Genomic DNA, 214,408 nt, shown 5'->3' with positions numbered 1-214,408 from the left:
CCCAGCCTATCACCTGTTCTGGATAGGCCCCCCCACGAAGACTATTCCCTTTCACTTGACTGAAATTTCCTAGAAAATCCCAACCCGTTGCTTCTGCCCATTTCGATGACTAGTCTGCATCCATCACCGTAAATTCGGTGATACGGACGTGCAAGTCCGGACTGGTGAACGAGCAATGACACCTGACCAAAATCTCAGAGACTTGTCTCTGAGATGCCGCGTTATGGTGGCTGTGCGTGGGAGATCTTCGGATCTGCCGGGATTTTGCTCCGATAACCACCGGTCTTGCACACCTGCGTACAGCTGCCACCCTACTTCGCGTGCAAGCGAAGCGTGGTTGCTCCCCATAACGGTTAACGGAGTATCACCATGTTCAAGATCACCCCCAATCCGCCTGTCGCGGAAGACCTCAGTTCCCCAGCATTCCGGCTCGCTGCCGAGCGTGCCTTCGCTCACTACGAATTACCCGCGACTCGTATCAGCCCCCGGAAACGGCAATCACGTAACACCGAAGAAACCCTGCTCCATATTTATGAAATACTCCAAAGCGCCTCGGCGACCGCCTACGAATCGGCGGACAATCTCCAGGGCTCGCAGCGCAAACTCGCCTTGGGGACCGTGCACTTGATCGATATGGCGCAACAGGAAATGGATGGGCTGCTCGATGACCAACAAGCAGTAACCACCTGATGGTGTGAAACAGCTCCCCCGCACAACCGTGCGGGGGGCAGCGGATTCATAGCCTTGCCCTCACTTCGAAGCTAACTCGCAAAATCAATTCGTCCCAGTAACGCCGATTTTACTTCCAATTTACTGTCTAAATCCGCTACAAGCACATGTAGATCCTAATCGACTTATCCTATGTTTCCATCCCACAGGCCCTATTGCTTTCTCATTGAAAAAGCAATGAAGCTCCCAACTTTCCTTTGGGGGTTCCCTCGCGCCTGAGCATCCATTAACGCGACTTTCGGACTGAGGACACCAAGCGCACTTGAGTCACCACCATCCAAATTTATCGAGCGTCCGGGCGTGGCATTCAAACGGTCGAGTCTATTTGTTACTTCGGCCCACTCCGCGAGAGTGAACCCCGGAGAATTATCGCCTCGTCCAACACCCAGACCAATCACAAGCCGAGTACGAGCATCCTTGCCTCCCGATTCAGCAGGCAAACTAATAGCCGATCTGTTATTGGGTCTGTTTGCGTGCACCAAGTATCCTGGTATATTTTTTTCTTCAGAGAATTGAAATTTTGGATCATCCAATTTATCTGAAGTAAATGCCACCGACCCACCTTCCGCCAATAAAGGTCCTGTATAAATAAATGAAGCATCATCCATTGTCAGCTGCACATAATCATCTTTATATTGGTCCGGCAAAGCCACTGACCTTTTGAGCTCCCCACCCACTGAAATAGGCCCGATCGACGCCCAAGCAGGGGCATTGGCGTCGGCTCGCCGACCCGCATTATAGAATCCTGAATTAATGTAAGCCGTAAACTCTGAGTGCGGACTCCCAATCGCAGCGTTCAAGCTATCGGCCGTGCTTGATTTTAATGGAATAGGCCCATCCCCTCCTACGATCTTGCTTTCATATCTTGAGTCTATGGACAAGTAAAAAAGTGAGCGTGCACCTACAAAATCGCGCGTAAGGGAAATACCTATTCGCTCAAACACTTCCGCACCTCCCATCATCACGACACCAATGATACCGGGAGCAAGCGTAACTATATCTCGCGTATCACGCGCCTGAATAACGCTCTCAATTGCAAATTTCCAAAGCCCCCGGGCCCGCTGAGGGGCCATCCCATCAGGATCAATATTTGCGATAGGATTACTGTTCAGCATTCGATAAAAGTTCAACCCATTGACAGCCCTACCTGGGTCAGGGTTTATCCACCCGCATAACCAAGGTGCGTAATATCTGAATCCATAGTAATAAAGCCCCGTCACGTCTCGCTCCTTGCCTGAATAGCGCACAGTCTTATAACTGGCCTCCACTTCACTTCGCCCGGCAAACCAGGCCGTACTGCCGTAGGGGTGATAGGTCTCCTGACTGATCACCTCGCCCTCACTGTCCAGTTCCAGGCTGCTGGAACCCAAATGGTCAGTCAGGTTGTAGCGATATTGATCGTTAGTGATTCCAGAAGGCGGCGTGGTCTCCCAGTGCAGCACCTGCATGGCGCTGCGTCCGGCCTGTACGCAGATCACCTGCAACACTTCGCCAGTGCCTTCGCGAGTGCGGATTTCCAAGCCCGGCAAGTAGCGGACTTCCGATATCAGCGAGCGGGCGTTGGTCTGGGTGGAGCGGACCTTACGCCGCCGCATCCCATCGCCACCGTACAGATACAATTCAAGATCATCGTCAGAGCTCTCACGCTCAACCGGTCGTACCTCGCGCAACTGATTACGCACATCCCAACTCATTGCCTGTCCCGGTTGCAGTTCCAGCAGATTGCCGTTGCCATCAAAAGCGGCAGCGATCTCCTCTTCGGTGGGAGGCCGGTCATTCTGCTCAGGCAGGCAACGATTGCTGTAGCGCGCCGCTGTCAGCTTGCGGCTGTGGTTTTGCGGGCCGACATGAACCAACTCCAGCAAATTGCCACCGGAGTCATAGCGGTAAGTTTGATGGTAGTTGGCAACGGCACCCGGATCGTCGAAGCGATTGAACTCCGGCCCTCGACTGGCGGCGCCCGCCTCCCAACCGGTCGCTTCGATCAGTTGGTAGAGACTGTCGTAGTCATAGCACTTGATCGGCTCTACTCGCTGGTTGGCGAAGTACCTGATCGGCAAGGCAGCGTCTTCAATGCTCAGCACATTACCCACCGGGTCGTAGTCGTAACGCAGATCTTGCAGCGTTTCACTTCCATGTCGAGCCTGAAGCCGAGTCAGACGACCGTCTTCAGGGCGATAGGTCAGCGTACTGACCACACCGTTGCCCGCGGCTTCCTGCTCAACCTGAACGTAGGCGCTGTAGGCAATGGCGCTGACCAGGGTTTGAGGTGTGGCCTGACCGCTCAGTTGCAGATGACTCGCCAATAACTGGCCATCCACGGTGTAGTCGAACAGTTGCCGATTGCCCTTGGCATCAATCTGTTCCAGCACATCGCCCAGCGGATTAAAGTACGTCGCGCTGGTTGCCGCTTGCTCCATGGGCTCCAACAGAACATCCCGTTCCGGCAGCCCTTGCGGCCAATCCGGTGATTCCAGCGCGCTCAGAAAGCGCTGGGTCTGCTCAAGCACTGCGCCCGTCAAGGCGTAGTCATCCACCGTCAACGAGCCCGCCGGATCATCATGTCGGATCAACTGCCCACATTGGTTGTGAGCGGCGAAATCGGCACCGGCATCAGCGTATCCATAACGTTCGGTGCATCGCGCGGCTTCACCTTCGCCCAGCTCGAAAATGGCCAGCGGTCGCAGCAGATCGTCATACTCGACCCACCGCTCGCTGCCCCGGCTATCCCAGGTTTGAACAAGCTGATCGCCATCACCGAACAAGCTGACCCGCTTGCCCGCATCGACGCTGATCGACCCCAACACCTTCCCGGACAGTGAATAAGCATTGGTGAGATTGGCAGGCGTTGCATCATCCTCCGTACTGAGCGCCCAAAGCCTGGGATCCCATTGCTCGATCAACCGCCCCATCGCGTCATAGGCACTGCGGTTGATCCGCTCTTCGGCCTCTGCCGTCTCGACGGAACGGCAATAAGCAACCACCCGCACCGCCAGACCACGGGGATCAACCACCGCCAGTGTCGGTGTATGAGTGTGCATACCCTGCGCCAGAACCGACATAACCTACGCTCCGTGTTTGATGCCTACACGTGATCAGAGTCGCTCTGGTCACCCCTGATTATCGACAAACCTTGCAAGCTGTGGCTGCCCTATAGGGGCACCATCCTCGAAGGTCGCCGTAATGGAATAGGTGCCCTCAAGCTCTGAAGTAATATTCGTGCTGGTAGTTGCACTCCCCTGTTCAAAATGACATTCAAGAGGGTCAAAGGTGAGGCCGGGCACCTCGGGGAACCGTATGTAGACGGTCGACGCCATCCCCGGAGCGGGGTTACCGTAGACATCACGAAAAGTCACTGTCGCACGGTGCACATCCACACCATCGGCCAAGCGGGTTCCCTCGATCGGCTCCAGGGTGCAGGCGGCAGGGCTATACCACTTGGGAAGGAATGTCGTGTCGACCTGCGCCACTGAAGCGTCCCCCTCGAGCCTGGCAGTGATCGTGTGCGTCTTCGCCACGGTACTGCCCACCGACACAGTGCACTGGCCGGTATTGCCCGCGGTCCGGCAAGTGGTCGAGTTAAAAACAACGTCATCGACCGCGTCAAACGTTACCAGGGTACCCTGCGGAGCCGCGGAGCCATCGCTCATTCGCACCTTCGCATAGACCCTGTTGTTTTGTTCCGTATCGCTGACGACCTTATTGTCAGGGAGCATCTCCAACGACAGTTGAGCCGAAACATCGGCGATGAATTCGACGGTCTTCGGACTGCCGGCCACCGCCGTACCACCAAACAGCGTGGCGCGTACCGTCTTGGGACCGGGCATCGTCGAGGTGATGGTGGTTTCGCATTGCCCCTGCGCATCGGTCGTACCGGCTACATGCTGGAGCGAGGCGTTCGCGATTTCGGGAAACATCACCAGAACATCCTTGAGCGGACGGCCCTCGGCATCCTTGGCGGTGACGGTGACCGTATAGGCATCCACGCCATTGGCAAGCTTTTCGCCCGTGCTCACGGTCAAGGCCGTGGTCGCAGGGCGGCCGACTTCATCCTGGGCTTCGACAAACCGCACCAACGGTTCGACCTGGGCGGCAAACGCCTTACCACCATCCACCGCCAGGTAACGCACCTGCAGGATAATATCGGTCAACGAATCGAAGACTTCTTGCTGATGCGCCGAGGCATGCCGGGGGAAGCTCAGTATCCAGCTCGACACCGCGCCCGTTCCCTCGAAAGGCAGGTAGCGCTCATCGTCGAAGTTCAGGGTGAACAGACCATAATCATCCAGGCCGCTGGACAAGCCGATTTGCTGGCTGATCCTTGGATTGAACACAATGTGCCTTGGATCGAGTTCGATATCGCTGTCGGCGGCCAGTTCCCCGGCCTGGCTGTAGAGACTCGCCACACCACCCAACGAGGGTTTCAACAAAGTGCTGCTGCGCGTTTGCACGAGGGTGGCATGAATGTCCTGATATGGCCCCAGCACTACCGGGAACGACAGGCTCACGCCCACCAGTTGACGCAGGTAATGGCCGGGATAATCCTTGTCGAACAGCGAGCTGTTCAGCTTGAACGGGATCTCGCCATGATCCCTGAGCTGATCCAGCACGGCATCCCAACCGGTCGCCATGGGTGTAGCGCCATGGCGGCCGGCATTGGGGTCGTAATCCTTGAGCAAGGCCTTCAGGGAGATCGTCTTGGTCAGTTCCAGGCGGCGTTCATGGCGGTTGAGAAACGCCGATTCCATGCGCAGCAAGCCCAGTTTCAAGGCTTCGCCGGCGTTCAGACCCTGACGGTTGTCGGCCCAGGCGTCATGGGGAATAAAACGCGTGTCATGATCGCCCAGCTCATATTGCCAACCCGATTCGGTGGCCAAGCACATCGACAACACGGCGTCATAAGCCTGGAAATACAGCGTCGACATCTGGCTGAGCAACCACTGGTACAGCCCCGGGCCGGCAGCACGGTGTTTGAGGAAGTCGTAGTAGATCTGGGCCTGTTCGCGGGCTTTTTCGGCTTGCCGCAAACCGGTGTTGGCGGAAGCGATAACGATGCGCTGAGCGTCTATCTGTTTATCGATCACTGCGATTTCAGCCTTGGCCTGCTCGATCATGAAGTCCCATTCTTCGCGTCGGCGGCGATACTGATCTTTCTGAGTTAGAAAATCGGCATGGACTACCAAACCTTTTGCAGCAGCATCGACAGCCGTTATTGCCGCGAAGGCAAGCGCGGCAGGCTTGCGTACGCCACCAGACGTCCCGACGAGATTCACCGTGACTGCATCCATTACCTGCGCGGCAGTCGTTGCCCCAGCCAAGCCCGCTGTAATGCCCCCCCCAACCACACGTTCATACATGGCCAATTTTTCATCGCCGGAAACGTCTTCTCTACGCAACCGCTCGTAATAATCTTGACGGGCAGCCACCATCGCCTTGCTGGCCGTCAGGGCATCCCTGCTGCTGCGGGCCTGCTCAATGGCCTGATCCTGCAAGGTCACAGCAAACTCGGAGAGCTCCTGCACATGGGCCTGCAGCAGCTCTTCCTGCTGGGTGCGGTCACGCAGCTCCATATAACCGCGTACCTGCTCGCCAAAGCGGATCAAGGTGTCAACGGCGCCCTGCACACGGGGCAACATGGCGCGGAAACGGTAAGGCGGGATAATCGCCAGTGACCCCAACCGCCGGGCACCGCCGCCCTCGCCGGCCAATTGCGCGCGCAACAGGTCGAACGGATTGGCCGGCGCCTCGTAAAGCGCCAACAGCAGGGGCTTGCCGTCCAGGGTGAGGTTATTGCGCAGGTTGCCCAGGCGTAAGTCGAGGTTGTCCCACAGGTCGAGCAGCTGTGTGTTCACCGGCAAGCGGAACCAGGGCGCGTCGATCAGGCGCAACCAGGGGTCGCCCTGGATATGCTGGGGAATATCCTCGGCGAACAGCGTCTGGATCGACGATTCGAAGGCGCTGAACAAAGCGCTGTCATAGGCCGCCGCATCCACCAGCGGCATGGGCTCCCAGCGGCTGATGCTACGTCCCTTGGACAAGGGGCCGAGCAAGGACAAGGCGCGGACATACAGAAGCTTGGCTTCGTTGAGGGCATCGCGGTTCAGTTGCCGGTAAAGCATGTCGCCTCGGGCAATCAGGTTTTTCACATAGTCGGTAAAGATCGCCTTGCGGTAGTGCGAAGGCACGCTGTAGGCAATCGCATCCGGATCGCGCAGGCCACCCAGGCCAAAAAACTGCTCGGCGGGACGGTCGGGCTGGGCTAGGGGCCTGACACACCAATACGGATAGTCCACCGCAGGCGGAGGATCGAGCGGCTGGATCCGCGCCAAGGGGTTGAACATGTGGTGATACCAGGTTTCCGCGCCCAGGTAATCGAACTCGCTGTGCAAGCGCTGTGCGACCAGGTGCGGGGCATGGAAAAACAACTCCCAGAAGTAACGACCGTTGGCACCGTTGAAATCCACGGGAACCGCTTGCGAAGAACCGGGAACGGGGGGTTCCTCCGTGTGCTGACTCTCCCAGCTCAAGGCCGCTTCCACGGAGAATGCCGCCTTGGTGACCAACTCGGCGGCGAACAAGCTGTTTAGCCGAACATAACGCAGGTCGTCCAGCGCCAATGCCTGCAGATCAAGAAACTGCGCGCCCGCCGCGGTGGTCATCACTTTAGGGGCGTCACGGAGCATGGGACTGAGACTCACCAGAAATCTATTCCAACCTATTCCAGGATCGGTAGATTTCGCCACACCAAAAGGAAAGGCATAAGAAGTGTTGGTTGCGCCAGTCCAACTTTTTGTGAACAAGGGAGTTTTAGCTGCACCGTTTAACGTAAGCGCCGCTGAGCCCAACCGCTCCTCCATATAAGCACCGTCACTCTCATAAGCGTACCAAACTCCAAAATCACGCGTCAGCGGGGCAAAAGTCTCAGAGAATATATTTGATTTATTTATAAAGTTAAAAGTCCCTCCGACCGAACCACCCCATTTGAGAGCGACTGTCGATACCACCTTAAATGAAGCCCCTTCCTGAACGTCTTCAAGTGTGAGAGGCAGGAGCGTATCCAGTTCCAGGCCCAATGGAATTTTGTAGCGCATCCGCCTGACACGCCCATTATGAAAAGAGCTGTTCCAATCCGCGCCTTCTGGGGTGCACGGCGTATTTTGATCTATCGTAACAAGCGCTGTTCCATCATGACTAAATACATGACTGTGATTTATTTTTTCCTCAAAATAGAGCACATGATTAATCATCTCGCACAGTGCCCAGGTCTGCCCTCCCTCATAATAAACTCCCCAAAGAACCTCAACCCGGCATAAACCAACCGGACTCGAGTATTCCCAAACGTGTCGATCCTGAAGGGAAAGCTTGATATCCACCCGTTCCATACGGACACTTGAACACGCGCCTTGAACCTCAAGTTTTCCTCCAATCAGCTCCTGCTGAGCGTTCTTACTCATGTGCAAGGTTGCACTGAACTCCAGATAGGAATTCAAGGCATCCGGATATTCTCCCGGAGAGGGATAGTAATTATAGGAGCTTTCACGATCCCACATCACCGAACCGATGATCCAGTCAATATTCGCCGAGCCGCTATCGATGCCCACATAAGGAAACTGCAAGCGCATTGGGTCGTTGCCGAACATCGAACTCGCCACGAGAGACAACTCATTCTGTTCTGCCACACTCAATATAATCTGATTGAATGACTCATCGTACACTCGCAGATCCGCATTCGCGCCCAGTTTAAAGGCTACGACTAACCGAGGGCTCGAGGCAATACGAACATCCATGGCCACCGAAAACGCACCACTCCGGATATAGACCTCCGCCGCCAACTTATCTGTCAAGGTGTTCACCGAGGTGAGCCCTGTATAAAGTATCGTCGCCGGCGACCATTGATCATTGAGTTGCTTATAAGCCATCTTGGCCGAATAAAAGTATTTTCCGGTTCTATGGCCGTCATCGTTGATCTGCGGCTGGCCGGCTTCGACCCAGACCACGTGCAATCGCTCGCGAATCACCACGGGGCGAACCTGGGTGACGCCAGCTTCAAAAGCAACATCGATGGTTTTCCATTCACTCCAGGCCGAGGGCGAAACGTGGGTACTTGAATCACTCAGGTCAATCGCCGCCTTGCGCCAATAGGGCGCAAAAGGTTCGACGTTTTGCCGACCGACAAAATAATAATTCGCGTGCCTGAAGTCCGTGCCGTCGATATAACCCGAGACCATCTTCAGGTTACTCACCAACTCAAACTGACTGAGGTAGTTTTTCAGCGCCACCTGCACGCTGTCCTCGGTCAAACGGCTTTGCCCCAGATCATTTTCCAAGGTCTTGAACTGGCTGGTCTTGCCCAGGCGCAGGGTCGGGTCGATGTAGTTTTCCGGGTAATCCTCGATCATCTGGTAACCGGCCCAGATGCTGTACTGACTCATGCTCTCGCGCCACAGACGCAGTTCCTCGGCGCTGAACCCATAGGGGTAACCGGGCTCCATGCCGTTGTAGATGGCGTGGATATACTGCTGGAGGCTGGCAATGCCCTGGGCGACACGGCTGGTTTCCACCTGGGCACCGACCTGGTTGTCGATCAGCAGGTATTCGTAGAGGTCCTCGGGGGTGGTCAGGCGCAAGGGCGCCGCCGTGTTCGATGACGGCACGATCTGGCCCAGGTAATAGGCGACCAGGGCGTCACGGCGTTGTTCTTCGAGTTCATGGATAATTCCGCTGTTCATAACTCACCCTGCTGCTGTAACAGTGGTGTTGAAAGCAAGGCTCGCACAGACTCTTGTTGCTCCACATAGGCCACCAACGGCTCGACCTGGGTAGCCAGCACCTTGCCGCCGTCCACCGCCAGATAACGTACCTGCAAGATAATGTCAGTCAACGAATCGAAGATCGCCTGTTGATGCTCCGAGGGATACCGAGGGAAACTCAGCGTCCAGCTCGACACGGCGCCCGTTCCCTCGAACGGCAAGTAGCGCTCATCATCGAAGTTCAGGGTGAACAGACCATAATCATCCAGGCCGCTGGACAGCCCGACCTGCTGGCTTATCCGCGGATTGAAGACGATGTACCGCCGATCGAGTTCGATATCGCTGCCCGCAGCCAATTCACTGGCATCGCTATAGAGACTTGCCACGCCACCCAATGAGGGTTTCAACAAGGTACTGCTGCGCGTTTGCACCAGGGTGGCATGAATGTCCTGATACGGACCCAGCACCACCGGGAACGACAGGCTCACGCCCACCAACTGACGCAGGTAATGGCCGGGATAGTCCTTGTCGAACAGCGAGCTGTTCAGCTGGAACGGGATCTCGCCATACTCTCTGAGCTGGTCCAGCACCGCATCCCAGCCGGTGACCCCAAGCGTAGCGTTATCAAGCGCGGCATTGGGGTCGTAATCCTTGAGCAAGGCTCTCAAGGAGATGGTCTTGGTCAGTTCCAGGCGGCGCTCATGGCGGTTGAGAAACGCCGACTCCATGCGCAACAAACCCAGCTTCAAGGCTTCGCCAGCATTCAGGCCCTGACGGTTGTCGGCCCAAGCATCATGGGGAATAAAACGCGTGTCATGATCGCCAAGCTCATATTGCCAACCAGCCTCGGTGGCCAGGCACATCGACAACACGGCGTCATAGGCCTGGAAATACAGCGTCGACATCTGGCTGAGCAACCACTGGTACAGCCCCGGGCCGGTGGAACGGTGCTTGAGGAAGTCATAGTAGGCTTCTGCCTGTTCGCGGGCTTTTTTGGCTTGCAACAAACCGGTTTCAGCGGAAGTGATAACGATTTTCTGAGCCTTTATCTGCTCATTGATCACTGCGATTTCAGCCGTGGCCTGCTCGATCATGAAATCCCATTCTTCGCGTCGGCGGCGATACTGCTCTTTCTGAGTTAGAAAATCGGCATGGACTACCAAACCTTGTGCAGCAACATCGACAGCCGTTATTGCCGCGAAGGCAAGCGCGGCAGGCTTGCGTACGCCACCAGATACACCGACAACATTCACCGTGATTGCATCCATTACCTGCGCGGCAGTCGTTGCCCCAGCCAAGCCCGCTGTAATGCCCCCCCCAACCACACGTTCATACATGGCCAATTTTTCATCGTCGGAAACGTCTTCTTTACGCAACCGCTCGTAGTAAGCGTGACGGGAAAGCACCATCGCCTTGCTGGCCGCCAGGGCATCCCTGCTGCTGCGGGCCTGTTCAATGGCCTGCTCCTGCAAGGTCACGCCAAAATCAGAGAGTTCCTGCACATGGGATTGCAGCAGCTCTTCCTGCTGGCTGCGGTCACGCAGTTCCATATAGGTGCGTACCTGTTCGCCAAAGCGGATCAAGGTGTCAACGGCGTTCTGCACACGGGGCAGCATGGCGCGGAAACGGTAAGGCGGGATGATCGCCAGGGACCCCAGCCGCCGGGTGCCGCCGCCCTCGCCGGCCAACTGCGCGCGCAACAGGTCGAACGGATTGGCCGGCGCCTCGTAAAGCGCCAGCAGCAAGGGTTTGCCGTCCAGGGTGAGGTTATTGCGCAGGTTGCCCAAGCGTAAGTCGAGGTTGTCCCATAAGTCGAGCAGTTGCGTATTCACCGGCAAGCGGAACCAGGGCGCGTCGATCAGGCGCAACCAGGGGTCGCCCTGGATATGCTGGGGAATATCCTCGGCGAACAGCGTCTGGATCGATGATTCGAAGGCGCTGAACAAAGCGCTTTCATAGGCCGCCGCATCCACCAGCGGCATAGGCTCCCAGCGGCTGATGCTGCGGCCCTTGGACAAGGGGCCAAGCAAGGACAAGGCGCGAACATACAGGAGCTTGGCTTCGTTGAGGGCATCGCGGGTCAATTGCCGGTAGAGCATGTCGCCACGAGCAATCAGGTTTTTCACGTAGTCGGTAAAGATCGCCTTGCGATAGTGCGAGGGCACGCTATAGGCAATCGCGTCCGGATCGCGTAGGCCACCCAGGCTGAAAAACTGCTCGGCGGGACTATCCGGCTGGGCCAGGGGCCTGACACACCAATAGGGATAGTCCACGGAAGGCGCGGGAGAGAGCGGCTGAATACGCGCCAGTGGATTGAAAATGGCGTGATACCAGGTTTCCGCGCCCAGGTAATCGAACTCACTGTGCAAGCGCCGTGCGACTAGGTGCGGGGCATGGAAAAACAATTCCCAGAAGTAACGCCCGTTGGCACCGTTGAAATCCAGGGGAACCGCTTGCGAAGTACCGGGAACGGGGGGTTCCTCCGTGTGCTGGGTCTCCCAGCTCAAGGCCGCTGCCACAGAGAATGCCGCCTTGGCGATCAGTTCCTTGGCAAACAGATTGTTGAGCCTTACATAACGCAATGAAGGCAATGCCAATGCTTCAAGATCGAGGAACTGAGCCCCTTGATTGGAGACCACGCGGGGGGCCGCACGGCTGAGCTCGGGAACCAGGTGAACGTCATATTGGTTGTAGGTGTGCTCGCCGACCTGATGACCAAACTGAAAATAGTAAAGTTCTTCCAGACTGGCCGCCGTGACTATCCGGGGGATCGCTGGAGTCGATGCGTTACCATTCAGCGTAAGCTTGCCTGTCCATATGGGCGTTCCCACTCTGCTACCGTCTTCCTCATACCAATAGGTCCAGATCTTGAAATCCTTGGTGACCGGCCGCTGCTTTTCCACACAAATATTACTCGCACTCCCCAATCCGAGTTCCAGCCCTCCCGACAACTCAACCTTGAACATGTCTGCTCTTTTTATCTCACCCGGTCCATAAGACGGAAGAGTGGCTATGTCAAGGTCAAGCTCCACTTGCGCAAAATAATAGAAATACCCCGACGGTTCGATGTACTTTTTATAGGTCCCCGGCTGAAAACTACCGACCACTACGCCTTCGTGAAGCCATTCTCCAGCCGGCAGCGGCAACGTGGAAAACCCCGCATCTACTCTCACCTCCCCGTATAACCTGCGATCACGGGTGGTGATTAACGCCGTGGCTTTCATATTATTGCCGATCGCCACCTGGGCTGAACTATTGCCCATGAAAATTTCAAGCGTATCCCTCTCCAGTTCGATAGCCGAACAATGCCCCTGGAGCAGGAACAACCCGACCGCTCCCGGCCCAGGGTCCATGAACAAAGCCGCGCTAAACTCCAAGCGCTGGTTCAATGCATTGGGTGGGTGTGGCGTGGACCACGGCGAGTCGGGTTGATAAACAATTTCTTTCAACCGCCACTTTATATTGACACCGCCATCATCGATTTCCGCATAGGGGAACTGCAAGCACTCGGCGTTGCGGCCAAACATCGCCTTCGCCACGGTCATCAACTCCCGCCCCTCTCCCGTGGTGCTCGACAAATTAACGACTTTGAAAAAGCGATCCATCACCAGGACCACCTCTTCAGTCGTAGTCTCTATCACTTCGTTTGCCCCCGAAGGGGCCCAGGCCGTGAAGCAAATAACCAGGTTCGTCTGACCAGATTTTCGGATATCCATGGTCACGGTAAAGACAAAGCCGCGAACAAAATCTCCATTGCTGGCCAGTTCATCTTCGAAGCGCTCTTTATCGGTATACCCGCTAAACAGCGTCGTGGAGGGCGCCCACTGGTCATTGATTTGTTTATAGGCCATCTTTATAAAATACGAATAGCGGCCGGTCTTCTGGCCATCCGCGTCGACCTCCGCCGGGCCGGGCTCCACCCAGACCACATGCAGACGGCCCATGATCGTCACCACCCGAACATGCGCCACCTTCGAATCGAAGGCCACATCAATGGCTTTCCATTCACTCCAGGCCGCAGGCGAGACATGGGTGCTGGAATCATTCAGGTCAATCGCCGCCTTGCGCCAATAGTGCGCAAAAGGCTCGACGTTTTGCCGACCGACAAAATAATAATGGGCGTGCCTGAAGTCCGTGCCATCGATATATCCCGAGACCACCTTCAGGTTACTCACCAACTCAAACTGGCTGAGGTAGTTTTTCAGCGCAGTCTGCACGCTGTCCTCGGTCAGGCGGCTTTGCCCCAGGTCGTTCTCCAGGTTCTTGAACTGGCTGGTCTTGCCCAGGCGCAGGGTCGGGTCGATGTAGTTTTCCGGGTAATCCTCGATCATCTGGTAGCCGGCCCAGACGCTGTACTCGCTCATGCTCTCGCGCCACAAGCGCAGCTCTTCGGCACTGAACCCATAGGGGTAACCGGGCTCCATGCCGTTGTAGATCGCGTGGATATATTGCTGGAGGCTGGCGATGCCCTGGGCGACGCGGCTGGTTTCCACCTGGGCACTGACCTGATTGTCGATCAGCAGGTATTCGTAGAGGTCCTCGGGGGTGGTCAGGCGCAAGGGCGCCGCCGTGTTCGATGACGGTACGATCTGGCCCAGGTAATAGGCGACCAGGGCGTCGCGGCGTTGTTCTTCGAGTTCGGGGATAATTCCAGAATTCATATCAAACACCTCCACTAGATCACGACAGCAAAACAATCAAGACGAAATATTGGTATCTGAAGCTGCGTATATGGCGTCGCCATTCGAAACAATATATTCGCTTGTGAACAGGCGCTGAGTCGCGATGGGTTGACCTTCGCTCTGTGCGATTAAAAAATTAACCATCCATTTCGAAGATTCATAGACCAGCTCAGCAGTACCTCTCCAGGGTGCCTCAGGCACTTCTCCGGTTATATAAACACCTTCGAGATCCCATCCCTTGACGGGGGCAGTTATTACACCATTAGTCCGTAGAGAGAACGAAGCCTTTATATAACCATCACGAATCAAGGCATGGTTCAGCCAATAAATCATGCCCACTCTATAATCCCTCGCCCATATCTTTTTCCCGCCAACGTCAAGTGACAACGACAAGAGGCCCGCGTACAAATACTGACCAGAGCTCCCTGGGAGAAATATGTCAAAGTCAACCCCTTCGCGCGTTGACTCAACGACCTTATCGATATCTTCAATCTCCACCCGGATGATCGACAAGCTAGTGCCCACATTTTTCAGCGCAAATGGAATCCCTTCCAGCGCCACACCGGTGCCATCAACCGTTTTCACATTAAGTTTATAACGCGCAAACCTGGCCAAAAACTCCGGAGCACGAGGATAGATATCTTTGCCGGACAAACTCACTTCAAACACAAAATAAGGTAATACAAACACAGAAAACTCAACATGCTCCGTCGTACCGGCAACAGTCGCCGAAACTATATATTCAGTCACCCCCTGCCCCGAGGATATAAATTTCGAACTAAATTTCGACAGACCTTCCTTATCCGTAAGGATCGTCGCCTTAACTTCGCCATTGATCGCCCAATCAACCGGTGTTTTTATAGCGGCCTCTCTATCCACTTCCAGCCAAACAGAAAACACGACGGGATCAGGCCTACCCAGAATATAATGTGTGTCGGAAGATTCATGTTTCACAATAACGGCCTGAGGATAAATCACTGTCTGAGCCGTAGACTTATCCTGAACGTCATTCTCAGCACTCACTGTCACGATTACCAAGCCTGCGACATCGGATCGAAAGCGAGAAAGTGCAATACCATTACTGTCGGTCCGACTGGTCACTTCCAACAGACCCTCCACATCGGCTGTCCAAGTGACCTCCGTTCCGGAAGACACCGGATCACCATTAAGCTCGACCAGCCGACAAGAAAGTTCTACCTCAACACCCTCAATGACAGTATTGGCAAACCGAACATATTGAAAATACGGCGTGCTGGTAAATTCCACGATTGGAAACGTCCACTGACTGCCGTTTTCGTATCGTGCGATCACCGTTGCTTCGCCCAGTGGTCCGCTGCGCAGACTCGAATAGCTGATGCCCTCATGGTTGGTCATCGTCTGGTAGCGCTGGAACTCGCCCAAGGTCGTTCCCCACTCGACCAGACGATCAATACCCAGGTTGGTAAAAGCATCCACCAGGGTGATGCTGAAATTGATCGCTTCGAGTTTGTTGGACAACGCTTGCGAAGGATCATAAGTCGGCGCTGAAAAGTGCAACGAGGCTTCATCACAACCAATGGTCACCGCCGGCGCAAGCACCTTGTCGCCCAGTCCATACTCGGCCACCACACGAGCAATGCCCATGGTGTTGCCGCTCGCCAGCGTGACGCTGCTTTCGCCGTACTGGTCGGTGACGGTCGAGGTCTGCTCCAATTCCCCGAGTTGGTTGGTACTCCAGTTGATGGTGACGTCTTCGAACGGCTCATCCATGAAGTCGCGCAGGGTGATGAAGTAGGTCGCGCTCTCGCCCGATTTGTTGGCCACCAGATAGTCCGGCGTCACCGTGATCACGCTGCTGTGACTCTGTCCGACCTCACCCGCCGGTGTTCCCGGCACAGGTTCGGTGAGGCTGGCCAAGGCCAACTCCGCGGCATAACGAAAGTCTGCCACATCACTGATCGGCGTCAGTCGGCCCAGCGCCAACAGCGCCTCGGCATCCAGATCGGTATGCCGCGCCAAGCGACAGGTGCGCACCAGCAGATCCAGCTCGGCGAGGGTAAAGATCACCCCCTCCTCCGGGTTCAGATGCGAGGCCACCACCAGCACCTGGCGCACGCCCCAGTCGAGAAAACCGGCCAACCTGTTCGCCGCGCTGTCGCGGATCAGCCGTTTGTCACCTTCCAACGCCTTGTCCCACAGGGTGTTGATCAGTTGCAGATAGTCCAGCAACCGCTCTTCCGGTTGTGCGCTCAGGCGTACCGTTGCAGCATATTGGGTGAAAAAGTACAGGGTCTGCAGCGACAACCCAACATCGCCGAGGCCGAACCACTGCGGCTGTTGCACACACTGATCGACAAATGCCGGGCTCAGGTCCAGGTGCGTGGTGACGGCGGCTCGCTTGACCAGGCTGTCAAGCACCAGCAGGACTTCGTCGCCAATGGCCAACTGCAAGGGGGCACTGCTGTTACCCGTTTGCCCATAAACCCGCAGCACCTCTATCAACAGCTGATAGCGATTGCCCTCGGCCCAGAACAGCAGCACCTTGACCAGATCGACGGAACAGTCCAGATAGCCGGCCAGTCCTTCCATCAGCAAGGCTTCCTGGGCGCCGCGAGCACGCATGATCATATTGCAGATCTGGGCGTGCTGGCCTTCGATCGGCAGATCGAATCGTTCCAACACCTCCGCCACAGTGCCGCTCAAGGCCGCTTCATAGTTCTCTTCGGTTTCCCCTTCCAGGTATTTGACCAGGCCCCTGGCCGCCCGAATGGTTTCTCCCGCCTCGATAAACTCTTTCAGTTCCTCGAACCAATCGATGGCGACCGAGGAGAACACCTCTTGGCCTCGCTCATCGATATTCACGACCACGCGGCTTTGCGGCGCACCGACTTCGGCAAAGCTGCTGTCACTGATCAGTGCCGCCGCCAGGCGCGAGTGCATCTGCTTGAGCAGGTTGAGCTCGGCCTCGCTGGCCACCGGTTTGGTCAGGGCCGGCAGCACGATCCGACAGACCTGGCCGACCGTCCACTTGTGCTCGGCCAACCAGGCACTGGCTTCGACCAGGGCGTGGATCACGCTCAAGGTGTCGGTGTTACCAGATGTCTGGTAGGAGGCGATATGAGTCGGCCCGGCCAGTTTCGCGACCAATTGGCTGCCGCCGTTATCCAGCAGTTCGAGCAACGCCAGGGCCTCAATGGTGGTCAGCCCCAGATAATGGGGCAGCCGGACCAACCGGTAGAACGCCGACACCACCGCTGTGTTCCAGCGCAAAGGCTCACCGGCGTAGGCCTGTTCGATGACCTTGGCGGTAAAACGGTACATCTCGAAGGTCATGCCCAAAGCGGCGCACAAATGATCGATTTTCTGGCGCTCGGCCTCATTGCCGGGAGTGATGTCGAATACCTCCCCATCCAGGATCAGCGGGCCGGGAAACAGCGCCTGGCTGTTGAACACCAGGTCAAACTGCGTCGACTGCTTGCCCCGGGCGTGCACGCCCAGCCCCCGGAGCAAGGCGGCAAAGTCGTCCGCGCTGACCTTGTAGCGCGTACGCAGACTCTGGAACAGGCCAAGGGCGCGCAGGGTATCGGTAGTGATCCGATAATCCGACGTTTTCCCTTCGGCGCCAATCGAGGCCACCAGCAGGCGATCAACCTGGTCGAACGGCAGCTTGAGCCAGCTCGCCAGACGGATCATGCGATTGAGCCGATCAAAACGATCATGGGACCAATTGACGATCTGGTGTTGGGGAGCACTCTCATCGTCGCTAGTCGTTTCAATGGCCATGGCCGGACTGAGACCCGCGTTGACGTACACCGAACCGAACACCGCGCCATCCACCGGCACGTCGTCTGACGCAATGAAATTGGCCGACGAATAGGGCGCATAAGCCCCCACGGACAACAGCGATTCGAGTTCATCGGTCTTCAGCCCGGTGTGCAGGCAGAAGGTTTGGGTATCGAGCAACCTGAAAACATCGCCCTCGCCAAAGTTGGCCCTGAAGAAGCTCTCGGGATCGGTGCCGGAGGTGTCGAGCCGATGGGTTCTCGGGTTGATACGGGCCAAGGCAAAGGTTTGCTCGGGTTCTTGATTGGGGTCGAACTCCGGAAAATAGGGCGCCTCCAGCAAAATCCCCTGCTGTACCGGGCCGAAGCCGGTGTCTTGCACCAGGGCAATATCCGACAGCAGCGAATGCACGCCGGGTTCCTTGAAATACGGATAGGCCCGGTCGGTGCAGCGGATAACGTCGCCGGGCAGGCGCTCCTTGCGCTGCAAGATGTAATTGATCTGTTGCTGATAGCGCTCATACGGCAAGGTCGTGGGGTAACGAACATCCAGCAGCACATCGTCCAGCGAACGTTCGTCCCCGAAGCTCTCCAGATAGCGGTACGCCGAGGTTTCCAGTATTTCGTTGACCAGCACCAAGGTCGGTTCGACACGCTCGAGGGCACTGTGATCCAGCCACAGGTCCGCCAGGTCCGGACGTCGATCGGCCAACAGAATACGGTTGCCCTGCCCGTCCCCCGGCCTGCCGCTCTGCTCGATCTTCTGTACTTCACGGTAGAGATCGGCCAGGTAGGCGATGGGCGAGGTCGTGGCTTCAATCGCATCCGTCGGGCAATGATTGGCCCAGTCCGGCCGGAACAGATCGTTGTAGGTCGGGGCATCCACCAGCCCGCGGATGCCGGAACCGGGCTCGAAGGCACGGTGTATCGCCGTGGTCAGCCGCTGCTCGCGAAACTGCCGCAGCGTAACGGCGCTGATGGCCCTGGCTTGCTCATGCAAGGCCCGCGCTTCGGTGATGTGCAAGGTTCTGTCGGTGCTCATCAGTTGCTCGAGCGAACCCTTGGCGATCTCCAATACCGAGTCGTAATGCTCCAGTAGCTGGCTGCGACTGCGCGCGTTCTTGTTCAACAACTGCAACAGTGAACTGGGTTTGTCGTTCATTGCCCGTCTCCGGTTGAGAACTTTTCAACTGTTAGAGGCGTCCTTACCCATTGAGGATTCTTCCAAGGTTCGGCTCAAGAAAACTGCGCAGACTGAGGATTGTTACTCAGGTAAATCAGCGTCCCACCCACCCTGCGATTGAGATTGGCCCTCACTTCTTTCGTACCTGGCGTGGTCGCGACCAGATCCACCGAACAGGTCCCATCCGGCCCGGTGACACAGGTTGTCTCTAGCAACGTCGCGCCCGTCGTTCCGAAATACACGGTAGCGCCCGCAAAGGGGTTATCGGCGGAATCTAGGATCAAGGCCGTGACGGTATGCGCGGTCAAGCCATCGGCCGGCTGGCTCCCCTCGCTGACACTGAAGGTCGAACGGCTTTCATCCCCGGCGATACCAATAAACCTCGCCGTCTGCGGTTGTCCTATGCCAGCGCCATTGCCAAAGGTCGCCGTAATGGAATAGGTGCCCGCGAGTTGCGACGTGATACGGGCACTGGTGGTGGCGCTACCCGGCACAAACTCGCAGCGGTCTGGCGCGGTAGGGTCAATGGTGACGCCGGCGACCGCCGGGAACAGGACATAGGAAGATGCTGTAGTCGCGGTGTAAGGGTTGCCGTAGGTATCACGCAACGTCACGGTTGCCAGGTGCGCGTCCACCCCATCGGCCCTCTTGTCACCCTCGATAGGTTCCAGGGTGGAAGCGGCTGGATCGTACGCCCCGTGAAGGAATGTCGCGTCGACCTGCGCTTCTGAAAGTTCCCCCGCGAGCCTGGCAGTGATGGTGTGCGTCTTCGCCACGGTACTGCCCAGCATCACAGGGCATCGGCCGGTATCGCCCGCGGTCACACAATAGCTCGCGCTAAAAACAACGTCATCGACCGGGTCAAACGTTACCCGGGTGCCCCGCGGAGCCGGGGAGCCATCGCTCAGACGTACCGTCGCCATGATCCAGTTGTTTTTTTCCGTATCGCTGACGAGCCCATGGTCAGTGTCCATCTCCAACACCAGTTGAAACGAACCGAATTCGACGGTCTTCGGAACGCCCTCCACCATGCCATCAGTCCGCGTGGCGCTGACCCTCTTGGTGCCAGGCACGGTCGAGGTGATGTGGGTTTCGACCAGCCCCTGCGCATTGGTATCGCCGTAGGGAGGATTGCGGGAGGCGTCCGGGATAGCGGGAAACACCACCGTAACGCCCTCGACCGGACGGTTATTGGCATCCTTGACGGTGACAGTTGCCGTATGGGCATCCACACCATTGGCAGCTCTTTGACCAGCGCTCACGGTCAAGGTAGCGACCACCGGAAGCGTTGGGGACTCTTCCTCCACCTCCCCCCAGGTATCGTTTTCGTCCTCGGCGATCCCGTACCACCCCAGGTACCGCTGGCGGCGCTTGTAGCCCATGGCGGTGAGGGTCAGGGTCGGGCGCCCGAGCGGATCGTAGAATTGCTGGTCGCAATGCCCGAAGACGCGAAAGGACTCGTCCTTGATATAGCGGTAGCCATCGGCGAAGTAAGGTCGGTAGACCCGTACCGCCAGGCCCTTGTTGTTGTATTCGACCCGTTCGCTGACCCGCCAGCGCTCGGCGGCCGGGGCGCTGACGGGCTGGTCGCCGTCCAGCACCAGAGTGCCGTCGGCCGCGATCTGGTAGGCGTCCCCCGGTTCGACTTTCTGCTTGGTCTGCAAGGCGCGGCCGAAGCCGTCCCAGCACTGGACGGCGATACGGATTTTTCGCCCGGGATTGTCCGCAGGTGCCGGGTAACGGTCGGCTTGCAGGACCGCCGCATGGACCGGCTCACGCTGCCGCATCCAACTGAACGCATCACGAAAGCTGGCACTGGCCGCCCCCTGCAACGCCGCGTCCGGATCGGCGATGGCTTCGGCGGGTAGGCGGGCCACAGGCTGGTACTCGTCTATCGGATCGAAACCGAGCGCAACGCCCGCCTCGGTGCCATGGAAACTGCTGGCCGACAGCTCGCCAAAACCGTCATAGCAGGCCTCCTGGATATTCTGGTTCGGATCGACGATGCGACGGGGCAACAGGAACCGGTAATCGGCGGCGTCCACGCGGGTGACACACTCATCGGCCGTGGTGACACTGATCGGCAGGCAGTAATAGGCATCGAACTCGATGTCCGTCGGCCCCTGGCTTTCGGTGGGCCGGGCACTGATCAGCCGATAGAAGCCGTCCAATTCAGCGTAGGTCATAAAGCCCTTGCGGGTCGACCACAACACCCTGTCCGGTTCCGTCGGCAACATGGCCTCAATGGGCCGATAACCGAGCCCGGGCAGTTTGTCCTCCAGCTCCGCGGGACTGAGCACAGACGCATACGCCTGCAGCGCCGCCTCATCCAGCTCGGCGGACTCCAGGAAGTCGACCAGCGCCTCGAAACTGGCCTGCCCCGCCGGCAGGGTCTGGCCGGCCTGTTGATAACGCTGCACGGAAAACTGCGTCAGCACCCGCTGGTAGTCACCCGCTGGCGGCGCATTGAGACGGTCGAGCATCGACTCATGGGAAATATCCTCCGGCCCCAGCACCGCCTTCGGCAGCACCAGCGCGTTGCCACGGGACAGGTAGGGCAAGCCCAGACGACAGCCTTCCGGATCATCCAGGTGAATAAATTGGGCGCGGCTTTCGTTCAGGTAGTAAAAGCGCTGGGCGTCGTCGTGGGCGGCGCGCCACCAGGTTTGCTCATGGACTTCGCTGAACGGTGGATCGTCGCTGACGCTCTTGCGCCGGGCATAGTCGACCGTCACCTCATGGATCAGCCCGCCATAAGGATCCCAGGCCAGGCTGATATGGTGCTGACACAGAGGGTCGTCAGGTTGACGCTCGTAGGTATAAGCAATCGACTCCAGTTCCAGCGGCTGCATTCTGCAGTACGGCTGGAATTCGTTGCGCCGTTGCAACAGACGCACGGCATAACGCGATTGCTGCACCGAGTAGGGCCGGTCCTGCAACAGGTCGTCGGCGTCGAGACCGAATACCTCGACCCGCAGCGGCATGCCGGCCAGGGCGTAGGCCATGTCGTGCCAGGTCAGATCATCGGCGTCGCTGATGATGTCGTCGGTCGAATCGACTTTCGGCGCCAGCAACAAGGCCGTACCCAGGGGCCGAGCCGCGCTGTCCGAGCGGTCATAGTCCAGGCCCGGCAGGTCGGGCAGGCGCCCGGTATGGAACCAGCTCTTGCGCAGCACCGGCGCGGTAAAACCGGCCAGTTGCTGTTCGTCGCCGGTGACGTCGCTGTCGGTTTGCAGCACCAGGCCAAAGCCGCGGAACTCGCGCTCCTGGCCATCGTAGAAGCCCTGGCAGTATTCAAAGCGCTGGGTCAGCCGATTGCCGGTGATTTCATCGAGCTGGATCTGCTCGACGGCCACCGGCATCGGAAACGGCACATAGCTGACAGGCTCCAGATTCGCCGCCAGCAACGCCTGTTTTTCATCCAGCCATTCCTGGGCCGAACTGCGGTAGATCACCTCCCCCACCGCGCCCATATTGTTGTTGGTGCTGTGCAGCAGATACGGCTTGGCCTGGACAAAATCGACACGCCAATGCTGGGGTTTCATATGGGGGATGGTGATTACCAGGCTGGAACAACCGAGCCCTTGCAGGTCGGCGGTGCTGACCTGGCACAGCCGGTCATAACGCACGCCCGGCGGCCAGGGCTGGATCAGTGGCGTGCCCTCAAACCCCATGCCGGTGCGGTTCATGAAGATCTCGGCATGGTCGCTGGTGAGGTAGATCAGGTCCGCCGCGCCGGAGCCGTCAAGATCGGCCAGCAACACCCGCGAAGCGTCGAAGGACTCGTAGGTATAGGGCAAGGTGCCCAGGCGAAAGCCCGGGTCGAAACGACCGTGGCCGCGGTTGGGCCAGCAGACGATTTCGTTATGGCGAATGCGCACCAGATGCTGCTGGCCGCTGCCCAATACATCGCTGAACGCCACCAGTTCAGTCGGCGCCGGACTCAGCACGGGGAGACGATCATCGGGCGCGGTTTCGATGAAGTGCGCCACATCCTTGCCCGAGGCAAAACCTTCGCGCCGGCGGTTGGCATACAGCCGCACGCTGCGCGGACCGATCAAGGCCAGGTCGGACAGGCCGGCGCCCATCAGGTCGGCCAGTTGGCTCTGCGGGTGGAAGAACTCCACGGGAAAGGCGTCAAAGGTGACGAACCTGGACCAACTGCGATCCGGGTTGAGGGTGAAAAAACCACTGACGCCGGGTTGCGCCATCACCCAGTCCAGGCGGCCGTCGCCGGTGAGGTCCATCAGCGACTGGCGCACCGGTTTGCGGCTGTCCATCACCGGGATGGCGTCCAGTCGCCGCCACGAATCGTAGACCACCTCATCGGCCGTTTCCGCCGGCTGCGCCCGTAGCGGCTCACGGTAGTACCAGGCCTTGTCGCTGCGATAGAGCACACCCGGCAGGCCCTCTCCATACAGGTCGACCAGTTGATACTGCTGACCGTCGTTCAGGCCGGGCATGGCATCGAATTCTTGATACTCACTGTCCTCGGGTTCAAACGCCGAGTAGCTGAACTCAACGGGCGGGCGCGACTGGATTTGCCCCTGCTCGTCATAACCTTGCTGGTGCGCGGCGGACAGCAGGTTGTAGCCCAGTTCAGTGGTCCGATATTCAAGCAGCAAGCGCTGCACCAGCAGCGGTTCGCTGCCCAGTTCAGGGAACTGGTGGAACATCAGCACCTGTCGGCACAGGCGCAGGTTACCCAGCAGGAAGCCATAGCCGTAGGTTGCGAAAGGATCGCTGCGCACCGGCCACACGCCCGTCGGCTCGTAGGCGGGAATGTCCTCCACCCCGGTGTCGCGCTCGCCGTAGTCAAAAATCAGATCGAAGTGCCACTGCACCTGCTCCAACTGTCCCGGCACCCAGTGGTAGAGGTGCGCGTTCGCCTCGGCATTGCCATAACGCACCCGGCTCAGATAACACTGGGCGCGAAAGTCGCGCGGCGTATCGTCAGGCATCCCGGCATGGTCTTCGCCAGCGTACTCATAGAGGATATGTTCACCAAGGGCATTGAGGCTTTCTTCCAGCAGCCATTCGCCGACGCGCAGGTGATCTTCCAGGTCGGTACTGCGTGACGAGCTGTTGTAGCCGTACAGGTGCAGGCTGCCGTCGGCCCCGTGAATCAACCAGAACCCCGGGTAGTCGTCCGCCGAACGCCAATGTTCGATCCGTTCGAACGCCCCTTCGATACGGGGGAAGTAACGCGCCACCTGATAGTCGATGCCCAGCTCCAGGCCTCGATAGCTATTCACGGGCCTGCGAATGATCTTCCCGTCGGCATCACGCTCGGCCATCCACACGGTGCCGTCGGGGCCGAGCATGACATCGTCATCGGTGTAATCCGGAACGCCCTTGCTGGTACGCCGTGCCACGCAACCCAACGACAATACCCAGCCGATGCCGAACAGGCTGTTACCGACGCTGCTGCCATAACCGAGGGTCAGGGCCGGGGCGAAACCGCGTCCGGGCGAGATCGGCAACGGCAGGTCAAAGGAGGCCTTGCCGGTGGAGCCTACCTCGCCCCAACCCTTGCCGATGCTTTGAATCGCGCCGCCGCCCTTGGGCAGCGACGGCGGCGTGATGCTGAAGTTCTCTTGTGGGTCCATCGCCGGGCTCCAGGCAGATCTGCTGGGAGCTAATGTGGGCGCAATCCGGGGGCCTCATCTACTGTCAGAAATGACAGTTTTTTAGTGATTAACGAAATAAGAAAGCATCAAACAGGGCATATGCCGGCCGGCCCCAGGCGATAACGTGACCCCATGACTCACTATTAACGACCAAGATCGAGCATAAAACGACCCATCCATTACAACGTAGTCCTCCGATTCCTGCCCGCAACCCCTTGAATTTATGGAAGTACACCTGCTGTAACACTCTTTCAGCCGACTCGCCTAGCAATGATGGCACTTTGACACCCGTCATTTCTGACAGGTTACATTGGATCACATTTGACGTTGAATACTCCCAACACCGAAACAGGGCGGCAGGGTATCGAGCATGAAAGGGACGAACACGGTCATCGAGATAAAAACTCGACAAGCGTTCAGGGCAGAGCTGGGCAGCCTGGAGGTGCCATTGATCCGGCCCCGACCCGCCGTGGTGCTGGTCTATAAACGTCACTGTCCGCCGTGCGAGAAGCTCAAGCCCTTGCTCGAAGCCCTGGCATCAGGGCCTTACCGGGATCGGGTGGCGTTCTATCAGATCAGTTATCCGATCTTCAAACTGTTCCAGCCGGAGATCAAGATTGAGTTCGTTCCGGCCTTGTTTTTCCTCGATGGCCATGGCGCCCAGACGCACATGTATGGCACGCAAAAGGACGAGGTAAAGAAGGGCCTCGATTCGCTCATTTTTGTCCCGAACGGGGTATTCTCGGAGATCTTCGACTCTCGACAAGCCCACTAAGGAAGTGCCATGCCCGTTGCCCTGATTACCGGATGTTCCAGCGGCATCGGCCGCGCGTTGGCGGATGTGTTCAAGCACGCGGGTTACCAGGTCTGGGCTTCGGCGCGTCGGGCCGATGATGTCGCGGCGCTCGCGGCAGCCGGGTTCACCGCCGTGCAGTTGGACGTCAATGATGGCAATGCCCTGCGGCGACTCGGCGAACGGCTCAACACCGAGTGCGGCGGCCTTGATGTGCTGATCAACAATGCCGGTTACGGCGCCATGGGACCGCTGCTCGATGGCGGGGTTGAAGCGATGCGTCGGCAATTCGAAACCAATGTGTTCTCCATTGTCGGGGTGACCCGGGCGATGCTCCCGGTGTTGCGCCGCGGCCGAGGGCTGGTGGTGAATATCGGCAGCGTGTCCGGGGTGCTGGTGACGCCGTTCGCCGGGGCTTATTGCGCCTCGAAGGCGGCGGTGCATGCCTTGAGCGATGCCTTGCGCATGGAGTTGGCGCCGTTCGGGATCCGGGTGATGGAAGTGCAGCCCGGGGCCATCGATACCCGCTTTGCCAAGAATGCCGGGCATGAGGCTGAACAGTTGATTGGCGAGCAATCGCCCTGGTGGCCGCTGCGCGAGGGTATTCGCGCACGGGCCAATGCCTCGCAGAACAATCCGACCCCGGCGGCCAGCGTGGCCGCCGACTTGCTCAAGGCCGTGCAACAGGCCCGGCCGCCGCGCCTGTTGCGCCTGGGCAATGGCAGCCGGGCCTTGCCGTTGATGGCCTGGTTGCTGCCCAAGGGGTTGCTGGAAAAGGTGTTGATGAAGCGCTTTGGTTTGAGCGTACGGCTGTAACAACCGGTCACGCTCACTCAAGCCTGGCAGAGAGCGCTTGTGTGGGAGCGGAGCTTGCCCGCGAAGAACGATAACGCGGTGTACCTGAAAAACCGCGGTGCCTGCATTCGCGGGCAAGCTCCGCTCCCACAGCCAGCCTTGTGCTCAGGCGTGGTCTTTCATGAAGTCGATAAACACCCGCACCTTCAACGGTAGATGCCGGGTGTCCGGATACAGCGCGTAAATTCCCTGTTCGACAAAGCGGAAGTCATTCAACAGGCGACACAGCCGCCCCGCTTCCAGATCTTCGCGCACCAGCCAATCCGGCAAAATCGCCACGCCCTGCCCCGCCAGGGCAAAACCGCGCAGCACCGAGGAATTGTCCGCGACGATCCGTGACTGCTCGGCCGCCGGCCGGAAGAAAAACGGCTCGCCGCTCTGCACATGGGTCAGGCCCAGATCGCCCAGGCGCCGATGCACCAGGCTCTGCACCTGTTGCAAGTCCTCGAAGGTGTGCAACTCGCCGCCGGGTAGCCCGGCAACAAACTCCGGCGAGGCCACGGCAAAGATCTTGAAGGTGCTGAGCTGCGTCGCACGGTGATTGGAATCGGAGACCTGGCCGAGCCGGATCGCCACGTCGAAACGTTCCGAGATCAGGTCGGCGTGGGTCGAGGAGGTCGACAGATGCACCTTCAACTCCGGGTGAATCCGCCGGAACAGCTCCAGCGCCGGAACCACCTTGGCCAGGGCATATTCGACCGTGGTGGTGATCCGCAGCGTGCCGCGCAGTTGCGTATGTTCCGAACGCGCCTCGTCGATCGCCAGCCGGGCCTGTTCCAGCATGCTCAGACAGCGCCCGTAAAAGCGCTCGCCGGCCTCGGTCAGGGCCAGGCGCCGGGTGTTGCGGGTCAACAGGGTCACCCCCAGTTCGGCCTCCAGGCGCTTGAGGGTAAAGCTGACCACGGCCCGGGTCTGCCCCAGGCGTTCGGCGGCGGCGGTCAGCGAACCGGCCTCTACCACGGTCTTGAAGGTCTCGAAACGATCCAGGCTGACCATGGGTCAAGGTCTCCATTGTCAAAATATTTTTGACAAACTAGCAGTCAATGCGCGGTTTCCCAAGCCTTGCCGGCGACCTAACCTGTCGCCTTATCCGATGGAGACCGTCATGAGCTATCGCTCGAAAATCGCCCTGGTGTATCTGCTGGGGTTTTCCCTGGACCTGGTGAACATGTTTGTCGCCAATGTCGCCTACCCGGAAATCGGCCATGAGCTGCGGGCCACGGTGACGCAACTGGCCTGGGTCGGGAACGCCTATATGCTCGGGCTGACGGCGATCATTCCCCTGAGTGTCTGGCTGGCGGCGCTGGTCGGCGAGCGACGCTTGATCGCGGCCTCGCTGGTGCTGTTCGCCGTGGCCTCCTGGTGCGTGGCCCAGGCCGGCTCCATCGAGGCGCTGATCGGTTGGCGGTTGGTGCAGGGCCTGGGCGGCGGTTTGCTGATCCCGGTCGGACAGGCCATGGCCTACCGCAACTACCCGGTGAACGAACGCGCCGGTCTGACCTCGCGGATGATGCTGGTGGCCCTGTTGATCCCGGCCTTGTCCCCGGCGCTGGGCGGGCTGATTGTCGACCATGCGTCGTGGCGCTGGATCTTCTACGCCAATATCCCGCTGGCACTGCTGCCTCTGCTGCTGACCGGGTTGTGGTTCAAGCCGGACGTGCGCCCGGCCCAGCGGCCAGGGTTCAGCCATCGCGGCCTGTGGAGTGCAGCCCAGGTGGCACGTATTCCGCTGTTGCGCCTGGCGATGCTGGTGTACCTGTTCGTCCCCGGGGTGTTTATCGGCACCCAGTTGGTGGCAATTCTCTATCTGCGTGGCCTGGGGGCGAGCGCGGCGCAGACGGGCGCCCTGATGCTGCCCTGGGCACTGGCCTCGGGGGTGGCGATTGTGTTCGGCAAGCGCCATTTCAACCGACTCGGCCCCAAGCCCTTGTTGCTGGCGGGCCTGTTCGCCCAGGCACTGGGCATCCTGTTGTTGGTATTGATCATTGATCCCCACGGACCGCTGCCGATCATCGCCTATGCGCTGATGGGCCTCGGCGGCAGCCTGTGCAGCAGTACCGCGCACAACTGCGCGTTTCTCGATGTCGAGTTACCGCGCATGGGCCACGCCAGCTCGGTGTGGAATATCAATCGGCAACTGAGCTTCTGCCTCGGCGCGGCGCTGCTGATGGGACTGCTGGATCAGTTGGGTAGCACGCCGTTCGGGTTTCACGGCTGTTTTCTGATTGCCGCGGCGTTGACCCTGGTGCCGCTGTTCGCCGTCTTTCGTCTCGATACGCCAGCGGTGCTGGCACTGTTAACCCCCAAACAAGGAGAACCTGCATGAGCGATAAAGCGCTGTACCTCAATGAAGTGATCGAAGCCCATAAAGTCATCGAGCAATGGTTTGCCGGAGCCCTGGAGAACGACGCGTTGGCGCCGCTGCTGGCGCGGTTCTCGGAAGCCTTTTCAATGGTCACGCCGACGGGCAGGCAATTGGACAAGTCGGGATTGGGCGAGCTGTTTGCCGGTGCGGGCGGACGTCGACCGGGTTGCGCCATCACCCTGGGCGAGCTTGAAGTGTTTGCGTTGCACGAAGCCGGCGCCATCGTTCGTTATCGCGAATGGCAGGCCGATGACACGGGCACGCGTACAGACCGGCTATCGACGGCGGTGTTTGAGAAACAGTCGGATGGGCCGGTGCTGTGGCGGCATCTGCATGAGACCTTCACTCAGGCCTGAGAAATCAGTACATGTTTTTTTGGGGCAGTCATAAGGCAGCCTGTGGCACTGTCAGCCTTGGAAGAGTAGGATTAAAATCTACAGATTCAATTTTAATATTATTGAGTCTACAGATTATACTTCAAGGATATGATCATGACAGTCACCTCACCTGCTCCAGGACTGACCAAAGCGCATGGCGTGACAGGTCTGAGAGCCGCCGTGGGCGTACTCGAAAAATGGCAGGCCTCGAGTGACCAGGCCTGTCGTATCTTGCGTATTTCCCGCAGCACCTACACCCGTGCCAAACAGCGTGATCCCGAGTGGTCCGTTGGACTGGATGCCGACCAGATGCAACGAATCAGCTTCGTTTTGAACATCCACGCGGCCTTGCGCGGCATTTTCGATAATCCCGAGAACGCCTATGGTTTTCCGGCGATGGCGAACGATAACGAGTTTTTCAACGGACGTGCCCCGCTGGACATCATGGCGCAGGGCGACATGATCTCGCTGTACGAAACGTTTCGGCGGATTGACGCCCTGCGGGGCGCGCAATGGTGAAAACAGGCGATTTGCCGACGTTGCCCGGTGAGCACTTGCAAGCTTACCGATTGGTCAATTCCAAGTTCCCACCGATTGCCTTGTTCGATGACGTGGCGGACGCGGATGAGTTCGAGGTGCTTTACCAGATTCAGGCCCTCACCAATCCAAGGCTGCAGAATGAGCTGGGTCGGCTGGAACTGATCCCACGTGGCGAGATCCCCTTCGGCATTCCCGGATGCGCCTACGCGACGGCGCCCTTCACTCACGTCAATCCGGCGGGGTCGCGGTTCAGCGATGGCAGTTTTGGCGTGCTGTATCTGGCCGATACGATGGAAACGGCACTGGCCGAGGTGCGGCATCACCAGAACCATTACTGGTCGAAGGTGCAGGGCCTCAACTACGAACGTTTTGTTTTCCGGGGGCTTTCTTGTCAGTTCACTGACGCGGCGATGAAAGATGCCATGTCCATCCCTCTGGCAGACCCCATTTATGATCCGGATGACTACACCCATTCCCACGCATTGGGGAAGGCGGTCAAGAGTGACCGGTGCCCCGGCCTGCGCTACCGATCCGTGCGCCATCCGGGCAACCACTGCTGGGCGCTGATGACCCCACGCCCGGTCTTATCGATCATTCAAACCGCTCATTACGAAATGATCTGGAACGGCAAAATCACCGGTGTCAACCAGATCACCGGCGCCTGATCGTGATGGTGCGAGAAGCGGGTGTTTGTGGAGCCCCTAAGATCGCCAAGAGCTTCGCGGGCAAGTCGGGACGCCGAACCGCCTGCTCCTACAGGGTTGTGTCGTACACAAGATTGGTGAGCGGCAGCTTACTGTAGGAGCCGGGCTTGCCCGCGAAGAGGCCGGCGAGCCTTGCGTCGGTTGTGCGGACGCCATCGCCAGCAAGCCGGCTCCTACAAAATGTGTGTTTCAGGCCTGACTGATCGCGGTCAGTTCGTGACGGCGCCAGCCTGCTCATCCAACACCAAATCCACCCACCGCTGAGCCAACTCGATCAAGTGCACCACCCCCATCGCCACCTGTCGGTTGGAACCGCTCTGGTTGTCGGCGTGCTCATAGGCCGTGGCCGCTGCCGATTGCAGGACGGCATAGGCGTTGACGAGCGCATCTTCGCGGCTTTTGGATGGCGGCATTGGGTAAGCGCAGGAGGATTTCGGACGCTGATGCGGCCCCAGGTCATAGTGTGCGAAAGCACGATCGGCAGCTTGGGGGTCGATGATTTCGGCGCTGGTTGATAGCGGAGGATTGGGCGTGATCTTGAACATAGTACAAGTACTCCAAGTGCATGTTTGGGAGCCGCCACCATCGCTGCTAAACGAGGGGGTGGCAGCCGTACGCAGGTTAGCAGACCGGTGCACTAGGAACCCGGCGCGCCGTGAGGCGCCCTGCGCACGACCACCATAAAAGCAGGGCCGAAAAAAAGCGCCTTGCTGAAGGTGGCGCTGTGCGCCTAGTTACACGACGAGCTGCTAAACCCGGTCACTGAATTGGCAGTGACGAAATCAAGCCTAGTCGCGCAATCAGGCACAAACAAGCGCCCAGGATTTTCTAGGAAATTTCACTCAAGGGAAAGCGAGTTGTCTTGCTGTTCGAGGTTAACCCCAAAGCTTTTAGCGCTCTGGAGGACCTCTTCGCGGGCAAGCACCGCTCCCACAGTTTTAAGTCGTACCTGAATACTGCATACGACTGAGAACCTGTGGGAGCGGTGCTTGCCCGCGAAGCTTTTAGAGATCTTCAGGCTCCCGCCGGCTTGACGATCACCGTGCAGGTAATCCCCGCCGCCAACAGCACCCCGTCCGGCACCTGGTCGATATGAATCCGCACCGGCACCCGCTGGGCCAGGCGCACCCAGTTGAACGTCGGGTTCACATCCGCGATCAGCTCGCGGCTCTCAGGGTTGTCACGGTCATAGATCCCCCGCGAGATACTCTCCACATGCCCCTTGAGTACCTGGCCGCTCATCAGTTGCATATCCGCCGGATCACCCACCTGGAGATGCGGCAACTTGGTCTCTTCGAAGAAGCCATACACCCAGAACGAGTTCATATCGACCACCGCCATCTTCGCCTCGCCGATCCGCGCATAGTCGCCACGGTGCACATTGAGGTTGGTGACGTAACCGTCCACCGCCGCCCGCACTTCGGTGCGCGCCAGGTTCAACTGCGCCGCCTCCAGCTGCGCCTGGGCCTGCTGATAGTCGGCCAGGGCCGCGTCGGCGGTGTTGCTGGCGTCGTCGCGGCTTTCCTTGGAGATCACCAGGTTGTCCAGGTCGGCGCGGCGATGAGCGTTGAGCTTGCGCATCTCCCAGGTGGCCTTGCGCGAGTCCACCAGCGACTGCGCCTGCTTGACCGCAATCCGGTAGTGCTCGGGGTCGATGCGCATCAGCAAGTCGCCCTTTTTCACCACCTGGTTATCCCGCACCGGCACCTCCACCACTTCACCGGTGACGTCCGCCGCGACGTTGATGATATCCGCGCGTACCCGGCCATCGCGGGTCCAGGGGGTTTCCATGTACTGGACCCACAGGACCCGGCCGATCCAGATCGCCAGGGCCAGGACCAGCAAGGTGGCGATCAGGCTGAAAAGCTTTTTCATCAGGTCGTTCTCAACGGTAGACAGTGAGCGCCAAGGCGCCGAACAAGCAGCAGAACAGGCTCAGGCGCAACAGCGCCGGATGCCAGAAAAAACGGTACAGGTCATGGCTGGCGATAAAACGGTCCAGCGCCCAACCAAGCCCGGCCGCGATCAGGAACATCAGGGTCATGGTCGGCATATAGACGCCGTGGAAAGCGATTTCACGGGGCATGAGAGAGTCTCAGGTCGGCCAACGGGGATTGCGGGTCCAGCAACGAGGTGCGGATAAAGTGCAGGTAGCTCTGCACCCGGCGCAGCGCCGAGGTGTCGAAGTGCCGGGCAAAGGGTTCGTCGGTGGACTGGACCCGGCTGATAGCGTGGTCCACCGCCACCAGGGCGCGCTCCAGGTTGCTCGCGTTGGGCTGGATAAACAGGCGCATCAGCGCCCGCCCCATGACCCGGATCGACTGGCGCCACGGCTGCGATTCGGCATAGGCCGGGTGCACCGGCAGGATCGCCTGTTCCTTGCGCAGCTCGATAATGGCGTGGCCGACTTCCAGCACCACGAACATCCAGCGCAACAGTTGGCTCTGCACTTTCGGCTGCCGGACGGCCAGGCCATAGGCCTGGTGCAGCAGGTCGCGGGTGCCGCTTTCAAAGGTCGACCCGAGGCCCTTGAGCTTGCCGCTGATGGCGAACACCACCTGTTCGCGCAGGTCCTGCTCCAGCCGCCGCCATAGCCAGCGGCTGTTGGGCGGCAGGATGATCGCCCCCGCCGCCGCGCACACCAGCATGCCAATGACCATGCCGATGTAGTCGTTGATAAAGGCATAGGGGTTGTAGATCGTCAGGTTGTCCGGCACCGAACCGATGCTGAAAAAGATCAGCAGGCCCAGGCCGACACCCGCGTACGCCGGGCGCGAGGCCAGGAAGGCGCCGAGCACGATCACCGGCGCAAGCGTCAGGCACAGCAGCGCGAAGCCGTCGATGTAGGGGAAGACGAAGAACATCTCGACAAAACCGATCAACGCCCCGAGCAAGGTGCCACAGGCCATCTGGAACGCCATGCGCTTGGGGTTCGGCGTGGCCGCCGCCAGGCCGACCGTGGCCGCGGCGACCAGGGTCATGGTCGCCCCGCTCGGCCAGGCGGTTGCCACCCAGTAGCTGCCGAGCACGATCAGCACGAAGGCAGCGCGAATCCCCGAGGCCGAGGCCGCCAGCCAGTTGGTTTTCGGTACATAAGGCTCGTCCCACTGTTCGCGTTCGTGGTGGTGATCGGCCAGGGAGGCATGGGTCAGGGCGTAGCTGTGCAGTTCCTCGACGAAGCGATAAAGCAGTTCATACGCGGTGTGGAAATCCAGCAGGTCGGCTTCGCTCGGTTCGCTTTGCAGGAAACTCGCCCGCAGGCTGCGTACCTGCTCCGGCAACCCCAGTTTGTAATCGGCCAGGCGGCTCGCCAGGCGCTGGGCATCGGCGTCGGTCAGGGCGCGTCCGGCAAAATCGTCGAGCAGTTCGCCCAGTCCCGGAAAACCCGGTTCGATGGCCGCCAGCACCTGCGTCCGATCCCGGCTGCGCAGGCGTTCGAGCAACTGGTGCAGGGCGTTGAAACGGGTGGTCAGGGTCATGAATTCGCTGTTCAGGCGATTGAGCCGGCCATTGCGTCGACGCATGTGCGGGTCTTCGAACACCGTGACACTGCGCAGGCCCTCAAGCCCCACCGCCTGGGCGATAAAACCGATATTGGCGCTTTCAAACGCCGCGCTGGCATGGGGACCGCGCAAGCCGGCGCTGACAAATCCGGCAAACACGCCGAAGCGTTGATAGAGCGCATTGCGCATGGCCGCACTGGAGGTCTGCGGCAGGATCGCGGCGCTGACGAAGGTCGAGCAGACAATCCCCAGGGAGATTTCCAGTACCCGCCATACCGCCGCCATAAAGGCCCCTTCCGGATGGGCCAGGGCCGGCAGGCCGACCATCGCGGCGGTGTAGCCAGCCAGGACAAAACCGTAGGCGCGGAAGTTGCGGTTGCGTTGCGCGCCGGCCGAGCAAAGCCCGACCCAGATCGCCAGCGCGCCGATAAACAGTTCGGTGTACTGGGCGAACAGGGCGATCAGCGCGACCATCACCGCCGACCCGGCCAGGGTGCCGAGGAAGCGGTAGAAACTCTTGGCAAACACATGGCCGCTCTGCGGCTGCATCACGATAAACACGGTGATCATCGCGGTGCGCGGCTGCGGCAGTTCCAGGCGCATCGCCAGCCACAGAGTGAGGAAGGCGGCGGCCAGGACCTTGAAGATATAGATCCAGGTCACGCCGTCGCTACGGGCCCAGTCAAAGAAGCCGCGACGCCATTCCAGGGAGTACAGCCAGCGCACCGGGGCGGGCAAGGGAGTCATGACGCGGTTCTCAATGATCGAAGGCGGCCAGCACGGCCGGAGGTTTGTTCGCCACGGTGCGGTTCTCGGCCGGTACGTCGTTGCCCGCGCCCAATCCGCCACCCAGTTCGGTGACCAGTTCGGCATGGGCACTCAGGCGCGCCGCCTGGACCTGCTGTTCGACCTGCTGCTGGTGGAACAGCAGGGTCTGGGCGTTGAGCACATTGAGGTAGTCGGTCAGGCCGCGTTGGTAGGCGACCATGGCGATGTCGTAGGTTTTCTGCGCCGAGGCCACGGACTGGGCGGCGAACACCTGCTGCTTGTCCAGGGACTCGCGGCGGATCAACTGGTCGGAAATGCCCTTGAGGGCGTTGACCAGGGTCTGGTTGTATTTCGCCACGGCGAGGTCATAACCCGCCGCCGCTTCGCCCAGTTCGGCGCGCAGGCGGCCGCCGTCGAAGATCGGCAGGGACACCGCCGGGCCGACGCCATAGTTGAATTTCTTGCCGGTGAGAAACGCCAGCGGGCCGCCGCCGGTGGCCATGTAGCCGAGGTTGCCGACCAGGTCGATGTTGGGATAGAAGCCGGCGTGGGCGACATCGATGCCACGGGCCTGGGCCGCCACTTGCCAGCGACTGGCGACCACGTCCGGGCGCTGGCCGAGCAATTGCGCGGGCAGTGCCGAGGGCAGTTTCAACGCGGTGTGCAGGGACAGCGACGGGCGTTGCAGCTGCGCACCCTCCCCTGGACCGACGCCAGCCAGGGCGGCCAGCTGGTTGCGGCTCAGGGCGATCTCTTCGTCCAGCGCATCGAGCTGGCGATGGGTTTCCGGCAGCGGTGTCTCGGCCTGGCTGACTTCGAAATGGGTGCCGATGCCGCCGTTCAGGCGTTTTTGCGCCAGGTCGAGAATCTGCATCTGCTGCTTGAGGGTGGCTTCGACGATATCGCGCTCGGCGTAGTGCAATGACAGCTGGATATAGGCGTGGACGATGCTGTTCTGCAATTCGAGCCGGGCCTGGCGTGCTTCGGCGACGCTCATATGGGCGAGGTCCACGGCCCGTTCGCTGGCGTTGCTTTCGCGACCCCAAAGGTCCAGGGAATAGCTCAGGCCCAGCCCGGCATTGTTGTCCCAGGTGGTGGTGCTCGCCAACTCGCCGGGGCCGTAGAACTGATCGTTGGCCCAGTTATGCCGTTTGAGCGCGGCGTCGCCCTTGATCTGCAGCGACTCGGCGGACTCGGCCAACCCGGCCATGGCCCGGGCCTGGCGCACGCGGGCGGCGGCCATGGCCAGGCTCGGACTGCCCTGCACGGCGCGGTCGATCCACTGGTCGAGTTGGCGGTCGCCATAGGCTTTCCACCACTGCGCGGCCGGCCAGTGCGCGTCGCGCTCGGCGCCCTGGATCGCCTGGTCGGTCAGCAGGGTATTGGCGGCCAGGGCCTGACCCTGTGGAGCAATACCTCCGGTGCCGATGCAGCCGCTGATAGCCAAGGATAAAGCCCAAACACTGAGAGTCTTCAGCTCTCTGCTGATGCGACGCGGCACTGCTGCAAATTCCTGGGGTGGGGAGAAAAGCGGTTTTCTGTGAGCACGGGATTGGTCACAACGCCGTCCTGTAGGAGCAGGGCTTGCCCGCGAAGGGGCACTTGAGGCCGCCAAAAGCTTCGCGGGCAAGCCCTGCTCCTACAGTTATGGGGGTGTTCTTGAGATTGGAGGGTGCACACAGGTCGGGGCAATTCTAGAGGGCAGCCTGTCAGACGATAAGATGGCCTTTCTGTGAAGCTTTGTTACCGTTAGCGCGATAATCCCTTGGTCGTATGCCCATCACCCTGTTACTTCGTGTCACAATTTACCGTCACCCCAGAGAGCCTTCCATGGACACTTTGCAAAATATGCGCGCCTTCAGTTGCGTGGCCGAAGCCGGCAGTTTCACCGCCGCCGCCGTGCAACTGGACACCACGACGGCCAACGTCTCGCGCGCGGTCTCGGCTCTTGAGGCCCACCTGCAAACCCGCCTGCTCAACCGTACCACCCGGCGTATCGCCCTGACCGAGGCCGGCAAGCGTTATCTGCTGCGTTGCGCGCAGATCCTGGCCTATGTCGAGGAAGCCGAGGCCGAGGCCAGTGACGCCCATGCGCGCCCGGCCGGGCAGTTGAAAGTGCACTCGATGACCGGGGTCGGCCAGCATTTCGTGATCGATGCGATTGCCCGTTATCGCAAGACCCATCCGGACGTGACCTTCGACCTGACCCTGGCCAACCGCGTGCCGGACCTGCTCGACGAGGGGTATGACGTGTCCATCGTGCTGGCCAGCGAGTTGCCGGATTCGGGGTTTGTCTCGCAGCGCCTGGGGATCACCTACAGCATCGTCTGTGCCTCGCCGGCCTATGTCAAAGCCAACGGCTGCGCGCAGCGGCCCAGCGACCTGCTCAACCATGCCTGTTTGCGCCTGGTGAGTCCGGTGATCGCCCTGGACCGCTGGGCCTTCGATGGTCCGGATGGTCAGGAAGTGGTGAACATTGCGACCTCGCCGTTTCTGGTCAACTCCGCCGATGCGATGAAGGCGGCGATCACCAGCGGCATGGGGGTTGGGGTGTTGCCGGTGTATGCGGCGATCGAGGGGCTGCGCAATGGAAGCCTGGTGCGGATGATGCCCAGCTATCGGTCCCAGGAGCTGAATGTGTATGCGATCTATCCGTCGCGCCAGTACCTGGATGCCAAGATCAAGACCTGGGTCGAGCACTTGCGCAGTACATTGCCGGAAATCCTCGCGGGCCATCAGGCCGAGTTGGCGGCGTATGAGTTGAAAAACGTGCGTATCGCCAACTGAATGTTGTTGTAGGAGCGAGCTTGCTCGCGATGGGCGTCAACGATAACGCGGGGCATCTGATACCCCGCGGTGTCTGGACCACCATCGCGAGCAAGCTCGCTCCTACAAAGTCAGAATCCACCGCACAAATCCGACGAAAAATGATAGCGTGCTTGGCATTCCCGCCGTTCGATGAGCCCTGCGATGAAAAAGACCGTACTCGCCTTCAGCCGCGTCACCCCCGCCATGGTCGAGCACCTGCGCCAAGACTTCGAAGTGATTGTCCCCGATCCCAAGCTCGGTGATCTCAACGCTCAGTTCGACGAAGCCCTGCCCCATGCCCACGGCCTGATCGGCGTCGGCCGCAAGCTCGGGCGCGCCCAGTTGGAAAACGCCGCCAAGCTCGAAGTGGTCTCCAGCGTCTCGGTCGGCTACGACAACTATGACGTGGCCTACTTCAACGAACGCGGGATCATGCTCACCAACACCCCCGACGTGCTCACCGAAAGCACCGCCGACCTGGGCTTCGCCCTGCTGATGAGCAGCGCCCGCCGGGTCGCCGAGCTGGACGCCTGGACCAAGGCCGGGCAATGGCAAGCCAGTGTCGGCCCGGCCCTGTTCGGCGGTGATGTGCACGGCAAGACCCTGGGCATCGTCGGCATGGGCAATATCGGCGCCGCCGTGGCCCGCCGTGGTCACCTCGGTTTCAATATGCCGATCCTCTACAGCGGCAACAGCCGCAAGCCGGAACTCGAACAGCAACTCGGCGCCCAGTTCCGCAGCCTCGACGCGCTGCTGGCCGAGTCCGACTTCGTGGTGCTGGTGGTGCCCCTGAGCGACAAGACCCGTCACCTGATCAGCCATCGCGAACTGGGCCTGATGAAGTCGGACGCGATCCTGGTGAACATTTCCCGGGGTCCGGTGGTGGACGAACCGGCACTGATCCAGGCCCTGCAAAACGGCACCCTTCGCGGCGCCGGCCTGGACGTCTACGAGAAGGAACCCCTGGCCGAGTCGCCGTTGTTCCAACTGAAGAACGCCGTGACCCTGCCGCATATCGGCTCCGCCACCCACGAAACCCGCGAAGCCATGGCCAATCGGGCGCTGGCCAACCTGCGCAGCGCCTTGTTGGGCGAGCGCCCGCGCGACCTGGTCAATCCCCAGGTCTGGAAAGGCTGAGCGAACACCGGGCCCGGCTAATCCTGCCGGGCGTCGAGGTCTACCCGGAAAAGCCTGGGCAAGGCCTGGCGCGTGAGGATTCGCAGCCAGTTTTCACGCCGCTTCAGGTACTCACGCTGCAACGCTTCGCCACGGTTCTTGTAGTCCTGCGTGGTCTCGCCTTCCAACGGTTCATAGTCGAAGAACTCGCCAAAGAGCCGGTCGTGCTCGCTGATATGGCTGTTCTTCAGGAACGTCTGCCAGTGACGGTTGCCCATCAATATATTATCCAGCCCTTGTTCGGTTTCGACGTGCAGGACGAGCAGGCGCATGGACTCGACCGCCCTTGGATCAACGGCCCTCGGCGCCACGTCGTCAAGAAACAGCGGCGGCAGGTGCAGATCGCCGAGCTCGGAGACGTACCCCCGAAAACGCTCCTCCGGATACTGGACGTTCTGTCTGTACACCTCATTGTGCAAGGTGAAAAAGCGGAACTCTCCCCGGGCCAGAACAAAGACCCCCAGCTCCGTCTCACTCACCTCGGTCTGACGGCGCGCGAACGCATAAAACGCCTCCAACTCCATCTGCCGGAAAATCTCAAAGGCCGTCGAGTCCCCCAGCCCACCGTAGTGAACGATATCGAATAACCGGGTGCGCAACTCCCGGTCCTGTGCGCCCAAAGAGAGGAGGTACTCCATATGCCTGACCAGGTCGTCGCGAATCGCATCCTTGCTCTCCAGATACAACTCGGGAAGCTTGGCCAATTCCCTGAAAAAAACCAGGAACTCCTCCCCCGAGGCGTCGGACAAGCTCCGCCAGGCCTGCGTAAGCGCCTCGTCGAGGCCTTCCGAATGCCCCCCCAGCCACAGATCGAGCCCCTCCACTTCCGGCACATCAAAACCGAAACGGCTAGAGGGATGACTCAGTTTGAAGTATTGAAGGCGCCGCCGCGTATTGCCTGAAAGCGGGTTGTTGGTCAGCGTCACCGCTACCGGTTCAGCATTCTCGGCCCTGGCGGCCGCGAACCCGGTGAAGACCCGTCCCGAAATATCCCGAATGCGGTTGTTGCTCAAGTCGGCAAAGACCAGTTGGCGCAGCTGCTCGATCCCCTCAGGCAAGGTTTCTATCCGGGTATTGTGCAGATCCAGCTTTCTCAGCAAATGCAGCTCGTCGAGATCGGGTGGATACCCCAGCGGATTGTCACTCAGGTCCAGCTGGACCAGTTCGCTCATGCCGGCCAGGCGCCGATGACCGCCCCGGGGAAAGGCAATGCGGTTATGCGCCAGCTTGAGCCGGCGCAACTCGCGCATCGAGCCTTCCAATACAGGAAAATCGGACAGCCGATTGTGGGACAGATCCAGTTCCTGCAACGACACGAACTGACGCAGGAACTGGTCGAGAAACACCGGCGCCTCGATTTTCATGCTGCGCATCGACAAGCGCGTGACGTGGGAAAAATCGGCCACTCGGGGAAACAACGGAAAGCGACTGACCTCCAGGCGGTCCAGGTTCAGTAGGTAACCGGCTTCTCCACTGTTTTGCGCGGGGGCGCGCAAGGTTTCCCGGCGCCAACACTGCTTGATGCGTTTGGCGAACTGATACAAATGCGCCCGTGATTCAGCGTTATACCTCGTCTGGCGCCAGCGCTTGAGATCGCCTCGGAGTGCGTCCAGCTCCCGAACCCGTTGACGGATCACCCCGTCACGACTGGCGAAATCCTCCCCCAGCAACGCCAACTGTCGAGATGCTTCGGCATAGGAATAGCCCGAATACAGGCCTCTGAAACGCTTCAATTGCCGATTGTGCCGCCCTTCACCACCACTCAGTTCATAGCCGACCCGGCCGTCGGCCAGACGCCGGGGCGGCACGAAACCGGGGATCTCGGGGCGCATGCCCAACAAGCGCTTCGCCCGCCCACGGTCAGCGACCGCCGCACCGGCCAGGTCTCGCCGCAACTGGCTGGCAAACCCGCTGGGGACCAGCGCCCTGCGCGCGGGCTCCGGCAACGCGGCCACTATCGAGGGAATCAGGTTGCGACTCACCGGACGCAGGCCACGACCCTGACCGGCGGCAGGCGCGTAGCCTTCGGCGGACTTGACGATCACTGCCCGCTGGGACGCATCGGCACTGCCCAGGCTGTCGAGCAGCGTCCCCGAGGCCGAGGTCTCGCGGATCTCGATACGCAGGTCGGCCGGCCATCCCGGCAGATGTTCGAGCAGATGCAAGGCCAGCCGGTCGTTGTCGCCATTGATCAAGCTGTCGACCTGAAACCCTTCCAGCGCCCGAGCGAGCCGGACATCCTGAATCCACCAACGCGCCTCTTGCCCCAGCGCCAGGGGCAGCTTGCCGGTTTCCATCTCGCGGATCTGCGGGTCATCGGCCTGCTCGACGATCTCCCGGGCCAGCGGCTCCGGCAGGCTGGGGAAAAGCCGACGAATCAGCGCGGTCGACGGATCGCTGTCAGGCGCCCGGGCGCGCTGAAGCGCATTGCCCAGCAGGCTCTTGAGTGCCTGGGTGTCCTCGCGGTTTTTTTCACCCAGCGCCTGCACACGGCTCGCTTCATCCCGTTCGCTGTCACCGAAGAGTGCGAGGCGCTCCTGATCGTTCAACTGTTCGAGCGCCCGGCTCAGCACCTTGTCGAGCTGGCCGGTGCTACCCAGCCGATCGAGGCTGTCACTGACTCGCACATGACTGTCCACCCGCTGCAGCGTATCCATCAGCAGGCCCGGCGCCCGCGAACGGGTCACATGCACCTTGCGCAACTGGTTCTCGCTGACATCACAGATCGCCATCAGTTGTCGCGCCAGCTCATCGGATTGCGCCGCCGCCCGCTCACCCAGCCGCCGGAACAGCTTCAGCCCTTCCCATTCCAGCGGCTGCTCCTGCTCATGCCACCAGGCACCGGCGCCGTTGTGCTCCAGCTCAAGCCGGTAAGCTCCGGGCAAGCGCGGATGCTCGATGCCCCAGTCGTCGAAAACCGGATGCCGGTCGACCTCGAACACCCCGTCATCCAGGGGCAGCCAGGTCTTGTCCTGCCAGCGATACAGCCCCAGCGAATCGGGTTCCAGCTCGGCAGGCAGGTCGACGGGTTGCCGGTAGGCGAGCGCCGAATCGTTCCAGGGCCGTATATCACCGTCCTCGGTGCGCCGGTCCGTCAGGGCGTCCCCCGCGTCGCGGCGCAATCGCCCGGCATTGTCCGCTGTCGCATCGTTGATCCCCAGGCGGATCTGATCATCACGGTTCAACGCGCGGTTGAACGCCTTGTAGAAGTTGTCATCGCCCGCCGGGACCGGGCGCTCATCCTGGCTGAGCGTATCGAATACCGCATAACGTCCCTGCCCGTGATGGCGCAGCAGCACCTGCCTGCCCGCCGGGTCGGCGGCCACCGGCGCCACGGGTTGCCCCGGCCGGACCTCGGTAATCTCCAGGGTCATCCCGAGTTTTTGCCCGAGCAGCGCCGCCATGCCTTCACGGGCCCAGGCATCCGTCGACGCATTCCAGGCCCGGCGGTGATAGATGCCATCGAGCGCCCGCTCCAGGCTCAGGCTTCTGGCTGCTTGCGCGAGCCCATGGCGAGGGCCTTCGGACAACAGGCCCGAGGTCACGAACCCGGCCCGTTCGGCGCTCGACAATGGCTGGTTGCGCCACCACTCGGCAACCCGCGCGGGGGACAGGTCCGGATGCAAGGTCAAGGTCTGTTCGAGCAACGCCGGTCGCGGCGTGCTCGCCACCGGAAGAAACCTGCGCAGATCCGGCGCCAACTCCGACCGCTCGGACTTCAGCCGCCCCGGATAACGGCTCAGGGCTTCGAACAAGTGGACTCTTTCACGAATGACAAGATCAACCACCCGCCGCCTGAGGATAACGGCCCTGCTCGAAAACGCCTGGTTGGGCGCAACGGGCCGGCTTATCGCCGCATCGCTCGGCAACAACCCAAGAATCAACCCCACCGGCCCCAGATCGTGATCGGCGATGGCCTCCGGCGCAGCGTGATCCACATACCCGCCATCCGCCAGACGGCGTATCGAAACATGCAGGTCATGTTCGGCCAGGGTGTCTTTTTTCCCGTAGGCCTCCAGCAGAGCGCCTTCCTGGTCATGAATACTCAGGGCCAGCTCGTCCGGCCAATCCGGCAATTGCGTCAGCGCCGAGAACAGTGCCCGATCCGCCTCCTCGGGCAACGGCAGCCGCGACACCAATGGCGCGCTCAAGGCCTGCAGGGCGCGGTCGGTGTTATGCCGCTTGATGGTGTCGACCAGCGCGGCCGGCGCCGGCTCGCCCGCCCAGACCCGCTGCAGGGTGTGCGAGCGGCTCCCGCTGATCCGGCTCAAGCGGGTCAGCTCCTGGCCGGTCAAGGGCCCGCCGGGCAGCAGTCGCTCGCCCAGTTGGCTCAGGGTCGGCGGCTCGGGGTTGTCCAGTGCCAGTTGCCAACGCTGCAGGTCCTGGTCGAAGTTCACCGCCGGGCGGAATACGTTGGGGTCCGGATGCATCAGGGTGTATTGCCCGGAGACGGGATCGTGGGCCAGCTCGAATGCCCGCCGTTCGCCCTCCACCAGAAATTCGCCGTATGGCTTGCCTTCCCGTTCGATCACCCCGGAGGCCCGCACCGCTTCGCCATGCAGCAGACCGATTTTCACGCTGACATAACGGTCCAGCCGGGAAGCCCAGAGGGTATGCTTGCCCGCCACCTGGACCCGGTGCACGGCACCCAGGCAACGCTGCAGTTCGCGGTGACGGCGCATCGACCACTTCACCGCGTTGCGATGAAGGCCCGCGCTGATCAACAGATTGCCGATATCGATGACCGACTGGGCCAGTTGCTCCGGACGCCCTTTCGCCGCTTCCGTCAGGCCCTGGATAAAGTTGTAGCCCAGGCTCCCGAACAGGGCGATCTGCACCACCCGCCCCATGCCGCGCAGCCCGCCCGGCACCGGCAACAGCAACAGGCCGAGCACTTCATCGAGGACCGCACTGGCACCTTCGATAAATGCGCGCCAATCCTGAACCGAGCGTTCGACCGCCAGTTCGTTGAGGTTCTGCTGGTCACGTTGTCGGTAGTAGTCTCTCAATGCCTGCGCGGGCGTGGTCGTCAGCTCCAGGTACTTCCACTGGAGTGTTTCGAGCAGCGGCGCCGGAAAAGCCCAATGGAAGGCATCGTAGAGCCCGCCGGTCACGGCGTTCAGCCCTTCCGGGCGTGGATGCTCGGTGACGATATCGCGCACCACGGCCTGCTGCTTGATGCTCAATGGCGCCAGGAACCAGTTGAGGCGCTTTTGCCCATTGTCGTCCTTGAGCTGCTGCTTGAACTCGGTCTCGAACGTTGACCTGTCGCAGTGATAACGCAACGCCCCGCCCAGGCGGTTCGGGTAGTAACTGAAAACACCGTCGAACCGCTCGATTTCGAAGGTGAACAACGGCAGCTCGAGAAAACTGGAGATCACGTCGCTCTCGCCAAAAAGCGCCTTGCCCAGTTGATAGGAGAGGTTGACCTTTTTCAGAATGGCCACGACTTCGTTGTCCGGGAGCCGGATCGATACGGCATTCACCGTCACGCTGTCCGGCGCGCTCCATAAAGCATGGCGCAGGACAGTGAAGGGCGCGTTGGTGACCCCGGTGGCGGCGCCATTGCGATAGGCCTCGTAGGGATGGAACAGGATCTCGGCCCAGGCCATCTGCTCCAGGTGCTGGCCCAGCACGCCCCCCTCGCCCAGCGCCTTGTCCACGCGCGCCTTGAGATCGCGCCCGAAATCCAGGTCGCGGGCGATGCTCACGAAGTCGTGGATCGGCATCATGCTGACCTGGTTGATTTCATGGGGCGGGAAGCCCCATCGATAGCCGGGGCCGGGCCGCTCGTTGATCCAGCTGGCACGCACCTGGTTGGAGCTGAACAGATCGCCGAAGCCGAAGTTGAGGCAGGCCGCCTGCCAGAGCGACAAACTGTAGACATGGGCCAGCGGTGCGTTGGAGTCGTAGGCCCGCTTGTTGCGTTGGCCGGGTACCCAACCGCTCTCCTTGAACTCCATGTGCAGGGTATGGATGTAGGTCTTGCGGGGGTCCAGGTCGCGCCCGGTGCTTTCGCGCAAGGCTTCACGCAAACGCTTGAGCCCGTCCTGCTCGAAGGCGCTGCCGAGCTTGCGATTCTCGGCTTCGACAGCCTCGGTCATTTTGCCGAGGTAGCGAAACGCGCTGGCATAGGTCAGCCGCTCGACCTCGTTCAGGGGCCCCATCGCCGCGGCGGAAACGGACTGCAGATGATTGCCGATGTCCGCGAATCGCCAACTCTTGCGTGAGTGCACAAAGCCTTGTTGCTCTTCAATGAGCGATTGGGTCTCAAGCTCGACAGCGGGGTCGGGAAGGGGGTGGGAAGCGTCCATGGTTGCTCTTTTCATTGCTGGAAAAGCCCAGCCTAGCGCTCCCTCCCCGGGCAACGGTTCTAACTAAATACGACAGGGGTCGTGTCACTCAGGGCACTGATCGTCAGCGTGTCGATCCGCGCGTTACGCTCCGGCTCGGGCAACGATTGGAAATCCTCCCGGTAGGCCCGCTCCAGAAACCTGCGCCAGGCAATGTCCGACTTCAGGTAACGATGCAGGCCCGCCGGCTCCGCCGCCGTTTCCATCCGCCGGACATGCTGGACCATGACCTCGAGCTGAGCATCGCTCAACATCACCTGCTCCTTATAGAAACGTCCGTTGAACAGGTCGGGCAATTCCAGCCGCTCGGCCAACAGCTCCCAATAAGCCCGGTAAACACCCAGATCGGCGACCTTGTTCCAGAGCACCTGCAAGCGGAACTTGCCTTTGAGCAAGCGCAGCAGCCGGGCCTGGGCCGTGGCCTTGTCGACCTCGTTCAAGGCCTGGCGGCAGAGCACCGCGAACTCCAGTTCGTTGAACACCCGCAACCTGCCCGTCCCCTCGGCCGTCAACACCAGTTGCCGGATAAACAGCTGTTCGCAAAAATCCGCGCTTTCGGCTATCGCCTCGAGCACCCGCCAGACACGTTGCGTCAGATCTCTGCGCACAGCGGAAAACTGCGGATCATAGAAGGTCGCCAAGGCACTCAATTGCTCCAGGAAGTCGAAGAATGCATCGGCGTCCGGATCATCCCTGAGCCGTTGCCAGATCCAGTTCTGCTCATCGCTACGCTCCACGGCCGAGCCCCAGGCTTCGATACCGACAGGCCCTGAAAGCTCGGCGATGGACAGCCCGAAGGTAATGCCCTCGCCCTTTTGTTTGCGAGCATCGACCGATAGTTTGGCCAGCGCGTCCTGCTCCAGCGGATTACCCTCCAGATGCACGCCACGCTTGAGCAGCCGCGGAGCCGAGAGCAGGGTATCGGGTACCTGGCGGATCCGGTTATGGGCCAGGTTCATGTAGGCCAGGCTCTTGAGAAAGACCGTACCCGAGGGCCATGAATCCATGCCGGTCCGGCTCAGGTTCAGTGACTGCAAGTCGGACAGGGCACCGAAATCGGGGAGCAGCTTCAGTGGATTCCCGCGCAAGTTCAGTATTTTCAAGCTTTTCAGCCCGACCAGTTGCAAGGCCGCAGGCTCGGTCAGGACAATCTGGTTTTCCTCCAGGTCGAGTTCTTCCAGCGCCTTCATCTGGCCAATCTCAGGGGGCAGACGCTTGAGGCCGGCGCCATACAGGCGCAGGTGCTTCAAGGCAGGAAACGCGCTCAGGAACGCATTCACATAGCTGATCTCAAGGTTCATGTCGCGCACCAGCAGTTGGGTAACGTGCCTGAACGACACACTGAGCCTGGGCATCTGCTCGACCGCAAAGCCTTCGAGCAGCAACAGGCCGCCCAGCAGATTGCGGCTTTCCCAGCGCCAGCAACGCCTGATCCGCGACGCCATGGCCATGCGCATCCTGAAGTTCACGTCCCATGCCATTCCGTCCGCGCCGCGTGGGGCATCGACCCAGGTCACCAGCTCGTTTTTCAACGTGATGTAGTCGCGCTCCAACGCCTCGACCGCCCGCCGTTGCTCCGCGCTGGTGCTACCTGCCGCGCGCAGCAGGTCGAACAACTCCTGATTGGTGGCACCGCGATAGAGTTTTTTCAACCGGCCAAACAGCTCCACCCCTGGCAGGCTTCGGCCGCGCCCGCTCAGCGCGAGGCCAATCTGACCGCTGCGCTGGCGCACCAGACGGCGCGGCAGTGAGGCCCAGGGCGGAGCGGGACGCAAGCCGAGCCGTTGGCGCAGTTCGGCGCGCTGGCGAATCGCCTGCTGGCTGATCAGGTTTTTCAACAGCGCCTCCGGTCCTTGCGCGCCTCCCCAGGGCAAGCGGGCGGGCAGATCCTGGACCACGCGGGACAAGGCCAGCAGCAGGTCGCTTTGCGCCGTGCCCTGTCGGGAAACCTGCTCGCCCTCGACGATAAACGACTCATAACCGTCGGGCCGCTTGACCACTACGCGTCGCTTGTCGATATCGGCGCTGCCGCTGCTGTCCAGCAGCGGACCGTCGACGCCCGTCTCGCGGATTTCGATCCGCGCCTGCTCCGGCCAACCCGGCAGGGCCTTGAGTACCACCAACAAGACCTGATCGCTATGGGCATTGCTCAAGCCGTCGGGGCTCAAACCCATGAGGGCCCGGCCCAGGAGAGCTTCCTCGCACCACCAGTGGGCCTCTTCGGCCAACGCCAGCGGTATGCGTCGCGAGTCGGTGATCAGCTGACGTTGCCATGATTCGCTGTGCTCCAGTATCTCCTCGGCCACCCCGCCAGGCAGGTCGGCAAAAACCTGTTCCAGCAGTCTCGGCAAAGGTTTCGCCGCTTGGCCGCGCTGGCCGGACAGACCATCGGCCAGCGCCTGCCTGACCCGTCGCGGATCACTCGCCAGGCGACGCAGCAGGTAGCCGACCAACTGGTTTCCCGACAAGCCCGGATCGAGGGCCAGCCACAGATCATCCGCGGAGCCGAGACCATTGAGCGCCGTTTTGAACAACGCCGGCAGTTCCGCCGAGCGCCAGGTCAGCGAGGCGATATTCCGCTCGATATCCAGGTAATCCCTGAAGCGCTGCATGACCGACAGCAGGAAGGCCGGAGGTCGTTGATTGCAGAAAATCGTCTGGCGCAACAGGCTGTCGGAGGTATCGCTCACCGCCAGTATCTGCCGCGCGACCGTCTCGGAAAACGATGCCGCCTGCCCACCCAGGCGACGAAACGCCGTCGGCCCCTCCCACTCCAGCGGGTCTTCGAACTCGTGCCACCAGGCACTGGCGTCGTTATGTTCCAGGCGCGGTGTATAGGCCCCCGGCAGATCGGCGGGGTTGATTCGCCAATCCTCGGGCAACCCCGTGTTTTCAATGCGATAAAGGCCGCCCTCAAGCGACAGGTAGGTGTTGTCGCCCTGGCGATAGAGACCGGCGGCGTCGGGGATCAGGGTCGACGGCAGGGCGACCGCCTCCCGGTAATGCTCGATCGGCAGCAAGATACGCCCGTCAGCCGCCCGCCGGCGCTCCAGGACATTGGCGAGCAGGGTTTGCAGGGCCTTCACATCGGTCGCCGAAGTGACACCCAACTGGCTCAGCTCATGGGGTTTGAACAGCGCCGCCAGGGCGAGATAGAAGCTGTCGTGGGTCGGGCTGGTGCTGACCCGTGGACACAGGGCCGTTCCCAGTTGTTCCCGGACCAGCAACTCACCGGCCAGTTGCAACCATTGATCGGTATCGCGGTGGAACGAGCGAGCCTGATGGATTCCGTCCAGCGCACGACCCAGGCGGGTCATGGCTTGCGCATCGGCCAATGCCCGGGCATGGGTGCCGGATAATTCGCCGTGCTCCAGCAGCCGTTGGCGCTGAAGCGGCTCCAAGGGCATACGCCGTAGATATTCGGCGATGCGCGCCAGCGACAGCGCGGGGTACAAGGCGTGGAGCTTGAGCACCAGCGACGGCAGGGACGGCGCGACCAGCGACAGGTAATGGCGGGCGGGTGCCAGCGAGGCGGAGCGGTCCATGCCGTCGTGGGCGACAAGCATCTCGAACAACGCCTGGCGTTCAAGCCGGGCCAGGGCGTTGACCTGCTGGCGTATCGCCTTGTTCCACTGGCGACGGACAAAGGGCTGGAAGTCGCCCTTGAGCGGGCAACCGTCGGGCAACAGGCCGAGGATCAGTGCCTGTACCCCCTCTTCATGGGCGAGACCGTCGGAAAGCAGCAGTGGATCGGCCGGCTGCTCGATATACCCGCCCTCTTCCAGGTGCCGAATCGCCACCCGGTGCTCGAAGTCGGCCGGCCGCGCCTGCCGGCCATGGACCGCCAACAACTCGCCCCCGGGCCCATGGATAAACAACCCGGTGGTTTCGGGCCAATCGGACAAGCGTGGCAGCAGGCAGAACAGCACACGCTCGGCATCCGCCGGCAAGCTCAGCCGCGCATCACGGCTGCCGATCAAGGCATCGAGGCCCGCGTCGATCTGTCGGCGGCGCTCGGCCTCGACCAGCGATGCCGGCGGCAACCCGCCCGCCCAGACTTCTTCCAGCGCCTCACGGCGAACACCGCTGATGGTCAACAGCGTCTCGGCCTGTTCGGCATTCCCCTGGACCATCATCCGTTCCAGCCAACGGGCATCGCCCAGGGTATGGCTGTCATCCAGGTCCGGCTTCCAGCATCGTTCTTGCCGGTCATAGCGCATGGCCGGACGAAATCCCGACGGGTCGGGCGCAACCGCCACATAACGCTTGAGCACGGCATCGTATTCCAACCTGACCTGAATCGGTCCGCCGGGCTCGCGCACCTCGCCGAACAGTACCCCGCCCTCCTCGAAAAGCCCGCGCTCATCGGCGACAAAGCGTTCCCGCAGCCCTCGCACGGAAACCCCATAGCCGCTCAGGTCGACCTTCCACAGCCGGGGCGGGCCCTGGGCCGCCGTCACCTTGCGCCAACGTCCGACCTCCAGGGACAAGGCCTGCAGCCGCCGCTCCAGGACCTGTCCGGCATAACCGAGCGCCGCCCCGGTCAGGATCGCCATGCCGACGCTGGCCAGCGCTTGCCCCAGCGCCTTGGGGCGCCCCTGGAAAGTCGCCAGGATGCCATCGGCCAATTCCACGCCCAACTGGGCGAACATGGTCACCGCGAGTATCCGCCCCAGGATCCCGAAACCGCCCGGCACCGGCAACATCAGGACATTGAGCAGCAGGTGCATGACTTCGAGGAAGCCCTCCTTGACGGCTTGCAGATCGTGTTCGGTCTTGGAGACCGCGATCGCTTCGGTATTCAAGCGAAAACGCCAGGCATAGAACTCGGCCAAGGCCTGGCCGGGGCTGAAATCGGCAAGCGTATCGCCATACGCGAAAGCCAGGTCCTCAACCCCGCCCCCCGACCAGATCCACTTGTAGAGGTCCTCGAAGGTCGACATCCAGGTGAGGCGCCTGGGCTTGGGGTGATCCTTGAGCCACTGCCAGAACTGATGCTGCTGCTTGAACGCCAGCGACGAGATCAACCAGCCCAATTGCCCGCTGCTGCTGTCTTTTTCCAGTTGCGCCTTGAAGTCCTGCTCGAACGCCGCTCTTGAATCGTGGTAACGCAAGGCTCCCCCGGGACGGTCGACGCAATAGCTGTAAAGACCCGACTGGCCCGACACCTCGAAGACTTGCAGGGGCAGGTAGATCAGTTGCAGGGGCTCGTGCTCGACCTCGAACAGATGCAGCAACGCGCTTTCGACGGACTCCAGCACCCGGTCCAGGCGCGCCTGCAGGCCGCCGGTCAGGCGCAGCGCGACATAGGCGCCCTTGAGTCGGGGACGCGCCGTCGCCAGTTCGTCCCGCAAGGCGACGAAGGCGCCGTAGCTCAGGCCGGTGAGAGTCGGCTGGCGGGCCGCGTCGTACAGCGCAAAGTGAATCTGCGCATGAGCAAACGCCAGTATCGACTGATACAACCGCCCTTCCACGGCCATGGCTCGCGCCACATGGGGCTTGAGCACGGCGCCCAGATTGAGCTCGCGGACGATCCGGACAAACACCTCCGTCGCCAGCAGCCAGCGTCGATCGGAGATATCGACTTTTTTGTCGAAGGAAATCCAGCGCCGCTTGAGGTTGGCGTAGCTGGAATCGGAGAAGGCGAAATTCAGGCAGGCGGCCTGCCACAAGGTCATGGTCGAGACCGTGACCGTGCCGATGCGCCGCTCGAACGACTCCACCTGCACCGGCGGGCCTTCAGCCACGGGTTGCCGGACAGCCGCCGCCGAATCGATCACGGTGTGCAGATAGGTGGTCTGCGGGTCGAGGTCCAGGCCCGAGGCTTCCCGCAGGCGTTCGCGCAGCTTGGCCAGACCGGCCTTTTCGAAGGTGTCGACCACCTTGTGGCTCTCCTCGTCGAGGGTCGCCCGGGCCTCCATCAACCGGCGATAGCAGCCCAGCCAGGTGCGCTGTTCGGCTTCATGCAGCGGCCCCATGGCCGCCTTGAACGAAATCGCCAGTTGCTCGACGACCTGCTGTCGCGCCCAGCTTTCCTCGCTGTGCAGCAGGTCGCCGTCGCGCTGCATGAACCCCGCCAACAAGGGATCGTCGACCTCGGCGGGAGGCGGAGGCTCATCCCCCGGGTCGACAGCGGTGCCTGGTTCAACTGATCGGTTCATGGCCTGTCCTTCCTGATACGCCGTGGAAAGCGTCAGGTTATCGGGCCATGGAGCGGCGGCTGATCTACATAAATCTGCTGTCCGTCAGGCCATCCTGGCCGACGTCGGCCGCGGCACGGCCCTTGGCTTGCGGAACACCAGCACGTTGCCCGCCATCACCGCCACCAGCCCGAGCAGGGCCGGCGCGCTCCAGTGATACCCCTCGGCATAGGCCGAGACATTCAGCGCCACCAGCGGAAACAGCACCGTGCAGTAGGCCGCGCGCTCCGGCCCCATGCGCCCGACCAGGGTCAGGTAGGCGGTGAAGCCGATCACCGAGCCCGGAATCACCAGGTACAGCAAGGAGCCGATATAGCGGATGTTCCATTCCATCGCGAACGGGATGCCCTGGACCAGGCAGTAGACCGCCAGCATCGTCGCGCCGTAGAGCATGCCCCAGGCGTTGGTGGTCAGCGGCTTGAGCCCGGCCTTCTGCTGCAGGCTGGACAACAGGTTGCCGGCCGAGAAAAACAGCGTGCCGAGCAAGGCCAACCCCAGGCCCAGCAGGGTGTGCGGGCCGGCAGTGTGCCCGGAGAGTTCCGGCCAGAACAGCAAACCGAGTCCGAGCAGGCCAAGAGCGCCGCCCATCAGCACATTGCGGGCAATCTTCTGCTTGAAGAACACCCGGGCATTGAGGGCATTCCACAAGGTCGCGGTGGAAAACACCACCGCCACCAGGCCGCTGGGCACCCACTGGCTGGCGGTGAGGAAACACATGAAGTTCAGGCAGAACAGGCACAGGCCCTGGGCCAGGCAGATCAGGTGACCGCGGCGGTTCATCGGTTGCAGGCGGCGACTGAGCAGCAGCAGGACGAACAGCACCAGCGCCGCCAGGCCGAAGCGATAGACGATGGAAACCGGAATCGCCACCACCCCCAGTTGCAGTTTCAGGGCGATCCAGGTGGTGCCCCAGATCAATACGGTCAGCAGGTAGAGAAACAGGTTCATGCGGCAGACTCCAGAAGACAGGCTTCAGTGTCTGCGGACAAGCCGCTCCCGCGCTTGCAAAAACTTGCGCTTTTATCGGCCCGCGACTGCCAGGGCATTACGCGACGGAGTAGGATGCAAGGCGTTGGAGAACAGACCATGCCCGCACTGGATACCCTACAAGTCTTTCAAGCCCTGAACCGCTCGCCCCATTCGCGCCTGGAGCACAGCGCGGAGCTCGGTGACGGTTTGGCCGCGGCGTTGTGGAGCAACCACCACGACGCCCAGGACTACGAGGCGCCCGGTCATCACACCCTGTCCTGCTACATTGCCGGCGGTACCGGGACCTTTCGCCGTGACCGCCCGGACACCAAGGGCGGCCCGGACAAGCTGTGTATCCTGCCCGCCGAACATCAGTCCGGTTGGGTGATCAACGGCAGTATTCGCCTGGCTCACCTGTATTTCAGCCCGGAACAGTTTGCGCTCGGTTGTGTGACGCTGTTGGACCGTGAGCCCCGTGAGCTGCAGTTGCAGGAACATACTTTTCTGGATGACCCGCAGCAGGCCCTGCGCTTTCGCCAACTGATCAGCCTGGACTGGGATGAACCGGGAGAGCGCCTGCTCAGCAGCAGCCTGGCCCATGAGTTGCTCGGCCATACGTTGCTCAATCAGGTGGGGATGCGCCAGGGCTTGCGATTGAAAGGCGGTTTGGCGGCGCATCAGCGACGGCTGTTGGTGGAGTGCATCGACAGCCGCTTGGACCAGCCGTTGAGCCTGGGTGAGTTGGCCGGGTTGTGCGCGCTGTCGGAATACCACTTTGCGCGGATGTTTCGTACCAGCTTCGGCTTGCCGCCCCATCAATATGTACTGGCGCGGCGCCTGGAGCGGGCGCGGCTGCTGTTGCGCGGTAGCGGGCAACCACTTGGGGAGATTGCCCTGGCGTGCGGGTTTGCCAGTGCCAGTCATTTCGCCAATCGGTTTCGCCAGGTGCTGGGCGCAACGCCCGGCGAGTACCGGCAAGCCTTCGCGCACTAAAGCCGAACACCGTCCCTGTGGCAACCCCATTCCGGTAGGAGCGTGGCTTGCCCGCGAAGCTTTTGGCGATCTCAGGGGCCTCTTCGCGGGCAAGCCCTGCTCCTACAGGTTATGCGGTGTTTTCAAGATGCCGTTTTTTCAGTCAACCTTGTTGGCCAACGCCGTCACCACCTGGTCCTCCACCGCCTTGACCTGCCGCCCACCGACCAGGTAGTTGTTGCTCAGCATGGCGAACACCAGCAGCCGCCCATCACGGCTGGTGACATAACCGGCCAGCGACGACACACCGCCCATGCTACCGGTCTTGGCATGCAGGTTGTTCGCCGCCGCCGTACCATGCAGGCGTTTGCGCAGGGTGCCGCCGATCATCCGCTCGGAATTACCGGCAACCGGCAACGCCGCATACCAGGCCTGGAACCAGGGGCGACTGCGCGCCACCAGCAGCAAATCGCTGAGGGTCTGCGCCGACACCTGGTTACGCCGTGACAAACCGGAACCATCGAACTGCAGCAACTGCGCCGACGCCACCCCGTGCCCCTGCAGGAATCCGTTGACCGCCGCCACACCTGCCGCCGCCGTGCCCTCATGGGCGGTCTTGCGGCCCATGGACTTGAGCAGGATCTCCGCCATATTGTTGTTCGACAACTTGAGCAGCGGCGACATCAGCTCCGCGAGGACCGGCGACTGGTGCTCGACCAGCGGCTGCGCCGCAGCCGGCGTGGCAACACCCAGCAAGCTGCCGCCTTCCACCGCGATCCCCTGCTGGAGCAGGGCGCTGCGGAACAGATCGGCCACCAGCCCGGTCGGCTCCCAGACGCTGACCTGGGCAATGCGCTCCGCGCCCTTGGGCAACGCGCCGTCAATGCGCAACAGGTTGCCACCATGGCCGCGACTGACCACCAGCGGACCGCCACGGCCCGTCGTGGCCCGGTTGAGCACGTTCATGTAGTGGTTGGCCGGGGTGAAGCTGACCCGAACCGGCTGGCGCGCGGCGCCACCGGCACGCACATTCACCAGGATCGAACCGACATCGAGGTCCGCGTTCGGCGACACGCTCAGCGCGGAAATCTGCGCCGCAAAATACTGTTGCTCGTCATCGGCGGACCAATCGACCCCCAGCCGTTCGTGGTCGAAGGCGGTGTCATCGAGGATCAGCCGTCCGCGAACCCGCGTGATGCCTTTACGCGCCAGCCCGGCCGCCAGGGCCTGGTAGTCTTCCTGGCGCATGCTCGGGTCGCCCGTGCCGCGCAGGTACAGGTCGCCGTTCAGCACGTTGCCCTGCTGCACACCGGTGCTCAACAGGGTGGTGGAAAACCGATAATCGGCACCGAGGATTTCCATCGCCGCCGCCGTGGTCACCAACTTCAGGCTGGAAGCCGGAATCAGGCGGAATTGCGGATTGTATTCACACACCAGTTTGCCGGTGTTCGCCTCGCGTATCACCAGCGAGGTCATCGCGCCTTGCAGCGCCGGGGCGCGCAGGACACTGTCGAGCCCGGCGCAAAAAGCCGAGCGTGGCAACGGCAATGGTAACTGCGCTGCTTGCAGGACCACCGTCCGGGCCGGCTCGGGAGCCTTCGGCGCCTTGCTCGAACAGGCCGCCAACAGTACGCATAACGCCAACGCGACGCCCTTGCCCATGAAACCCTGTACCGAATTCATCTTCCGCCTCGAACTCAACCAATAAACACACAATAGCCGCTACCCGCGACTCATCACTCAGGAGGCACGTAAGAACAAGGTACTTAGCGAGTCAACGGGGGAATTATGCGGGAACACCGTCCCCGGAATCCATGCGTGGCGATTCGCTTTCCGGGGACAGGGTTTGTGGTTCAGGGCGCCAGGGTGGTGACGGAAAAGCTGTTGGCGTGAAACAGTGGATCGGCCTTGGCTTCGCCCTTGGCGGTCGCCGGCAGGGTGAAGTCCATGGCGGGCAGGTAGACCTTGCCGCTCAGCGGGTCGAACGCCATGTTGTAGGCCATCGGCAAGGTGCTGACGCTACCCAGCGTACGGTAGTGATCGAGGTCCGTCTGTTCCACCAGCGTCAGGTTGGCGTCCACCCCGCTGGGGATGATCAGCCGATGTTGTCGGGCATCCCAGGCCAGGGCGTTGACGTCCCGGGTGATCGGCAGGCTGGCCTTGACCGCGCCGCTCTCCAGGTCGGCCACGATCAGCCGGGGTTGCTCGCCGCGACAGGCGACGAACAATCGCTGCCCTGGCTGATCCTCGGCCAGGGCGCTGGGTTTGGGGCAACCCTCGAAGCTCCAGCTGTCGAGCACTTCGAAGGTGCTGGCGGAAAACCGCGCCACCTTGCCTTCGTCGCGCATCGGCAGGAAGAAACTGCCGTCGCCCTTGACCAGCAGCGGATCGATTTTCTTCACGTCCAGTTCATGGGCGGCGGTGATCTTTTCCTGCTTGGGGTCGAAGACAAACAGTGTCGAACGATCCGCCCGCCGTCCGCTGACGACGATCACCTGGCCGCTGCGCGGCTCATACACCGCGCTGTTGAGATTGCTCTGGGCCACGGGAATGCGTTTGAGCAGCTTGAGGCTCGACAGCTCCACCACGCCGAGGCTGCCGTCGGTATTGAGCACGAACACGCGATTGCGTTCGGGCACGAACACCACGGCGTTGGCCCCTGCCGAATGCTCGAGGGTTTTCACCAGGCGCTGTCTGGCCACGTCGAACACGCTCAGGCCGTTTTCCCGCCGGGCCAGGAACAGGTAGGGCCGGGTTGGATCGAGGGCAGCGAACCCCCAGCTGTCGCCGGAGCCGGGCAAGGTCACCTGATGCTCACGCTGGTACAGGCGCCCGTCCTCGGGTGCAGCCGCCAGGGCGGCACCACTCAGGGTCAGGGCCAGCAGGACTGCACTGATTCGTTTCATCAAAACTCCAGGGTGCTGGAGACAGACACCTGGCGCGCATCACCCATGGACACGAACAGCTGGCTGACCGCCGAGGTGTAGTAGACCTTGTTGAACAGGTTCTTCACGTTGAGCTGGAACTTGACCTTCTGCCCTTCGAGCTGGGTGTCGTAGGTGGCGAAGGCATCGGCCACGGTGTAACCCGGCAGGTCGAAGGTGTTGGCCGCATCCCCGGTGCGATGACCGATATAACGCGCGCCGGCGCCGGCCCGCAGCTTGTCGCCACCGCCCATGATCGAACCGAAGTCGTAGACCGCCGACAGCGACCCAGCATTCTTCGCCACGTTCTGCAGGCGGTTGCCCTGGTAATTGGCGTCCTGGGTGACCTGGGCATCGGTGTAGGCGTAGCTGCCGATCAGGCTCCAGCGATCGCTCAACTGACCGCTGGCATCCAGTTCCAACCCGCGCGAACGGACCTGACCGGCAATGCTGTACTGGGTGGTCAGGCCGTCGGCGACGGACACCAGCACGTTGCGCTTGTGGATATCGTAGATCGCCGCCGTGGCGGTGATGCGCCCTGGAATATCCAGCTTGGTGCCGATTTCCCAGGCCTTGGATTGTTCCGGTTCAAGGGAGCCGTCCAGCACCAGGCGGGTATTGCTGGTCACCGCCAACGGGGCGATGGTGGAGTTGGGCTTGAAAGATTCGGTGTAGCTGCCATAGAACGACAGCTCGTCGGTGTAGCGATACACCAGGCCGGCGCGCGGCACGAACTTCTCGCCATTGCCGTTGGTGTTGACCTGGAACGGCCGGCCCTTGCCCGCGAACTGGTCATACATCTGGTAGCGACCGCCGGCGACCAGGATCCACTGGTCGTTGAGGTGGATCGAGTCCTGGGCGAACAGCGAGTCGCTGCGCAACAGGTCGGTCTGGTCGCTGTCCTTGGGGCTGACGGTGGAGCCCGGGACTTCGCGTCCGTAGATCGGGTCCAGGTAGCTGAAGGTGTTCAGCGGGCTCTGGCGGATCAGGTCGGAGCGGTAGATCTTGCGGTACTCGTCGTCCATGCCGAACACCAGGTCATGCTGCATGCCGGCCACATCGACCTTGCCTTCGAGGCTGGCGGTGGTGAAGCGGTCGGTGGTCAGAGCGCCTTTGGTGCCGTCCATGCTGCGCACCAGGGTGCCGTTGGCCGGGTTGACCGAAACCACCCGGACCTGGCTGGCATCGTAGGTTTCGCGGTTCCAGCTGTAGCCGAGGTGCGCTTTCCAGCTGTCGTTCAGGTCGTGGTCGGCTTCGAAATGGACCAGGTCGGAACGGCCTTCCATGTTGTTGAACGGCTCATCCAACCGGCGATCCTTGGGGATGGCCAAGGGGTGGTTGGTCCGCGGGTCGATGGCCGTGCCACGGTCGAACGGGGTCAGGAACTCGCGGTGCTCGTAGGACAGCAGCAGCTTGGTGGTCTCGCCGAACCAGGCCAGGGACGGGGCGATCAGGGTCTCGCGGTGGGCACCGAAGTCGCGCCAGTAATCTTCGTCTTCACGGTCGAGGACCATGCGGTAGGCCAACCCGGAATCGCCGAGGGCGCCGGTGCTGTCGAGGCTGCCGCCGCTGCCGTTCTTGCCCGAACCGTAGGTCGAGCCGCGCAGGGTCACGGCGTTGTACTGCTCCAACTGGGGTTTCTTGCTGACCAGGTTGACCACACCGCCCGGGTCCTGGATGCCGTAGAGCAGGGAGGCCGGGCCCTTGAGCACTTCGACCCGATCGGTGGTGGCGTTCAGCGCGCGGCCCTGCACCAGCGGCATGCCGTCCTGCATGATCGAACCGTTACGGTTGTCGCCGAAGCCGCGAATCATCACCGCGTCCTGGGTGCTGCCGAGGGTGTTGGCCTGGGTGATGCCGCTGATGTTGTTCAGCGCGTCATCAAGGTTGCGCGGGGTCTGGTCACGCAGGACCTGGGCCGAGACCACGTTGATGGTCTGCGGGATTTCCTGCAGCGAGGCGCTGGACCGGGCCACCGAGGTGACCTGTGGCGGCTGGTAGCTGGTGGAGGACGCCTGCGGGGTGCCGTTGATGGTGGTGGCGCCGAGGTTCAGGGCGCCCTGGGTCGGCAAGGGTTCGAGGGCCAGGGTGTGGTCGTCGGTGCGGCGGAAGGTGAAACCGGAGTTGCTCAGCAGCTGTTGCATGGCCTGCTCGGCGCTCATCTGCCCGTTGATCGCCGGGGCCTGGTGACCGTAGGCGGCTTCGTCGGTGTAGACCACGCTCAGGCCGGTCACCCGACTGAAGTCGTTCAGGGCCTGGGGCAGCGGTTTGGCGGCAATGGCGAAGGTGAACTGCGCGCTGTGCTGCGCCGCGAACTCGGCTGCCAGGACCACGCCCGGGGGCAGCAAGGCCAACCCCGATACCGCCAGCGCCGACGCGCCGAACCACCGCTTGACCGAACTGCCTGCCACCGATTTTGCCCTGGACTTCATGTGTGCCTGACCCATACGTAGAGAAATCATTAATGCGAATGAATCGCACTTTCAACCACTACACGGATGGGCTTCGCGTTTACCTCACCTTTATTTTGAAAATATTTTCCCAGGTCAGCGCAAGACGATGACCCGACCCAGCAGACTGTGCTGTTCAAAGCCCAGCACGCCTTGCAACGAATCGAGCACCGCCCGCGGATCCTTGTTCGGAAAACTGCCGCTGATCCGCCGTGCCGCCAGGCTGTCGTTGAATACCAGGATCCGTCCCGGGTAATACCGGCCCAGGTCCTGGACCACCTCGGCGACGCTGGCTTTCGAATAGTTCAGCCAACCCTGGCGCCAAGCCAGCAACTGGTCGCTGTTCACCGGATGCAACGGTTGCGCCGAACCATCGACATAGGCCACCTGCTGGTTGGCGCCGAGAATCTGTTGCGGCGCGCCCGCACTCGCGCGAACCCCGACCCGCCCGGACAACACCGTCACCCGCGCACCACCCGGTTGCAAGCGCACTTCGAACTGCGTGCCGAGCACCCGCGCCTCGCCCCCCTGCGCATCCACCACAAAGGGCTCGCCGGTATGGGTCACCTGGAAAAACGCCGAGCCCCGACGCAGCCGGACATGCCGTTCGCCCGCGCTGAAATCCACGGAGATCGCACTGTCGGTGTCCAGGGTGACTTCGGAACGGTCGGCCAGGGTCACCGTGCGCACCTGCCCCGGCACCGACACATAGTCGGCGCCGAGGTCGTCGAGCCAACGACCGGGCTCGAAACCCAGGCCCATGGACACCGTCAGCAGCAGGCAGGCGGCCATGGCCAGGCCCGCCGACCAGCGCCAGCGCGTTGCCGGCTTGGGCCGGTCCATGGCCGCGAGCAAGGCTTGCAAGACCACAGCCTCCTCTTTGGCCAAGGTACTCGCCGGCACTTCGCTCAGTTCCCAGAGCACCTGGGCCTGGGCATAGGCCTCGACATGGGCCGGATCGGCTTGCAGCCAGAGACTGAAGCGCGCCTGGTCACCCCGGCTCGGTTGATTGTGCAACAGGCTGAGCCAGGCCAGGGCGGCCTGTTCCTGGTTGGGTGTCACGGCAATGCTGGAAGAATGGATCACGATGCTTTCCCTGGCAGACGTGTGGCGGATGGCGCTCGATGCCCGGCCGAAGGCTCTCGCAGACTGGCCTTGCAAGCCTCAAGGGCACGCATCATGTGTTTTTCCACGGCACTTTGCGAGAGGCCCATGACCTTGGCGATCTCGGTGTACTTGCGACCATGGATCCGGTTGAGCAGGAAAATCTGCCGGGTGCGCTCCGGCAGGCTGCGCAGCGCCGCCTCGACATGACGCAGATCGTTACCGGCCTCCAGGGCCGCCTCGGGCTCGCAGCTCTGGTTATCCTGCTGCTCGGGCAGCCAGCCTTCATTGACCCGCACGCGAACACCCTCGCTACGCAAATGGTCGATGGCAATGTTGCCGGCGCAGCGCAGCAGGTAGGTGCTCAGCTCCTCCACCTGCACCAGGGGCCGACGCCAGAAACGCAGGAACAGGTCCTGGACCAGGTCCGCCGCCGTCGCCCGACAACCGACCCGGCGACTGACCAGCGCCTCCATCTGCGAACGCTGGGACAGGAACACTTGCAGGAAGTGCGCGCGACCGGCGTGCAACTCGGTCCTCTCGGCATCCGGGTTCTCGGGGGGGCGCAGGGCCAGGTTCATCACGACACTCCCAGCAACAGTCAGCCGCCGAGCAGCAGTAGGCCAGCGGAAAGGACGCCAATATTAATGATAAAAATTCTCATACGCAAAAACATCCGACGAGCCGTGGTGGCACAAGGACATTTACCGGTGGCTATCCGAACGGATAGTCATGCTGAAAAAAACTGGAGGATGGGCCGAATGCTGGGCTAATTTCGGGCGGTCGACGGTTGCCGTCCCAGCACGGGCCGCCGACCCGTCTCGGGTTCTCATACGTGGAGGAGTCCCCGGGCCGGTCTTACTTGATCGTCCAACACACGGCCTCTTCAGCCAGGCAGTCGAGGGGAATGCCGTCCGCTAACCGAGCAGGGAGCTTCCATGAACAACACGCCGTTCAATCTCAACAAACATATTGCCGAATATCATTACGACTACGTCACGGTCCTTGACGACATCGTCCCCCCCGAGTTGTGCGACACCTTGAAAGAACGGGTCGAGCGCACCATCGAACAAGGTCGGGTCAAGCTGGTCAACCATCAGGGACTGGGCACCCGCGAGGTGTCCGATGCCGGCGGGCAATACCTGCACTACATCTTCCTGGGCCAGGATGTGCGCGATCACTTGCCGGAACTGACGGCGATCTATCACTCGTTGCTGCCGCTGATCAGCCTGGTCACCAGCCAGGCTGCGATTGTCTCGCCCCACAGCCGCTCGGACATCAATATCAAGGTCTACCCCGAAGGCGGCGGGACCTTGGGCGAGCACTACGACACCAACGCGATCACCGTGCTGTTGTTCCTCACCAGCAACCGCGAAGCCCCGCTGCGCATGCAGATTCCCCGGGCCCATCCGAGCAAGCCGGAACCCTGGATCGAACACCGGCATATCCACGCCAAGGCCGGTTCGGTGCTGGTCATGAAGGGCCGGGAAATCCTCCATGACTGCGAACCGACGGTGACGGAAAAGAAGATCACCGTGGTCCTGAACTACTACACCCGGGATGACGTATGGCGTCCGGAAAAATTCGATGCCTTCGTCTATGACGGCGTCGATCCGGAGATCGCCGCCTGAACCTCGTCCACGTCCTTGTCGTCGCCATTGCGGCGGCAAGGACGCCCTCCCCGCCTTCGCCAACAGGACCTCGAATCCCCATGAAATTTCAACCGCTGGACCTGGCCCTCGGGCTATTGGTCACGATTATCTGGGGCAGCAACTTCTCGGTGATCGAACTGGGCCTTGAGCAGTTGGACCCGTTTCTGCTCACCGCCCTGCGCTTCACCTGCTGCGCCTTGCCCCTGGTGTTCTTCATGAAACGACCGGCGGGCGTCAGTCTCACCGCCATCGCCGGTTACGGCCTGCTGTTCGGCGTCGGGCTCTGGTGGGTGGTGAACTACGCCATGCACCTGGGACTGACCCCAGGCCTGGCCTCGCTGATCCTGCAATTCAGCGCCTTCTTCACGATCTTCCTCAGCGCCTGGCTGCTCAAGGAAAAGATCGCCGGGCCGCAGATCGCCGGGGTGATCCTCGCCAGCCTCGGCCTGCTGTCGATCATTCACTTCACCGAAGGCCAGGCGGTGCTCACCGGCACCGTGCTGGTGCTGCTGGCAGCCCTGAGCTGGAGCGCCTGCAACCTGATCGTCAAGCAGACCCGCCCCGGCGATATGGTCGCCTTTATCGTCTGGTCCAGCCTGTTCGCGGCACCGCCGCTGTTTCTCATGACCTGGCTGGCCAAGGGCAGTGCACCGTTTTATCAACTGGGCACGAACCTGACACCTGCGGCGATCTTTTCGGTGCTGTTCCAGGCCTATGTCACCACGCTGTTCGGCTACCGGGTGTGGAACAACCTGATGAAGAAATACCCATCGTCCATGGTCGCGCCGTTGTCGCTGATGGTGCCGATTTCCGGTGTCACCACTTCGTGGCTGATGTTCGACGAAAGCATCGGGCCCTATAAGCTGGCCTCGATCGTGGTGATCCTGCTGGGCATTGCGCTGTTTATCAATGCCGCGCTGATTGCCAACTGGCTGCAGGCCAGGGCCGCACGCGAGGCGGGCGAGCCGCAGGGTTGAGCGGATCGCGCTGGCGCACGATAAAAAACGCCCGATGCACTGCACCGGGCGCTTCATAAGTCACTCTGGCGATAAACCGCTTATCTCACCAGGGACGGACTACCGAAGGTCAACGCCAGTTCGCCGCCAACACCGGCTGCAAGGCCTGCTGCTCGGCGGGGCTGAAGCTGGTGGTCACGGCGCTTGGCGGCGCGAACGCGGCCATGGCCTGGACCAGCGACTCGACATTGCGATCGGACAGGTGTTTGCCTGCCCCGGCCATGATATCGCCCGGACGCTCCGGGGTTGCCGCATACCAGTTGCGCAGCGTCACGTCCTCCTGGCTACCAAGGACCGAGATATGCAGGTCCTGCCCGGAGTGCTGGAACCACAGGCGTTCGGGCGTGACGTCCGGGCTGAAGACCAGCTTGCCCATCATGTCGCTGAACGCCAGATCGTACTGTCCGTGCCCCAGGTTCACCGTCGACATCGTCCCACTGATGACCGCCTTGTTCTTGCCATCTCCCAGAGAGATATCCGCCATGACAGCTGAATCGCTGACGGTGTTGTTGCCATTGCCCAGCACCAGCTTGCGGATTTCGCCACTGACGGTGTTGTTACCGTTGCCCAAGGTGACTGTCGCACTACGATCAGTGACCACTACCTGGTTGTCGCCATTCCCCGCCGTCACTACGCTACCGTTGCCCTTCAGTTGCAGGTTGTTGTTGCCGTCGCCCAGGATCACCTTGTCGCTGCTGCCGGTAACCGTAATGTTGCTGGCTTCGCTTCCCGGCATTTTCAGGGTCGCCATCGTGGCACTCAACCGCACGTTGTGCGTACCGCTGAGAGTGACGTCAGCGAAGGTCTTGTCCACCGTGACATCGAAGGACGCACCTGGCGTTATCCCTGAACCGGCACCACCGGTAATGGGTTTCGCCGGATCAGCGCCTCCGGTGATCGGTTTCGACGGTTCGACAACCATCGGACCGCTCCCCCCGGGCAGGGGTTTCACCGGTTCGACCACCACCGGGTCGCGACTGGCAAGAAGCTTGTCGAGCCGATCCTGGGCCTCTTTGCGCGCGGCATCGATATCCACCGACGGCCGCGTCGGGATGTCGATGATCGGGGTCAGGCCGGTTGGTACATCGATAATCGGGCGCAGCGGATCGGGCGTGGTGACCGTCGACGGCTTGGGTAGCGGGTCCAGGGCGTGGGTGGCAAAGATGAAGTCGGACTTGTCCAACTGCGACACGTCCAACGCATCCAGGTAGGCCAATGAAGTCTTGCCACCGGTAGGGTCCAGCGCCGTGGTACTGATGTCGACGCCGTGAATCTGCGCCATGCCATTGATGGTGCCACGATTGTTCAGCGTGACCGCCAATTGGTCAAAACGCATGATGCCGGTCTGGCGCAAGTCGATCTTGTCGACCCCGTGACGGAAACCACGCACGGCATTCTTGAAGTCGCTGACACCGGGCTGCATCGCCACCACAAAGGTGTCCGACGTCGCACTGTCATGGCTGTAGAGCTGACCGGCCAGGGAGGCAACGAACTGCCCGTTGGCACCGCTGGTCAGACTCACGCCTTTGGCACCGCCCTTGAGAATGATGGTACCCAGGCCTTCCTGGGGTATCACGGCCGGCGCATTGCTGTCGACGTAAGCCGCCGGTGCGACAAAGGTGTCCTGGAACTTGAACTGTGCGGCACCGATAGCGCTGGTTGTCTGGTTTTTCAGTACCAGGCTCTGGCCCTTGCCCAGGTCGACTTTGACATCAGCGCCCTGCTGAGTGATCAGCAGGTCTTTGAACGTCTTGCCGGTGAAGCCCACCAGATCGATGAGTTCGCCTTGGGCGGCGTTGAAATTCACCACGGTGTCGTTGCCGGCTTCCCGGCGATGCACCACGAAGAAATCCTTGCCGCTGCCGCCGGTCAGCGTGTTGTTGCCGCGCCCGCCGTCCAGTAGCGAATCGGCCTGAGCCGCCACCAGCGTATCGTTGCCGTCGCCCGTCACCAGATTCTGAATCGACGCCGGATTGCGTATCGTCAGGGCTGCCCCGCCGATACTTGCGACGCCGGTCAGCAGGTTGATCGAGGTATCGCCGGAAACCGCTGCCGCGTTCAGAGTATTACGCCCGCCCGCCGTGCCGTTTACCGCGTCATCCAGCACATTGCGACCGGCCTGGCGGCTCACTGCCTTGAGGTACTCATCGGTGTAGAAGTAGCTATCGTCCGCAGTGGTCTTGCTGCCATAAAGGCGCAACGACCAGCTGTTGAGCGTCACCGGCAAGCCACTGGCGACATCCGTCACTTGCAACTTCCAGGTGCCGGCCGAGTGCTCGCCCCAGTCGTGGGTGGTCATGAAGGTGTAGCGGAAGGTACCCGAGTCGGTGCTCCCGACATCCGTCGCACTAGCCCCGGTCATACCGTCCGGCACCTTGCCCTGGCGGTTGAGCAGGATGCTCTGGGTACCATCGGGCGAGATCAGCTTGAGGGTCAGGTCCCCCAGGCGACCGACCTGTGCGTCGAAGTCGATCTCGGCGTGCTCGATGTTCAAGCCGGCATTCATGACCAGGGTCGAGGTCAGGGTGGTCCCCGCCGCGACGGTCTGTCCAAGGGTACCGCTGGACGCCGAAAACATGGCTTCGTTGGCACCGGTGCCCTGGGTCATCCAGGCTTCGGACAGGCGCACCGCCGCCCGCGCGTCGACTTCGCCGAAACCATAGTCGTTGCTGGTGTGCATCCCGCCGCCGTTCCAACCGTGGGCGGCGTTATCGCTCCACTGGGTGGCCGGGTCATTGATCTGCCGGGCCGACAGGGCAAGGATCTGCTGCACATCGCGATAACCGAGGTTGGGATTGGCCTGCAGCATCAGTGCAACAACGCCCGAGACAATCGGCGCGGCGAAACTGGTGCCCTGCATGCTCGTGTAGTCATTGCCGAAGGTCGAGCCACGCTCGGTTTCAAGCATGTGACTGGTGGACACCACATTGCTACCCGGTGCGGACACCAACAGGCTCGCGCCCGGGTTGGAGAACGGTGTCGAGCCGATCTGCAAGGTCGACAGGTCACCCTGGGCATTGATCGCACCGACCTCTACCGAGAAACGGTTGTTGTTGGTCAGCGAACCCTGGGCATTGCCGCCGGTGGCCCGGCTGTTACCACCGGCCGCAACGATCACCGTGCCCAGGCCGCCGCGCCCGTTGTTGGCAGCATATTGGGCGTTGGCGGTCAGCGAGCTTGCGGTATTGATCTGGCCGTATTGCAGATTGCTGATGGCGAAATCGTGTTCGAATCCCCAGCTGTTGTTGACCACGTCATAACTGACCATATGCCCCAGGCCGGTCAGATCGTTGCCGTTATTGGCCAGGTAATAGCCGCCCAGAGTCGCTTCATAGGCAACGCCGACACCACCGATGCCGTTCTTCGCTGCGACCATGACACCCGCCACCATGGTGGCGTGGTTCGACACCACGCCCGGCAGGCTGCCCTTGTCCCGTTCGGTCTTCAACCAGGCCTGATCAACGTTCGGTGCCAGGTCCGGGTGCTGGATATCGAAGATCTCGGGCGTAGTAGCAAACTGGCCGCCCGGTTCGAACTGGCCAATCCGCACGCCTTTGCCGGTGTAGTCTTTCCAGACCGGCAGCACGTTGGTATCGCTCAGGTACCATTCCTGGGCGGCCAGTGGGTCAAGGGGTACTTCCGGGGTCAGCAACGTCACGCCCGCCCGCATCGGCGCGGTCTTGCCGCTACTCAGGTCCATGACCGAGGCGGCGCCATTGCCGGCGCTATCCACCACGCCATATTTGAAACTGATCAAGCCGATGAATTTCGGGTCCGGGGTGAACAGGACATCACCTTGCTGGGTCAAGCTCACCGTACCGCCGATCGCATCGCCGACGTTGGCAATCCGCAGCGGCCCCTTGCTGTTGAGGGTCTGGTCATTGGCCAGCAGGCTGGCAGCGGAAATCAGATGCGCCTGGCGACGATCGAAGGCTTTGCCGTCCTTGTCGAGACTCAGGACATCCGCTACCGGCATGGCGTTGGGTTGATCCAGGTCGACCGCGGAGATATCGGAAAAGTTGAGTTTCTGGATGTTTTTCAGAGTCACCGTGCCATCGCGTCCGGAAACCTTGTCGGCCACTTCGTAGCCTGTAGTATTACGGGTGATGCGATAGTCGCCATGGTTACCGTGCAGGGTCACCAGGTTGATGCCGCCGTCGCCGTCGATGACGGCGTTGCCGTGACCGACTTCGATGACATCATTACCGGCACCGCCGTAGATGGTATCAGTGCCACCACCCGCGTGAATGATGCTGCCACCTTCGGAGGCGTAGATGGTGTCGCCATTGGGACCTGCGTAGATCACCGCCTTGCCGGTGCCTCCGATGATGGTGTTGTGGCCAGTGCCACCGACCAGAACGTCGTTGCCACCACCACCGACTAGCATCGAATCCCCCGAGCCGCCCTTGATAAAGGCACTGGAGTTACCGCCGCTGACAATAATGTCATTACCGCGCCCACCTTCGGCGATGGTCAGGCCGGCCTTGGCCATATTCAGCCGTACCCCTTCATCACCGACGATGATCGCCGTGTCGTGACCGCCATTGCCATGGATATTGTCCGGATTGTCGGACGCACTGATCACAAAGACATCGTCGCCCGCACCGCCATTGTAGGTGTTGCTGCCACCACCCCCCACCAGCCAGCTACCGCTCGCGGCCGCCGTGAGGATATCGTTGCCACTGCCACCATAGAGGTTGGAGACGCCCAGTTTTGCTGCGTCCAGAGATTCGCCAGTCGTGCTGTGGCTGCTGTAGGCGGTAGTGGTGATACCACCGCTACTGGAGAGCACCTTGGTCCCATTACCCAGGACACTGAGCACACTGCTCACCGGGTCGCCGATAAAATCGACAGCCAAGGCTTCCTGGGTCTTGCCATTAACGGTGAACGTTCCGCGCGCCAGAACCTTGTTACCATCACGTACTTCGGTGCCGGCAGACGTGGAGCGTACGCTGATCTGAGTGATGCCCAGTTGATCGAGGGTCTTAAGCTCACCTGCGTCAACCTTGGCATCGTGGGTGCCGTCGACCCAGACTCGCAACTGACTCCAGATCGGATCGCGAGCGTCGATCACACCATCACCGTTCTTGTCCTCGCTGGCCAAGGCGGCAAAACCGTCCTTGAATGTCGCCTGCCCTGGGCCACCATTGCTTCCGGCCTTTCCTTTGTAGTACTCGGAGAACATCTGGCTGACGTCCTTGATCTGCCCGCTGCCGTCATCAAGTACCAACATACCGGTAGTACGATCTGCCCAGCCGGTGCGCTTGAGGGTACCGCTGTGATCAGTGTCGAACAGAACGCCATCATGCATATCAGTCATGCGCACGCCGTTGCCAGTAAGGTCCAGCAACAGCGGATCGACGAAAGTATTAAAGGTGGTCATCGCCGACAGGCCATTGAGGGTCACGGCATTGTGTAGGCTGAAATCCGGATTCGACGTGCCGGAACGGTCCAGGTAGAACTGGGACAGATAAGTATTGGGACGTGCGTTGGGATCCAGCTGCATTTCACCGGGGCGGATACCGCCCGAGGCGAGGCTGCCCATTTGCGTGGACGCAAAATCGGTTTTGCTGAGAATCCCCCCCAGGGAGAAAACACTGTGGGTGGCGGCGTTTTCGACAAAGCCGTTGGCGACGTCCTGGCGCGCCTTATTTTCGGTCTGAACCTGAGTTTGCGGTTTTGGATTCGGGTTGATGTCGATATTGATCAGATTTCCAGCGCCCCCCGAAATCAGAGTCTTTCCACTCGCAACAAAATTGTAGTCTCCAACAAGCGTCTCTGCAGCCTTGCTGGACATACCGAACACTTGACCAGATACAAACCCCGTAGTGTTATCAAAAGCCCGGAACACCGGATCAAGTAATTGTTGCTCGTTAATCCAGGTATTTATTTTTGAATTCAGTGTATCCGGAATCATGGCAACAGAGAGCATCGCATGTGAAACCCCTGCCATGACCCCGCCGAACTCAATGGAGCCTGTTTTATCCTTAAAGTAATCCCCCACCTTTGTAGAATAGGGTTCCACTCGCACATTGAGCTCCGCCCCCAAAAGAGAGTTTATATGCTCTCCAACCTTAAACCCCACAGAAAACGAAAGCGCCAACTGCCCAAGAGCACGATTACTCGTTTTCAGGGCAAGCAAGGCAGCAATATCAGAATAACTGTCCAGCCCGGCAGTACCATTAGAGAACTTGAATATTGCACTTGCCAAAATAAGAGGCGCTGCCGTATTTTCCACCAGGGCCGGGAGCGTACCACTCCCTACAGACGCCATGGCTTTCATAAGGGTTGCATAATCCCCAAATCCTTCCAGCGGATTAACATTTCCTTTTTTTTTCGAAACTGTCAAAGCCTCCCCTGCAAAATAGGTATCCAAAAGATTGGCGATTTCTTCCATTCGCCCAACAGTCAACGTCATTGCAAACTCCCTGTTAGTTCACTACCGAAATATAACGCACAAAACACCCAGATAAAAATCCAAAAAGCGCAGCATTCACTAACGCATAAAATCGTACAAAATAACGTACACCTCTACCTCCTCGCCCCATCAAACACCAAACAATGAAAACATTAAAAAAAATCCACCCCTTTAAATGCAAATACACGCCAATAAAAAAATCATCTTTCACACCCAACACATATTTTATTGCAAGAAACACCAACACACCCAACAACAAGGGATAGATAAAATATTCCGTATTAAAGTCCCGATCTGCCTTCTCACTCATCTCAACCTCATTTATAAATTCAGAAATTCAAAGCCTGTACATCCAACTCATCTACATAGCACTTTCATCACCCGCCATACAAACCAAAACACAACCCCTATTATTTCCCTTCCCCATAAAGCCACCCGACTCGGCACCCGATATTTATTTCAGAACAGTCATAACCTACGATCAGCAGAAAATTTTATTGCTACTTTCCGGATTGTATCAATCGCTTTCATACTGACATCATGACGATCTTTACCAAGATCAATATCGATCTGCAATTCATTGTAAGAAGCCCAGATAAACGACAATCGCTAAAAAACCGGTGACCGACAATAACGACCCGGCGATTACCCATGGGGTCTTCATACTCATCATCCTTGTCATGGATTAAAGCCCTCCTGAAATAAAATTTTCTATGTCGCACGAGTGCCTCTGCCCTCAACGCTCGCGCAAACTCTCATCCCGATGCTGCTCCAGAGGACTCAGGAAATACTCGATCACCCGACGCTGATCCGTCTTCACTTCGGCTGTCACCGACATACCCGGTGACAGCATCACGTCCTCGCCGCCGACCCGGATATGGTCGGTTTTCAAACGAATACGGCTGCTGTAGATCAACCCGCGCTTCTCGTCTTCGATAGCATCGTTGGAGACGCTGACCACCTCGCCCTCCACCGTCCCGTACTTGGTAAAAGTGAAGGTCTCAACCTTGACCGCGACCGGCTGCCCGGCCCGCACAAAGCCGATATCCTTGTTCTCCAGCATCGCTTCGACCTCCATCGGCTGGTCTCGGGGAACGATGACCATCAGTTGCTGCGCCGGAGTGACGACGCCGCCCACCGTATGCACGGCCAGTTGCTGTACGGTGCCATCGACGGGAGCAGTCAACTGCGTCCGGGACTCCTGATAACGTGCCTTGGCCAGGTCCTGCGCCAGACTTGCGGCCTTCTGGCCGGAGACCTGAAACAGATCGAGCATGGCCCGACGCGCTTGCGCCACCACCCCTTCGCGACGCCTGCGGGCCTCGCCCTGGGCGGCGGTGGATTGCAGGACGGCGGCCTCCTGCACATTCAACTGGCGCTCCAGCTCCAGCCGCGCCTGTTCCTTTTCCAGGTACTCATGGCGCGCTACGTACTGCTGTTGCAGCAAGCGTTGATAGTCCTCGACCAACTGGCTGGCGATCGGCAGGGTCTTTTTCAGGCTGGCGACCTGGGCCCGGGTCGACTGGATTTCGGCGCTGCGTTGAAGAATTTCCGCATCCACCAGATCGAGGCTGCTACGGTATTCCTGATACTGCCCTTGCAACCAACGTTGGGCCGCCAGCACCTGCTCCGGATCGGCCGCTTCAATGGTTCCCGCCAGAGAAGCCGGTGACCGATTCAGATTGATCGCATCAAGCATCGCCGAACTACGGGCACTGTCGATACGTGCCGCCAGCAGGTCTGCCTGGAGACGTTTCACATCGGCATCAGTTGAAGTGGGATCAAGCTCGACCAACAACTGCCCCACCGTCACCGTTTGCCCATCGCCGACGTGAATGGCCTTGACCACCGCCGTTTCACTGGGCTGAATCAACTTGCTCTTGCCACTGGGCACAATCTTGCCCGGAGCAACGGCCACCACTTCGACCTTACCGATACAAGCCCAGAGCAACGCCAGCACGGCAAACCCCATAAGGCTCCAGAGAAAGATCCGTGGCGCCGGATGCACAGGCCGCTCCTGCAACTCCAGGGCCGCCGGCAGAAACTGCACTTCATGGGCCAACAGCGCAGGGCTGACCATGCGTTTGCGCTGGCGCCAAGACTCGCGCCAGGCGTGACGATAGCGTTGCAACAGGGTCGGCGTTGCACTCATAGGGCTGTCATCCTTGAATCGGAAACGGTCAGTCCCGCCTCGCACGAGTCGACGTGGCGATACAGGAAATATCAGGTGGAAGGTGAAAAGAGGTGGCTCGTCAACCCTGTTGCATGCGATGCAAACGCGAGTAGTGGCCAGCCTGATGCGTCAGGAGTTCAGCATGAGAGCCCTGCTCGACGATCTGCCCTCGATCGACCACCAGAATGCGGTTGGCATCGCGGACCGCCGACAACCGGTGGGCAATAATGATCACACTGCGTCCCTGGCAGATGCTCTGCATGTTCTGCTGGATAATGCGTTCAGATTCATAGTCCAGGGCACTGGTCGCCTCATCGAATATCAGGATTCGAGGATTGCCGATCAACGCCCGGGCAATCGCGACCCGTTGCCGCTGACCGCCTGACAGCGAAGTGCCGTGCTCACCGACGATGGTGTCGTAGCCTTCGGGCAACTCGAGGATGAACTCATGGGCGCCGGCCATATGGGCAGCCTGCATGACCGCTTCCAACGGCGCGCCCGGATCGGACAAGGCGATGTTTTCGCGGATACTGCGGTTGAACAGCATATTGTCTTGCAAGACCACGCCGATCTGCCGGCGCAACGAAGACACGTCGGCCAAGGCCAGGTCCATGCCGTCCACCAGCACCCGTCCGCGCTCCGGGACATACAAACGCTGAAGCAACCGGGTCAGGGTACTTTTACCGGAACCGGAACGTCCGACTACACCAATGACTTCGCCGGCCTCGATTGTCAGGCTGATGCCGCGCAACACTTCGGAGCCGTCGGCCCGGTAGCGGAAATGCACCTGGTCGAACTCGATTCGCCCCTTGAGCGGCGGCAACGCACTGCGTGCGCCCTGGGACAACTCGGTGCGGGTATTGAGGATATCGCCCAGGCGCTGCACGGAGACGCCGGTCTGTTGGAAGCTGGTCCACAATTGCGCCAGGCGCATGATCGGTTGTGCGACTCGGCCGGCGAGCATGTTGAAGGCAATCAGCTCGCCCACTGACAACGCACCATCGATCACCAGACGGGCACCGAGCCATAAGGTCGCGACAGTCACCAGTTTGCCGATCAGCGAGACACTTTCATTGGCAATGGTGGATAGAGTCTGGGTCCTGAAGCCAGCGGCGACATAGGCCGCCATCTGGTTGTCCCACTTGCGGATCACCTGGGGTTCGACGGCCATGGACTTCACCGTGTCGATACCATTGACGGTCTCCACCAGGAAGGCCTGGTTCTCCGCGCCGCGGGTAAAACTCTCTTGCAAGCGCGCACGCAACAAAGGCGTTATAAACGCTGATACCAGCACATAGAGCGGCAGCGACACCAGCACCACCAGGGTCAACCAGCCGCTGTAGTAGAACATGACCGCTATGAACACGACGGAGAACAGTACATCCAACAGCAAGGTAATCGCATTGCCGGTCAGGAAACTACGGATATTTTCCAGCTCACGCACACGGGCGACGGAGTCACCCACCCGCCGCGCCTGGAAGTAGGCCAGAGGCAGGTTGATCAGATGCCGGAACAACCGCGATCCCAATTCGACATCGATACGACTCGCGGTATGCGCGAACACATAGGTACGCAGGCCACTCAACCCCGACTCGAAGAGCATGATGGCGAGCAGGCCAGCGGCGATAACGTCCAGGGTGGTCAGGCCATGGTGAACCAGGACCTTGTCCATCACCACCTGGAAAAACAGCGGCGTCACCAGCGCGAAGAGTTGCAACACAAAGGACACCAGCAACACTTCACCCAAAAGCTTGCGGTATTTGACGATAGCCGGGATGAACCAGGTGAAATCGAAGCGTGAGACCTCAGTGGAGCTCCCCAGCGCAGTCCTCACCAGTACGAGATCTCCGGCCCAGCGGGCGTCGAGCTCCTCGAAGCTGATCACCTGCGGGCGATCCATGCGCGGGTCCTGGATCAAAACCTTGCCCTGATCCAGCTTGGCGACAATGAAGAACCCACCCTCGCGATCCTGGGCAATCGCCGGCAATGGCGTACTCTCCAGGCGCGAAAGTGTGGTCCGTACCGACTTGGCCTTGAGCGTCAGTTTGCGCGCCGCAAGTAACAAGTCAGGCAGGGAGAACTGTTGATGGTCGCTGGAAAACTCGTGCGCGAGTTGTTCAGCAGAAGCCGCAACGTTATGAAAACGCGCCAGCATGATCAGGCACGCCAGACCCGTGTCCGGCGCAACGTTCTGGGGCGACTCGGCACCCCGTCCTTGTTCACTCATTTCGCTTCCATGCATGCCATTGCGGCAAATAAATTCCGTAATACTTTCAGCACTTTATGTCAAAATTTACACAATTGAAATCATTTTGACATGATCGAAGCGGCAAACCTTCCAAGGTCACCTGAACCCGAGGAAGCGGATCAGCAAAACCGTGATTTTCGCGGGAGTCTCAATGGTAAAACCACGGGCGCCCTTCCCTGCTCAGAATGTCTTGAGGCTGGGCGGCGGAAGAAAATCGCGATCAGGATCGTAATCACGGGTCAGGTACATCGCCAAGCTACTCAGGTCGGCGGGACTCAGGGTACCGGCGGCCTGCTTGAGTCTGAGCGTGTCGAGGATGTAGTCATAACGTGCGTTATTGTATTCACGGACCACGTTGTAGAGTTGGCGCTGCGCATTCAAGACATCGGCGGTATTGCGCGAGCCCAGTTCACGACCGACCTGGGTAGCCTTCACCGACGCCTGACTCGAATAAATGGATTGCCGGCGCGCCACTACCTGCTCGATATCAGAGTTCACCGCCCGATAGGCGTTGCGCGTGTCCTGTACCACTTCACGACGCTTGTCTTCACGCTCATCCTCAGTCTGGGACAGACGCTCAGAGGCTTCACGTACTTGGGAGCTGGTCAGGCCACCGGCGTATAGAGGAATATTCAACTCAAGGCCAATACTGGTTTGCGCAACATCGCCGCGATAACCGTTTCCTCCGAAGTCCGTCGGATTGCTATAACCGAAGCGATCATTGTCACCCTTGCGCCAGGAGGCTACGGCATCGAGAGTCGGTGCATGGCCGGCCTCGCGTTGGCGATGGGTCTGCTCGGCCGCGGTAACCGCGTAATCGCTGGCCAGCAGCGACAGGTTCTGCCGTACGGCCAGGCCGACCCAGGCTGTCGCATCATTAGGCAAGGGTGGCTGCACCGGCAACTGATGGCGAATTCCCTCAATACCAGCATAGTCCTGGCGGGTCAGGCGCGAGAGTCCTTCGAATGCATCGTCGACCTTGCGCTGCGCAAGCTTGCGATTAGCGGCAGCGTTATCGTAGGCCGCCTGGGCATCCAGTACATCGGTGATACTCGACGCGCCGTTTTCCAGGCGCCCCTGGGCTTGTTGCTGTTGAGCCAGCAGCGCGGCCTCCTCGGCTTTGGAGGCGGCCAGGGCGTCCAGTGCGCGCAAGGTATCGAAATAGGCTTGCGCGGCCTTGAGTACCAACGCCTGCTCCTTGGCCGAGAGTTCGAACTCTGTTTGAGCAGTACTGGCCTTGGCCGCTTCCAGCTGAAACCAACGATCAACGCGGAACAATGGCTGGTTCAGGTTTGCCTGAAACATCAACCCACTGTGTTTGCTGGTCAGACTGGGTTCATCGCGTTCCAGGCGGGTGGAGTCCGTCGAGGCCCCTGCGTTGAGGTTCGGCAAAAGGCCGGCTTGGGCCTGGGGGACCATCTCGCGGCGAGCCTGATAATCATGCCGCGCGGCGCTGAGTTGAGCATCGTGCTCGACCGCCTGCCGATACACCCCGAGCAAGTCAGCAGGTGGCACAGAAGAGGTTTCAGCGAGAACAGGCATGGCCATGCCCGCGAGCGCCAACAAGGGCCCGATAAGGTTGAAGGGGTGAGCCATAACTATCCATGTCATAAAAAGAGAATCCATCCCAACGGGACGGATTGAAGGGCGCGCATCCTACGTGACTGGCGCCAAATCGCACAACGAAGTTTGCGACGACCCCACTCATCCCGCGCGTCAAGAGCGCCTTTACGCTGACTGAGCTGGACGTAGCCCTCCCGGCCGCGCAGTACAAGGTTGAGCCAATTGGAGCGAACAACACCATGCCTGGCGCAAACGAAAACGGGCCTGCAAATGCAGGCCCGTTATGGTCAGTGTTGAAGATCAGCCGTTAGCGGCCAGCCGTACCCGTTCTTTCTCTTCGAACTCCTCTTCCAGCAGTGCGTCTCCCAGGTCACGGCGCTCGCCCTTGATGGCGGTCGCGCGTTTGGCTTGCAGTTTGCCGAACAGATGCTCCAGTGCATGTTCCAGTTTGGTGGCCGCGCCATCGATCGCCTGTTCCAGCGTATCGGCTTTATGGGTGACCGAAATCGGTTGATGGCCTTTTGGCCGCGCCTCCATCTGGCAGCGCATATCGTGGGGACCCGGCTTGTCGCCGTTCTCGTCCGCCAGGTGAACTTCGACCCGTGTCAGGTCTTCTTCATAACGTTCGAGCGCGGTCTCTACGCTCGTCCGGACCCACTCCTCCAGTCGAATGCTGCTTTGAATATGGTTATCACTATTGACTTGGATTTGCATAGTTATTCCCTTATTTCAGCTAGCTAGTAAGAGACTCGTCGGCAGCGCCTGAAGGCGTGCTGAACATGACCTCTTGATGACAGAGTTGGGCAGTTGGAAAAACAATTCAACCCCTTTGAAAAGATAAATAATTATCCGACGAAATAGCCGGACAAGCCGGTAAAGCGCTGTTAATGTCGGGAGTTGGGTCGAGTCGCTTTCCTGTCATTTCCTGCAACAACCTTCCTGAAAAAGCCCCACTACAAGCTCGGCCAAAACGCCTTGAAGCAGCGGACATCCTTGTCCGGCACTCGAACACATCAAGCCTCGCGCAACCCTGGCACCACCTTGCGTTCACGGGTGTAGCTCAGCACGAAATGCGCCACCAGGCCGAAGATCAATCCCCAGAACGCCGCCGCCAACCCCAGGTAACTCATGCCTGAAGCGGTCACCAGAAAGGTGATCAGCGCCGCCTCCCGCTGTTTCTCCTCGGCCATGGCCCCCGTGAGCCCGGCGCTGATCGCGCCGAACAACGCCAGCCCGGCCAGGGACGCGATCAGCTCCTTGGGCAAGGCGCCGAATACCGAGGCCAGGGTCGCGCCGAAGGTGCCCATCAGGATGTAGAAAACCCCGCAGGCGATGCCGGCGATATAACGCTTGTCGCGGTTTTCGTGGGCCTCGCGACCGGTGCAGATGGCCGCCGTGATCGCCGCCAGATTGAGGCCATGGGCACCAAACGGCGCCAGCAACACCGCGCCAATGGCCGTCAGCGAAATCATCGGCCGGGCCGGCTGGGTATAACCGGCCGTGCGCAGCACCGCCATGCCCGGTACGTGCTGGCCGGTCAGGGTCACCAGGGCCAGCGGCAAGCCGATATTGATGATCGCGTGCCAGCTCCACTCGGGCGCGGTGAAGATCGGATGGGCCACCGCCACGGTGATCGCCCCCTGGTTCAACTCGCCCATCAGCGCAGCGAAACCACAGCCGACGATCAACACCGAGAGAATCGCGTAGCGCGGCGAAAAGCGCTTGCACACCAGGTAGACGGCGATCATCGACAACACCAGCGCCGGTTGCAGGCGGATCGAGGTGAACAGCTCGGCACCGAAGCGAAACAGGATCCCCGCCAGCATCGCCGCGGCAATCGCCTTGGGCAGGCGGCTCATCAACTTGTCGAAGGCCCCCGACAGCCCGACCGCGAGGATGATGACCGACGCCACCACATAGGCGCCGATCGCCTCGGCGAAGGACACCGTCGGCAACATCGACACCAGCAGCGCCGCACCCGGGGTCGACCAGGCGGTGATCACCGGGATCCGCAGGCGCCAGCTCAACAGCAGGCCGGTGACGCCGCTGCCGATGGAAATCGCCCAGATCCACGACGACACCTGGTCGCCGGACAGATGGGCCTGGGACGCCGCCTGGAACACGATGATCAACGGGCCGGCGTAGGAAATGACCACGGCGATAAAACCGGCGATCACCGCGGATAACGAAAAGTCCTGTCTGAGGCTGCTCATAAGCGTCGGTACCTGGAGGTGGAAGTCATTGAGTCGATTAATGCGCATATAACCGCATAAATTGATTCGATTCAATAGAATCAATTTAAATTCATACACCCTGTGATAAGCTTGCCCGCACTTTTCAGGATCGGTAGCCATCAAGCATGTGGGTTCCTCGGCTCAGCGACTTCAACCAACCGGTGTATCTCTCCATCGCCGACGCGCTGGCGCGGGATATCGCCAGCGGTGCGCTGAAGGTCGGCAGCCGCCTGCCGACCCTGCGTGAACTGGCCCAGGCGCTGGAGGTCACGCCCGGCACCATCAGCCGTGCCTACAGCGAGGCCCAGCGGCGCAAGCTGGTGCAGGGCGAAGTCGGACGCGGTACCTATGTGCTGGAACAGGGCGCACCGACGCCGACCCGCCAACAGGTGCCGGCATTGCTGGCGCCAGGGCCGACCGACCTGCTCGACCTGTCGATCATCAAGCCCCACGGCGAGCCCCTCGAACACGAGCTGCGCGATGCCCTGGTGAACATGGCCAACGACGCGGATTTCGCCCGCGCCCTGGACTATGCCCCCGACGGCGGCCACCCGGCCCACCGCGAGGCCGGCGCGCAGTGGTTGCGCCAGTCGGTGCCGGATGCGCAATGGCAACAGGTGGTGATCACCGCCGGTGCGCAACATGGGCTGATGGTCGCCATGAGTGCCCTGAGCAACAGCGGCGACCTGGTGCTCTGCGAAGCGCTCTGCTACCCCGGCATCATCTCCCTGGCCCATGGCCTGGAGCGCCGGCTAGGCGGTGTGGAAATGGACGCGGAAGGGATCATTCCCGAGGCCCTGCGCGAGCGTTGCCTACGGGAAAAACCGGCGCTGCTGATCTGTGTCGCCACCTGCCAGAACCCGACCACGGCGATCATGTCGGCGGCGCGCCGGGCGCAGATCGCGGCAATTGCCGAAGAGTTCGATTTCATCATTATCGACGACGATATCTACGGTTTCCTCGCCAACGATCCGTCGATCAGACCGCTGTCCAGCTACGCCCCGGAGCGTTCGGTGTACCTCACCAGCCTGTCGAAATCGGTGATGCCGGCCCTGCGCATCGGCTACCTGTACAGCCCGCCGAAACTGCTGTCGCGCCTGACGTCGATGGTCCGCAGCAGCATCTGGATGCCCTCGCCGCTGACCGCGCAACTGGCCAGCATGATGCTCAGCGAAGGGCTGGACACTCGGTTGATCGCGGTCCAGCGCGCCGAAGCCGCCGCGCGCCAGGCCATTGCCACCGAAGTCTTTCGCGGCTTGCAGATCACCACCCAGCCCCACAGTTATCATCTGTGGCTGACCTTGCCCGAGCCCTGGAGCGGTGATGAATTCACCCTGCTGGCACGGGCCAACGGCGTGCTGGTGCTCAGCGGCACACAGTTCCAGGCCGAGCGCCTTGGGCATACCCGCAGCGTGCGGATCGTGCTGATGTCACCCACCAGCCGCGACGAACTGCGCTTCGCCCTGACCAAGCTGGCCAGCCTGATCGACGCCGACCCGCGACGTTTCTACTGAACGGTCGTTTACCCGGCACAAGCCTTGCAAATTCAAATGGTGTAGTTGTGCCCCGACATGAGGTCAGGGCACCGATCTGCCGCCGGTCCGGAAGCGACGAACCAACCCGCCCGGCGCGCAGTCAATGAATGCAGGTTTCGATCAGAGTGGTGACACACATGGATAACCCCTTTCAGTTGATCAACGAGGCTTTCCAGCCCGAATACCGCGTCAACCTCAGCCTCCAGGGACTGGACGGCGACGTCATGCTGACCCTGTCCAACGCCGATGGCGTGGTGGCCAAACGGATGATCAGCGCCGAGCAACGCAATGATCCCAGACGACTGAAACGCCTGATCCAGAGCGTTCAGTTCGGCATCGCCATCGAGCAGGGGCACAGCGCGATGGATATCCTCACGGCCATGACCGACAGCGACAGCCTCAAGCTGGGAACGCTCCCGGCACCGGTCTGGAGCGGTGCCGGCCATCGTGTCGGGCGCCCGGTCACACCGACCGGACGGGTAGTGACGCTGCCGGTTCGTTAAGCAGCCGCTACACCAACTGCAACCCATTGGGGCGCGCGCCGGGAAAAACGCTCTGAAGTTGCGCAGTGGACAAACCCCAAGTGCGGCCCAACAGGCCGCCCAGCAAATCGCGGTAGTTGTTCAGCACTGGATAGTCGCGGTTCTGCAACAGGCTGCCCGGCGCCACTGCCACTTGCTCGCCGACGATGCGCCCACCGTGCACGCTGCCGCCCAGCACCCAGTAGACCGTGCCATGGCCATGATCGGTGCCGCGATTGCCGTTCTCGCGAAAGGTGCGGCCAAACTCCGAGACCACCACCACGGTGGTGTCCTTCCACTGATCGCCCATGGCGTCGGCAAAGGCCGCAAGGCCCTGCCCCAGGTTCGCCAGGTTGTTGGACAGCTGACCCTGGGCGCCGCCCTGGTTGACGTGGGTATCCCAGCCGCCGACATCGACGAAACCCAGTCGATACTGATCGCGCATCAGGGTGGCGATACGTCGGGTTTCCGCGGCGAAGTTCTGCGCCGTCTGCGCACCACGCCCGGCCTTGGTCATTTCATCCTGCAGGTCCTTCGACACTTGCTGGCGCAGTTGCAGGCCGTCGGTTACCGGTGCGGCCAGCGTCGTACCTTTGTACATCGAGGCGAGGATCGAGGACTGGCGCTCGTCGAACACCGGTTTTGAAACCCCACGCAACGACAGATTGGGAATATCCCGACCACCCTGGAAACTCAGGGGCAAGGCGTCGGTAAAGGCAATCGGCGCACTGCCGGGCATGGCCCCGGCCAAACGGGCGAGAAAGCCCGAGCCATAGTGCCCATGCTGGTCGCCGGCCAGCCCGGCCTCGATATTGTCCTGGGTTTCGAAATGGCTGCGCGACAGGTCGTCGGTGCCGGCAAAGGGCACGAAGGCGAGCTGCTTGCGTTGCCAGAGCGGATAGAGCGAATCGTGCAACACCGGGTTTAGCCCCCAATGGCCGTCGAGGGCAATGGCGCTGTTGGGGTTGTGCGGGTCGGGCCGGGCAATCGCCAGGGTCGGCCGCGACTCGTAGTAGAAATCGCTGGCATAGGGCACCAGCAGGTTGTTGCAGTCGTAACCGCCACGCAGGAACACCATCAGAAAACGCGGTGCCGACGCGGGAGCGGCGAACAACTTGCCGGAGAACGACAAGGTCGGCAGGGTCGCGGCGGCGACCGCTGAAGCGACCAGAAAGTCTCGACGATTCATCACTGCACCTTCCTTGAAGAGCACGACGTTAACGGTTGTTGAAGTCCGGTGAAGACAACAGGAAGGTGTTCCATTCCTGCGGCGAGGTGGCCTGATTCAGCGCGGCTGTGGTGGCGGCCGACAGATGCGGGCCGATGGCCTCGTAATACAACGGCGTGGTGATCATGGGGAAACCGCCCTGGGCCTTGTCACTGCCTTCAGGGGTAAACAACTTGTTGTAGCCCGAGCCGATGGACCGGGCGATTTCGAAACGCTTCGACATCTGCCCCGAGCTGGCCCAACCAGCGGCGTCCAACGGCCAGCCGTCCGGGGTCTGCCGGCCGAATACCGGTTCGCCCAACTGATTGAGCCAGTTGAGCATCGGCCGTGGATTGGCGATGGGCTTGCCGTCGTAAGCCAGGCGTACCGCCGAGACCACGAACTGGGTCGGGTCCTTGAATTTTTTTCCGGCGCTTTGCAGCAGTTCCGGCGACTCGAAGAGCGTGCGCAACACCTGGGCGATATCGCCATCACTGCGCTGGAAGGTCACGCTCATGCGGTCCACCAGGGACTGCGGCGGCTGGTCGGCGACAAAGTATTGCGCCAGTTTGCGCGAGATGAATTGCGCACAGGCTTTCTGCCGGGTGATCAGGTTCACCGCCTGGGTGATTTCGTCGAAACCGCTGCCCTGGATCGATTCGCCCAGCAGCACCTTGTCGGAGAAGTCATGGCGCTTGGGATTGAACTGGAACATCCCGTCATTCACCACCAACGGCGCCACCCGGGGCCCGAACTTCTGCACCCGGCCATCCAGCGGCCGCACCCCGGCACCGGTAAGGATCAGCGCCAGTTGCTGGACATCCTGCTGGGTGTAGCCGGAACCGACCCCCAGGGTGTGCAGTTCCATCAGTTCGCGGGCGTAGTTTTCGTTGACCTTGCCATTGGCGTTCTGGGCATTGTCGAGAAACTCCAGCATGGCCGGACTCTTCAGGGTCGCCAGGACCAGATCCCTGAACTTGCCCAGGGCATGCGGGCGAATCACCTGTTCTTCGTAGTCCGCCGCCATCAGGCGTACCGCGCCCTTGCCGGCAAATACGCTGAAGTGATTGAGCCAGAAGCCGACCATCTGCTCCTTGAGCTGGTTGCTGCCATAGACCGCCCGTAGCAGGGTGATTTGCCGGGCCTGGTCGGCGGCGTCATTGAGCTGTTGCTGCTGGGCCTTCTTGGCATCGGCCTTGGCATCGCCGTCCGGCATCGACTGCAGTTGCTCCTGGCCCTGCTTGAAGGCGAGCAAGGTGGCCTGCAGCGGTTGCGCAAGGATCGGGAACGCGCGCAATTGTGCGTCGATACCCGGCGGCAACGGGTCACGAATACGGTCGCTCAGTTGCGCCTCGAGCAAGCCGCTACGGCCCATGGCCCGAAAGCGCGCGACGTTCGCCGCGTCCAGGTCGTAACCATCGCGCCGCAGCCAGGCCGAATCAGCGGGACTCAACGGCACGACAGGTGCCGCCACGGCGATGACGGGAAGGCCCGCCGCCAGACACACCGACAACCCCAGACAACGTAGAACAGCACCCGGTACTGGCATATCAAGAGGCTTCCAAAGGTGAGAACGGCAGTAATCCTTTCATCCCCAGTGTCTGTCGAACTGGCTGTACCAATGCTGACAAATGCGCATTCAGTTCTATCCTGCCAGAGGTCTGTGACAAGCGGCTTTTGCCGCAAAAAGACTGTGTCGGGTTCAGGATCCGGACAGATACATACTGTTACAACAAGCGTAGCCGGTGAGAAAACACGGCAACGATCCGTTCGCCAGGCGCGTGCCGTGGGCGGACCATCCCGAGGAGGCAACATGTTTTTACGTTACGCAGCACTTGCAGCGGTAGTCGTGGCGGCTTCCGGTTGCGTACAGGAACGCGTGGTTCACGATCGCCAGGTGGTGGTCGAACGGCCCGCGCCGCAATACGTGGAAGTGGTGGCTCCGCAGCCACCACCGCAGGAAGTGATCGAAGTGGAGCCGGCCTATCGCCCTGGATTTATCTGGGCACGGGGTTACTGGCATTGGGACGGGCGACGCTATGTAGCGATGCACGGTCATTGGGAACCGGTGCGCCAGGGTTATCGCTATGTACACCCGCACTGGGAACGGCATAACGATGGCTGGCATTTGCGTGCCGGGGCCTGGATCAACTGATCAAAGGCCTTCTGTAAGCGCGAGCACCCTCGCGCTTACAGGCGTCGTCGCCTGACGGCGTGTTTCAAATCTCGCCCTTCTCCACTTCCGGATGCTCACTGGAACCTTCTCCGGTCTTGCGTTGCGGGTGCTCGATCTTCACCGACGGAAACTGCGACGAGGCATAACGCACCACCAGGATCGCCAGCGCCAGCAGCAGGATTGCACCGGAGAGGTAAACCACGCCCATGTCCGGCGGATTGTGGTGCGACACGTTGGAGATCAGCAGCCGGGTCAGCGCGGTGATCGCCACGTAGATCAGGAAGCGCACCGGCATATGGTTGGTCTTGAAGTAGATCCCCACCATCGCCCCCAGTTCGAGGTAGATGAACAGCAGCAGGATGTCGTCGATCTTCAGATGACCCTCTTCGATCATCGTCAGGAACTCCATCACCGCCGCCCAGGCAGTGACCCCGCCAATGGCGAACAGCGCCAGGTAATGAAAAGACTCGACGAACAGGTTGCCCAGGGACTCGGCCACCTGATGCACGTTTTGTCGCAGGTTCTCGGCCCAATTGATTTTCACGGTGCAGGTTCCTTGGTTCGGCTTGATCGGAGAATGCGGGTGGAAGATGACTGTTTTCCCTGCATGCAGAAAAAAGGCCAGGGAAAGCGATGAGATGATGATAATGCCTGCCGGGGCACGTTGCGGCGGTGCACCCACCGACGCCTTCGCGGCGATGCGGCGTCCCGACAAACCCTGCTCCTACAGTACGGCGTCGTACGCAAAATTTGTACTCGACGCAGTACTGTAGGAGCAGGGCTTGCCCGCGAAGAGGCCCCAAAGATCACCCAAGGCCCCCGATGCAGACGTGGTTGTGCATCTGACAAACCGTGAAACCGGTCTACATTAAAAAGCCACTACCCAAACCCTGGGGATTCGCTTATGCTTTTAGCTGTATATAAATACAGTAATTGCAAAACACAACTATCGTGAAGGCATGTGAGGTGGTGAATGGCCGTCGAAGTGGTATACCGCAGCAGCCGAGATCTGGAGCGTTTGTTCATGGATAAAGCCGAAGCTGACCGTCATGACAAAATGCTCGAATTGGCCGAGCTGTTGGCCGAAGTCCTGCAAAAAGCCGTGCCCTCGCTGAGCGAGCAGCAGGTGGAAGAAGCCGGCATCTACATGGCGAAAAACCGCGATGTGTTCGCCCGGGCGTTCAAGAGCCAGCCGGATGCGCTGAGCGAATTGCTCTCGCCCCCTGCCCCTGTCGAATAAGACAGCGCCAGACGGCAGGAACCGGTTTGTTCAACGGTAAAGCAGGCGCTCCGCCAGTTCGTCGGCCACCCGCGCCGGCGAGCGCTTTTCCGCCTGGGCATGGGCGAAGACTTCGGTCAGGCGCGTGCCGATACGGGACAAGTGGGCGGTGATGGTCGACAGTTCCTCGCCCCGGTGCCTGAGGGTGACATAGATCAATCCGCCAGCGCTGATCACGTAGTCGGGGGCATAAAGAATCCCGCGTTTTTCCAACTGATCGGCAACGCTGATATGGGTCAGCTGGGTGCTGGCCGAACCCGCCACCGCCGCGCAACGCAGCTGCGCCACGCTCTGGCTGGTGAGCACATTGCCCACGCTGCAAGGGGCGAGAATATCGCATGGGGTACTGAGCAAGGCTTCACAGGCAATCGGATGGGCCCCCAGTTGCTCCATGGCCAGTTGCACCTTGCCCGGGTCGGTATCGCTGACCAGCAATTCCGCCCCCGCCGCGTGCAACTGCTCGGCCAGGGCATAACCGACGTTGCCCAACCCTTGCACCGCCACTCGCAAACCTTCCAGGTTGTCGCTGCCCAGCCGCGCCATGGCGGTGGTGCGAATCCCGGCAAACACGCCCATGGCCGCGTGCGGCGACGGGTCGCCAGCGCTGGTGGTGCTGGTGACGTGCTGGGTGTATTGGGCAATGCAGTCCATGTCGGCGGTGGAGGTCCCACTGTCGATGGCGGTGATATAGCGCCCGTTGAGCTGCTCGATACAACGGCCGAAGGCTTCGAACAAGGCGGCGCGGCTTTCCACATGAGGCGGACGAATGATCACCGCTTTCCCACCGCCCACCGGCAACCCGGCGAGCGCGGCCTTGTAGCTCATGCCCTGGGCCAGGCGAATGGCATCGACCATGGCACTTTCATCGTCGGGATAGGCCAGGTAACGACAGCCACCCAGCGCCGGCCCGAGGCGACGGTTATGGATGGCAATCACCGCCTTCAACCCGGTTACCGGATCGACACTGAGGTGCAGCGACTCAAGACGAGTGCTTTGCATGAGAGCGAACATCGAGAGGCCCCCTGGATACTGCCTGTAGCGAGTATAGGCTTCGTGGGAAAGCTTGCAGAAGCAAGCAGGAATAAGACCCAGGCGTTTGCAGTTTTTGCGACATAACCCTCGAGCGCTGCAAGCGGACTGGACGAAAGCCCATCACGGGGCTAAAACAGAGACTCTGCCGGAGATCTCAATGAACCCCCGCCAAGCCTTTTTCGCCTGCCTGCAACGTACACCGCCCGCCGTGTTTGAAGCAGCCGTGTGGATAGCAGCCGAACATGACCCGCAGGTCCTGCCTGAATCCGTATTGCGCGATTTCCGCGACTTGCAACAACGGGTCAGCGCCGGCCTGCCGATGCTGCCGGTCAGCGAGTTGGGCCAGCCGCTGTTGCGGCGGCTGAACGAACTGGGGTTCCAGCAGGACGAGTTCACCCCGCTGCGACCTCACGCGGCACTGCTCGACAAGGTCCTGCAGCGCAGGCGCGGGCAACCGCTGGCGCTGGCGTTGATCGCCCTGGAACTGGCCCGGCAGTTGGAGATCCCGCTGGTGGGGGTGAATTTTCCCGGGCATTTCCTGCTGCGGGTGCCGGGGGCCGACCATTTGCTCGACCCGTGTGGCGGCCGGCGCCTTTACCCCAACGACTGCCGCGAACTGCTGGTCCGCCAGTACGGCCCGAGCACGGTGCTGAAGGCCGAGCACATGCATAACGCAACGCCAGTGCAGATGCTCCAGCGCCTGTCGCGCAATCTGCGGCAATTGCACCAGGCCAACGACGACTTCCTCGGGGCCCTGGTGGATGCCGAGCGGGTCCTGGAACTGGGCCAGGCCAATGCTGGCGACTACCTGGCCCGCGCCAGCCTGTACCAGCGCCTCGATTGCCCACGGGCCGAACGCCATGACCTGGAACGGGCACTGCTGCTCAGCGAAGACCCGCTGCAGCGGCTAAGGCTGACGGAACGACTGGGGCAATTGCCGCCGAATGCGGTGGTGCATTAGGCGGTTGTGAGGCGCCATCGAAAAGACCGGTATGCGCTAGCCATCACTTTGTCCGCTTCTGTCGTATCGTGTAATGAAGATATATACACTACGTCAGTACTTTGTGATGAGATGCCTGCCCATGTCGAAAGAAGCCGTTTTCACGATGAAACTGGAACCCGAACTACGCGCCGAATTCATGGCCTGTGCTCAGGCTGTCCATAGGCCTGCGTCCCAAGTGCTGCGCGAACTGATGCGCGATTTTATTCAACGTCAGCACGAATCCCAGGAATATGAAGCCTTCCTGCATCGTAAGGTCGAGGCGGGACGGGCCTCGATGGAGGCGGGTCGGGGTCGCTCGAATGAAGAGGTTGAGGCCGAATTTGCGGCGCGCCGCGCGAGTGCGGCCAAGCTGGCGTGAGCGTTATCTGGACGCCAGAAGCGCAACAAGACCGTGTGGAAATATGGGATTACATCGCAACCGAGACCCCCTATGGGGCTGCACGGTTGGATGAACTGTTCAGTGCTGCGGCAAACAGACTGGCCACTCACCCCGAGATGGGGCGGCCGGGGACAGTACCCGGCACCCGTGAGCTGATACCACACGAAAATTATCGTCTGGTGTATGAAATCAACAGCGGAACCGTCTGGATACTAGCGCTGGTGCATACTGCGCGACTGTGGCCATTTGATTCGTGACTCGCGATCTTCAGGCCGGAGTATCCGGCTGATTCGCCGGATGCGCCTGGATAAACGCCGGATGCTGTTCCGCCAGCGCCGCCACCCGGCGAATACGCGGATAAGCCTCCAGCGACACCTTGAAACGCTGTGCCGCATACAGCTGCGGAATCAGGTACACATCCGCCAGCCCCGGCTCCTTGCCAAAGCAATAACCGACCTCGCCAATCAACTGCTCCACCGCCGTCAGCCCCTGACTGACCCAATGACCGATCCACTCCTGCACCTGGGCATCGTCATGCCCCCACTGGCGCAGCAGGTTGGTGGTGCCGGAGTTGTGCAACGGATGAATATCGCAACCGATCACCGCCGCCACCGCCCGCGCGCGGGCACGGGTCATCAGGTCCGAGGCCAGCAGCGGTGGCTGTGGATAACGCTCCTCGAGAAACTCGATGATCGCCGGCGACTGCGTCAGCACATCCCCGGCATCGGTGCGCAAGGCCGGCACCCGGCCCTGGGGGTTGATCGCCAGGTACGCCGCCTGACGCTGCTCACCACCGCCCGGGGCGATCAGGTTGATCGGCAGCGCGTGGTAATCCAGGCCCTTGAGGGCCAGGGCGATCCGCACGCGGTAGGACGAGGTGGAACGGTAATACGTGTAAAGCTCCATGGTCCTCTCCTCTCAACGCGCCGAGACAATCTTGCCGCGGCATTCGCCGAAGCCGATGGAAGCAAAACCTTCACGGTTGCACCGCGCCCGCAGGATGATTTCGTCACCGTCCTCAAGGAACTTGCGCACTTCGCCCGATGGTAGCTCCACCGCTTTTTTACCCCCTTCGGTGATCTCCAGCAGGCTGCCGAACTGCCCCGCTTCAGGACCGGACAAGGTGCCCGAGCCGAACAGGTCGCCGGCCTGCAGCTGGCAGCCGTTGACGCTGTGGTGCGCCACCAGTTGCGCCACGGTCCAGTACATGTGCCGGGTGTTGCTCAGAGTCAGGCGCTGGGCCGGCAGGTTCTGCTCGCGCATCGCCTCGGTCAGCAGCAACACTTCCAGTTCGATATCAAAGGCGCCGCCCTGCTGATCGCCCGCGTCGAACAGGTACGGCAACGGCTGCGGATCGCCTTGCGGACGCGCCGGCTGGGCCTGGCGGAACGGCGCCAATGCCTCGGCCGTCACCACCCAGGGCGAGACGCTGGTGATAAAGCTCTTGGACAGGAACGGCCCCAGCGGTTGGTATTCCCAGGCCTGGATATCCCGTGCCGACCAGTCATTGAGCAGGCAGAAACCGGCGATATGCTCGGCGGCATCACCAATGGCAATCGACTCCCCCATGGCATTGCCCTGGCCGATCCAGATGCCCAGCTCCAGTTCGTAGTCCAGTCGTGCGCAAGGACCGAAAGTCGGCTCAGTCTGCCCAGCGGGCAAGGTCTGGCCCTTGGGCCGCCGCACCTCGGCGCCGGACGGGCGCACGGTCGAAGCGCGGCCGTGGTAACCGATGGGCACGTACTTGTAGTTGGGCAGCAGCGGGTTGTCGGGGCGGAACAGCTTGCCGACATTCTGCGCATGCTCGATGCCCACATAAAAATCGGTGTAGTCGCCGATCCTGGCCGGCAGGTGCAACTGGCAATCGGCAGCCAGGTGCAGCAGCTTCGCGCCCTGGGCTTCGATCTTGCCACGCAGGCTGCTGCCTTCGCCGAGCAGTTCCAGCAGGCGGGCACGCAAGGCCACACGAGCCGCGGTGCCGAGTTCGAAAAAGGCATTCAACTGACCGCCACGGGTCGCTTCGACAGCGGCCTTGGCCAGACCGTCAAACAAGCCGAGCTCCAGGGCTGCTTCCAGATCGAAGATCTGCTCGCCGATCGCCACGCCACTGTGCGGGGTAGAACCCTGGTAACTGAACACCCCCAGCGGCAGGTTCTGCAACGGGAAATCGGTATGGCCGTTGGCAGAGGCAACCCAGCTGCGAAGGATGGTTGGCTGACTCATGGGTTATCTCCGATTCGGGTTGAAAGTGACGGGCACGGTGGCCCAGCAAGTATCGTAGTTGCTTTGCAGCTGCGGGCAATCGAGGGCGAAGCGGCTCGCACGCAATACCTGGCTGGTCTCGAACATGAAGGCCATGGTGTTGTCGATCTTGCTTGGCGCCAGCTCGGCGGCAATCGCCCGGGTGCAGGTTTCACCGTCCGGGCCGTGGGCGCTCATGCAACTGTGCAGCGACGCGCCGCCGGGCAGGAAGCCTTCGGCCTTGGCGTCGTAGGCGCCCTGGATCAGGCCCATGAATTCGTTCATCAGGTTGCGATGGAACCACGGCGGACGGAAGGTGTTCTCGGCCACCATCCAGCGCGGCGGGAAGATCACGAAGTCGAGGTTGGCCATGCCCGGCACGCTGGTGGGCGAAGTCAGCACGGTGAAGATCGACGGGTCCGGGTGATCGAAGCTGACCGTGCCGATGGTGTTGAACCGGCGCAGGTCGTATTTGTACGGCACGTTGTTGCCGTGCCAGGCGACCACGTTGAGGGGCGAATGATCGAGCTCGCAGCCCCAGAGCTCACCGAGGAACTTCTGCACCAGGGTGGTCGGTTGCCGCAGATCTTCGTAATGGGCGACCGGGGTCAGAAAGTCCCGAGGGTTGGCCAGGCCATTGCTGCCGATCGGCCCGAGGTCCGGCAGGCGCAGCGGCGCGCCATGGTTTTCGGCGAGGTAGCCACGGGCTTGCGGGTCGAGCAGTTCGACGCGGAATTTCAGGCCACGGGGCAGGACGGCGATTTCCAGCGGTTCAATTTCCAGCACACCGAGTTCGGTGACGAGCCGCAGCCGCCCCTGTTCCGGGACCAGCAGCCATTCGCCGTCGGCGTTGAAGAACACCCGTTCCATGGAGCGGTTGGCGCGATAGCTGTAGATGCTGATGCCGGCCGGTTTCTCCGCCGCCGAGTTGGCCGCCATGCTCACCAGGCCGTCGAGGAAATCCGTGGGCTCGCCCGGGATCTCCAGCGGGTTCCAGCGCAGGCGGTTGGGGGTGACCGAACCCAGCGGGCCACCGGCCAGTTGCCGCTCCAGCTTGACGAACGCCGGGTGCCGGGCCGACGGCTGGATGCGATACATCCAGGTACGTCGCGCTTCGCTACGGGCCATGGTAAAGGCCGTGCCGGAGAACAGTTCGGTATACAGACCGTAGGGCGCTTTCTGTGGGGAGTTCTGGCCGACCGGCAGCGCGCCGGGCAAGGCCTCGCTGCTGAATTCGTTACCGAAGCCGGACTGATAGGCCAGCACCGTGGAATCGGGGTTCATGGAGCCTCCTGGAGGGAGTGGACCTGGGGCTGCCTCCGGATTCAAAAGGAGCGCGGCACGGGTCGGTTTATTTTTATGGAAACGAAATTATGCATAACGTAACTTGATTATGCAGAACGTAATTTGATTGACAGTGCCCGTCAAGCTATAAAGACGCCCATTCGTCCCGGGATTACATCGCCTCCATGGAAAAGCCGCGTCCTACCAGCGACAGCAACGGTAAACAGAAAGTCCGCTCGGCGGAGGTCGGTACCGATATCCTCAAGGCACTGGCCGAACTGTCACCCAGCACCTCGCTCTCACGCCTGGCCGAGCATGTGCAGATGCCGGCAAGCAAGGTCCACCGTTATCTGCAGGCCTTGATCGCCAGCGGCTTCGCCGAACAGAACCGGGCGACCAACCACTACGGCCTGGGGCGCGAAGCACTGCGGGTCGGCCTGGCGGCGCTGAACAGCATGGAGGTGCTGCATGTGGCGGCGATGCCGCTGGCGGAGCTGCGCGACGACCTGAATGAAAGCTGCTTCCTCGCGGTCTGGGGCAATCACGGGGCGACCGTGGTGCATATCGAACCGGCCGTGCGCGCGGTGACGGTGGTAACGCAGTTGGGTTCGGTGCTGCCACTGCTCAGTTCGTCCACGGGGCTGGTATTCAACGCGTTCCTGCCGGATCGGGAAACGGTCGAGTTGCGGGAAGCGGAACTCAAGGCCGGCCACCCTCACCCGCTGGCCGATGTCAGCGTATATACCGCGACCTGTGAACAGATCCGCCGGCGCGGGCTGCATTTCGTCCATGGTTTGCTGATGCCGGGAGTCGATGCCTTGTCGGCACCGGTGTTCAATGCGCTAGGCCAGGTGGTGGCGGTGCTGACGGTGGTGGGGCCGACGTCACTGTTCCACGCCGATGAAGACGGCCCGGCGGCCAAGCGGTTGCTGGCGGCGAGCGAGGCGGTCAGTTGGCGGATGGGTTATCAGAAAACCTGAGTACCCAGCCGCTACCCCATCAAGCCCAGGGCCTTGGCCTTGGCCACCGCCTGGGTCCGACGTTCCACCCCCAGCTTGCTGTGAATCCGCCGCGCATGGGTTTTCACCGTGTGCAGTGAAATAAACAGCTGATCGGCGATCTGCAGATTGGAGCTGCCCAGGGCAATCAGCTTGAGCACCTCCAGTTCGCGCTGGCTCAAGGGATTGTCACCCGTGGCGATCAGCGCCTCTTCAAACCCCAGGCTCGCCAGCATCCCCGGCTGGCGCAGGCGTAGCTCGCGCAAGGCCTGTTGCAGATTGCAGCGGCTGACCAGCGCCAGCCCCTCCTCCAGGTGACTCTTGGCCAGCGCCGCTCGCCCTTGCAGAAAAGCCACTTCCGCCAGCGCCAGGCGCAGTTCGGTTTCCATGCCCTGCATGCCCCGTCGCTGGGCCTGTTCAAGCAATAGCGCCAACGCCTCCAACGGCGCCTGGGCCTTGTGCAGATAGACCTGCGCCAACACCAACAGGTATTCAAGACGCGGGATCAACTCCAGCGTCGCCGGTGGCGCCTGCACCCCGTCCGCGCCGCTGTAGTGACGCAGTACCCGGGTCAGCGCCTCTTCCGCCAGCTCCGGCCGCCCCTGCTGCAACCAGAAATGGCAGCTGACCATCAGCAGCACCGCGCGATACACCACATCCGGAATATGCCGTTGCTGCATCAAGCGTTCGGCATCGCGCAGGCGCACAAACGCCTGGGCGTAGTTGCCGTGATTGGCATCCAGCAAGGCCAGCCCGAGAAAACCGTACAAGGCCTGTTTATCCTGGCTGCGCAGGCATTCATCCAGGCCTGCCTGGAAATGCTCGGCGGCTTGTTGATCACGGCCCTGGCGCAGGGCGATCCGTCCCTGGCGCAAGGCGATCCGCCCCAGCAACGGGCCCGCCAGGTAACGCTTGGCCGACAACAGGGCATGCATATTGTCCAGCAGGCTCTCGCTGCGATGCAGGGCGCCGCGCTGCTCCAGCAACTGCGCATGGTCCAGTTCCAGCAGCGCCTCGAACAACAGCGAGCCTTGCGCCCGCGCCAGGCACAGGGCTTCGCGGCTCAAGGCATGAGCCTGCTCCAACTCGCCATCGAGCAGCGCCTGCTGGGTCAACCCCGACAGGCAGAACAACCGCGCCGGCCAGGCGACCGGCGGCAGGTCCTGCAAGGCTTCGAGAAAATGTCCGCGTGCCCGTTGCGCCTGCCCCTGCAAGTGCAGCAACCAGCCCTGCTGGGCCTGCCAGCGCGCCACCAGTTGCCGCTGTGCCGCCGCCGACGATTGCGGGGAGAAACGGGCCATCTGCTCGATGCTGTGGGCCGCCTCGTCGAAGCGTCCGGCGAACAACAACGCCGTGGTGATCAACCCCACCAGATGCGGCGTGCCGAACATCAGGTCATCCGGCTGCTGCTCGTGCAGGCGCAACAACAGCGCCACGTTCTGTTCCTGGAACAGGTAATCGAAGGTGAAGTTGTGCAACAGGCTGGCCGCCACCTCGAACTCTTCGGCGGCCAGGGCCTGTTCCACCGCCGCCTGCCAGTCGCCGCGGGCACTGAACCACTGGCAGGCGCGGCGATGCCAGGAACGCCCGGCCGGCCAGGGTTCGTCGCGCAGCAGCAGGGCCAGCGGCGCGAACACCCGCAGCCATTCCGAGGAGTCTTCCCAGGGTTCGATAAAACACCCCAGTTCCTGCAGGGTACGCATCCACTGGGCGCCCTCCCCCGCACCGAACAAGTGTTCGCAAAGGTCGGCATTGAAGCGCGGCAGATGCACCAGCACGCGCCAGGCTTCGGCCAGCTCCGGTGCCAGGGCATCGAACAGTTCGTGTTGCAGGTAGTCGAGCAAGGTCGCCGAACGTCGCGATCCGGCGTCGGGAACATTGGCGATCCAGGCCGGCGCTTCCAGCATGGCGACCCGTACCCCGGCGCACCAACCGGCGGTGAACTGCTCCATTCGATCGAGACATTGTGGGGTCAGGGTGATCGACGGGTGACTGACCAACTGTTCGATTTCGCCGCGTTCGAACGCCAGGCTCGGGCCTTCGACCTCGTAGAGTTCACCTTCGAGCAACAGCCGTGGCCAGTTGCAGTGGGGCCGCCGCCGCACGCCCAGCCACCAGTTGAGGACCGGACTGCTGAGCGCCAGCAAGCGATCGAGCAGTTGATCCAGTGCCGGGTTAGGCAAACGGCAATAGTCGTCGAGAAAAACCCAGGTAGGGGTGGTCCAGCGCGCCAGTCGCGCCAACAGACTCGATTCGTCCTGGAACTCGTCCAGCCCAAGTGCCTGGGCCAGGGCCGCGCAGAAGGCGTCGGGGGTGAGATTCGCACCGGACAAGGGTAGCCAGCACACGCCACAACTGGGCGGGGCTTGCAGCAGGCATTCGGCGAGCAAGGCGCTCTTGCCGCTGCCGGCGGGCGCGCAGAGCAGGCGGACCCGTGCCTGGGACTCGATCAAGGGGGTGCTTAGCCGCGAACGTGGCAAATGGCGGGAAGATAAACGAGGCAGGAACCCGGGACGGTCCAGACGCGGGGTCATGGCGGTCATTGCGGCGGCCTTTCTTGATTTTATCCGGCCACCCTAGCCCTGTTAGCGCCTGGAGATGAACAAATATTCAGGAAACTTATCGCAGACCATAAAAAAAGGCCCCGAAAGGCCGATGAACGGGACCTTGAAAGCACCACGCAACCTGTAGGAGCCGGGCTTGCCCGCGAAGCTTTTAGCGCCCTCACGGGCCTCTTCGCGGGCAAGCCCGGCTCCTACAGGACGATGGAGGCTTAGCGAACCCCGCTCGCCCGCAGCGCCGCCGGCGTGTAGTCCGCCGCCTTGCCGACAAAACCGAACTGGAAGCTGTGCTTCTCTTCGTTCTTCATGCCCAGGGCGATGTAACGCCCGGCAATCAGGTCATACAGGGTTTCAACGGTATAAGCCGGCACCTGGTGGTCGTAGTAGAACTGCGCATGACCTTCGGCCACCCGCCACAGTTGGCCGCGACCGTCGTAGTGATCCACCAGCGCGACCTGCCAGCTGTCTTCGTCGAGGTACATATGGCGCTTGGCATAGATATGCCGCTCGCTCGGCTTGACCGTGCCCTCGATTTCCCAGACCCGGTGCAGCTCGTAGCGGGTCAGGTCCTGGTTGATATGACCGGCCTTGATGATGTCGGTGTACTTGAGGGTCGGCGAGTCGAGCTTGTAGCTGTTGTAGGGGATGTACATCTCCTTCTTGCCGATCAGTTTCCAATCGTAACGGTCCGGCGCGCCGGAGAACATGTCGAAGTTGTCCGAAGTACGCAGGCCGTCGGCGGCGGTACCCGGACCGTCATAGGCGACTTGCGGGGCGCGACGTACACGGCGCTGGCCGGCGTTGTAGATCCAGGCCAGACGCGGTTCCTTCACCTGGTCGAGGGTTTCGTGCACCAGCAGCACGTTGCCTGCCAGGCGCGCCGGCGCGGTGACTTCCTGCTTGAAGAAGGTCAGCACGTTGGCGCCCTTGTCCGGCCCCAGGTCGGGGATCTCCGACGGCACGGCGGCTTCTTCCTCGAAGGTGATCGGGGTGAAGGAACCGTCGGTCTGCGGCGTGGCCTGGGTGATGGTGCGACGCAGGTTGCCACCGTGGTAGCGGGTGATGTGGTTCCACAGCACTTCCACGCCGGTCTTCGGAATCGGGAAGGCGTAGTAGCGGTTGCCGGTGAAGTTCGCCAGGCCGTTGCCGTCATTGATCGTCGTGACATTCAAGGCGCTGCGCTTGGCCGCCTCGAGAACCGCGTCCGGCAGGACCACCGTGCGGTGGGTCGGATAGACCGGGATCTTGTAGGTCTGCGGATAGCGCTTGAACATAGCGAGCTGGCCTTCGGAAAGCTTGGCCTTGTACTGCTCGGCGGTGGCCGCGGTGATGATGAACAAGGGTTTTTCATTGGCGAATGGGTCGGCCAGGAAACCTTTACTGTCCACCGCACCGGCGTTTTTCGGGATACCGCCGGTGTAGGCCGGGATCGAGCCGTCGGCATTACCGGCCTTTTCCGCGCCGATGGCGGTCAGGCTGGTGCCGAGCTTGGCCGCTTCCTCCGGGGAAACCGCCGCCATGACGTTGGCGGCCAGCAGGCTCAGGGCCAGGGCGCCACATTGCAAAATCATCTTGCGCATAAAGTTGTCCTTCTCAAGCCTGGATCAGAAGTTCGCGCCGACGCTGAGCGCCACGAAGTCACGGTCAATCAGGGTGTTATAGTTGCCACCGAAAAAGTCGGTGAAGCTGAGGCTCGCGGTGTAGGTGTTGCGGTAGTCGGCGTCCACACCGATGCTGACCGCCTTGGCGCCCTGGTTGAAGATGCCGTTGGGGCCGTAACCCTTGACGTCATGGGACCAGGACAGGTTCGGCTTGAGGTTGATCCCGGCGAACACGTTGCTGTAGTCGAGGATCGCCCGGGCACGGTAGCCCCAGGAGGTGGCGGTGACGAAACCGCTGGTATCACCCTGGAAGCCGTAGGCACCGTAGACCGAGTCACGTCCGTAACGGACCTTGTCCTTGGTCTCCAGGCCGCCAACGTAGGTCATCCCCGCCTCGCCTACCAATGTCAGGCGCTCGGCGCCCAGGACCTGGTCGAAGAACTGCGTCAGGGTGCTTTGTATCTGGGTGATTTCCTTGCGGCGATAGCCTGAGTTGTCGGCGCCGGCCGAAGTCTGGATCGGCGAAGAGGTACCATTACTGAGCGGATTGACCAGAGCCAGGGTCAGGTCGGTGGTGTTGAGCTGCACCGGCGCATTGGGCCGGTAGCTGATCTCGCCACTCCAGGCGGTGCCGGTGGGCAGGGTAGTAGAGAAGCTCGCACCATAGAGACGGATGTCTTCCGGATACTCCAGGTAGTACTGGCCGCGACCGAGCAGCATGCTGCTGGCCAGATTTATCCCGTTCCCAGGGGACAGCGCATTACCCGTGGCAATAATACCCGGGAGGCTGTTAATCGCGCTTTGATTGGCGGTGATGGTGCCCACCGTCGGCGTACGGCTGTGATAATTCATGAAATACAAGCCGTACTCGGTATCGCTACCCAACCAGCGCAGGGCCATACCCCATTGACCGCCGTCACGGGCGTCGCGGTCATCGGCGCGCTGTACAACGACCCCCTCCGAAGTCACCTGGAAACCCTGACCGAACAAGGCGGCAACCGGTTGCAACGGCGCGATCGCCGGGCTGCCGACGGTGTAGTTGTTGTTGCAACCGTGTTGCACCACATCGTTGCCGAAGAAGGTGCCGCAGTTGTCGACGACGGTGTTTTCCCAGTTCAACTGGTAGAACCCTTCGACCGTCAGTTGGTCGGTCAGGCTCTGGGAAGCGAAGAACATATTGACCGGGATCAGGCCTTCCTTGATCTCGGCACCCGGCCGGCGGAAGGCCGAGACGTCGATGGGGTTGATGCTGTTGATCGAGTTACCGATAAAGGTACTTTCACCCCAACTGACCACCTGCTTGCCCAGGCGCACAGTGCCCGGCAGGTCGGCGATGGAGTAATTGTGATAGATGAAGGCGTCGAGGATCTGCGCGCCCGAAGAACGAGCCGCCTCATCGCGATGGTGATCGCTGATGTCCTTGAAGTCCTGGCTTTCGTCGGCGGTCGCGAAATCGTACCAGTACTTGCCCCGGACGAAGACGCCGGTGTCACCGTACTTCAATTCCAGGTCATGAATGCCCTTGATGATCTTCGAGAAGGCTTCGCCCTTCTTGTAGTTCAAGCGTCCGTCATCACCGGTGGAGGCCTGGCCGGTACCGCCGTTGGGCACCCCCACCAGGCTCTTGTCGGCATCGCGCAGGCCCCAGCTCACGCCGGCCGACAGGGATGAGTCGAATTTGCCTTCGATTTCCCCGATATTGAACGAAACCGCCTGCGCCTGCGCACTGACGCCCATGGCAACCGCGATGGCCAGAGCCTGCGGCGTGAAGATGGCGCGCATTGTTGTTTTTGTCATGCGTCTTCCCCGGTGTGTGACAGAAGGCTTCACCCTACTCACCACCAACGGGAGCGATAAGCGCACCAAGGAGGTATTCGTGCTGTACCTCGAAAGGATGAACGAGTGCCTGCGACGCGCTTTGCAGCGCGCCATCGAACCTGTGGATAACGCGTCATAGCGCATATGGATGGAGGGCCGCCGGAACGGCTCCGGGTGTAGTGACTTGCGCAGACGACTGTTACTCCAACGGTAACAGTGATTGTCGCAAAGCAGGCTGTTTCAACGAAACCGAACGCCTTATTATGATCGTCATCTACTCTTTACTGACGTTGATTTACTCCTTGATCGAACGTCTTCCCTTGGCCACTGCGTTTGCGGTGGCTTTTTTTATGCCCGCGTCATTCAAGGTCACGACACGTTTTCAGGACCGCTGAAACTTCACAAGCAACCAGGGACCCTTCTTACAACCTGGAAAGCCCCCGACCGCTATCCCGGCTCAACACCACGACTCACCCTGTTCCACTCAACAACATCACGGGATAGGGAAGGAGTCGCTTATGAAATCGATCAATTACAACACCTATCGCAGCACCCGGGGTTTCAACGACAGGGTTCGCTTTCTGGTGCTGCATTACACCGCCATCGACTTCGCCGCCTCGGTCAAGGCCCTCACCGGCCCCCAGGTCAGCAGCCATTACCTGGTGCCCGATGTCACCGACCCGAGCTATCTCCAGGCCGGTTTCAAGGAGCAGGAAATCTTCAATCTGGTCGACGAAGACAAGCGCGCCTGGCATGCGGGCGCCAGTGCCTGGGCCGGCAGAACGCAGCTCAACGACACTTCGATCGGCATCGAGATCGTCAACCTGGCTTCAGACAGCGGGGGGCAGTTTCATTTTCCGCCCTATGAGCCCCGGCAGATCGAGGCGCTCAAGCGGTTGTCGCTGAATATCCTCGCCCGTTATCCCGAGATCACGCCCACCCAGGTGGTCGGACATTCGGATATCGCCTGGAGCCGCAAGAGTGATCCGGGAGCCGCCTTTCCCTGGCACGATCTGTACCTGTCGGGCATCGGCGCCTGGTTTGACGAAAGCACCCGCGACCGCTACCTGCAGCACTATCTGCGCGCGGGCCTGCCCCCTCAGAAAACAACCTTGGAGAGGTTCAAGAAGTACGGGTATGACGTGACGGGAGCCGACACGAAAACGGGATTCAACCAACTGGTCAGGGCCTTCCAGTTGCATTTCCGAGCGGAGAATTACGATGGGGTGCTGGATGCCGAGACCGCGGCCATCCTCGCGGCACTGGTGGAGAAGTACTTCCCGGGGGCAATACAGGCCAACTGAGGCAAAACCGGTGCAGGGCTTGGCCCTGTCCGGTTATTACCCCCCCTGTAGGAGCCGGCTTGCCGGCGATGAGGACTTTGAGCCTTGTATCGCCCTCGCGGCCGCTATCGCCGGCAAGCCAGCTCCTACAGGTGCTGCGTTGTGTCAGGCAGCCCTGTTTTCAGGCCATGTATTTCTGCAGATTCGCCATCATTTCCCGCAGGGCTTCAGGCGTGTCCTTCGGGTGCACGGCACCGTCGAAATCGCAGATCTGCTTCCAGCTGGCCGCCACGTCTTCCACGGAAAAACCATTGTGCGGATCGAAGCCGGCACCCAGGCTGCGCTCCCAGCGGGTCTTGCCGATCCAGCCGCCACCGACTTCGAACAGGCCGGATGTTTCATCGCACTGCTCACTGCCGAGGAATACCACCAGCGGACTGATCAGCTCCGGCTTGAGCAGCTCGAAGACCTGCGGCGGGATCAGCCCTTCGGTCATGCGCGTGCCGCCCGTCGGGGCAATGGCGTTGACCAGGATATTGTTCTTGCGGCCCTCAATGGCCAGGGTCCGGGTCAGACCATACAGGCCAAGCTTGGCCATGCCATAGTTGGACTGGCCGAAATTGCCGTAGATACCGGAAGTCGATGCGGTGAAGATCACCCGGCCATAGTTTTGCTCACGCATATGCGGCCAGGCCGCGTGGGTGACTTTGTAGGCACCCTCGACATGCACCCGGTAAACCAGATCCCAGTCGGCATCCTCCATTTTCAGGAAGGTCTTGTCCCGCAGGATGCCGGCGTTGTTCACCACCACATCGATACGACCAAAGGCATCCAGGGCGTTCTGCACGATCTTGTCGCCATCGGTGACCGAGTCATGGTTGGCCACTGCGGTACCGCCGGCCTCGCGAATCTCCGCCACCACCTTGTCCGCCGCCGAGGCATTGGCACCTTCGCCGTGGGCCGAGCCGCCGAGATCGTTGACCACCACTTTGGCCCCATGGCGGGCGAACAGCAGTGCATGGGCACGCCCCAGGCCACCGCCGGCTCCGGTGACAATCACCACTTTATCTTCGAAGCGCACAGACTCACTCATACAGGACTCCAGCCAGGGCCGATGGAAATAGACGCCGAGTGTCGGACACCCGGCCTTTGGTCACAATAAAGTCAGTCAGGGCTGAATGGTACGCGATAAGGCAGCGGGATAATCCAGCCCTGGCCGCGCCTGTCCCTGTTGACGCACGCCGGGCAGTGGCCTCAGAGCCGGAAGCCGGAGTCCTCTTTGTCCAGCTTGCGCAACAGCGCCGGCCAGGCCAGCGCCCCGCCCATGCCCTGGGCGCTACGGGTGACCGCGGCGACCATGGCCTTGGCCCCGACGAGTATCTGCGGCTCGATAACGATCAGCGGCGCCGCGCCATTTTGCGCCAGCACCTGGATATCGCAGGCGCGCTGGAAGGTGAACATCATCAGGAAGGTGTCGGCGATGGTCGAGCCACAGGTGAGCAGGCCGTGGTTGTGCAGCATCAGAAAGTTGTTTTCGCCGAGATCGGCCTGCAACCGCGCTTTCTCCTCATGGTTGAGGGCCACCCCTTCGTAGGCGTGATAGGCCAGGCTCGACAGCACGAACAGCGATTGCTGGCTGATGGGCAACACGCCCTGCTGCTGCGCCGAAACCGCGACACCGGCGGCGGTGTGGGTGTGCAGCACACAGGTCACATCGTGCCGCACCTCATGGATAGCGCTGTGGATGGTGTAGCCGGCCGGATTGATCTCGTAGGGGCTGTCCAACAGCTTGTTGCCGGCCTGGTCGACCTTGACCAGGCTCGACGCGGTGATCTCGTGGAACATCAGCCCATAAGGGTTGATCAGGAAATCCTCGGTACCCGGCACCTTGGCCGAGATATGGGTGAAGATCAGGTCGTCCCAGCCGTGCATCGCCACCAGGCGATAACAGGCCGCCAGGTCCACGCGGGTCTGCCATTCGGCGGCGCTGACTTGGCTCTTCACATCGGGTGCGGCGGTAACAGGGGCTGCGTTCACGGCACTGACCTCGGGGTTTGCGGTTTTTATTCTAGTACCGACCAGTCTAGAACAGCCGGTTACCCCGACGGAGTCGCATTGCCAGCCAGCTTGATGACTCAGCGGGTCAGCGAGCCATCAGATCACTGCCGCCAACAGCGGTGCGGCAAACAGGTTCAGCAAACCGGTCAACACCATCACCAGGCCCGCCACCGAGCCCTCTTCGCCACCGACTTCACGGGCGCGACTGACCCCGGCACCGTGAGCCCCCACACCGAACAACGCACCGCGGGCCAGACTGCTGCGCAACGGCAACCACTTGAGCAGCAGCCCGCCGAGAAATGCCCCGAACACCCCGGTGACCATCACGAACACCGCGGTCAGTTCCGGCACGCCGCCGAGGCCCTGCGCCAGCGGCATGGCAAAGGGCGTGGTGATCGAGCGCGGCACCAGCGACAGGGCCAGGCTGTTATCCAGCGACAGCGCCCTGGCCAATCCGTAGGAAGTGCCGATGGACGCCGCGCTACCGGCGAGCATCCCCAACAGCAATGCCGGGCCATGGCGCATCAGCATCTGCCGCTGCTGCCAGATCGGCACCGCGAAAGCCACGGTGACCGGCCCGAGGATCAGCATCAGCCAGTGGGTATCGCGCGAATATTCGGCGTACGCCGTGTGCAGCGGTAGCGCCACCGCCAGCAGCACGAACGGCACCAGGATCAGTGGCGACAACAGATAGCGGCCCGTGCGCCCATACACCCAACGACTGAACACATAGGCCGCCAGGGTCAGGCCCAGCCAGAACAGCGACATCCATTCAAGCTTCACGGCGAGTGCTCCAGCGGCAGACAAACTCGACGGTAAAGGCCGTCGCCAGCATCACCGCCAGGGTACTGACGCCGATCACCAGCAGGATCCGCCAGCCGTCCTGACGGACCATGGCGCCGTAGTCCAGCAGGCTCATCACCGCCGGGATAAAGAACAGCAACATCTCCGCCATCAGCAGCCCGGCCCCCAGTTGCAGGGTGGCGGGCTTGACCCGGCCGGTGGCGAAGGCCAGCAACAGCAGCGCCAGGCCGATCACCCCGCCGGGAATCGGCCAGTGGCTCCAGGCGGCGAACAGCGTGCCCAACTGATAGAGCCCCAGCAACACGGCCAGTTCGGCGAGCAGGCGACAGGATTTTTTCAGCAACAGACGGTTCATCGGATTCAGTCCTCTCAGGAAGCCGATTTTAAAGTTGTCACTGTCATCCCAAAAGCGAATTGTTAGACTGGCAGCCATTCCACTTTGGAATTAGGCCATGGAATTCAAGCAACTGCGCAGCTTTATCGAGGTGGTCCGCCAAGGCGGTTTCACCCAGGCGGCGAAAACCCTGCACATCAGCCAGTCGGCGGTGAGCAAGCAGGTCGCCCAGCTCGAACACGACCTCGGTACGCCGTTGCTCGACCGCCACGGCTCGCGGGTCCTGCTGACGGCGGCGGGCGGCGTGGTCATGCAACGGGCCGAAGCCATGTTGCGCCTGCGCAACGAGTTGCTCAGCGAACTGGATGACCTGAGCCACCTGGCCCGCGGTGAACTGCGCCTGGGTTTGCCGCAACTGGGCGGCGAGGCCCTGTTCGCCAGCCTCTTCGCCGAGTACCGACGGCGCTACCCCAATATCAGCATTCACCTGCTTGAAGGCGGTAGCCTGACGATCGAGCCGGCGGTGCTGAGCGGCGAGCTGGAACTGGGGGCGGGCCTCAAGCCGAGCGATCCGGCACTCGACTACCAGCCGTTTTGCGATGAGCCCCTGGATGTGTTGCTGGCGACCGATCATCCGCTGGCCGAGGAAGGCTCCATCCGCCTGGAACAATTGGCCGATACGCCGTTTCTGCTGTACCAGCGCAGCTTCGTACTCAACCACCGGTTGATGGAGGCCTGCCGGCGAGCCGGGTTCACCCCCAAGGAGAGCGGGCGCAGCGGCCAGGCGGACTTTCTCGCCGCACTGGTGGCCGCCGGGCAAGGCGTGGCGTTGTTGCCCAGCGTGGTCGCGCGTTCGCTGATACGGCCCGGGGTGGTGCGCCTGACCTTGAGCTCACCGACCGACCTGCGCTGGGACATCGCCTTTGTCTGGCGGCGCGGCGCCTACCTGTCCAAGGCCGCCCAGGCCTGGCTGGCGCTGGCGCGCGAGCGACCCAGCCTCAGCGCAACGCGCTGATAAATTCGGCCAGCCAGGGCTCGGCGTCGGTTTCCGGGGTGACGCTTTCGCTGGCATCCAGGCGCAGCATGTCCTTCACCTCGCGCACGCCCAGCTCGGCAAACAGCTCGCGCATTTGCTCGCCGCCGCCGCAGAAGGTGTCGCCGTAGCTGGAATCACCGAGGCCGATCACCCCGCCCGGCAAGCCGCGCCACGCCGCCGGTAGCTGGTCGCGGATGGCGTTGTACAAAGGTTGGAGATTGTCCGGCAACTCCCCCATGCCGGTGGTGGCGGTCACGGCCAGGAAGGCCTGCGGGGCAAAGGCCTGGACATCGGCGAGGGTCGCCCGCGGGTTGTGCCAGGCCTCGAAACCGGCCTCGCGAAGGATTTTTTCAGCGTGGCGGGCAACTTCTTCGGCAGTGCCGTAGACCGAGCCGGAAAGGATGGCGACTTTCATCAATCTGATCCTGATGCTTGATAAAAAACCCAGGATACCAGCAGATGAGAGACTTTCTCACAAAACCCGCCCCTCGCCGCTCGCAAATGGGATGGATTATTCAGGACGATGTCTTAAACTTTGCCGGACATGTCAATGGATTGCGCGGGCGTTGAACAATGATAAATCCCAAACTGCTGCAAATGGTGATTGACGCGTCGAACGACGGCATCGTGGTGTCCGAACAGGAAGGCGAAGACCATATCCTGATCTACGCCAACCCGGCGTTCGAACGCCTGACCGGTTACACCAACGAAGAAATTCTCTATCAGGACTGTCGCTTCCTGCAGTCGGGCGACCGCGACCAGCCGGCGCTGGAACTGATCCGCGAAGCCCTGCACACCCGCAAGCCGTGCCGGCAGATCCTGCGCAACTACCGCAAGGACGGCAGCCATTTCTGGAACGAGCTGTCGCTGTCCCCGGTGTTCAACGAAAGCGACCAACTGACCTACTTCGTCGGCGTGCAAAAAGACGTGACGGTGCAGGTCAAGGCGCAGCAGCGGGTGGCCCAGTTGGAAGCGCAACTGGCCGAGGTCCAGGCGCAACTGGCGGCGCTCAAGGCGGCAGGCACAAACCAGCCATGACCGATCAACGCGGCCGGCCGGTGCAGGAGACGCCTGAGCGGCGATCAGGTGTCGAGGCGGCCCGCCAACAGCTGTTGCAGGCGCCGGCGCATCAACCGGCCGTCATTGCCCAGGCAACCGATGCTTGAGCCTTCCAGGCGCTCCTGTAACAGTTCCGAGACATCCCCGGCCAACATCACCGCACAGTCCACCGACAGCGCCAGGCGGTTGAGGCGGCGTGGCAGATCCGTCGTCGGCGAACGGTTGGAATACAGTACCAGCGCCTCGGGCCGGACCTTTTCACAGACCAGGGTCAGCTCATCGAAGGGTTGGCCAACCCCCAGGACGCTGACGCAGCGGTCGCCATCCCCCAGCAGCAAGCCGGCCACCAACAATTCGAGCTCACGGCATTGATCCGGCAAAGCGGCGAGCACGATGCGCTGGGAGGGCAGCCCGCGCACCAGGTGCAGGCGCTGCAGGACTCGCGCACGCAGGAATGCATCGAGAAACAACCACTCGCTGGCCTGGCCGAATTCACCGCTCTGCTGCAGGCGCTGCCACAGCGGCAGGAGGATATTCTGGAACACCACGGTCAGCGGGTAGCTGGAAAACACCTGTCCGTAGAGACGTTCGAGGGCCGGTTCGTCGAAAGCGCTGACCGCCGCGCGCAATTGCGTCTGCCAGTCGTCCCATTCCGTCTGGGCAATCGATTGCACCGCAATGCCGGAAGGGGTGTGAATGGGCGCTGCCTGGGCGGCGGTCTTCGCCAGGATCTTGCCGACCTTGCTCACCGCCACGCCACGCTCGATCCAGCCCATGATGGTGCGGACCGTCTCGATATCGCTCATGGCATAGAGCCGATGCCCACTTTCGGTGCGGGTCGGCTGAATCAAACCGTAGCGCCGTTCCCAAGCCCGCAGGGTGACCGGATTGACGCCGGTCAGGCGCGAAACTTCGCGAATGGGAAACAACTCTTCCTGTTTCAGCGCCCGCAACAGCGGCGCGGCAGGTTCAAGTTCGGTCATGACGGGCATCTGTCACACATTTATGGGTAGGATTTAACCGATATTCTAGCCCACTGGATCCAACACCCTGCAAATCATACGCAATGCGACTTACTGGCTTGGTGCATTTCCCGGGAATAGGGAATAATTCTTGCCTGTCCAAACACGCAGCCCACCACCCCGGCGCTGCGTTGCGCATCAGCCCTATCCGGGCGGCATGCTTGTCTTACGGAGATACATGATGTCTACCTCACCCGTCACCATGATGGTGGCCCGGCGCGTTGCCGATGGCCGCTACCAGGACCTGCTCGCCTGGTTGCACGAAGGCGAACTGCTCGCCACCGACTTCCCCGGTTACCTGGGCTCCGGCGTGCTCGCCCCGCCGCCCGGGGACAACGAATTCCAGATGATTTTCCGCTTCAGCGATGCCACGACCCTGGGCGCCTGGGAGCACTCCGCTTCGCGCAAGGCCTGGCTGGCGCGCGGCAGCGACCTGTTCGCCGGGCCACAGGAGCGCCGGGTCAGTGGCATCGACGGCTGGTTCGGCGTCGTCGGCCAACGTCCACCGCGCTGGAAGCAGGCGGTGGCGATCTGGCTGGCGTTCTTTCCCGTGTCGCTACTGTTCAACTTTGGCCTCGGACCGTTGCTTGCCGAGCTGAATCTGCTGCCACGGGTACTGGTCAGCACCCTGGTGCTGACCCCGCTGATGGTCTACTTCTTCATTCCGCTGTCGACCCACCTCCTCGCGGGCTGGTTGCACAGTACCCAGGCCAAGGCGCTGCCCGGCGACACGGCCACTGCCCGGCATTGACGGTACGCAGTATCCGGCTTGGCAGTTGTACAAGCGGTGTGGCTGGTATAGCTTTGACTTCAACGTCAACCGACGCCTCTCCACCGCTGCCACGAGCCTTCGATGCCATCGTCTTGTGCCCCCATCCTGATTACTGGCGCCGGCCAGCGTGTCGGCCTGCACTGCGCAGAGCGACTGCTGGCCGACGGCTACCCGGTGATCTTCAGCTATCGCAGCGAGCGCCCAGGCGTCCAGGCCCTGCGCGACCTCGGCGCCACCGCGCTGTTCGCCGATTTCTCCAGCGAAGCCGGGATCCTGGCCTTTATCGAAACGCTGAAGCAGCACACCGACTGCCTGCGGGCGATCGTCCACAATGCCTCGGCCTGGCTGGCGGAAACTCCCGGTAACGAAACCGCGGCCTTTACCCAGATGTTCAGCCTGCACATGCTCGCGCCCTATCTGATCAACCTGCACTGCGCCGAACTGCTGGAACGCTCGCCAATGGCCGATATCGTGCACATCAGCGACGATGTCACCCGCAAGGGCAGCAGCCAGCACATGGCCTACTGCGCCAGCAAGGCCGGCCTGGACAGCCTGACCCTGTCCTTCGCGGCCCGCTACGCGCCACGGATCAAGGTCAACGGCATCGCGCCGGCGCTGCTGATGTTCAACCCCGACGACGACGCGGCGTACCGCGCCAGGACCCTGGCCAAATCGGCCCTGGGTATCGAGCCCGGAGCCGGGGTGGTCTACCAGAGCCTGCGCTACCTGCTGGACAACCCCTATGTCACCGGCACAACCTTGACCGTCAACGGCGGCCGGCACCTTAAATAAGCCGCCCCGCGAGGAATCCTTTCCATGAGTGCCACACTGCCCGAGCATTACCGCGAGATCCTTCTGGGGCTGGGCGAAAACCCCGACCGCGAGGGCCTGCTGGACACCCCGAAACGGGCCGCCAAGGCCATGCAGTACCTGTGTCATGGCTATGAGCAGAGCCTCGACGAGGTGGTCAACGGCGCGCTGTTCGCTTCCGACAATGACGAGATGATCATCGTCAAGGACATCGAGTTGTACTCGCTGTGCGAACACCACCTGCTACCCTTTATCGGCAAGGCCCATGTCGCCTACATGCCCACCGGCAAGGTTCTGGGGCTGTCGAAGATCGCCCGGATCGTCGACATGTTCGCCCGCCGCCTGCAGATCCAGGAAAACCTCACCCGGCAAATCGCCGACGCCATCGAGCAGGTGACCCAGGCCGCCGGCGTGGCGGTGGTGATCGAAGCCCAGCACATGTGCATGATGATGCGCGGCGTGGAAAAACAGAATTCGACCATGAACACCTCGGTGATGCTCGGCGCCCTGCGCGACTCGAGCACCACCCGCATGGAGTTCCTGCAACTGATTGGACGGAGCAAGTAGCAATGCCACAACTTCAACCCGGCATGGCACGCATTCGGGTCAAGGACCTGTGCCTGCGGACCTTTATCGGCATCAACGAGGACGAGATCCTCAACAAGCAGGATGTGCGGATCAACCTGACCATCCTCTATGCGGCCCAGGAAGCGGTCCGCGACAACGACATCGATCACGCCCTGAACTACCGCACCATCACCAAGGCGATCATCCAGCATGTGGAGGGCAATCGCTTTGCCCTGCTCGAACGCCTGACCCAGGAACTGCTGGACCTGGTGATGAGCAACGAGGCCGTGCTCTATGCCGAGGTCGAAGTCGACAAGCCCCATGCGTTGCGCTTTGCCGAGTCGGTGTCGATTACGCTCGCGGCGAGCCGTTGAGCCACTGAGCCGTCTGGCGTTCGCCGCGCCAGGCTCTTATCATCGCGACCTACTTCACCCGCACAGAGCCCATCATGACCGAGCAAGAACGCCTCGAACTCGAAGCCGCCGCCTTTCGCCGGCTGGTCGCCCACCTGGACAGCCGCAAGGATGTGCAGAACATCGACCTGATGAACCTCGCCGGGTTCTGCCGCAACTGCCTGTCCAAGTGGTACAAGGCCGAAGCCGACGAACGCGGGGTCGAGGTCAGCCTCGACGACGCCCGTGAAGTCATCTACGGCATGCCCTATGCCGAGTGGAAGGCCCAATACCAGCAAGAAGCCAGCGCCGAACAACAGGCGGCGTTCGCCAAAGGAAAACCCCATGAGTGATTTGAACACCCTGCGCGCCAGCCTCAACAGCGGCGAACATGTTTTTGCCGACACCCTGGCTTTCGTGGCCGCCGGTTACGACTATCAGCCACAAGCCTTCAACAACGGCGGCGTGGAAAACGCCGCCGGGCAGAACGAAGGCTCGTGCAAGACCCTGGGCCTGGCGCTGCTGGAAGGCTTGAGCGACCAGGAAACCTTGCTGGCCTTCGGCGAGCATTACCGTTCGGTCCTGGCCACCCCTAAAGGCAGCGACCACGGCAATATCCGCGCGTTGATCGCCCATGGCCTGGCCGGCGTGAAGTTCGCCCAGGCGCCGCTGACCCGGCGCTGATTCAAGCGCCCGGCCGGCACATCGCAACTTTTAAGATTGACCCGGCGACTTTATTTCGTTTGCCCGGGACCGCTGCTCACGGCTTAGATAAAAAGAAGTCTTCCTTCTTTCGAGTCAGGTCTCCATGAGCAGCGAAACCATCAGCCAGTCGATTTCCATCGTTCACCCGATCAGCCTCAGCCACGGCAAGAATGCCGAGGTCTGGGATACCCACGGCAAACGCTATATCGATTTTGTCGGTGGCATCGGCGTACTCAACCTCGGCCATTGCCACCCGCGCATCGTCGAGGCCATTCGCGAACAAGCCACCCGACTGACCCACTACGCCTTCAACGCCGCGCCCCATGCGCCCTACCTCGAACTGATGGATCGCCTGACGGCCTTTATGCCGGTGACCTACCCGGTCAGCGGCATGCTTACCAACAGCGGCGCGGAGGCGGCGGAAAACGCCTTGAAGATCGTCCGTGGCGCCACCGGTCGCACCGCCGTGATCGCCTTTGACGGCGCCTTCCACGGCCGCACCCTCGCCACCCTCAATCTCAACGGCAAGGTGGCCCCCTACAAACAGAAAGTCGGGGTACTGCCCGGGCCGGTGTATCACCTGCCCTTCCCCAGCCAGGACAATGGCGTAACCTGCGCCGAGGCGCTGAAGGCCATGGAGCGGCTGTTCAGCGTCGAAATCGATGTCGAGGACGTCGCCTGTTTTATCCTCGAACCGGTGCAGGGCGAAGCAGGCTTCCTGGCGTTGGACGTGGAGTTCGCCCAGGCCCTGCGGCGTTTCTGCGATGAGAAAAAGATCCTGCTGATCATCGATGAAATCCAGTCCGGTTTCGGTCGCACCGGCCAGCGTTTTGCGTTCTCGCGACTGGGGATTGAGCCGGACCTGATCCTGCTGGGCAAGAGTATTGCCGGCGGTGTGCCGCTGGGGGCGGTGGTCGGCCGCAAGGCGCTGCTCGACACCTTGCCCAAAGGCGGACTGGGCGGCACCTATTCGGGCAACCCGATTGCCTGCGCCGCGGCCCTGGCGACCCTGGATGAAATGACTGATGCGAACTTGCAGGCCTGGGGCGCGCAACAGGAAGAGGCGATTGTCGGCCGTCACCAGGCCTGGCGCGCCAAGCAGCTTTCACCCTACCTGGGGCGCCTGACCGGTGTTGGCGCCATGCGCGGCATCGAGTTGATCAACCCCGACGGCAGCCCTGCGTCGGCACAGTTGACGCAATTGCTGGCCCTGGCCCGCGAGGCCGGTTTGCTGCTGATGCCCAGCGGCAAGTCGCGGCACATCATTCGCCTCCTGGCCCCCTTGACCACCGAGGCGGCAGTGCTGGAAGAAGGGCTGGATATCCTCGAGGCGTGCCTGGCCAGGCTTACCTGAAATCCGCGGGCAAAAAAAAACCGGCCGAGGCCGGTTTCTTCATAACGATGCAATCAGAACGAAGCGTTCTGCAGGTCGTCGAGGTAGCGCTCGGCGTCCAGTGCGGCCATGCAGCCGGCGCCGGCCGAGGTGATGGCTTGACGGTAAACGTGGTCGGCCACGTCACCGGCGGCAAACACACCTTCCACGCTGGTGGCGGTGGCATTGCCGTCACGGCCGCCCTGCACCACCAGGTAGCCGTCTTTCAACGCCAACTGGCCTTCGAACAGCGAGGTGTTCGGGGTGTGGCCGATGGCGATGAACACGCCGTCGACTTTCAGCTCGTCGAAGCTGCCGTCGTTGTTCTTCAGACGGGCACCGGTGACGCCCATGTTGTCGCCCAGGACTTCGTCCAGGGTGGCATTGAGCTTGAGGACAATCTTGCCCTCGGCGACGCGGGCATGCAGTTTGTCGATCAGGATCTTCTCGGCACGGAAGGTCTCGCGACGGTGCACCAGGGTCACCTTGCTGGCGATATTGGCCAGGTACAGCGCCTCTTCCACGGCGGTGTTACCACCACCGACCACGGCGACTTCCTTGTTGCGATAGAAGAAACCGTCGCAGGTGGCGCAAGCGGAAACGCCCTTGCCCATGAACGTCTCTTCCGACGGAAGGCCCAGGTAACGAGCGCTGGCGCCGGTGGCGATGATCAGGGCGTCACAGGTGAAGGTGCCGCTGTCGCCCACCAGGGTGTAGGGCTTTTTCGCCAGGTCCACCGCATTGATGTGGTCGAAGACGATTTCGGTTTCGAAACGCTCGGCGTGCTCTTTCATGCGGTCCATCAGCGCCGGGCCGGTCAGGCCGTGCACGTCGCCGGGCCAGTTGTCGACTTCGGTGGTGGTGGTCAATTGGCCGCCGGCCTGCATGCCGGTGATCAGCAGCGGCTTGAGGTTGGCACGCGCGGCATAGACCGCGGCGCTGTAACCGGCAGGGCCGGAACCGAGAATAATCACTCGCGAATGGCGTACTTCAGACATGACTCACTCCTATCGACCGCCCGTCAGCTACCGGTGCGGAACGCCGGCGGACCGGCTGGAATAAAAAAGGACTGCGAAAGCACTTGGGGAAGGCTTGTAGCACACAGTCCTGAAAAATAATGAGGTGCAGCGTATCGAGGAGGCGAAGATTAAGGAAATACGCAATAACAATCCAGCTCATAGCAGGTCTCTATCCTGAGCGGTGTTCTTCAAGACGCCTTTGTTACTGTAAATGTCGAACCTTTCACCGGCCCTGCAAAGCCGGTAAGGTCGGCGCGTTTCCCCCATCTCGGAGCACGTTATGCCCGCACCCGTCCTGTCCGGCCCGCAATATCTGCGCGAGGGCCTGAAGCTGGTCCTGAGCCCGGGCCTGCGCCTGTTCGTCCTGCTGCCGCTGGCGATCAACCTGGTGCTGTTCGTCGGCTTGATCTACCTGGCCGGCCATTATTTCAGTCTCTGGGTCGATACGCTGATGCCGACCCTGCCCGGCTGGCTGAGTTTCCTCAACTACATCCTCTGGCCGCTGTTCGTGGCGCTGGTGGTGCTGATGGTGTTTTTCACCTTCACCATGATTGCCAACGTGATCGCCGCGCCCTTCAATGGTTTCCTCGCCGAGAAAGTCGAAGTGGTGGTCCGCGGCACCGACAATTTCCCGGCCTTCAGCTGGGCCGAACTGCTGGCGATGATTCCCCGCACCCTGGCGCGGGAAATGCGCAAGCTGGGTTACTTCCTGCCGCGGGCCATCGCGCTGTTGGTGCTGTCGTTCATCCCGGTGGTGAATATCATCGCCGCACCACTGTGGTTGCTGTTCGGGGTGTGGATGATGGCGATCCAGTACATCGACTACCCGGCGGACAACCACAAGCTGAGCTGGCAGGGCATGCTCGCCTGGCTGCGGCAGAAACGCTGGCAGTGCATGAGTTTTGGCGGGATCGTCTACCTGGTGCTGCTGGTGCCGGTGGTCAACCTGCTGATGATGCCGGCGGCGGTGGCCGGGGCGACCTTGTTCTGGGTTCGTGAGCGCGGTGAAGAGGCGGTGGCCGGCGAGAAGCGCTGAGGCGCCCGCAACGCGGCCTCGTCACAAATCCATCATCAAACAGCCACAGTGTCGCAACCGCCCGGGGCGACACTGTAAACATGACGACAGCTCTGCATATCACCCTGATCACCGAAACCTTCCCACCGGAAATCAATGGGGTGGCCAATACCCTTGGCCGCTTGTGCGACGGACTGCGCGCCCGCGGACACCAGATCGAGCTGGTGCGCCCGCGCCAGAGCTGCGACCAGTCCCGCCCCAGCGATACCGAACTGCTGCTCTGCCGTGGCTGGCCGCTGCCCGGTTACCCCGGCCTGCAATGGGGGCAGTCGTCGATGCACAAGTTGCTGCGACGCTGGAAGAACCAGCGCCCGGATGTGCTGTATATCGCCACCGAAGGTCCGCTCGGCTTGTCGGCCCTGCGTGCGGCCAGGCGTTTGGGGATTTCGGTGGTCAGCGGTTTCCACACCAACTTCCAGCAGTATTCCCATCAATACGGCATGGGCTTGCTGACGCGGGTACTGACCCACTATCTGCGCTGGTTCCACAATCGCTCCAAGCTGACCCTGGTGCCCAGCGTCAGCCAACGCATGGAGCTGGAGCGGCGGCATTTCGAGCGCCTGGAACTGCTCTCCCGCGGCGTCGACAGCCAGTTGTTCCATCCGGCCAAGCGCTTGAGCGCCCTGCGCGACAGCTGGGGGCTGGCGGACGACGATATCGCCTTGCTGTATGTCGGGCGACTGGCGACCGAGAAGAACCTCGGCTTGCTCAAGCTCACCTACGAGCGTCTGCGGGAAACTTATCCACAGCGGCGGATGAAGCTGATGGTGGTCGGCGATGGTCCGCAACGTGGCGTGCTGGAAAAGGAAATGCCCGAGGCGTTGTTCTGCGGCACACAGCGGGGCGAGGCCCTGGCCTGTCACTATGCGTCGGCGGATATGTTCCTGTTCCCGAGCCTGACCGAAACCTTCGGCAATGTGGTGCTCGAGGCGCTGGCATCCGGGTTGGGGGTGGTGGCTTACGATGAGGCCGCGGCGGCCCAGCATATCCGCCATGGTTACAACGGCGTGCTGGCCATGCCCGGCGACGAGGACGCATTTTGCGATGCCGCCTGCTGGTTGCTGGAAGGTCGGGAGACCTTGCGCAATGTCCGCCTCAATGCCCGCCAGCATGCCAGCCGGCAAGGTTGGGGAGCGATAGTCGAGCAGTTCGAGAAGCAGTTGCGTGGGGCCTGTGACGCGCCGCTCGTGGAGCGACGCGCTCCGGCCCTGCCGGTGGATGCCGTTGTGACCAATGGCATCCTGAAAACACCGCGCAACCTGTAACCGGGCTTACGCCAGGCTCATCAACGCCTCACGGCTGAACGGCAGGATGTCCTGCTCGCGGCCGTCGCGCACTTTCACCGCCCAATCCGGGTCCACCAGCAGCGCGCGGCCCACGGCAACCAGGTCGAACTCATCGTTGCCCAGGCGCTCCAGCAGCTTCTCCAGGCTTGCCGGCTGGGCGACCTTGTCGGTGTTGACCATGAATTGCAGGAACTCGCCGTCCAGGCCGACGCTGCCCACGGTGATGGTCGGCTTGCCGGTCAGCTTGCGAGTCCAGCCCGCCAGGTTCAGCTCGGAACCGTCGAACTCCGGCTCCCAGAAACGTCGCGTGGAACAGTGGAAAATATCCACCCCGGCGTCAGACAACGGCTTGAGGAACTCGCCCAGGGCCTCTGGCGTCTGCACCAGGCGGGCGCTGTAGTCCTGCTGCTTCCATTGGGAAAAGCGGAAGATGATCGGGAAGCCCGGTCCCACCGCCGCGCGCACGGCCTGGATCAGCTCGATGGCAAAACGCGAACGGTTGGCCAGGCTGCCACCGTATTCGTCGGTGCGCAGATTGGTGCCTTCCCAGAAGAACTGGTCGATCAGGTAACCGTGGGCACCATGGATCTCGACACCGTCCATGCCGATGCTTTGGGCATCACGAGCCGCCTGGGCGAAGGCCGCGATCACCTCGTCGATGTCCTGTTTCGTCATGCCGTGCACCACGACTTGACCGTCCTTGAGCTTCTCGCTCGGGCCATAGCCCGGCACGCTGGCATCCGGTTCAGTGCCCAGGCGCCGTACATTACCCACATGCCAGAGCTGCGGAACGATCTTGCCTCCTTCGGCGTGCACCGCATCGACGACTTTTTTCCAGCCGGCCAGGGCCGCTTCGCCGTAGAAATGCGGCACGTTCGGGTAACCGTTGGACGCCTGGTGACCGACCGTGGTGCCTTCGGTGACGATCAGGCCGACACCGGCCGCCGCGCGCTTGCGGTAGTACTCGATGACTTTCGAGTTGGGCACGCCACCCGGGGAAAACGAACGGGTCATCGGCGCCATGACCACACGGGTCGGCAACTCCAGCGCGCCAAGATGGAAAGGTCGGAACAGGGCTTTAACGGGCATGGGAGCACTCCACGGCGCAAGGGGAATTTATGATCAGGATAATATTCCGCCATGAACGCGCCGCCCAGCACTATTGATCTGAGTGATTAAGCTTTAGAAGTCGTTGCAGGAGCAGCCGGTCGACATGCTCCTGCGTGCGGCCCGAACCGGGCGAGAATCAAGCCAGGGCTTTTTCGATCGCATGGATCACTGCCGGATCATCCGGAGCGGTGCGCGGCGAGAAACGCGCCAATACGCGGCCATCCTTGCCCATGAGGAACTTTTCGAAATTCCAGGTGATGTCCCCCGGAAACTCAGCGCCCTCGCCCGCCAGCAGACGGTACAACTGGTGACGGTCATGACCGTTGACCTCGAGCTTGCTGCTCAACGGAAAGCTAACGCCATAGTTCAGGCTGCAGAACGCCTGGATCTCCTCCTCGGAGTCCGGTTCCTGCCCGGCAAACTGGTTGCACGGCAGACCGAGCACGCTGAAGCCCTGGGCCTTGTATTGCTGATAGAGGTGCTCAAGGGCGGCATATTGGGGTGTCAAGCCGCACTTGGAAGCCACGTTGACCACCAGCACTACATGCCCTTTGAAAGGCGCCAGCGGCAGTTCCTGACCATCCAGCGCTTTTAGTGTCAGATCGTGAAAAGCACTCATGACGAACTCCCGTTTTTCCCGGACTTATACGCGAACATTGTTGCCTGACAGCCTGACCGGTTTCCAGTTAAAAACCGCGGCTGACTAAAAAAGGCGCCCGTGGGCGCCTTCCAACTACCAGAGCTTAGCAGCAGAAATCAGTGGTGATGGCCGCCTTCGCCATGGACGTGACCATGGGCGACTTCTTCCTGGCTGGCATCACGGATTTCGATGATCTTGACCTGGAAAGTCAGGCGCTGGCCAGCTAGGGGGTGGTTGCCATCAACGGTGACATCGTCGCCGTCCAGGTCGCGAATGGTGACGATCTGCATCTGGCCGTCCGGAGCGGAAGCGTGGAACTGCATGCCGACTTCCAGCTCGTCGACACCTTCGAACATGCTGCGGCTCAGGGTGCTGACCAGTTCAGCGGAGTATTCACCGTAGGCATCTTCCGGCTCGACGGAAACTTTCAGCTCGTCGCCGACGTTCTTGCCTTCCAGGGCCTTTTCCAGACCTGGGATAATATTGCCGGCACCGTGCAGGTACACCAGCGGGGCGCCGCCGGCAGAGCTGTCGATGACCTCACCAGCATCGTTGGTAAGGGTATAGTCGATGGAGACAGCCTTGTTGGCAGCGATCGTCATATGAGCGAGACCTTTTGCATAGGAATAAAGAGCGGACAAGTCTAAACAAGGATTCGTCCGAAAGCGAACTGAACCCGGACAGACGGGCCAAGACCATGCCTGTAACCATTATCGGCTTTCATCAGGACGAGGACGGGCACTGGGTGGCCGAGCTGTCCTGCGGCCATACCCAGCACCTGCGCCATCAACCACCCTGGCAGTCGCGCGCCTGGGTACTCGATCCTGTGCAGCGCGCGGAAAAAATCGCTCAGGGCTTTGAATGTGGTTGGTGCGCTCGAGGCTCGGTTAACGATAACCTTGGCGACTGAACTTCGCAGACGACCAGACATAGGCCGTCGCACTTGCGCTTCCTCAAGAGAATACGCATGCAAACTTTTTTTATCGCGCCCACCGATTTTGGTGTGGGTCTGACCTCGATCAGCCTCGGGCTGGTCCGTACGCTGGAACGCGCCGGGTTGAAAGTCGGCTTTTTCAAACCCATCGCCCAGCCCCATCCCGGCGACCTGGGCCCGGAGCGCTCCACCGAACTGGTGGCCCGTACCCATGGCCTGAAACCGCCCCAGCCCCTGGGTCTGGCCCATGTCGAGCGGATGCTCGGCGACGGCCAGCTCGATGAGCTGCTGGAAGAAATCATCACCCTCTACCAACAGGCCGCCGTCGGCAAGGACGTGCTGGTGGTCGAAGGCATGGTTCCGACCCGTAGCGCCAGCTATGCGGCCCGGGTCAACCAGCACCTGGCCAAGAGCCTGGATGCCGAGGTGATCCTGGTCTCGGCGGCGGAAAACGAAGTGCTCAGCGAACTCTCCGGCCGGGTCGAATTGCAGGCGCAATTGTTCGGAGGTCCCAAGGACCCGAAAGTGCTCGGGGTGATCCTCAACAAGGTCCGCACCGACGAGAGCATGGCCGACTTCTCTGCCCGTCTGAAGGAGCATTCGCCGTTGCTGCGCAGTGGCGATTTCCGCCTGCTGGGCTGCATTCCGTTCCAGCCTGACCTGAATGCGCCGCGCACCCGCGACGTCGCCGAACTGCTCGGCGCCCAGGTGCTCAACGCCGGTGACTACGAGCAGCGGCGCATGAACAAGATCATCATCTGCGCCCGTACGGTGCGCAATACCATCGACCTGCTCAAGCCCGGCGTGCTGGTGGTGACCCCGGGCGACCGCGACGACATCATCCTCGCCGTGAGCATTGCCTCGATGAACGGCGTGCCCCTGGCCGGCCTGTTGCTGACCAGCGACACCCTGCCCGATCCGCGCATCATGGAACTCTGTCGTGGCGCGATGGCCGCGGGCCTGCCGGTGTTGTCGGTGAGCACCGGCTCCTACGACACCGCCAACCAGCTCAATGGCCTGAACAAGGAAATCCCCATCGATGACCGCGAGCGCGCGGAGATCATCACCGATTTCGTCGCCGGGCACCTTGACGCCCACTGGCTGCACCAGCGCTGCGGCACCCCACGGGAAATGCGCCTGACCCCGGCGGTGTTCCGCTACCAGTTGATCCAGCGCGCCCAGGAAGCCAACAAACGCATCGTCCTGCCCGAAGGCAGCGAACCGTTGACCGTGCAGGCGGCGGCCATCTGCCAGGCCCGGGGCATCGCCCGCTGCGTGTTGCTGGCCAAGCCGGCGGAAGTCGAGGCGGTGGCCCGGGCCCATGGTTTCGAACTGCCGCCGGGGCTGGAGATTCTCGACCCGGACCTGATTCGCGGGCGCTACGCCGAGCCCATGGTGGCCCTGCGCAAGAGCAAGAGCCTGAACACGCCGATGGCTGAGCAGCAACTGGAAGACACCGTGGTGATCGGCACCATGATGCTGGCGCTGGACGAGGTCGACGGACTGGTTTCCGGGGTGATCCACTCCACCGCCAACACCATTCGCCCGGCCCTGCAACTGATCAAGACCGCGCCGGGTTGCACCCTGGTGTCATCGGTGTTCTTCATGCTGTTCCCGGACCAGGTGCTGGTCTATGGCGACTGCGTGATGAACCCCCATCCGTCAGCGGCGGAGCTGGCGGAAATCGCCCTGCAAAGCGCCGACTCGGCCCAGGCCTTCGGGATCACGCCACGGGTGGCGATGATCAGCTACTCCAGCGGCGAATCGGCCAGTGGCGAGGAAGTGGAGAAAGTCCGCGAAGCCACCCTGTTGGCCCATGAGTCCCAGAGCACGTTGCTGATCGACGGCCCGTTGCAGTACGACGCCGCGGCCAACGAAACCGTGGCCCGGCAACTGGCGCCCAACAGCCAGGTGGCGGGACGCGCCACGGTGTTCGTGTTCCCTGACCTGAACACCGGCAACACCACCCACAAGGCGGTGCAACGCAGCGCCGACTGCGTCAGCCTGGGGCCGATGCTGCAAGGCCTGCGCAAGCCGGTCAACGACCTGCCGCGCGGCGCCCAGGTGGACGACATCGTCTACACCATCGCCCTGACCGCGATCCAAGCCGCCAACCGACCTGTGGATATCTGAATGTTAGACTTTCTCCCGGCCCCGCTGCGGGGCGTGATCGCCTCGCTGCTGTTGACGTTGAATACCGTGCTGCTGTGTTCCTTCCTGTTCTGCGTGGCGCTGTTCAAGGTGCTGCCTTTTGCCCTGACCCAGCGTTTCACCCACTGGCTGATGAACCATACCCATGAGGCCTGGGTCAGCAACAACAAGGCCTGGATGCAACTGGTCCGCCGCACCCGCTGGCACCTCAGCGGCCTGGAGGGCCTGGACTACCAGCATTCCTACCTGGTCACCAGCAACCACCAGAGCTGGGTCGACATCATGGTCTTGCAGTACGTGCTCAACCGGAAGATCCAGCCACTGAAGTTCTTTCTCAAGCAGGAGCTGATCTGGGTCCCGGTGATCGGCCTGGCCTGGTGGGCCCTGGGTTTTCCGTTTATGAAGCGCTATTCCAAGGCGTATCTGGAGAAGCACCCGGAAAAGAAAGGCAAGGACCTGGAAACCACCCGCAAGACCTGCGCGAAGTTTCGCGACAACCCTGTGGGTATCTTCAATTTTGCTGAGGGCACACGCTTTACCAAGGGCAAGCATGCGCAGCAGCAGTCACCGTTCCGTTATCTGCTGAAACCCAAGGCCGGCGGTATCGCCTTTGTGCTGGATGCCATGGGCGAGCAACTGGAGTCCATCGTCAACGTGACCATCCACTATCCGGGCGGCGAGCCGGGGTATTGGGATCTGCTGTGTGGCAACGTGCGGGATGTGGTGGTGCACTTTGAAGAACTGAAGGTTCCGCCGCAGTTTGTCGGCAGGAACTACGACCAGGACGGCGAATACCGCCTGGCGTTCCAGGGCTGGATCAACCAGTTGTGGGAAGAGAAGGACGCGTTGTTGGCGCAGATGCATCGCGAATATCCCGCCAAACCTTGAGCCGTCTGTAAGGGCCTCTTCGCGGGCAAGCCCTGCTCCTACAGTGCAGTGTCGATCACGGATTTTGCGTACGACACAAACCTGTAGGAGCAGGGCTTGTCGGGGCGCCGAACCGCCGCGAAGACGTCGGCCCAAACACCGCAAAATCCCGCGCTACCCACCCACTAGAGTACCCCACCAGACACATCCTGCACCCTTGATACCCTCCACATTCCTGGCACACCTCCTGTAGCTTCAAGGCTCCAAGCGTTCAAGGAGCATCAAGGATGACGACTCGCTATAAAGCCAACCACTTGCGTATCGGACGCTACTCAGAGCCCGGCCGGATTTACCTGCTGACTGCCGTGGTCCAAAACCGCGAACCGGTTTTCCAGGACTTTTACCTGGGCCGCCTGTTGGTAAACAGCCTCAGAACCGCACAGGAAGAGTACTCCGCCAGAGCCTTGGCCTGGGTCGTGATGCCAGACCATTTCCATTGGTTGGCCGAGTTGCAGAAAGCCAGTCTTGAGGAACTGATGGGCAAGACCAAATCCCGAACGACGCTTGCAGTCAACCAACGGATGGACCGTGTGGGGCCACTCTGGCAAAAAGGCTTCCATGATCGGGCTTTACGCCGGGAAGAAGACTTGCCGGCCATGGCGCGTTACATCGTTGCAAATCCATTGCGGGCAGGGCTGGTAACGCGGGTTGGGGATTACCCGCTTTGGGATGCTGTCTGGCTTTAGTTTTGTAGTGAGTTCGTGGGCCTCTTCGCGGCGGTTCGGCGCCCCGACAAGCCCTGCTCCTACAGTCCTGTAGTCGATCACAGATTTTGCATACGACACAAACCTGTAGGAGCAGGGCTTGCCCGCGAAGACAATCTCCAGAGCGCAAAAAAACCCGCAGCCGATCACTCGACTGCGGGCTTTCTGATGCGACCGGTCCTTAGATCGCGCCGCGCTGGCGCAACAGCTCCAGGACTTGCTTCACGCTGTCTTCCAACGACAGTGCTTGCGTATCCACTACCAGATCGGCATCCAGCGGCACGTCGTAGGGGAACGACTCGCCCGGAATGTTATCGCCACCGGCCGCGTACAGGCCCTGGGGATCACGTTCCTGGCAAGCCTGCGGCGAAGCCTGGACATAGACCGTCAACACACGTTCGCTACCGATCAGCGCCTTGGCCTGTTCGCGGCCCTCGGCATCCGGCGCGACGAACGCGGCCAATGTCAGCAAACCCGCCTCGTTGAACTGACGCGCCACATGCGCGGCACGCCGCCAGTTCTCGGTACGCCCGGCACGATCCTGCGGCAAGCCCTTGTTCAGGTCATGACGCAGGTTCTGGCCGTCCAGCACAAACACCGCACGACCCAGATCGAACAGCTTGCGCTCCACGGCGTAAGCCAGGGTGCTCTTGCCCGCGCCCGACAGACCGGTGAACAGCACCGTCGCCGGTTGCTGGCCGAAACGCTGGGCGCGTTCCTCGGTGGCCACATGGGCCAGCTTGCCGTGATGGGTGGCGCTGCCATGGGCCAGCGGCTGGGCGACGATCATGCCGGCGCCGACGGTGCCATTGGTCAGACGATCAATGATGATGAACGAGCCGGTGGTGCGGTTGCTGTCGTAACCGTCCAGGGCAATCGGCGCGTCCAGGGCGATCTTGACCTTGCCGATCTCGTTCAACTGCAAGGCGCTGGCCGGGCCTTCTTCCAGAGTGTTCACATCGACCTTGTTGACGATGCTGGCAATCGAACCCGGAACGTAGCTGGTAGCGCGCTTGATGTCGTATTTCTTGCCCGGCAGCATCGGCTCCTCGGCCATCCAGACCAGCATGGCCTCGAAGCTGTCGGTCACCGGCGGCACATTGTCGGCATGCACCAGCAGGTCGCCACGGGAGATGTCGATCTCGTCTTCCATGGTCAGGGTCACGGCCTGGCCGGGACCGGCGCTTTCCAGCTCGCCTTCGAAGGTGACAATGGACTTCACCCGGCTGCTCTTGCCCGAAGGCAGCACCACCACGTCGTCGCCCTTCTTCACGATGCCGCTCGCCAGGGTGCCGGCAAAGCCACGGAAGTTCAGGTTCGGCCGGTTGACGTACTGCACCGGGAAACGCAGGTCGGTGAAGTTACGGTCGCCCGCCACTTCCACGGTTTCGAGGATCTCCATCAGCGACTGGCCGGTGTACCAGGGCGAGCGCTCGCTCTTGTTCACCACGTTGTCGCCCTTCAAGGCCGACATCGGCACGAAGTGCATGCTGGTCGGCTTCAGCTTCAAGCCCTCGGCGAACTTCAGGTAGTCGGCCTTGATCGACTCGAACACGCCCTGGTCGAAGTCCTTGAGGTCCATCTTGTTGATGGCGACGACGATATGCTTGATCCCCAGCAACGAGGCGATAAAGCTGTGGCGACGGGTCTGGGTCTGCACGCCGTAGCGGGCGTCCACCAGGATGATCGCCAGGTCACAGGTGGAGGCACCGGTGGCCATGTTGCGGGTGTACTGCTCATGGCCGGGGGTGTCGGCGATGATGAATTTGCGCTTGGCGGTGGAGAAATAGCGGTAGGCGACATCGATGGTGATGCCCTGCTCGCGCTCGGCCTGCAGGCCGTCGACCAGCAAGGCCAGGTCGATGTCGTCACCGGTGGTGCCGACTTTCTTCGAATCGCGGGTGATGGCTTCCAGATGGTCTTCGTAGATCATCTTGGAGTCGTGCAGCAGGCGCCCGATCAGGGTGCTCTTGCCGTCGTCGACGTTACCGCAGGTCAGGAAACGCAGCAGTTCTTTACGCTCGTGCTGGCCCAGGTAGGCGAGGATGTCCTCGCTGATCAAATCAGATTGATGCGACATGCTTAGACCCTGTTTAGAAATAGCCCTGACGTTTCTTGTCTTCCATCGAACCGGCACCATCGTGGTCGATGACCCGGCCCTGGCGCTCGGAAGTACGCGTCAGGAGCATTTCCTGAATGATGTCCGTGAGGGTTTCAGCCTCGGACTCCACCGCGCCCGTCAACGGGTAGCAGCCAAGGGTACGGAAACGCACCTTCTTCTTGACGATGCGCGCCTTGTCCTCGTCGGACAGGTGCTCGAGGATCCGCTCGTCGTCGATCATGATCAGGGTGCCGTTCTTCTCGATGACGTCGCGCTCGGCGGCGAAATACAGCGGCACGATCGGGATGCCTTCGAGGTAGATGTACTGCCAGATGTCCAGCTCGGTCCAGTTCGACAATGGGAAGACGCGGATCGACTCGCCTTTGTTGACCTTGCCGTTGTAGACGTTCCACAACTCCGGACGCTGGTTCTTCGGGTCCCAGCGGTGCTTGCTGTCGCGGAAGGAGTAGACGCGTTCCTTGGCCCGCGACTTCTCTTCGTCACGCCGGGCGCCGCCGAAAGCCGCATCGAAACCGTACTTGTCCAGGGCCTGCTTGAGGCCCTCGGTCTTCATGATGTCGGTGTGCTTGGCGCTGCCGTGGGTGAAGGGGTTGATGCCCTGCGCCACGCCGTCCGGGTTCACATGGGTGATCAGGTCCAGGCCCAGCTCGGCAACCATCTTGTCGCGGAAGCTGTACATCTCCTGGAATTTCCAGCGGGTGTCGACATGCATCACCGGAAACGGCAGCTTGCCCGGGAAAAACGCCTTGCGCGCCAGGTGCAGCATCACGGCGGAGTCTTTACCGATGGAGTACAGCATCACCGGATTATCGAACTCGGCGGCCACCTCGCGGATGATATGGATGCTTTCCGCCTCCAGCTGTTTCAGATGCGTCAGTTTGTCGACCATGGCTACTCACGAAAAGCGTTCTTATGGACGGCCAGCGGGCCGTGTTCGAGCGAGGCATGCTAGCACAGCACCCTATTCTATTGAGGGGGCCGACTAGATCGAAACGGTATAAGAATATACCGGGGCGTTTGACCGCTCAGATCGGGTTCGGACAATCGATAAACAGATGCTCCACCGCGAAACGCCGCGCCAGGTACTCGCCCAGCGTCTGCACGCCATAACGCTCGGTAGCGTGATGACCGGCGGCGATAAAGCTGATGCCATTCTCCCGCGCGCTATGGAAAGTCTGCTCGGAGGCCTCGCCACTCAGGTACAGGTCGACACCGGCCAACACCGCCTGGTCGATATAGCCCTGGCCGCCGCCGGTGCACCAGCCGACCCGGCGGATCATGTCGTCGCCCTCGATCAGCAACGGCTCGCGCCCCAGCACTTCCTGGACCTTGCGCGCGAAGTCACGGGCGGTCATCGGCTCGGTCAGGGACCCCACCAGCCCGACAATCTTCGGGTTGTCCGGGTCCAGAGGGCCTTCCACGGTAATATCCAGCTGCCGCGCCAACTGCACGTTGTTACCGACCTCCGGATGCAGGTCCAACGGCAGGTGATAGGCCAGCAGGCTGATGTCGTGCTTGAGCAGGGTCTTCAAGCGGCGCTGCTTCATGCCGGTGACACAAGGGTCCTCGCCCTTCCAGAAATAACCGTGGTGCACCAGAATCAGGTCGGCCTGGGCTTCGACGGCCGCATCCAGCAGCGCCTGGCTGGCGGTGACGCCGCTGACGATGCGCATCACCTGTGGCCGGCCCTCGACCTGCAAGCCATTGGGGCAATAGTCGGCAATCCGCGCGCTGTTCAGAAAGCGATCCGCTTCCTCGACCAGCGTATTCAATGAAACCGCCATAAAAACTCCTGAATATCCCATTCAGAGGCGCCCGCGGCCTCGTATAATGCGCCACATTATGGGCCGTCCGACATGGCCTGCAACCTTCCAGGACTTTGCTCAATGCTCAAGGCTCTGCGTTTCTTTGGCTGGCCGCTGCTGGCCGGTGTGCTGGTGGCTTTGCTGATCATCCAGCGCTACCCGCAATGGGTCGGCCTGCCCAACCTCGATGTGAACCTGCAACAGGCGCCGCAGACCACCTTTCACCAGCAGGGTCCGTACTCCTATGCCGACGCGGTGGACCTGGCCGCGCCGGCGGTGGCCAACCTGTACACCACCAAGATGGTCAACAAGAACACTCATCCGCTGTTCGAGGACCCACAGTTCCGGCGCTTCTTCGGCGACAACCTGCCCAAGCAGAAGCGCATGGAGTCGAGCCTGGGCTCGGCGGTGATCATGAGTTCCACCGGCTACCTGCTGACCAACAACCACGTGACCGCCGGGGCCGACCAGATAGTGGTGGCCCTCAAGGATGGCCGTGAAACCCTGGCCAAGGTGGTCGGCAGCGACCCGGAAACCGACCTGGCGGTGCTCAAGATCGATCTGCCGAACCTGCCGTCGATCACCATCGGCCGTTCCGACCAGATCCGCATCGGCGATATCGCCCTGGCCATCGGCAACCCGTTCGGGGTCGGCCAGACCACCACCATGGGCATTATCAGCGCCACCGGCCGCAACCAGCTGGGCCTGAACAACTATGAAGACTTCATCCAGACCGACGCGGCGATCAACCCCGGCAACTCCGGCGGCGCGCTGGTGGATGCCAACGGCAACCTGACCGGTATCAATACGGCGATCTTCTCCAAGTCCGGCGGCTCCCAGGGCATCGGCTTTGCGATTCCGATCAATCTGGCGGTGGAAGTGATGAAGGCGATCATCGAGCACGGCCAGGTGATTCGTGGCTGGCTGGGGATCGAGGTGCAGCCCCTGACCCAGGACCTGGCGGAGTCGTTCGGCCTCAGCGGGCGTCCGGGCATCGTGGTGGCGGGCGTGTTCCGTGACGGTCCGGCGCAGAAAGCCGGTTTGCAACTGGGGGATGTGATTCTCAGCATCGACGGCGAGCCGGCCACGGACGGTCGTCGTTCGATGAATCAGGTGGCGCGGATCAAGCCGACCGACAAGGTGGCCATCCAGGTGCTGCGCAACGGCAAGGAGCTCAAGCTGATGGCGGAAATCGGCCTGCGGCCACCGCAGCAGACGCCGCCGCAGGAAGAGGAATAAGGCAAAAGCTTCGTCGGAACGCTGACCGGACCAAGCGCCACTCCCACAGAAATCAAATTGACTCCGAATCTCGCGTACGACTCGGAGTCTATGGGAGCGGAGTTTGTCCGCGAAGACGGCCTAGAGTACGCCCAAGGCGTCGATCAGGGCCTGGTTCTGAGCCGGCAAACCGATGGTGATCCGCAGGAACTGGGCAATGCGCTCCTGCTTGAAGTGCCGCACGATCACGCCCTGCTCCCGGACCTTGGCCGCCAGCGCCGCCGCATCGTGTTGCGGGTGACGGGCGAAGATGAAGTTCGCCGCCGACGGCAGCACCTCGAAACCCTTGGCCTGCAACTGCGCCACCAGCCACTCGCGACTGTCGATCACCTTGCGGCAGCTCTCTTCGAAGTACGCCTTGTCCTCGAACGCCGCCGCCGCACCGGCAATCGCCATGCGGTCCAGCGGGTAGGAGTTGAAGCTGTTCTTGATCCGCTCCAGGGCCTCGATCAGGTCCGGGTGCCCGACCGCCAGGCCGACCCGCAGTCCCGCCAGGGAACGCGACTTGGACAGGGTCTGGGTCACCAGCAGGTTCGGGTAACGGTCCACCAGGCCGATGGCTGTTTCGCCGCCGAAGTCGATATAGGCCTCGTCGACCACCACCACCGAATCCGGGCTGGCCTTGAGTATCTGCTCCACCGCGTCCAGCGCCAGCAGGCAACCGGTCGGCGCGTTCGGGTTGGGGAAAATGATCCCGCCGTTGGGCCGCGCGTAGTCCGCCACGCGAATCTGGAACTGTTCGTCCAGCGGCAAGGCGTCGAAGGTGATCCCGTACAGGCCGCAGTACACCGGGTAGAAGCTGTAGCTGATATCCGGGAACAGCAAGGGTCGATCCTGCTGGAACAGACCGTAGAAGATGTGGGCCAGGACCTCGTCGGAGCCGTTGCCGAGAAACACCTGGTTGGTGTTCACGCCGTAGTACTCGGCCACGGCGTGCTTGAGCAGGTCGCCGTTGGGGTCCGGGTACAGACGCAGATTGTCGTTCACTTCCGCCTGCATCGCGGCCAGAGCCTTGGGCGAAGGACCGTAGGGGTTCTCATTGGTGTTGAGCTTGACCAGCTTGGTCAGCTTCGGTTGCTCACCCGGCACATAGGGCACCAGGTCCTTGACGAATTTGCTCCAGAACTTGCTCATGCTGGTTTCCCCTGTTCCTTATCAGCGACAATCCGATATTCCGCACTACGGGCGTGGGCGCTCAACGACTCTCCACGGGCCAGCACCGAAGCGGTCTTGCCCAGCTCGGACGCGCCCTGCTCCGAGCAGAAAATGATCGACGAACGTTTCTGGAAGTCATACACCCCCAGCGGTGACGAGAAGCGTGCGGTGCCGGAAGTCGGCAACACATGGTTGGGACCGGCGCAGTAGTCGCCCAGGGCCTCGGAGGTGTGACGACCCATGAAGATCGCCCCGGCGTGACGGATCTGCGGCAGCCAGGCCTGCGGGTCGGCGACCGACAGCTCAAGGTGCTCCGGGGCGATGCGGTTGGCCACATCAATCGCCTGCTGCATATCTCGCACCTGGATCAAGGCGCCACGGCCGTTGATCGAGGTCTCGATAATCGCCGCACGCTCCATGGTCGGCAGCAGCTTGGCGATGCTCGCGGCGACCTGGTCGAGGAACGCGGCGTCCGGGCTGACCAGGATGGCCTGGGCATCTTCGTCATGCTCGGCCTGGGAAAACAGGTCCATGGCGATCCAGTCCGGGTCGGTCTGGCCGTCGCAGACCACAAGGATCTCCGACGGGCCGGCGATCATGTCGATACCGACCTGACCGAACACGTGGCGCTTGGCCGTGGCCACATAGATATTGCCGGGGCCGACCACCTTGTCGACCTTGGGCACGCTCTCGGTGCCATAGGCCAAAGCCGCCACCGCCTGGGCGCCGCCGATGGTGAACACCCGGTCGACCCCGGCGATGCACGCCGCCGCCAGCACCAGCTCGTTGATTTCGCCACGGGGCGTCGGCACCACCATCACCACTTCGGCAACCCCCGCCACCTTGGCCGGAATCGCGTTCATCAGCACCGAAGACGGATAGGACGCCTTGCCACCCGGCACGTACAAGCCGGCACGATCCAGCGGCGTGACCTTCTGGCCCAGCACCGTGCCGTCGGCCTCGGTGTAGCTCCAGGAATCCTGCTTCTGTTTTTCGTGGTAGCTGCGCACGCGCTCGGCGGCCTTTTCCAAGGCTTCGCGCTGTGGCGCGGTGATCCGCGTCAGGGCCAGTTCGAGGCGCTCACGGGGCAGGATCAGGTCGGCCATGGAAGCGACTTCCAGGCCGTCGAAACGCTGGGTGAACTCCACCAGCGCCGCATCGCCGCGCTCGCGCACGGCCTTGATGATATCGAGCACCCGCTGGTTGACCGAGTCGTCGGACACACTTTCCCAGCTCAGCAGATGATCCAGATGATGAGCGAAGTCGGGATCGGCAGCGTTGAGTCGGCGAATTGCGTTGGACGTGGTCATAGCGTGGGCCTCAATAATTGGCGAATGCTTGGGAACAGCAGATCTCAGGCGCCGCAAGACTACCAAGCCATCCGCGTGGGCACCTGAGAATTCTGGCTATGACACGGATAGATGGGCGCGGCTCAAGGCCGCGCAATTGAATCAGCTGCGGTGTCGCGATTCCACTGCCTTGCGCAGGGTATCGATCAGGGACTGGATGCGGGCGTGCTGCATTTTCATCGAGGCCTTGTTCACCACCAGGCGCGAACTGATGGTCGCGATCAGCTCCTGGGGTTCCAGACCGTTGGCCCGCAGGGTATTGCCGGTGTCGACAACGTCGATGATCTTGTCGGCCAGGCCGATCAGCGGTGCCAGCTCCATCGAGCCGTAGAGCTTGATGATATCGACCTGACGCCCCTGTTCGGCATAGTAGCGCTTGGCGACGTTGACGAACTTGGTCGCCACCCGCAGGCGGCCCTTGGGCTCGACGGCACCGATAGCACCGGCGGTCATCAGCCGGCATTGGGCGATCTGCAGGTCCAGGGGTTCATACAGACCCTGGCCGCCGTATTCCATCAGCACATCTTTACCGGCCACACCGAGGTCGGCCGCGCCATGCTCGACATAGGTCGGCACGTCGGTGGCCCGGACGATCAGCAGGCGCACATCGGCCTGGGTCGTGGGAATGATCAGCTTGCGGCTCTTGTCCGGATTCTCGGTCGGCACGATGCCCGCTTCTGCAAGCAGCGGCAGGGTGTCATCGAGAATGCGGCCCTTGGACAGTGCAATGGTCAGCATGGGGAAACTAAGTCCTTCAACCTGTATCAGTAAGGCTCATTCTCCCTTGTCGGCGCGAGCAGGCTCGCACCGGCAAAGGGGGACAACACTAGCCCGGAACGCGGCGGATCTTGGCACCGAGCATCTGCAACTTCTCTTCGATGCACTCATAACCACGGTCGATGTGGTAGATGCGGTCGATCAGCGTGTCGCCTTCAGCGGTCAGGGCCGAAATCACCAGACTGGCCGAAGCCCGCAGGTCGGTGGCCATGACCGGCGCGCCTTTCAGGCGTTCGGTACCGGTCACGATGGCGGTGTTGCCTTCGACCTGGATCTTGGCGCCCATGCGATGCAGCTCGTACACGTGCATGAAACGGTTTTCGAAAATCGTCTCGATCACCGCGCCGGTGCCTTCGGCAATGGCGTTGAGCGAAATGAACTGGGCCTGCATGTCGGTCGGGAATGCCGGATACGGCGCGGTGCGCACGTTGACGGCCTTCGGACGCTTGCCATGCATGTTCAGCTCGATCCAGTCTTCACCGGTGGTGATTTCAGCACCGGACTCCTTCAGCTTCTCGAGCACGGCTTCGAGAATGGTCGGATCGGTGTCCTTGACCTTGACCCGGCCACCAGTGGCAGCCGCGGCCACCAGGTAGGTACCGGTTTCGATACGGTCCGGCATCACCTTGTAGGTGGCCGAATGCAGGCGCTCCACACCGTCGATGGTGATGGTGTCGGTGCCGGCACCGCTGACCTTGGCGCCCATGGCGTTGAGGAAGTTCGCCAGGTCGACCACTTCCGGCTCGCGCGCGGCGTTCTGCAGCACGCTGCGGCCACGGGCCAGGGAAGCGGCCATCATGATGTTCTCGGTACCGGTCACGGAGACGGTATCGAAGAAGAAGTTTGCCCCGCGCAGGCCGCCTTCCGGCGCCTTGGCCTTGATGTAGCCGCCTTCGACGTCGATCACCGCGCCCATGGCTTCCAGGCCACGAATGTGCAGGTCCACCGGACGCGAGCCGATGGCGCAACCGCCAGGCAGGGCGACTTCGGCTTCACCGAAACGGGCGACCATCGGGCCCAGCACCAGGATCGAGGCGCGCATGGTTTTCACCAGCTCGTAAGGCGCGATCAGGGTCTTGATGGTGCGCGGATCGATTTCCACGCTGAGCTTCTCGTCGATCACCGGCTCAATGCCCATGCGCCCGAACAGCTCGATCATGGTGGTGATGTCGTGCAGGTGCGGCAGGTTGGCCACGGTCACCGGGCCATCGCACAACAACGTGGCGGCCAGGATCGGCAGGGCGGAGTTCTTCGCCCCGGAAATGCGGATTTCGCCATCAAGACGAACGCCGCCAGTAATAATCAGTTTGTCCATAAGGGTCTCGACGCCAATTCAGGCTCAGGTGCGCTCGGCCCAGGCCGCGCGGCTGAAAAATTTCATAGTGACCGCATGGATGCTGCCATCGGCGATCCACGGGTTCAAATGGGCATAGATGCTCTGCTGACGCTTCACCGGGCTCAGGGCCACCAGTTCGTCGCTAATCACATTCAGCTGGAAGTTGCAGCCTTCGCCTTCAACTTCAACACGGCTTCCCGGCAGCTTTCCCTCAAGGAAGCTCTTCACTTCTATGGCCTGCATGCTCAACCTCAATCGGCGCCCAACGCGCGCGGGTCGGCCATCATACAAAAAAGCCCCGCGCCTGCGAACCCCGCATTGCAGGACTCTGACGGGGGGCTTCTTTATTCATGGCACTGTCAATGAACGCCGAGGATCTCCGTCAACTCGGAAACCTCGGCGATTTCACGCATGTCTTGCGGCATGGCGCGAATACTCAGGGATTTGCCACCCTCGGCGGCGTCACGCATGAATGCCAGCAGCAAGGCCAGGCCGACACTGCTGGATTTCTCCACCGCGGAACAGTCGACCACCAGGGCCGGCGCGGTGCTGGCCTTGATCAGCGCCTGCCCGTCCTTGCGCAAGGCCGGGCCGGTGCTGTAGTCGATCACACCGGCCAGCAGCACTTCACCGGCCTCACCGGCGCGAACGCTGGCTTCACTCACTCTGCGCCGCCTTCTGTGGGTTTTTCTCGGACTCGGCCTTGGCCTTCTCCACTTCGCCGGCCCAGTTGTTGATGGTCTGGTCCAGGTTGTTACCGTTGCGCTGCATCGCGTCGGCGAACTGATCGCGGAACAGCTTGCCGATATTGATGCCGTTGATGATCACGTTGCGCAGTTTCCACTCGCCATTGATTTTCTCAAGGGTGTAGGAAACCGGATAGACGGCGCCATTGTTGCCTTTGACGGTCATGCCGACGCTGGTGCGATCGCCCGACTCATCCTTCGGCGCGTCGACGGTGATGCCCTGGTTGTTGTACTCCAGTAAAGCGTTGCCGTAGAACTGGAACAGCCCCTTCTTGAAGTTCTCCTCGAAGGTTTTCATCTGCTCGGGCGTGGCCTTGCGCGAGTACTTGACCGTCATGATGCTTTTGGAAATACCTTCGGCGTCCACCACCGGGCCGACGATGCTGTTAAGCGCATCGTAGAAGGCCTGGGGGTTCTGCTTGTACTGGGCCTTGTTCGCGGTCAGGTCGGCCAGCATCCGGTCAGTGGTGCTCTTGACCAGGTCATGGGCCGACGTGTCCGCCATGGCGTTGCCCATAAGAGGCAAGGTCGCCAGCAGCACCAACAGACTACGTCGCAACATCGAGATCATGGAAAAACTCCTCATTTGGCGTCTTTGTTCACGGTATTGAGCAGGAATTTACCGATCAGATCTTCCAGTACCAGCGACGACTGGGTGTCGTGGATGGTCCCACCATCCTTGAGCACGGCACTTTCCCCGCCCACGCTGAGACCGATGTACTTCTCGCCGAGCAAGCCCGCCGTGAGGATAGACGCAGTGGAATCAGTCGGCAGGTTGTTCACGCGTTTTTCAACTTGCATGGTCACCCGGCCGGTGAAACTGTCATGGTCCAGATCGATCGCCGTCACCTTGCCGATGGTGACACCGGCCATGGTGACCTTGGCTCTGACAGTCAAACCGGCGATATTGTCGAAGTACGCATATAATTTATACGTTTCAGTGTTTGTCGTAGGGGACAGTCCACTGACCCGCAACGCAAGCAGCAGCAAAGCCAGGATGCCAGCCAGCAGAAAAAGGCCGACACCGATTTCCAGGGTGCGGTTTTGCATCAGAAATCTCCAAACATCAAGGCGGTCAGAATAAAGTCAAGGCCAAGCACGGCCAAGGAGGCATAGACCACGGTCTTGGTCGTGGCACGGCTGATCCCCTCGGAAGTGGGTTCGCAGTCGTAGCCTTGAAAGACGGCAATCCAGGTCACCACGAAGGCGAATACGATACTTTTGATAATCCCGTTCAGCACATCACTGTTGAACGTCACGCTGTTCTGCATGTTGGCCCAGTAGGAGCCGTCATAGACCCCCAGCCAGTCCACCGCCACCCAAGAACCGCCCCAGATCCCGACCACACTGAAGATCATCGCCAGCAGCGGCAGGGAGATAAAGCCGGCCCAGAGCCGCGGCGCAACGATGTACTTGAGCGGATCGACACCGATCATTTCCAGGCTGGACAGTTGCTCGGTGGATTTCATGTTGCCGATTTCGGCGGTCAGCGCCGAACCGGCCCGTCCGGCGAACAGCAGCGCGGTGACCACCGGCCCGAGTTCACGCAGCAGCGTCAGGGCGACCATCTGCCCCACCGCCTGCTCGGAACCGTAGCTGGAAAGAATGTTGAAGCCCTGCAAGGCCAGGACCATGCCGATGAACACGCCGGAGACGACGATGATCACCAGGCTCATCACGCCCACGGAATGCAATTGCTTGATCAACAGCCCGAAACCGCCGCCAATGCCGCCGCGGCCGAACAGCACATGGAACAGGAACAACGTCGAACGGCCGAGCACGGCGAGCACGTCCAGGCCCGAACGGCCGAACAGACGCACTCTCTCGATAAGTGATTTCTTGCGCATTGTCAGCGCTTCCCCAACAGGTCGGCGCGGTAGTCCGTCGCCGGAAAGTGGAACGGCACGGGACCGTCGGGATCGCCCGTCATGAACTGGCGGATACGCGGGTTATCGGCGTTCATCAGTTCTTCCGGGGTGCCTTGCCCAAGCACCTGGCCGTCACCGACCACATACAGGTAGTCGGCGATGCTCGCGGTTTCGGCCAGATCGTGGGAAACCACGATGCTGGTGATACCCAGGGCGTCATTGAGCAGTCGGATCAGGCGCACGAGGACGCCCATGGCGATCGGGTCCTGGCCGACGAACGGTTCGTCATACATGAGGATCTGCGGGTCCAGGGCAATCGCCCGGGCCAGGGCCACACGCCGTTTCATACCACCGGACAGCTCGTCGGGCATCAGGTCGACCGCCCCGCGCAGTCCCACCGCCTGCAATTTCAGCAGAACAATGTCACGAATCATTTCTTCCGGCAGTTCGGTATGAACCCGCAGCGGAAAGGCGACGTTCTCGAAAACATCCAGGTCGGTGAACAGCGCACCGCTCTGGAACAGCACGCCCATATGCTTGCGCGCGTCGAACAGATCGCCGCGCGACAGGGTGGGAAGATTCTGACCATTGACCCAGACTTCGCCGCCGCTGGGGCGCAGTTGCGCACCCATCAGCCGCAACAGGGTGGTCTTGCCGCACCCGGAAGGTCCCATGATGCCGGTGACCTTGCCTCGCGGGATACGAATGTCGACATTATTGAAGATGCTGCGCGCACCGCGCTTGAAGGTCACACCCTTCAGCTCGACCGCGTAGGCGTTATCGGCGCTCATCTAAACTCCTTGCGATGCAGCCTCGGACTCGGGCACCAGGCCTCTCTTGAGAAGAGGCGCATACTTCCTGAGCGGGCCGAACTAGCCGCGAACTATATCACCGCTGATACGACCCGCCCAAGGCCGAAGCCACCCTTGTTCAGGATAAATAAAGCCGGGCTTGACGGCTTGCGAGATAAAAACCCGAGGCAAAGTCCTACAGGCACCACGCAAAACGCAATGATCTAGTGGGAGTGGAGAAGGCATTACCGCTATAATCGCGCCTTTTCATCAGGCTAACCGATTTCTGACATGAGCCAATCCAGCGACCTGATTCAATCAGCACAACGCACCATCCGCCTCGAACGCGAAGCCGTAGAAGGCTTGCTCGCCCATATCGACGCAGATTTCGTACGCGCTTGCGAAATGATTCTGGCCAGCAAGGGCCGTGTGGTCGTGGTCGGCATGGGCAAGTCCGGGCACATCGGCAACAAGATCGCCGCGACCCTGGCCAGCACCGGCACCACGGCGTTTTTCGTCCACCCCGCCGAAGCCAGCCACGGCGACATGGGCATGATCACCCGCGATGACATCATCCTGGCCCTGTCCAACTCCGGCTCGACCGCGGAAATCGTCACCCTGCTGCCGTTGATCAAGCGCCTGGGCATCCAGTTGATCAGCCTGACCGGCAACCCCGACTCGCCGCTGGCCAAGGCCGCCGAAGTCAACCTCAACGTGCATGTGGAGCATGAGGCCTGCCCGCTGAACCTGGCGCCGACCTCCTCGACCACCGCGGCCCTGGTGATGGGCGATGCCCTGGCCGTGGCCCTGCTCGAGGCCCGCGGCTTCACCGCCGAGGACTTCGCCTTTTCCCACCCGGGCGGCGCCCTGGGGCGGCGTTTGCTGCTGAAAGTGGAAAATGTCATGCACGCCGGCGATGAGCTGCCGCAGGTCCTGCGCGGCACCCTGTTAAAAAATGCGCTGATGGAAATGACTCGCAAAGGCCTTGGCATGACCGTGATCGCCGAAGCCGACGGGCGCCTGGCCGGGATCTTCACCGACGGCGACCTGCGCCGGACCCTGGACCGCACCATCGACATCCATACGGCCCTGATCGAAGACGTCATGACCCCCCATGGCAAGACCGCCCGGGCCGAAATGCTCGCCGCCGAAGCCCTGAAAATCATGGAAGACCACAAGATCAGCGCGCTGGTGGTGGTCGACAGCGACGACCGCCCGGTGGGCGCCCTGAACATGCACGATCTGCTGCGCGCGGGAGTGATGTAAATGAACGACGATCTGTTGCAACGCGGCAAGGCCATCAAGCTGGCGGTCTTCGACGTCGATGGCGTACTGACCGACGGTCGCCTGTACTTCCTCGAGGACGGCAGCGAATTCAAGTCGTTCAGCACCCTCGACGGCCAGGGCATCAAGATGCTGATGGCCGCTGGCGTGCAAACCGCTATTATCAGCGGTCGCAAGACCGCACTGGTCGAACGACGGGCGCGGAACCTCGGCATTCCCCACGTCTACCAGGGCCGCGAGGACAAGCTGGTGGTGCTCGACGCCCTGCTGGCCCAGCTCAATCTGAGCTATGAACAGGTCGCCTACCTGGGTGACGACCTGCCGGACCTGCCGGTGATCCGCCGCGTCGGCCTGGGCATGGCCGTGGCCAACGCCGCCAGCTTTGTCCGCGAACACGCCCACGGCATCACCCGGGCCCGGGGCGGCGACGGCGCCGCCCGCGAATTCTGCGAACTGATCCTGCAAGCCCAGGGCAGTCTTGAAGCGGCTCACGCCGCCTACCTGTAGAGCTATTTATGCTGAGCAAGAAAATTCGCAATATTCTGCTGTTCGCAGTCATCGCCGCCATTTTCGCGGCCGTTGGCTACTGGAACATCAGCCCGGAACGCTTCCTCGAGCGCCCGGTGGCGCAGGTCGATGAAACCCAGATCGACTACTACGCTATTAACGCCCACAGCATTCAGTACATGCCCGACGGTCGGGTACAGTACGACCTGACCGGCGACAAGGTCGAACACCTCAAGGCGTCCGACGTGACCCTGGTGACCAAGCCCGACATGCACATCTACCGTGGCACGGTCTATCCCTGGCATGTCCAGAGCGAGCACGCCGAGGTCAATCCGGACGGCACCGAGATCGAGCTGATCGACTCCGTACGGGTGGCGCGGACCGACGAACTACAGCGGGAAGTCATCATTACCAGCAGTCGCATGACAGTATTCCCACAGAAGCAATATGCGCAGACCGAGCAAGCCGTTAGAATCGACGGCGCCGACGGCGTGACCACTGGCAAGGGAATGAAAGCGTATTTGAACGACAGCCGGATACACCTGCTGTCCAATGTAAGAGGACAGTATGAGTCTCGTTAAAACCCTCCCTATTTTGCTTGGCCTCGGTGCGGCACTGGGAAGCGTGAGCGCCTGGGCTCTGCCGACCGACAGCCAGCAGCCCATTCGCATCCAGGCCGACGACGCTCAGCTGGACGACAAGCAAGGCATCGCCACCTACAAAGGTGACGTGGTCATTACCCAAGGCTCGATGATCGTCAAGGGCAACACCGTGACGCTGACCCGGACCAAGGACGGCGCCATCGACGTGGTGACCTCAGTGGGCAACCTGGCCTACTTCGAGCAACTGCAGAAAGTCGGCGATCCGAAGCCGGTGCAGGGCTATGGCGTGACCATCCAGTACCACGCCCAACAGAACCGCATCATCCTGATCGACAAGGCCAAGGTGATCAACGACGGCAACACCACCGAAGGCGAGAAAATCGTCTACGACACGGTGAAGCAGATCGCCCAGGCCGGCCGCGCCAACGGCAGCACGATCACCGCCCCGCGCCCACGCATCGACATGGTCATCCAGCCGAAGCAGAAAACCGAACAGCAGAAGGCGCAGTAATGGCAACCCTGAAAGCCCAGCATCTGGCCAAGGCCTACAAAAGTCGCCAGGTGGTGCGTGATGTCAGCCTGTCGATCGACAGCGGGCAGATCGTCGGCTTGCTCGGCCCCAACGGTGCCGGCAAGACCACCTGCTTCTACATGATCGTCGGCCTGGTCCAGGCCGACCAGGGTCGCGTACTGATCGACGACCAGGATGTCAGCCACCAGCCGATGCACGGCCGCGCGCGCGCCGGGATCGGCTATCTGCCCCAGGAAGCGTCGATTTTCCGCAAGCTGTCGGTGGCGGACAACATCATGGCGATCCTCGAGACCCGCAAGGAGCTCGACAAGAACAGCCGCCGCAAGGAGCTGGAAAGCCTGTTGCAGGAATTCCACATCAGCCACATTCGCGACAACCTCGGCATGAGCCTGTCCGGTGGTGAACGGCGCCGGGTGGAAATCGCCCGCGCCCTGGCCACCGCGCCGAAATTCATCCTGCTCGACGAGCCCTTCGCCGGGGTCGATCCGATTTCCGTTGGCGATATCAAACAGATCATCCATCACCTCAAGGCCAAGGGCATCGGCGTACTGATCACCGACCACAACGTCCGCGAGACCCTGGACATCTGCGAAACGGCCTATATCGTCAATGATGGACAGCTGATCGCCGAAGGCGATTCGGCCACTATCCTGGCCAACGAACTGGTCAAGGAAGTCTACCTGGGCCATGAGTTCCGCCTGTAAACATCGAGGTAACGGATCAACCGCCAGAGCGCTCCCTGTTCAATAAAAACCACAAGATTTTTATTGCTACAGCGCTCTAGGCAAAGGCTCGGGTTTCAGGCATATAATTTGCTTATGTTTGGCGCCCCGGCGCCCTGTAGAGTGGATGGCGCATGCGCGCCGGCGAATAAGGTGTTAAGCCCCTGCCATGAAACCATCGCTAGTCCTGAGAATGGGCCAGCAGCTGACGATGACACCGCAGCTGCAACAGGCCATCCGCCTGCTCCAATTGTCGACCCTGGACCTTCAGCAGGAAATCCAGGAGGCCCTGGAGTCCAATCCGATGCTCGAACGCCAGGAAGAAGGCGACGACTTCGACAATACCGACCCGTTGGCCGACAACGCCGAGCACAAACCCAACACTGAAATCCAGGAACCCTCCTTCCAGCAGGAAACCGCCCCGACGGTGGACAACCTCGAGGAAGGCGACTGGAACGAGCGCATTCCCAACGAACTGCCCGTCGACACCGCCTGGGAAGATGTCTACCAGACCAGCGCCAGCAGCCTGCCAAGCAACGATGACGACGAGTGGGACTTCACCACCCGTACCTCGGCCGGCGAGAGCCTGCAGAGCCATCTGCTCTGGCAACTGAACCTGGCGCCGATGTCCGACACCGATCGGCTGATCGCCGTGACCCTGATCGACTGCATCAACAATCAGGGCTACCTGGACGAAACCCTCGAGGAAATCCTCGACGCCTTCGACCCGGAGCTGGATATCGAGCTGGACGAGATCGAAGCGGTACTGCATCGCATCCAGCAATTCGAACCGGCCGGCATCGGCGCGCGCAACCTCGGCGAATGCCTGCTGCTGCAATTGCGTCAGCTGCCAGCGCGCACGCCCTGGCTGGCCGAAGCCCAGCGCCTGGTCAGCGACTACATCGACCTGCTCGGCAGCCGCGACTACAGCCAACTGATGCGGCGCATGAAGCTCAAGGAAGACGAGCTGCGCCAGGTCATCGAGTTGGTCCAGAGCCTCAATCCGCGCCCGGGCTCGCAAATCGAGTCCAGCGAAGCCGAATACGTCGTCCCCGACGTGATCGTGCGCAAGGACAACGAGCGCTGGCTGGTGGAACTGAACCAGGAATCGGTGCCGCGCCTGCGGGTCAATCCGCAGTACGCCGGTTTTGTCCGCCGCGCCGACACCAGCGCCGACAACACCTTCATGCGCAACCAGTTGCAGGAAGCCCGCTGGTTCATCAAGAGCCTGCAGAGCCGCAACGAAACCCTGATGAAGGTCGCCACCCAGATCGTCGAGCACCAGCGCGGCTTCCTGGAATACGGTGACGAGGCGATGAAGCCGCTGGTCCTGCATGACATCGCCGAAGCGGTGGGCATGCACGAGTCGACGATTTCCCGGGTGACCACGCAAAAATTCATGCATACCCCCCGCGGTATCTATGAACTGAAATACTTTTTCTCCAGCCACGTCAGCACCTCCGAAGGCGGCGAATGCTCGTCCACGGCGATCCGCGCGATCATCAAGAAACTGGTTGCAGCGGAAAATCAGAAAAAGCCGTTGAGTGACAGCAAGATCGCTGGTTTACTGGAGGCACAAGGCATTCAGGTGGCCCGTCGTACTGTCGCCAAATACCGTGAGTCCCTGGGGATAGCCCCCTCTAGCGAACGGAAGCGACTGATGTAGTGGACGGGCCCCGTTACAGCGTTCCAGTGGTGGGCAATCGCCTACCGCTTTATGCACTGGCAACGAAGGAGAAGCTGTATGCAAGTCAATATCAGTGGACACCAGCTGGAAGTGACCGAACCCCTGCGTGCTTACATCGGCGAGAAACTCGACCGACTGGAGCGTCATTTCGACAAGATCACCAACGTACAGGTGACCATGGCCGTCGAAAAACTGAAGCAGAAAATCGAAGCCACCTTGCATATCCACGGCGGTGAAGTGGTCGCCAACGCCGAGCATGACGACATGTATGCGGCGATCGACCTGCTCACCGACAAGTTGGACCGACAACTGAAAAAGCATAAGGAAAAGAACCTGCACCTGCTCCAAGGTACAGGTCGCTGATACCCATCCATGATCCGACTTGAAAGCATCCTGACCCCCGGCCGTTCTTTGGTGAACGTGCCGGGCGGCAGTAAAAAGAAAGCCCTCGAGCAAATTGCCAACCTGATCAGCCACGAAGTTCCTTACCTGGCCATGCAGGATGTCTTCGACAGCCTGATCGCCCGGGAGAAACTCGGCTCGACCGGTTTCGGCAATGGCATTGCCATCCCGCACTGCCGCCTGAAGGGTTGCGTGGCGCCCATCAGCGCCCTGATGCACCTGGACGCCCCTATCGATTTCGACGCCATCGACGGCGCGCCGGTTGACCTGCTGTTCGTCCTGCTGGTCCCGGAAGCCGCCACCGATGCCCACCTGGAACTGCTTCGGCAGATTGCCAGCATGCTCGACCGCAAGGACGTACGCGACAAACTGCGTGCGGCAACCTCCAACCAGGCCCTGTACCAGGTAGTCCTGGACGAGCAGAGCGGTCACTGACCATGCGCTTGATCATCGTCAGCGGCCGCTCCGGCTCGGGTAAAAGTACCGCCCTCGATGTCCTCGAGGACAACGGTTACTACTGCATCGACAACCTGCCGGCCGGCCTGCTGCCAGAGCTGGCCGAACGCGCGCTGATCCATACCGAGCTGGCGCAACCGCTGGTCGCCGTTTCCATCGACGCACGCAACCTGCCCAGCCACCTGTCACGCTTCCCGGAACTGCTCGATGAAGTGCGCAGCCGGCATATCCAGTGCGATGTGCTGTACCTGGACGCCGACGAGGAAACCCTGCTCAAGCGTTTTTCCGAAACCCGTCGACGCCACCCGCTGAGCAATGCCAATCGCTCACTGGCCGAGGCCATCCGCGACGAAAGCAACCTGCTGGGGCCGATCTCGGACCTGGCCGACCTCAAGGTCAACACCACCAACCTGAACCTCTATCAACTGCGCGACACCATCAAGCTGCGCCTGCTGAACCAGCCGGAACCGGGTACCGCCTTCCTGGTCGAGTCGTTCGGTTTCAAGCGCGGGATGCCGGTGGATGCCGACCTGGTGTTCGACGTACGCTGCCTGCCCAATCCCTACTGGAAACCAGAACTGCGCGAGCAGTCCGGGCTCGACCAACCGGTGGTCGAATACCTGGCCGCACAAGCCGACGTCGAAGAGATGTACCAGGATATTTCCAGTTATTTGCTTAAATGGTTGCCGCGTTTTGCCGCCAGCAACCGGGCTTATGTCACTATTGCCATCGGCTGCACGGGCGGGCATCACCGCTCCGTCTACCTCACCGAACGCTTGGGCAAGGCCCTGCAACAATCCCTGAAGAACGTCCAGGTCCGCCACCGCGACCTTAGCTGAAAGGACCACCACCGCGATGCCCGCTCTGGAAATTGAAATCATCAACAAACTGGGTCTGCACGCCCGTGCTTCGGCGAAATTCGTCGGCGTGGCCGGCCAGTTCCCCTGCCAGATCCGCGCCGGGCGTACACCGGAAAGCATGGTCGACGGCAAGAGCATCATGGCCATGATGATGCTGGCCGCTGGCAAGGGCACCAAGATTCACCTGAAGACCGAAGGCGAACAGGAAGACGCGGCCATGGCGGCGCTGGTCAAGCTGATCAACAATTATTTCGACGAAGGCGAGTAAGTCCTGCGGCGTCCATTCGGACGCCATCGCCGGCAAGCCGACTCCCACAGGGACCGTGTTTGGCCTTAACTGAACGGCATCAGGGCAAGCCCGCTCGCCACGGGTCCAGTACAACCAAAGGTCCCCGTGAGGCCAAAAAAAGGGTGTCATCCATTGGATGACACCCTTTTTTGTACAACCGATACGCCGAATCAGCTACCGGCGACCATCATCCGCTCGATCAATACCGAACCGGTACGGATATGGCTGCGCAGTTCCAGATCGCTGCCAACCGCCACGATCTGCTTGAACATGTCGCGCATATTGCCGGCGATGGTCACTTCCTGGACCGGGAACTGGATCTCGCCATTCTCGACCCAGAAGCCCGCCGCCCCGCGCGAATAGTCCCCGGTGACCATGTTCAGGCCATGGCCCATCAACTCGGTCACCAGCAGGCCGCGACCCATGCGCCGGATCAGCGCGTCCTGGTCCTCGACCCCATGGGTGACGAACAGGTTGTGCACGCCACCGGCGTTGGCCGTGCTTGGCAGACCCAGCTTGCGGCCCGAGTAGGTACCCAGCACATAGGAGACCAGGGTGCCATTTTCGACGAACGGCTTGGCATAGGTCGCCAGGCCGTCGCCGTCAAACGCCGAACTGCCCATGGCCTGCATCAGGTGCGGACGCTCGTCGAGGGTCAGCCACTCCGGGAACAGGCGCTGGCCCATCGCCCCTTCGAGGAAAGAGGACTTGCGGTACAGGTTACCGCCGGAGATCGCCGAGAGGAAATTGCCGAACAGACCACCGGCCAACTCCGCCGAGAACAGCACCGGCACTTCGCAGGTCGGCACCGGACGCGCGCCCAGCCGGCTGGCCGCCCTTTGCGCGGCCTTGCGGCCAATGCTCGAGGCATCCGCGAGCAGTTCGCCCTGGCGATTGACGTCATACCAGTAATCGCGCTGCATCTGGCCGTCGCCTTCGGCGATCATCACACAGCTGAGGCTGTGCCGGGTCGAAGCCGAACCGCCGATAAACCCGTGGCTGTTGCCATACACGCGGCAACCCTGGGAGGTGCTCAAGGTGGTGCCGTCGGCATTCTTGATCCGGCTGTCGGCGTCAAACGCCGCCGCCTCGCAGATCAATGCGCGCTCGATGGCCTGCTCAGGGGTGATGTCCCAGGCATGGAACAGATCGAAGTCCTTGAGCTCCTTGGCCATCAGGGCCGCATCAGCCAGGCCCGAGTGCTCGTCTTCCGAGGTGTGCTTGGCGATGGCCAGGGCCGCCGCCACGGTTTCGCGAATCGCTTCAGGACCACTGGCCGAGGTGCTGGCCGAGCCTTTGCGCTGGCCCACGTACAAGGTGATGCCGAAACCCTGGTCGCGGTTGAACTCGACGGTTTCCACTTCCCGCTGGCGCACCGAAGTCGACAGCCCCTGCTCCAGGGATACCGCCACTTCACAGGCACTGGCGCCCTGGCGTTTGGCTTCGGCGAGAATCTGCTCGACCTGCTCCTGCAGGACCGGCAACGCCTGCGGGCCGACGCTTTGTGCTGAACTCATGGCTTTCTCCACTCAAATTCTGCTTTCGGTCAAGGTCTTCGAGCGACCGGGCCGGACAAGCGGCCCCCGACTGGTTATCATGGCGGCGTTTCTTTGCGGACTGCCACCATGGTTGATTCTTACGACGACTCCCTCGATGGGGAGAAAAGCAAAACCCAGGTCAAACGCGAGCTGCATGCTCTGGTTGACCTCGGCGAGCGCCTGACAACACTCAAGCCCGACCTGGTGGCAAAACTGCCACTGACCGACGGCTTGCGCCGTGCCCTGGCCGAAGCGCCGAAGCACACCGCGAATATCGCGCGTAAACGGCATATCCAGTTCATCGGCAGGCTGATGCGCGATCAGGACACTGACGCCATTCTGGTTCTGCTCGATCAACTCGACGCCTCCACCCGGCAATACAACGAACGTTTCCACAATCTCGAACGCTGGCGTGATCGCTTGATCGCAGGCGCCGACGATGTGCTGGAAAAGTTCGTCGCCGACTACCCGGACGCTGATCGCCAGCAACTGCGTTCCCTGATCCGCCAGGCTCAACACGAGCTTGCGCAGAACAAGGCGCCGGCCTCCAGCCGTAAAATCTTCAAGTACATCCGTGAGCTGGACGATACTCAACGCGGTCTGCGTTGATCTTCGCCCCGGGTGAGTCGCCTTGGCGCTCACCCGACGCTCCACCCCTTCCTACGACCCCGTGCCACCCACGGTGATCGCATCGATTTTCAAGGTTGGCTGACCGACCCCCACCGGTACCGACTGCCCATCCTTGCCGCACGTGCCCACGCCGCTGTCCAGCGCCAGGTCATTACCGACCATCGACACCCGACTCATGGCTTCCGGGCCGTTGCCGATCAGGGTCGCGCCCTTGACCGGTGCGGTGATCTTGCCGTCTTCGATCAGGTAGGCCTCGCTGGTGGAGAACACGAACTTGCCGCTGGTGATATCGACCTGGCCGCCGCCGAGGTTGGCGCAGTAGATCCCGCGTTTCACCGAGGCGATGATTTCCGCCGGATCGCTTTCGCCACCGAGCATGTAGGTGTTGGTCATGCGCGGCATCGGCAGGTGCGCATAGGATTCGCGACGACCGTTGCCGGTGCGCGCCACGCCCATCAGCCGGGCATTGAGCTTGTCTTGCATATAACCTTTGAGCACGCCGTTTTCGATCAGCGTGGTGCACTCGGTCGGTGTGCCTTCGTCGTCGACGCTCAGGGAGCCGCGACGACCGGCCAGGGTGCCGTCATCGACGATGGTGCAGAGTTTCGAGGCAACCATCTCGCCCATCCGCCCGCTGTAGGCCGAGCTGCCCTTGCGGTTGAAGTCGCCTTCCAGGCCGTGGCCGACCGCTTCGTGCAGCAGCACCCCGGACCAGCCGGAGCCGAGCACCACCGGCAAGGTGCCGGCCGGCGCGGGAATCGCTTCAAGGTTGACCAGTGCCTGGCGCAGGGCCTCGCGGGCATAACCCATGGCCCGGTCTTCCGTGAGGAAATAACGATAGTCGGTACGCCCGCCACCGCCGTGGCCGCCGCGTTCACGCCGGCCGTTCTGCTCGACGATCACACTGACATTGAAGCGCACCAGCGGCCGCACATCCGCCGCCAGGCCGCCGTCGGTGGAGGCCACGAGAATCCGCTCCCAGACCCCGGCCATGCTCACCGAAACCTGCTGGATACGCGGATCAAGGGCGCGAGTGGCGACATCGACACGCTTGAGCAACTCGACCTTCTCGGCACGGCTCATCACATCCAGCGGGTTGTCCGGCGCATACAACTGCGTGACTTCCTGGCTGCTGAACACCTGGACTTTGCCATGCTGCCCGGCCCGGGAAATCGAACGGGCGGCACGCGCCGCCGAGCCCAGGGCTTCGAGGGTAATGGCGTTGCTGTAGGCAAAACCGGTTTTTTCACCGGACTGGGCGCGTACGCCGACACCCTGGTCAAGGTTGAAACTGCCTTCCTTGACGATGCCGTCTTCCAGGGCCCAGGACTCGGAGATCTGCCCCTGGAAATACAGGTCGGCGGCGTCGATGCCCGGCCCGGCCAGGTCGCCCAGAACCGCTTGCAGACTTTCGATGGTCACGCCACCCGGCGCCAACAGGTGTTCGCTGACTGAGGACAACAACTCGCTCATGGTTTTGCGCCTTATTTCGTCATTCCGATGCAGGTCGCTGCGCGCCCTGCGAGAAAAAGCGCCGATGGCTCGCCACCGGCATCCGCGCCCGGATGGACGCTTGTTCATTACTGTCGCGTTCGGCCAGCAACACCGCTTCGCCTTGATCCTGTTCGGCGACTATGCGCCCCCATGGGTCGACAATCGCCGCATGCCCGAAGGTTTCCCGTGGCCCCGGATGCACCCCGCCCTGGGCCGCCGCCAGCAGGTAGCACTGGGTCTCGATGGCCCGGGCGCGAATCAGCACCTCCCAGTGCGCGGCACCGGTCACGGCGGTAAAGGCCGAGGGCGCGGTGATCAATTCGGCACCGGCCTTGCGCAATTCACTGTAGAGCTCGGGAAAGCGCAGGTCGTAACACACGCTCAGGCCCAGCCGACCTACCGGGGTATCGGCCACCACCACCTGGCTGCCATAAGCATAGTCATCGGATTCGCGATAACGTCCGCGCGTGTCCGCCACGTCCACATCGAACAAATGCAGCTTGTCGTAGCGTGCCACCGTCTCGCCCTGCTCATCGATCAACAGCGAGCAGGCATTGGCCTTGGCATGCGGTTGGTCAACGGGCGGTAACGGCAAGGTGCCCGCCACTATCCATAACTTGAGGTCGCGGGCGGCCTGTTTCAACCAGGGCAGGACAGGTCCTTCACCCATGGCCTCGGCGCGGCCGATCTCGGCGACGTCGCGACGGCCCATGGCGGCGAAGTTTTCCGGCAGTACGGCCAGTCGCGCCCCGCCTTCGGCCGCCCGCTCCAGCAGCGCGCGGGCCTGGGCCAGGTTGGCCAGCACATCGCTCTGGCTGACCATCTGGATGACGGAAAAGGTCATGGCGCACTCCTTCAAAGACATAGCGTCATGCTACTCCATGCAGCTGCACGCCCAGTACGAAAAATGTCGGCGCAACAGAGTCGCGCCGGGCCTTACTTCGACTTGTCAAACGGCTTGTCGAAGGTGATCTTCGGTTCTTTCCAGGGGCCGGTGACGCTGTATTTGACGCTGGCGAAGCGCGCCACGCGGTCGCCGATCAGCTTGTCGATCAGGAACAGTGCGCCGCCGATGGCCGGCGCACCGACGATCAACGCGGCAATCGGCAGGTTGTTGGTCACCGGCAAGGTCACCAGCAGCTTGGCATCGACCCGGTCGGCGACCATATCGAGGGTGCCGTTGAGTTCCAGGTTGCTCGAAGGCCCGGTCAGGGTGATCGGCTTGCGCGTGACATAGACGCCATCGCTGGCCACCAGCAGGCCCTTGACCCGATCGTAGCTCAGGCCTTTGCCCAGCAAGTCGGAAAAGTCCAGGCGCAGGCGGCGGCCGATGGAGTTGAAGTTCAGCAGGCCGAACACCCGTAGCGCCTGGGCACCGCCGTCAGCCTCGACGAACTGCCCCTTGTTCAGGGTCGCATCAAGACTGCCCGAGAAGCGCTTGAGACCGACCCAGGCCGGCGAACCGGGCCAGCGACCGTCAACGTCGAGCTGGAAATCCTCACTGGTGACGGTCGGGGCAAAGCTCCAGGCCTTGAGCACGTCCGCCAGGTTCTTGCCTTCCAGGCGCCCGTTGAACCAGCTGCCGCTGGCGCCGGGTAGGCCTTCCCAGCCACCGGAGCCCCGCAGTTGCAGGCCCTTGAGGCCGAGATCGAGGTCATTGAGCTTGATCCCCTTGGGGGTCGGGCGCGCCTTGAGCGACCAGGCACCGAGCAGGTCGTTGCCCTGGAACAGTTGCTCGATGCTCACGTCCACCGCTGGAATCTGCCGGGGGTCGACCGACGCCAACGGGTCCGGGGCATTCTCATCGGCGACCACGCTCGGGTCCGGTGCTGGCAAACGCACATAGGCCAGCTTGACGCCAATCGGCACACCCTTGGCATCCGGCAAGGTCACGCTGCCCTTGGCCTGCCGGCTGTCGATCTGCAGGCCCCAGGCATTGGCACTGCGAGCCATCAGCAAACTCACCTGGTCGAACTGGCTACCGAAAGCGCTGAGCGTGCCGACCTTGAAATCCGCGCTGCTGAGCAATTGCTTGGCACTGCCGCCCGGATCCTGGCCGGCATAACGGTCAGCAACGGCTTTCCACGGCGCCAGGTCCAGCTCCGACAACACCCCACGGATCCGCAAGCCCTGGGTCGTCGGCAGTTGTGCATCGCCTTCGCCAAGGAACAACTCACCACGGCCATCGCCGAACTTGCCGCTCGGCGCGGCAAAGGTGAAATTGGCCAGGGTGCCGTAATCGAACCAGTAGCGCCGCTCGGCGCCCTGCAGGGTCATGCGGAACACGCTGTCGCGGCCCAGGCCGGCGGGCATGCCGAACGGCGCCGGCAGGTCGACGGCAACGCCCTTGAGGTTGGAGTTGATCATCAACTGGCTGTCGGGACCGTCCAGGGTCAGTTGCAACTGGTAAGGCAGGTCGCCGGAAATCGGCAACGGCTGGCTGACATTCAGCCAATCGGTGAGTTTCTTGATCGCCACCTGCCCCTTGGCCACCACCCGGGTATTGAGGCTGCCCGGTTTGCCATCGGCGAAAATCTGCGCGGTGATCGGTCGCTCGAATGCCTGGGCACTGATGTTGCCGGCGCTGAGGCCCTTGGCGCTGTCGAATCGGAAGTCGCCCTTGAGCTGGCTCAGTTCGAGGACCGGATCAGGCAGCTTGAGCGTGGCCTTGTCGGTCTTGAAGTCCACCAGGATCTTCGGTTCCTCGGCCTTGACCAGCGGCACATCGAGGCTCACCTTGCCCGACAGATCACCCGTGGCCTGCCAGCCGGCAAAGGTCGCGGCGGTGCCGATCGGCGCCTCCTGGAGAATCTTCAGGCCGTCGCCCAGGCCGCCGGCAAAGTTGCCGTCGAGGAACATACGGCTGTGCTGGCCGCTGGGCACATGGGGAATATTGACCATGATGTCGCTGACCTGGGTGTTGAGCAACTGGCCTTCGCTGGCCTTGATCCGCACCCCGCTGTCCTCGATAAAGACATCGCCCTTGACCTTGCTGACATGGGGCCAGCCCGGCTGGAACGCCAGTTCGGCATCATGGACCTTGAAAAACAGGCTGATATTGCGTGCCGCCGCCGAGGCATCGTGGTTCAGCGAACCCTGGTACTGGAAGAAGCCCTGCTCCACCGCGCCATGCAGGATCGAGCTGCGCAGCCATTCGTCCAGCGCCGGGCTCAACACCGCCGGCAGGTACTTGGGCGTGAAACGACCCTCGCCATCCACCAGGCCGACCCGCAGGTCCATATAGTCTTCGGTGCCCTGGGCGAAGTGCAGGCGAATCAGGAAGTCGGCGGCGATCTTGCCTTCTTCCCCGAGCACCTTGATGTAGGGCGCGATCAGGGTGAAACCTTCCTGGTCCAGGCGCCAGGTCAGGCGGGCGTTGGCTTGCAGGTACTGCCAGGGGTTGTTGAAGATCGGGTACAGGTGCAGGGAGAAATCCTTGCTGTCCATACGCAGTTCGCCCTGGCCGAGGTCGCCGCTGATGCTGCCGCTGACGTTACGCGCCGCCGGGGCGCCGTGGTAGGCGTCGAAACCGACCCGTTCCAGGTTTGCGGCAAAACTCAGCTTCTGGTCGCCGGTTTCCTGGGGCCGGTAATCCAGCAGCACGTTGCGCAGGGTACCGATGACCTTCAGGTGATCGATGGCCGTGGCCAGGCCTTCAGGCAAGGGTGCGAGGGCGTCGAGCAAGGGGGTGATGGGTGTCAGGTCAAGGCGGTCGGCCTGCAGGTGCCAACGTTCCGGATCCTTGTCGGTGGCCGCGAGTTGCTGCAACTGCAGATGGCTTTCCCAGCGCGTCTTCCCCAGGTTCATGGCCAGGGAATTGAGCTGCACGTCAAAACCCTGCCCGGTGTGCTGGACATAGGCGTTGAGGGCCAGGTTGTCGATGCTGATCGCCTTGCGCTGGGCATAGGCGCCCTGGAATTGCGGGGCATTGAGGCGGACCACGGCGTTCTGCACCGTGCCATTGCCCCAGTTCAACCAGAACTCGCCACCGGCCTTGAGTTCGGTGATTTTCATTTGCCCGGTCAGGCGCGCCGGCAGCCAGCGCGCCCAGTCGCTTTGCGGCAGGCTCAGGTAGGCTTGCGCGGTGCCGTTGCGCCAGTCGCTAGCACGCAGGCGGGTCTTCAGGTTCAGGGCCAGGGGCTGGCCGTCAGGCAAATTCAAACGCAGGTCGAGGCGCTGGCGGGAAATACCACTTTCCAGGTTGAGACCGACATAAGTCAGGGTCAGCGGCGACTCGCCGAACGGCTGCAAGGTCACCTGGCTGTCGAGCACCGACAACTGCTTGACCATCTGCATGCGGGTCAGCAGCTGTGCGGGGTCCAGCGGCTGATCGTCCTGTACCGGCAAGCCCTGGAGGGCCCAGTGGCCGTCCTGGTCTTCTTTCAGGCTCAGTTGCAGGCCGCCCAGTTCCAGATGGGCGATCCGCACTTCGCGGGCCCGCAGGCTGGCCCAGAGATCGGGCACCACCTGGACCTTGTCCAGCAACAGCGCCGAAGCGCCCTCGCCGACTTTCACGTCATGGGCCAACAGCACCGGGGCCAGGCCATGCCAGCGCCCTTCCAGGCTGCCGATGGACAGCGGCAAACCTACAGCGGCCTGGGCCTTGCTTTCGATCTCGGCGCGATACTCGGCCACCAGCGGCACCAGTTGCCGGCCCAGGCTGGCATACAACGCCACCAGCACCAGCAACAACGCACAGAGGCCCATGGTCCAACGGGTCAAGCCGGCAACAAAGCGTGTCAGACGCTCCATGTCAGTGCCCCCTTGAGGCATGGTTCAATGAACAGGTCGACACCGGGCCGGGCTTGCAGGTTCTCAGTACGGGAAATCAGAGCAGCACCACGTCATATTGTTCCTGGGAATACATGGTCTCGACCTGGAAACGAATGGTGCGGCCGATAAAGCCTTCCAGCTCCGCGACATTGCCGGACTCCTCGTCCAGCAAGCGATCGACCACCTTCTGGTTGGCCAACACTCTATAACCTTCAGCCTGGTAGGCGCGGGCTTCACGCAAAATTTCACGGAAAATCTCGTAGCAAACCGTTTCCGGGGTCTTCAGCTTGCCGCGCCCCTGGCAGCTGCTGCAGGGCTCACAGAGCACCTGTTCGAGGCTTTCGCGGGTGCGCTTGCGGGTCATCTGCACCAGGCCCAGCTCGGTGATGCCGATGATATTGGTCTTGGCGTGATCGCGCTCCAGTTGCTTTTCCAGGGTCCGCAGGACCTGGCGCTGGTGCTCCTCGTCTTCCATGTCGATGAAGTCGATGATGATGATCCCGCCGAGGTTGCGCAGACGCAGTTGCCGGGCAATCGCGGTGGCCGCTTCGAGGTTGGTCTTGAAGATGGTTTCTTCGAGGTTGCGATGGCCGACAAAGGCCCCGGTATTGACGTCGATGGTGCTCATGGCTTCGGCCGGGTCGACCACCAGGTAGCCGCCGGACTTGAGCGGGACCTTGCGTTCCAGGGCCTTCTGGATCTCATCCTCGACGCCATAGAGGTCGAAGATCGGCCGCTCACCGGGGTAATGCTCCAGGCGGTCGGCGATTTCCGGCATCAGTTCGGCGACGAACTGCGTGGTCTTCTGGAAGGTTTCCCGCGAGTCGATGCGAATTTTCTCGATCTTCGGGCTGACCAGGTCGCGCAGGGTGCGCAGGGCCAGGCCAAGGTCTTCGTAGATCACGCTGGGGGCGCCGATGGTCTTGATCTGCGCGCCGATCTGGTCCCAGAGGCGCCGCAGGTAGCGGATGTCCATCATGATCTCGTCGGCCCCGGCGCCCTCGGCCGCCGTGCGCAGGATAAAGCCGCCGGCTTCGGTGATGCCTTCACGGGCCACGCAGTCGCTGACCACCTGCTTGAGGCGCTCGCGCTCGGCTTCGTCCTCGATCTTCAGGGAAATGCCGACGTGGGCCGTACGTGGCATGTACACCAGGTAACGCGAGGGAATCGACAGTTGTGTGGTCAGGCGCGCCCCCTTGGTGCCGATGGGGTCCTTGGTGACTTGCACCACCAGGCTCTGCCCTTCGTGCACCAGGGCGCTGATGCTCTCCACCGCCGGCCCTTCGCGCATGGAGATTTCCGAGGCGTGGATAAACGCCGCGCGGTCCAGGCCGATATCGACGAATGCCGCCTGCATGCCCGGCAACACCCGCACCACCTTGCCCTTGTAGATATTGCCGACGATCCCGCGTTTCTGCGTACGCTCGACATGAACCTCTTGCAACACGCCGTTCTCTACCACCGCCACGCGCGATTCCATCGGCGTGATGTTGATCAGGATCTCTTCACTCATGGCTGGGTCTCGTTCAGGCGTATTCACAATAAAGTTGCCGTATCGCGGGCGTGCGGCAATCAGCGCACGACAAGGTTTTGCCAACAGGGTATGCCGAAATGGCCAAGCAGTTCTGCGGTTTCGCACAAGGGCAGGCCGACGACGGCGGAATAACTGCCATTCAAGCCCACCACGAAAACCGCCGCCAGGCCTTGAATAGCATAGGCGCCCGCCTTGTCCCGGGGTTCCCCGCCGGACCAGTAGAGATGAGCTTCTTCCGGGTGTATTGCACGAAATTTCACCAGGCTGCGCACCACCCGCGACTCGCAGCGCTCACCGTCGAGCACGGCAATGGCGGTCAGCACTTCGTGTTCGCGGTCGGACAGGGCCAGCAGCATGGCCAGGGCATCGGCTTCATCCACGGGTTTGCCGAGAATCCGACCGTCCAGCACCACGGCGGTGTCGGCCCCCAGCACACAGGTCCCGGCCGCCGCCTGACTGGCGCCCAGCCGTGCACGGCCGGCCGCGGCCTTGCCCCGTGCCAGACGCTCGACATAGGCCAGTGGGCTTTCATCGGGCAGCGGGGTTTCGTCGATCTCGGCACTGATGACGCTGAACGGCACGCCGATCTGTGTCAGCAGTTCACGCCGACGCGGTGAGCCGGAAGCCAGGTAGAGCGAGGTCATGGAGACATCTCCGTGTCGGGGCTCTTTATAGGAGCTATGTCAGCAGAATCAGCAGCCCACCTGCAAATAGCAGGTGACATCCCGTCAGTTGATTTTGTAGCGGCGGCGCAACCCACGCAGGCCGAAGCTGACCCAGGGCCAGAGCAAGGCACTGACCAGGGCCGGCAGCACCAGCGCCAGGGTCGGTTGGCGGTTGCCGGTCAAGGCGCTGAGCCAGAGTTGCACCAGCTGCGCCAGGCCGAAGATCACCAGGATCACCAGGCTCTGTTGCCACATCGGGAACATCCGCAGGCGTTGTTGCAGCGACAGCACGAGGAAAGTGATGAGGGTCAGGATCAACGCGTTCTGCCCCAGCAGGGTGCCGTAGAGCACGTCTTCAGCCAGGCCCAGCAGGAACGCGGTGACCATGCCGATCTTGTGCGGCAGGTACAACGCCCAGAACGCCAGCAACAGCGCCAGCCACAGCGGACGCAGGATCTCCATGAACTGCGGCAGCGGCGAGACGCTGAGCAGCAGGCCGATGGCGAAGGTCAGCCAGACGATCCAGCCATTGCGGGAAAAGGTACCAGCCATTATTCCTCCGTCCGGGGCGCAGCCCGTGTCGCCGCCGGCGGTTTGCTGGCAGCAGGTTTGGCAGGGGTTGGCTTGACGGCATGGGCCGCCGGCTTGGCCGGGGTTGCCGGTGCAGCGGCAGGTGCGACGGGTGCGCTCGGCTTGGCCGGTGCGGTCCCGGGCTTGGGCACGGTGGCCGGTACCACAGGCGCGCCGTCACCACCCTGACGATCGGCTTCCTGGGCCTGCGCCGCTTCGTTGGCACGCTCTTCCGGGGTACGGCCGTCGCTGAACACCAGCAACAGGTAACGGCTGCGGTTCAACGCGGCGGTCGGCACGGCGCGGACAATAGCGAAAGGCTGGCCCGAGTCGTGAATCACTTCCTTGACCGTCGCCACCGGGTAACCCGCCGGGAAGCGCTGGCCCAGGCCGGAACTGACCAGCAGGTCGCCTTCCTTGATATCGGCGGTGTCGGCGACATGGCGCAGTTCCAGGCGCTCGGGGTTGCCGGTTCCGCTGGCAATCGCCCGCAGGCCGTTGCGGTTGACCTGCACCGGAATGCTGTGGGTGGTATCGGTGAGCAGCAGCACGCGCGAGGTGTAGGGCATCAACTCGACCACCTGGCCCATCAGGCCACGGGCATCGAGCACCGGTTGGCCGAGGACCACGCCATCACGTTCACCCTTGTTGATGATGATGCGATGGGTAAACGGGTTCGGGTCCATGCCGATCAACTCGGCCACTTCGACCTTCTCGTTGACCAGTGCCGAGGAGTTGAGCAATTCGCGCAGGCGTACGTTCTGCTCGGTCAAGGCCGCGAGTTTTTGCAGGCGCCCTTGCAACAGCAGGTTTTCGGTCTGGAGTTTTTCGTTTTCGGCGACCAGCTCGGTACGACTGCCGAACTGACTGGCCACGCCTTGCCACAAGCGTTGCGGCAGGTCGGTGATCCAGTACGACTGCATCAACACCAGCGACATCTGGCTACGCACCGGCTTGAGCAGCGTGAAACGGGCATCGACCACCATCAGCGCGACCGATAGCACGACCAGCACCAGCAAGCGCACGCCCAATGAGGGGCCTTTGGCAAAAAGCGGTTTAATGAGCCGCTCCTCCCAGGCAATGAGTCATTTTATTCATACGGCATCACACCGGCCTGGATGAAGTTGACAGAAGATAAACGCAACAGGCAGCACTGCCTATGCAAAGTGCTGCCTGCGAGCGGAACAGCATAGAGCTTCCCGGCGAACTTACTCGCTGGAAAGCAGATCCATGGTGTGCTTATCCATCATTTCCAGGGCACGACCGCCGCCACGGGCCACGCAGGTCAGCGGGTCTTCGGCGACGATCACCGGCAGACCGGTTTCCTGGGCCAGCAGCTTGTCGAGATCACGCAGCAATGCGCCACCACCGGTCAGCACCAGGCCACGCTCGGCGATGTCCGAAGCCAGCTCCGGAGGCGACTGCTCCAGGGCGCTTTTCACCGCCTGGACGATGGTCGCCAGGGATTCCTGCAAGGCTTCCAGGACTTCGTTGGAGTTCAGGGTGAAGGCACGTGGCACGCCTTCGGCCAGGTTACGGCCGCGTACGTCGACTTCACGCACTTCGCCGCCCGGGTAGGCGGTGCCGATTTCCTGCTTGATGCGCTCGGCGGTGGACTCACCGATCAGGCTGCCGTAGTTGCGGCGCACGTAGGTGATGATCGCTTCGTCGAAGCGGTCGCCGCCAACCCGTACGGATTCGGCATAGACCACGCCGTTCAGGGAGATCAGCGCGATTTCAGTGGTACCACCACCGATATCCACGACCATCGAACCGCGGGCTTCTTCCACCGGCAGACCGGCACCGATAGCAGCAGCCATCGGCTCTTCGATCAGGAACACTTCACGGGCACCGGCACCAAGGGCCGATTCACGGATGGCACGGCGCTCGACCTGGGTCGACTTGCACGGTACGCAGATCAGCACCCGAGGGCTGGGCTGCAGGAAGCTGTTTTCATGCACCTTGTTGATGAAGTACTGCAGCATCTTCTCGCAGACGCTGAAGTCGGCGATCACGCCGTCTTTCATCGGACGAATGGCCGCGATATTGCCCGGCGTACGGCCGAGCATGCGCTTGGCCTCGGTGCCGACGGCGACGACGCTCTTCTGGTTGCCATGGGTGCGAATCGCAACAACCGATGGCTCATTCAGGACGATACCGCGCTCGCGCACGTAGATAAGGGTGTTGGCTGTGCCCAGGTCGATGGAGAGATCGCTGGAAAACATGCCACGCAGTTTCTTGAACATTGGAAAGGGACCCTGGGCAACGCGTGGGTAAAAAAGTGCGGCAAACTCTAACAACGACGGGGATTTTGGGCAAGGCGCCAATATGTTAAATTAGGCGTTTTTCCGAGCACCATCCCATACAATCGCGGCCATGTGACCGTAGAAATGCGGTAGTGTTCCGACAATCGTAAGTCGCGCCCGCACTTATTGACACTCTTTATTGTGTATTGCCTAACCGAACGGACCCCTTTCGTCCGGTTTTCCACTGGAGATCCCCATGGCGCTTGAACGCTCCGACGTGGAAAAAATCGCTCACCTGGCCCGCTTGGGCCTGGTCGAAGCCGATCTTCCACGCACCACCGAGGCCCTGAACAGCATTCTGGGTCTGGTCGACCTGATGCAGGCCGTCGATACCAGCGGCATCGAACCCCTTGCCCACCCTCTGGAAGCGAATCAGCGCCTGCGCGCCGACGTCGTGACCGAGCGAAATCACCGCGAGGCTTATCAGTCCATCGCGCCAGCGGTCGAAAACGGCCTGTACCTGGTTCCGAAAGTCATCGACTAAAGGGAAAGAGCCTGCAATGCATCAGATGACCCTGGCCGAGATCGCCCGTGGCCTCGCCGACAAGAAATTCTCCTCCGAAGAGCTGACCCGGACCCTGCTGGCGCGTATCGCCCAGCTCGACCCGCAGCTCAACAGCTTCATCAGCCTCACCGAGGACCTGGCCCTGAGCCAGGCCAAGGCCGCCGACGTGCGCCGTGCCGCCGGCGAGAACGGTGCCCTGCTCGGCGCGCCGATCGCCCACAAGGACCTGTTCTGCACCCAGGGCATCCGCACCAGCTGCGGCTCGAAGATGCTCGACAACTTCAAGGCGCCCTACGACGCCACCGTGGTCGCCAAGCTGGCCGCCGCCGGCACCGTGACCCTGGGCAAGACCAACATGGACGAATTCGCCATGGGCTCGGGCAACGAATCGAGCTACTACGGCCCGGCGAAAAACCCGTGGAACCTGGAGCATGTACCGGGCGGTTCGTCCGGCGGTTCGGCGGCCGCGGTTGCCGCGCGCCTGCTGCCGGCGGCCACCGGCACCGACACCGGCGGCTCGATCCGCCAGCCGGCGGCGCTGACCAACCTCACCGGGCTGAAACCGACCTACGGTCGTGTCTCGCGCTGGGGCATGATCGCCTACGCCTCCAGCCTCGACCAGGGCGGCCCGTTGGCGCGCACCGCCGAAGACTGCGCCCTGCTGCTGCAAGGCATGGCCGGCTTCGACCCGCAGGACTCCACCAGCATCGACGAGCCGGTTCCGGATTACTCCGCCAGCCTGGGCACCTCGATCCAGGGCCTGCGCATCGGCGTGCCGAAGGAATACTTCAGCGCCGGCCTCGACCCGCGTATTGCCGAACTGATCCAGGCGAGCATCAAGGAGCTTGAGAAACTGGGCGCGATCGTCAAGGAAATCAGCCTGCCGAACATGCAGCACGCGATTCCGGCGTACTACGTGATCGCCCCGGCGGAAGCCTCGTCGAACCTGTCGCGCTTCGATGGCGTGCGTTTCGGCTATCGCTGCGAAGACCCGAAAGACCTCACCGACCTGTACAAGCGTTCCCGAGGCGAAGGCTTCGGCGCGGAAGTCCAGCGCCGCATCCTGGTCGGCGCCTACGCGCTGTCGGCCGGCTACTACGACGCCTACTACCTGCAGGCGCAGAAGATCCGTCGCCTGATCAAGAACGACTTCATGGCCGCCTTCAACGAGGTCGACATCATCCTCGGCCCGACCACGCCGAACCCGGCGTGGAAGATCGGCGCGAAGAACAGCGACCCGGTCGCCGCGTACCTGGAAGACGTCTATACCATCACCGCCAACCTCGCGGGCCTGCCGGGCCTGTCCATGCCGGCCGGTTTCGTCGACGGCCTGCCGGTGGGCGTGCAACTGCTGGCGCCGTATTTCCAGGAAGGCCGTCTGCTCAACGTTGCGCACCAGTATCAGCTCAACACTGACTGGCACACCCGCACACCTGAAGGCTTCTGAGGAGAAACACATGCAATGGGAAGTCGTGATCGGGCTGGAGATTCATACCCAGCTCGCCACCCAATCGAAGATTTTCTCCGGTAGTGCCACCACCTTCGGTTCCGAGCCGAACACCCAGGCGAGCCTGGTTGACCTGGGCATGCCCGGCGTCCTGCCGGTGCTGAACCAGGAAGCGGTGCGCATGGCGGTGAAATTCGGTCTGGCAATCGACGCCGAGATCGGCCAGCACAACGTGTTCGCGCGCAAGAACTACTTCTACCCGGACCTGCCCAAGGGCTACCAGATCAGCCAGATGGAACTGCCGATCGTCGGCAAGGGCCACCTGGATATCACCCTGGAAGACGGCACGGTCAAGCGCGTCGGGATTACCCGTGCGCACCTGGAAGAAGATGCCGGCAAGAGCCTGCACGAGGATTTCAGCGGTGCCACCGGCATCGACCTGAACCGTGCCGGCACGCCGCTGCTGGAAATCGTTTCCGAACCGGATATGCGCAACGCCAAGGAAGCCGTGGCTTACGTCAAGGCGATCCATGCACTGGTGCGCTACCTGGGCATCTGTGACGGCAACATGGCCGAAGGCTCGCTACGTTGCGACTGCAACGTTTCGGTCCGGCCAAAAGGCCAGGTCGAGTTCGGCACCCGCTGCGAGATCAAGAACGTCAACTCGTTCCGTTTTATCGAGAAGGCGATCAACACCGAAGTGCAGCGCCAGATCGAACTGATCGAGGACGGCGGCCGGGTGATCCAGCAGACCCGCCTGTACGACCCGAACAAGGACGAGACCCGCGCCATGCGCAGCAAGGAGGAAGCCAACGACTACCGTTACTTCCCCGATCCGGACCTGTTGCCGGTGGTGATCGAGGACACGTTCCTCGATGAAGTCCGCACACAGTTGCCGGAGCTGCCACCGCAGAAGCGCGAGCGCTTCCAGGCCCAGTTCGGCCTGTCGGTTTATGACGCCAGCGTGCTGGCTTCGAGCCGCGAGCAGGCGGACTACTTCGAAAAAGTCGTGAGCATCGGCGGCGACGCCAAGCTGGCGGCCAACTGGGTCATGGTCGAGCTGGGCAGCCTGCTGAACAAGCTGGGCGTGGACATCGACCAGGCGCCGGTCACGGCCGAGCAGTTGGGCGGCATGCTGCTGCGGATCAGCGACAACACCATCTCCGGCAAGATCGCCAAGATGGTCTTCGAAGCCATGGCCAATGGTGAAGGCAGCGCGGACGAGGTGATCGAGGCCCGCGGACTGAAGCAGGTCACGGACAGCGGCGCCATCGAGAAGGTGCTGGACGAAGTGCTGGCGGCCAACGCCGAGCAGGTCGAACAGTATCGGGCGGCGGATGAAGCCAAGCGCGGCAAGATGTTCGGCTTCTTTGTCGGCCAGGCGATGAAAGCCTCCAAGGGCAAGGCCAACCCGCAGCAAGTCAACGAACTGCTGAAAAGCAAGCTCGAAGGCTGACAGCGGCTAGGCTCTCAAGAGCGCTAAAAGCTTCGCGGGCAAGCCTGCTCCTACAAAATCTCGCCGTACACAAAATTTGTGTTCGACGATGAACTGTAGGAGCCTGGCTTGCCAGCGAAGAGGCCCTCAAGATCGCAAAAAACCTCGCAGGCCAACCGTTAGAGGACATCCGATGAAGCGTCTGCTAGCCGCCCTTGCCCTCCTCAGCCTGCTGGCCGGCTGCGCCAGCCACGACATCAATCCCCGCGGCTATGACGAAACCGGCATGGCTTCGTATTACGGCGCCCAGCACCAGGGCAAACGCACCGCCAGCGGCGAACCCTTCAACCAGCACGGCCTGACCGCCGCCCACCGCCAGCTGCCCTTCGGCACCCGGGTGAAAGTCACCAACCTGGCCAACGACAAATCGGTCATAGTGCGCATCAACGATCGCGGCCCCCATACCCGTGGACGCCTGATCGATCTTTCGCGCGAAGCGGCCGCCCAATTGGGTATGCTGCAAGGCGGCACCGCCCGCGTACGCATCCAAAGCCTCGACGACTGACCCGCTGGAGCCCCCGCCATTTTCGGATTGACCACCCTTCCCTGGCTAAGCCTGATTCAACTGGGCGGTGGCCTGCTGTTGCTGATCCTCGGCGCCGAACTGCTGGTGCGCGCAGCCGTGCGCCTGGCCGCAAGCCTGGGCGTGCGCCCGTTGCTGATCGGCCTGACCGTCGTCGCCTTCGGCAGCAGCGCGCCGCAACTGGCGGTCAGCGTACAGGCGGCCGCGGCAGAGAATGCCGATATCGCGGTGGGCAGCGTGATCGGCGGCAATATCTTCAATACCCTGGTCACCCTGGGCTTCTCTGCGTTGATCATCCCACTGCGGGTCTCACGCCAACTGATCCGCCTGGACATCCCACTGATGATCCTCGCCAGCCTGCTGGTGTTCGGCCTCGCATTCAACGAGGAGCTGGGGCGTCTCGACGGCCTGGTGATGCTGGGCGCCTTCGCGCTGTACCTCGGCCTGCTGCTGCGCCAGTCCCGCCATCACCAGGCCGCACCGCCGACCACCTCGCATAAATCCACACCCTGGCTGAGCAGCCTGGCGTGGATGGGCCTGGGCCTGGCGCTGCTGGTGGCGGCCGGACACCTGTTGCTGGACGCCGCCATAGACGTGGCCACCGAACTGGGCCTGTCCGAACGCATCATCGGCCTGACCGTGGTGGCGGTCGGCACCTCCCTGCCGCAACTGGCTACCTCGCTCATCGCCGCGGTTCGCGGGCAACGGGATATCGCCGTGGGCAATGTAATCGGCGGCAACCTGTTCAACCTGCTGGGGGTGCTCGGCCTTACCGCGCTGCTCGCCCCCACGCCGCTGTCGGTGTCACCCAATGCCCTGGCCTTCGACCTGCCGGTGATGCTCGGGGTGGCCATGCTGTGCTGGCCGGTGTTCTACTCCGGCTACCGCATCACCCGCGCCGAGGGCCTGCTGTTTCTCGGTTTGTACCTGGCCTACGGCCTGCATGTGGTGTGGTTCACCACCGGCATGCCGATGGCGGACAAGCTGGAGCGCCTGATGCTGTTTTTCATCCTGCCGGCGCTCTGTGCGTTCCTGCTCTTCAGTACGTTCAGGGCCTGGCGTCGCCAACACTCATAGGAGCTGCTGCAATGACCGATCAGAAGAAACCCGGTGTCGAGATGCGTCGTCAGGTCATGGGTGATGCGTTCGTCGACCGTGCCCTGGGCAATGCCACCGAATTCAGCCAGCCGTTGCAGGACTTCGTCAACGAACATGCCTGGGGCAGTGTCTGGAACCGCGAAGGGTTGCCGTTGAAGACCCGCAGCCTGATCACCCTCGCCGCGCTGACCGCGCTCAAGTGCCCGCAGGAACTCAAGGGCCACGTACGCGGCGCCTTGAACAATGGTTGCACGGTGGAAGAGATTCGTGAGGCGCTGCTGCATTGCGCGGTGTATGCCGGGGTGCCGGCGGCTATCGACGCGTTCCGCGCGGCCCAGGAAGTGATCGACGCCTACCAGAAGGCAGACTGACAACCTGTTACTGGCGGCGTCCGTATTGGCAGTGCATGGCTCACGGGCCTCTTCGCGGGCAAGCCCTGCTCCTACAATTTTGTGTCGATCACCGGTTTTGTGTACGACTCAGAACTGTAGGAGCAGGGCTTGCCCGCGAAGACATCAGCTCAAGCGATACAAGACTCAAGGGTTACAGCCTCCCTTGCAGGCACCAAACCTCAGATCCAGCCGCCCCACTGCAACACAAAAATCCCGATATTGGTGGTGATCGCCGCCATCAGGGTGGTGATCACGATAATCGCCGCCGCCAGCTCGTGATTGCCGTTGGCCGCCCGGGCCATGACAAAACTGGCCGCGGCCGTCGGGCTGCCGAAGTACAGGAACAGAATCCCCAATTCCGCCCCACGAAAGCCGCAGAGCCAGGCCCCCAGCGTCGACAGCAGGGGCATGCCGACCATTTTCACCAGGCTCGCACTCAACGCCAGGTCGCCACTCTTGCGCAATGCCGCCAGGGACAAGGTCCCGCCAATACAGATCAGCGCCAGCGGCAAAGTCATCTGCGCCAGGTAATTACCCGAGGTTTCCAGCCAGCCGGGCAAGCCGATCTTGAAATAGGCAAAAGGCGCCGCCGCGATCACGCTGATGATCAGCGGATTGCTCAACACACTCTTGAAGATGCTCCAGGGATCGGACTTGATCACCGGGCTGTAGACCGCCAGGACAATGGTCGACAGGGTGTTGTAGAACAGGATCACCAGGGCCGCGAGAATCGCCCCGAGGGAAATCCCGTAGGCGCCGTACATGCTCGCCGCCAGGGCCAGGCCGATCACCCCGTTATTGCCGCGAAAGGCACCCTGGGTATAGATCCCGCGATCAATCTCGGGGCAACGCCAGATCGCCCAGCACCAGGCCCCGGCAAAACCCAGCAGGGTCGCGACGGAGAAGTACGCCAGCACCTTGGGTTGCAACGCCGCATGCAGGTCGGCATGGAGGATGCCGAGAAACAGCAGCGCCGGCATGCAGACGTTGAACACCAGCGCCGAAGCCGTGTGGATAAAGCTGTCGTTGATCCAGCCCACGCGCTTGAGCAACACGCCCAGGAACAACATGGCGAAAACCGGCGCGGTGATGGTCAAGATACCGAGAAAGATGGCCAGCATGCCCTGGGAACCCGTTGCCTGTCGTCAGACAGCTAATGATAGGGCAAAGTTACCCTTACACCCGTCCATGGGGCCTCGTTCAATCGAACTGCGCGCGCATCCAGGCCTGGTACACGGCCACCTCGGCATCCCCTTCACGCGGCGCCCAGTCGGCCAGCTCGCCTTCGCCCACCGGCCGATAAGGGCCGGCCTTGCATTCGAACATCACGCTGTCGGCTTCGAGGATCACCAGGCCATGGAAGACCCCGGCCGGCAGGTCGACACCCGGGCATTCACCGCCCGCCTGCAACACGCGCTTGGCCAGCAGTTGTCCCGCCTCATCGAATACCAGCAAACCCAGGCTGCCCTTGAGCACCAGCAAGGTTTCCGCCTTGTCGGCACTCAGGTGCCGATGGGGGGCTATATAGGTATTGGGCTGTAGCCCGACCGCCAGGCGATGGCAGGGTTCGTCCATCTGGTGAAAATTGTGATGAACCCGGCCACGGGGACTCGCCGCGGCTTTCCCGGCCAGTTCGGCGAACAAGGTTGCATCGAGAAAGCTGGGCGTGCCCATCCCTTACATCCCCTTGACGGCGTAGATGCCGGCGGCGTTGCGCCAGTAGCCCTTGTAGTCCATGCCGTAGCCGAAGATGTAGCGGTCGATGCACGGCAGGCCGACGTAGTCCGCTTTCAGGTCCGGACGGGCCTTGCGGTCGTGGTCCTTGTCGATCAGTACGGCGGTGTGCACCCGACGTGCGCCGGCGTGTTTGCAGAAGTCGATGATCGCGCCCAGGGTGTGCCCTTCGTCGAGGATGTCGTCGATGATCAGCACATCGCGGTCGATGAACGAGACTTCCGGCTTGGCCTTCCAGAACAGCTCGCCGCCGCTGGTTTCATTGCGGTAGCGGGTCGCGTGCAGGTACGAGGCCTCCAGCGGGAAGTCCAGGTGGGTCATCAGCTTGCCGCAGAAGATCAGGCCGCCGTTCATCACGCAGAACACCACCGGGTTGCTCTCGGCCAGTTCGGCGTTGATCTGCGCGCCGACACGGGCGATGGCCGCTTCGACTTCGGCGTTGCTGTACAGGCAGTCGGCTTCGCGCATGACTTGACGGATATGCTCGAGATCAGCGGACATGGCGCTCTCCAAAAGGGGGCTTATGTAAGAAAAGCGGGCAAAGGTACGCACCCCGCGCGACCAGATCAAGGGTTTCTGGACTAACGTACGGCTGATCTATAGGACATCACCTGCGGATAGATTAATCTAAGCCGTTTTTTGCCCGCCGCCGGAGCCTATTCCCATGCCCATCCGTGAGATCCGCCACCCGCTGATCCGCCACAAGCTCGGCCTGATGCGCCGCGCTGACATTAGCACGAAGAACTTCCGTGAGCTCGCTCAGGAAGTCGGAGCGTTGCTGACCTACGAGGCAACCAAGGACCTGCCCCTGGAAACCTACGATATCGAAGGCTGGTGCGGCACCGTCCAGGTCGAGAAGATCGCCGGCAAGAAGATTACCGTGGTGCCGATCCTGCGCGCCGGTATCGGCATGCTCGAAGGCGTGCTCAGCCTGATCCCGGGCGCCAAGGTCAGCGCCGTCGGCGTGGCCCGCAACGAGGAAACCCTCGAAGCCCACACCTACCTGGAAAAGCTGGTCCCGGAAATCGACGAACGCCTGGCGATGATCATCGACCCGATGCTCGCCACCGGCGGCTCGATGGTCGCGACCATCGACCTGCTGAAGAAAGCCGGCTGCAAGGACATCCGCGCGATGGTCCTGGTGGCGGCGCCGGAAGGCATCGCCGCGGTCGAGAAAGCCCACCCGGACGTGACCATCTACACCGCTTCCATCGACGAAAAACTCAACGAACACGGCTACATCATTCCGGGCCTGGGCGATGCCGGCGACAAGATCTTCGGCACCAAACAGAAGGACGGCTGATATGCAGGATGAGTTCAACGACCCGCTCTGGCGCACGGTGCTGTCGGGCGCGCAAATGCTGTTCGTGGCCTTTGGCGCCCTGGTGTTGATGCCGCTGATTACCGGTCTCGACCCGAACGTCGCGCTGTTCACGGCGGGCCTGGGGACTCTCTTGTTCCAGGTGGTCACCGGGCGTCAGGTGCCGGTGTTCCTCGCTTCGAGCTTTGCCTTTATCACCCCGATCATCCTCGCCAAGGGCCAGTTCGGCCTGGCGGCGACCATGGGTGGGGTGATGGCGGCCGGCTTCGTCTACACCTTCCTGGGCCTGGCGGTGAAGATCAAGGGCACCGGCTTTATCGACCGGCTGCTGCCGCCGGTGGTAATCGGTCCGGTGATCATCTCCATCGGCCTGGCCATGGCGCCGATTGCCGCGAACATGGCGATGGGCAAGGCCGGTGACGGTTCCGAGCTGATCCACTACCAGACCGCCATGCTGATCTCGATGCCGGCGCTGCTGACCACCCTGATCGTGGCCGTGTTCGGCAAGGGCATTTTCCGCCTGGTGCCGATCATCTCCGGGGTCTTCGTGGGGTTTGCCATGTCGTTCTATTTCGGCGTGGTCGACACGGCGAAGATCGCCGCCGCGCCCTGGTTCGCCCTGCCGCACTTCACGGCACCGGAATTCAACTGGCAGGCGATCCTGTTTATTGTCCCGGTGGCGCTGGCGCCGGCCATCGAGCATATCGGCGGGGTGATCGCAGTGGGCAGCGTGACCGGTCGCGATTATCTGAAGAAGCCGGGCCTGCATCGCACTTTGCTGGGTGACGGTATCGCCACCACGGCGGCCGGCCTGTTTGGCGGTCCGCCCAACACCACCTATGCCGAAGTGACCGGCGCGGTGATGCTGACCAAGAACTACAACCCGAAAATCATGACCTGGGCGGCAATCTTTGCTATCAGCCTGGCGTTTATCGGCAAGTTCGGCGCCTTGTTGCAGAGCATTCCGGTGCCGGTGATGGGCGGGATTCTGTGTCTGCTGTTCGGTTCGATTGCCGCGGTGGGGATGAATACCCTGATCCGTCACAAGATCGATCTGGGCGAGGCGCGCAACCTGGTGATTGTTTCGGTGACGCTGGTGTTCGGTATTGGTGGCGTGCTGGTGGGAACGGGTACCGGGCCGGATGACTTCGGCCTCAAGGGCATTGCGCTGTGCGCCGTGGTGGCGATTGCGCTGAACCTGCTGTTGCCGGGTAATGACGGTTGGAAAAACAAGAAGGCGGATGAGCCGTTGTTGTAAGGCTATCCGCTAATTGTGGGAGCTGGCTCACTGGCGATGGAGGACCTCAGACCGCCAAAAGCTTCGCGGGCAAGCTCCGCTCCCACACGATCCCTGCCGCGCCATAGATGAGTGCTCGAGCACGGAACCTGTGGGAGCCGGCTTGCTGGCGATCCAGGCGACGCGGTTTGACAACAACCCGCGTCGATACCATCGCCGGCAAGCCGGCTCCTACAGGTTTTGCAGCGTTTACAGGGTCCGCGGCGCCCGCTCGCACAGGGTATTCAACGCCGCCGCCCACTGCGGCTCATCGTTCAGACACGGCACCAGCACCAACTCCCCGCCCCCCGCCGCGACAAACTGCTCGCGTCCGCGATCACCGATCTCCTCCAGCGTCTCGATGCAATCGGCGACAAACGCCGGGCACATCACCAGCAGCTTCTTCACCCCGGCCTTGGCCAACTCATCCAACCGCGCCTCGGTGTAGGGCTCGATCCACTTCGCCCGACCCAGCCGCGACTGGAATGATACCGACCATTGCCCGTCCGCCAAGCCCATGCGCTCGGCAAACGCCGACGCCGTGCGCAGGCACTGGGCGCGGTAGCAAGTGGCAAGTACCGCCGGCGAGGCGTTCCTGCAGCAATCGGCGTCCTTGAAACAATGACTGCCGGTGGGATCGAGCTTGGTCAGATGCCGCTCGGGCAAACCGTGGAAACTCAGCAACAAGTGATCGAAACCCCGGGCCAGATGCGGCCTGGCACTGGCCACCAGGGCCTCCAGATATTCCGGTTGATCGTAGAAGGGTTGCAGGATGGAGAACTGCACATCGAGCTTGCGCTCGCGCACCACTCGCCGGGCTTCCTCGATCACCGTGGTCACGGTGCTGTCGGCGAACTGCGGATACAGCGGCGCCAAGGTCACCTTGCGGATGCCTTGCCTGGCCAGGCGGGTCAGCACCGTCTCGACCGACGGCTCGCCGTAACGCATCGCCAGCTCCACCGGGCCCTGGGTCCACTGGGTGGTCATCTGCTGCTGCAAACGACGACTGAGCACCACCAGCGGCGACCCCTCCTCCCACCAGATCGAGGCGTAGGCATGGGCCGACTGCTCCGGGCGCTTGATCAGGATCAGCGACACCAGCAAGCGGCGGACCGGCCAGGGCAGGTCGATCACGTAGGGATCCATCAGGAATTGATTGAGGTAGCTGCGCACGTCCGCCACCGAAGTGGAAGCCGGAGAACCCAGGTTGACCAGAAGCAAGGCGTGATCGGTCATGCAACGTCCTATTTCAGAGGCGGCTCGAGAGATCGTCGAGGGCCGCGGGCAGATCGTTAAACTGAAAAACAAATCCTGCCGCCAGCAACCGGGCCGGCGTCACGCGCTGGCCGCCGAGCAACAGTAACGCCAGCTCACCCAGGCCCAGGCGCAGGACAAAGGCCGGCAACGGCACCAGCGCCGGGCGATGCAGGACCTTGCCCAACGCCTTGGCGAATATCTTGTTGCGCACCGGCTGTGGCGCGCAGGCATTATAGGGACCACGGGCATCACTGCGATGCAGAAGAAAATCAATCGCGGCGATTTGATCACGCACATGTATCCACGGCATCCACTGCCGACCGTTGCCGATCGGGCCGCCCAGCCCCAGTTTGAAGGGCAGCAGCAGGCGCGACAAAAAGCCGCCCTCGGCCGCCAGTACCAGGCCGGTGCGCACCAGCACCACACGAATCCCCAGGGCCTCGGCGCGCTGCGCGGTTTCCTCCCAGGCAATCGACAGGCGACTGGCGAAATCCTCGCTCACCGGCGGCGAATCCTCGGTCAGCTCACGCTCGCCGCCATCGCCGTACCAGCCCACCGCCGAGCCGGAAATCAGGACTGCTGGACGCTGCTCACGCCCCTCCAGCCAGGCCAGCAGGGTTTCGGTCAGCTGGATCCGGCTGCTCCAGAGCAGGGCCTTGCGCTTGTGGGTCCAGAGTCGGTCGGCAATCGGCGCGCCGGCCAGGTTGATCACCGCATCCAGCGGCTCACCGGACAGTTCCTCGAGATGCCGCACACCACGCACCTGGGCACCGCATAAACGCGCCACCTGCTCGGGGCGACGGCTCCACACCGTCAGCCGATGTCCCTGCGTCGACCAGTACGCGCACAGTTGGCGCCCGATCAAACCAGTACCGCCGGTCAGCAATATGTGCATGAGTGCGTCCTCGCGTAACGTTTTGTCGAAAGCGTTAGTCTATTTTTAAAACAGGGCTCTTTTCTCTCGACCGAAATATGTTTTAACAATAGGACAGTGTGAACCGACAGGCAGGTCGCAAGTTATACCAAAAAACAAGATTGTACAGGTTTTGCTGACGGCGTAGTCTGTGCTTACAGGTAACGAGGCCCACCCATGACTGTACCTATCGCAATAATCGGTGCCGGCATCGCCGGACTTTCGGCTGCCCGGGCGTTGCACGATGCCGGGTATTCCATCGAAATCTTCGACAAGAGTCGCGGCAGCGGCGGGCGCATGTCCAGCAAACGCAGCGATGCCGGTGCGCTGGACCTGGGCGCGCAGTACTTCACCGCCCGCGATCGCCGCTTCGTCAAGGAAGTCCAGCGCTGGCAGGGTGAAGGCTGGGTCGCCGAATGGGATCCGCAGCTCTACAACTTCCAGAACGGCCAACTGAGCCTGTCGCCGGACGAACAGACCCGCTGGGTCGGCACGCCGCGCATGAGCGCCATTACCCGCGGTTTGCTCGGCCGCCTCCAGGCGCATTTCAGTTGCCGGATCACCGAGGTGTTCCGCGGTGAACAGCATTGGCACCTGCAGGATGCCGAAGGCTACACCCACGGCCCGTTCAGCCAGGTCATCATCGCCACGCCCGCACCCCAGGCCACCGCCCTGCTGGCGGCCGCGCCGAAACTCGCCGGGGCCGCCGCCGGCGTGCAGATGGAGCCGACCTGGGCCATCGCCCTGGCCTTTGACACGCCGCTGGACACACCGATGGAAGGCTGCTTCGTACAGGACAGCCCCCTCGACTGGCTGGCCCGCAACCGCAGCAAGCCGGCGCGCGACAGCCAGCTCGACACCTGGGTCCTGCACGCCACCAGCACCTGGAGCAAGCAGCATCTGGACCTGTCCAAGGAGGCTGTGATCGAGCAGTTGCACGGCGCCTTTGCCGAGTTGCTCCACGCCAGCATGCCGGCCCCGGTCTTCACCCTCGCCCACCGCTGGCTCTATGCTCGCCCGGCCGGCGCACGGGAATGGGGGGCGCTGGCCGATGCCGACCTGGGCCTGTACGTGTGTGGCGACTGGTGCCTGTCGGGACGTGTCGAAGGCGCCTGGCTCAGCGGCCAGGAAGCCGCCCGGCGACTGATGGAACACCTGGGTTGAACCGCATCAACCCGCGCAAGCTGCTGCTGTCGAAATGGACGGCAGCCCGCCCTCTGAATCGGGAAAAACATTTCCTGGTCACCGAACTGTTTTGCGATGAGCAAGGCACCGTGCTCGAAGTCGAGCTGCAAGCGGTGATGAGCCAACGCAACCAGCGCATCAGTTGGACCCATCTGCAAGATGCCGAGACCTGGCGAATGGGCTGGCAGTAAACGCCCCAGAAAAACCTGTACAAATAATTTGACTTGTACAACACAGAGCCTATGATGAGCTTTAGTTGTACAAGCATGCTTGCCTGTACAAGTATTTCTCTCGAGGTTCTCCATGCCCGCCACCACCGAGTTGCCGCGCAAACCCAAAATCGCTGTCAGCGCCTGCTTGATGGGCATTGAGGTGCGCTACAACGGTGGGCACAAGGAATCGCGACTGTGCAGCCGCACCCTCAGCGAATATTTCGATTTCATCCCGCTGTGCCCGGAAGCGGCCATCGGCCTGGGCATCCCCCGCGAGCCGATTCGCCTGGTGGGTGACCCGCAGCAACCACGGGCCGTGGGCAGCGTGCACGCCGAGACGGATGTGACCCGGGCACTGGCCGACTATGGCAATCAGATGGCCGCCGAACTCACGGATATCAGCGGCTACATCTTCATGCAGAAGTCGCCGTCCTGCGGACTGGAGCGGGTCAAGGTCTACCAGGAGGGCGGGCGGCCCGCCGAAGACGGACGCGGCATCTACGCCCAGGCGTTTTGCGCGCAACATCCCGACTTGCCAGTGGAAGAGGACGGCCGGCTGAACGATGCGGTGCTGCGGGAAAACTTCCTGACCCGGGTCTTCGCCTACGCGGCCTGGCAGGACCTGCGCCAGGCCGGCCTCACGCGACGCAGCCTGACCGAGTTCCACGCCGGCTACAAATACCTGCTGATGGCTCACAACCCATTGCAGTACAAGGTGCTCGGCAAACTGCTGGGCAGCATGGGCAACACGGATGCCGAAACCATCGGGCCACGCTATTTCAGCCAGTTGATGGCCGCCCTGAAAAAATGCGCGACCCGCCGCACCCACACCAATGTCCTGCAACACCTCACCGGCTACCTGAAGCAATCCATCAGCGCCGAAGACAAACAGGAAGTGCTGCAGGTCATCGGCCAATACCACCAGGGCATCGTGCCCTTGGTGGTGCCGTTGACCCTGCTCAAACACCATTTCCGCCAGCACCCCGATCCCTATATCGCCCGCCAGGTATACCTGCAGCCGCATCCGGAAAACCTCAGCCTGCGAAATGCCATCTGATATGACCGACTCCCTTGAAGCGCCCGTCGATTACGCCAGTGCACTGGAACAGGGCTGGTTGCCCATTCGCGAAGTGGCCCGGCAGACCGGCGTCAATGCCGTGACCCTGCGGGCCTGGGAACGCCGCTATGGCCTGGTGGTGCCGCACCGTACCCCCAAGGGCCATCGGTTGTTTTCCGCCGAGCACGTACAACGTATCCAGGCCATCGTCACCTGGCTCAATCGCGGTGTCGCGGTCAGCCAGATCAAGCAACTGCTCGATGCCGGCCCGACCCTCGCCGAGCCTGCCACCAACGATTGGCAGGCCTTGCGCCAGGACCTGGCGCGGGCCATCAGCCAGTTGGCCGAACGCCAGGTCGATGACCGTTTCAACCAGGCCATGTCGCTGTACCCGCCGCGCACCTTGTGCGAACAGTTACTGATGCCCCTGCTGGCGGAACTCGAGCAACGCTGGCAAGGCCAGTTCGGCGGGCAGATGGAGCGGGCGTTCTTCTACACCTGGCTGCGCAGCAAGCTGGGCGCGCGGATCTATCACAACAATAGGCAACTCAAGGGCGCACCGGTCTTGCTGGTCAACCATTCGGACCTGCCCATGGAGCCACACCTGTGGCTGACCGCCTGGCTGGTGAGCAGCGCCGACTGCCCGGTGGAAGTCTTCGACTGGCCCTTGCCGGCCAACGAATTGGCCCTGGCCAGCGAGCACCTGAAGAGTCGCGCCGTGCTGCTGTATTCGAGCAAGGCCATGAACCTGGCGGCGCTACCCAGGCTGCTGGTGGGTATCAACTGCCCGATCCTGATTGCCGGACCAACGGTATGCATCCATTTCGCCGAGTTATCCGTAAGTACCCGGGAGAGCGCTGAGATGACCCTGGCCGAAGACCCGTTGTCCGCTTACCAGAGCCTGACCCGGCTCGGCCTGATCTAGCGCCCTCGCCCACGAATCAAGGAATGACTATGCAACTGCTCTGGCTGCGCACCGATCTGCGCCTGCATGACAACACCGCCCTGGCCGCAGCCGCCGGGCAAGGGCCGACGGTCGCTGTTTACCTGGTGACGCCCGGGCAATGGCAATTGCACGACGATGCCCCGTGCAAGGTGGATTTCTGGCTGCGTAACCTGCAGGTACTGAGCAAGGCCCTGGCCGCGCTGAATATCCCGCTGCTGATTCGTCATGCCCAGACCTGGGAGCAGGTGCCCGAGGTGCTGGGCACCCTGTGCCAGACGCTGAAGATCGCTGCCGTGCACGTCAACGAAGAATATGGCGTTCACGAAAGCCGCCGTGATCAAGCCGTGGCGCACACCCTTGAAGCACAAGGTGTGAGCTTCCATAGCCACCTGGATCAACTGTTCTTCAAGCCCGGCAGCGTATTGACCCGCACCGGCACCTACTTCCAGGTCTTCAGCCAGTTCCGCAAGGTCTGCTACAGCCGTCTGCACGGCGCCTTGCCGCGCCTGGTCGCAATACCCAAAGCCCAGGCAGAGTTGGTGTTCAAGGCCGATCCGGTGCCTGGCGAAGTCGACGGGTTCGCGCGCCCCAGCCAGGCCCTGCGCGACCTCTGGCCTGCCGGCGAGGATGAAGCCCGGCGGCGCCTGAGCACCTTCGCCGAGCAGCAGATCGACTATTACCAGAGCGAACGGGATTTCCCGGCCAAACCCGGCACCAGCCAACTCTCCGCCTACCTCGCCGCCGGTGTGATCTCGCCTCGCCAGTGCCTGCACGCGGCGCTGCAAAGCAACCAGGGCGAGTTCGACAGCGGCAGTATCGGCGCCGTCACCTGGATCAACGAACTGCTCTGGCGCGAGTTCTACAAACACATTCTGGTGGGCTATCCACGGGTCTCGAAGCAGCGCGCCTTCCGCGTGGAAACCGAAGCCCTGGCCTGGCGTCAGGTGCCGGAGGAACTGGCGGCCTGGCAAGAAGCCCGCACCGGCCTGCCGATCATCGACGCGGCCATGCGCCAACTGCTCGAAACCGGCTGGATGCACAACCGCCTGCGGATGGTGGTGGCGATGTTCCTGACCAAGAACCTGCTGATCGACTGGCGCGAAGGCGAACGCTTTTTCATGCGCCACCTGATTGACGGCGACCTGGCGGCCAACAACGGCGGCTGGCAATGGAGCGCGTCCACCGGCACCGACGCGGCGCCCTACTTCCGGATTTTCAACCCCCTGAGCCAATCGGAAAAATTCGACCGCGAAGGCCTGTTTATCAAGCACTGGCTACCGGAACTGGCCGGCCTGGACAAAAAGGCCGTGCATAACCCGGCGGCACTCGGCGGCCTGTTCGGCCTGGCAAGTTATCCACAGCCCATGGTCGACCTGGGCCGCAGTCGCGAGCGTGCCCTCGCCGCCTTCAGGAACCTGCCACAACGGCTGGAGGCCGGAGGTGCCCATGAGTGAGTTCCTGCACCATTTCGCCCAGCAATTCGTCCTGCTCGACAAGGACAACCTGTCAGGCCTCGGCGAACTCTACAGCGACGAGGTGCTGTTCACCGACCCGCTGCACGAAATCACGGGCCTCGTGGACCTGCAGCACTATTTTGCGCGGATGTACGCCTCGATCAGCGAGCTGCAATACAACATCCACGGCCTCGATCACGTCGGTGAGGGCGAAGGTTATCTGCGCTGGCACATGAGCTATCGTCATCCGAGACTGGCCAGAGGAAGGCCTGTTCACGTCGATGGGTGTTCGCATCTGTTGTGGTTCGACAAGGTCTATCGGCATCGCGATTACTTCGATGCCGGGGCCTTGTTGTATGACCATGTGCCGCTACTGGGCCACGCAACGGCCTGGTTGAAAAGGAGATTGGGATGAGCATTACACCTCCACGACGTATCTGGCTGACGGGCGCCAGCAGCGGTATCGGCGCGGCCATCGCCGAAGTCCTGCTCAAGGCCGGCGTACACCTGGCCGTCAGCGCCCGCAGCCTCGAACCGCTGCAAGCCCTGGATAAGCGTTATCCCGACCAGGTCCTGCTGGTGCCCGGAGACCTGACCGACAGTCAGCAGGTCCGCGAAATCGGCGAGCGCATCACCCAGGCCTGGGGAGCCCTGGACACGGTGATCCTCAATGCCGGCACCTGTGAATATGTCGATGCCCAGGCCTTCGATGCTTCGATCATCGAGCGGGTGGTACGCACCAACCTGCTGGCCAGCAGTTACTGCATCGAAGCCGCCTTGCCGCTGCTGCGCGCCGGCATCCAGCCGCATCTGGTGGGCATCGCCAGTTCGGTCACCTTCCTGCCGCTGCCCCGGGCCGAAGCCTATGGCGCGTCAAAAGCCGGCATGCGTTACCTGTTCGAATCCCTGCGCATCGACCTGGCCCACGAAGGCATCACCGTCACCGTGGTCAGCCCCGGCTTCGTCGACACACCGCTGACCCAGAAAAACGACTTCCCCATGCCACTCAGTTGGTCAGCCGAGAAAGCCGCCGAGCATATCTGTGAAAAGCTCAGGCAACGGCCCCTGGAAATTGCCTTTCCGGCGCTGTTCATGGCCGCGCTCTGGCCCCTCTCGCGCCTGCCCAGACGGCTGCAACTGGCTATAGGCAAACGCATGGCCCGCACCTCCGCGCAAAACAAGGGTCAGTCATGAAAATTGCCCTTGTCGGCAGCGGTATCTCGGGGCTGACCTGCGGACACCTGCTGAGTCGCCAGCACGAGATCACCCTGTTCGAGGCCGCCGACCGGATTGGCGGCCACACCCATACAGTGGACGTGACGGTCAATGGCCAGCGCCATGCCGTGGACACCGGTTTTATCGTGTTCAACGACTGGACCTACCCGAACTTCATCCGCCTGTTGAGCAGCCTGGGCGTGGGCTACAAAGCCACCGAAATGAGTTTCTCGGTATGCGACCCGGCCACGAACCTGGAATATAACGGCAACAACCTCAACAGCCTGTTCGCCCAACGGCGCAACCTGCTGTCGCCAGGGTTCTGGGGCATGCTGCGCGATATCCTGCGCTTCAACCGCCAGGCCCTCGAAGACCTCGAACAACAGCGCATCGCCAGCGACACCACCCTCGGCGACTACCTGCGCGACGGTGGTTACGGTCAGCGCTTTATCCAGCACTACATCGTGCCCATGGGCGCGGCGATCTGGTCGATGTCCCTGGCCGACATGCTCGGTTTCCCGCTGCAACTGTTCGTGCGTTTCTTCAAGAACCACGGACTGCTGTCGCTGAGCAACCGCCCGCAATGGCAGGTGATCGAAGGCGGTTCACGCCAGTACATCGAGCCGCTGATCGGCGGATTTCGCCAGCACATCCGCCTCGACTGCCCGGTGAGCCGGGTCGAGCGCGATGAGCGCGGCGTGACGATCCACAGCAGCGCCGGCAGCGAGCGCTTCGACAAGGTGATCTTCGCTTGCCACAGTGACCAGGCGCTGCGCCTGCTCGCCGCCCCCAGCGAGGCCGAACGGCAGATCCTCGGTGCCCTGCCCTACGCGGACAACGAGGTGGTGCTCCATACCGACACCCGCCTGTTGCCGGATCGCCGGCTGGCCTGGGCCAGTTGGAACTATCGCCTGGGCGGCGAAGGCCAGCGCCCGGCCGCCGTCACCTACAACATGAACATCCTGCAGGGCATCGAGAGCGACACCACCTTCTGTGTCAGCCTCAACCAGGGCACAGAGATCAATCCGCTGAAAATCCTCGCCCGCTACACCTATGCCCATCCCCAGTACAGCCTGAATGCTGTCGCCGCGCAGAATCGGTGGGAAGAGTTATATGGCGATCAACATACTTATTATTGCGGCGCCTATTGGGCCAATGGTTTCCACGAAGACGGCGTGACCAGCGCCCTGCGGGTCTGCGCCGCCTTTGGTGAGTCACTGTGAACAGCGCCCTGTACAGCGGCTGGATCAGCCACCGACGATTTTCACCGCGGGTCCATGCATTCCGCTACCGGATCGGCCTGCTGTACCTGGATCTCGACGAACAGGATACGGTGCTCGGGCTGTCGCCCCTGGCCGGCAGCCAGCGCCTGGCGCCCTTTGCCTTTCGCGAAACCGACTACCTGCGCAGCTTCACGCGCCAGGGCATGCGCCTGATCGATGCGGTTCGCCTGCAAGTCGGTGAAGCCCTCGGGCAAACCCCACAAGGCCCGATCCGCCTGCTGACCCAGGCCCGCAGCTGGGGCCTGGCGTTCAACCCGGTGAGCTTCTTCTACTGCCATGACCTCGACGGCAAGCTGCTGGCGATTCTCTGCGAAGTCACCAACACCCCCTGGGGCGAGCACTACCACTACGTGCTGCCCGCCGAGGGCGACGGTCACCAGCACGTCAGTGTGGCCAAGGCCTTCCATGTCTCGCCGTTCCTGCCCCGGGACCTGGAATACCGCATGAGCTTCAGCCCGCCCGCCGAACGACTCGGCGTGCACATGGCCGACTGGCAGGGCGACCTCAAGGTCTTCGACGCGACCCTCAGCCTGCACCGCGAAGTCCTTGATCGCGCCAGTCTGCACCGCTACCTGCGGCGCTTCCCCTGGATGACCGCCAAGACCTGCCTGGCGATCTACTGGCAAGCCCTGCGCCTGTTTCTCAAACGCACACCGATCTTCTCCCATCAGGCCGCCGACGGCACCTTCAGCCTGGCCGCCACGCAAACCGAGGAGCAACGCCATGAAAAGTTCTAGCCTGGAGAGCCGGGCCAATCGGTTCAGCGCCAACAGCCTCTCCAGCGCCGTCTTGCGCCGAGGTGTGCTACGCCAATTGAACCAGCTGCGCCATGGCCAGTTGCTGGTGGTCGAAGACGGCGAGCGACAACTGTTCGGCCAGGCCGGCGCCAGCCTGCTGGGCGAGATCCATATCCAGGACCCGGCGGTCTGGGGCATGGTCGCCGGCAACGGTTCCATCGGTGCCGGAGAGGCCTTTATCCATGGCTACTGGAGCAGCCCGGACCTGACTGCGGTGGTGCGGGTATTTGTCAGCAACCTGGACGTACTCGATGCCATGGAGAGTGGCCTGGCCCGCCTCGGACGGCCGTTCATCCAGATCCTGCACTGGCTCAATCGCAACACCCGCAAGGGCTCGCGGAAAAATATCGAAGCGCATTACGACCTCGGCAACGAGCTGTTCGAAGAGTTTCTCGATCCGACCATGATGTATTCCGCCGCGCAGTTCCTCAGTCCCGACGACAGCCTCGAACAGGCCCAGTTGAACAAGCTGGAGCGCATCTGCCAGAAGCTCGACCTGCAATCGAGTGACCATTTGCTGGAGATCGGCACCGGCTGGGGCAGCATGGCGATTTATGCCGCGCAGCACCATGGTTGCAAGGTCACCACCACCACACTGTCCCGGGAACAGTTCGCCTACACCCGGCAACGTATCGACAGCCTGGGCCTGCAAGACCAGGTTACGTTGCTGCTCGAGGACTACCGCGACCTCAGCGGCCAGTACGACAAGCTGGTGTCCATCGAAATGATCGAAGCCGTCGGCCATCAGTTCCTCGATAACTACTTCAAGCAATGCGCGCACCTGCTCAAGAGCGATGGGCTGATGCTGCTGCAGGCCATCACCATCCGCGAACAACGTTATGAGCAGGCCAGGAGCACGGTCGACTTTATCCAGCGTTATATCTTCCCCGGTGGCGCCCTGCCCAGCGTGCAGAAGATGCTCGAGGTGGTCAGCCGCGAAACCGACATGAACCTGCTGCACATGGAGGACTTCGGCCTGCACTACGCGCGCACCCTGCGCCTATGGCACGAGAACTTCCGCCGTGCCCACGGGCGCCTGAGCGAACTGGGCTACGACGATTATTTCCTGCGTTTGTGGGAGTTCTACCTGTGCTACTGCGAAGGCGGTTTCCTCGAACGCAGCATCGGCACCGCGCAGCTGCTGCTGGCCAGGCCGACAGCCCGAACGCAGCCGCTGCTCGGGCGCTTCGATAGTTGAGTTTCCCGAATGGCGGTTGGCCGCGCCCCGGTCCGGATCAGCTAAAGCTGGCGCAGTTGTTCACGCACCACGACTTCGCGTTCCGAGGCATTGAAAAACAGCTGGCGCGCCATGTTCAGGCTGATCTCGCTGCGCCAGATCCGGAACACCTCCAGGGCCCGCCCGGGTTGGCCCTGGCGGATCCGTTCAAAGCGCTCCTGCTCGGCCCGGGCCTGGGCCTTGACCCCGAGAAAACGCTCGTCCCAGCGCTTCAGATGAGCGCCATGGGCTTGTGGCTTGCCGTCCTTGCCCAAGGAGCCGCGCATCACGAACAACTCCTCCGGGGTGGTTTTTTCGGGATAGTGGAAATGCGCCACCCAGATATTCTTGCCGGCCGCCTTGTCGCGCACCACATACTCCTGGAGAAAGTCATCTTTCCCGAGTCTTGTGCGCGGCCCGTTGCGAAAGATCTCGACCTCGTTGTGTTCCTTGAGAAACAGCAGCCGCTCGGTGTCCGGCGCACTCGACTTGGTCACTGCGATTCGCGCCAGCAATCCCTCATGCCTGAGCGTCCCGGCCTGGAGACGCAGTTCCGAGGCCTGAACCTTGGCGGCGGAGATTTCGCTTTGGCTCACCGAACCGTTCGACTCGGCCAGCGCCCGGTCGATTTGCCCGGCCAGCGCCTCCAGCGCCCGCGCTTGCACTTCGAGCACATCCTGCAGATAGACCGGGTCCTTGGCGACCGGGATCTGCCGCTTGGCCATCTCGACCTCCCGACCGGCCTGGCGGATCTGGCTCTCGGCCATCTGCACCAGGCGCTTGAGGCCCGGCTGCGGCAGGGGCCTGGGCAAGGGGGCCGCCGCCGGCTTGGGCAACGGCTGCCAGTAGCCGTCCTCTTCTTCAACAAAGGAATCGATCGGTTGACCGGTCTGGGGATCCATCAACTCGACGACCTCATGGCCATCCTGGCGCGTGTCCCGAACATAACCGAGGTAGTTTTTCTTGCGGCGGGTACGGATGACTTTCCGGGTCTTGCCGGGTTGCCGCGACGGTACCTCAGGTTCGTCTTGCTCCGGAGCCTGCGCCTCGATGCGCTCGACCAGGCTGCGCTCGGCCTCCTGCTGCAACTCGACCAGGCGCCGGACAAACAGATCGCCCCAGACCAGACGACTACCTTGCGGCAAGAAGCCGGTCTTGTACTCGACCATGGCCAGCACTTCGTTATATTGACTCACGCAGGTGTTGAGCACCGCCATGTCCGCCTCGGCGGACAGCGGCGAAGCGGCTCGCTCATCGAGAATGGACTGGGAGGCCAAGGCACTGCGCAGATCCTCGAACTTCATCCAGATATCGCTATCAAGCTGCTGCGGATCCAGCTCCCGGAAGCAATACAGCCCGAGCCGACAGGTTCTGATGGCTTTCAATCCAGCCACATCACTCCCTTGCCCCCTGACCTCGCGGATGCCCTGGTATTCCGTCAAATCCCGGTTGCGATGACGGCCCAGTTCGGAAAACGCCTGTTTCTCCCGCTCCGCCCAGTCGATATACAGGTCTGCGGCACGGTTTTCTCGTTGCTCTATCTGCTGCCTTTCCAGCGATACCCGGCCCGCGGCGTCCTGATAGGGCAAGCGCTCAATGATCAGCAGGCAACGACGTTCGACGATCCTTATCGAGTCCAGGGCAAACTGCATCCCCACGACGAACCGATGCAAGCAGGCAAAGAGTGTCCCCTTGTAGCCCCGCAGGAATACCGTCTCGTTCATCCGCAGCTTGTTGATCTGTTGCTCGTAACCGTCGAGAAAAGCTTTTACCCGGTCGCCGAGGCGGTCCATTCGAGCGAACCACTGCTGGTTGGTATAACGCTCGGGATTGCCTTCCATCGTCCTCAAGGCTTGCGCCTCGGGTAGTAGCGCTTCTGCCCGCGTCCCCTGCGCCTGAACCCCCTCATTCCACTCGTCCATAAAGCGCGAACTGACCTGGTCCCTCTGTTCCTGCTCCCGACGTTTTTCCTCCAGCAGGGCGGCTCTTCTTTTCCCGACATTTCCCGAACGCCCCGATCCGCCGCGCAGGCGTAGCTTCAAGTCCGGCGTCCAGCTTCCCGCGCCATCGTTTTTCAGATAGAACCCTTCACTACGAGCGTCCGGCGCGACCACCCGGACATTGCCCTCGGCATCCACCTTTACCGCAAACAGCCAGCCACCGAAGTAGGCTGCCAGCCGGCTCGACTCTTTCAATCGGATCAGTCCCTGCAAATCGCCGGAGGCGATGACTTCCCCCAGGGTCTCAGGCTCGGGCCAGGGATACGGGTAAATCTTCAAGGTGAACGAACTGACCGTCGGGCGCGAGGAGAGCGTGCCGGGCGCCACCGGGTTGTCCAGTTTCATCGGCAGTGGCCGGTCCGGCCCTTCGCTGATCGTTGCCCGGATCGGCGAGCGCTGGCCCTCCTCCATCGGGATCTGCTGCGGTGTCTCGGCGTGCGCCTGCTGGCGGGTCAAGCGATGTCCGAGAATAAAGGCGATATTCACCAATACATCGGCCCAGGCACTGGCCTTGGCCCCGGGGTCCTTTTCCTGCAGGCGTCGAAAGTCGGAATCGACACTGGCGACCACGGCGAAAATCCAGCTGGCCACCGCCGCCGGGCCGCGGATAAACATCAGCGCCACGTTGAACAGTTGCCAGCCGCCCTCCTTCAAGGTGTTCCAGCGCAACTCGGCATTGGACACCGATTGCCGGTCCGCCAGGGCGATCAGGGTCCTGGCCATCGAACCGAACAGGTGATGCAAGTAGTCGCCCTGGACCACCGCGTCATCGAGGGTAGCCGGGGCCACCGGCAACAGCGCGGCAAAGTCGTCCTCGAACGAGCGCCGCAGATGGGGCTCGACAAAGCCGCCATTGGCATAGGTGCGTCGGGCCTCATCGCTCAACCAGGCCAGGATGCTGTCCTGCACGGCACCGGGTTGCTTGAGCGCCGCGAACAGGGCCGCCAACGTCGGGTATTGCAGGAGCGGCTCGACGGGAGGCGTGGGGCGGGCGTCATTGTCGTGGGGACAAAAGGCCTTGCCCGGCGCCGACTGGAACTGCTGGAAGACCGACGCCTGTGGGTCGGCCTTGGCGAGCAGGGGCCGATAGAGAATGAACGGGCCATGGCGAGTGTCCCTCGGGCCGATAATGAACATGGACGCCACCACATCCGCGGCCGCATCGGCTTCGGCCTTGAAGGCCAGGGGACGCAGGACAATCTCCTGGCCGTTCACCTGGCGCTTTGCTGCGTCGGGCTGCACTAGCGCTTCGACATAGCGGTATCCCGATTCGTCGAAGTTCGCTTCGCCGCGAATCTTCAGCTCCAGTGCCGCCATGGGCAATTGCACCCGCAGTTGCTCGCTGAACAGTTGTTCCCGGCGCCGGGCCTCGTCGACGTCGTCGATAAGCTTGGCCCGCAGTGCATCCAGGTAGGTCTTGCCGATGTCCACGGCAGTGACCAGCCCCTTGACGTAGTCCGGGGTCAGCCATTCGGGCACCGGCATTTCCACGCCACAGTGGCGGATGCCGATCTTCATCTTCGCATGCCGAAAACCGCCGAGATTCTCCAGGGCAAACTCCGTCAGGCTCATCCGCACCTTGACCACCGTCCCCAGCGCCCCACCCGCGCCCCCGGCAACGGCCACCGCGATGACCTTGTCGAGTTCCAGGCGAATATCGTCGGGGTTGGCGATATCGGCGGTTTGCGGATGATCCTCGCCCATCTGCTTGAGCAGCGCCTTGGCGGCGAAGCCCGGCAGATCACCCACGTCATCAAGATAGGCCTTGCCGCCCGACGCGCGCTGCACATCGGCGAGTTTTTCCAACAGGGCGCGGTAGGCCCCGAGGTCTTCGCTCGGCGCCCCCAGCAACCAATGTGGCAAGCCGTCACTGAGCGCCGCCAGCGCTTCGGGCAACTCGACCACCGTATGGGGCTCTGCCCGCACCGGCGTGAAAAACCAGTTATCGGGACGGGTGATCGCGTCGAGCCGGCGCTGGTAGTCCTCGAGCGTCCACTCGCTATCGGGCCCGATCAGCGAAATCGCCTGGAGCTGGTTTTCCAGCAGGCTTTCGGCAAGGCTGGCGAGCGCTTGCTCCAGCTGCATATCCGGGTCGCCCTTCTGCCAGAGCAGATGTTCGCGATACTCGATATTGCGACCATTGGCCCGGGCACTCATGAACAAGGGCACCAGTTCTCCGAGATCCGTGGTGCTGGCCCTGAAAAGGCCTTTGGCCAGACTGAGCACCAGCGGGTTCTGCTCGATCCCCCGTTCCTTGCGGCGGGCCACCAGCACGGGCAAGGCTTCCGGATAAGCGCCGCCCCAGGTGTCCTTGCTCACCGCCTGTACGCCATAGAGAGAAAATTGCTCCTCGGGCCGTTCCAGATTGATCGACATAAAGGCACGATGCTGTTCACGATCGGCGGACAGGATCCGCCCCAGTATCCTGCCAAGCCGATAAAAGCGGCTGTAGCCGTCCTCATCCTCGGCGTTCCAATAGTCGACCAAGGCCTGCTGATAGAGTTTCAGCAGGATATCGCCCCAGGACCCGAGCACAGCCTGGATGGCCGGCGCATCCACCACAAGCCGGTCACCGGGCAAACTGTCGAGCTTGATCTCCAGCACATGCTCGGCGGTAAAGACCGGCGCCACGCCGGTCATGAAATGCTCGAGCACCAGGTCGATCACGGCGCGATATTGATAGCCGCCCGAGAACCTTTTTCCGTCGCGCTCAAGCCATTGGAGTTTGCCGACATACAGATGCGAGGCATTGCGCTGCGGATTCCAGCGGCTGAAAAAATACCCCTGGATGGCCGACAAGGCCACTTCCCGCAAAGTCGGCGGCTGGGCAAAAAGCGCCTTGGCCGCCTCGATCTCGTGCTCAAGCGACAGGCCTGGCAGTGTGACTGTGTCATTCATACAGACTATTCCCTTCAAGCAGATCCGACAGGTCTGGGTTCAAGCGCCATGCCCGGCACCGAACACCGGTACAGGGCCAGTAGACGCCTGACACACCAGGCCCATGCGGTATCCGCTTATCGTGGAAATATTCCATACCGCTATCCGCCAGCCAAACCAGCGGCGCCACTTGCTCGGAGGGTTCAATGGGTGAAACTAGTCCACCTCGGGTACCCAGGAAGCTATCTTCAGTCGCATGGAAAAATGCCTGAGATCGCGTAGCGCGTCGGCGGTTGAAGTGCCCAGGGCCAGACGCATAGTCTCGTCGCTGTATTCAGGGGAGATCAGCAGGCCCCACAGTGGCTGCGCCACCGTTCGAGGATGCCGGGACAAGGTCGTGAACAGATCGGGGGTGTCCAGCAACAAGGCCACCCGACTGTTGGACAACCTGCCTGAGGCGGGTGTGAACGCGGCCGTGACATAAGACATGGCGAACGAGTCGTTGAGTGTCTGTTCACTCACATACGCGACAAACTCAAGCAGTGTGTCGGCAAAGGCCCGGTCGCCAGGATGCCGACGCCGATTGAGGGCGCGCTCGACGATATTGCGCAGATTGTGATCGTCGAACGGGCGCATCCACTCCGTATCGACGATCTCGTGTTCCTGCATCTCGCCCGCACGGGTTTCCAGGTAATCGGAGATAATCCTCAAGCGGGCATTTGACAGGCGCGGGTCCCGTATCAAGTACGCCAACTCTTCCAGCCCGACACTCCAGCCCAGATGAAAGCTGAAGACGTCCGAGCGCAGGACAATATCCGCCCTCGCCGATAAATCGGCAAAGCGCCCCAGCGCCACTCTCAGCGAGGCAACGCTCCTTTGCCCTTCATCGTAGGCCCTCCAGTTGCTCAGCAGCGCCTCCCGGTCAACGAACAGATCGTCCCTGTTGTTACGCTCGGGGTTCCTCTCGAAAAAAGCCAGGTAGTCATCCAGAAACCTGTCGATTTCGGCCGGATCCGGTTCAAGGCGATTGCCGGCATCATCGAAGCCGATTGCCCGATAATGATCAGTCAGTTCCTGAACCGTCAGGCCGTACTCCAGCAGGATGTACATGACCTCATTGCTCGGCCAGATATAACGACGGGCGAACCGTTGCAGCAGCCTGTCCAGCTCTTGGCTCAGTTGCGGCCCGGGAAGCAGGGTATGGCTCAGAAACGCCCGGATATCACGATCACGCTGGAACAACCCCTGCATGGGATTTCTGAACGGCAGATAAGCCGCGATGATCTGCAGTAATTCAGCAGGCAGGTGCGCCTCTCCCGTGCGGGTCGTCCATAGCAGTTGCCGGTTCTGCCGGTCGTTTGGCCAATTCGCAATGTTGTTCAGATAACGGATAGCCGGCCTGAAAAGACCGAGCACCGCCAGGTGCTCCTCGATCCTCGACAGGAGATCGACCGGCAAGACACCGTTGTTTTCGGCGCGCAGCGTTATCAGTTGGCGTGCGCTGTCTGGCCAGTCGTCGATAAGCTCCGGGTTATTCGCCATGGCCGATGCCAGCTGTGACTCGTAGGATTGTCCATTGACGATCCGGGTCAGCACCGCGAACGCATGGTTGCCCAGAATGCCCTCCAGCGGGTAGGCCACGTCAAACAATGCCTGCTGCACGGGAGTGCGTCGCGAGACCACATAGTCAGCCACTTGCGGGTGTTGATCGATATGATCCGCGACCCTGGCCCGCAGGTTCTGCCCTGAGTGCCCTGAGTGCCCCCTGCCCGCCAGGGCACCGGCCAGCGCATTGAAGAAACAATCGCCATCGGCGGGAACGTCCTCCCAGCGCCGGTTTCTCCACATCTGGTAGTGATTGCTTTCGATCCTGCGCAATACGACATCACTCACGGTTCGCTCGGGGTGGCGAACCGTGGGGTGCGTCACCTGGTGACGTCCCGGGCTATAGCGCACCGACCAACCCTGTCCCGCACTGATCTCGTCGAGAATCAGCAAAGCCCTGTGCCGTGGCCAGTCCGCAAGCTCGGTCATCAGCGAGGGGACCAGATCCATGATAGGGGTGTTCCAGTTTCCGGGCCTGCGTATGGCGTCGGAAATGCGCCCGGCAGTGGTTTGCACGACAGGCACGTTCGGAGTCGGCGTTTCCAGCCTTGGTCGTGACGGGCCGGGTTGGGGGGTCAGGGGAGAAGCGGCGGGCCGTTTACCGCCCAACTCATAGCCCAAGCGCCCCTCGGGCTGACGCCGGGGCGCATTGAAGAACGGCCTCTTCGGTACCCGCGCCGTTGCCACGGCCCTGGGCGCGGGGGCCAGCACCTTTCGGCCACCCTCGGTGGCGCGGTACACCAGGGCGAAGACGCCCTTGTCTTGCGGTAAAAGCCCCGTGGCCCTTAGCGTATTGAAGGTGATCAAGGTTCCCCTGGCCGCCCGCAAGCCCACCGCCCCGAGCGTGCTCACGGTGGGAAGCACTTCAGCCGCGGTCAGCACCAGGTTGAGACGGGTCCGGAGCTCGACCTCCGCGTTGCTCCTGGCGCGATGATCCGCATGCCGGATCTGAAAGCGCACGCTCGCCTGCGCCAGTTCCCTGATGAAATGCCCGCGCAATGGCAGGCAGCTCACCAACGCTCCCGAGCCCGTCAGTCCCAGCAAATGCTTGATCTCGCTTTTGTTCGCGGTGGCGATGCGCTGGGTGAAGTAGCCTTGCCACTCTTCGCTGTTCAGCAGTTCCCGGACACCCGTCTTCAAATCGGCAAACTCGCAAATATCGTTGCCATCCGGGCTGTCCGGAAAATAAACCCCCACCGTTCCCACGGTTTGTCCCCCTTGGAGGTGATCGGAAAACACCAGCACGCCATCGATACTGGCGGGGTCAGGTACCCAGTAGCCGGCAGGTGGACGCGCCATGAAACTGTTACCCAGGAACAGACGACACACCTGCACATCCCGGCCATTGACCTGCAGGCGCGAGGCCGGCTCGGGTGACAACAGGACTGTCTCCAGCCAGCGTGGAACCTGTTTCTCCGTGAGCGTGATGCCATTGACCTCGGTACACACCTGCGCCCTGAACACCTCGCCATTGTCCTTCAGGGCCGCCTCCAGGCTTTTCAATTTCAGCGTGAGGAGGGTCAGCGCTTGCGTGGCGCTGGCAATGGCGCGACTGGTTGGCGTGTCGTCCTGCAAGGTCTTGTGGAGCAGCGCCCGATAGTTTTTATCGACATCGCAGGTTTTCACCAAGGTCTCGATGTAATCGGGGCCCAGGACGATGTGATAACCATTGGCCGGATTGACCAGTTCATCGCCCTTGCTGTCGCGCAGCTTCGTCGGCATCAGCACCACGATGTCCTTGCTGGCCTCAGCCTTCCAGGCCGGCAAGTTATTGATCACCAGTTCAGTCAACGACATGGCGTGGGACTGATCACCGAATATCGCGCGGTCGATCACGGTCATCCAATGGTGCCACTTGACTTCGGGCACATCGAAACGAATCACCATCTGGTCCGGGTCGGGATCCAGTCCCGGGTAGCTTTTGTGCAGGTACTCCCTGGCCTGCTGTCGGGCAAACTGATTCAGCGTCGGGATATCCCGGGTCAACTCGCTCAATACCCGTTGCGCGGCAACGATCTTTTTCTCCAGCGCCCGATACTGCTTCTGCCGTGCTCGCGTGGCGGTTTTATAAAAAGCCGGACGCATGGATTCGAGCACATCCCGGTTATGCGCGGCCACCAGGCCTTCGACGCCCGCCATGGGCATCGACGAAGCGTCTTCGAGTTTTTTGGCGAGCGACTCTATCGTCAAGGTTGCGCGACTGGCCTCATGCAGCACATTGACCAGCGTGGCGTACTGCTGATCGAACAGGTCGCGGGCGGCCTGTTCAAAAACCTGCTCGAGGGGTTCATCGTCGATCCCCTGGATCGTCCAGGCGGTCCCGGCATGGTGGAGTTGAACCTCTTCTTTCAATACCTCCGGCGAAGAGAATCTCTGGAAGCCGCCCTCCCGGGAGTAAAGAAAAAGACGCGTCTGCCCCGGCAGCTTCAAGACCATGGCAGCGGGCCATTTGCGTACCTTTCCGTCACCCGCCATCAACCTGACAGCATGGGCCTGGGCAACGGGGCTTGTGCCCAGGCGATTGCGCGCTTCTCGGGAAGGGTGGGCCGCCAGGTCATCCAGGAGGTTATCGTCCCGCTGTTGCTGAGTGCGTTCCGTGGAGGTGAGCTGGCTCTGCGGGGGGCGATCGGTTTTATAGAGTTGCAGCGCGTATTGGTATTGCCATTGAAACTCATGGGCGAGGAAGGCTTCTGCCGTAAGCCCTTGCGGATTATCAAGCGCCTCGCCCCAACGGCAAGTCCTCCATTGCCGGTAATCCCCGGTCAATTGCTCGTGTAATGCTCGGTTGCTGCCGGGTTCGGCAATATAGAGCGCGGTCGCCAGCGTACGCAGTATTTCCGCACTCGCCGGACAACCCAAAAGGCTGTCCGCCTCCTCGATCGCCTCCGGGTGATCGGACAACACCACGGCACCGGAAGAATAGGTCGCCGCCGTATCGGTGATCAGCCCCTGCTTCATCGCCGCCATGAATGTTTGGGAGGCCATCTGTTTTCGCGTGCCGTCCGCGCCCACGGAAAATGTGTTGATGTACAAGGCATCCGGATCAAGCACCCGTTGGTGGAGGCCGGGAAAGTCTTCTTCGGTAAATCTCAAGCGGATCTGCGCAATCAAATAATGGCCGAGCACAGTGTCGAAAGTCGGCTGGCTGGCCAGCAGCGCAGCCACTCTCTGGTCCGACTGATCCAGAAGGTCCAGTTGCGTTATCTGTTGTTCTTCTTGTGAGCCGACCAAAGGTGATGTCGCATTTGCAGCAGGCGTGGCTTCAGTGTTCATGATGGATTCCCTTCGGGAGCAGAAAAGTGCCGGTACAAACGCAAACCGGCACGGCTTTGCAGCCAGTACACAGGGGAAACTCGTCTGAAGGCGGTAGCCCGATAGGACCGCGCCTGGCCTGGCGCCTTGCATGCCCGGCTATCGCGAGACCCGCTCCCCGGGCATACAGCACCGTGGCACTGGCATACACTGGCGCCCATGACCACTATCCCCCTGACCGACCTCACCACACCGGCAATCAGTTGCTCTTCCTGCGCGGCCTGCTGCTGCCGGCTGGAGGTGCTGCTGATCACCGATACCGGTGTGCCCGAGCGCTATATCGATATCGACGATTGGGGCGGCGAAGTGATGTTGCGCCTGGACGACGGCTGGTGCGCGGCGCTGGATCGCGACACCATGCGCTGCACCATCTACGCGAAACGCCCGTTGATCTGCCGGGAGTTCGAAACCGGCTCGGAGGAGTGCATGGAGGAACGCCAAGGAATCACCACGGCCTATCGCTGAATCGAAGGACCGAATCAGGGCGATTTCATCCCTGAGTCAAAGACACGTCTCATATATCCAGTGAACCCGCTCAATCCACACTTGGGACCACACGTCACAAGCAGCGGGCAACTCAATGTTGCCCCCGGACCCTGAGATCACTGGCTCATGAAAACCCTCGACCCTCCCCGTATTTCGCCCCCCGGCGCCGCCGATAGCCCTCCGGCGCCGATCGACACCGCGCAGCTCCAGTCGCAGTTGCTGCTGTCGCTCAATAGCGCCAATGCGCAAGTGGCCGCCCTGCTCGATGAGCTGCCGCGCCCGGCCATGCCCGAAGTGAATCCGACGACTGACAAGACCGAGCAGATACGCCAACTCCAGCAGGCTTATCTGGCGCAGTTGCAACGGTTCTGGACACAACCCAATAGCGCCACCGACGGTTTGCCCGCCGATCAATGGCTCGCACTGACCCTGGAGACGCAACTGCGGACCGAGGCGCAACTGCGCGGCGTCGATGGGACGCTGGACGCCGATGACCGGCAACTGATCGACCAGGTACTGGACCTGCCCACACGGGAACAACGGGAAAGTGCACTGCCTGTCCTGCCCGTCGTCTATCGACCCGGGGTCTACTGCATCGCCTTCCTGGAAGAAAATACCTCGGCCCCGACCCCATGGCCTGGCGCATTCGTAATCACCAGCCGAGACGGTGCGGTGCTGCAGGGCAGCGATCCCGACCCGAAGCAGTTCAAGGGCAAGAAAGCGGTCGAGATCCACAGTGATCTCGGGCCGGTCGTGCTCTACACCCTGGAATATGGCCTCGAAACCTTTGCCTCCCTCAGGATCCTGCACACGACACTGCTGGTGCGAACCGGGCAAAAAATCGCTGACCGTTTCAGCGCCAGCGATGACAAGCACGAAAACCTGTTCGCCTGGCAGGTCCGGTCACTGCGCAATGCCCAGCAACGGCAGGTGAACGATGTGTTTGCCGCCTCCCCGGCGGACGCGTCGCAGGCCATGCTGGAACGCCTCGAAGCCGCCGCGGACCTACGTGACGTCCTGGATATCGGCACGCGAGTGAATCGACGTGCGCAAGCCTTGCAATACAGCATCTGGCGGCAAGTCTTCAAGGCGGCCGACAGGCAAGACTGGCAACGCTACAGCACCGCCGCCGGCCGAGTGCAGGCCGGCCGCCTGGCGCTGGCCCTGGCCTTGATCAATGTACTGCCGCCAACCTCGCCCAACGACAGCTACGACGGGCCGATCATCCCGGATCAAGCGGCACTGGAGGCCATCGTCCAGGCCCTGAGCGAGCAGCCGTCGGCCTCGGCCTCGGCCACCGCGCAGCGGGCGCAGGCGATACGCGATACCTGGCAATACGCCAATGCCGCGTGCCTGCAACTGGCGCTCCTGGACGCCACGCTCCGCGGCCGAATCGCTAGGCGCCAGCGACAGTGGGTCCAGGTGGTGCTCGACTATCCGACCCCGGCCACTCGCCCCACGATCGGTACACACGTCATCAGCGCCAATGCGCTGGGTTTGTGGGTACATCACAAGAATGCCCAGAGCACGCTCCATATCATTGGCGGCGGCGTACTCGCGATCACCAGCGCGGACCCGGACGACCCGAGTGTGGTGCTGCATACCCCGGATTCAGCCGATGACAACGACCTCAAGGTACTGAGCCAACGCGGTGACCTGGACCGGTATTTCCAGGAACCGCCATGGCGGGACTACGTTGCCGCGCGACTGAGAAAATCCAGTACGCCAACCCTGCAGTCGCCGCCCCCGGCAAACGCCGCTCACGTCCAACTGATCCCGATGCCGGGCAACGTGCATCAGTGCCTCTACGAAATACAGCGTGACGCGCTGATCGAGCAGGCCCGCCACCGTCTCCCCGACGGGACCGCGAGTAACCGGCAAGCACTCATCGATCAGTGGGCGTTTGGCAATGTCGTCGCTCAGAAGAACGCCGGCTTGATCAGCACCTTCCTGCCCGCAAAGGCTTGGCTGCCACGAATAAGGGCGACCGGACAAACAGACATTGCAGTGCAGCCGGGCAGCCGGGCAACAGATCGCCTGGGCACAACCAGTACCGACACCCTGCCACCTGCGAGCACGGACATTGCGACCCCGGTCAGCCGGACGGGTGCCGACGGCAAGACCTTGCTGACTGCCGGCCCGGTCCTGCAAGCGATGCCCCAGCCACGCCAAACCCTCGGCACCGTGCGGCTGAGGTTGCGAGGCGGTGCGCCGACGGGGCCATCCCTCGGCGGGCGATTGCCTCCTGCCGTATCAGCGCGACTTTCAACCCTGGCCGGCCTGATTCGCCTGGGGTCCTGGAACTCACAGGTCATGGACATCATTGCGCCCCTCATGCCCAGCCTGGCGGAGTGGCCGCAAGACAGCAACCTGGTGATTATCGACGCCCGCGATCCGGGATTTGGCTGGTCAGTACGCTACCGGCAGGGACTGCGCGAAGACACCTATGGATACCGGGTGAACCCGGAGTTGTTCGGTGCCCTCCATGATGTGGTGCTGTACCGATACAGTCCGAATCATTATCGCGTCTGGCTCGACGGCAACCCGGTGGACGTCCCCGCCGGAGAGGACAGCTTCTTTCATGCCGTGGCCCTGTCACTGAACCAGGACCATGAGCCCGACACATTCACGGTCGAGAGACTGCGCAATGCCGCCGCCGATCATATCGAACACAATCCGGATATCGCGCCCTTCGTGACCGCCGAGCATTTGCCTCTCTATGCCCAGGCACTGGAGCATTGCCTGGAACTGAATATCTGGCTGGGCGATAGCAGCTATCGAGAGTTGACCGCCATCCTCAAGGGGGCCGCCAATCCATACGGTCTCTTTCAGCCGGCCATCCGCTACCTGGAGACGACTTTGCCGGCCCGCTCACAAAGGATCCGCGCCGCCGTCGATGATGCGTTCAACTCCGTTCGCGAGCGCCATGACCTGCGCCCGCTACCCGCCGAAATACGTCAGATCGTTGATCGCTACATTGACAGCGACCCTCGTCCGGAACTGTCCTTGTGGGTCGACGAGCCGAGGCGCAGGCGGTTGCTGGAAACACTGTTGAACGGCCCCTCACAAGCGGCAGACATCGACTTCCTGACTCACCACACCTTCATTTTCAATGACAGCGTCCGGCATATTCTGCTGGAGTATGGGGTGACGGCCACCCAGCTACGCCTGTATGCCGCCCAGCACGTGGGCAATCAGATCAGCGCACGACGTGACCTGATCAGGGCCGTGCTCGGTCGTGTCCCGGCGCTGCTTGAGCGGGTCGATATCATTTTCAGTTCAGCGAACCTGACCCCGCCCCTGGAAGAGGGGCTCAACACCAATCAAATCGCCCATTTGCTCCACGATCCGCAAATCTCAACGGACAGGCTACGATTGATCGCCCGCTGCGCGGATGCCGGCATCATCCGTATCAACCTGCTGGAGAACGCCGACGGGATAAAGTCGTTGACCGACGACGTGTTGAGCCGGCTCCTCGGACATCAGCAGGAACTGCTGGCGGTGGCCCGGCAAATGGGCTTCCAGGAAATCGCGCCGCTGCTTTTGCCCTTCAAGACCAATGCTACTGCATGGAGCCGACATTGCTTCCGATCGGCCTATCTCGCCAATGCCAGGCTCCAGCTTCTGCTCGATACACCCGAGTTGTTTACCTTGCTCAGGAAGAAGTCGGGCCGGGTCGTCGACAAGATGTGGACCCAACTGACCAGCAACACCCATGACAATGCCAGGATTCGATATGCACTGGCCAACCCGTTCCACACGCTCAGCAGCCTGGCCCAACTGAACAGAGTTCTGAACGCAGCTCTTCCGAACACAGGAGAAGCCGGACCTTCGACGCAGTCGCAGCCGGCCTGGCTGAGGGGATATGAGATGCGCAGCCGATCGGCGCTGGATCCGACCGGACCGGATGCGCGAGGCCTGTATCTCACGCCGGACGGCAGGACGTACATCCTCTACGAGGGCCTGCGCTACGAAGTCCGGGCCTTCCGCGACAGGTTCCGGATCATCCATGCCACCGAAGGTTTCAGGCGCTCGACCTATGAGGTGCAACGCCGTACCGACGGCTCGTGGCAGATCATGGACACTCCCGGTCTGGGCGGCGATGTACGCAGGCCCTATCCCGCCATAAGCGAGCAATCGCGGATGCAACGCAACGCGTTCGCCGAGCTGGGCCAGGCCGCACAACAGGAATGGCAAAGGCTCGGAGCCGACTCGGCAGTGTCCGGCCGGGTCCCCGACCTGAACGCCATCGAATCCAGAGCCGCTGGCGACACGCTGGAGCTGATCGGCCCGGCTGGTGCACCACGCCAGCACCTGGAACTGGAGAAAGACAGCGCACTGGCCAGGCTCTCGGCACGTATCCGCGACACCGTCGATACGCTCCACCACGACTTCGAGTTCCAGGACGGTCAGATGCTGCCGCGCCCTGGCGTCACCCATCACGAGGTGGTCCATGGCCTGGCGCAACTCGATGGCCTGAACAGCCTGAATACCGGCTTCGCCCTGTTGCTGCTCAATAGCGGCAGGCGCCATGTCTTGTCGACGGAACTGGCCAGCGCGGTCCAGGTGCAGTTCTACACGCAACTGGCCCAGGTGGTGGCCGGCGTAGCCTGCGATGGAAAAATACTCGCCCAGGCGATTTACCTCGGCCTGAAGGAGGCCGGGCACCTGGGTACAGAAAGCATCAGCCTGCTGGACAAGGCCGGCCGAGTTATCAGTCTGGGCGGCAAGACACTGACCCTGGGTGGACTGTTGGCCGCCGGCAATGCCTTGCTGCTCCTCGCGAGCCTGGGGGTGGACAGCTATCTGCTGGCCCATGCCGAGAGCGCCGAGGAAAAAGCCACCTACGGCACCAACGTCGGGCTCGACACCCTCGCGCTGGGCACGGTACTGGCCGGGTTTGCCGAGGGCGCCGAATTTCTCGGGCCACTGTCGATACCCTTGGCCGGCCTGGGCCTGGGCGCCAGCAGCCTGGTGTCGGTGTTCTTTGCCAAGGCCCATAAGGTCCTGGCCACGGGTGAGCAATTCACCCGGGAGATCCAGGCCTATCGCAGCGGTTATATCGAGGATCCTGAAAGCCATGCGCTGCGGATGGCCGGTCCCGTGGTGGTGACCCATCTGGATCAGCGCAACGGCCAGGTCTACCTGGGCAGCCCGAAGATCTACGCCGTCGACAATTCGCATTCGGGCGATCCACGAGTGATCCTGGACGAACAGCAGGCGATCGATGTCGGCCAGGTCTTGGAGCTTCCCGGGCAGAGGCCGTTACCCGTTTCGGAAAGCCTCCGTACCCTGCATCTGCCGGGTACGCCCGAGCACACCTATCTGCCGCAATACGGCTGGCTAGTGGGCGCCACCCAGCGCAATGACGCGGAACTGCAGCTGTTCAAGGCGCTCGAGCAAAAGACCCAAGGCAAATTCATCGAAACCGAATGGGTCGCGGCCTTCCAGAAGGTCGTGGAAAAGCTCGAGCCCCGCTACCACGCCACGCGTATCCGGGTCAGCCTGGGACAGGTCGCGCCGCCGTTGGTCATGGACGATCTGGCGGAAGGCGGTCGGTACCTGCGCTACGACATCGAAGGCCAGGGTAGCCAATATGACCTCTACCTGAGTGACGGCGCGACGATCAATCTGTCCAGCTGTGCCACGTCACCGCCCTCCACCTGGGTGCTGCACACCGATCACCTGAGCCGCCCTGACGACATCCGGCTCGAGCCCGGCCGGCTGACGGTGGGCGGTGTCGTGGTGCAGGTTCAGGACAAGGAGGTCCTGTATACGGTCAACAAGCTTGATGAGGCCTTCCGGCTGGATCTTGCCGGCGGACGCTGCACGCTGGCGACACTGAGTGCCCGGGACCACGAGAACATCGATACGCTGGTGCAACGCCTGCAAGCACTGCAAGGCCGGCAGCAATTGGGCGCGCCGGTGCCTATCGAAGACCTGTCGGTGCCCGAGTGTCCGGGTCGGGGGATTTATTATCGGCCCACCGATGGCGGCTTCGCAGCCATTCCCGTGGACGGGGAGGATCACGGCGACGAGCTGTACCAGATCCCGGTGTCGCCCGACATGCTGGTGATCGCCCCCAGCCCGCAGCGCGAGAAAGTCTTGGAGGCCGCCGCGACACTGGCCGAACTGACGACCTATCTGAACACCGAGTATCAGAGGTTCGGCGGGCGTTCGGCAGGATTCTGGAGTGCCCACCCCGCCGACGGCCTGTTCGGCAACGAACAGTGCTATGGCGATTATCTGCGGGCGCAATACCGGCTGGAGGTCCAGCGCGCGCGCCTGCAAGGCGGCTACTCGGACACCGCCTACCCAATGATGCTGCAACTGCTGCCCCGGCACGAACGCGAGCACCCGGCTCCGGGGCCGCGCCAAGTGCAGGTGCACCGCTTGAGCATCAACGGCTATCCCTCCGATGACATCCTGGTACTCGGCGATCCCCAGCAGGGCACGCTGCTGTTGTGGGTGCCGGCGTCAACCCCGGCATTGAGCGAGTTCAGTGGCGTCAGCGGGCTCAAGGCCTGTGTGCAAAGGTTGGCCGCCGCAGACGCGACGCGCCAGGAGCTACAGGAACACTTCCCGCGCAGCTCTCGCGCCAGTAATTACAGTGCCCTCTGGGGCTACACCGGAACGGACGAGGCGCTGGAAAAACTCGGGGACAACGGAGACTGGACGGTGATCCAGATCAACCGCTCCCCCATCGATGACGACGATGTGTTTGCCGCGCTGGCCCGCCTCAAACGCCAGAGCGACGGAGGCTGACGCTGAACGAACGGCCGTTACAAAGGCATCGTGTAGTGCAAGGCGTAGCTTTCGATGCCCTCGTTTGGCGTGCGGATGCCGGCATTGGAATAGTGGGTCGCGCGGATCCCCACTTCATGCCCGCCGGCGAAGCGCAGGCCGAAACCCAAGCGGTCCTCGAAGAGGAAGGCCGAGCCCAGCTTGTTGCCTTCCACTTCGGTGTGGGCAAACAGGGCGACACCTATCCCCGCCTCGATATAGGGTTTGATCGATGCCCCGGAAAATTCGTAGACGAATACGGGGGAGAACGACAGGCTGTGATTGCCGGGACTCTTGTCGCCTTCCCAGTAGGTGTAGGCTCCGCTCCAGTAGCCGGTCAGGCGGCCTGCATCGCTTTGCAGCCAGCTTTTGTCCCAGTCCGATTGCAGGCCCAGGCGATAGGCCCGGGTCGAATCGCTGGTCTGGCCAACGGAGAACTCGACACCGGCCGCCTGTGCCATGGCGCCATACCCCAGGGCGGCCGCAAGCGCAGCCAAGCAGAACAATTGCTTCATGAGAAATATCCTATTTCCAACGCATTTCAGGTGCGACCAACAAGCTCCTCGCAATGAAAGCTTGGCGTTAAGCCTGAGTTCACGAGGGATTCGCCGCTCTACGCCGACGTTTACCCTGTGAAGCTTTGCACAACCCCGGACTTCTGCCAGAGCAGCGGCAGAATTTTCCTGAAGTGATCCGGATCGGCGCTGGTCCAGAATTGCGCTTCGCGCGCCGGCCCTTGGGACAGTAGATCACGCGCTTCCAACAGGCGCTGAAGTTGCCGGGCCACGGCGGCGCCGGTGTCGATCAGGCTGATGGACGCCGGAATCATCTCCAGCAGCAGCGGCTTGAGGAAGGGATAGTGGGTGCAGCCGAGGATGATGGTGTCGCAGCCTGCCGCCAGCAAAGGGTCGACATAGCTGCGCAGCAACTGGCGCAAGGCCTCGCTATGCAAATCGCCGTCTTCGATCATTTCCACCAGACCGGGACAAGGCTGGGTGATCACCCGTACATCGTTGGCAAAGCGGTCGAGCAAGGCGGCGAACTTGGCGCTTTGCAAGGTCCCGGTGGTTGCCAGCACGCCGACCACACCACTGCGAGTGGCCGCCGCCGCGGGTTTGACCGCCGGTTCCATGGCCACCAGCGGCCAGTCCGGGTAACGCTGGCGCAAATCGGCGGCAGCCGCCACGGTGGCGGTATTGCAGGCAATTACCAGCGCCTTGGCGCCTTGCTCGCGACAGAAACCGGAAATCACCGCGCAGCGCTGGCGAATGTACTCCGGGCTTTTTTCGCCATAGGGGATATGCCCGCAGTCGGCGACATAGAACAGCGACTCATTGGGCAGCAGGGCCTGGATTTCCTTGAGCACCGACAGGCCGCCGACGCCAGAGTCGATTACCGCGATCGGTGCGTCACGCATCGCCGCCACCACAGACGCTGCATTGCGGATCGCGCTTGACCCGCAGTTCACGGAATTTCGTGCCCAGGGCATCGATCAGCAGCAGGCGGCCGACCAGCGGCTCGCCGAAACCGGCGAGCAATTTCAAGGCTTCCAGGGCTTGCAGGCTGCCGACCAGGCCGACCAGCGGGCCGATGACGCCGGCTTCACTGCAGGTCAGTTCGGCTTCGCTGCCGTGCCCATATAAACAGTGGTAACAGGGGCTTTCCGGACGCCGCGGATCGAACACCGAGAGTTGCCCCTCAAGGCGAATCGCCGCGCCGCTCACCAGCGGTTTGCCGGCGGCGACACAGGCAGCGTTGACCGCCTCGCGGGTGGCGAAGTTGTCGCAGCAGTCGAGCACCAGGTCCACCGCTGCCACCGCGACACCGAGGGAATCCGCGTCCAGGGCGTGGCGATGGGCGACCAGGGTCACTTCAGGATTGATCGCCGCCAACCGGCGCAGCGCCGAATCGACCTTGGTCGTACCGATGCTGGCGGTGTCATGGATGATCTGGCGTTGCAGGTTGGTCAGCTCGACCGTGTCGAAATCCGCCAGATGCAGTTCGCCGACCCCGGCGGCCGCCAGGTAAAGCGCCACCGGGGCGCCAAGGCCGCCAAGACCGACGATCAGCACCCGGCTGTTTTTCAGACGCAACTGGCCGTCGATATCGACCTGTTGCAACAGGATCTGCCGGCTATAGCGCAACAGCTCCTGGTCACTCAGCACGATAGGCGCCCCAGACTGATGCGTTGATGGCCGCCCAGGTCAGTGCGGCTGTGGACGTCGCTGAAACCTTGCGCCGAGAGCAACTCACGCACGGCTTCAGCCTGATCGTAACCATGTTCGAGCATCAACCAGCCGTTGGCCTCCAGGTGCGCGGGCGCCTGGGCGATGATCAGGCGCAGGTCGTCCAGGCCATCGGCACCGGCCACCAGGGCGCTGGCCGGCTCGAAACGCACATCGCCCTGGGCCAGGTGCGGGTCGCTCGAAGCGATGTACGGCGGGTTGCTGATAATCAGTTGAAAACGCTGGCCATCCAGGGCGCTGAACCAATGGCTGCTCAGCACCGTGGCATTGTTCAGCCCCAGGCGCTGGCGATTGCGTTCGGCCAGGGCCACCGCTTCCGGCACGCGGTCCACCGCCGTCACCTGCCAGGCCGGACGTTCATTGGCCAGGGCCAATGCAATCGCGCCGCTGCCGGTGCCGAGATCGAGCACCCGGGCCGGAGTTGCCGGCAACAGCTCAAGGGCGGCTTCCACCAGCAGTTCGGTGTCCGGGCGCGGAATCAGGGTATGCGGCGCCACTTCCAGGTCCAGCTTCCAGAAGCCCTGCTGGCCGAGGATATAGGCCACCGGCTCGCCACCGCGACGGCGCTCCAGGAAGTCGGAAAAGGCCAGCGCGGCTTCGCTGCTGACGATTTTTTCCGGCCAGGTGTGCAGGTAACTGCGGGATTTGCCCAGGGCCGCCGCCAACAGCAGTTCGGCGTCCAGGCGCGCGGTCGGCGAGTCAGGCAGGTCGGCGGCGCGTAGCAGACTGGCAATAATGGTCATTCAATCACCCAAGGCGGCCAGTTGATCGGCCTGGTATTCGGCCAACAGCGGTTCGATAACGGCTTCCACCCCCCCGGCCAGGACTTCATCCAGGGAGTACAGGGTCAGGTTGACACGGTGGTCGGTGACCCGGCCCTGTGGAAAGTTGTAGGTACGGATACGTTCGGAGCGATCGCCTGAGCCTACCAGCAGCTTGCGCTCACTGGCGATGGCATTGGCCGCGGCGCTGGTCTGCTGGTCGTTGAGCTTGGCCGACAGCCAGGACATGGCGCGCGCGCGGTTCTTGTGCTGGGAACGCTCTTCCTGGCATTCGACCACGATCCCCGAAGGCAAGTGGGTGATGCGGATCGCCGAGTCGGTCTTGTTGACGTGCTGGCCACCGGCACCGGAGGAGCGGTAGGTGTCGACGCGCAGGTCCGCCGGGTTGATCTCGATGGCTTCCTGTTCGTCGGGCTCGGGCAATACCGCGACCGTGCAGGCCGAGGTGTGGATGCGGCCCTGGGATTCGGTGGCCGGTACGCGCTGGACGCGGTGGGCACCGGATTCGAATTTCAGCTTGCCGTAGACGTTGTCGCCTTCGACCCGGGCAATGACTTCTTTATAGCCGCCGTGCTCACCCTCGTTTTCCGAGAGGATTTCCACCCGCCAACCACGCCGCTCGGCATACCGCGAGTACATGCGGAACAGATCGCCGGAGAAGATCGCCGCCTCGTCGCCGCCGGTGCCGGCGCGGATTTCGAGAAACACGTTGCGACCGTCGTTGGGATCCTTGGGCAGCAACATGCGTTGCAGGCTGCCTTCCAGTTCAACCAGCTGTTCCTTGGCCTCGCGGACTTCCTCGACGGCCATTTCGCGCATGTCCGGGTCGTTGTCCTTGAGCAGCGCCTGGGCGCCTTCGAGGTCGGACTGGACCTTCAACACCTGCTTGTAGGCCGTGACAATCGGCTCGACTTCGGCGTACTCCTTGGAATAGGCGCGGAACTTGTTCTGATCGGAAATGACTTCGCCATCGCCGAGCAAGGCGGTCAGTTCCTCGAAACGGTCCTGGAGGATGTCCAGCTTATTGAGCAGTGACGCTTTCATTGCGGTTTCTTATCCGAAAAGCTATCCGATGAGCCCTCACCGAGGGCAAAGAGTTCCTGGGCCATGGCCAGCGCATCGAGGCGGCCTTCGGCGGACAACTTTTTCAGTTGCACGCTGGGCGCATGCATCAACTTGTTGGTCAGGCCACGGGCCAGTTGCATCAGCACCTCTTCGGCGCTGCCGCCGTTGGCCAGCAGGCGCTGGGCCTTTTGCAGTTCTTCGTCGCGCAGGCGTTCGCTCTGCTGGCGGTAGGCGCGCAACACATCCACCGCGGCCAGCTCGCGCAGGCGCGCCATGAAGTCGTCGACGCCGCTGCTCACCAGTTCTTCGGCGGCTTGGGCGGCGCCCTGGCGGCTCTTGAGGTTTTCGGCGACCACTTCGTGGAGATCGTCGACGCTATAGAGGTAAACGTCGTCCAACTCGCCGACTTCCGGTTCGATATCCCGGGGTACGGCGATATCCACCATGAAGATCGGCTTGTGCTTGCGCAGCTTCAAGGCACTTTCCACCGCGCCCTTGCCGAGGATCGGCAACTGGCTGGCGGTGGAACTGATGACGATGTCGCTGTGCACCAGTTCCTGGGGGATGTCGGACAGCAACACCGCGTGGGCACCGAACTCTTCGGCGAGGATCTTGGCCCGCTCCAGGGTCCGGTTGGCCACCACGATACGCTTGACGCCCTGCTCGTGCAGGTGGCGGGCGACCAGGGTGATGGTTTCGCCGGCGCCGATCAGCAACGCACTGCTGCGCTGCAGATCACTGAAAATCTGTTTCGCCAGGCTGACGGCGGCAAACGCCACCGACACCGGGTTCTCGCCGATGGCGGTGTCGGTGCGCACCTGCTTGGCGGCGCTGAAGGTGGCCTGGAACAGGCGCCCGAGCAACGGCCCGATGGTGCCCGCCTCCCGCGCCACGGCATAGGCCGACTTCATCTGGCCGAGAATCTGCGGTTCGCCCAATACCAGCGAATCCAGGCCCGAGGCCACGCGCATCATATGACGAACGGCAGCATCGTCTTCGTGCACATAGGCGCAGGCCCGCAGGTCTTCGAGGCTCAGGTGGTGATAATCGGCCAGCCAGCGCAGGACCGTGTCCGACGTAATGTGCTCCTGCTCGATATACAGTTCACTGCGGTTGCAGGTCGAGAGGATCGCGGCTTCACGGCTGTCGGTGAGGCGACACAGCTGCTGCAGGGCCTCCACCAATTGCTCGGGGGTAAAAGCCACGCGCTCGCGTACGTCTACGGACGCCGTCTTGTGGTTGATGCCGAGTGCGAGGAAGGCCATTCAGGGTCGCTGATGATGTCGAGAAGCCGACAATTGTCCACCTTCGAATGATTCAGAACAACCATTGCCGACTATTGTCCTAATGTAACGTTGCTATAAGTGTCTGGTGAGCGTCTCGGGTATGGTTCTGCCCGCCGCTTGTGTCATGATGCCCCGACCCGCAGGTAAGTCGTCCTTCTCCTATATGAATAGATCCTCCGCGTTGCTCCTCGCTTTTGTCTTCCTCAGCGGCTGCCAGGCCTTGGCACCCGTGTCGCCGGGGCGTACGCCGCCGGCTGAAGACACCACTCCGGCCCCGGAAAAGCCCAAGGTCTACAGCTCGTTCACCGAAGATACGGTGTTCAGCCTGTTGAGCGCGGAGCTGGCCGGACAGCGAAATCGTTTCGATATCGCGCTGGATAACTACGTGACCCAGGCGATCAACACCCAGGATCCGGGGGTTTCCGAGCGCGCTTTCCGGATTGCCGAGTACCTGGGCGCCGACCAGGCGGCCCTCGACACCTCGCTGATCTGGGCGAAAAACGCCCCGAATGATCTCGAGGCACAACGCGCGGCCGCCATCCAGCTGGCCCGCAGCGGGCGTTATGACGACTCCATGGTCTATATGGAGAAGGTCCTGCAAGGCAAGGGCGACACCCATTTCGACTTTCTTGCCCTGTCGGCCGCCGACACCGACCAGGACACCCGCAACGGCCTGAAGAAAAGTTTCGACCGTCTGCTGGTCAAGCACCCGAAGAACAGCCAGCTGATTTTCGGCAAGGCCCTGTTGCTGCAACAGGACGGCGACACCCAGGCCGCCTTGGCGCTGCTGGAGAAAAACCCGCCGGAAGACGGCGAAATCGCCCCGATCCTGCTGCGCGCACGCTTGCTGCAAGCGCTGAACCGCGGCAAGGAAGCCTTGCCGATCCTGGAAAAAAGCATCAAGCAATACCCGGACGACAAGCGCCTGCGCCTGACTTACGCGCGCATGCTGGTGGAACAGGATCGCATGGCCGACGCCAAGACCCAGTTCTCCAGCCTGGTGCAGCAATACCCGGAAGATGACGAACTGCGTTTCTCCCTGGCGCTCGTCTGCCTCGAGGCCAAGGCCTGGGATGAAGCCAAGGGTTACCTGGACGAACTGATCGCCCGCGACAGCCATGTCGACTCGGCGCACCTGAACCTGGGCCGCATCGCCGAAGAGCACAACGACCTGCAGACCGCCCTGGATGAATACGCCCAGGTCGGGCCGGGCAACGACTACCTGCCGGCACAACTGCGCCAGACCGATATCCTGGTCACCACCGGGCGCGGCGCCGAGGCATCGAGCAAACTCAAGACGGCCCGCGACGAGCAGCCGGACTACGCGATCCAGCTTTACCTGATCGAGGCCGAGATCCTCTCCGCCAACCATCAGGGCGATCGTGCCTGGAGCGTTCTGCAGCAAGCCCTGTTGCAGTACCCCGACGACCTGAACCTGCTTTACACCCGCGCCATGCAGGCGGAAAAGCGTGACGACCTGGCGCAGATGGAGAAAGACCTGCGCGCCATCCTCAAGCGCGAACCGGACAATGCCATGGCGTTGAACGCCCTCGGCTACACCCTGTCGGACCGCACCACCCGCTATGCCGAGGCCAAGGAACTGATCGAGAAGGCCCACCAGCTGAATCCGGAAGATCCGGCCGTGCTCGACAGCCTTGGCTGGGTGAACTTCCGCCTGGGCAACCTCGACGAGGCCGAACGCCTGCTGCGCCAAGCCCTGGAGCGGTTCCCCGACCAGGAAGTCGCCGCACACCTGGGCGAAGTCCTCTGGGCCAACGGCAAGCAACGCGAAGCCAAGCAAATCTGGGGCAAGTTCCTCAAGGATCAGCCCGACAGCCCACTTCTGCGCAGCACCATCAAGCGCCTGACCGGTTCCGAGACTCTTTAAGCTTATGTTTTTGCGCCACCTCGTTGTTTTCAGCCTGATCGCCCTGCTCGCCGGTTGCGCGGGCTTCGGTGCCCGTGAGTCCGTTGAAGGGCACGGCGACCCGGCCCTCTGGGCCAAGCACAAACAGCAATTGAGCAGCCTCGACGGCTGGCAGATCAATGGCAAGGTCGGTATCCGCGCACCGAAGGATTCCGGTAGCGGCACCGTGTTCTGGCTGCAACGCCAGGATTACTACGACATTCGCCTGTCCGGCCCGTTGGGGCGCGGCGCCGCCCGCCTGACCGGGCGTCCCGGCCAGGTGAGCCTGGAGGTCGCCAACCAGGGCCGCTATGCCGCCACCAGCCCCGAGGCCCTGCTCCAGGAGCAATTGGGTTGGGAGCTGCCGGTGTCCCATCTGGTCTGGTGGGTCCGTGGCCTGCCCGCTCCGGACAGCAAGAGCCGCCTGAGCCTGGACAACGACAGCCGCCTGGCCTCCCTCGAACAGGATGGCTGGCAGGTCGAGTACCTGAGCTACAGCGAGCAGAACGGCTACTGGTTGCCCGAGCGCATCAAGCTGCACGGCCGCGACCTCGACGTGACCCTGGTGATCAAGGACTGGCAGCCGCGCCAGCTGGGCCAGTGACATGAGCGCCGCCCGCCTGACGCTGCCGTCGCCGGCCAAGCTCAACCTGATGCTGCATATCCTTGGTCGCCGTGCGGACGGTTATCACGAGTTGCAGACGTTGTTTCAGTTTCTCGACTACGGCGACGAACTGAGCTTCGCCGCGCGTGACGACGGCGTGATCCAGCTGCACACCGAATTCGAAGGCGTGCCCCACGACAGCAACCTGATCGTGCGCGCCGCGAAAAAACTCCAGGAACAATCGGGCAGCCCCCTGGGCGTGGATATCTGGATCGAAAAAATCCTGCCCATGGGCGGCGGCATCGGCGGCGGCAGCTCGAATGCCGCGACGACTTTGCTCGGCCTCAATCACCTCTGGCAACTGGGCTGGGACGAAGATCGCCTGGCCGCGCTGGGCCTGACACTGGGCGCCGACGTGCCGGTTTTCGTCCGTGGCCACGCGGCTTTCGCCGAGGGCGTGGGGGAAAAACTCACCCCGGTAGACCCCGAAGAACCCTGGTATGTCGTGCTCGTTCCGCAAGTCTCTGTAAGTACAGCAGAAATTTTTTCCGATCCGCTGTTGACACGTGACTCCGCGCCCATTAAAGTGCGCCCCGTTCCCAAGGGAAACAGTCGTAATGACTGCTTGCCGGTTGTCGCAAGGCGTTATCCAGAGGTACGTAACGCTTTGAATTTGTTAGGTAAATTTACCGAAGCAAAGTTAACCGGAACTGGAAGTTGTGTGTTTGGGGCCTTCCCAAACAAAGCTGAAGCTGATAAAGTCTCGGCCCTTCTTACAGAGACCCAAACAGGGTTTGTGGCAAAGGGAAGCAATGTTTCGATGTTGCATCGCAAGCTGCAGAGTCTGCTCTAGGAATCGAGTACTGGGTACTCGTTGCAACAGATACAGGGGCGTCGCCAAGCGGTAAGGCAGCAGGTTTTGATCCTGCCATGCGTTGGTTCGAATCCAGCCGCCCCTGCCATTTTCCTATACTCATCCAGGTTACCCTCAGCCTTCAGGTACTGCGCGTGTCCAAGATGATGGTCTTTACGGGGAACGCTAACCCCGATCTGGCTCGGCGTGTTGTACGTCAGCTGCATATCCCACTCGGTGACATCTCTGTCGGCAAGTTTTCCGACGGCGAAATTACCGCTGAGATCAATGAAAACGTCCGCGGTAAAGACGTCTTCATCATTCAGCCGACTTGCGCTCCGACCAACGATAACCTGATGGAACTCGTCGTGATGGCTGATGCCTTCCGCCGTTCCTCAGCCACTCGAATCACTGCGGTGATCCCTTACTTTGGTTATGCCCGTCAGGATCGCCGTCCGCGTTCCGCGCGTGTGGCTATCAGCGCGAAAGTCGTTGCTGACATGCTCACCGTCGTCGGCATCGACCGTGTTCTCACGGTTGACCTGCACGCAGACCAGATCCAGGGCTTCTTCGATATTCCGGTAGATAACATCTACGGCTCCCCCGTTCTGGTGGATGACATCGAAGACCAACGCTTCGAAAATCTGATGATCGTGTCTCCGGACATTGGTGGCGTCGTGCGTGCACGGGCCGTTGCCAAGTCGCTGGGCGTGGATCTGGGCATCATCGACAAACGTCGTGAGAAGGCCAACCACTCCGAAGTGATGCACATCATCGGTGACGTCGAAGGCCGCACCTGTATTCTCGTCGATGACATGGTCGACACCGCCGGCACCCTGTGCCACGCGGCGAAAGCCCTCAAGGAACATGGCGCTGCCAAGGTCTTTGCCTACTGCACACACCCTGTGCTGTCGGGTCGCGCGATCGAGAACATTGAAAATTCCGTGCTGGACGAGCTGGTGGTGACCAACACCATCCCGCTGTCCGCTGCAGCACAAGCCTGTGCGCGTATCCGTCAACTGGATATCGCACCGGTAGTCGCCGAAGCGGTTCGCCGCATCAGCAACGAAGAATCGATCAGCGCGATGTTCCGCTAAGGGCCCAGCCCTTTCGGATGTCTCGTTGACGAAAAGCGCCCCGCCCCAACACCTGTTGGGGCGGGGCTTTTTTGCCCATACCGCCTTTAGCGCTGGTCGCAAACGCTAGGGTGGATGTGGTTAATTTGGAGAGTCAACATGAACGAATTTACCCTGAATGCTGAAGTGCGTTCCGACCTGGGGAAAGGTGCGAGCCGCCGCCTGCGTCGTCTCGCAAGCCTGGTTCCAGCTGTAGTCTACGGTGGCGAAAAAGCCCCTGAGTCCATCAGCATGCTGGCCAAAGAAGTTGCCAAACTGCTCGAAAACGAAGCGGCTTACAGCCACATCATCGAGCTGAACATCGGCGGCGCCAAGCAGAACGTCATCATCAAGGCACTGCAACGTCACCCGGCCAAAGGCCACGTGCTGCACGCTGACTTCGTCCGCGTTGTCGCCGGTCAGAAACTGTCGGCTCACGTTCCTGTGCACTTCATCAACGAAGCAGCAGCAGTCAAGAAAGGCGGCGAGATTTCCCACGTTGTGGCCGAAGTCGAAGTAACCTGCCTGCCGAAAGATCTGCCTGAGTTCATCGAAGTCGACCTGGCTGATGCCGAAGTCGGTTCGATCATTCACCTGTCGGACCTCAAAGCTCCGAAAGGCGTTGAGTTCGTTGCACTGGCCCACGGTAACGACCTGGCTGTTGCCAACGTTCACGCGCCACGTGTTGCACCAGAAGCCGCTGCCGAGTAATTTTTTACTCCGCAACGTCGGAGTCATGGAAACATCGCGAGCTGGCAAGTAGCGAGTAAAGCGGGCGGGATCGCGAAGTTTGCATCATGTAAATGAGCATGTTTCGTCCACGTTCGCCGCTAGGCTCAATAGCCGCGATGTTATCCACAACTCCTAGGAAGGGCCCCTGTCGTGACTGCCATCAAACTGATCGTTGGCCTGGGAAATCCAGGCACCGAATACGAACAGACCCGGCATAACGCGGGGGCCCTTTTTGTTGAGCGCATCGCCCACGCCCAAGGTGTCAACCTGGTGGCCGATCGCAAATATTTCGGCCTGACCGGGCGCTTCAGTCACCAGGGTCAGGATGTTCGTCTGTTGATCCCCACCACCTACATGAACCGTAGCGGCCAGGCCGTCTCGGCATTGGCTGGATTCTTCCGTATCACGCCTGAAGAAATCCTGGTGGCCCACGACGAACTGGACTTGCCTCCCGGCGTCGCCAAGCTCAAACAGGGCGGCGGACACGGCGGGCACAACGGCCTGCGCGACATCATCGCGCAGCTCGGCAACCAGAATACCTTTCACCGCCTGCGGCTTGGCATTGGCCACCCGGGCGTTGCCAGTATGGTTTCAAATTTTGTCCTGGGTCGTGCGCCACGCGCCGAACAGGAAAAACTCGATGCCAGCATCGATTTTGCCCTCGGCGTGCTGCCGGATATCCTCGCCGGGGAATGGAACCGCGCGATGAAAAACCTGCACAGCCAGAAGGCCTGACTCTTACCCGAGGGGAAACACCATGGGATTCAACTGCGGCATCGTCGGCCTGCCCAACGTCGGCAAATCCACCCTGTTCAACGCCCTGACCAAATCCGGTATCGCGGCGGAGAACTTCCCCTTCTGCACCATCGAGCCGAACAGCGGCATCGTGCCGATGCCCGACCCGCGCCTGCAGGCCCTGGCCGAGATCGTCAAGCCCAAGCGCATCCTGCCGACCACCATGGAATTCGTCGACATCGCCGGCCTGGTTGCCGGCGCCTCGAAGGGTGAAGGCCTGGGCAACAAGTTCCTCGCCAACATCCGCGAGACCGATGCCATCGCCCACGTGGTCCGCTGCTTCGAAGACGAGAACGTGATTCACGTCTCCAACAGCGTCGACCCCAAGCGCGACATCGAGATCATCGACCTGGAACTGATCTTCGCCGACCTCGACAGCTGCGAGAAGCAACTGCAGAAAGTCACGCGCAACGCCAAGGGCGGTGACAAGGACGCCGTGGTGCAAAAGGGCCTGCTGGAGCAGTTGATCGCCCACTTCACCGAAGGCAAGCCGGCGCGCAGCCTGATGAAGAGCATGAGCGACGACGAGAAAGCGGTGATCCGTGGTTTCCACCTGCTGACCACCAAGCCGGTGATGTACATCGCCAACGTCGCTGAAGACGGCTTCGAGAACAACCCGTTGCTGGATGTGGTCCGGGCCATTGCCGAGGAAGAAGGCGCGGTCGTGGTGCCGGTGTGCAACAAGATCGAAGCGGAAATCGCCGAGCTGGAAGACGGCGAGGAGAAGGACATGTTCCTCGAGGCCCTGGGCCTTGAAGAGCCTGGCCTGAACCGCGTGATCCGTGCCGGTTACGAAATGCTTCACCTGCAGACCTACTTCACTGCCGGTGTCGAAGAGGTCCGCGCCTGGACCGTGCGTGTCGGTGCGACCGCGCCACAGGCCGCTGGTGTGATCCACACCGACTTCGAGAAAGGCTTTATCCGCGCCGAAGTGATCGCCTACAACGACTTCATCCAGTACAAGGGCGAAGCCGGGACCAAGGAAGCCGGTAAATGGCGTCTGGAAGGCAAGGAATACATCGTTAAAGACGGTGATGTGATGCACTTCCGTTTTAACGTGTAAGCGTTGCTGGAATCGAAGAAGCCGCGTTGATACGCGGCTTTTTTGTGGGCGTGATATCGACCCGCTATGCGCGACTAGAACAGATAGCCCATGTAGATCGCGGCGCTACCACCGGCCTGCACGCCAGCGTTCATGCCGGCCATGACTACCGCGCCCTTGGCCGACTGCAGCAACTGCCGGTTGACCGTGGCAGAGGCAATGAGCGAGGTCGCCGGGTTGGAACTCACCGCCGCCGCCAACGCCAGCAGCTTGGGATCAAGCCCGAACAACAGGGCCGTGGCCGAACCGCCGACCACCAGACCCGCTGCCACCTCGGTATACAGGCAGGGCCCGGTGATATCGTCATCGGTCAGGTCACGACTGAGCAAGGCGTCGCTGACAAACACCTTGCCGGTACTGGGAAAAGCCTCCGCCGCGCCGGCTGCCCCCACGCTCTTGCCCTTGAGCTGGATATTGATCTTGCCGATACGCGGCAGGCGCGCGCCAAATCCGACACCCACCCCGACGCCACCGTAGCGGTAGCTGACGTCCTTGCCCTGGGGCGAACGCAGGATGATCGAACCGCCACTGCCGGCCAACAGGGCCACGCTCAGACCGCCGCCACTGGCGGTCTGATACTGCCAGCGACTTTCATTGACCGGGATCGGGATCGGGATGTTGTAGCTCATACGTTCAAAGTCCTTTAAGTGAATGAACCGCACCACGACCGCGCTGACGGACACCCCTTGTCAGGCCGGCAATGATGAACACCAGACCGATACCAGCCAGTACCCCGGGAGTGCCCCACAGTGCGGCCGGGTCATCGATAACGGCGCTACTGGCCGGCTGCTCGGGCAGGTAATACACCCGCACCCTCTGATCCTTCTGGTAGCCGAAAATAAACCCGCCCTGGGGGTAGGAGATCTTTTCACCACCGCTGGCGGTGAAGGCAATTTCAGGATGTGAACCACCGGCATTCAAGTGGCTGACGATGCCATCGGCGGTTTGTGCGTGGGCGAGGAATTCGCGTCGATCAAGGGTGAGATTGACGGCAATGCCCAACAAGACGATACCGATCAGGGCAAAGAGCAGACCCTGCAATATCTTCCCGAGGCGTGACGGGGTGGAGTTAGCCATGGCTTCTCTCGGTATTCGTCCATGAAAGAGGATGGTCAGGATAGCAAGAAACCTTCGGGAAGTGCTTTGTACAGCACGACGGGTGAGGCATGTTCGAGTATTGCGACGTGCTGACCGAAGCAAGGAAAGTATTGAGAATCCCAGGACTGACTGAGCTGTAATGAGCTTTATTGAGCCGTAATGAGCCGTAACGAGCTATAACTCGCGCCTGGAGGGCAACCGTTACTCCTTGCTCGCCACCGAGGAGTTGTTCAAGAGTGGCGCTACCGGCTGACGATGAAGCAGACCGAGAACTGGATCAGTGCCGGTCGCCCTTTGCAGGGTTAAGCATGCGTGCAAGTGAGATCGACCAGTTGCCGAGTGCACCTACAGCGCAATCAAGCCAGCGCCACTTCCACCCTGTTGCGCCCAGCTGACTTACCCTCGTAGAGCGCGCGATCGGCCCGCGCAATAGCGTTGCTCAGCGCCTCCTGGGCCCGATATTGGGTAATGCCGATGGACAGGGTCACGCTGACTTTATGACCGTCACTGTCAATCACCAACGCCTGGATCGCCTTGCGTATGCGCTCCGCGCTTACAGCCGCCTGATCAAGATCGGTTTCCGGCAATACCGCCAGAAACTCTTCGCCACCCCAGCGCCCGATAAAATCCTGTTCGCGCATTGAGTGCTTGAGTACCAGGCTCACCGCATCAAGCACCCGGTCGCCGATATCGTGACCGTACTGATCATTGACGTGCTTGAAGTGGTCGATATCCATCAACATCAAGGTCAGGTTGCCGGGGCATCGATGGTGCCGCGCCAGTTCCTTCTCGGTCAGCGCAATCATGTGCCGGCGGTTGAACAGGCCGGTTAAGGAGTCTGTCGTTGCCATCCGCGCCAGGCTCCTGTGGGCACGGGTCACCGTGACCACATAGAACAGCGCCAGGTAGCTGAACATGCAGAACACCACGGTCAGGTTGAAAATGTGCACACCCAACAGGGCATTGGAGGAAATGGGTTGCAGGGGCTGGATGTACCACATGAGCGCATCCAGCCCCACATAGTAGGCCCACAGGCAAGCCGCGAGGATCCAGGCGCTACGGGCACGCATGGTCACGAACAGGGGCGGAATGAACATCAGCAGGAAATAATGGAAGCCGCTTTCCCAGCCAATCAGTACCGTTCCCAACCCTGCGTGCACCAGCACTTCAGCGCGGATCAGCAGGATCGCCAGCCGATTGCGCCGTTGGCTGAACGCGCGATAGGCGTAGACATACATGGCCACGCTGATCACGTTGACCCAGGCCAGGATGGGTGAACCCAGCATGAGAAAAATGAAGAGAAAAGCGACGTCCACAGCACCAGCCAACTGGCAGCAACGCATGGAAAGCTGCCAGAACTCGGGACGCGCATAACTCTTGTGCTGGTTTTCCGGGGAAGTCCCTGACATCAAACCTGTCACCTCAGGTTCCGGTTATGATTCCCGGTCCCTATGTAGGTTGACTACCTGATAGCCGACAGCTAAGTAGAGCCTGAAGTGTAGTGAATCGCCGGGGGATCGGCCAGCCCAGAAATGGCACATTGCCTCTATGATTTGAAGCGCCCCACCAAGCCGTTCAATTCATTCGAGAGGTGCGAAAGCCGGCCCGAGTCTTCCTGTGCGGAACTGGCCAGGCTTTCGACCAATCGCGCCTCGTCGTAGATCTGCTGGATATGCCGATTGATCTCCTCGGCCACGCTGTGCTGCTCTTCCGCCGCTGCCGATATCTGCAGGTTCTGATCGCGGATTTCATTCACCGACTGCTGGATGCCTTCAAAGCTGTCACGGGCACTCTCGATCGAGGACACACTGGCGCGCGACAGGTCCAGGCAGCTTTCCATCTTCTGCGACACTTCCTGGGTCTTGCTGCCGAGCGTACCGAGCAATTGGTCGATTTCCCCGGTGGAGTCGGACGTGCGCTTGGCCAGGGCCCTGACCTCATCCGCGACCACGGCAAAACCCCGACCCTGGTCACCTGCCCTGGCCGCCTCGATCGCCGCGTTCAGCGCCAACAGATTGGTCTGCTCGGCGATGGCGCGGATGGTGCCGAGAATCTGGTTGATGTTGCGGCTGCCCTCCTCCAGCTCAACCATGGCCTGGGAAGACTCGGTCAAGCGCCGGCCCAGGCGGCCGACGTTCTGGGTGGTCAATTCGATCTGCTGTTTGCCCTCGGCCACACGCTGGTGTCCGCTCTCGGCGGAGTCGGCGGCCGTGCTGCATGAACGGGCCACTTCGTTGGCGGTGGCGACCATTTCGTTGAAAGCCGTGGACACCAACTCCACCGCTTCACGCTGGCGACCGGCCGCCTGGTTCATGTTGTCGGCCACTTCGCTGTTGACCCGCGAGGCGTCCTGCAAATTGGTCGAAGCGGCGCCGATACGCTGGATCAACTGGCGTATCGCGGCGAGAAACTTGTTGAACCAGCCGGCCAGCTCCGCGGTTTCGTCCTTGCCCTGCACCTCGAGATCACGGCGCAGATCGCCCTCGCCCTCGGCAATCGACTGCAACCCCGTGCTGACCTGGCCGATCGGCTTGACGATGACCCTGGCGAACGCCGCCGCGAGCAGCGCAAAGAGCAACACCAGCACGACCACGATCACCGCCGTCACATAGGTCATGCGCGTAGCCGCGCCCATGACTTCGTTGTACTCGATCAAACCGACATAACGCCAACCCAGGCCGGGGGATGTCCAGACATTGGCCATGTACCTGACCCCATTGATTTCCACCTCGGTGGAACCTTGCGCGGTGGCGGCCAGTTTGGCGTAGGGCTCGCCCAGATCCTTGAGCTGCTTGAAGCTGTGCGCGGCGTCACGGGGGTCGACCAGCACGGTGCCGTCTTCGATCAGCATCACGTAGCCGCTTTCGCCGAGCTTGATGCTTTTGACCAGCTCGGTGAGGTTTTTCAGCGAAACGCTGACGACAAACACACCCTTGGCTTTGCCGGCGTCATCGAGCATTGCCCGGGCAGTGCCGACCAGCGCCACCGCGTCCTTGTCATAGTAGTAAGCGGGGGTTCGCACCGTTTTGCCGGGGCTGGCCATGGCGGCCTTGTACCAGGGGCGCGAACGCGGGTCGTAGTTCGATAGCTGCGGGTCGTCCGGCCATTTGGCGTAGCTGCCATCTTCCAGGCCGATGGACAGGATGGCGGCGGCCGGGTGGGTCGCGCCATAACGGGCGAACGCATCGATCACCCGGCGAGCGGCCGCTGGCAGAGGATGGCTGGCGGCATCCGCGGTTTCATAGTGTTTCAGGCTGGCGACCGATGTGTATACAGGATCAACGGCCATTTGATCGACATTCTGCTGAGATCCATCGAAAAACTGCCGGATATTGCCGTCGATCTGGCGTATTTCACGGGTGCTGCCGTCGATAAACTGATCGACGGCCTGAGCCCGTATATTCAGCACCGATATCACTGCCACAAGGCTCACCGGGATAAAGGCGACCAATACAAAGGCAAGGACAAGCTTGTTTTTTATTTTCATTACGACAATCACCATCCGCGCAAGTGGGGTGCGAATGGCCAGACTACACGGGCAAATAGCGATTTGCCACCCAACCTGCCTCGGTCGGGAAAAAGGTATATTCGCCGATATTTTGTATACAACTATTATTCATCTTGTTCTTTTTAAAGTCTGGTTCTACAGGATGGTGTTTCCCCTGCCTTCCATCCCTCAGCGCCCCAACATTTTCGTGACTTCCCCTTGCAATGCCTTTAGCATCAGACGGCAAATGATGCCATTTGGCTATCACTCTGGACTTGATCGCGCACTCCATGGAACAGGATCTCGCTTGAACACTCTCCCTTCTTTTGCCAAGGCCACGTTTGTTCCAGGCCTGCAAAAAACCGTGCGCGAACCAAAAGATCACTCCGCTATTCGTTCACCTGTGCCCTCCCGGGAAAGTTACCGCGCCGATACCGCCTGCCAGCCTGTAAAAACAGCGTCTGTCGCTTTAGCGCGCCCAAGACAAACGTCCCAACCGTATTTTGTTTTGCCTGATGACTGAAGTTCTTAACGGCATTTCGGTGCAACGGCGTTTTATACAATCGCATTGAAATGGACTTGAGATGAGCAACGCATTTCGCTTCACGGCGCTTGCCAGCGCGCTGCTGCTGGCTTCCGGCTGTTCTACCGGCCAGTTCGATCAACTGGGCAAAAACTATGGCACCGCCATTTTATGCGGTGCCGGACTGGTTGCCGGCGGCGCGGCGGGTTATGCCCTCAATGGCAAGAAAGGCGCGCTGATTGGCGCTGCCGCCGGCACAGCCGTGGGCTGTTACGCCGGGTCCGTGTGGCAAAGCCGGATGCAGGAGCTGGACCGCATCGCCAAGGAAGAGAACCTGAAGATCAGCTCGCAGCCCCTGCAGACCGCTTCGGCCACACCGAATGCGGCGCCAGTCGATGCCGGCGTTGTGACGCAGATCGAAGACTCGGGGATGTTTGCGACCGGCTCCGATCAACTCACGGTCAGTGGCCAGCGCAGCGTTGGCAAAATGGCCGCAGTCTATGCCAATGTCGACCCGAAGCTGGCCAACACTCGACGCCTGCTGGTGGTCGGCCATACCGATGCCACGGGCAGCGGCGCAACCAATCAGAAACTCTCCGAACGCCGTGCCCGCACTGTGGGGAAAGCCCTGATGGCCGCTGGCATCCCTTCGACCTCGATTTTCTATCAGGGCGCCGGCGCTTCACGACCGGTGGCAGACAACAGCACGCTCGAAGGTCGTAACGAAAACCGTCGAGTGGAAATCGCCGAACTGACCTCCCAGGAAATGTTGGTACTGCGGGCCAAGGCCGAGCAGTCCAACGCCAAGTACCTGGCCCATGGCGCCTCCACCGCCAAACCTGTCAGCAAACCGGCCACAGCGGCGGCCGCGACGAGCCCGACAGTAGCAACCCCAACCCCAGTCCCCGTAACCGCCAGCAACGGAGCAAAGCCGAGCGTGGACTTCGGCGGCGTGCCGACCTCCAGCATGCAGTGGAACCTGGGTCAGAACATCACCCCGAAAAGCGGGGGTTTCAGCCTGCTGAGCAGCGCCTACGCCAATACGATCCCGGTGGGCAGTTGCCAGGACGACATGCCGCGCGAAAGCGGCGAGGTCAAGAGCCTGGCCACGGACAAACCCCTCGACGATGTGAAAACCCGCGACTACCTGCCCGGCTACAACAACCGCGTATGGGCCAACACCGTCAACGGCAACCTGGTCACCATCTCGCCGGTGTCGATTCTTCGCGACGGCGCTGAAGTCGGCAAACAGCCATTTATCCAAGTGGTGAAAGGCTATGACGACGGCAACCGCAAGGCACTGCCGAAGATGAACGCTGTCGCCAACACCTATGAAGGCGAGAAGCAGGTGCTTTACCGGGTGTTTATCAATGAACCCAAGGCACCGGTTGCCTGTATGGACATCGTCTTCAGCAAAGGTAATGCCACCGCGGAACGCGGTGCATTGTTCTACCCCGTCGGCGACCAGAGTTACACCGTTGCCTACGCGCCCGTCAGCACTCAGCGGTAAAAAAAGGAGCAAAAGAACGTGCAAGAATCCGCGATGGCTGCCTTCAAGGCCTTTATTGCTGCAAACGAGATGGCGATCATCAGCCTCACGGCCCTCTTCGTGACGCTGTGTCTTCTGAAGTTTTACTGGGCGAAAGTCGGTTACTTCGCCATGCGTATCTGGCACGGCGTGCCGCTGATTGGCACGGTATCGCGCCTGGCGAGCAAAGAGCCGACCATCCGCCCGGATGGCTGGACCAGTTCCGAATACGACCTGTGCAACAGTTACTACGAAACCTACAACGAGGTCGACAAGAGCCCGGAGTTCTTTCGCCAATGCCAGGATTACCTGAAGAAGATCGGTGAAGCCGGCCGCCGGCCTCGCCCGGCCTGGGTGTTTGTCCTGGCTGCCGTGCTGTTGGTCGTGGAGGCCATCGGCTTCGGTTATGTGCTGTCGGGATGGTTGAGTCTCGACGCCTCAGCCAGTGACAAACGCTACCAGGCCATTGGCGTGGCCATTTTGCTGGCGGTCATTTCCTGTGGTTTTGCCGAGGCGGCAGGTCATGCGATCCATCACAACAGCCTGATCAAAAAAGCACGTGCATGGTGGCGTGGCGACGCCTCGGATTCGCGCTCCAACCACCTCAAGCAAATCGATTCGATCAACATCGAAGACAGCTTCAGCGACAATCACGACAAGGACTACAACCGTATCCTGTCGCGCATCGCGACGTCCGTCGAAGTGGCGCCCAAGTACCTGCTGATCGGTGCCTTCGTGGCCATTATCCTGATCATGTCCGTGGCCGCGTTCGTGGTTCGTGCCAAGACCCTCGACAGCATTCAAGACGAGATGGTCAATTCGCTCCGCGCAGAAAGCTCGAACAATGCCGGTGCGGCTCACGCCAGTCCATTCGAACTGCCGGATGAGTCCAAGGCCGTCAACGACTCAGCGGATAACAAGACCATCGACGACAAGATGCAAGCGATCAGAGAAGCCTCTCTGACCACTTACCTGATCCTCTCGGTGATCTACATCGCCATCCAGTGCATCACCTGCTGGCTGGCAACCATCTTCGGTTTTGCCGGTGTCCACTCGCGGCGCGCCTATGACTACACGCACAAATTCAACAGTGCCGACGAAATGGTCCGTTGGCTTGAACGTGAGCGCACCAAAATCTCCGGTCATGCGGACCATAAGCTCAGCATGCTGCAGCAGAAGCTTTCCAGCCGTGGCACCAACAAGGCCGAGCACCTGAATGCCATGAAGGGAGCCGCCATCCAGAAGCGTGACTTCAACGCTTATGTAACGGTGCGCCGTACCGCTGAAAAAAACCTGCGCGATAGCAATGAGCGGATCAACGCTACGCCCGCACCCGTCGTTGAAACACCTCCCCTGGTTGTCCCGACGGCACAACCGACAACACCGGTTCCCGCCTTGCAAGCGGCGATCGCCGCCCTGCCCGAGCACGCGCCGATTGTTTCAACGCCCGTGTCAGTGCCGGCAGAGATAGATGCCAACAGCTTTCATGACCTGACCAGTGTCACCGACGAGCAACTGCCAACCCTGGCAAAAGCCCTGAAGCAGACTGAGGATGCCCTCAAGAGCATCCGTGACCAACAGCTGTTGTTGAAGCAACTGGGTATTTTCAAAGTCGGCGGGGTCAACGCATGAAGGGGCTCAAGCTACTCATGCTGGCGGCCTTGGTAATACCCGGCATCACCATGGGCAGCGAACGAAATGATCTGCAAAGCTGCTATGAGAGCGCGCAACTGCCAGAGCTGAAACCGGCGTCGCCAGGCCGCGAACTGATTGTCGTGGTGGATGAAACCGTCCCCGTTCCGGAGGACATCCAGAAGCAGGCCTGGGGACAGATCAGCCGCTTCGTACAACCCGGCGACAGCGTCAAGCTCTACAGCTTTTCGGCATTTCTGCCAGGCGAATACCTGCGGTTGCTGTACGCCGGCAAGCTCGACAAGAAAGCGGAGGAAGACGCCCGGGACGATGCCAGCGCACGCAAGCTGCGCACGCTTGACCAGTGCCTGGCGAGCCAGCCAAGAAACTTTGAGGCAGGCTTCGGCAAACTGTTCGTCAAGAGTCTTCGCGAGGCTCGCGAGGACATCCCGCGCAGCGAAATCATGAACGCCCTGCGCAAGATCGGCGAAGATATCAAGGCCTCGGACAAGGCCAGCGATCACGTGGTGTTCCTGATCAGCGACATGCTGGAAAACAGTGACTACACCAGCTTCTACGCGAAAAACCAGATCAGGAACCTGGTCGTCGCCGACGAACTGAAAAAAGCACAAACCCACAATTTGTTCGCCGACCTGTCCGGCGCCCGCATCTATGTCACTGGAGCCGGCCTGATCACCGATGGCGTCAAACAGAGTTATCGCTCAGGCAAGACCATGGACGCGCTGAACCAGTTCTGGGGCGAATACTTCAGCCACTCCAACGCCTCGTTGAACGGCTTCGGTACGCCGAGCCTGGGTGGGGACCTGAAGTAGCCCAAGGCCAGCGAGCCTCAAAAAACACGCATATGGCGCAGTTTGACCTCATGGTTTTCTTGCCGGCTCAAAACAGTCATAAATTGAAACACGCTCGTCGCGCCTGCAAGCCCTGAACAGAGCCCGCTTGACTTGGTTTCACACGGCTATTGCGAGTACGCTCAAGGATCTGAACCAACGCGGCAAACGGACAGCACCGTGTAAAAATAGGAAACCAACATCATGGCGATGAGTTACGCCAACCTCGACGCCTTGCGTACACGCCACCCCGCTTGGCGATTGCTCAACTCCCCACACGCCCCGCTGGTGGCGAGCTTTCTGCACCGGGTATTTGTCGCGCCCAATGTACGCGTGATGGCGGCCGCGAATCTCGTCGAAGCACTTGAAGATGAGTTATACGCATTACGCCTGGCACAGGGAGCCGAGGCGTTTCCCCGTTCGGCGCTGGAATACCTCAATGACTGGGCCGATATCGACAAAGGATGGCTGCGCAAATTCTATCGACAAGGTACGGACGAGCCCCAATTCGACCTGACCCCAAGCACGGAAAAAGCCATCGTCTGGCTCGAAAGCCTGGGCGAACGCAGTTTTGTCGGCACTGAGTCGCGGCTGCTCACCCTGTTCGAACTGCTCAAGCAAATGAATGAAGGCAGCGAGGCCGATCCCGTCAAACGGCTGGAGGAGCTACAGAAACGTCGCGACGATATCGACGCGGAAATGGCCCTGGTACGCAGTGGTCATGTGGCGCTTCTGGACGATACCGCCTTGAAGGATCGCTTCCAGCAATTTCTGCAACTGGCGCGCGAACTGCTGACCGATTTTCGCGAAGTGGAGCATAACTTTCGTCAACTGGATCGGCGCGTACGCGAACGTATCGCACTCTGGAATGGCAGCAAGGCCGCCTTGCTCGACGAGATTATGGGCGAGCGCGACACCATTTCCGACTCGGACCAGGGGCGCAGCTTCCGGGCGTTCTGGGACTTCCTGATGTCGGCGCAGCGCCAGGAGGAACTAAGCGAGTTGCTGGACAAGGTACTGACCTTGACGGCCATTACCGAACTCAAACCGGAACCCCGTCTGCGCCGCGTGCATTACGACTGGCTGGAGGCCGGCGAACATACCCAGCGCACCGTGGCGCTGCTCTCGCAACAGCTGCGCCGCTTTCTAGACGACCAGGCCTGGCTGGAAAACCGGCGGATCATGGATATCCTACGCGACATAGAGGCCAAGGCTCTGGCCGTGCGCGACAATCCTCCGGGAGAGAACTTCACGGAGGTTGACGAACTGGCGGCGAATATCGAACTGCCCATGGAGCGCCCGCTCCATACACCGCCACTCAAACCGTTGATCGCCGATGCCATCCTGCAAGCAGGCAATGAAGATGTGGATGACGCGGCGCTGTACTCACAGGTAGTGGTGGATACGGCGCGTCTGACCCAGCATATCCGCAAGGCCTTGCAGGATCGGACGCAGGTGACCTTGTTTGAGCTGATAAAGACCCAACCGCTGCAACAAGGCTTGGCGGAGCTGGTGGCTTACCTGCAACTGGGCAGCGAGACCTTCAAGGCGACTGTGGATGAAAATACCCCCGAGGATATTGCCTGGAAGTCTGTCTCCGCCGACGGGCATCCGTTGCATAAATCAGCCCGGATGCCACGAATCATTTTCGTGAGATGACAATGGAAGAGCCCCTCAAGGAACAAGCGGCGACAGATGCCACATCACAAAACCCACTCTCCGTGCTGGTCATCGGCCTGCT

165 protein-coding genes, 1 tRNA gene and 2 pseudogenes (1 of these 168 running past the window's edge) are annotated in these 214,408 nt (G+C 61.6%); 82 read left to right on the top strand and 86 right to left on the bottom strand.

Going from position 1 to position 214,408, the window contains the following annotated elements:
* Positions 1-369: 369 nt before the first annotated feature.
* Positions 370-690 (top strand): hypothetical protein, encoded by a 321-nt coding sequence (locus tag M5C01_RS19510; RefSeq protein WP_152739992.1) that lies wholly within the window; start codon positions 370-372, stop codon positions 688-690.
* Between the two features lie 191 nt (positions 691-881).
* Here M5C01_RS19510 and M5C01_RS19505 read toward each other — a convergent pair whose 3' ends face one another.
* From M5C01_RS19505 to M5C01_RS19480, 6 genes and pseudogenes are all read right to left on the bottom strand, one after another.
* Complete coding sequence (locus M5C01_RS19505) at positions 882-3,791, bottom strand: RHS repeat-associated core domain-containing protein (protein WP_152739993.1); 2,910 nt, start codon at positions 3,789-3,791, stop codon at positions 882-884.
* Positions 3,792-3,839: 48 nt separating this feature from the next.
* The gene (locus M5C01_RS19500) at positions 3,840-9,458 is read right to left on the bottom strand and encodes a neuraminidase-like domain-containing protein (RefSeq protein ID WP_152739994.1); all 5,619 of its coding nucleotides are present in this window, start codon (positions 9,456-9,458) and stop codon (positions 3,840-3,842) included.
* The gene (locus M5C01_RS19495; RefSeq protein ID WP_256350522.1) at positions 9,455-14,140 is read right to left on the bottom strand and encodes a neuraminidase-like domain-containing protein; all 4,686 of its coding nucleotides are present in this window, start codon (positions 14,138-14,140) and stop codon (positions 9,455-9,457) included. The genes M5C01_RS19500 and M5C01_RS19495 overlap by 4 nt, the downstream gene beginning before the upstream one ends.
* 36 nt (positions 14,141-14,176) lie before the next feature.
* On the bottom strand, positions 14,177-19,084 hold the full coding sequence (locus M5C01_RS19490; protein WP_152739996.1) for a Tc toxin subunit A: 4,908 nt from the start codon (positions 19,082-19,084) through the stop codon (positions 14,177-14,179).
* 74 nt (positions 19,085-19,158) lie between these two features.
* Positions 19,159-20,337 (bottom strand): Ig-like domain-containing protein, encoded by a 1,179-nt coding sequence (locus M5C01_RS19485; protein ID WP_248764377.1) that lies wholly within the window; start codon positions 20,335-20,337, stop codon positions 19,159-19,161.
* 72 nt (positions 20,338-20,409) lie between these two features.
* Positions 20,410-24,714 (bottom strand): annotated as a pseudogene (locus M5C01_RS19480) (SpvB/TcaC N-terminal domain-containing protein); the annotation flags it as partial.
* Positions 24,715-25,105: 391 nt separating this feature from the next.
* On the opposite strand from M5C01_RS19480, the gene M5C01_RS19475 reads away from it, so the two are divergent.
* Together M5C01_RS19475 and M5C01_RS19470 are read left to right on the top strand one after the other, a co-directional pair.
* Positions 25,106-25,510, top strand: coding sequence for a thioredoxin domain-containing protein (locus M5C01_RS19475; protein ID WP_152739998.1), 405 nt, complete (start codon positions 25,106-25,108; stop codon positions 25,508-25,510).
* A 9-nt stretch (positions 25,511-25,519) separates the two neighbouring features.
* Positions 25,520-26,344 (top strand): SDR family oxidoreductase, encoded by an 825-nt coding sequence (locus M5C01_RS19470; RefSeq protein WP_152739999.1) that lies wholly within the window; start codon positions 25,520-25,522, stop codon positions 26,342-26,344.
* Positions 26,345-26,488: 144 nt separating this feature from the next.
* On the opposite strand, the gene M5C01_RS19465 is transcribed toward M5C01_RS19470, so the two are convergent.
* Positions 26,489-27,379 (bottom strand): LysR family transcriptional regulator, encoded by an 891-nt coding sequence (locus tag M5C01_RS19465; protein ID WP_152740000.1) that lies wholly within the window; start codon positions 27,377-27,379, stop codon positions 26,489-26,491.
* A gap of 109 nt (positions 27,380-27,488) precedes the next feature.
* On the opposite strand from M5C01_RS19465, the gene M5C01_RS19460 reads away from it, so the two are divergent.
* The 4 genes from M5C01_RS19460 (at position 27,489) to M5C01_RS19445 (ending at position 30,330) form a co-directional block, all read left to right on the top strand.
* Positions 27,489-28,709: an MFS transporter gene (locus M5C01_RS19460; protein WP_152740001.1), complete on the top strand. Its 1,221-nt coding sequence runs from the start codon at positions 27,489-27,491 to the stop codon at positions 28,707-28,709.
* The gene (locus M5C01_RS19455; protein ID WP_152740002.1) at positions 28,706-29,104 is read left to right on the top strand and encodes a DUF4440 domain-containing protein; all 399 of its coding nucleotides are present in this window, start codon (positions 28,706-28,708) and stop codon (positions 29,102-29,104) included. Before M5C01_RS19460 ends, M5C01_RS19455 begins: the two co-directional genes overlap by 4 nt.
* A gap of 135 nt (positions 29,105-29,239) precedes the next feature.
* Positions 29,240-29,644 (top strand): antitoxin Xre-like helix-turn-helix domain-containing protein, encoded by a 405-nt coding sequence (locus M5C01_RS19450; protein ID WP_152740003.1) that lies wholly within the window; start codon positions 29,240-29,242, stop codon positions 29,642-29,644.
* Positions 29,638-30,330, top strand: coding sequence for an RES family NAD+ phosphorylase (locus M5C01_RS19445; RefSeq protein WP_152740004.1), 693 nt, complete (start codon positions 29,638-29,640; stop codon positions 30,328-30,330). Before M5C01_RS19450 ends, M5C01_RS19445 begins: the two co-directional genes overlap by 7 nt.
* Before the next feature lie 248 nt (positions 30,331-30,578).
* Here the strand turns inward: M5C01_RS19445 and M5C01_RS19440 are convergent, their stop codons facing one another.
* The 5 genes from M5C01_RS19440 to M5C01_RS19420 form a co-directional block, all read right to left on the bottom strand.
* Positions 30,579-30,914: a hypothetical protein gene (locus tag M5C01_RS19440; RefSeq protein ID WP_152740005.1), complete on the bottom strand. Its 336-nt coding sequence runs from the start codon at positions 30,912-30,914 to the stop codon at positions 30,579-30,581.
* Positions 30,915-31,383: 469 nt separating this feature from the next.
* Positions 31,384-32,244, bottom strand: a complete 861-nt coding sequence (locus tag M5C01_RS19435; RefSeq protein ID WP_152740006.1) for an HlyD family secretion protein — start codon at positions 32,242-32,244, stop codon at positions 31,384-31,386.
* Between the two features lie 10 nt (positions 32,245-32,254).
* The gene (locus M5C01_RS19430) at positions 32,255-32,455 is read right to left on the bottom strand and encodes a DUF1656 domain-containing protein (protein ID WP_040064387.1); all 201 of its coding nucleotides are present in this window, start codon (positions 32,453-32,455) and stop codon (positions 32,255-32,257) included.
* The gene (locus tag M5C01_RS19425) at positions 32,445-34,619 is read right to left on the bottom strand and encodes an FUSC family protein (RefSeq protein WP_152740007.1); all 2,175 of its coding nucleotides are present in this window, start codon (positions 34,617-34,619) and stop codon (positions 32,445-32,447) included. Before M5C01_RS19425 ends, M5C01_RS19430 begins: the two co-directional genes overlap by 11 nt.
* Before the next feature lie 10 nt (positions 34,620-34,629).
* Positions 34,630-36,141, bottom strand: coding sequence for an efflux transporter outer membrane subunit (locus M5C01_RS19420; RefSeq protein ID WP_103498500.1), 1,512 nt, complete (start codon positions 36,139-36,141; stop codon positions 34,630-34,632).
* Positions 36,142-36,470: 329 nt separating this feature from the next.
* Here M5C01_RS19420 and M5C01_RS19415 point away from each other — a divergent pair, with 329 nt between their 5' ends.
* Together M5C01_RS19415 and M5C01_RS19410 are read left to right on the top strand one after the other, a co-directional pair.
* On the top strand, positions 36,471-37,427 hold the full coding sequence (locus M5C01_RS19415; protein WP_152740008.1) for a LysR family transcriptional regulator: 957 nt from the start codon (positions 36,471-36,473) through the stop codon (positions 37,425-37,427).
* Positions 37,428-37,610: 183 nt separating this feature from the next.
* Complete coding sequence (locus M5C01_RS19410; protein WP_103496597.1) at positions 37,611-38,585, top strand: D-glycerate dehydrogenase; 975 nt, start codon at positions 37,611-37,613, stop codon at positions 38,583-38,585.
* Between the two features lie 17 nt (positions 38,586-38,602).
* Here the strand turns inward: M5C01_RS19410 and M5C01_RS19405 are convergent, their stop codons facing one another.
* From M5C01_RS19405 to M5C01_RS19395, 3 genes are all read right to left on the bottom strand, one after another.
* Positions 38,603-44,938, bottom strand: coding sequence for an NEL-type E3 ubiquitin ligase domain-containing protein (locus M5C01_RS19405; protein WP_152740010.1), 6,336 nt, complete (start codon positions 44,936-44,938; stop codon positions 38,603-38,605).
* Between the two features lie 59 nt (positions 44,939-44,997).
* Positions 44,998-51,138, bottom strand: coding sequence for an NEL-type E3 ubiquitin ligase domain-containing protein (locus M5C01_RS19400; RefSeq protein ID WP_152740011.1), 6,141 nt, complete (start codon positions 51,136-51,138; stop codon positions 44,998-45,000).
* Between the two features lie 84 nt (positions 51,139-51,222).
* Entirely contained in the window at positions 51,223-52,125 is a 903-nt protein-coding gene (locus M5C01_RS19395; RefSeq protein WP_152740012.1) for a DMT family transporter, read from the bottom strand.
* A 138-nt stretch (positions 52,126-52,263) separates the two neighbouring features.
* Here M5C01_RS19395 and M5C01_RS19390 point away from each other — a divergent pair, with 138 nt between their 5' ends.
* A complete protein-coding gene (locus tag M5C01_RS19390; RefSeq protein ID WP_103496594.1) occupies positions 52,264-53,139 on the top strand; it encodes an AraC family transcriptional regulator in 876 nt (291 codons plus the stop codon).
* A 138-nt stretch (positions 53,140-53,277) separates the two neighbouring features.
* Here the strand turns inward: M5C01_RS19390 and dacB are convergent, their stop codons facing one another.
* The 5 genes from dacB to M5C01_RS19365 all read right to left on the bottom strand — a co-directional run bounded on the left by dacB (position 53,278) and on the right by M5C01_RS19365 (position 60,177).
* Positions 53,278-54,801 (bottom strand): D-alanyl-D-alanine carboxypeptidase/D-alanyl-D-alanine-endopeptidase, encoded by a 1,524-nt coding sequence (gene dacB / locus M5C01_RS19385; RefSeq protein ID WP_152740013.1) that lies wholly within the window; start codon positions 54,799-54,801, stop codon positions 53,278-53,280.
* A 170-nt stretch (positions 54,802-54,971) separates the two neighbouring features.
* Positions 54,972-56,024 carry a hypothetical protein gene (locus M5C01_RS19380; RefSeq protein ID WP_152740014.1) on the bottom strand — a complete coding sequence of 351 codons (1,053 nt, stop codon included), beginning with the start codon at positions 56,022-56,024 and terminating at the stop codon, positions 54,972-54,974.
* Positions 56,024-58,474: a TonB-dependent receptor gene (locus M5C01_RS19375; protein WP_152740015.1), complete on the bottom strand. Its 2,451-nt coding sequence runs from the start codon at positions 58,472-58,474 to the stop codon at positions 56,024-56,026. The genes M5C01_RS19380 and M5C01_RS19375 overlap by 1 nt, the downstream gene beginning before the upstream one ends.
* Before the next feature lie 114 nt (positions 58,475-58,588).
* Positions 58,589-59,578 carry a FecR family protein gene (locus tag M5C01_RS19370; RefSeq protein WP_177101044.1) on the bottom strand — a complete coding sequence of 330 codons (990 nt, stop codon included), beginning with the start codon at positions 59,576-59,578 and terminating at the stop codon, positions 58,589-58,591.
* The gene (locus M5C01_RS19365) at positions 59,575-60,177 is read right to left on the bottom strand and encodes an RNA polymerase sigma factor (protein ID WP_152740017.1); all 603 of its coding nucleotides are present in this window, start codon (positions 60,175-60,177) and stop codon (positions 59,575-59,577) included. Before M5C01_RS19365 ends, M5C01_RS19370 begins: the two co-directional genes overlap by 4 nt.
* Before the next feature lie 357 nt (positions 60,178-60,534).
* Here M5C01_RS19365 and M5C01_RS19360 point away from each other — a divergent pair, with 357 nt between their 5' ends.
* Both M5C01_RS19360 and M5C01_RS19355 read left to right on the top strand, forming a co-directional pair.
* Complete coding sequence (locus M5C01_RS19360; RefSeq protein ID WP_152740018.1) at positions 60,535-61,227, top strand: hypothetical protein; 693 nt, start codon at positions 60,535-60,537, stop codon at positions 61,225-61,227.
* Positions 61,228-61,307: 80 nt separating this feature from the next.
* A complete protein-coding gene (locus M5C01_RS19355) occupies positions 61,308-62,225 on the top strand; it encodes an EamA family transporter (protein ID WP_152740019.1) in 918 nt (305 codons plus the stop codon).
* Positions 62,226-62,334: 109 nt separating this feature from the next.
* On the opposite strand, the gene M5C01_RS19350 is transcribed toward M5C01_RS19355, so the two are convergent.
* The 7 genes from M5C01_RS19350 to M5C01_RS19320 form a co-directional block, all read right to left on the bottom strand.
* A complete protein-coding gene (locus tag M5C01_RS19350; protein WP_248764375.1) occupies positions 62,335-68,061 on the bottom strand; it encodes a S8 family serine peptidase in 5,727 nt (1,908 codons plus the stop codon).
* Between the two features lie 634 nt (positions 68,062-68,695).
* Positions 68,696-68,992, bottom strand: a complete 297-nt coding sequence (locus M5C01_RS19345) for a hypothetical protein (protein ID WP_152740020.1) — start codon at positions 68,990-68,992, stop codon at positions 68,696-68,698.
* A gap of 426 nt (positions 68,993-69,418) precedes the next feature.
* Positions 69,419-70,834, bottom strand: a complete 1,416-nt coding sequence (locus M5C01_RS19340; protein ID WP_152740021.1) for an HlyD family type I secretion periplasmic adaptor subunit — start codon at positions 70,832-70,834, stop codon at positions 69,419-69,421.
* 100 nt (positions 70,835-70,934) lie between these two features.
* Complete coding sequence (locus M5C01_RS19335; protein WP_152740022.1) at positions 70,935-73,082, bottom strand: type I secretion system permease/ATPase; 2,148 nt, start codon at positions 73,080-73,082, stop codon at positions 70,935-70,937.
* 201 nt (positions 73,083-73,283) lie between these two features.
* On the bottom strand, positions 73,284-74,651 hold the full coding sequence (locus tag M5C01_RS19330) for a TolC family outer membrane protein (protein ID WP_152740122.1): 1,368 nt from the start codon (positions 74,649-74,651) through the stop codon (positions 73,284-73,286).
* 315 nt (positions 74,652-74,966) lie between these two features.
* Positions 74,967-75,380 carry an HPF/RaiA family ribosome-associated protein gene (locus M5C01_RS19325; protein ID WP_103496590.1) on the bottom strand — a complete coding sequence of 138 codons (414 nt, stop codon included), beginning with the start codon at positions 75,378-75,380 and terminating at the stop codon, positions 74,967-74,969.
* 299 nt (positions 75,381-75,679) lie between these two features.
* Positions 75,680-76,879: a benzoate/H(+) symporter BenE family transporter gene (locus tag M5C01_RS19320; RefSeq protein ID WP_152740023.1), complete on the bottom strand. Its 1,200-nt coding sequence runs from the start codon at positions 76,877-76,879 to the stop codon at positions 75,680-75,682.
* Positions 76,880-77,025: 146 nt separating this feature from the next.
* Between M5C01_RS19320 and M5C01_RS19315 the strand changes: the two genes are divergently transcribed.
* Entirely contained in the window at positions 77,026-78,414 is a 1,389-nt protein-coding gene (locus M5C01_RS19315; protein WP_152740024.1) for a PLP-dependent aminotransferase family protein, read from the top strand.
* 158 nt (positions 78,415-78,572) lie between these two features.
* Entirely contained in the window at positions 78,573-78,938 is a 366-nt protein-coding gene (locus M5C01_RS19310) for a DUF3509 domain-containing protein (protein ID WP_103496588.1), read from the top strand.
* Positions 78,939-78,945: 7 nt separating this feature from the next.
* Here the strand turns inward: M5C01_RS19310 and M5C01_RS19305 are convergent, their stop codons facing one another.
* On the bottom strand, positions 78,946-80,145 hold the full coding sequence (locus M5C01_RS19305; RefSeq protein WP_103496587.1) for a DUF1501 domain-containing protein: 1,200 nt from the start codon (positions 80,143-80,145) through the stop codon (positions 78,946-78,948).
* Between the two features lie 28 nt (positions 80,146-80,173).
* Positions 80,174-81,712 carry a DUF1800 domain-containing protein gene (locus tag M5C01_RS19300; RefSeq protein ID WP_152740025.1) on the bottom strand — a complete coding sequence of 513 codons (1,539 nt, stop codon included), beginning with the start codon at positions 81,710-81,712 and terminating at the stop codon, positions 80,174-80,176.
* Positions 81,713-81,976: 264 nt separating this feature from the next.
* Between M5C01_RS19300 and M5C01_RS19295 the strand changes: the two genes are divergently transcribed.
* Complete coding sequence (locus M5C01_RS19295; RefSeq protein WP_103496585.1) at positions 81,977-82,318, top strand: YXWGXW repeat-containing protein; 342 nt, start codon at positions 81,977-81,979, stop codon at positions 82,316-82,318.
* A 64-nt stretch (positions 82,319-82,382) separates the two neighbouring features.
* Here M5C01_RS19295 and M5C01_RS19290 read toward each other — a convergent pair whose 3' ends face one another.
* Positions 82,383-82,883 (bottom strand): phosphate-starvation-inducible PsiE family protein, encoded by a 501-nt coding sequence (locus tag M5C01_RS19290; protein ID WP_178129886.1) that lies wholly within the window; start codon positions 82,881-82,883, stop codon positions 82,383-82,385.
* A gap of 429 nt (positions 82,884-83,312) precedes the next feature.
* On the opposite strand from M5C01_RS19290, the gene M5C01_RS19285 reads away from it, so the two are divergent.
* On the top strand, positions 83,313-83,579 hold the full coding sequence (locus M5C01_RS19285; RefSeq protein ID WP_152740026.1) for a YebG family protein: 267 nt from the start codon (positions 83,313-83,315) through the stop codon (positions 83,577-83,579).
* Positions 83,580-83,609: 30 nt separating this feature from the next.
* Here M5C01_RS19285 and M5C01_RS19280 read toward each other — a convergent pair whose 3' ends face one another.
* The gene (locus M5C01_RS19280) at positions 83,610-84,629 is read right to left on the bottom strand and encodes a Glu/Leu/Phe/Val dehydrogenase dimerization domain-containing protein (RefSeq protein WP_103496578.1); all 1,020 of its coding nucleotides are present in this window, start codon (positions 84,627-84,629) and stop codon (positions 83,610-83,612) included.
* Positions 84,630-84,807: 178 nt separating this feature from the next.
* On the opposite strand from M5C01_RS19280, the gene M5C01_RS19275 reads away from it, so the two are divergent.
* From M5C01_RS19275 to M5C01_RS19265, 3 genes are all read left to right on the top strand, one after another.
* A complete protein-coding gene (locus tag M5C01_RS19275; protein ID WP_103496577.1) occupies positions 84,808-85,611 on the top strand; it encodes a transglutaminase family protein in 804 nt (267 codons plus the stop codon).
* A gap of 121 nt (positions 85,612-85,732) precedes the next feature.
* A complete protein-coding gene (locus M5C01_RS19270) occupies positions 85,733-86,011 on the top strand; it encodes an antitoxin of toxin-antitoxin stability system (protein WP_152740027.1) in 279 nt (92 codons plus the stop codon).
* Positions 86,008-86,289, top strand: coding sequence for a type II toxin-antitoxin system RelE/ParE family toxin (locus tag M5C01_RS19265; protein ID WP_177101057.1), 282 nt, complete (start codon positions 86,008-86,010; stop codon positions 86,287-86,289). The genes M5C01_RS19270 and M5C01_RS19265 overlap by 4 nt, the downstream gene beginning before the upstream one ends.
* Before the next feature lie 10 nt (positions 86,290-86,299).
* Here M5C01_RS19265 and maiA read toward each other — a convergent pair whose 3' ends face one another.
* From maiA to hmgA, 3 genes are read right to left on the bottom strand one after another with little or no spacing between them, the layout of a single operon-like run.
* The gene (gene maiA, locus M5C01_RS19260; RefSeq protein ID WP_152740028.1) at positions 86,300-86,938 is read right to left on the bottom strand and encodes a maleylacetoacetate isomerase; all 639 of its coding nucleotides are present in this window, start codon (positions 86,936-86,938) and stop codon (positions 86,300-86,302) included.
* Positions 86,939-86,950: 12 nt separating this feature from the next.
* Positions 86,951-88,255, bottom strand: coding sequence for a fumarylacetoacetase (fahA, locus tag M5C01_RS19255; RefSeq protein ID WP_152740029.1), 1,305 nt, complete (start codon positions 88,253-88,255; stop codon positions 86,951-86,953).
* A 3-nt stretch (positions 88,256-88,258) separates the two neighbouring features.
* The gene (gene hmgA / locus M5C01_RS19250; RefSeq protein WP_152740030.1) at positions 88,259-89,557 is read right to left on the bottom strand and encodes a homogentisate 1,2-dioxygenase; all 1,299 of its coding nucleotides are present in this window, start codon (positions 89,555-89,557) and stop codon (positions 88,259-88,261) included.
* Positions 89,558-89,742: 185 nt separating this feature from the next.
* Here hmgA and M5C01_RS19245 point away from each other — a divergent pair, with 185 nt between their 5' ends.
* A complete protein-coding gene (locus tag M5C01_RS19245) occupies positions 89,743-90,537 on the top strand; it encodes an IclR family transcriptional regulator (RefSeq protein ID WP_103496573.1) in 795 nt (264 codons plus the stop codon).
* A gap of 11 nt (positions 90,538-90,548) precedes the next feature.
* On the opposite strand, the gene M5C01_RS19240 is transcribed toward M5C01_RS19245, so the two are convergent.
* From M5C01_RS19240 to M5C01_RS19230, 3 genes are all read right to left on the bottom strand, one after another.
* Positions 90,549-93,098 (bottom strand): LuxR C-terminal-related transcriptional regulator, encoded by a 2,550-nt coding sequence (locus M5C01_RS19240; protein WP_152740031.1) that lies wholly within the window; start codon positions 93,096-93,098, stop codon positions 90,549-90,551.
* 230 nt (positions 93,099-93,328) lie between these two features.
* Positions 93,329-94,696 (bottom strand): DUF1329 domain-containing protein, encoded by a 1,368-nt coding sequence (locus M5C01_RS19235; protein WP_103496571.1) that lies wholly within the window; start codon positions 94,694-94,696, stop codon positions 93,329-93,331.
* A 24-nt stretch (positions 94,697-94,720) separates the two neighbouring features.
* On the bottom strand, positions 94,721-96,514 hold the full coding sequence (locus M5C01_RS19230; protein WP_152740032.1) for a DUF1302 domain-containing protein: 1,794 nt from the start codon (positions 96,512-96,514) through the stop codon (positions 94,721-94,723).
* 539 nt (positions 96,515-97,053) lie between these two features.
* On the opposite strand from M5C01_RS19230, the gene M5C01_RS19225 reads away from it, so the two are divergent.
* Positions 97,054-97,839: an N-acetylmuramoyl-L-alanine amidase gene (locus M5C01_RS19225; protein WP_152740033.1), complete on the top strand. Its 786-nt coding sequence runs from the start codon at positions 97,054-97,056 to the stop codon at positions 97,837-97,839.
* Positions 97,840-97,999: 160 nt separating this feature from the next.
* Here M5C01_RS19225 and M5C01_RS19220 read toward each other — a convergent pair whose 3' ends face one another.
* From M5C01_RS19220 to M5C01_RS19205, 4 genes are all read right to left on the bottom strand, one after another.
* Positions 98,000-98,911: an SDR family oxidoreductase gene (locus M5C01_RS19220; RefSeq protein WP_100941749.1), complete on the bottom strand. Its 912-nt coding sequence runs from the start codon at positions 98,909-98,911 to the stop codon at positions 98,000-98,002.
* A gap of 161 nt (positions 98,912-99,072) precedes the next feature.
* Entirely contained in the window at positions 99,073-99,855 is a 783-nt protein-coding gene (locus tag M5C01_RS19215) for a class II aldolase/adducin family protein (RefSeq protein WP_178129887.1), read from the bottom strand.
* A gap of 117 nt (positions 99,856-99,972) precedes the next feature.
* On the bottom strand, positions 99,973-100,659 hold the full coding sequence (locus M5C01_RS19210; protein ID WP_178129888.1) for an LrgB family protein: 687 nt from the start codon (positions 100,657-100,659) through the stop codon (positions 99,973-99,975).
* Entirely contained in the window at positions 100,649-101,035 is a 387-nt protein-coding gene (locus M5C01_RS19205; RefSeq protein ID WP_152740035.1) for a CidA/LrgA family protein, read from the bottom strand. Before M5C01_RS19205 ends, M5C01_RS19210 begins: the two co-directional genes overlap by 11 nt.
* A 97-nt stretch (positions 101,036-101,132) precedes the next feature.
* On the opposite strand from M5C01_RS19205, the gene M5C01_RS19200 reads away from it, so the two are divergent.
* The gene (locus M5C01_RS19200) at positions 101,133-102,029 is read left to right on the top strand and encodes a LysR family transcriptional regulator (RefSeq protein ID WP_152740036.1); all 897 of its coding nucleotides are present in this window, start codon (positions 101,133-101,135) and stop codon (positions 102,027-102,029) included.
* On the opposite strand, the gene M5C01_RS19195 is transcribed toward M5C01_RS19200, so the two are convergent.
* Positions 102,013-102,465, bottom strand: coding sequence for a flavodoxin (locus M5C01_RS19195; protein ID WP_152740037.1), 453 nt, complete (start codon positions 102,463-102,465; stop codon positions 102,013-102,015). The two genes, M5C01_RS19200 and M5C01_RS19195, sit on opposite strands and share 17 nt — an antisense overlap.
* Positions 102,466-102,623: 158 nt before the next feature.
* Between M5C01_RS19195 and M5C01_RS19190 the strand changes: the two genes are divergently transcribed.
* A complete protein-coding gene (locus tag M5C01_RS19190) occupies positions 102,624-103,088 on the top strand; it encodes a PAS domain-containing protein (protein WP_103496562.1) in 465 nt (154 codons plus the stop codon).
* Positions 103,089-103,132: 44 nt separating this feature from the next.
* On the opposite strand, the gene M5C01_RS19185 is transcribed toward M5C01_RS19190, so the two are convergent.
* Entirely contained in the window at positions 103,133-104,101 is a 969-nt protein-coding gene (locus M5C01_RS19185; protein ID WP_152740038.1) for a MerR family transcriptional regulator, read from the bottom strand.
* Positions 104,102-104,312: 211 nt separating this feature from the next.
* Between M5C01_RS19185 and M5C01_RS19180 the strand changes: the two genes are divergently transcribed.
* From M5C01_RS19180 to M5C01_RS19150, 7 genes are all read left to right on the top strand, one after another.
* Positions 104,313-104,882: an antibiotic biosynthesis monooxygenase gene (locus M5C01_RS19180; RefSeq protein ID WP_103496560.1), complete on the top strand. Its 570-nt coding sequence runs from the start codon at positions 104,313-104,315 to the stop codon at positions 104,880-104,882.
* 102 nt (positions 104,883-104,984) lie between these two features.
* Positions 104,985-105,695, top strand: a complete 711-nt coding sequence (gene folM, locus M5C01_RS19175) for a dihydromonapterin reductase (protein WP_152740039.1) — start codon at positions 104,985-104,987, stop codon at positions 105,693-105,695.
* 24 nt (positions 105,696-105,719) lie between these two features.
* The gene (gene folE, locus M5C01_RS19170; protein WP_103496558.1) at positions 105,720-106,280 is read left to right on the top strand and encodes a GTP cyclohydrolase I FolE; all 561 of its coding nucleotides are present in this window, start codon (positions 105,720-105,722) and stop codon (positions 106,278-106,280) included.
* Between the two features lie 2 nt (positions 106,281-106,282).
* The gene (folX, locus tag M5C01_RS19165; RefSeq protein ID WP_103496557.1) at positions 106,283-106,654 is read left to right on the top strand and encodes a dihydroneopterin triphosphate 2'-epimerase; all 372 of its coding nucleotides are present in this window, start codon (positions 106,283-106,285) and stop codon (positions 106,652-106,654) included.
* A gap of 74 nt (positions 106,655-106,728) precedes the next feature.
* The gene (locus M5C01_RS19160) at positions 106,729-107,025 is read left to right on the top strand and encodes a DUF1244 domain-containing protein (protein WP_103496556.1); all 297 of its coding nucleotides are present in this window, start codon (positions 106,729-106,731) and stop codon (positions 107,023-107,025) included.
* Positions 107,018-107,356 (top strand): HopJ type III effector protein, encoded by a 339-nt coding sequence (locus M5C01_RS19155; RefSeq protein ID WP_152740040.1) that lies wholly within the window; start codon positions 107,018-107,020, stop codon positions 107,354-107,356. Before M5C01_RS19160 ends, M5C01_RS19155 begins: the two co-directional genes overlap by 8 nt.
* Before the next feature lie 124 nt (positions 107,357-107,480).
* Complete coding sequence (locus M5C01_RS19150) at positions 107,481-108,731, top strand: aspartate aminotransferase family protein (protein WP_152740041.1); 1,251 nt, start codon at positions 107,481-107,483, stop codon at positions 108,729-108,731.
* 53 nt (positions 108,732-108,784) lie between these two features.
* Here M5C01_RS19150 and trxB read toward each other — a convergent pair whose 3' ends face one another.
* Entirely contained in the window at positions 108,785-109,747 is a 963-nt protein-coding gene (trxB, locus tag M5C01_RS19145) for a thioredoxin-disulfide reductase (protein WP_100942218.1), read from the bottom strand.
* 301 nt (positions 109,748-110,048) lie between these two features.
* On the opposite strand from trxB, the gene cysZ reads away from it, so the two are divergent.
* Complete coding sequence (cysZ, locus tag M5C01_RS19140) at positions 110,049-110,804, top strand: sulfate transporter CysZ (RefSeq protein ID WP_152740042.1); 756 nt, start codon at positions 110,049-110,051, stop codon at positions 110,802-110,804.
* An 80-nt stretch (positions 110,805-110,884) separates the two neighbouring features.
* Positions 110,885-112,108, top strand: a complete 1,224-nt coding sequence (locus M5C01_RS19135; RefSeq protein ID WP_152740043.1) for a glycosyltransferase family 1 protein — start codon at positions 110,885-110,887, stop codon at positions 112,106-112,108.
* A 6-nt stretch (positions 112,109-112,114) separates the two neighbouring features.
* On the opposite strand, the gene M5C01_RS19130 is transcribed toward M5C01_RS19135, so the two are convergent.
* The 3 genes from M5C01_RS19130 to M5C01_RS19120 all read right to left on the bottom strand — a co-directional run bounded on the left by M5C01_RS19130 (position 112,115) and on the right by M5C01_RS19120 (position 114,481).
* Entirely contained in the window at positions 112,115-113,218 is a 1,104-nt protein-coding gene (locus M5C01_RS19130) for an NADH:flavin oxidoreductase (RefSeq protein WP_152740044.1), read from the bottom strand.
* A gap of 157 nt (positions 113,219-113,375) precedes the next feature.
* Entirely contained in the window at positions 113,376-113,858 is a 483-nt protein-coding gene (locus tag M5C01_RS19125) for a glutathione peroxidase (protein ID WP_103498238.1), read from the bottom strand.
* A gap of 137 nt (positions 113,859-113,995) precedes the next feature.
* A complete protein-coding gene (locus M5C01_RS19120; RefSeq protein ID WP_103498239.1) occupies positions 113,996-114,481 on the bottom strand; it encodes a peptidylprolyl isomerase in 486 nt (161 codons plus the stop codon).
* Positions 114,482-114,486: 5 nt separating this feature from the next.
* Between M5C01_RS19120 and M5C01_RS19115 the strand changes: the two are divergent.
* From M5C01_RS19115 to M5C01_RS19100, 4 genes and pseudogenes are all read left to right on the top strand, one after another.
* Positions 114,487-114,789, top strand: a pseudogene (locus tag M5C01_RS19115) (DUF3565 domain-containing protein); the annotation flags it as partial.
* Between the two features lie 57 nt (positions 114,790-114,846).
* Positions 114,847-116,946: a phosphate acetyltransferase gene (gene pta / locus M5C01_RS19110; protein WP_152740045.1), complete on the top strand. Its 2,100-nt coding sequence runs from the start codon at positions 114,847-114,849 to the stop codon at positions 116,944-116,946.
* Positions 116,947-117,852: an acyltransferase gene (locus tag M5C01_RS19105; RefSeq protein ID WP_152740046.1), complete on the top strand. Its 906-nt coding sequence runs from the start codon at positions 116,947-116,949 to the stop codon at positions 117,850-117,852.
* Between the two features lie 266 nt (positions 117,853-118,118).
* On the top strand, positions 118,119-118,577 hold the full coding sequence (locus M5C01_RS19100; protein ID WP_152740047.1) for a transposase: 459 nt from the start codon (positions 118,119-118,121) through the stop codon (positions 118,575-118,577).
* Between the two features lie 199 nt (positions 118,578-118,776).
* Here the strand turns inward: M5C01_RS19100 and cysN are convergent, their stop codons facing one another.
* The 3 genes from cysN to M5C01_RS19085 form a co-directional block, all read right to left on the bottom strand.
* On the bottom strand, positions 118,777-120,675 hold the full coding sequence (gene cysN, locus M5C01_RS19095) for a sulfate adenylyltransferase subunit CysN (protein WP_103498058.1): 1,899 nt from the start codon (positions 120,673-120,675) through the stop codon (positions 118,777-118,779).
* A 13-nt stretch (positions 120,676-120,688) separates the two neighbouring features.
* Entirely contained in the window at positions 120,689-121,606 is a 918-nt protein-coding gene (gene cysD / locus M5C01_RS19090; protein ID WP_100942227.1) for a sulfate adenylyltransferase subunit CysD, read from the bottom strand.
* A gap of 136 nt (positions 121,607-121,742) precedes the next feature.
* On the bottom strand, positions 121,743-122,501 hold the full coding sequence (locus M5C01_RS19085; RefSeq protein WP_152740049.1) for a Nif3-like dinuclear metal center hexameric protein: 759 nt from the start codon (positions 122,499-122,501) through the stop codon (positions 121,743-121,745).
* A 102-nt stretch (positions 122,502-122,603) separates the two neighbouring features.
* Here M5C01_RS19085 and algW point away from each other — a divergent pair, with 102 nt between their 5' ends.
* Positions 122,604-123,761, top strand: a complete 1,158-nt coding sequence (gene algW, locus M5C01_RS19080) for a Do family serine endopeptidase AlgW (protein ID WP_152740050.1) — start codon at positions 122,604-122,606, stop codon at positions 123,759-123,761.
* A 120-nt stretch (positions 123,762-123,881) separates the two neighbouring features.
* Here algW and hisC read toward each other — a convergent pair whose 3' ends face one another.
* From hisC to M5C01_RS19030, 10 genes are all read right to left on the bottom strand, one after another.
* Positions 123,882-124,934, bottom strand: coding sequence for a histidinol-phosphate transaminase (gene hisC, locus M5C01_RS19075; protein WP_152740051.1), 1,053 nt, complete (start codon positions 124,932-124,934; stop codon positions 123,882-123,884).
* Complete coding sequence (gene hisD / locus M5C01_RS19070) at positions 124,931-126,265, bottom strand: histidinol dehydrogenase (protein WP_103498063.1); 1,335 nt, start codon at positions 126,263-126,265, stop codon at positions 124,931-124,933. Before hisD ends, hisC begins: the two co-directional genes overlap by 4 nt.
* A 141-nt stretch (positions 126,266-126,406) precedes the next feature.
* A complete protein-coding gene (gene hisG, locus M5C01_RS19065; protein WP_103498064.1) occupies positions 126,407-127,042 on the bottom strand; it encodes an ATP phosphoribosyltransferase in 636 nt (211 codons plus the stop codon).
* A gap of 88 nt (positions 127,043-127,130) precedes the next feature.
* Entirely contained in the window at positions 127,131-128,396 is a 1,266-nt protein-coding gene (gene murA / locus M5C01_RS19060; protein WP_100942234.1) for a UDP-N-acetylglucosamine 1-carboxyvinyltransferase, read from the bottom strand.
* A 24-nt stretch (positions 128,397-128,420) separates the two neighbouring features.
* A complete protein-coding gene (locus tag M5C01_RS19055) occupies positions 128,421-128,660 on the bottom strand; it encodes a BolA family protein (RefSeq protein WP_103498065.1) in 240 nt (79 codons plus the stop codon).
* Between the two features lie 116 nt (positions 128,661-128,776).
* The gene (locus tag M5C01_RS19050; RefSeq protein ID WP_100942236.1) at positions 128,777-129,082 is read right to left on the bottom strand and encodes an STAS domain-containing protein; all 306 of its coding nucleotides are present in this window, start codon (positions 129,080-129,082) and stop codon (positions 128,777-128,779) included.
* A complete protein-coding gene (locus M5C01_RS19045) occupies positions 129,075-129,734 on the bottom strand; it encodes an ABC transporter substrate-binding protein (protein ID WP_152740052.1) in 660 nt (219 codons plus the stop codon). The genes M5C01_RS19050 and M5C01_RS19045 overlap by 8 nt, the downstream gene beginning before the upstream one ends.
* An 11-nt stretch (positions 129,735-129,745) precedes the next feature.
* Positions 129,746-130,213, bottom strand: coding sequence for an outer membrane lipid asymmetry maintenance protein MlaD (gene mlaD / locus M5C01_RS19040; RefSeq protein WP_103498067.1), 468 nt, complete (start codon positions 130,211-130,213; stop codon positions 129,746-129,748).
* Positions 130,213-131,010 carry a lipid asymmetry maintenance ABC transporter permease subunit MlaE gene (gene mlaE, locus M5C01_RS19035; protein WP_152740053.1) on the bottom strand — a complete coding sequence of 266 codons (798 nt, stop codon included), beginning with the start codon at positions 131,008-131,010 and terminating at the stop codon, positions 130,213-130,215. The genes mlaD and mlaE overlap by 1 nt, the downstream gene beginning before the upstream one ends.
* A 2-nt stretch (positions 131,011-131,012) precedes the next feature.
* A complete protein-coding gene (locus tag M5C01_RS19030) occupies positions 131,013-131,822 on the bottom strand; it encodes an ATP-binding cassette domain-containing protein (RefSeq protein ID WP_152740054.1) in 810 nt (269 codons plus the stop codon).
* Positions 131,823-132,113: 291 nt separating this feature from the next.
* Between M5C01_RS19030 and M5C01_RS19025 the strand changes: the two genes are divergently transcribed.
* The 10 genes from M5C01_RS19025 to M5C01_RS18980 all read left to right on the top strand — a co-directional run bounded on the left by M5C01_RS19025 (position 132,114) and on the right by M5C01_RS18980 (position 139,142).
* A complete protein-coding gene (locus M5C01_RS19025; RefSeq protein WP_152740055.1) occupies positions 132,114-133,088 on the top strand; it encodes a KpsF/GutQ family sugar-phosphate isomerase in 975 nt (324 codons plus the stop codon).
* On the top strand, positions 133,089-133,613 hold the full coding sequence (locus M5C01_RS19020) for an HAD family hydrolase (RefSeq protein WP_152740056.1): 525 nt from the start codon (positions 133,089-133,091) through the stop codon (positions 133,611-133,613).
* A gap of 8 nt (positions 133,614-133,621) precedes the next feature.
* The gene (gene lptC / locus M5C01_RS19015; RefSeq protein WP_103498072.1) at positions 133,622-134,194 is read left to right on the top strand and encodes an LPS export ABC transporter periplasmic protein LptC; all 573 of its coding nucleotides are present in this window, start codon (positions 133,622-133,624) and stop codon (positions 134,192-134,194) included.
* Complete coding sequence (lptA, locus tag M5C01_RS19010; protein ID WP_103498073.1) at positions 134,181-134,726, top strand: lipopolysaccharide transport periplasmic protein LptA; 546 nt, start codon at positions 134,181-134,183, stop codon at positions 134,724-134,726. Before lptC ends, lptA begins: the two co-directional genes overlap by 14 nt.
* A complete protein-coding gene (lptB, locus tag M5C01_RS19005) occupies positions 134,726-135,451 on the top strand; it encodes an LPS export ABC transporter ATP-binding protein (RefSeq protein WP_152740057.1) in 726 nt (241 codons plus the stop codon). The genes lptA and lptB overlap by 1 nt, the downstream gene beginning before the upstream one ends.
* Positions 135,452-135,638: 187 nt before the next feature.
* Entirely contained in the window at positions 135,639-137,135 is a 1,497-nt protein-coding gene (locus M5C01_RS19000; RefSeq protein WP_103498075.1) for an RNA polymerase factor sigma-54, read from the top strand.
* A 78-nt stretch (positions 137,136-137,213) separates the two neighbouring features.
* Positions 137,214-137,519, top strand: a complete 306-nt coding sequence (gene raiA / locus M5C01_RS18995) for a ribosome-associated translation inhibitor RaiA (RefSeq protein ID WP_017126531.1) — start codon at positions 137,214-137,216, stop codon at positions 137,517-137,519.
* Between the two features lie 9 nt (positions 137,520-137,528).
* Positions 137,529-137,993: a PTS IIA-like nitrogen regulatory protein PtsN gene (gene ptsN, locus M5C01_RS18990; protein ID WP_103498076.1), complete on the top strand. Its 465-nt coding sequence runs from the start codon at positions 137,529-137,531 to the stop codon at positions 137,991-137,993.
* A 2-nt stretch (positions 137,994-137,995) separates the two neighbouring features.
* On the top strand, positions 137,996-138,853 hold the full coding sequence (rapZ, locus tag M5C01_RS18985) for an RNase adapter RapZ (protein ID WP_152740058.1): 858 nt from the start codon (positions 137,996-137,998) through the stop codon (positions 138,851-138,853).
* A gap of 16 nt (positions 138,854-138,869) precedes the next feature.
* Positions 138,870-139,142: an HPr family phosphocarrier protein gene (locus M5C01_RS18980; protein WP_103498078.1), complete on the top strand. Its 273-nt coding sequence runs from the start codon at positions 138,870-138,872 to the stop codon at positions 139,140-139,142.
* Positions 139,143-139,333: 191 nt separating this feature from the next.
* On the opposite strand, the gene pmbA is transcribed toward M5C01_RS18980, so the two are convergent.
* Entirely contained in the window at positions 139,334-140,680 is a 1,347-nt protein-coding gene (gene pmbA / locus M5C01_RS18975) for a metalloprotease PmbA (RefSeq protein WP_152740059.1), read from the bottom strand.
* Between the two features lie 108 nt (positions 140,681-140,788).
* Here pmbA and yjgA point away from each other — a divergent pair, with 108 nt between their 5' ends.
* Positions 140,789-141,310, top strand: coding sequence for a ribosome biogenesis factor YjgA (yjgA, locus tag M5C01_RS18970; RefSeq protein ID WP_152740060.1), 522 nt, complete (start codon positions 140,789-140,791; stop codon positions 141,308-141,310).
* Positions 141,311-141,361: 51 nt separating this feature from the next.
* Here yjgA and tldD read toward each other — a convergent pair whose 3' ends face one another.
* The 8 genes from tldD to mreB form a co-directional block, all read right to left on the bottom strand.
* Complete coding sequence (gene tldD, locus M5C01_RS18965) at positions 141,362-142,804, bottom strand: metalloprotease TldD (RefSeq protein WP_100942256.1); 1,443 nt, start codon at positions 142,802-142,804, stop codon at positions 141,362-141,364.
* Positions 142,805-142,823: 19 nt separating this feature from the next.
* Positions 142,824-143,669: a carbon-nitrogen hydrolase family protein gene (locus tag M5C01_RS18960; RefSeq protein ID WP_103496432.1), complete on the bottom strand. Its 846-nt coding sequence runs from the start codon at positions 143,667-143,669 to the stop codon at positions 142,824-142,826.
* A 92-nt stretch (positions 143,670-143,761) separates the two neighbouring features.
* Entirely contained in the window at positions 143,762-147,577 is a 3,816-nt protein-coding gene (locus M5C01_RS18955; RefSeq protein ID WP_152740061.1) for a YhdP family protein, read from the bottom strand.
* 76 nt (positions 147,578-147,653) lie between these two features.
* Entirely contained in the window at positions 147,654-149,111 is a 1,458-nt protein-coding gene (gene rng, locus M5C01_RS18950; RefSeq protein WP_103496434.1) for a ribonuclease G, read from the bottom strand.
* A gap of 59 nt (positions 149,112-149,170) precedes the next feature.
* A complete protein-coding gene (locus M5C01_RS18945) occupies positions 149,171-149,776 on the bottom strand; it encodes a nucleoside triphosphate pyrophosphatase (protein WP_152740062.1) in 606 nt (201 codons plus the stop codon).
* Positions 149,777-149,860: 84 nt separating this feature from the next.
* On the bottom strand, positions 149,861-150,349 hold the full coding sequence (gene mreD, locus M5C01_RS18940) for a rod shape-determining protein MreD (protein WP_100942261.1): 489 nt from the start codon (positions 150,347-150,349) through the stop codon (positions 149,861-149,863).
* Positions 150,349-151,428, bottom strand: coding sequence for a rod shape-determining protein MreC (mreC, locus tag M5C01_RS18935; RefSeq protein ID WP_103496436.1), 1,080 nt, complete (start codon positions 151,426-151,428; stop codon positions 150,349-150,351). The genes mreD and mreC overlap by 1 nt, the downstream gene beginning before the upstream one ends.
* A 147-nt stretch (positions 151,429-151,575) precedes the next feature.
* Positions 151,576-152,613: a rod shape-determining protein MreB gene (mreB, locus tag M5C01_RS18930; protein WP_002555108.1), complete on the bottom strand. Its 1,038-nt coding sequence runs from the start codon at positions 152,611-152,613 to the stop codon at positions 151,576-151,578.
* Positions 152,614-152,869: 256 nt separating this feature from the next.
* Here mreB and gatC point away from each other — a divergent pair, with 256 nt between their 5' ends.
* The 6 genes from gatC (at position 152,870) to M5C01_RS18900 (ending at position 158,112) form a co-directional block, all read left to right on the top strand.
* Positions 152,870-153,157: an Asp-tRNA(Asn)/Glu-tRNA(Gln) amidotransferase subunit GatC gene (gene gatC, locus M5C01_RS18925; protein WP_152740064.1), complete on the top strand. Its 288-nt coding sequence runs from the start codon at positions 152,870-152,872 to the stop codon at positions 153,155-153,157.
* 16 nt (positions 153,158-153,173) lie between these two features.
* Positions 153,174-154,625 carry an Asp-tRNA(Asn)/Glu-tRNA(Gln) amidotransferase subunit GatA gene (gatA, locus tag M5C01_RS18920; RefSeq protein WP_103496438.1) on the top strand — a complete coding sequence of 484 codons (1,452 nt, stop codon included), beginning with the start codon at positions 153,174-153,176 and terminating at the stop codon, positions 154,623-154,625.
* A gap of 10 nt (positions 154,626-154,635) precedes the next feature.
* Entirely contained in the window at positions 154,636-156,081 is a 1,446-nt protein-coding gene (gene gatB, locus M5C01_RS18915) for an Asp-tRNA(Asn)/Glu-tRNA(Gln) amidotransferase subunit GatB (protein WP_152740065.1), read from the top strand.
* A gap of 172 nt (positions 156,082-156,253) precedes the next feature.
* Positions 156,254-156,625, top strand: coding sequence for a septal ring lytic transglycosylase RlpA family protein (locus tag M5C01_RS18910; protein WP_103496440.1), 372 nt, complete (start codon positions 156,254-156,256; stop codon positions 156,623-156,625).
* Between the two features lie 51 nt (positions 156,626-156,676).
* Complete coding sequence (locus M5C01_RS18905; RefSeq protein WP_177101237.1) at positions 156,677-157,720, top strand: calcium/sodium antiporter; 1,044 nt, start codon at positions 156,677-156,679, stop codon at positions 157,718-157,720.
* Between the two features lie 11 nt (positions 157,721-157,731).
* Positions 157,732-158,112, top strand: a complete 381-nt coding sequence (locus M5C01_RS18900; RefSeq protein WP_040064245.1) for a carboxymuconolactone decarboxylase family protein — start codon at positions 157,732-157,734, stop codon at positions 158,110-158,112.
* A 200-nt stretch (positions 158,113-158,312) separates the two neighbouring features.
* Here the strand turns inward: M5C01_RS18900 and M5C01_RS18895 are convergent, their stop codons facing one another.
* From M5C01_RS18895 to M5C01_RS18885, 3 genes are all read right to left on the bottom strand, one after another.
* Positions 158,313-159,254 carry an AEC family transporter gene (locus M5C01_RS18895; RefSeq protein ID WP_103496441.1) on the bottom strand — a complete coding sequence of 314 codons (942 nt, stop codon included), beginning with the start codon at positions 159,252-159,254 and terminating at the stop codon, positions 158,313-158,315.
* Positions 159,255-159,333: 79 nt separating this feature from the next.
* On the bottom strand, positions 159,334-159,807 hold the full coding sequence (locus M5C01_RS18890; RefSeq protein ID WP_152740066.1) for a WbuC family cupin fold metalloprotein: 474 nt from the start codon (positions 159,805-159,807) through the stop codon (positions 159,334-159,336).
* 3 nt (positions 159,808-159,810) lie between these two features.
* Positions 159,811-160,368 carry a hypoxanthine-guanine phosphoribosyltransferase gene (locus tag M5C01_RS18885; protein WP_103496443.1) on the bottom strand — a complete coding sequence of 186 codons (558 nt, stop codon included), beginning with the start codon at positions 160,366-160,368 and terminating at the stop codon, positions 159,811-159,813.
* 163 nt (positions 160,369-160,531) lie between these two features.
* Between M5C01_RS18885 and upp the strand changes: the two genes are divergently transcribed.
* Both upp and M5C01_RS18875 read left to right on the top strand, forming a co-directional pair.
* Positions 160,532-161,170: a uracil phosphoribosyltransferase gene (upp, locus tag M5C01_RS18880; RefSeq protein WP_103496444.1), complete on the top strand. Its 639-nt coding sequence runs from the start codon at positions 160,532-160,534 to the stop codon at positions 161,168-161,170.
* Position 161,171: 1 nt separating this feature from the next.
* Entirely contained in the window at positions 161,172-162,446 is a 1,275-nt protein-coding gene (locus M5C01_RS18875) for a uracil-xanthine permease family protein (protein WP_103496445.1), read from the top strand.
* 228 nt (positions 162,447-162,674) lie between these two features.
* Here M5C01_RS18875 and hemH read toward each other — a convergent pair whose 3' ends face one another.
* Together hemH and M5C01_RS18865 are read right to left on the bottom strand one after the other, a co-directional pair.
* A complete protein-coding gene (gene hemH, locus M5C01_RS18870) occupies positions 162,675-163,700 on the bottom strand; it encodes a ferrochelatase (RefSeq protein ID WP_152740067.1) in 1,026 nt (341 codons plus the stop codon).
* 13 nt (positions 163,701-163,713) lie between these two features.
* Positions 163,714-164,616 (bottom strand): TIGR01777 family oxidoreductase, encoded by a 903-nt coding sequence (locus tag M5C01_RS18865; protein WP_152740068.1) that lies wholly within the window; start codon positions 164,614-164,616, stop codon positions 163,714-163,716.
* Between the two features lie 195 nt (positions 164,617-164,811).
* Between M5C01_RS18865 and M5C01_RS18860 the strand changes: the two genes are divergently transcribed.
* The 10 genes from M5C01_RS18860 to M5C01_RS18815 all read left to right on the top strand — a co-directional run bounded on the left by M5C01_RS18860 (position 164,812) and on the right by M5C01_RS18815 (position 173,981).
* Positions 164,812-165,798: an FAD-dependent oxidoreductase gene (locus tag M5C01_RS18860; RefSeq protein ID WP_103499268.1), complete on the top strand. Its 987-nt coding sequence runs from the start codon at positions 164,812-164,814 to the stop codon at positions 165,796-165,798.
* Entirely contained in the window at positions 165,795-166,010 is a 216-nt protein-coding gene (locus M5C01_RS18855; RefSeq protein ID WP_152740069.1) for a TIGR02450 family Trp-rich protein, read from the top strand. Before M5C01_RS18860 ends, M5C01_RS18855 begins: the two co-directional genes overlap by 4 nt.
* A gap of 112 nt (positions 166,011-166,122) precedes the next feature.
* Positions 166,123-167,088, top strand: a complete 966-nt coding sequence (locus tag M5C01_RS18850) for a DUF523 and DUF1722 domain-containing protein (protein ID WP_152740070.1) — start codon at positions 166,123-166,125, stop codon at positions 167,086-167,088.
* 1 nt (position 167,089) lies between these two features.
* On the top strand, positions 167,090-168,013 hold the full coding sequence (locus M5C01_RS18845; protein ID WP_177101149.1) for a MerR family transcriptional regulator: 924 nt from the start codon (positions 167,090-167,092) through the stop codon (positions 168,011-168,013).
* A 29-nt stretch (positions 168,014-168,042) separates the two neighbouring features.
* Positions 168,043-169,488 carry a deoxyribodipyrimidine photo-lyase gene (phrB, locus tag M5C01_RS18840; RefSeq protein ID WP_152740127.1) on the top strand — a complete coding sequence of 482 codons (1,446 nt, stop codon included), beginning with the start codon at positions 168,043-168,045 and terminating at the stop codon, positions 169,486-169,488.
* Positions 169,481-169,903, top strand: coding sequence for a nuclear transport factor 2 family protein (locus M5C01_RS18835; RefSeq protein ID WP_152740071.1), 423 nt, complete (start codon positions 169,481-169,483; stop codon positions 169,901-169,903). Before phrB ends, M5C01_RS18835 begins: the two co-directional genes overlap by 8 nt.
* On the top strand, positions 169,900-170,682 hold the full coding sequence (locus tag M5C01_RS18830; RefSeq protein ID WP_152740072.1) for an SDR family NAD(P)-dependent oxidoreductase: 783 nt from the start codon (positions 169,900-169,902) through the stop codon (positions 170,680-170,682). The genes M5C01_RS18835 and M5C01_RS18830 overlap by 4 nt, the downstream gene beginning before the upstream one ends.
* The gene (locus M5C01_RS18825; protein ID WP_152740073.1) at positions 170,679-171,926 is read left to right on the top strand and encodes an FAD-dependent oxidoreductase; all 1,248 of its coding nucleotides are present in this window, start codon (positions 170,679-170,681) and stop codon (positions 171,924-171,926) included. Before M5C01_RS18830 ends, M5C01_RS18825 begins: the two co-directional genes overlap by 4 nt.
* Entirely contained in the window at positions 171,923-172,723 is an 801-nt protein-coding gene (locus M5C01_RS18820) for a DUF1365 domain-containing protein (RefSeq protein ID WP_178129889.1), read from the top strand. Before M5C01_RS18825 ends, M5C01_RS18820 begins: the two co-directional genes overlap by 4 nt.
* The gene (locus M5C01_RS18815; protein WP_152740074.1) at positions 172,710-173,981 is read left to right on the top strand and encodes a cyclopropane-fatty-acyl-phospholipid synthase family protein; all 1,272 of its coding nucleotides are present in this window, start codon (positions 172,710-172,712) and stop codon (positions 173,979-173,981) included. Before M5C01_RS18820 ends, M5C01_RS18815 begins: the two co-directional genes overlap by 14 nt.
* A 41-nt stretch (positions 173,982-174,022) precedes the next feature.
* Here M5C01_RS18815 and M5C01_RS18810 read toward each other — a convergent pair whose 3' ends face one another.
* Entirely contained in the window at positions 174,023-178,897 is a 4,875-nt protein-coding gene (locus tag M5C01_RS18810) for a DUF6543 domain-containing protein (RefSeq protein ID WP_152740075.1), read from the bottom strand.
* Between the two features lie 195 nt (positions 178,898-179,092).
* Positions 179,093-183,754, bottom strand: coding sequence for a hypothetical protein (locus M5C01_RS18805; protein ID WP_248764374.1), 4,662 nt, complete (start codon positions 183,752-183,754; stop codon positions 179,093-179,095).
* Between the two features lie 198 nt (positions 183,755-183,952).
* Here M5C01_RS18805 and M5C01_RS18800 point away from each other — a divergent pair, with 198 nt between their 5' ends.
* Together M5C01_RS18800 and M5C01_RS18795 are read left to right on the top strand one after the other, a co-directional pair.
* On the top strand, positions 183,953-184,258 hold the full coding sequence (locus tag M5C01_RS18800; protein WP_103497627.1) for a YkgJ family cysteine cluster protein: 306 nt from the start codon (positions 183,953-183,955) through the stop codon (positions 184,256-184,258).
* A 147-nt stretch (positions 184,259-184,405) separates the two neighbouring features.
* Positions 184,406-191,044 (top strand): TcdA/TcdB pore-forming domain-containing protein, encoded by a 6,639-nt coding sequence (locus M5C01_RS18795; protein WP_152740077.1) that lies wholly within the window; start codon positions 184,406-184,408, stop codon positions 191,042-191,044.
* Positions 191,045-191,061: 17 nt separating this feature from the next.
* Here M5C01_RS18795 and M5C01_RS18790 read toward each other — a convergent pair whose 3' ends face one another.
* The 6 genes from M5C01_RS18790 to hemA all read right to left on the bottom strand — a co-directional run bounded on the left by M5C01_RS18790 (position 191,062) and on the right by hemA (position 196,420).
* Positions 191,062-191,577: an acyloxyacyl hydrolase gene (locus M5C01_RS18790; protein WP_152740078.1), complete on the bottom strand. Its 516-nt coding sequence runs from the start codon at positions 191,575-191,577 to the stop codon at positions 191,062-191,064.
* Positions 191,578-191,687: 110 nt separating this feature from the next.
* Positions 191,688-192,479: a glutamate racemase gene (murI, locus tag M5C01_RS18785; RefSeq protein WP_152740079.1), complete on the bottom strand. Its 792-nt coding sequence runs from the start codon at positions 192,477-192,479 to the stop codon at positions 191,688-191,690.
* Positions 192,472-193,227: a molybdopterin-synthase adenylyltransferase MoeB gene (locus tag M5C01_RS18780; protein WP_178129890.1), complete on the bottom strand. Its 756-nt coding sequence runs from the start codon at positions 193,225-193,227 to the stop codon at positions 192,472-192,474. Before M5C01_RS18780 ends, murI begins: the two co-directional genes overlap by 8 nt.
* Positions 193,221-194,051, bottom strand: coding sequence for a peptide chain release factor N(5)-glutamine methyltransferase (gene prmC, locus M5C01_RS18775; protein WP_152740080.1), 831 nt, complete (start codon positions 194,049-194,051; stop codon positions 193,221-193,223). Before prmC ends, M5C01_RS18780 begins: the two co-directional genes overlap by 7 nt.
* Positions 194,052-195,134 (bottom strand): peptide chain release factor 1, encoded by a 1,083-nt coding sequence (gene prfA / locus M5C01_RS18770; protein ID WP_103497632.1) that lies wholly within the window; start codon positions 195,132-195,134, stop codon positions 194,052-194,054.
* Complete coding sequence (hemA, locus tag M5C01_RS18765) at positions 195,131-196,420, bottom strand: glutamyl-tRNA reductase (protein WP_152740081.1); 1,290 nt, start codon at positions 196,418-196,420, stop codon at positions 195,131-195,133. The genes prfA and hemA overlap by 4 nt, the downstream gene beginning before the upstream one ends.
* A gap of 184 nt (positions 196,421-196,604) precedes the next feature.
* On the opposite strand from hemA, the gene M5C01_RS18760 reads away from it, so the two are divergent.
* From M5C01_RS18760 to ychF, 8 genes are all read left to right on the top strand, one after another.
* Positions 196,605-198,329 carry a tetratricopeptide repeat protein gene (locus M5C01_RS18760; RefSeq protein WP_103497634.1) on the top strand — a complete coding sequence of 575 codons (1,725 nt, stop codon included), beginning with the start codon at positions 196,605-196,607 and terminating at the stop codon, positions 198,327-198,329.
* 4 nt (positions 198,330-198,333) lie between these two features.
* On the top strand, positions 198,334-198,951 hold the full coding sequence (lolB, locus tag M5C01_RS18755; protein WP_103497635.1) for a lipoprotein insertase outer membrane protein LolB: 618 nt from the start codon (positions 198,334-198,336) through the stop codon (positions 198,949-198,951).
* Between the two features lies 1 nt (position 198,952).
* Positions 198,953-199,804, top strand: a complete 852-nt coding sequence (ispE, locus tag M5C01_RS18750) for a 4-(cytidine 5'-diphospho)-2-C-methyl-D-erythritol kinase (RefSeq protein ID WP_103497636.1) — start codon at positions 198,953-198,955, stop codon at positions 199,802-199,804.
* Positions 199,805-199,838: 34 nt separating this feature from the next.
* A tRNA-Gln gene (locus M5C01_RS18745) sits at positions 199,839-199,913 on the top strand.
* Between the two features lie 46 nt (positions 199,914-199,959).
* The gene (locus M5C01_RS18740) at positions 199,960-200,901 is read left to right on the top strand and encodes a ribose-phosphate pyrophosphokinase (protein ID WP_003171603.1); all 942 of its coding nucleotides are present in this window, start codon (positions 199,960-199,962) and stop codon (positions 200,899-200,901) included.
* A gap of 138 nt (positions 200,902-201,039) precedes the next feature.
* Positions 201,040-201,630 (top strand): 50S ribosomal protein L25/general stress protein Ctc, encoded by a 591-nt coding sequence (locus M5C01_RS18735; RefSeq protein WP_152740082.1) that lies wholly within the window; start codon positions 201,040-201,042, stop codon positions 201,628-201,630.
* A 171-nt stretch (positions 201,631-201,801) separates the two neighbouring features.
* Positions 201,802-202,386, top strand: coding sequence for an aminoacyl-tRNA hydrolase (gene pth, locus M5C01_RS18730; RefSeq protein ID WP_100942297.1), 585 nt, complete (start codon positions 201,802-201,804; stop codon positions 202,384-202,386).
* A 22-nt stretch (positions 202,387-202,408) separates the two neighbouring features.
* On the top strand, positions 202,409-203,509 hold the full coding sequence (gene ychF / locus M5C01_RS18725) for a redox-regulated ATPase YchF (protein ID WP_103496901.1): 1,101 nt from the start codon (positions 202,409-202,411) through the stop codon (positions 203,507-203,509).
* Positions 203,510-203,583: 74 nt separating this feature from the next.
* On the opposite strand, the gene M5C01_RS18720 is transcribed toward ychF, so the two are convergent.
* From M5C01_RS18720 to M5C01_RS18705, 4 genes are all read right to left on the bottom strand, one after another.
* Positions 203,584-204,177: a hypothetical protein gene (locus M5C01_RS18720; RefSeq protein ID WP_152740083.1), complete on the bottom strand. Its 594-nt coding sequence runs from the start codon at positions 204,175-204,177 to the stop codon at positions 203,584-203,586.
* A 4-nt stretch (positions 204,178-204,181) separates the two neighbouring features.
* Positions 204,182-204,625, bottom strand: coding sequence for a DUF3592 domain-containing protein (locus M5C01_RS18715; protein WP_152740084.1), 444 nt, complete (start codon positions 204,623-204,625; stop codon positions 204,182-204,184).
* A gap of 377 nt (positions 204,626-205,002) precedes the next feature.
* Positions 205,003-206,055 (bottom strand): GGDEF domain-containing protein, encoded by a 1,053-nt coding sequence (locus M5C01_RS18710; protein ID WP_152740085.1) that lies wholly within the window; start codon positions 206,053-206,055, stop codon positions 205,003-205,005.
* Between the two features lie 137 nt (positions 206,056-206,192).
* Positions 206,193-208,133, bottom strand: coding sequence for a methyl-accepting chemotaxis protein (locus M5C01_RS18705; protein WP_152740086.1), 1,941 nt, complete (start codon positions 208,131-208,133; stop codon positions 206,193-206,195).
* Between the two features lie 34 nt (positions 208,134-208,167).
* Between M5C01_RS18705 and M5C01_RS18700 the strand changes: the two genes are divergently transcribed.
* The 6 genes from M5C01_RS18700 to M5C01_RS18675 all read left to right on the top strand — a co-directional run.
* Complete coding sequence (locus tag M5C01_RS18700) at positions 208,168-208,656, top strand: hypothetical protein (protein ID WP_152740087.1); 489 nt, start codon at positions 208,168-208,170, stop codon at positions 208,654-208,656.
* A 61-nt stretch (positions 208,657-208,717) separates the two neighbouring features.
* Complete coding sequence (locus M5C01_RS18695; RefSeq protein ID WP_152740088.1) at positions 208,718-210,166, top strand: OmpA family protein; 1,449 nt, start codon at positions 208,718-208,720, stop codon at positions 210,164-210,166.
* A gap of 18 nt (positions 210,167-210,184) precedes the next feature.
* A complete protein-coding gene (locus tag M5C01_RS18690) occupies positions 210,185-211,816 on the top strand; it encodes a hypothetical protein (RefSeq protein ID WP_152740089.1) in 1,632 nt (543 codons plus the stop codon).
* Complete coding sequence (locus tag M5C01_RS18685) at positions 211,813-212,649, top strand: hypothetical protein (RefSeq protein WP_152740090.1); 837 nt, start codon at positions 211,813-211,815, stop codon at positions 212,647-212,649. Before M5C01_RS18690 ends, M5C01_RS18685 begins: the two co-directional genes overlap by 4 nt.
* Before the next feature lie 222 nt (positions 212,650-212,871).
* Positions 212,872-214,326, top strand: a complete 1,455-nt coding sequence (locus M5C01_RS18680) for a DUF3375 domain-containing protein (protein WP_152740091.1) — start codon at positions 212,872-212,874, stop codon at positions 214,324-214,326.
* 2 nt (positions 214,327-214,328) lie between these two features.
* A protein-coding gene (locus M5C01_RS18675) for a DUF4194 domain-containing protein (protein ID WP_178129891.1) crosses the window boundary here: on the top strand, positions 214,329-214,408 show its 5' portion. Its footprint extends 577 nt past the window's final position; only the first 80 of its 657 coding nucleotides appear in the window; its start codon is at positions 214,329-214,331; its stop codon lies beyond the right edge, outside the window.

Source organism: Pseudomonas sp. MWU12-2319 (genome assembly GCF_023242525.1).
GTDB lineage: Bacteria > Pseudomonadota > Gammaproteobacteria > Pseudomonadales > Pseudomonadaceae > Aquipseudomonas > Aquipseudomonas gingeri_D.
Note: the sequence above shows the minus strand (reverse complement) of the source record. Positions and strands in the feature narration are given on the sequence as shown.

Coding starts and splice junctions, on each gene's coding strand:
- M5C01_RS19450 (WP_152740003.1), top strand. CDS start 29,240: ATGACAGTCACCTCACCTGCTCCAGGACTGACCAAAGCGCATGGCGTG.
- ispE (WP_103497636.1), top strand. CDS start 198,953: ATGAGCGCCGCCCGCCTGACGCTGCCGTCGCCGGCCAAGCTCAACCTG.
- mreD (WP_100942261.1), bottom strand. CDS start 150,349: ATGGCTGGTACCTTTTCCCGCAATGGCTGGATCGTCTGGCTGACCTTC.
- M5C01_RS19300 (WP_152740025.1), bottom strand. CDS start 81,712: ATGCCAGTACCGGGTGCTGTTCTACGTTGTCTGGGGTTGTCGGTGTGT.
- M5C01_RS19415 (WP_152740008.1), top strand. CDS start 36,471: ATGGACACTTTGCAAAATATGCGCGCCTTCAGTTGCGTGGCCGAAGCC.
- M5C01_RS18955 (WP_152740061.1), bottom strand. CDS start 147,577: ATGGAGCGTCTGACACGCTTTGTTGCCGGCTTGACCCGTTGGACCATG.
- M5C01_RS19470 (WP_152739999.1), top strand. CDS start 25,520: ATGCCCGTTGCCCTGATTACCGGATGTTCCAGCGGCATCGGCCGCGCG.
- mreB (WP_002555108.1), bottom strand. CDS start 152,613: ATGTTCAAGAAACTGCGTGGCATGTTTTCCAGCGATCTCTCCATCGAC.
- M5C01_RS19195 (WP_152740037.1), bottom strand. CDS start 102,465: ATGAAAGTCGCCATCCTTTCCGGCTCGGTCTACGGCACTGCCGAAGAA.
- M5C01_RS18710 (WP_152740085.1), bottom strand. CDS start 206,055: ATGTCAGGGACTTCCCCGGAAAACCAGCACAAGAGTTATGCGCGTCCC.
- M5C01_RS19430 (WP_040064387.1), bottom strand. CDS start 32,455: ATGCCCCGTGAAATCGCTTTCCACGGCGTCTATATGCCGACCATGACC.
- M5C01_RS19340 (WP_152740021.1), bottom strand. CDS start 70,834: ATGAGTGCAACGCCGACCCTGTTGCAACGCTATCGTCACGCCTGGCGC.
- M5C01_RS18910 (WP_103496440.1), top strand. CDS start 156,254: ATGAAGCGTCTGCTAGCCGCCCTTGCCCTCCTCAGCCTGCTGGCCGGC.
- M5C01_RS19200 (WP_152740036.1), top strand. CDS start 101,133: ATGGAATTCAAGCAACTGCGCAGCTTTATCGAGGTGGTCCGCCAAGGC.
- M5C01_RS19245 (WP_103496573.1), top strand. CDS start 89,743: ATGGAAAAGCCGCGTCCTACCAGCGACAGCAACGGTAAACAGAAAGTC.
- M5C01_RS19085 (WP_152740049.1), bottom strand. CDS start 122,501: ATGGCGGTTTCATTGAATACGCTGGTCGAGGAAGCGGATCGCTTTCTG.
- M5C01_RS19270 (WP_152740027.1), top strand. CDS start 85,733: ATGTCGAAAGAAGCCGTTTTCACGATGAAACTGGAACCCGAACTACGC.
- M5C01_RS19460 (WP_152740001.1), top strand. CDS start 27,489: ATGAGCTATCGCTCGAAAATCGCCCTGGTGTATCTGCTGGGGTTTTCC.
- lptC (WP_103498072.1), top strand. CDS start 133,622: ATGCTGAGCAAGAAAATTCGCAATATTCTGCTGTTCGCAGTCATCGCC.
- maiA (WP_152740028.1), bottom strand. CDS start 86,938: ATGGAGCTTTACACGTATTACCGTTCCACCTCGTCCTACCGCGTGCGG.
- M5C01_RS19325 (WP_103496590.1), bottom strand. CDS start 75,380: ATGCAAATCCAAGTCAATAGTGATAACCATATTCAAAGCAGCATTCGA.
- murI (WP_152740079.1), bottom strand. CDS start 192,479: ATGCGTGACGCACCGATCGCGGTAATCGACTCTGGCGTCGGCGGCCTG.
- cysZ (WP_152740042.1), top strand. CDS start 110,049: ATGCCCGCACCCGTCCTGTCCGGCCCGCAATATCTGCGCGAGGGCCTG.
- M5C01_RS19025 (WP_152740055.1), top strand. CDS start 132,114: ATGAGCCAATCCAGCGACCTGATTCAATCAGCACAACGCACCATCCGC.
- M5C01_RS18865 (WP_152740068.1), bottom strand. CDS start 164,616: ATGCACATATTGCTGACCGGCGGTACTGGTTTGATCGGGCGCCAACTG.
- M5C01_RS19155 (WP_152740040.1), top strand. CDS start 107,018: ATGAGTGATTTGAACACCCTGCGCGCCAGCCTCAACAGCGGCGAACAT.
- hmgA (WP_152740030.1), bottom strand. CDS start 89,557: ATGAACCCCGATTCCACGGTGCTGGCCTATCAGTCCGGCTTCGGTAAC.
- gatA (WP_103496438.1), top strand. CDS start 153,174: ATGCATCAGATGACCCTGGCCGAGATCGCCCGTGGCCTCGCCGACAAG.
- M5C01_RS18815 (WP_152740074.1), top strand. CDS start 172,710: ATGAAAAGTTCTAGCCTGGAGAGCCGGGCCAATCGGTTCAGCGCCAAC.
- M5C01_RS19220 (WP_100941749.1), bottom strand. CDS start 98,911: ATGAGTGAGTCTGTGCGCTTCGAAGATAAAGTGGTGATTGTCACCGGA.
- M5C01_RS18685 (WP_152740090.1), top strand. CDS start 211,813: ATGAAGGGGCTCAAGCTACTCATGCTGGCGGCCTTGGTAATACCCGGC.
- prfA (WP_103497632.1), bottom strand. CDS start 195,134: ATGAAAGCGTCACTGCTCAATAAGCTGGACATCCTCCAGGACCGTTTC.
- M5C01_RS18980 (WP_103498078.1), top strand. CDS start 138,870: ATGCCCGCTCTGGAAATTGAAATCATCAACAAACTGGGTCTGCACGCC.
- M5C01_RS19445 (WP_152740004.1), top strand. CDS start 29,638: ATGGTGAAAACAGGCGATTTGCCGACGTTGCCCGGTGAGCACTTGCAA.
- folE (WP_103496558.1), top strand. CDS start 105,720: ATGAGTGCCACACTGCCCGAGCATTACCGCGAGATCCTTCTGGGGCTG.
- M5C01_RS19505 (WP_152739993.1), bottom strand. CDS start 3,791: ATGTCGGTTCTGGCGCAGGGTATGCACACTCATACACCGACACTGGCG.
- lptA (WP_103498073.1), top strand. CDS start 134,181: ATGAGTCTCGTTAAAACCCTCCCTATTTTGCTTGGCCTCGGTGCGGCA.
- ptsN (WP_103498076.1), top strand. CDS start 137,529: ATGATCCGACTTGAAAGCATCCTGACCCCCGGCCGTTCTTTGGTGAAC.
- M5C01_RS18895 (WP_103496441.1), bottom strand. CDS start 159,254: ATGCTGGCCATCTTTCTCGGTATCTTGACCATCACCGCGCCGGTTTTC.
- M5C01_RS19435 (WP_152740006.1), bottom strand. CDS start 32,244: ATGAAAAAGCTTTTCAGCCTGATCGCCACCTTGCTGGTCCTGGCCCTG.
- M5C01_RS19055 (WP_103498065.1), bottom strand. CDS start 128,660: ATGCAGGCCATAGAAGTGAAGAGCTTCCTTGAGGGAAAGCTGCCGGGA.
- M5C01_RS19000 (WP_103498075.1), top strand. CDS start 135,639: ATGAAACCATCGCTAGTCCTGAGAATGGGCCAGCAGCTGACGATGACA.
- M5C01_RS18825 (WP_152740073.1), top strand. CDS start 170,679: ATGAAAATTGCCCTTGTCGGCAGCGGTATCTCGGGGCTGACCTGCGGA.
- M5C01_RS19355 (WP_152740019.1), top strand. CDS start 61,308: ATGAAATTTCAACCGCTGGACCTGGCCCTCGGGCTATTGGTCACGATT.
- M5C01_RS18830 (WP_152740072.1), top strand. CDS start 169,900: ATGAGCATTACACCTCCACGACGTATCTGGCTGACGGGCGCCAGCAGC.
- M5C01_RS19320 (WP_152740023.1), bottom strand. CDS start 76,879: ATGAGCAGCCTCAGACAGGACTTTTCGTTATCCGCGGTGATCGCCGGT.
- M5C01_RS19500 (WP_152739994.1), bottom strand. CDS start 9,458: ATGAACAGCGGAATTATCCATGAACTCGAAGAACAACGCCGTGACGCC.
- prmC (WP_152740080.1), bottom strand. CDS start 194,051: ATGACCATTATTGCCAGTCTGCTACGCGCCGCCGACCTGCCTGACTCG.
- cysD (WP_100942227.1), bottom strand. CDS start 121,606: ATGGTCGACAAACTGACGCATCTGAAACAGCTGGAGGCGGAAAGCATC.
- mlaE (WP_152740053.1), bottom strand. CDS start 131,010: ATGCGCAAGAAATCACTTATCGAGAGAGTGCGTCTGTTCGGCCGTTCG.
- M5C01_RS19235 (WP_103496571.1), bottom strand. CDS start 94,696: ATGCGCAAGATGATTTTGCAATGTGGCGCCCTGGCCCTGAGCCTGCTG.
- phrB (WP_152740127.1), top strand. CDS start 168,043: ATGCAACTGCTCTGGCTGCGCACCGATCTGCGCCTGCATGACAACACC.
- M5C01_RS18795 (WP_152740077.1), top strand. CDS start 184,406: ATGAAAACCCTCGACCCTCCCCGTATTTCGCCCCCCGGCGCCGCCGAT.
- M5C01_RS19135 (WP_152740043.1), top strand. CDS start 110,885: ATGACGACAGCTCTGCATATCACCCTGATCACCGAAACCTTCCCACCG.
- M5C01_RS19495 (WP_256350522.1), bottom strand. CDS start 14,140: ATGAATTCTGGAATTATCCCCGAACTCGAAGAACAACGCCGCGACGCC.
- M5C01_RS18700 (WP_152740087.1), top strand. CDS start 208,168: ATGGCCAGACTACACGGGCAAATAGCGATTTGCCACCCAACCTGCCTC.
- M5C01_RS19365 (WP_152740017.1), bottom strand. CDS start 60,177: ATGAACCTGGCCCTGCGCCCCCCCGAGAACCCGGATGCCGAGAGGACC.
- M5C01_RS19100 (WP_152740047.1), top strand. CDS start 118,119: ATGACGACTCGCTATAAAGCCAACCACTTGCGTATCGGACGCTACTCA.
- M5C01_RS18800 (WP_103497627.1), top strand. CDS start 183,953: ATGACCACTATCCCCCTGACCGACCTCACCACACCGGCAATCAGTTGC.
- raiA (WP_017126531.1), top strand. CDS start 137,214: ATGCAAGTCAATATCAGTGGACACCAGCTGGAAGTGACCGAACCCCTG.
- M5C01_RS18735 (WP_152740082.1), top strand. CDS start 201,040: ATGAACGAATTTACCCTGAATGCTGAAGTGCGTTCCGACCTGGGGAAA.
- M5C01_RS19510 (WP_152739992.1), top strand. CDS start 370: ATGTTCAAGATCACCCCCAATCCGCCTGTCGCGGAAGACCTCAGTTCC.
- upp (WP_103496444.1), top strand. CDS start 160,532: ATGCCCATCCGTGAGATCCGCCACCCGCTGATCCGCCACAAGCTCGGC.
- folX (WP_103496557.1), top strand. CDS start 106,283: ATGCCACAACTTCAACCCGGCATGGCACGCATTCGGGTCAAGGACCTG.
- M5C01_RS19125 (WP_103498238.1), bottom strand. CDS start 113,858: ATGAGTGCTTTTCACGATCTGACACTAAAAGCGCTGGATGGTCAGGAA.
- M5C01_RS18885 (WP_103496443.1), bottom strand. CDS start 160,368: ATGTCCGCTGATCTCGAGCATATCCGTCAAGTCATGCGCGAAGCCGAC.
- M5C01_RS18945 (WP_152740062.1), bottom strand. CDS start 149,776: ATGACCTCGCTCTACCTGGCTTCCGGCTCACCGCGTCGGCGTGAACTG.
- M5C01_RS18805 (WP_248764374.1), bottom strand. CDS start 183,754: ATGAACACTGAAGCCACGCCTGCTGCAAATGCGACATCACCTTTGGTC.
- M5C01_RS19150 (WP_152740041.1), top strand. CDS start 107,481: ATGAGCAGCGAAACCATCAGCCAGTCGATTTCCATCGTTCACCCGATC.
- M5C01_RS19285 (WP_152740026.1), top strand. CDS start 83,313: ATGGCCGTCGAAGTGGTATACCGCAGCAGCCGAGATCTGGAGCGTTTG.
- M5C01_RS19380 (WP_152740014.1), bottom strand. CDS start 56,024: ATGAAACGAATCAGTGCAGTCCTGCTGGCCCTGACCCTGAGTGGTGCC.
- M5C01_RS19105 (WP_152740046.1), top strand. CDS start 116,947: ATGTTAGACTTTCTCCCGGCCCCGCTGCGGGGCGTGATCGCCTCGCTG.
- M5C01_RS19490 (WP_152739996.1), bottom strand. CDS start 19,084: ATGAACGACAAACCCAGTTCACTGTTGCAGTTGTTGAACAAGAACGCG.
- M5C01_RS18715 (WP_152740084.1), bottom strand. CDS start 204,625: ATGGCTAACTCCACCCCGTCACGCCTCGGGAAGATATTGCAGGGTCTG.
- dacB (WP_152740013.1), bottom strand. CDS start 54,801: ATGAATTCGGTACAGGGTTTCATGGGCAAGGGCGTCGCGTTGGCGTTA.
- hisC (WP_152740051.1), bottom strand. CDS start 124,934: ATGAGCAAGTTCTGGAGCAAATTCGTCAAGGACCTGGTGCCCTATGTG.
- M5C01_RS19475 (WP_152739998.1), top strand. CDS start 25,106: ATGAAAGGGACGAACACGGTCATCGAGATAAAAACTCGACAAGCGTTC.
- M5C01_RS19275 (WP_103496577.1), top strand. CDS start 84,808: ATGAACCCCCGCCAAGCCTTTTTCGCCTGCCTGCAACGTACACCGCCC.
- M5C01_RS18705 (WP_152740086.1), bottom strand. CDS start 208,133: ATGAAAATAAAAAACAAGCTTGTCCTTGCCTTTGTATTGGTCGCCTTT.
- algW (WP_152740050.1), top strand. CDS start 122,604: ATGCTCAAGGCTCTGCGTTTCTTTGGCTGGCCGCTGCTGGCCGGTGTG.
- rapZ (WP_152740058.1), top strand. CDS start 137,996: ATGCGCTTGATCATCGTCAGCGGCCGCTCCGGCTCGGGTAAAAGTACC.
- pmbA (WP_152740059.1), bottom strand. CDS start 140,680: ATGAGTTCAGCACAAAGCGTCGGCCCGCAGGCGTTGCCGGTCCTGCAG.
- M5C01_RS18890 (WP_152740066.1), bottom strand. CDS start 159,807: ATGGGCACGCCCAGCTTTCTCGATGCAACCTTGTTCGCCGAACTGGCC.
- M5C01_RS19400 (WP_152740011.1), bottom strand. CDS start 51,138: ATGAACCGATCAGTTGAACCAGGCACCGCTGTCGACCCGGGGGATGAG.
- M5C01_RS19045 (WP_152740052.1), bottom strand. CDS start 129,734: ATGATCTCGATGTTGCGACGTAGTCTGTTGGTGCTGCTGGCGACCTTG.
- M5C01_RS19240 (WP_152740031.1), bottom strand. CDS start 93,098: ATGACCGCCATGACCCCGCGTCTGGACCGTCCCGGGTTCCTGCCTCGT.
- M5C01_RS19335 (WP_152740022.1), bottom strand. CDS start 73,082: ATGAGTGAACAAGGACGGGGTGCCGAGTCGCCCCAGAACGTTGCGCCG.
- M5C01_RS19410 (WP_103496597.1), top strand. CDS start 37,611: ATGAAAAAGACCGTACTCGCCTTCAGCCGCGTCACCCCCGCCATGGTC.
- rng (WP_103496434.1), bottom strand. CDS start 149,111: ATGAGTGAAGAGATCCTGATCAACATCACGCCGATGGAATCGCGCGTG.
- M5C01_RS18680 (WP_152740091.1), top strand. CDS start 212,872: ATGGCGATGAGTTACGCCAACCTCGACGCCTTGCGTACACGCCACCCC.
- M5C01_RS19305 (WP_103496587.1), bottom strand. CDS start 80,145: ATGAATCGTCGAGACTTTCTGGTCGCTTCAGCGGTCGCCGCCGCGACC.
- hemA (WP_152740081.1), bottom strand. CDS start 196,420: ATGGCCTTCCTCGCACTCGGCATCAACCACAAGACGGCGTCCGTAGAC.
- M5C01_RS19225 (WP_152740033.1), top strand. CDS start 97,054: ATGAAATCGATCAATTACAACACCTATCGCAGCACCCGGGGTTTCAAC.
- M5C01_RS18850 (WP_152740070.1), top strand. CDS start 166,123: ATGCCCGCCACCACCGAGTTGCCGCGCAAACCCAAAATCGCTGTCAGC.
- tldD (WP_100942256.1), bottom strand. CDS start 142,804: ATGAGCGAGTTGTTGTCCTCAGTCAGCGAACACCTGTTGGCGCCGGGT.
- M5C01_RS19425 (WP_152740007.1), bottom strand. CDS start 34,619: ATGACTCCCTTGCCCGCCCCGGTGCGCTGGCTGTACTCCCTGGAATGG.
- lolB (WP_103497635.1), top strand. CDS start 198,334: ATGTTTTTGCGCCACCTCGTTGTTTTCAGCCTGATCGCCCTGCTCGCC.
- M5C01_RS19465 (WP_152740000.1), bottom strand. CDS start 27,379: ATGGTCAGCCTGGATCGTTTCGAGACCTTCAAGACCGTGGTAGAGGCC.
- M5C01_RS19130 (WP_152740044.1), bottom strand. CDS start 113,218: ATGCCCGTTAAAGCCCTGTTCCGACCTTTCCATCTTGGCGCGCTGGAG.
- M5C01_RS18695 (WP_152740088.1), top strand. CDS start 208,718: ATGAGCAACGCATTTCGCTTCACGGCGCTTGCCAGCGCGCTGCTGCTG.
- M5C01_RS19020 (WP_152740056.1), top strand. CDS start 133,089: ATGAACGACGATCTGTTGCAACGCGGCAAGGCCATCAAGCTGGCGGTC.
- M5C01_RS18900 (WP_040064245.1), top strand. CDS start 157,732: ATGACCGATCAGAAGAAACCCGGTGTCGAGATGCGTCGTCAGGTCATG.
- M5C01_RS19390 (WP_103496594.1), top strand. CDS start 52,264: ATGCCCGCACTGGATACCCTACAAGTCTTTCAAGCCCTGAACCGCTCG.
- M5C01_RS19310 (WP_103496588.1), top strand. CDS start 78,573: ATGGATAACCCCTTTCAGTTGATCAACGAGGCTTTCCAGCCCGAATAC.
- hisG (WP_103498064.1), bottom strand. CDS start 127,042: ATGCTGACCATTGCACTGTCCAAGGGCCGCATTCTCGATGACACCCTG.
- M5C01_RS19185 (WP_152740038.1), bottom strand. CDS start 104,101: ATGCCCGTCATGACCGAACTTGAACCTGCCGCGCCGCTGTTGCGGGCG.
- M5C01_RS19395 (WP_152740012.1), bottom strand. CDS start 52,125: ATGAACCTGTTTCTCTACCTGCTGACCGTATTGATCTGGGGCACCACC.
- hemH (WP_152740067.1), bottom strand. CDS start 163,700: ATGACCGATCACGCCTTGCTTCTGGTCAACCTGGGTTCTCCGGCTTCC.
- M5C01_RS19180 (WP_103496560.1), top strand. CDS start 104,313: ATGTCTACCTCACCCGTCACCATGATGGTGGCCCGGCGCGTTGCCGAT.
- M5C01_RS18810 (WP_152740075.1), bottom strand. CDS start 178,897: ATGAATGACACAGTCACACTGCCAGGCCTGTCGCTTGAGCACGAGATC.
- hisD (WP_103498063.1), bottom strand. CDS start 126,265: ATGACCACGTCCAACGCAATTCGCCGACTCAACGCTGCCGATCCCGAC.
- M5C01_RS19190 (WP_103496562.1), top strand. CDS start 102,624: ATGATAAATCCCAAACTGCTGCAAATGGTGATTGACGCGTCGAACGAC.
- M5C01_RS18835 (WP_152740071.1), top strand. CDS start 169,481: ATGAGTGAGTTCCTGCACCATTTCGCCCAGCAATTCGTCCTGCTCGAC.
- M5C01_RS19360 (WP_152740018.1), top strand. CDS start 60,535: ATGAACAACACGCCGTTCAATCTCAACAAACATATTGCCGAATATCAT.
- M5C01_RS19330 (WP_152740122.1), bottom strand. CDS start 74,651: ATGGCCATGCCTGTTCTCGCTGAAACCTCTTCTGTGCCACCTGCTGAC.
- M5C01_RS19350 (WP_248764375.1), bottom strand. CDS start 68,061: ATGTCCAGCAAGGCTGCAGAGACGCTTGTTGGAGACTACAATTTTGTT.
- M5C01_RS19230 (WP_152740032.1), bottom strand. CDS start 96,514: ATGACAAAAACAACAATGCGCGCCATCTTCACGCCGCAGGCTCTGGCC.
- gatC (WP_152740064.1), top strand. CDS start 152,870: ATGGCGCTTGAACGCTCCGACGTGGAAAAAATCGCTCACCTGGCCCGC.
- M5C01_RS19455 (WP_152740002.1), top strand. CDS start 28,706: ATGAGCGATAAAGCGCTGTACCTCAATGAAGTGATCGAAGCCCATAAA.
- ychF (WP_103496901.1), top strand. CDS start 202,409: ATGGGATTCAACTGCGGCATCGTCGGCCTGCCCAACGTCGGCAAATCC.
- gatB (WP_152740065.1), top strand. CDS start 154,636: ATGCAATGGGAAGTCGTGATCGGGCTGGAGATTCATACCCAGCTCGCC.
- M5C01_RS19120 (WP_103498239.1), bottom strand. CDS start 114,481: ATGACGATCGCTGCCAACAAGGCTGTCTCCATCGACTATACCCTTACC.
- M5C01_RS18790 (WP_152740078.1), bottom strand. CDS start 191,577: ATGAAGCAATTGTTCTGCTTGGCTGCGCTTGCGGCCGCCCTGGGGTAT.
- M5C01_RS19405 (WP_152740010.1), bottom strand. CDS start 44,938: ATGGACGCTTCCCACCCCCTTCCCGACCCCGCTGTCGAGCTTGAGACC.
- pta (WP_152740045.1), top strand. CDS start 114,847: ATGCAAACTTTTTTTATCGCGCCCACCGATTTTGGTGTGGGTCTGACC.
- mlaD (WP_103498067.1), bottom strand. CDS start 130,213: ATGCAAAACCGCACCCTGGAAATCGGTGTCGGCCTTTTTCTGCTGGCT.
- M5C01_RS18860 (WP_103499268.1), top strand. CDS start 164,812: ATGACTGTACCTATCGCAATAATCGGTGCCGGCATCGCCGGACTTTCG.
- M5C01_RS19280 (WP_103496578.1), bottom strand. CDS start 84,629: ATGTTCGCTCTCATGCAAAGCACTCGTCTTGAGTCGCTGCACCTCAGT.
- M5C01_RS19440 (WP_152740005.1), bottom strand. CDS start 30,914: ATGTTCAAGATCACGCCCAATCCTCCGCTATCAACCAGCGCCGAAATC.
- cysN (WP_103498058.1), bottom strand. CDS start 120,675: ATGTCGCATCAATCTGATTTGATCAGCGAGGACATCCTCGCCTACCTG.
- M5C01_RS19345 (WP_152740020.1), bottom strand. CDS start 68,992: ATGAGTGAGAAGGCAGATCGGGACTTTAATACGGAATATTTTATCTAT.
- M5C01_RS19160 (WP_103496556.1), top strand. CDS start 106,729: ATGACCGAGCAAGAACGCCTCGAACTCGAAGCCGCCGCCTTTCGCCGG.
- M5C01_RS18875 (WP_103496445.1), top strand. CDS start 161,172: ATGCAGGATGAGTTCAACGACCCGCTCTGGCGCACGGTGCTGTCGGGC.
- M5C01_RS19030 (WP_152740054.1), bottom strand. CDS start 131,822: ATGAGCGCCGATAACGCCTACGCGGTCGAGCTGAAGGGTGTGACCTTC.
- yjgA (WP_152740060.1), top strand. CDS start 140,789: ATGGTTGATTCTTACGACGACTCCCTCGATGGGGAGAAAAGCAAAACC.
- lptB (WP_152740057.1), top strand. CDS start 134,726: ATGGCAACCCTGAAAGCCCAGCATCTGGCCAAGGCCTACAAAAGTCGC.
- fahA (WP_152740029.1), bottom strand. CDS start 88,255: ATGAGTCAGCCAACCATCCTTCGCAGCTGGGTTGCCTCTGCCAACGGC.
- folM (WP_152740039.1), top strand. CDS start 104,985: ATGCCATCGTCTTGTGCCCCCATCCTGATTACTGGCGCCGGCCAGCGT.
- M5C01_RS18720 (WP_152740083.1), bottom strand. CDS start 204,177: ATGAGCTACAACATCCCGATCCCGATCCCGGTCAATGAAAGTCGCTGG.
- M5C01_RS19375 (WP_152740015.1), bottom strand. CDS start 58,474: ATGAAGTCCAGGGCAAAATCGGTGGCAGGCAGTTCGGTCAAGCGGTGG.
- M5C01_RS18960 (WP_103496432.1), bottom strand. CDS start 143,669: ATGACCTTTTCCGTCATCCAGATGGTCAGCCAGAGCGATGTGCTGGCC.
- M5C01_RS19315 (WP_152740024.1), top strand. CDS start 77,026: ATGTGGGTTCCTCGGCTCAGCGACTTCAACCAACCGGTGTATCTCTCC.
- trxB (WP_100942218.1), bottom strand. CDS start 109,747: ATGTCTGAAGTACGCCATTCGCGAGTGATTATTCTCGGTTCCGGCCCT.
- M5C01_RS18845 (WP_177101149.1), top strand. CDS start 167,090: ATGACCGACTCCCTTGAAGCGCCCGTCGATTACGCCAGTGCACTGGAA.
- M5C01_RS18760 (WP_103497634.1), top strand. CDS start 196,605: ATGAATAGATCCTCCGCGTTGCTCCTCGCTTTTGTCTTCCTCAGCGGC.
- M5C01_RS19205 (WP_152740035.1), bottom strand. CDS start 101,035: ATGAACCGTCTGTTGCTGAAAAAATCCTGTCGCCTGCTCGCCGAACTG.
- M5C01_RS19295 (WP_103496585.1), top strand. CDS start 81,977: ATGTTTTTACGTTACGCAGCACTTGCAGCGGTAGTCGTGGCGGCTTCC.
- murA (WP_100942234.1), bottom strand. CDS start 128,396: ATGGACAAACTGATTATTACTGGCGGCGTTCGTCTTGATGGCGAAATC.